This is a genomic window from Lelliottia sp. RD5 (assembly GCF_056032945.1).
Window position 1 is genome coordinate 450,317 of sequence record NZ_JBVYHQ010000001.1, and the last position, 230,686, is coordinate 681,002.

212 protein-coding genes and 3 pseudogenes (1 of these 215 only partly in view) are annotated in these 230,686 nt (G+C 52.6%); 90 read left to right on the forward strand and 125 right to left on the reverse strand.

The features are described 5' to 3' along the window. The 6 genes from arnC to arnF form a co-directional block, all read left to right on the forward strand. On the forward strand, window positions 1-631 hold the 3' portion of the coding sequence (arnC, locus tag AC0LWE_RS02350; protein WP_202666705.1) for an undecaprenyl-phosphate 4-deoxy-4-formamido-L-arabinose transferase. The gene continues 353 nt to the left of window position 1, outside the view; only the last 631 of its 984 coding nucleotides appear in the window; its start codon lies beyond the left edge, outside the window; the stop codon is at window positions 629-631. Then, a complete protein-coding gene (gene arnA, locus AC0LWE_RS02355; RefSeq protein ID WP_219346542.1) occupies window positions 628-2,610 on the forward strand; it encodes a bifunctional UDP-4-amino-4-deoxy-L-arabinose formyltransferase/UDP-glucuronic acid oxidase ArnA in 1,983 nt (660 codons plus the stop codon). Before arnC ends, arnA begins: the two co-directional genes overlap by 4 nt. Beyond that, window positions 2,607-3,503 carry a 4-deoxy-4-formamido-L-arabinose-phosphoundecaprenol deformylase gene (gene arnD, locus AC0LWE_RS02360; protein ID WP_202666707.1) on the forward strand — a complete coding sequence of 299 codons (897 nt, stop codon included), beginning with the start codon at window positions 2,607-2,609 and terminating at the stop codon, window positions 3,501-3,503. The genes arnA and arnD overlap by 4 nt, the downstream gene beginning before the upstream one ends. A gap of 129 nt (window positions 3,504-3,632) precedes the next feature. Next, window positions 3,633-5,294 carry a lipid IV(A) 4-amino-4-deoxy-L-arabinosyltransferase gene (gene arnT, locus AC0LWE_RS02365; RefSeq protein ID WP_234593692.1) on the forward strand — a complete coding sequence of 554 codons (1,662 nt, stop codon included), beginning with the start codon at window positions 3,633-3,635 and terminating at the stop codon, window positions 5,292-5,294. Next, a complete protein-coding gene (gene arnE, locus AC0LWE_RS02370; protein WP_059178971.1) occupies window positions 5,291-5,614 on the forward strand; it encodes a 4-amino-4-deoxy-L-arabinose-phosphoundecaprenol flippase subunit ArnE in 324 nt (107 codons plus the stop codon). Before arnT ends, arnE begins: the two co-directional genes overlap by 4 nt. Beyond that, window positions 5,614-5,994: a 4-amino-4-deoxy-L-arabinose-phosphoundecaprenol flippase subunit ArnF gene (arnF, locus tag AC0LWE_RS02375; RefSeq protein ID WP_059178970.1), complete on the forward strand. Its 381-nt coding sequence runs from the start codon at window positions 5,614-5,616 to the stop codon at window positions 5,992-5,994. Before arnE ends, arnF begins: the two co-directional genes overlap by 1 nt. A gap of 82 nt (window positions 5,995-6,076) precedes the next feature. Here arnF and AC0LWE_RS02380 read toward each other — a convergent pair whose 3' ends face one another. Continuing rightward, window positions 6,077-6,649, reverse strand: coding sequence for a flavin reductase family protein (locus AC0LWE_RS02380; protein ID WP_059178969.1), 573 nt, complete (start codon window positions 6,647-6,649; stop codon window positions 6,077-6,079). 135 nt (window positions 6,650-6,784) lie between these two features. Here AC0LWE_RS02380 and AC0LWE_RS02385 point away from each other — a divergent pair, with 135 nt between their 5' ends. The 4 genes from AC0LWE_RS02385 (at window position 6,785) to nhoA (ending at window position 11,055) form a co-directional block, all read left to right on the forward strand. After that, complete coding sequence (locus AC0LWE_RS02385) at window positions 6,785-7,477, forward strand: ABC transporter ATP-binding protein (protein WP_059178968.1); 693 nt, start codon at window positions 6,785-6,787, stop codon at window positions 7,475-7,477. Beyond that, window positions 7,474-8,442 (forward strand): ABC transporter substrate-binding protein, encoded by a 969-nt coding sequence (locus AC0LWE_RS02390; RefSeq protein WP_174341790.1) that lies wholly within the window; start codon window positions 7,474-7,476, stop codon window positions 8,440-8,442. Before AC0LWE_RS02385 ends, AC0LWE_RS02390 begins: the two co-directional genes overlap by 4 nt. A 39-nt stretch (window positions 8,443-8,481) precedes the next feature. Continuing rightward, entirely contained in the window at window positions 8,482-10,137 is a 1,656-nt protein-coding gene (locus AC0LWE_RS02395) for an ABC transporter permease (protein ID WP_219346544.1), read from the forward strand. Window positions 10,138-10,209: 72 nt separating this feature from the next. Further along, window positions 10,210-11,055: an N-hydroxyarylamine O-acetyltransferase gene (gene nhoA / locus AC0LWE_RS02400; RefSeq protein WP_219347693.1), complete on the forward strand. Its 846-nt coding sequence runs from the start codon at window positions 10,210-10,212 to the stop codon at window positions 11,053-11,055. A 118-nt stretch (window positions 11,056-11,173) separates the two neighbouring features. Here the strand turns inward: nhoA and narI are convergent, their stop codons facing one another. The 6 genes from narI to AC0LWE_RS02430 all read right to left on the reverse strand — a co-directional run bounded on the left by narI (window position 11,174) and on the right by AC0LWE_RS02430 (window position 20,169). Continuing rightward, on the reverse strand, window positions 11,174-11,854 hold the full coding sequence (gene narI / locus AC0LWE_RS02405) for a respiratory nitrate reductase subunit gamma (protein WP_202666712.1): 681 nt from the start codon (window positions 11,852-11,854) through the stop codon (window positions 11,174-11,176). After that, a complete protein-coding gene (gene narW / locus AC0LWE_RS02410) occupies window positions 11,851-12,546 on the reverse strand; it encodes a nitrate reductase molybdenum cofactor assembly chaperone (protein WP_202666713.1) in 696 nt (231 codons plus the stop codon). The genes narI and narW overlap by 4 nt, the downstream gene beginning before the upstream one ends. Then, the gene (narH, locus tag AC0LWE_RS02415; RefSeq protein ID WP_059178962.1) at window positions 12,546-14,090 is read right to left on the reverse strand and encodes a nitrate reductase subunit beta; all 1,545 of its coding nucleotides are present in this window, start codon (window positions 14,088-14,090) and stop codon (window positions 12,546-12,548) included. Before narH ends, narW begins: the two co-directional genes overlap by 1 nt. Further along, window positions 14,087-17,827 carry a nitrate reductase subunit alpha gene (locus AC0LWE_RS02420; RefSeq protein WP_219346545.1) on the reverse strand — a complete coding sequence of 1,247 codons (3,741 nt, stop codon included), beginning with the start codon at window positions 17,825-17,827 and terminating at the stop codon, window positions 14,087-14,089. Before AC0LWE_RS02420 ends, narH begins: the two co-directional genes overlap by 4 nt. Before the next feature lie 165 nt (window positions 17,828-17,992). Continuing rightward, window positions 17,993-19,381, reverse strand: coding sequence for a NarK family nitrate/nitrite MFS transporter (locus AC0LWE_RS02425; RefSeq protein ID WP_219346546.1), 1,389 nt, complete (start codon window positions 19,379-19,381; stop codon window positions 17,993-17,995). Between the two features lie 212 nt (window positions 19,382-19,593). After that, window positions 19,594-20,169 carry a TetR family transcriptional regulator gene (locus AC0LWE_RS02430; RefSeq protein ID WP_202666716.1) on the reverse strand — a complete coding sequence of 192 codons (576 nt, stop codon included), beginning with the start codon at window positions 20,167-20,169 and terminating at the stop codon, window positions 19,594-19,596. 114 nt (window positions 20,170-20,283) lie between these two features. On the opposite strand from AC0LWE_RS02430, the gene AC0LWE_RS02435 reads away from it, so the two are divergent. Further along, entirely contained in the window at window positions 20,284-21,768 is a 1,485-nt protein-coding gene (locus AC0LWE_RS02435) for an MFS transporter (RefSeq protein ID WP_219346547.1), read from the forward strand. 87 nt (window positions 21,769-21,855) lie between these two features. On the opposite strand, the gene AC0LWE_RS02440 is transcribed toward AC0LWE_RS02435, so the two are convergent. The 3 genes from AC0LWE_RS02440 to yddG form a co-directional block, all read right to left on the reverse strand. Then, window positions 21,856-22,296: a GFA family protein gene (locus AC0LWE_RS02440; protein WP_219346548.1), complete on the reverse strand. Its 441-nt coding sequence runs from the start codon at window positions 22,294-22,296 to the stop codon at window positions 21,856-21,858. A 79-nt stretch (window positions 22,297-22,375) separates the two neighbouring features. Beyond that, complete coding sequence (gene ompC, locus AC0LWE_RS02445) at window positions 22,376-23,455, reverse strand: porin OmpC (protein WP_131486613.1); 1,080 nt, start codon at window positions 23,453-23,455, stop codon at window positions 22,376-22,378. Window positions 23,456-24,064: 609 nt separating this feature from the next. Beyond that, window positions 24,065-24,952 carry an aromatic amino acid DMT transporter YddG gene (yddG, locus tag AC0LWE_RS02450; protein ID WP_219346549.1) on the reverse strand — a complete coding sequence of 296 codons (888 nt, stop codon included), beginning with the start codon at window positions 24,950-24,952 and terminating at the stop codon, window positions 24,065-24,067. Window positions 24,953-25,172: 220 nt separating this feature from the next. Here yddG and fdnG point away from each other — a divergent pair, with 220 nt between their 5' ends. Genes fdnG through fdnI form a run of 3 tightly spaced genes read left to right on the forward strand, consistent with a single transcriptional unit; the run spans window position 25,173 to window position 29,765 of the window. Beyond that, on the forward strand, window positions 25,173-28,220 hold the full coding sequence (fdnG, locus tag AC0LWE_RS02455; RefSeq protein ID WP_234593676.1) for a formate dehydrogenase-N subunit alpha: 3,048 nt from the start codon (window positions 25,173-25,175) through the stop codon (window positions 28,218-28,220). An 11-nt stretch (window positions 28,221-28,231) separates the two neighbouring features. Beyond that, entirely contained in the window at window positions 28,232-29,116 is an 885-nt protein-coding gene (gene fdxH / locus AC0LWE_RS02460) for a formate dehydrogenase subunit beta (RefSeq protein ID WP_219346551.1), read from the forward strand. Further along, window positions 29,109-29,765: a formate dehydrogenase-N subunit gamma gene (fdnI, locus tag AC0LWE_RS02465; protein WP_059178952.1), complete on the forward strand. Its 657-nt coding sequence runs from the start codon at window positions 29,109-29,111 to the stop codon at window positions 29,763-29,765. The genes fdxH and fdnI overlap by 8 nt, the downstream gene beginning before the upstream one ends. Before the next feature lie 93 nt (window positions 29,766-29,858). On the opposite strand, the gene ppk2 is transcribed toward fdnI, so the two are convergent. Next, window positions 29,859-30,680 carry a polyphosphate kinase 2 gene (gene ppk2, locus AC0LWE_RS02470; protein WP_059178951.1) on the reverse strand — a complete coding sequence of 274 codons (822 nt, stop codon included), beginning with the start codon at window positions 30,678-30,680 and terminating at the stop codon, window positions 29,859-29,861. 202 nt (window positions 30,681-30,882) lie between these two features. Here ppk2 and araJ point away from each other — a divergent pair, with 202 nt between their 5' ends. Both araJ and AC0LWE_RS02480 read left to right on the forward strand, forming a co-directional pair. Beyond that, window positions 30,883-32,058 (forward strand): MFS transporter AraJ, encoded by a 1,176-nt coding sequence (gene araJ / locus AC0LWE_RS02475; protein WP_219346552.1) that lies wholly within the window; start codon window positions 30,883-30,885, stop codon window positions 32,056-32,058. Between the two features lie 117 nt (window positions 32,059-32,175). Continuing rightward, on the forward strand, window positions 32,176-32,775 hold the full coding sequence (locus AC0LWE_RS02480; protein ID WP_131486607.1) for an inorganic diphosphatase: 600 nt from the start codon (window positions 32,176-32,178) through the stop codon (window positions 32,773-32,775). 34 nt (window positions 32,776-32,809) lie between these two features. On the opposite strand, the gene AC0LWE_RS02485 is transcribed toward AC0LWE_RS02480, so the two are convergent. The 6 genes from AC0LWE_RS02485 to AC0LWE_RS02510 form a co-directional block, all read right to left on the reverse strand. After that, window positions 32,810-34,519 (reverse strand): ABC-F family ATP-binding cassette domain-containing protein, encoded by a 1,710-nt coding sequence (locus AC0LWE_RS02485; RefSeq protein WP_219346553.1) that lies wholly within the window; start codon window positions 34,517-34,519, stop codon window positions 32,810-32,812. 341 nt (window positions 34,520-34,860) lie between these two features. Further along, window positions 34,861-36,558, reverse strand: coding sequence for an NAD-dependent malic enzyme (locus AC0LWE_RS02490; RefSeq protein WP_219346554.1), 1,698 nt, complete (start codon window positions 36,556-36,558; stop codon window positions 34,861-34,863). Window positions 36,559-36,734: 176 nt separating this feature from the next. Next, a complete protein-coding gene (sra, locus tag AC0LWE_RS02495; RefSeq protein ID WP_133630277.1) occupies window positions 36,735-36,872 on the reverse strand; it encodes a stationary-phase-induced ribosome-associated protein in 138 nt (45 codons plus the stop codon). 72 nt (window positions 36,873-36,944) lie between these two features. Then, window positions 36,945-37,163 carry a biofilm-dependent modulation protein gene (gene bdm / locus AC0LWE_RS02500; protein WP_012017436.1) on the reverse strand — a complete coding sequence of 73 codons (219 nt, stop codon included), beginning with the start codon at window positions 37,161-37,163 and terminating at the stop codon, window positions 36,945-36,947. A 144-nt stretch (window positions 37,164-37,307) separates the two neighbouring features. Then, the gene (locus tag AC0LWE_RS02505; RefSeq protein ID WP_202713128.1) at window positions 37,308-37,829 is read right to left on the reverse strand and encodes a VOC family protein; all 522 of its coding nucleotides are present in this window, start codon (window positions 37,827-37,829) and stop codon (window positions 37,308-37,310) included. 50 nt (window positions 37,830-37,879) lie between these two features. Next, complete coding sequence (locus AC0LWE_RS02510; RefSeq protein ID WP_202666724.1) at window positions 37,880-38,731, reverse strand: Vmh family MBL fold metallo-hydrolase; 852 nt, start codon at window positions 38,729-38,731, stop codon at window positions 37,880-37,882. 112 nt (window positions 38,732-38,843) lie between these two features. Here AC0LWE_RS02510 and AC0LWE_RS02515 point away from each other — a divergent pair, with 112 nt between their 5' ends. Then, entirely contained in the window at window positions 38,844-39,737 is an 894-nt protein-coding gene (locus AC0LWE_RS02515) for a LysR family transcriptional regulator (RefSeq protein ID WP_202666725.1), read from the forward strand. 75 nt (window positions 39,738-39,812) lie between these two features. Next, entirely contained in the window at window positions 39,813-40,241 is a 429-nt protein-coding gene (locus AC0LWE_RS02520; protein WP_059178942.1) for an OsmC family protein, read from the forward strand. Window positions 40,242-40,301: 60 nt separating this feature from the next. Here the strand turns inward: AC0LWE_RS02520 and AC0LWE_RS02525 are convergent, their stop codons facing one another. After that, window positions 40,302-41,207: a LysR family transcriptional regulator gene (locus AC0LWE_RS02525; protein ID WP_474264771.1), complete on the reverse strand. Its 906-nt coding sequence runs from the start codon at window positions 41,205-41,207 to the stop codon at window positions 40,302-40,304. Between the two features lie 144 nt (window positions 41,208-41,351). Between AC0LWE_RS02525 and AC0LWE_RS02530 the strand changes: the two genes are divergently transcribed. After that, window positions 41,352-42,101 carry an SDR family NAD(P)-dependent oxidoreductase gene (locus AC0LWE_RS02530; protein WP_059178940.1) on the forward strand — a complete coding sequence of 250 codons (750 nt, stop codon included), beginning with the start codon at window positions 41,352-41,354 and terminating at the stop codon, window positions 42,099-42,101. Here AC0LWE_RS02530 and AC0LWE_RS02535 read toward each other — a convergent pair. Continuing rightward, window positions 42,098-43,060 carry a mannuronate-specific alginate lyase gene (locus AC0LWE_RS02535; RefSeq protein ID WP_219346557.1) on the reverse strand — a complete coding sequence of 321 codons (963 nt, stop codon included), beginning with the start codon at window positions 43,058-43,060 and terminating at the stop codon, window positions 42,098-42,100. The two genes, AC0LWE_RS02530 and AC0LWE_RS02535, sit on opposite strands and share 4 nt — an antisense overlap. A 151-nt stretch (window positions 43,061-43,211) precedes the next feature. Here AC0LWE_RS02535 and AC0LWE_RS02540 point away from each other — a divergent pair, with 151 nt between their 5' ends. Next, the gene (locus tag AC0LWE_RS02540; protein WP_219346558.1) at window positions 43,212-44,729 is read left to right on the forward strand and encodes an alpha/beta hydrolase; all 1,518 of its coding nucleotides are present in this window, start codon (window positions 43,212-43,214) and stop codon (window positions 44,727-44,729) included. Here the strand turns inward: AC0LWE_RS02540 and AC0LWE_RS02545 are convergent. Next, on the reverse strand, window positions 44,662-45,870 hold the full coding sequence (locus AC0LWE_RS02545; protein ID WP_219346559.1) for an MFS transporter: 1,209 nt from the start codon (window positions 45,868-45,870) through the stop codon (window positions 44,662-44,664). The two genes, AC0LWE_RS02540 and AC0LWE_RS02545, sit on opposite strands and share 68 nt — an antisense overlap. Window positions 45,871-45,963: 93 nt before the next feature. On the opposite strand from AC0LWE_RS02545, the gene AC0LWE_RS02550 reads away from it, so the two are divergent. From AC0LWE_RS02550 to dsbG, 5 genes are all read left to right on the forward strand, one after another. Then, the gene (locus tag AC0LWE_RS02550; protein ID WP_174341810.1) at window positions 45,964-46,428 is read left to right on the forward strand and encodes a winged helix-turn-helix transcriptional regulator; all 465 of its coding nucleotides are present in this window, start codon (window positions 45,964-45,966) and stop codon (window positions 46,426-46,428) included. Between the two features lie 63 nt (window positions 46,429-46,491). Further along, window positions 46,492-46,767, forward strand: coding sequence for a helix-turn-helix domain-containing protein (locus AC0LWE_RS02555; protein WP_280637830.1), 276 nt, complete (start codon window positions 46,492-46,494; stop codon window positions 46,765-46,767). Then, on the forward strand, window positions 46,768-48,075 hold the full coding sequence (locus AC0LWE_RS02560) for a type II toxin-antitoxin system HipA family toxin (RefSeq protein WP_219346561.1): 1,308 nt from the start codon (window positions 46,768-46,770) through the stop codon (window positions 48,073-48,075). A gap of 140 nt (window positions 48,076-48,215) precedes the next feature. Beyond that, window positions 48,216-49,436, forward strand: a complete 1,221-nt coding sequence (locus AC0LWE_RS02565) for a diguanylate phosphodiesterase (RefSeq protein WP_219346562.1) — start codon at window positions 48,216-48,218, stop codon at window positions 49,434-49,436. Between the two features lie 42 nt (window positions 49,437-49,478). Next, window positions 49,479-50,240: a thiol:disulfide interchange protein DsbG gene (dsbG, locus tag AC0LWE_RS02570; RefSeq protein ID WP_219346563.1), complete on the forward strand. Its 762-nt coding sequence runs from the start codon at window positions 49,479-49,481 to the stop codon at window positions 50,238-50,240. A 12-nt stretch (window positions 50,241-50,252) separates the two neighbouring features. Here the strand turns inward: dsbG and AC0LWE_RS02575 are convergent, their stop codons facing one another. The 5 genes from AC0LWE_RS02575 to AC0LWE_RS02595 form a co-directional block, all read right to left on the reverse strand. Continuing rightward, a complete protein-coding gene (locus AC0LWE_RS02575) occupies window positions 50,253-51,560 on the reverse strand; it encodes a glycoside hydrolase family 10-like protein (protein ID WP_219346564.1) in 1,308 nt (435 codons plus the stop codon). Window positions 51,561-51,567: 7 nt separating this feature from the next. Beyond that, window positions 51,568-51,855, reverse strand: coding sequence for a VF530 family protein (locus AC0LWE_RS02580; protein ID WP_059178932.1), 288 nt, complete (start codon window positions 51,853-51,855; stop codon window positions 51,568-51,570). Window positions 51,856-52,218: 363 nt separating this feature from the next. Beyond that, complete coding sequence (locus AC0LWE_RS02585) at window positions 52,219-52,662, reverse strand: cyclophilin-like fold protein (protein ID WP_219346565.1); 444 nt, start codon at window positions 52,660-52,662, stop codon at window positions 52,219-52,221. A gap of 52 nt (window positions 52,663-52,714) precedes the next feature. Then, on the reverse strand, window positions 52,715-53,743 hold the full coding sequence (locus AC0LWE_RS02590; RefSeq protein ID WP_059178930.1) for an alpha/beta hydrolase: 1,029 nt from the start codon (window positions 53,741-53,743) through the stop codon (window positions 52,715-52,717). A 12-nt stretch (window positions 53,744-53,755) separates the two neighbouring features. After that, on the reverse strand, window positions 53,756-54,952 hold the full coding sequence (locus tag AC0LWE_RS02595; protein WP_474264776.1) for an MFS transporter: 1,197 nt from the start codon (window positions 54,950-54,952) through the stop codon (window positions 53,756-53,758). Between the two features lie 233 nt (window positions 54,953-55,185). On the opposite strand from AC0LWE_RS02595, the gene AC0LWE_RS02600 reads away from it, so the two are divergent. Then, window positions 55,186-56,109, forward strand: a complete 924-nt coding sequence (locus tag AC0LWE_RS02600) for a LysR family transcriptional regulator (protein WP_219346567.1) — start codon at window positions 55,186-55,188, stop codon at window positions 56,107-56,109. Window positions 56,110-56,200: 91 nt separating this feature from the next. On the opposite strand, the gene AC0LWE_RS02605 is transcribed toward AC0LWE_RS02600, so the two are convergent. The 6 genes from AC0LWE_RS02605 to AC0LWE_RS02630 all read right to left on the reverse strand — a co-directional run bounded on the left by AC0LWE_RS02605 (window position 56,201) and on the right by AC0LWE_RS02630 (window position 63,870). Then, window positions 56,201-57,157 (reverse strand): aminoimidazole riboside kinase, encoded by a 957-nt coding sequence (locus AC0LWE_RS02605; protein ID WP_219346568.1) that lies wholly within the window; start codon window positions 57,155-57,157, stop codon window positions 56,201-56,203. A 118-nt stretch (window positions 57,158-57,275) separates the two neighbouring features. Beyond that, window positions 57,276-58,289: an OmpG porin family protein gene (locus AC0LWE_RS02610; protein ID WP_059178926.1), complete on the reverse strand. Its 1,014-nt coding sequence runs from the start codon at window positions 58,287-58,289 to the stop codon at window positions 57,276-57,278. A gap of 12 nt (window positions 58,290-58,301) precedes the next feature. Further along, window positions 58,302-59,795: a glycoside hydrolase family 32 protein gene (locus tag AC0LWE_RS02615; protein WP_219346569.1), complete on the reverse strand. Its 1,494-nt coding sequence runs from the start codon at window positions 59,793-59,795 to the stop codon at window positions 58,302-58,304. Between the two features lie 15 nt (window positions 59,796-59,810). Then, window positions 59,811-61,007, reverse strand: a complete 1,197-nt coding sequence (locus AC0LWE_RS02620) for an OmpG porin family protein (RefSeq protein ID WP_234593696.1) — start codon at window positions 61,005-61,007, stop codon at window positions 59,811-59,813. A 168-nt stretch (window positions 61,008-61,175) separates the two neighbouring features. Further along, window positions 61,176-62,612 carry a glycoside hydrolase family 32 protein gene (locus AC0LWE_RS02625; RefSeq protein WP_219346571.1) on the reverse strand — a complete coding sequence of 479 codons (1,437 nt, stop codon included), beginning with the start codon at window positions 62,610-62,612 and terminating at the stop codon, window positions 61,176-61,178. Between the two features lie 19 nt (window positions 62,613-62,631). Continuing rightward, window positions 62,632-63,870 carry an MFS transporter gene (locus AC0LWE_RS02630; RefSeq protein ID WP_131486585.1) on the reverse strand — a complete coding sequence of 413 codons (1,239 nt, stop codon included), beginning with the start codon at window positions 63,868-63,870 and terminating at the stop codon, window positions 62,632-62,634. 265 nt (window positions 63,871-64,135) lie between these two features. On the opposite strand from AC0LWE_RS02630, the gene AC0LWE_RS02635 reads away from it, so the two are divergent. Beyond that, window positions 64,136-65,131 carry a LacI family DNA-binding transcriptional regulator gene (locus AC0LWE_RS02635; RefSeq protein ID WP_202666740.1) on the forward strand — a complete coding sequence of 332 codons (996 nt, stop codon included), beginning with the start codon at window positions 64,136-64,138 and terminating at the stop codon, window positions 65,129-65,131. A gap of 38 nt (window positions 65,132-65,169) precedes the next feature. Here the strand turns inward: AC0LWE_RS02635 and AC0LWE_RS02640 are convergent, their stop codons facing one another. Next, the gene (locus tag AC0LWE_RS02640) at window positions 65,170-65,895 is read right to left on the reverse strand and encodes an SDR family oxidoreductase (protein WP_219346572.1); all 726 of its coding nucleotides are present in this window, start codon (window positions 65,893-65,895) and stop codon (window positions 65,170-65,172) included. Between the two features lie 99 nt (window positions 65,896-65,994). Between AC0LWE_RS02640 and AC0LWE_RS02645 the strand changes: the two genes are divergently transcribed. Then, on the forward strand, window positions 65,995-66,879 hold the full coding sequence (locus tag AC0LWE_RS02645; protein WP_202666742.1) for a LysR family transcriptional regulator: 885 nt from the start codon (window positions 65,995-65,997) through the stop codon (window positions 66,877-66,879). A gap of 161 nt (window positions 66,880-67,040) precedes the next feature. On the opposite strand, the gene AC0LWE_RS02650 is transcribed toward AC0LWE_RS02645, so the two are convergent. Continuing rightward, entirely contained in the window at window positions 67,041-67,922 is an 882-nt protein-coding gene (locus AC0LWE_RS02650) for a LysR family transcriptional regulator (RefSeq protein WP_202666743.1), read from the reverse strand. A 105-nt stretch (window positions 67,923-68,027) separates the two neighbouring features. Between AC0LWE_RS02650 and budA the strand changes: the two genes are divergently transcribed. Genes budA through AC0LWE_RS02665 form a run of 3 tightly spaced genes read left to right on the forward strand, consistent with a single transcriptional unit; the run spans window position 68,028 to window position 71,291 of the window. After that, on the forward strand, window positions 68,028-68,807 hold the full coding sequence (budA, locus tag AC0LWE_RS02655) for an acetolactate decarboxylase (protein ID WP_202667336.1): 780 nt from the start codon (window positions 68,028-68,030) through the stop codon (window positions 68,805-68,807). Continuing rightward, window positions 68,779-70,500 carry an acetolactate synthase AlsS gene (gene alsS, locus AC0LWE_RS02660; RefSeq protein ID WP_202666744.1) on the forward strand — a complete coding sequence of 574 codons (1,722 nt, stop codon included), beginning with the start codon at window positions 68,779-68,781 and terminating at the stop codon, window positions 70,498-70,500. The genes budA and alsS overlap by 29 nt, the downstream gene beginning before the upstream one ends. 20 nt (window positions 70,501-70,520) lie before the next feature. Further along, window positions 70,521-71,291, forward strand: a complete 771-nt coding sequence (locus AC0LWE_RS02665; protein WP_219346573.1) for a (S)-acetoin forming diacetyl reductase — start codon at window positions 70,521-70,523, stop codon at window positions 71,289-71,291. 147 nt (window positions 71,292-71,438) lie between these two features. Here the strand turns inward: AC0LWE_RS02665 and AC0LWE_RS02670 are convergent, their stop codons facing one another. Continuing rightward, the gene (locus AC0LWE_RS02670) at window positions 71,439-71,768 is read right to left on the reverse strand and encodes a helix-turn-helix domain-containing protein (protein WP_202666746.1); all 330 of its coding nucleotides are present in this window, start codon (window positions 71,766-71,768) and stop codon (window positions 71,439-71,441) included. A gap of 333 nt (window positions 71,769-72,101) precedes the next feature. Here AC0LWE_RS02670 and oqxA point away from each other — a divergent pair, with 333 nt between their 5' ends. After that, entirely contained in the window at window positions 72,102-73,277 is a 1,176-nt protein-coding gene (gene oqxA / locus AC0LWE_RS02675; protein WP_174341825.1) for a multidrug efflux RND transporter periplasmic adaptor subunit OqxA, read from the forward strand. 23 nt (window positions 73,278-73,300) lie between these two features. Beyond that, window positions 73,301-76,453, forward strand: coding sequence for a multidrug efflux RND transporter permease subunit OqxB (oqxB, locus tag AC0LWE_RS02680; RefSeq protein WP_219346574.1), 3,153 nt, complete (start codon window positions 73,301-73,303; stop codon window positions 76,451-76,453). Window positions 76,454-76,520: 67 nt separating this feature from the next. Here oqxB and oqxR read toward each other — a convergent pair whose 3' ends face one another. Then, window positions 76,521-76,997 (reverse strand): efflux pump transcriptional repressor OqxR, encoded by a 477-nt coding sequence (gene oqxR / locus AC0LWE_RS02685; RefSeq protein WP_174341827.1) that lies wholly within the window; start codon window positions 76,995-76,997, stop codon window positions 76,521-76,523. A gap of 279 nt (window positions 76,998-77,276) precedes the next feature. On the opposite strand from oqxR, the gene AC0LWE_RS02690 reads away from it, so the two are divergent. Both AC0LWE_RS02690 and AC0LWE_RS02695 read left to right on the forward strand, forming a co-directional pair. After that, window positions 77,277-77,459, forward strand: a complete 183-nt coding sequence (locus tag AC0LWE_RS02690; RefSeq protein WP_219346575.1) for a polymorphic toxin type 44 domain-containing protein — start codon at window positions 77,277-77,279, stop codon at window positions 77,457-77,459. Further along, the gene (locus AC0LWE_RS02695; protein ID WP_219346576.1) at window positions 77,437-77,838 is read left to right on the forward strand and encodes a hypothetical protein; all 402 of its coding nucleotides are present in this window, start codon (window positions 77,437-77,439) and stop codon (window positions 77,836-77,838) included. The genes AC0LWE_RS02690 and AC0LWE_RS02695 overlap by 23 nt, the downstream gene beginning before the upstream one ends. Before the next feature lie 560 nt (window positions 77,839-78,398). Here the strand turns inward: AC0LWE_RS02695 and AC0LWE_RS02700 are convergent. The 6 genes from AC0LWE_RS02700 to AC0LWE_RS02725 form a co-directional block, all read right to left on the reverse strand. After that, the gene (locus tag AC0LWE_RS02700) at window positions 78,399-78,716 is read right to left on the reverse strand and encodes a YebG family protein (protein WP_202666753.1); all 318 of its coding nucleotides are present in this window, start codon (window positions 78,714-78,716) and stop codon (window positions 78,399-78,401) included. Window positions 78,717-78,892: 176 nt separating this feature from the next. Next, on the reverse strand, window positions 78,893-79,909 hold the full coding sequence (locus AC0LWE_RS02705; RefSeq protein ID WP_131486544.1) for a LacI family DNA-binding transcriptional regulator: 1,017 nt from the start codon (window positions 79,907-79,909) through the stop codon (window positions 78,893-78,895). A 28-nt stretch (window positions 79,910-79,937) separates the two neighbouring features. Beyond that, complete coding sequence (locus AC0LWE_RS02710; protein ID WP_202666755.1) at window positions 79,938-81,347, reverse strand: sucrose-6-phosphate hydrolase; 1,410 nt, start codon at window positions 81,345-81,347, stop codon at window positions 79,938-79,940. Continuing rightward, window positions 81,347-82,717: a sucrose-specific PTS transporter subunit IIBC gene (locus tag AC0LWE_RS02715; RefSeq protein ID WP_131486542.1), complete on the reverse strand. Its 1,371-nt coding sequence runs from the start codon at window positions 82,715-82,717 to the stop codon at window positions 81,347-81,349. Before AC0LWE_RS02715 ends, AC0LWE_RS02710 begins: the two co-directional genes overlap by 1 nt. Before the next feature lie 67 nt (window positions 82,718-82,784). Further along, window positions 82,785-84,302 (reverse strand): carbohydrate porin, encoded by a 1,518-nt coding sequence (locus tag AC0LWE_RS02720; RefSeq protein ID WP_202666756.1) that lies wholly within the window; start codon window positions 84,300-84,302, stop codon window positions 82,785-82,787. A 170-nt stretch (window positions 84,303-84,472) separates the two neighbouring features. Beyond that, window positions 84,473-85,372, reverse strand: a complete 900-nt coding sequence (locus tag AC0LWE_RS02725; protein WP_096759581.1) for an aminoimidazole riboside kinase — start codon at window positions 85,370-85,372, stop codon at window positions 84,473-84,475. Between the two features lie 221 nt (window positions 85,373-85,593). Here AC0LWE_RS02725 and tam point away from each other — a divergent pair, with 221 nt between their 5' ends. Further along, the gene (tam, locus tag AC0LWE_RS02730; RefSeq protein ID WP_202693437.1) at window positions 85,594-86,352 is read left to right on the forward strand and encodes a trans-aconitate 2-methyltransferase; all 759 of its coding nucleotides are present in this window, start codon (window positions 85,594-85,596) and stop codon (window positions 86,350-86,352) included. Window positions 86,353-86,408: 56 nt separating this feature from the next. On the opposite strand, the gene AC0LWE_RS02735 is transcribed toward tam, so the two are convergent. Both AC0LWE_RS02735 and AC0LWE_RS02740 read right to left on the reverse strand, forming a co-directional pair. Further along, a complete protein-coding gene (locus tag AC0LWE_RS02735) occupies window positions 86,409-86,849 on the reverse strand; it encodes a GNAT family N-acetyltransferase (RefSeq protein ID WP_219346577.1) in 441 nt (146 codons plus the stop codon). Window positions 86,850-86,862: 13 nt separating this feature from the next. Next, window positions 86,863-87,333, reverse strand: coding sequence for a GNAT family N-acetyltransferase (locus AC0LWE_RS02740; protein ID WP_219346578.1), 471 nt, complete (start codon window positions 87,331-87,333; stop codon window positions 86,863-86,865). 95 nt (window positions 87,334-87,428) lie between these two features. On the opposite strand from AC0LWE_RS02740, the gene AC0LWE_RS02745 reads away from it, so the two are divergent. Next, a complete protein-coding gene (locus AC0LWE_RS02745) occupies window positions 87,429-87,977 on the forward strand; it encodes a GNAT family N-acetyltransferase (protein WP_131486537.1) in 549 nt (182 codons plus the stop codon). A gap of 7 nt (window positions 87,978-87,984) precedes the next feature. Here the strand turns inward: AC0LWE_RS02745 and AC0LWE_RS02750 are convergent, their stop codons facing one another. From AC0LWE_RS02750 to sad, 10 genes are all read right to left on the reverse strand, one after another. Then, on the reverse strand, window positions 87,985-88,899 hold the full coding sequence (locus tag AC0LWE_RS02750; protein WP_059178887.1) for a bestrophin family protein: 915 nt from the start codon (window positions 88,897-88,899) through the stop codon (window positions 87,985-87,987). 201 nt (window positions 88,900-89,100) lie between these two features. Continuing rightward, window positions 89,101-90,552: a tagaturonate reductase gene (locus tag AC0LWE_RS02755; protein WP_059178886.1), complete on the reverse strand. Its 1,452-nt coding sequence runs from the start codon at window positions 90,550-90,552 to the stop codon at window positions 89,101-89,103. Between the two features lie 117 nt (window positions 90,553-90,669). Beyond that, window positions 90,670-91,197, reverse strand: coding sequence for a GNAT family N-acetyltransferase (locus AC0LWE_RS02760; RefSeq protein ID WP_219346579.1), 528 nt, complete (start codon window positions 91,195-91,197; stop codon window positions 90,670-90,672). An 83-nt stretch (window positions 91,198-91,280) separates the two neighbouring features. Further along, window positions 91,281-92,246: a sensor domain-containing diguanylate cyclase gene (locus tag AC0LWE_RS02765; RefSeq protein WP_059178884.1), complete on the reverse strand. Its 966-nt coding sequence runs from the start codon at window positions 92,244-92,246 to the stop codon at window positions 91,281-91,283. A gap of 52 nt (window positions 92,247-92,298) precedes the next feature. Then, window positions 92,299-93,291: a diguanylate cyclase gene (locus tag AC0LWE_RS02770; protein WP_059179132.1), complete on the reverse strand. Its 993-nt coding sequence runs from the start codon at window positions 93,289-93,291 to the stop codon at window positions 92,299-92,301. Window positions 93,292-93,471: 180 nt separating this feature from the next. Beyond that, window positions 93,472-94,920, reverse strand: a complete 1,449-nt coding sequence (locus AC0LWE_RS02775) for a GGDEF domain-containing protein (RefSeq protein ID WP_219346580.1) — start codon at window positions 94,918-94,920, stop codon at window positions 93,472-93,474. A gap of 109 nt (window positions 94,921-95,029) precedes the next feature. Next, window positions 95,030-95,392, reverse strand: coding sequence for a DUF4186 domain-containing protein (locus AC0LWE_RS02780; protein ID WP_131486532.1), 363 nt, complete (start codon window positions 95,390-95,392; stop codon window positions 95,030-95,032). Beyond that, complete coding sequence (gene glsB / locus AC0LWE_RS02785; RefSeq protein WP_202665413.1) at window positions 95,392-96,318, reverse strand: glutaminase B; 927 nt, start codon at window positions 96,316-96,318, stop codon at window positions 95,392-95,394. Before glsB ends, AC0LWE_RS02780 begins: the two co-directional genes overlap by 1 nt. Before the next feature lie 63 nt (window positions 96,319-96,381). Next, a complete protein-coding gene (locus AC0LWE_RS02790; RefSeq protein ID WP_219346581.1) occupies window positions 96,382-97,971 on the reverse strand; it encodes a methyl-accepting chemotaxis protein in 1,590 nt (529 codons plus the stop codon). Between the two features lie 123 nt (window positions 97,972-98,094). After that, on the reverse strand, window positions 98,095-99,483 hold the full coding sequence (sad, locus tag AC0LWE_RS02795) for a succinate-semialdehyde dehydrogenase (RefSeq protein WP_219346582.1): 1,389 nt from the start codon (window positions 99,481-99,483) through the stop codon (window positions 98,095-98,097). 99 nt (window positions 99,484-99,582) lie between these two features. Here sad and ptrR point away from each other — a divergent pair, with 99 nt between their 5' ends. After that, window positions 99,583-100,461, forward strand: coding sequence for a putrescine utilization regulator PtrR (gene ptrR / locus AC0LWE_RS02800; RefSeq protein WP_219346583.1), 879 nt, complete (start codon window positions 99,583-99,585; stop codon window positions 100,459-100,461). Here the strand turns inward: ptrR and AC0LWE_RS02805 are convergent. Beyond that, window positions 100,415-100,897 (reverse strand): GNAT family N-acetyltransferase, encoded by a 483-nt coding sequence (locus tag AC0LWE_RS02805; RefSeq protein ID WP_059178877.1) that lies wholly within the window; start codon window positions 100,895-100,897, stop codon window positions 100,415-100,417. The two genes, ptrR and AC0LWE_RS02805, sit on opposite strands and share 47 nt — an antisense overlap. A gap of 151 nt (window positions 100,898-101,048) precedes the next feature. Between AC0LWE_RS02805 and AC0LWE_RS02810 the strand changes: the two genes are divergently transcribed. Continuing rightward, window positions 101,049-101,993 carry an L-lactate dehydrogenase gene (locus tag AC0LWE_RS02810; protein ID WP_202665417.1) on the forward strand — a complete coding sequence of 315 codons (945 nt, stop codon included), beginning with the start codon at window positions 101,049-101,051 and terminating at the stop codon, window positions 101,991-101,993. Here AC0LWE_RS02810 and AC0LWE_RS02815 read toward each other — a convergent pair. After that, window positions 101,985-102,794: a PhzF family phenazine biosynthesis protein gene (locus AC0LWE_RS02815; protein ID WP_059178875.1), complete on the reverse strand. Its 810-nt coding sequence runs from the start codon at window positions 102,792-102,794 to the stop codon at window positions 101,985-101,987. The two genes, AC0LWE_RS02810 and AC0LWE_RS02815, sit on opposite strands and share 9 nt — an antisense overlap. A 175-nt stretch (window positions 102,795-102,969) precedes the next feature. Between AC0LWE_RS02815 and AC0LWE_RS02820 the strand changes: the two genes are divergently transcribed. Continuing rightward, window positions 102,970-104,166: a sugar transporter gene (locus AC0LWE_RS02820; protein WP_219346584.1), complete on the forward strand. Its 1,197-nt coding sequence runs from the start codon at window positions 102,970-102,972 to the stop codon at window positions 104,164-104,166. Between the two features lie 29 nt (window positions 104,167-104,195). Here AC0LWE_RS02820 and AC0LWE_RS02825 read toward each other — a convergent pair whose 3' ends face one another. Next, a complete protein-coding gene (locus AC0LWE_RS02825; RefSeq protein WP_059178873.1) occupies window positions 104,196-104,861 on the reverse strand; it encodes a MarC family NAAT transporter in 666 nt (221 codons plus the stop codon). Window positions 104,862-105,117: 256 nt separating this feature from the next. On the opposite strand from AC0LWE_RS02825, the gene marR reads away from it, so the two are divergent. The 3 genes from marR to marB all read left to right on the forward strand — a co-directional run bounded on the left by marR (window position 105,118) and on the right by marB (window position 106,345). After that, window positions 105,118-105,552, forward strand: a complete 435-nt coding sequence (gene marR / locus AC0LWE_RS02830; RefSeq protein WP_059178872.1) for a multiple antibiotic resistance transcriptional regulator MarR — start codon at window positions 105,118-105,120, stop codon at window positions 105,550-105,552. A gap of 18 nt (window positions 105,553-105,570) precedes the next feature. Continuing rightward, window positions 105,571-105,954: an MDR efflux pump AcrAB transcriptional activator MarA gene (gene marA / locus AC0LWE_RS02835; RefSeq protein ID WP_012017388.1), complete on the forward strand. Its 384-nt coding sequence runs from the start codon at window positions 105,571-105,573 to the stop codon at window positions 105,952-105,954. A 178-nt stretch (window positions 105,955-106,132) separates the two neighbouring features. Beyond that, window positions 106,133-106,345 (forward strand): multiple antibiotic resistance protein MarB, encoded by a 213-nt coding sequence (gene marB, locus AC0LWE_RS02840; RefSeq protein ID WP_012017387.1) that lies wholly within the window; start codon window positions 106,133-106,135, stop codon window positions 106,343-106,345. Between the two features lie 42 nt (window positions 106,346-106,387). Here the strand turns inward: marB and eamA are convergent, their stop codons facing one another. Then, window positions 106,388-107,287, reverse strand: a complete 900-nt coding sequence (gene eamA / locus AC0LWE_RS02845; protein ID WP_131486524.1) for an O-acetylserine/cysteine exporter — start codon at window positions 107,285-107,287, stop codon at window positions 106,388-106,390. A 192-nt stretch (window positions 107,288-107,479) separates the two neighbouring features. On the opposite strand from eamA, the gene ydeE reads away from it, so the two are divergent. Continuing rightward, window positions 107,480-108,673 carry an efflux MFS transporter YdeE gene (gene ydeE / locus AC0LWE_RS02850; RefSeq protein WP_234593410.1) on the forward strand — a complete coding sequence of 398 codons (1,194 nt, stop codon included), beginning with the start codon at window positions 107,480-107,482 and terminating at the stop codon, window positions 108,671-108,673. A gap of 34 nt (window positions 108,674-108,707) precedes the next feature. Here ydeE and zinT read toward each other — a convergent pair whose 3' ends face one another. The 8 genes from zinT to AC0LWE_RS02890 all read right to left on the reverse strand — a co-directional run bounded on the left by zinT (window position 108,708) and on the right by AC0LWE_RS02890 (window position 116,772). Further along, window positions 108,708-109,349: a metal-binding protein ZinT gene (gene zinT / locus AC0LWE_RS02855; RefSeq protein WP_219346585.1), complete on the reverse strand. Its 642-nt coding sequence runs from the start codon at window positions 109,347-109,349 to the stop codon at window positions 108,708-108,710. Window positions 109,350-109,417: 68 nt separating this feature from the next. Next, the gene (gene urtE, locus AC0LWE_RS02860; RefSeq protein ID WP_219346586.1) at window positions 109,418-110,116 is read right to left on the reverse strand and encodes an urea ABC transporter ATP-binding subunit UrtE; all 699 of its coding nucleotides are present in this window, start codon (window positions 110,114-110,116) and stop codon (window positions 109,418-109,420) included. Window positions 110,117-110,125: 9 nt separating this feature from the next. After that, window positions 110,126-110,923, reverse strand: coding sequence for an urea ABC transporter ATP-binding protein UrtD (urtD, locus tag AC0LWE_RS02865; RefSeq protein WP_059178867.1), 798 nt, complete (start codon window positions 110,921-110,923; stop codon window positions 110,126-110,128). Beyond that, window positions 110,923-111,996, reverse strand: coding sequence for an urea ABC transporter permease subunit UrtC (gene urtC, locus AC0LWE_RS02870; protein ID WP_131486519.1), 1,074 nt, complete (start codon window positions 111,994-111,996; stop codon window positions 110,923-110,925). The genes urtD and urtC overlap by 1 nt, the downstream gene beginning before the upstream one ends. Continuing rightward, on the reverse strand, window positions 111,996-113,570 hold the full coding sequence (gene urtB, locus AC0LWE_RS02875; RefSeq protein ID WP_219346588.1) for an urea ABC transporter permease subunit UrtB: 1,575 nt from the start codon (window positions 113,568-113,570) through the stop codon (window positions 111,996-111,998). Before urtB ends, urtC begins: the two co-directional genes overlap by 1 nt. Before the next feature lie 21 nt (window positions 113,571-113,591). After that, a complete protein-coding gene (gene urtA, locus AC0LWE_RS02880) occupies window positions 113,592-114,863 on the reverse strand; it encodes an urea ABC transporter substrate-binding protein (RefSeq protein WP_059178864.1) in 1,272 nt (423 codons plus the stop codon). A 247-nt stretch (window positions 114,864-115,110) separates the two neighbouring features. Further along, on the reverse strand, window positions 115,111-116,214 hold the full coding sequence (locus AC0LWE_RS02885) for a cobalamin-independent methionine synthase II family protein (protein ID WP_202693453.1): 1,104 nt from the start codon (window positions 116,212-116,214) through the stop codon (window positions 115,111-115,113). A 144-nt stretch (window positions 116,215-116,358) separates the two neighbouring features. Further along, the gene (locus AC0LWE_RS02890; protein WP_202693454.1) at window positions 116,359-116,772 is read right to left on the reverse strand and encodes a rhodanese-like domain-containing protein; all 414 of its coding nucleotides are present in this window, start codon (window positions 116,770-116,772) and stop codon (window positions 116,359-116,361) included. Between the two features lie 73 nt (window positions 116,773-116,845). On the opposite strand from AC0LWE_RS02890, the gene ftrA reads away from it, so the two are divergent. Further along, window positions 116,846-117,844: a transcriptional regulator FtrA gene (ftrA, locus tag AC0LWE_RS02895; RefSeq protein ID WP_474265155.1), complete on the forward strand. Its 999-nt coding sequence runs from the start codon at window positions 116,846-116,848 to the stop codon at window positions 117,842-117,844. Window positions 117,845-118,037: 193 nt separating this feature from the next. Here ftrA and AC0LWE_RS02900 read toward each other — a convergent pair whose 3' ends face one another. Next, the gene (locus AC0LWE_RS02900) at window positions 118,038-118,415 is read right to left on the reverse strand and encodes a hypothetical protein (RefSeq protein ID WP_219346589.1); all 378 of its coding nucleotides are present in this window, start codon (window positions 118,413-118,415) and stop codon (window positions 118,038-118,040) included. A 365-nt stretch (window positions 118,416-118,780) separates the two neighbouring features. Here AC0LWE_RS02900 and AC0LWE_RS02905 point away from each other — a divergent pair, with 365 nt between their 5' ends. Beyond that, a complete protein-coding gene (locus AC0LWE_RS02905) occupies window positions 118,781-119,011 on the forward strand; it encodes a DUF2554 family protein (RefSeq protein WP_059178860.1) in 231 nt (76 codons plus the stop codon). On the opposite strand, the gene AC0LWE_RS02910 is transcribed toward AC0LWE_RS02905, so the two are convergent. Further along, window positions 119,012-120,976: a peptidase U32 family protein gene (locus AC0LWE_RS02910; RefSeq protein WP_219346590.1), complete on the reverse strand. Its 1,965-nt coding sequence runs from the start codon at window positions 120,974-120,976 to the stop codon at window positions 119,012-119,014. It abuts the gene before it with no gap. A gap of 80 nt (window positions 120,977-121,056) precedes the next feature. Then, a complete protein-coding gene (locus AC0LWE_RS02915) occupies window positions 121,057-121,584 on the reverse strand; it encodes a helix-turn-helix domain-containing protein (protein ID WP_174341870.1) in 528 nt (175 codons plus the stop codon). A 71-nt stretch (window positions 121,585-121,655) separates the two neighbouring features. Here AC0LWE_RS02915 and AC0LWE_RS02920 point away from each other — a divergent pair, with 71 nt between their 5' ends. Continuing rightward, window positions 121,656-122,843, forward strand: coding sequence for a benzoate/H(+) symporter BenE family transporter (locus AC0LWE_RS02920; protein ID WP_411909848.1), 1,188 nt, complete (start codon window positions 121,656-121,658; stop codon window positions 122,841-122,843). On the opposite strand, the gene AC0LWE_RS02925 is transcribed toward AC0LWE_RS02920, so the two are convergent. Further along, window positions 122,823-123,695: a helix-turn-helix domain-containing protein gene (locus tag AC0LWE_RS02925; RefSeq protein ID WP_202667337.1), complete on the reverse strand. Its 873-nt coding sequence runs from the start codon at window positions 123,693-123,695 to the stop codon at window positions 122,823-122,825. The two genes, AC0LWE_RS02920 and AC0LWE_RS02925, sit on opposite strands and share 21 nt — an antisense overlap. Before the next feature lie 175 nt (window positions 123,696-123,870). On the opposite strand from AC0LWE_RS02925, the gene AC0LWE_RS02930 reads away from it, so the two are divergent. Then, a complete protein-coding gene (locus tag AC0LWE_RS02930) occupies window positions 123,871-124,767 on the forward strand; it encodes a DMT family transporter (protein WP_202666781.1) in 897 nt (298 codons plus the stop codon). Between the two features lie 42 nt (window positions 124,768-124,809). On the opposite strand, the gene AC0LWE_RS02935 is transcribed toward AC0LWE_RS02930, so the two are convergent. Together AC0LWE_RS02935 and AC0LWE_RS02940 are read right to left on the reverse strand one after the other, a co-directional pair. Further along, on the reverse strand, window positions 124,810-125,481 hold the full coding sequence (locus AC0LWE_RS02935) for a DUF3313 domain-containing protein (protein ID WP_219346592.1): 672 nt from the start codon (window positions 125,479-125,481) through the stop codon (window positions 124,810-124,812). 133 nt (window positions 125,482-125,614) lie between these two features. Beyond that, on the reverse strand, window positions 125,615-127,213 hold the full coding sequence (locus tag AC0LWE_RS02940; RefSeq protein ID WP_219346593.1) for an ABC transporter substrate-binding protein: 1,599 nt from the start codon (window positions 127,211-127,213) through the stop codon (window positions 125,615-125,617). Window positions 127,214-127,325: 112 nt separating this feature from the next. Here AC0LWE_RS02940 and pepT point away from each other — a divergent pair, with 112 nt between their 5' ends. After that, window positions 127,326-128,555: a peptidase T gene (gene pepT, locus AC0LWE_RS02945; RefSeq protein WP_202666784.1), complete on the forward strand. Its 1,230-nt coding sequence runs from the start codon at window positions 127,326-127,328 to the stop codon at window positions 128,553-128,555. On the opposite strand, the gene tehB is transcribed toward pepT, so the two are convergent. Continuing rightward, on the reverse strand, window positions 128,552-129,148 hold the full coding sequence (gene tehB / locus AC0LWE_RS02950) for a tellurite resistance methyltransferase TehB (protein ID WP_202666785.1): 597 nt from the start codon (window positions 129,146-129,148) through the stop codon (window positions 128,552-128,554). The two genes, pepT and tehB, sit on opposite strands and share 4 nt — an antisense overlap. After that, window positions 129,145-130,149, reverse strand: coding sequence for a dicarboxylate transporter/tellurite-resistance protein TehA (gene tehA / locus AC0LWE_RS02955; RefSeq protein WP_202666786.1), 1,005 nt, complete (start codon window positions 130,147-130,149; stop codon window positions 129,145-129,147). Before tehA ends, tehB begins: the two co-directional genes overlap by 4 nt. Window positions 130,150-130,270: 121 nt before the next feature. Here tehA and ydcK point away from each other — a divergent pair, with 121 nt between their 5' ends. Further along, on the forward strand, window positions 130,271-131,251 hold the full coding sequence (ydcK, locus tag AC0LWE_RS02960; RefSeq protein ID WP_474264790.1) for a YdcK family protein: 981 nt from the start codon (window positions 130,271-130,273) through the stop codon (window positions 131,249-131,251). Here the strand turns inward: ydcK and rimL are convergent. The 4 genes from rimL to AC0LWE_RS02980 all read right to left on the reverse strand — a co-directional run bounded on the left by rimL (window position 131,234) and on the right by AC0LWE_RS02980 (window position 135,710). Beyond that, window positions 131,234-131,794: a 50S ribosomal protein L7/L12-serine acetyltransferase gene (rimL, locus tag AC0LWE_RS02965; RefSeq protein ID WP_474264792.1), complete on the reverse strand. Its 561-nt coding sequence runs from the start codon at window positions 131,792-131,794 to the stop codon at window positions 131,234-131,236. The genes ydcK and rimL overlap by 18 nt on opposite strands. Before the next feature lie 47 nt (window positions 131,795-131,841). After that, window positions 131,842-133,497, reverse strand: coding sequence for a glucan biosynthesis protein D (locus AC0LWE_RS02970; RefSeq protein ID WP_202666788.1), 1,656 nt, complete (start codon window positions 133,495-133,497; stop codon window positions 131,842-131,844). A 258-nt stretch (window positions 133,498-133,755) separates the two neighbouring features. Then, entirely contained in the window at window positions 133,756-134,529 is a 774-nt protein-coding gene (locus AC0LWE_RS02975; protein WP_131486502.1) for an ABC transporter substrate-binding protein, read from the reverse strand. Between the two features lie 11 nt (window positions 134,530-134,540). Further along, on the reverse strand, window positions 134,541-135,710 hold the full coding sequence (locus AC0LWE_RS02980) for a pyridoxal phosphate-dependent aminotransferase (RefSeq protein ID WP_219347695.1): 1,170 nt from the start codon (window positions 135,708-135,710) through the stop codon (window positions 134,541-134,543). Window positions 135,711-136,210: 500 nt separating this feature from the next. Between AC0LWE_RS02980 and ompC (AC0LWE_RS02985) the strand changes: the two genes are divergently transcribed. Further along, window positions 136,211-137,347 carry a porin OmpC gene (gene ompC, locus AC0LWE_RS02985; RefSeq protein WP_474264794.1) on the forward strand — a complete coding sequence of 379 codons (1,137 nt, stop codon included), beginning with the start codon at window positions 136,211-136,213 and terminating at the stop codon, window positions 137,345-137,347. A gap of 109 nt (window positions 137,348-137,456) precedes the next feature. Further along, window positions 137,457-138,314 (forward strand): LysR family transcriptional regulator, encoded by an 858-nt coding sequence (locus AC0LWE_RS02990; RefSeq protein ID WP_219346595.1) that lies wholly within the window; start codon window positions 137,457-137,459, stop codon window positions 138,312-138,314. Here AC0LWE_RS02990 and AC0LWE_RS02995 read toward each other — a convergent pair. Together AC0LWE_RS02995 and hglS are read right to left on the reverse strand one after the other, a co-directional pair. Further along, entirely contained in the window at window positions 138,286-139,794 is a 1,509-nt protein-coding gene (locus AC0LWE_RS02995) for a carboxylesterase/lipase family protein (protein ID WP_219346596.1), read from the reverse strand. The two genes, AC0LWE_RS02990 and AC0LWE_RS02995, sit on opposite strands and share 29 nt — an antisense overlap. A 42-nt stretch (window positions 139,795-139,836) precedes the next feature. Next, complete coding sequence (hglS, locus tag AC0LWE_RS03000; RefSeq protein WP_219346597.1) at window positions 139,837-141,180, reverse strand: 2-oxoadipate dioxygenase/decarboxylase HglS; 1,344 nt, start codon at window positions 141,178-141,180, stop codon at window positions 139,837-139,839. Window positions 141,181-141,459: 279 nt separating this feature from the next. On the opposite strand from hglS, the gene AC0LWE_RS03005 reads away from it, so the two are divergent. Beyond that, window positions 141,460-142,383 carry a LysR substrate-binding domain-containing protein gene (locus AC0LWE_RS03005; protein WP_059178841.1) on the forward strand — a complete coding sequence of 308 codons (924 nt, stop codon included), beginning with the start codon at window positions 141,460-141,462 and terminating at the stop codon, window positions 142,381-142,383. A gap of 285 nt (window positions 142,384-142,668) precedes the next feature. Continuing rightward, window positions 142,669-145,053, forward strand: coding sequence for a glucose/quinate/shikimate family membrane-bound PQQ-dependent dehydrogenase (locus AC0LWE_RS03010; protein ID WP_219346598.1), 2,385 nt, complete (start codon window positions 142,669-142,671; stop codon window positions 145,051-145,053). A gap of 49 nt (window positions 145,054-145,102) precedes the next feature. On the opposite strand, the gene AC0LWE_RS03015 is transcribed toward AC0LWE_RS03010, so the two are convergent. The 4 genes from AC0LWE_RS03015 to AC0LWE_RS03030 form a co-directional block, all read right to left on the reverse strand. Then, window positions 145,103-145,552: an energy transducer TonB gene (locus AC0LWE_RS03015; RefSeq protein ID WP_219346599.1), complete on the reverse strand. Its 450-nt coding sequence runs from the start codon at window positions 145,550-145,552 to the stop codon at window positions 145,103-145,105. A gap of 83 nt (window positions 145,553-145,635) precedes the next feature. Next, window positions 145,636-147,327 (reverse strand): methyl-accepting chemotaxis protein, encoded by a 1,692-nt coding sequence (locus tag AC0LWE_RS03020; protein WP_202666794.1) that lies wholly within the window; start codon window positions 147,325-147,327, stop codon window positions 145,636-145,638. Window positions 147,328-147,488: 161 nt separating this feature from the next. Then, window positions 147,489-148,607, reverse strand: a complete 1,119-nt coding sequence (locus AC0LWE_RS03025) for an S-(hydroxymethyl)glutathione dehydrogenase/class III alcohol dehydrogenase (protein ID WP_012017351.1) — start codon at window positions 148,605-148,607, stop codon at window positions 147,489-147,491. Window positions 148,608-148,636: 29 nt separating this feature from the next. Further along, on the reverse strand, window positions 148,637-148,912 hold the full coding sequence (locus tag AC0LWE_RS03030) for a metal/formaldehyde-sensitive transcriptional repressor (protein ID WP_012017350.1): 276 nt from the start codon (window positions 148,910-148,912) through the stop codon (window positions 148,637-148,639). A gap of 385 nt (window positions 148,913-149,297) precedes the next feature. Between AC0LWE_RS03030 and AC0LWE_RS03035 the strand changes: the two genes are divergently transcribed. Next, entirely contained in the window at window positions 149,298-149,747 is a 450-nt protein-coding gene (locus tag AC0LWE_RS03035; RefSeq protein ID WP_219346600.1) for an STM2901 family protein, read from the forward strand. Next, window positions 149,747-150,079, forward strand: a complete 333-nt coding sequence (locus tag AC0LWE_RS03040; RefSeq protein ID WP_234593003.1) for a DUF1493 family protein — start codon at window positions 149,747-149,749, stop codon at window positions 150,077-150,079. The genes AC0LWE_RS03035 and AC0LWE_RS03040 overlap by 1 nt, the downstream gene beginning before the upstream one ends. 271 nt (window positions 150,080-150,350) lie before the next feature. Here the strand turns inward: AC0LWE_RS03040 and AC0LWE_RS03045 are convergent, their stop codons facing one another. The 3 genes from AC0LWE_RS03045 to cybB form a co-directional block, all read right to left on the reverse strand. Further along, on the reverse strand, window positions 150,351-151,676 hold the full coding sequence (locus AC0LWE_RS03045; RefSeq protein ID WP_059178835.1) for an MFS transporter: 1,326 nt from the start codon (window positions 151,674-151,676) through the stop codon (window positions 150,351-150,353). Then, window positions 151,673-152,674, reverse strand: a complete 1,002-nt coding sequence (locus tag AC0LWE_RS03050; protein WP_234593001.1) for an NAD-dependent epimerase/dehydratase family protein — start codon at window positions 152,672-152,674, stop codon at window positions 151,673-151,675. Before AC0LWE_RS03050 ends, AC0LWE_RS03045 begins: the two co-directional genes overlap by 4 nt. Window positions 152,675-152,847: 173 nt before the next feature. Next, window positions 152,848-153,378 (reverse strand): cytochrome b561, encoded by a 531-nt coding sequence (gene cybB / locus AC0LWE_RS03055; protein ID WP_219346603.1) that lies wholly within the window; start codon window positions 153,376-153,378, stop codon window positions 152,848-152,850. Window positions 153,379-153,570: 192 nt separating this feature from the next. Here cybB and gap point away from each other — a divergent pair, with 192 nt between their 5' ends. Then, window positions 153,571-154,572, forward strand: a complete 1,002-nt coding sequence (gene gap, locus AC0LWE_RS03060) for a type I glyceraldehyde-3-phosphate dehydrogenase (RefSeq protein WP_219346604.1) — start codon at window positions 153,571-153,573, stop codon at window positions 154,570-154,572. Between the two features lie 105 nt (window positions 154,573-154,677). After that, window positions 154,678-155,604: an alpha/beta hydrolase gene (locus AC0LWE_RS03065; protein WP_219346605.1), complete on the forward strand. Its 927-nt coding sequence runs from the start codon at window positions 154,678-154,680 to the stop codon at window positions 155,602-155,604. A gap of 405 nt (window positions 155,605-156,009) precedes the next feature. Here the strand turns inward: AC0LWE_RS03065 and aldA are convergent, their stop codons facing one another. Both aldA and AC0LWE_RS03075 read right to left on the reverse strand, forming a co-directional pair. Beyond that, window positions 156,010-157,449, reverse strand: a complete 1,440-nt coding sequence (gene aldA, locus AC0LWE_RS03070) for an aldehyde dehydrogenase (RefSeq protein WP_474264799.1) — start codon at window positions 157,447-157,449, stop codon at window positions 156,010-156,012. A gap of 203 nt (window positions 157,450-157,652) precedes the next feature. Further along, entirely contained in the window at window positions 157,653-158,447 is a 795-nt protein-coding gene (locus tag AC0LWE_RS03075; RefSeq protein WP_219346606.1) for a YdcF family protein, read from the reverse strand. A gap of 211 nt (window positions 158,448-158,658) precedes the next feature. Here AC0LWE_RS03075 and AC0LWE_RS03080 point away from each other — a divergent pair, with 211 nt between their 5' ends. The 4 genes from AC0LWE_RS03080 to AC0LWE_RS03095 are packed head-to-tail and all read left to right on the forward strand — an operon-like array spanning window position 158,659 to window position 163,490. Further along, window positions 158,659-160,311 (forward strand): MFS transporter, encoded by a 1,653-nt coding sequence (locus AC0LWE_RS03080; protein WP_394373347.1) that lies wholly within the window; start codon window positions 158,659-158,661, stop codon window positions 160,309-160,311. Between the two features lie 46 nt (window positions 160,312-160,357). Further along, on the forward strand, window positions 160,358-161,440 hold the full coding sequence (locus tag AC0LWE_RS03085; protein WP_219346607.1) for an HlyD family secretion protein: 1,083 nt from the start codon (window positions 160,358-160,360) through the stop codon (window positions 161,438-161,440). Next, window positions 161,437-162,819: an efflux transporter outer membrane subunit gene (locus AC0LWE_RS03090; RefSeq protein WP_219346608.1), complete on the forward strand. Its 1,383-nt coding sequence runs from the start codon at window positions 161,437-161,439 to the stop codon at window positions 162,817-162,819. The genes AC0LWE_RS03085 and AC0LWE_RS03090 overlap by 4 nt, the downstream gene beginning before the upstream one ends. Window positions 162,820-162,830: 11 nt before the next feature. Continuing rightward, window positions 162,831-163,490 (forward strand): O-methyltransferase, encoded by a 660-nt coding sequence (locus AC0LWE_RS03095; RefSeq protein ID WP_219346609.1) that lies wholly within the window; start codon window positions 162,831-162,833, stop codon window positions 163,488-163,490. Window positions 163,491-163,588: 98 nt separating this feature from the next. Here the strand turns inward: AC0LWE_RS03095 and hrpA are convergent, their stop codons facing one another. Further along, a complete protein-coding gene (gene hrpA, locus AC0LWE_RS03100; protein WP_219346610.1) occupies window positions 163,589-167,491 on the reverse strand; it encodes an ATP-dependent RNA helicase HrpA in 3,903 nt (1,300 codons plus the stop codon). A gap of 203 nt (window positions 167,492-167,694) precedes the next feature. Between hrpA and azoR the strand changes: the two genes are divergently transcribed. After that, a complete protein-coding gene (gene azoR, locus AC0LWE_RS03105; RefSeq protein ID WP_059178823.1) occupies window positions 167,695-168,300 on the forward strand; it encodes an FMN-dependent NADH-azoreductase in 606 nt (201 codons plus the stop codon). 284 nt (window positions 168,301-168,584) lie between these two features. Further along, on the forward strand, window positions 168,585-169,691 hold the full coding sequence (locus tag AC0LWE_RS03110) for a GGDEF domain-containing protein (protein WP_219346611.1): 1,107 nt from the start codon (window positions 168,585-168,587) through the stop codon (window positions 169,689-169,691). A gap of 286 nt (window positions 169,692-169,977) precedes the next feature. Here the strand turns inward: AC0LWE_RS03110 and AC0LWE_RS03115 are convergent, their stop codons facing one another. The 3 genes from AC0LWE_RS03115 to AC0LWE_RS03125 are packed head-to-tail and all read right to left on the reverse strand — an operon-like array spanning window position 169,978 to window position 173,133. Next, entirely contained in the window at window positions 169,978-170,298 is a 321-nt protein-coding gene (locus tag AC0LWE_RS03115; protein ID WP_131486484.1) for a YdbL family probable chaperone protein, read from the reverse strand. A gap of 7 nt (window positions 170,299-170,305) precedes the next feature. Continuing rightward, entirely contained in the window at window positions 170,306-170,497 is a 192-nt protein-coding gene (locus AC0LWE_RS03120; RefSeq protein WP_202666806.1) for a YnbE family lipoprotein, read from the reverse strand. Next, window positions 170,494-173,133: a YdbH family protein gene (locus AC0LWE_RS03125; protein WP_219346612.1), complete on the reverse strand. Its 2,640-nt coding sequence runs from the start codon at window positions 173,131-173,133 to the stop codon at window positions 170,494-170,496. Before AC0LWE_RS03125 ends, AC0LWE_RS03120 begins: the two co-directional genes overlap by 4 nt. Before the next feature lie 452 nt (window positions 173,134-173,585). Between AC0LWE_RS03125 and AC0LWE_RS03130 the strand changes: the two genes are divergently transcribed. Further along, the gene (locus AC0LWE_RS03130; protein ID WP_219346613.1) at window positions 173,586-174,041 is read left to right on the forward strand and encodes a hypothetical protein; all 456 of its coding nucleotides are present in this window, start codon (window positions 173,586-173,588) and stop codon (window positions 174,039-174,041) included. A gap of 377 nt (window positions 174,042-174,418) precedes the next feature. On the opposite strand, the gene AC0LWE_RS03135 is transcribed toward AC0LWE_RS03130, so the two are convergent. Continuing rightward, the gene (locus tag AC0LWE_RS03135) at window positions 174,419-176,392 is read right to left on the reverse strand and encodes a putative bifunctional diguanylate cyclase/phosphodiesterase (RefSeq protein WP_219346614.1); all 1,974 of its coding nucleotides are present in this window, start codon (window positions 176,390-176,392) and stop codon (window positions 174,419-174,421) included. Between the two features lie 16 nt (window positions 176,393-176,408). Beyond that, window positions 176,409-176,903, reverse strand: coding sequence for a putative pterin-binding protein (locus tag AC0LWE_RS03140; RefSeq protein ID WP_174341903.1), 495 nt, complete (start codon window positions 176,901-176,903; stop codon window positions 176,409-176,411). 713 nt (window positions 176,904-177,616) lie between these two features. Between AC0LWE_RS03140 and catA the strand changes: the two genes are divergently transcribed. Next, a complete protein-coding gene (gene catA, locus AC0LWE_RS03145; RefSeq protein ID WP_202666811.1) occupies window positions 177,617-178,294 on the forward strand; it encodes a type A chloramphenicol O-acetyltransferase in 678 nt (225 codons plus the stop codon). A 498-nt stretch (window positions 178,295-178,792) separates the two neighbouring features. Continuing rightward, complete coding sequence (locus AC0LWE_RS03150; protein ID WP_012017333.1) at window positions 178,793-179,782, forward strand: 2-hydroxyacid dehydrogenase; 990 nt, start codon at window positions 178,793-178,795, stop codon at window positions 179,780-179,782. 43 nt (window positions 179,783-179,825) lie between these two features. On the opposite strand, the pseudogene AC0LWE_RS03155 reads toward AC0LWE_RS03150, so the two are convergent. The 4 genes and pseudogenes from AC0LWE_RS03155 to dcp all read right to left on the reverse strand — a co-directional run. Beyond that, window positions 179,826-180,022 (reverse strand): annotated as a pseudogene (locus tag AC0LWE_RS03155) (hypothetical protein); the annotation flags it as partial. Between the two features lie 325 nt (window positions 180,023-180,347). After that, window positions 180,348-181,622, reverse strand: coding sequence for a DUF2254 domain-containing protein (locus tag AC0LWE_RS03160; protein WP_219346615.1), 1,275 nt, complete (start codon window positions 181,620-181,622; stop codon window positions 180,348-180,350). 65 nt (window positions 181,623-181,687) lie between these two features. Beyond that, window positions 181,688-183,685 (reverse strand): BCCT family transporter, encoded by a 1,998-nt coding sequence (locus AC0LWE_RS03165; RefSeq protein WP_131486475.1) that lies wholly within the window; start codon window positions 183,683-183,685, stop codon window positions 181,688-181,690. A gap of 523 nt (window positions 183,686-184,208) precedes the next feature. Beyond that, a complete protein-coding gene (gene dcp / locus AC0LWE_RS03170) occupies window positions 184,209-186,248 on the reverse strand; it encodes a peptidyl-dipeptidase Dcp (protein ID WP_219346616.1) in 2,040 nt (679 codons plus the stop codon). A gap of 153 nt (window positions 186,249-186,401) precedes the next feature. Between dcp and ydfG the strand changes: the two genes are divergently transcribed. Both ydfG and AC0LWE_RS03180 read left to right on the forward strand, forming a co-directional pair. After that, window positions 186,402-187,148 (forward strand): bifunctional NADP-dependent 3-hydroxy acid dehydrogenase/3-hydroxypropionate dehydrogenase YdfG, encoded by a 747-nt coding sequence (gene ydfG, locus AC0LWE_RS03175; protein WP_131486473.1) that lies wholly within the window; start codon window positions 186,402-186,404, stop codon window positions 187,146-187,148. A 91-nt stretch (window positions 187,149-187,239) separates the two neighbouring features. Next, a complete protein-coding gene (locus AC0LWE_RS03180) occupies window positions 187,240-187,926 on the forward strand; it encodes a GntR family transcriptional regulator (RefSeq protein WP_059178809.1) in 687 nt (228 codons plus the stop codon). Between the two features lie 43 nt (window positions 187,927-187,969). Here AC0LWE_RS03180 and AC0LWE_RS03185 read toward each other — a convergent pair whose 3' ends face one another. Continuing rightward, window positions 187,970-188,401: a universal stress protein gene (locus AC0LWE_RS03185; protein ID WP_059178808.1), complete on the reverse strand. Its 432-nt coding sequence runs from the start codon at window positions 188,399-188,401 to the stop codon at window positions 187,970-187,972. A gap of 294 nt (window positions 188,402-188,695) precedes the next feature. Between AC0LWE_RS03185 and ydfZ the strand changes: the two genes are divergently transcribed. Continuing rightward, window positions 188,696-188,899, forward strand: coding sequence for a putative selenium delivery protein YdfZ (gene ydfZ / locus AC0LWE_RS03190; protein ID WP_059178807.1), 204 nt, complete (start codon window positions 188,696-188,698; stop codon window positions 188,897-188,899). A 44-nt stretch (window positions 188,900-188,943) separates the two neighbouring features. Here ydfZ and AC0LWE_RS03195 read toward each other — a convergent pair whose 3' ends face one another. The 5 genes from AC0LWE_RS03195 to AC0LWE_RS03215 all read right to left on the reverse strand — a co-directional run bounded on the left by AC0LWE_RS03195 (window position 188,944) and on the right by AC0LWE_RS03215 (window position 194,757). After that, complete coding sequence (locus tag AC0LWE_RS03195; RefSeq protein WP_202693478.1) at window positions 188,944-190,407, reverse strand: mannitol dehydrogenase family protein; 1,464 nt, start codon at window positions 190,405-190,407, stop codon at window positions 188,944-188,946. A gap of 227 nt (window positions 190,408-190,634) precedes the next feature. Next, complete coding sequence (locus tag AC0LWE_RS03200; protein WP_202667341.1) at window positions 190,635-192,020, reverse strand: MFS transporter; 1,386 nt, start codon at window positions 192,018-192,020, stop codon at window positions 190,635-190,637. A gap of 51 nt (window positions 192,021-192,071) precedes the next feature. Next, window positions 192,072-193,091: a Zn-dependent oxidoreductase gene (locus AC0LWE_RS03205; RefSeq protein WP_474264805.1), complete on the reverse strand. Its 1,020-nt coding sequence runs from the start codon at window positions 193,089-193,091 to the stop codon at window positions 192,072-192,074. Between the two features lie 14 nt (window positions 193,092-193,105). Then, window positions 193,106-194,320 (reverse strand): D-mannonate dehydratase ManD, encoded by a 1,215-nt coding sequence (gene manD, locus AC0LWE_RS03210; RefSeq protein ID WP_059178803.1) that lies wholly within the window; start codon window positions 194,318-194,320, stop codon window positions 193,106-193,108. Window positions 194,321-194,430: 110 nt separating this feature from the next. Further along, the gene (locus AC0LWE_RS03215; RefSeq protein ID WP_202666816.1) at window positions 194,431-194,757 is read right to left on the reverse strand and encodes a YnfA family protein; all 327 of its coding nucleotides are present in this window, start codon (window positions 194,755-194,757) and stop codon (window positions 194,431-194,433) included. Between the two features lie 153 nt (window positions 194,758-194,910). Between AC0LWE_RS03215 and AC0LWE_RS03220 the strand changes: the two genes are divergently transcribed. Further along, complete coding sequence (locus AC0LWE_RS03220) at window positions 194,911-195,249, forward strand: DUF1283 family protein (RefSeq protein ID WP_202666817.1); 339 nt, start codon at window positions 194,911-194,913, stop codon at window positions 195,247-195,249. A gap of 24 nt (window positions 195,250-195,273) precedes the next feature. Next, window positions 195,274-195,834: a spermidine N1-acetyltransferase gene (gene speG, locus AC0LWE_RS03225; protein WP_059178800.1), complete on the forward strand. Its 561-nt coding sequence runs from the start codon at window positions 195,274-195,276 to the stop codon at window positions 195,832-195,834. 22 nt (window positions 195,835-195,856) lie between these two features. On the opposite strand, the gene AC0LWE_RS03230 is transcribed toward speG, so the two are convergent. Both AC0LWE_RS03230 and AC0LWE_RS03235 read right to left on the reverse strand, forming a co-directional pair. Then, window positions 195,857-196,567, reverse strand: a complete 711-nt coding sequence (locus AC0LWE_RS03230) for a YnfC family lipoprotein (protein WP_216981441.1) — start codon at window positions 196,565-196,567, stop codon at window positions 195,857-195,859. A 130-nt stretch (window positions 196,568-196,697) separates the two neighbouring features. Further along, a complete protein-coding gene (locus AC0LWE_RS03235; RefSeq protein WP_219346618.1) occupies window positions 196,698-197,729 on the reverse strand; it encodes a methyltransferase in 1,032 nt (343 codons plus the stop codon). Between the two features lie 310 nt (window positions 197,730-198,039). Between AC0LWE_RS03235 and AC0LWE_RS03240 the strand changes: the two genes are divergently transcribed. From AC0LWE_RS03240 to osmV, 6 genes are all read left to right on the forward strand, one after another. Next, window positions 198,040-198,345: a DUF1161 domain-containing protein gene (locus AC0LWE_RS03240; RefSeq protein ID WP_012017317.1), complete on the forward strand. Its 306-nt coding sequence runs from the start codon at window positions 198,040-198,042 to the stop codon at window positions 198,343-198,345. A 129-nt stretch (window positions 198,346-198,474) separates the two neighbouring features. Then, window positions 198,475-199,089, forward strand: coding sequence for a Tat proofreading chaperone DmsD (gene dmsD, locus AC0LWE_RS03245; RefSeq protein WP_202693482.1), 615 nt, complete (start codon window positions 198,475-198,477; stop codon window positions 199,087-199,089). Window positions 199,090-199,378: 289 nt separating this feature from the next. Next, window positions 199,379-200,092 carry an osmoprotectant ABC transporter permease OsmY gene (gene osmY / locus AC0LWE_RS03250; protein ID WP_059178795.1) on the forward strand — a complete coding sequence of 238 codons (714 nt, stop codon included), beginning with the start codon at window positions 199,379-199,381 and terminating at the stop codon, window positions 200,090-200,092. Between the two features lie 18 nt (window positions 200,093-200,110). Beyond that, the gene (gene osmX, locus AC0LWE_RS03255; RefSeq protein ID WP_059178794.1) at window positions 200,111-201,007 is read left to right on the forward strand and encodes an osmoprotectant ABC transporter substrate-binding protein OsmX; all 897 of its coding nucleotides are present in this window, start codon (window positions 200,111-200,113) and stop codon (window positions 201,005-201,007) included. An 8-nt stretch (window positions 201,008-201,015) separates the two neighbouring features. After that, window positions 201,016-201,663: an osmoprotectant ABC transporter permease OsmW gene (gene osmW, locus AC0LWE_RS03260; protein ID WP_219346619.1), complete on the forward strand. Its 648-nt coding sequence runs from the start codon at window positions 201,016-201,018 to the stop codon at window positions 201,661-201,663. After that, a complete protein-coding gene (gene osmV / locus AC0LWE_RS03265; protein WP_059178792.1) occupies window positions 201,663-202,811 on the forward strand; it encodes an osmoprotectant ABC transporter ATP-binding protein OsmV in 1,149 nt (382 codons plus the stop codon). Before osmW ends, osmV begins: the two co-directional genes overlap by 1 nt. A gap of 69 nt (window positions 202,812-202,880) precedes the next feature. Here osmV and bioD read toward each other — a convergent pair whose 3' ends face one another. The 3 genes from bioD to AC0LWE_RS03280 all read right to left on the reverse strand — a co-directional run bounded on the left by bioD (window position 202,881) and on the right by AC0LWE_RS03280 (window position 205,953). Further along, window positions 202,881-203,576, reverse strand: coding sequence for a dethiobiotin synthase (bioD, locus tag AC0LWE_RS03270; protein WP_131486463.1), 696 nt, complete (start codon window positions 203,574-203,576; stop codon window positions 202,881-202,883). A 126-nt stretch (window positions 203,577-203,702) separates the two neighbouring features. Beyond that, entirely contained in the window at window positions 203,703-204,926 is a 1,224-nt protein-coding gene (mlc, locus tag AC0LWE_RS03275) for a sugar metabolism global transcriptional regulator Mlc (RefSeq protein WP_059178790.1), read from the reverse strand. Window positions 204,927-205,059: 133 nt separating this feature from the next. Next, the gene (locus AC0LWE_RS03280; protein WP_219346620.1) at window positions 205,060-205,953 is read right to left on the reverse strand and encodes a LysR family transcriptional regulator; all 894 of its coding nucleotides are present in this window, start codon (window positions 205,951-205,953) and stop codon (window positions 205,060-205,062) included. A 120-nt stretch (window positions 205,954-206,073) separates the two neighbouring features. Between AC0LWE_RS03280 and AC0LWE_RS03285 the strand changes: the two genes are divergently transcribed. The 5 genes from AC0LWE_RS03285 to AC0LWE_RS03305 all read left to right on the forward strand — a co-directional run bounded on the left by AC0LWE_RS03285 (window position 206,074) and on the right by AC0LWE_RS03305 (window position 210,528). Further along, on the forward strand, window positions 206,074-207,327 hold the full coding sequence (locus AC0LWE_RS03285; protein WP_219346621.1) for an MFS transporter: 1,254 nt from the start codon (window positions 206,074-206,076) through the stop codon (window positions 207,325-207,327). Between the two features lie 73 nt (window positions 207,328-207,400). Further along, on the forward strand, window positions 207,401-208,885 hold the full coding sequence (locus AC0LWE_RS03290; protein ID WP_219346622.1) for a carboxypeptidase M32: 1,485 nt from the start codon (window positions 207,401-207,403) through the stop codon (window positions 208,883-208,885). A 149-nt stretch (window positions 208,886-209,034) separates the two neighbouring features. Next, a complete protein-coding gene (gene asr / locus AC0LWE_RS03295) occupies window positions 209,035-209,430 on the forward strand; it encodes an acid resistance repetitive basic protein Asr (RefSeq protein ID WP_059178786.1) in 396 nt (131 codons plus the stop codon). Between the two features lie 91 nt (window positions 209,431-209,521). Continuing rightward, window positions 209,522-209,605 (forward strand): small membrane protein YdgU, encoded by an 84-nt coding sequence (ydgU, locus tag AC0LWE_RS03300; RefSeq protein ID WP_106379807.1) that lies wholly within the window; start codon window positions 209,522-209,524, stop codon window positions 209,603-209,605. A gap of 101 nt (window positions 209,606-209,706) precedes the next feature. Next, a complete protein-coding gene (locus tag AC0LWE_RS03305) occupies window positions 209,707-210,528 on the forward strand; it encodes a trypsin-like serine peptidase (protein WP_059178785.1) in 822 nt (273 codons plus the stop codon). A 1-nt stretch (window position 210,529) separates the two neighbouring features. On the opposite strand, the gene AC0LWE_RS03310 is transcribed toward AC0LWE_RS03305, so the two are convergent. The 4 genes from AC0LWE_RS03310 to AC0LWE_RS03325 all read right to left on the reverse strand — a co-directional run bounded on the left by AC0LWE_RS03310 (window position 210,530) and on the right by AC0LWE_RS03325 (window position 213,741). After that, window positions 210,530-212,692 (reverse strand): bifunctional diguanylate cyclase/phosphodiesterase, encoded by a 2,163-nt coding sequence (locus AC0LWE_RS03310; protein ID WP_059178784.1) that lies wholly within the window; start codon window positions 212,690-212,692, stop codon window positions 210,530-210,532. Window positions 212,693-212,775: 83 nt separating this feature from the next. Then, on the reverse strand, window positions 212,776-213,105 hold the full coding sequence (gene mdtI / locus AC0LWE_RS03315) for a multidrug/spermidine efflux SMR transporter subunit MdtI (RefSeq protein WP_059178783.1): 330 nt from the start codon (window positions 213,103-213,105) through the stop codon (window positions 212,776-212,778). Beyond that, window positions 213,092-213,454 carry a multidrug/spermidine efflux SMR transporter subunit MdtJ gene (gene mdtJ, locus AC0LWE_RS03320; RefSeq protein ID WP_059178782.1) on the reverse strand — a complete coding sequence of 121 codons (363 nt, stop codon included), beginning with the start codon at window positions 213,452-213,454 and terminating at the stop codon, window positions 213,092-213,094. The genes mdtI and mdtJ overlap by 14 nt, the downstream gene beginning before the upstream one ends. A 116-nt stretch (window positions 213,455-213,570) precedes the next feature. Further along, window positions 213,571-213,741 (reverse strand): protein YdgV, encoded by a 171-nt coding sequence (locus AC0LWE_RS03325; protein WP_096759521.1) that lies wholly within the window; start codon window positions 213,739-213,741, stop codon window positions 213,571-213,573. A 133-nt stretch (window positions 213,742-213,874) separates the two neighbouring features. Between AC0LWE_RS03325 and AC0LWE_RS03330 the strand changes: the two genes are divergently transcribed. Then, complete coding sequence (locus AC0LWE_RS03330; protein ID WP_059178781.1) at window positions 213,875-214,909, forward strand: AI-2E family transporter; 1,035 nt, start codon at window positions 213,875-213,877, stop codon at window positions 214,907-214,909. Window positions 214,910-214,930: 21 nt separating this feature from the next. On the opposite strand, the gene AC0LWE_RS03335 is transcribed toward AC0LWE_RS03330, so the two are convergent. Further along, window positions 214,931-215,881, reverse strand: coding sequence for a zinc-dependent alcohol dehydrogenase family protein (locus AC0LWE_RS03335; RefSeq protein ID WP_202666824.1), 951 nt, complete (start codon window positions 215,879-215,881; stop codon window positions 214,931-214,933). 62 nt (window positions 215,882-215,943) lie between these two features. After that, a pseudogene (locus AC0LWE_RS03340) lies at window positions 215,944-216,264 on the reverse strand (DUF4113 domain-containing protein); the annotation flags it as partial. Window positions 216,265-216,383: 119 nt separating this feature from the next. Between AC0LWE_RS03340 and umuD (AC0LWE_RS03345) the strand changes: the two are divergent. Next, a complete protein-coding gene (umuD, locus tag AC0LWE_RS03345) occupies window positions 216,384-216,818 on the forward strand; it encodes a translesion error-prone DNA polymerase V autoproteolytic subunit (RefSeq protein WP_202666825.1) in 435 nt (144 codons plus the stop codon). Next, a complete protein-coding gene (gene umuC, locus AC0LWE_RS03350; RefSeq protein WP_219346623.1) occupies window positions 216,802-218,064 on the forward strand; it encodes a translesion error-prone DNA polymerase V subunit UmuC in 1,263 nt (420 codons plus the stop codon). Before umuD (AC0LWE_RS03345) ends, umuC begins: the two co-directional genes overlap by 17 nt. Window positions 218,065-218,189: 125 nt before the next feature. Here umuC and AC0LWE_RS03355 read toward each other — a convergent pair whose 3' ends face one another. The 6 genes from AC0LWE_RS03355 to AC0LWE_RS03380 all read right to left on the reverse strand — a co-directional run bounded on the left by AC0LWE_RS03355 (window position 218,190) and on the right by AC0LWE_RS03380 (window position 224,392). Beyond that, window positions 218,190-218,570: a hypothetical protein gene (locus AC0LWE_RS03355; RefSeq protein ID WP_219346624.1), complete on the reverse strand. Its 381-nt coding sequence runs from the start codon at window positions 218,568-218,570 to the stop codon at window positions 218,190-218,192. A gap of 50 nt (window positions 218,571-218,620) precedes the next feature. Further along, window positions 218,621-219,061, reverse strand: a complete 441-nt coding sequence (locus AC0LWE_RS03360; protein ID WP_059178776.1) for a hypothetical protein — start codon at window positions 219,059-219,061, stop codon at window positions 218,621-218,623. A 190-nt stretch (window positions 219,062-219,251) separates the two neighbouring features. Then, window positions 219,252-220,448: a fimbrial protein gene (locus tag AC0LWE_RS03365; RefSeq protein ID WP_219346625.1), complete on the reverse strand. Its 1,197-nt coding sequence runs from the start codon at window positions 220,446-220,448 to the stop codon at window positions 219,252-219,254. Between the two features lie 8 nt (window positions 220,449-220,456). After that, window positions 220,457-223,030 (reverse strand): fimbria/pilus outer membrane usher protein, encoded by a 2,574-nt coding sequence (locus tag AC0LWE_RS03370; RefSeq protein ID WP_219346626.1) that lies wholly within the window; start codon window positions 223,028-223,030, stop codon window positions 220,457-220,459. A 15-nt stretch (window positions 223,031-223,045) separates the two neighbouring features. Next, entirely contained in the window at window positions 223,046-223,768 is a 723-nt protein-coding gene (locus AC0LWE_RS03375) for a fimbria/pilus periplasmic chaperone (protein WP_059178773.1), read from the reverse strand. Between the two features lie 45 nt (window positions 223,769-223,813). Continuing rightward, the gene (locus AC0LWE_RS03380) at window positions 223,814-224,392 is read right to left on the reverse strand and encodes a fimbrial protein (protein WP_202693497.1); all 579 of its coding nucleotides are present in this window, start codon (window positions 224,390-224,392) and stop codon (window positions 223,814-223,816) included. 861 nt (window positions 224,393-225,253) lie between these two features. Between AC0LWE_RS03380 and AC0LWE_RS03385 the strand changes: the two genes are divergently transcribed. Beyond that, window positions 225,254-225,622: a helix-turn-helix domain-containing protein gene (locus tag AC0LWE_RS03385; protein WP_202666831.1), complete on the forward strand. Its 369-nt coding sequence runs from the start codon at window positions 225,254-225,256 to the stop codon at window positions 225,620-225,622. Window positions 225,623-225,860: 238 nt separating this feature from the next. Here AC0LWE_RS03385 and AC0LWE_RS03390 read toward each other — a convergent pair. Both AC0LWE_RS03390 and umuD (AC0LWE_RS03395) read right to left on the reverse strand, forming a co-directional pair. Further along, a pseudogene (locus AC0LWE_RS03390) lies at window positions 225,861-226,019 on the reverse strand (Y-family DNA polymerase); the annotation flags it as partial. Continuing rightward, window positions 226,003-226,437, reverse strand: a complete 435-nt coding sequence (gene umuD, locus AC0LWE_RS03395; RefSeq protein WP_202665444.1) for a translesion error-prone DNA polymerase V autoproteolytic subunit — start codon at window positions 226,435-226,437, stop codon at window positions 226,003-226,005. The pseudogene AC0LWE_RS03390 and the gene umuD (AC0LWE_RS03395), both read right to left, overlap by 17 nt. 357 nt (window positions 226,438-226,794) lie before the next feature. On the opposite strand from umuD (AC0LWE_RS03395), the gene AC0LWE_RS03400 reads away from it, so the two are divergent. Beyond that, window positions 226,795-227,313, forward strand: coding sequence for a DinB family protein (locus tag AC0LWE_RS03400; protein ID WP_234593206.1), 519 nt, complete (start codon window positions 226,795-226,797; stop codon window positions 227,311-227,313). Window positions 227,314-227,456: 143 nt separating this feature from the next. Here AC0LWE_RS03400 and AC0LWE_RS03405 read toward each other — a convergent pair whose 3' ends face one another. Together AC0LWE_RS03405 and AC0LWE_RS03410 are read right to left on the reverse strand one after the other, a co-directional pair. After that, window positions 227,457-227,909, reverse strand: coding sequence for a GNAT family N-acetyltransferase (locus AC0LWE_RS03405; protein ID WP_202693501.1), 453 nt, complete (start codon window positions 227,907-227,909; stop codon window positions 227,457-227,459). Window positions 227,910-227,968: 59 nt separating this feature from the next. Continuing rightward, entirely contained in the window at window positions 227,969-228,871 is a 903-nt protein-coding gene (locus AC0LWE_RS03410; protein WP_202693502.1) for a LysR family transcriptional regulator, read from the reverse strand. 137 nt (window positions 228,872-229,008) lie between these two features. On the opposite strand from AC0LWE_RS03410, the gene AC0LWE_RS03415 reads away from it, so the two are divergent. Next, complete coding sequence (locus AC0LWE_RS03415) at window positions 229,009-229,755, forward strand: SDR family oxidoreductase (protein WP_219346628.1); 747 nt, start codon at window positions 229,009-229,011, stop codon at window positions 229,753-229,755. Between the two features lie 80 nt (window positions 229,756-229,835). After that, window positions 229,836-230,510, forward strand: coding sequence for a glutathione S-transferase family protein (locus AC0LWE_RS03420; protein WP_219346629.1), 675 nt, complete (start codon window positions 229,836-229,838; stop codon window positions 230,508-230,510). Window positions 230,511-230,686: the final 176 nt, after the last annotated feature.

The window sequence follows — 230,686 nt, forward strand, 5'->3', positions numbered from 1 at the left end:
CGAAGGGTATGACGTTGTCGGCACCGTGCGCCAGAATCGCCAGGATACCTGGTTTCGCAAACGCGCGTCGCGTCTGATTAATCGCCTCATTCAGAGCACCACCGGTAAAGCGATGGGCGACTATGGGTGCATGTTACGCGCGTACCGTCGGCACATTGTCGACGCGATGCTGCATTGCCACGAGCGCAGCACGTTTATACCGATTCTGGCCAATACCTTTGCGCGAAAAGCGATCGAAATCCCTGTGCATCACGCTGAGCGTGAGTTTGGGGAGTCGAAATACAGCTTTATGCGCCTGATTAACCTTATGTACGACCTGGTGACCTGCCTGACCACTACACCGCTGCGCATGCTCAGCGTCTTCGGCAGCATTATCGCCGTGCTGGGCTTTGCGCTGTCGGTTCTGCTGGTGGTTTTACGTCTTGCCTTCGGTCCGCAATGGGCGGCGGAGGGCGTGTTCATGCTGTTTGCCGTGCTGTTTATGTTTATCGGCGCGCAGTTTGTCGCCATGGGACTGTTGGGTGAATACATCGGCCGCATTTATACCGATGTCCGGGCCCGCCCTCGTTATTTTATTCAGCGCGTTGTTAGCCGCGACGTCGTTTCAACTTCAAAGGAAAATCAACAATGAAAGCTGTCGTATTCGCTTATCACGACATTGGGTGTGCAGGCATTAACGCACTGGTAGCTGCGGGTTATGACATCACAGCCATTTATACCCATCCTGATGCTCCTTCTGAAAACCATTTCTTTGGCTCAGTGGCTCGCATCGCGGCGGAGCATGGTATTCCCGTTTATGCACCCAACGATGTGAACCATCCGCTGTGGATCGACCGTATTAAATCTGCACAACCTGACGTGATTTTTTCGTTCTATTATCGCCACTTGCTGTGCGATGAAATTCTGAATAGCGCCACGGTGGGGGCATTCAACCTGCACGGTTCGCTGCTGCCGCATTACCGTGGCCGCGCGCCGCTGAACTGGGTGCTGGTGAAAGGGGAAACGGAAACAGGCGTTACGCTCCACCGAATGGTGAGCCGTGCCGATGCCGGTGCCATTGTTGCACAGCATCGTGTGGCCATTGCGCCGGAAGAAACGGCGTTAACGCTGCATCATAAACTGACGCAAGCGTCGACTGACCTGCTGAACGATATTCTGCCGGTGATCAAAACCGGGCATTTCCCACAGGTTGAACAAGATCACAGCCAGGCCAGCATTTTTGGCCGCCGTACTGCGCAAGATGGCTGCATTGACTGGCATGCTTCGGCGCAGGACATTAACAACCTGGTGCGTGCGGTGACTGACCCGTGGCCGGGGGCGTTTGGATATGTGGGCGGCAGTAAGTTTATTGTCTGGAAAGCGCGTGTTCGGGACGAATTACAGCCCGCAAAAGCGGGAACCGTATTGTCTGTCAGCCCGCTGGTGATTGCTACCGGCGCGGGTGCGCTGGAAATCATGACCGGGCAAACCGAAAATGGCGTATACATGCAAGGCTCGCAGCTGGCACAAACGCTGGGACTGGTTGCGGGCGCGATCATCAGTAGCAAGCCGGTTTCCGCCATCAAGCGCCGCACACGCGTGTTAATTCTTGGCGTGAACGGGTTTATCGGTAACCACCTGACGGAACGTTTACTGCAAGACGACAACTTTGAAGTGTATGGCCTGGATATCGGTTCCGATGCGATAAGCCGTTTCATTGGCAATGCGCGCTTCCACTTTGTGGAAGGGGACATCAGTATTCACTCTGAATGGATTGAATACCACATCAAAAAATGTGACGTGGTTCTGCCCCTGGTGGCGATTGCCACGCCAATCGAATATACCCGAAATCCGCTGCGCGTCTTTGAACTCGATTTCGAAGAAAACCTGAAGATTATTCGTGACTGCGTGAAATACCAAAAACGCATTATCTTCCCGTCCACGTCTGAAGTGTATGGAATGTGTAGCGATAAGGTGTTCGATGAAGATCACTCGAATCTGATCGTTGGCCCAATCAACAAGCAGCGCTGGATTTACTCCGTTTCCAAGCAGTTGCTCGACCGTGTTATCTGGGCTTATGGCGAGAAGGAAGGGCTGCGCTTTACGCTGTTCCGTCCATTTAACTGGATGGGTCCCCGTCTTGATAACCTGAATGCGGCGCGTATCGGTTCTTCTCGTGCAATCACCCAGCTGATCCTGAACCTGGTCGAAGGATCGCCGATTAAGCTGATTGACGGCGGGCGTCAAAAACGGTGCTTTACTGATATTAGCGATGGTATCGAAGCGCTGTTCCGCATCATTGAGAACAAAAACAGCAACTGCGACGGGCAAATCATCAATATCGGTAACCCGGATAATGAAGCGAGCATCAAAGAGCTGGCTGAAATGCTGCTGGCGAGCTTTGAAAAACACCCGCTGCGCCAACATTTCCCTCCGTTCGCCGGTTTCCGTGAAGTGGAAAGCAGCACGTATTATGGTAAAGGCTACCAGGACGTCGAGCATCGTAAACCGAGCATCCGTAACGCTCAGCGCTTAATAAGCTGGACGCCAACGGTTGAGATGGCAAAAACGATTGATGAAACCCTGGACTTCTTCTTAAAAACGGTTGAATTGACGGAACCTCAGGTATGAGAAAAGTGGGTCTGCGCATTGATGTCGATACATGGCGCGGCACCCGAGAAGGGGTTCCGCATCTTCTTGAGATTTTAAGTTTGCATGCAATCCAGGCCACTTTTTTTATGAGCGTTGGGCCGGACAACATGGGACGCCATCTATGGCGGCTGGTGAAACCGCAGTTCTTGTGGAAGATGCTGCGTTCAAACGCTGCCTCGCTCTACGGCTGGGACATTTTGCTGGCGGGTACGGCTTGGCCGGGCCGCCAGATTGGGGCGGGTAATGCTGACATTATTTCAGCGGCGGCGGACCACCATGAAGTCGGCCTGCACGCGTGGGATCACTTTGCGTGGCAAACCTGGGCAGGGGTTTGGGACAACAACCATCTTGAGAAACACATTCGTCTCGGGCTTGAAACGTTGACCGACATTATTGAACAGCCGGTGACATGCTCAGCGGTTGCCGGATGGCGAGCCGATCAGCGCGTTGTGAAAGCGAAAGAGTCTTTCGGTTTTCGCTACAATAGTGACTGCCGGGGAACCACACCGTTTCGACCGGTGATGGCGGACGGGAGCTCCGGGACGGTGCAAATTCCGGTCACGCTCCCCACCTGGGATGAAGTGATCGGTGAGGGCGTTAGCCGTGAAAGTTACAATCGATTTATCCTTGATCGCATCAAACAAGACACCGGAACCCCGGTGTACACCATCCACGCCGAAGTGGAAGGGATTGTGATGCGCAAAGACTTTGACGAGTTGCTCACGATGGCCGCGCAGGAAGGTATTACCTTTTGTCCATTAAGCGAGCTGTTACCTGACGATTTATCGACATTGCCATTGGGCAAAGTGGTGCGCGGCGCGATTCCTGGCCGCGAGGGTTGGTTGGGTTGCCAACAACGTGTCGGCCAGTAAATCCAGGCTTACCTCAGGGTGCAGGTACGTTGGTTCCCGAAGTGTGTACCCGTCACACCGTTCGCGTTGTGACGGGGATTGTTGGCCTGGTCGTCTGCCTGAAATTCGAATTATTTAGGGTATTTAAGGATGAAATCAGCACAGTATTTGCTCGTCCTGTTATTGGGTTTTGCTCTGCTTTACCTGCTTCCACTTGAATTTCGTGCGCTTTGGCAGCCTGATGAAACCCGCTACGCGGAAATCAGCCGCGAGATGCTGTCAGCAGGAAACTGGATAGTTCCGCACTTTTTGGATGTGCGCTATTTTGAAAAACCGGTGGCGGGATACTGGATTAACAACCTTAGCCAGATGATTTTCGGCCATAACAATTTCTCGGTCAGATTCGGTTCTGTATTTTCAATAACCTTAAGCGCGCTGATGGTGGTGTGGTTGGCTTTCCGCCTCTGGCGTGACACGAAAATGGCCGTCCTGTCAGGGGTGATTTTTCTGACCTGTTTACTGGTTTATGGCGTGGGGACGTATGCCGTTCTTGACCCCATGATTACCCTGTGGCTGGTCGCGGCGATGTGCAGTTTCTGGTTGGGTGCCAACGCGCAAACGCGTGCGGGTAAAGCAGGGGGATACATTCTGCTCGGTCTGGCCTGTGGTATGGGCGTGATGACCAAGGGATTCCTCGCCTTAGCCGTCCCGGTGCTGGGTGTTTTGCCGTGGGTGATTGCGCAAAAACGCTGGAAAGAGGTGCTGCTGTTTGGGCCGTTGGCGGTCATCAGCGCCACGCTGATAACGCTGCCGTGGGCGCTGGCGATTGCGAAAGCGGAACCGACGTTCTGGCACTATTTCTTCTGGGTTGAGCACATTCAGCGTTTTGCAGAAAATGACGCGCAGCATAAGGCGCCTTTCTGGTATTACATTCCATTCCTGATTGCGGGTTGCCTGCCGTGGGTCGCGTTATTACCCGGGGCGCTTAAACGTAGCTGGACAGAACGGCATCTCGAAAGCGGAACGCTGTACCTGTTGGGTTGGGTCGTGATGCCGCTGCTGTTCTTTAGCATCGCGAAAGGCAAACTTCCTACCTATATTTTGCCGTGCTTCGCGCCGCTGGCTATTTTGCTGGCGCGCCATGCCACACAGTTAGTGGCGACACCCCGCACGCTAAAAGTGAATGGTTGGATCAATACCGTATTTGGCGCGGTGTGCACGCTGATCGTGCTGCTGGTTCTGGCGCCGTGGGGAGTGGTGAAACATCCGCTTTATGCCAACCATGAAGTGCTGAAAGTGATTCAGGCGAGTATTGCGTTCCTGGTGTGGGCATTGGTCGGTTACTTCACCACGCGTAACAATGCCCGGCTCTGGCAATGGGCCGCGCTGTGTCCGCTGGGTATCGCGCTGTTAGTGGGGGGCATGATTCCCGACAAGGTTATCTACTCAAAGCATCCGCAGGCTTTTATTGGGCAGGTGCGTCCGGAACTGGAGAGCAGCCGTTACATTCTTGCTGACAGCGTCGGTGTTGGCGCAGGTATCGCCTGGGAAATGAAGCGTAACGATATTACGCTTTATGCAAAACCGGGTGAGCTTGGCTACGGCCTGACAAACTTTGCTGATGCGAAAGATAACTTGGTTTCTCGCAACGATTTCGCCAGCTGGCTGGCGTTACATCGTAAAGAGGGTAACGTCTCGCTGGTGAAATTATTGTCTAAAGATAACGTCCCGGAAGACAGTGATCTGCCACCGCCCGATCGGCTTTATCATAAAGGGCGTTTCTTACTCTTCTTCTATGAAAAAACGCCATGAGTTATGTGCTCATTGTGTTTGCCAGTCTACTGAGTTGTGGCGGCCAGCTTTGTCAAAAGCAGGCCGCCCACACGCGAGCGCGCCAGCGTGTTTTGGGCTGGCTGGCGCTAAGCCTTCTCCTGCTGGGCTGCGCCATGTTGCTGTGGCTTTTCGTGCTCCAGACCGTGCCGGTCAGCGTTGCGTACCCGATGCTCAGCCTGAACTTTATCTTTATTACGCTCGCGGCGCGTTTTATCTGGCATGAACCCATCTCACTTCGCCACGGGGTGGGCGTTTTGCTGATCATGGTGGGGATTATCCTCCTGGGAGGGACCGCATGATGGGATACGTCTGGGCTGTAATGAGCGTGCTGTTGGTCAGCGGTGCTCAGCTCATTATGAAATGGGCGATGGTGACGCTGCCGCCGGTGGGCCAGACCGACGCATTAATATCGGCGTTTTTACATGTCACACCCGGTGCAGTAGCATTGGTCATCGGCTTGTTTGCCTATGTCTTTTCAATGGGCTGCTGGTATATGGCTTTGCGCCGTATCGCGTTGAGTAAAGCGTACCCGCTGCTGAGTATAAGTTACGTGCTGGTGTGGGCTGCCGCTATCTGGCTCCCCTGGCTGCATGAATCGTTCAGCGCAGGTAAGCTTGCGGGGGTTAGCGTGATTTTTGTCGGTTTATTGTTAGTGAGTTTGCCTGACAAAAAATCGTAGGCGTACCGTTCAGGCTCCGCAGGCAGACAATTGCGGTGAAAGGAATCACCGCCGCAGTCATAAATTCAGCGGTTGTAGCTGCCTATTCCGGGGCACGCACTGTTTTCCCACTGACAACAAACGTCCCCGCGCCCAAATGGTGGAGCGTGTTCAGTTTGTCCTCATCAAAATGCCAGCGACCCGCCACGAACGCGCGTTCGTCGGCCGCTGCCGCAACAACTTCGCCGAACAGGGTATCGTATTTTTCCGCCGCGGACGTCGCGGGGAGCAGACGGCACTCCATCCACGCCAGACATTTCTCTTCAATCACCGGCAGGCCCAATTCCGGGCCGTTTATCACCGGAATACCGTAGGCGTTGAATTTGTCTTCGTCTCGTCCGCTGACGCTGCCTACCGCATACGTCCAGTTGGCTGCGGCAACGCCTGGGATCACGATACCGAATTTCCCGCTGCGCTCGATGAGTTCACGCGACCACGCGCTTTTGTCGACGACGATAGCGATGCGCGGTGGTTCAAATTCGACGGGCATCGACCAGGCGGCGGCCATCACGTTGCGACGGTCAATCGTCTCGTCACGGCTGGTAATCAGCACCGTCGGGCCGTGATTGAGCAGACGACTGGCGTGTTTTAACTCGACGGGACGGAAGTGGTTCATAGAAATTCCTTAAAGAGGTTTTACGGCATTAAACGACTGAATCACGGATGAAATCAAGTCGCAACATAACCGTCATGCATTCGTCATCTTGCCTGCCTACAGTGTCGGACATTAAATCCCAAAGAGGATAACAATATGTTCACATCTATCACGCTCAATGGCGTTTCCTACGCTTTTGGTGCGAACACGGTATTAAATCAAATCGATCTGCACATTGACGCAGGCAGTGTGGTTGCACTGCTGGGACCGTCAGGCTGCGGTAAAAGTACGCTGCTGCGTCTGCTCGCCGGACTCACGCATCCCGCGCAAGGGGAAATCCATTTTGGCGATCGGCTGGTCGCGAAAGCAGGGTGGTCGCTACCGCCAGAAGCGCGCGATATCGGCATGGTTTTCCAGGATTACGCTCTGTGGCCGCACATGACGGTCGCGCAAAACGTCGCGTTCCCGCTAAAAATGCGCAACGTCAGACGCCAGGAGTGTGATTCCCGCGTCGCGCAGGCGCTGGCTCGTGTTGGACTCAGTGAGTTTGCCGATCGTAAACCGGCAGGTTTATCGGGCGGTCAACAACAGCGCGTGGCACTCGCCCGCGCGATTGTCGCGGAACCGCGCGTGCTGCTGTTCGACGAACCGCTTTCCAACCTCGATAGCGAACTGCGCGAATCTCTGTGTCTGGAGATGGCTACGCTGTTGCGTCAGCTTGGGACGACGGCTGTCTATGTCACCCACGATCGCCGGGAGGCTGAAATCCTGGCCGATCGCATCGTGCATTTATCTGCTGGTAGCGTCGCTGCCGATCGTTTGATTTCATCCTCTGGGGAGTTCGCATGAAAAAGTCATTTTCCGCTAAAAAGGGAGTATTGCTCGCAATGGCGCTATCCACCGTCATGATGTCCAGCGCACATGCGCTGACGGTTTACACTGCGGGGCCAGGATCGCTGGCCAAAAATCTGGCGACCGGTTTTGAAAAGAAAACAGGCGTGAAAGTGGATATTTTCCAGGCAACCACGGGCAAAGTGATGGCGCGTCTGGAAGCTGAACAGGCCAATCCGCAGGCCGATATTTTGATTTCTGCGTCGTGGGACACGGCTGAAGATCTGCATACTCGCGGATGGCTGTTGCCGTATCAGAGCGCGAATGCCGCTAGCGTACCGGCTGAACTGAAATCTGCCGATTACGTCGCGCAGGGGATCTCTGCGCTGGGGATCGTGTGGAACACCAAAAGCGGCACGCCGGAACCCAAGGAGTGGCAGGATCTCACCACTGAGGCATTCAAAGATAAAGTCACCACGCCCGATCCGGCGCTGTCGGGGGCTTCGCTGGATTTGCTGATCGGTTTGCAAAATGGCATGGGCGACAAAGCCTGGACACTGTTTGACGAACTGAAGAAGAACGGGATGGTCGTAAGCGGCCCGAACGCACAGGCCGTTACGCCGGTGATGCAGGGCGCGAAAGCCGCGGTGTTTGGCGCGGTCGACTATGTTTCCTACGGCAATATTCATCAGGGCGAGTCGCTGAAAGTGATCTTCCCGGCGAGCGGAACAGTGATCGCTCCGCGTCCCATGATGATTCTGAAGTCGACTCAGCATGCTGACGACGCGAAGGCGTTTGTTGATTATGTCCTGTCACCGGAAGGGCAGTCGATGGTGGCCGACGCCTGGCTGATGCCCGCGCGGGAAGACGTTCAGGCTAAACGCCCGTTGTTAAATGAGCTGAACATCCTGCCGGTCAAAAATGATGGCACCAGCGAGCGCAGCGCGATTCTCAAGCGCTTCAACACGCTTTTCTCCCTGTAATTCATCCGACGGGGGCAACCCCGTCTTCAGGATTTCCTCGTGAAACAGCGATTTATTTCGGGTGTGACGCTCGCCGTGTTGATCGTTCTGGTGGCGTTTCCGCTCGCTTTTATTGTGTTGCAGGCAATTTTCCCGCAGTTCAGCGCCGGATCGCTTTCGGGCGCGTTCAGTGGCGTGAGTATATTATTGGCGGAACCTCAGTTGCCTGTGATGCTGGGTGGGACGTTGCAGATTGCAACCGGCGTGGCGCTGGTCAGCGCCGTGATTGGTTTTCCACTCGGTGTCGCGCGCGGGCTTTTTAATGTGCCGCTGCCGCGTCTGTGGGATCTGCTTTTTTTGATTCCGTTTTTAACCCCGCCTTATATTGCCGCGCTGTCGTGGATGCTGGTGCTCCAGACCAATGGGTATTTGCAGCAGCTAACGGGCATTACTCTCAACGATCTGTTATTCAGTAAAACCGGCATTGTGCTGGTGATGGCGCTGAATATTTTTCCGGTTATCTATTTTGCGGTTTCGCGCAGTTTACTGGCCAGCGGACAGCGTCTGGCGTTAGTGGCACGTGTCCACGGCGCGAGCGCCGGAAGGGCGTTCTGGCACATTACGCTGCCGATGCTCTCTCCCGCGCTGGCTGCAGGGATGCTGCTGGCGTTTACGCTGGCCATCGAAGAGTTCGGTGTTCCGGCAGCGCTGGGAACACGTGCCGGGGTATTGATGTTAACGACGGATATCGAGAAAAAACTGGCAGACTGGCCGGTTGATCTTTCGGGGGCGTCAATGCTGTCCGTGGTGTTAGTGGTGATTGCGCTGTGCGCCTGGGCATTACAGAAAAAGCTGACCGGGCATCATGACGTCACCAGTATTACCGGTAAACCCACGGAAAATATGGGGGCAGATGCAGGGGTGTTCACGTTTCCGGTTGTGCTGATGATGACGCTGGTAGGCATCATCGCCGTTATTCTGCCGGGCGCGTCGATGGCGCTTTCGGGCATTTTAGGCACGCTGTCTGGGGGTGTGACAACTGATAACGTGACGTTGTCACATTATACGGCGCTATTTAGCCAGCAGGGCGATGCGCTGTCGGCGCTCGGAACCAGTCTTTCACTGGCGTTTGGGGCCGCCTGTATTACGGGAAGTTTTGGGCTTCTTGCCTCCTGGCTGGTCGTGGTGCAAAAGATTAAAGGGCGCGGCGTGATTGATGCCTTGTCGCTGATGCCTGCGGCATTGCCGGGCGTGGTGGTTGGCGTGGGGTTAATCCTGCTGTGGAACCAGCCGTTCTGGACAATTTCGCCCTATAACAGCTGGGTGATTTTACTGCTTTCCTATTGCTGTCTGCTGCTGCCGTGGCCGGTGCGTTACGTCGGGAGCGCGTTACGCCAGTTAGGCGGTAATCTCGAGCCGGCTGGGCGCGTTCACGGCGCGTCGGCGTTTCAGGCGCTGCGGTTTATCGTGCTGCCTCTGGTCTCTCCGGCCTTGCTGGCGGCGATGTTGATGGTGTTTGCGATCGCCTCGCGAGAGTTGGTGACTTCGCTGTTACTTGCCCCTGCCGGAACGCAAACCGTATCAGTGTTTATCTGGCGTCAATTTGAGCAAGGCTCGATTGGACAAGGCATGGCGATGGCGACGCTCACGCTGATGACAGGGCTTGTGCTGATGCTCACGGCGCTAGGCATCATGCAGCGCGGTGTTCGTCGCTAAAAAGCACTTTTGCGCCAGTGGCGGCGTAAAAATAGGTTATAAAAAGGGGAAATCATTTCAAGGAACCCGATGATGTCCCCATTTCTGAGTGCTTATTTCGCCCGTATCGACTGGCATCAGCCAGTGCAAGCGGATATCGACACCTTGCGTGCGCTGCATTTGCAGCACAACAGCGCTATTCCGTTTGAGAATATCGATGTGGTGTTGCCGCGAGAAATCCATCTGGACGATCAAAACGTCGCGGATAAGCTGATCGCCGCCAGACGCGGCGGCTACTGCTTTGAGCAAAATGGACTTTTCGAACGCGTCCTGCGGGAAATCGGTTTTCACGTCCGCAGCGTTTTGGGCCGCGTGGTGCTGTCTAATCCGCCGCAGATGCCGCCGCGTACGCATCGCCTGTTGCTCGTCGAGTTGAACGGTGAGCGCTGGATTGCCGATGTCGGTTTTGGTGGGCAAACGCTGAAGGCACCGATTCGGCTAATCGCAGGAGAGGAACAGGCCACGCCACACGGGCTGTATCGCCTGATCAACGAGGGCAATGATTGGGTGCTGCAGTTCCGTCACCACGATCACTGGCAGTCGATGTATCACTTCGATCTGGTGACGCAGTATTTCAACGATTACGTGATGGGGAATTTCTGGTCTGCCCACTGGCCGCAATCGCATTTCCGTCATCATCTGCTGATGTGCCGACACCTGCCGGATGGCGGCAAATTAACGCTCACTAATTTCCATTTTACCCACTGGCAGGGCACGCATGTCGTCGAGCAGCGCAATCTGGCCGATGCCAGCGAGTTGTATGAACTGATGCAGGAGCGGTTTGGGCTGGGCGTGGATGATGCGAAACACGGTTTTTCTCTGGCGGAGTTAACAGCGGTAATGGCCGGGTTTGATACCCATCCGCAGGCGGGGAAATAATATTTTCTACCTGCTCTGTTGTTCTCAGGCTATCCCTCTCCCATAGGGAGAGGGAATGAAGCAAAATTTTAAACCTGGGTGACGCCAAAGATAAATCCCGCGAAACAGAATCCTCGTGTCAACGCCGTGACCGCACCACCTGATATCGCCGGGTCAAGTATTCCACCGGCGCGCTCCAGACGTGGACCAGTCGGGTGAAGGGGAAAATCAGGAAGATAGTCATACCCAGCACAAGATGCACGCGGAAAATAGGGGCCACGCCATCAAGATGCGCGGATGCGCCGCCGTGGAAGGTGACCACGCTCTGGGCCCAGTCGACCAGTTTTAACATTTCGCTGCCGTCCGGGTGTTGCGCCGAAAATGGAATCGTCGCCAGCCCCAAAACGCACTGAATCAGCAGGATGCACAGAATCAAAATGTCGGCTGTCGTTGAGGTTGCGCGGATACGTGGATTGGTTAATCGACGTATCAATAATCCCGCACCGCCAATCAGCGTTAACACGCCGCACACGCCGCCCAGAATCATCGCCATCAGCTGCTTTTGCGACATCGGCAGGAACCACGAATAGACCCAGTGCGGGGTCAGCATTCCGAATAAATGGCCGAAGAAAATCCCCAGAATGCCGATGTGGAACAGATTCGACCACAGCACCATTCCGCGTTTATCGAGCATCTGGCTGGACGATGCGCGCCAGGTGTATTGCCCGTAGTCATAGCGTAGCCAGCTTCCGATCAGGAATACCGTTCCGCAAACATACGGGTAGATGTCGTAGAAAAAGACGTTCAGAAATTGCATCATTTTGGGCCTCCGGCGCTGACGTCTACGTATTGCGGCGCGACGTCCTGGCTAAAGCGGCGTTGATATTGCTGCATCGGCGAACTGTCACAGGCGGTGGCGTTGTCCTCAATAAATTTCACCTGTTCCTCTTCCCAGACCGCATCGAGCGCCTGTCGAGTGTCATCGCGTTGTTCCGTTGATACCTGATTAGTGACACTGTCACTTGTGAGAGGGCTTTGGGCAAAGGTCAGCAGGGCATCAAAAAGCTGATAATGCGCGACGTCACGCTGTTTCAGTCGTCCGCCGATAAGCGCCAGAATGGGCGCAACGTTTTGCAAACCTTCCCGCGCTTCAGCGTCTGGAACGATGCTTAAATATTCCAGATACAGCGGCAAATAGTCCGGCAGTTCGCGGCAATCCAGCTGTAATCCGGCTTTCTCATATTGACTCATGAGATCGACCATCGCCTGACCGCGATCGCGAGACTCTGCATGAACATGCTCAAACAACAGCAGCGACGTCGAGCGACCGCGCTCAAACACTTCGCACCAGTGCGCCTGTTTATCGAGAAGCGATGCCTCAAGATGCTGCTGCGCAAAGGGCAGCAGCATCGGTGCATCCTGCGCGATCAGCGACAGCGCTTCGGCCTTGCTTTCCCACAACGTCTCATCGGGATATTCAATCAGCAAAGCAATGATTTTGAGGATCTGCATTATTCACCCTCCCCATGTTTGCGCACCTCGTCGATGTTGATGGCGTCGATGCGGCTGCTGTTGAAGAGGTTGAATTTGGTGTCGGAGCCGTGACAGCCGTCGCCGAAGGTAAAGCCGCAGCCATTTTTCTCCGGGAAGGCGTCGCGCGCCATTTCGCGGTGACTGGTTGGGATCACGAAGCGGTCTTCGTAGTTAGCGATGGCCAGATAGCGGTACATCTCTTCGACCTGTTCCACGCTCAAACCGACTTCTTCGATGGCGCGGGTATCGGTCACGCCTTCGACGGTTTGCGAGCGTTTGTAATGACGCATCGCCATCATGCGTTTCAGGGCGCGCAGCACCGGGCCGGTGTCACCCGCACTGAGCATATTCGCCAGATACTGCACCGGAATGCGCAGGCTCTCGACCGCAGGCAAAATGCTGTCGGTTTGCGGCAAACCGCCGGCATCGGCATAGGACTGAATCGGCGACAGCGGCGGAACATACCAAACCATTGGCAGGGTACGGTATTCCGGGTGGAGCGGCAGAGCCAGCTTCCAGTCCATCGCCATTTTGTAAACCGGCGAGCGCTGCGCGGCGTCAATCACGTTTTGTGGAATACCCTGTTTAAACGCCTCCTCAATCACTGCCGGGTCGTGTGGGTTCAGGAACACATCGCACTGACGTTCGTACAGATCGGTTTCATGCTCGGTGCTGGCCGCCTCTTCGATGCGGTCCGCATCGTACAGCAGTACGCCGAGATAGCGGATGCGACCGACGCAGGTTTCGGAACAGACGGTTGGCTGGCCGGATTCGATACGCGGGTAGCAGAAGATGCATTTCTCTGATTTGCCGCTTTTCCAGTTGAAGTAGATTTTTTTGTACGGACAACCGCTGATACACATGCGCCAGCCACGGCATTTGTCCTGGTCGATCAGCACAATGCCGTCCTCTTCGCGCTTGTAGATCGCGCCGCTCGGGCAGGTGGCCACACAGCTTGGGTTCAGGCAGTGCTCACATAAGCGCGGGAGATACATCATGAAGGTGTTTTCGAACTGGCCGTACATCTCCTTTTGCATCTTGTCGAAGTTACGGTCGCGGGCGCGTTTCTCGAACTCGCCGCCGAGCAGCTCTTCCCAGTTAGGTCCGCCGACGATTTTGTCCATCCGTTTACCGCTAATCAGCGATCGCGGGCGGGCAGTAGGCAGATGATCGCCCTCCGGGGCGCGGTGCAGATCCTGATAGTCGAAGGTAAAGGGTTCGTAGTAATCGTCGATGCCGGGTAGCGATGGGTTAGCAAAGATTTTTGACAGCACGCCGACGCGTCCGCCGAGCTTTGGCGTCAGCTTGCCGGTGATCCCCCGAACCCAGCCGCCTTGCCACTCTTCCTGGTCTTCCCAGTTCTTCGGATAGCCAACGCCCGGCTTGGTTTCGACGTTGTTAAACCACGCGTATTCCATACCTTCGCGTCCGGTCCAGACGTTTTTACACGTCACCGAACAGGTGTGGCAGCCAATGCATTTATCGAGATTCAGTACCATGCCGACCTGTGAGCGTATTTTCATTTTTTCGCCTCCTGTACCTGATCCCGACCTTCGCCGTCCAGCCAGTTAATATTTTTCATTTTGCGGATCATGATGAATTCATCGCGGTTGGATCCGACGGTGCCGTAATAGTTGAAGCTGTAGGCCAACTGGGCGTAACCGCCAATCATGTGCGTCGGTTTCGGGCACACGCGGGTGACGGAGTTATGTATGCCGCCACGTCGTCCGGTCACTTCCGATCCCGGAATGTTCAGAATGCGTTCCTGAGCGTGGTACATCATGGTCATACCGGGCGGTACGCGCTGGCTGACGACGGCGCGAGCAGTGAGAGCGCCGTTGGCGTTGAAGGCTTCGATCCAGTCATTGTCCTCAATGCCTAACTCGCGGGCGTCGGTTTCGCTGATCCACACAATCGGCCCGCCGCGCGACAGCGTTTGCATCAGCAGGTTTTCGCTGTAGGTAGAGTGAATGCCCCATTTCTGGTGCGGCGTCAGGAAGTTCAGCGCCTTTTCCGGGAAACCGTTCGGCGGGATCTCGCGCATGTGCGTCACGCTGCGGGTATCAATCGGCGGACGATAGGCCACCAGGCTTTCTCCGAAGGCGCGCATCCACTGATGATCCTGATACAGCTGTTGACGTCCGGAGAGGGTGCGCCACGGAATGAGTTCGTGAACGTTCGTGTATCCGGCGTTATAGGAAACGTGTTCACTCTCGATGCCTGACCACGTTGGGCTGGAGATGATTTTGCGCGGCTGCGCCTGGATATCGCGGAAGCGAATTTTCTCGTCTTCTTTGTTTAGCGCCAGATGCGCATGTTCTCGCCCCGTGAATTCACTGAGCGCTTCCCAGGCTTTTACGGCCACATGGCCGTTGGTTTCCGGGGCGAGCGCGAGGATGACTTCAGAAGCATCTATCGCGGTATCGATCAGCGGACGGCCTTTTGCCGGCCCATTCAGCTTGACGTAGTTCAGCTTGCCGAGGAAATCGATCTCAGTTTGTGTGTTCCACGAGATGCCTTTCCCGCCATTGCCGAGTTTGTCCATTAACGGGCCAAGCGCGGTAAATCGTTCGTAAGTTTCCGGATAATGACGCTCAATAACGGCAATATTTGGCGCAGTTTTACCGGGAATCAGATCGCATTCGTCTTTGCGCCAGTCCTGGATATCAAACGGCTGGGATAGTTCTGCCGGCGAGTCGTGTTGCAGGGGTTGCAGGACCACGTCAGTTTCGGTCCCCAGGTGTCCGACGCACACGTCTGAGAACACTTTCGCCAACCCTTTATAAATTTCCCAGTCGCTGCGCGATTCCCACGCAGGATCGACGGCGGCCGACAGCGGATGAATAAACGGGTGCATATCCGAGGTATTCATGTCGTCTTTTTCATACCAGGTGGCGGTCGGTAAGACGATATCGGAGAACAAACAGGTGCTGGACATGCGGAAATCGAGCGTTACCAGCAGGTCTAACTTGCCTTCGATGGCGGCGGTTTGCCATTCCACTTCTTCGGGTTTGACATCGTCCGTCGAGCCTAAATCGTCGCCCTGAATACCGCTCTCGGTGCCAAGAAGATACTTGAGCATGTACTCGTGGCCTTTGCCGGATGAACCCAGCAAATTCGAGCGCCAGACGAACAGATTGCGCGGATGGTTTTTGCCGTTATCCGGCTGCTCGCAGGCAAAGCGGATATCACCCGTTTTGAGCGCCTGCACGGTGTAATCCTGTGGCGACATGCCCGCCGCGTCGGCCCGCGCCTTGATATGCAGCGGATTAACACCAAGCTGTGGGGCCGAGGGCAGCCAGCCCATACGTTCTGCCCGCACGTTGAAATCGATCAGATGCCCGGTAAATTTTGACGCGTCGGCAAGCGGAGAGAGGAGCTCCTGGGCGGTTAGCTTTTCGTAGCGCCACTGGCTGGCGTGATTGTAGAAATACGATGTGCTGTTCATCTGGCGCGGCGGGCGGTGCCAGTCCAGGGCAAACGCCAGCGGCAGCCAGCCGGTTTGCGGGCGCAGCTTTTCCTGGCCGACATAATGTGACCAGCCGCCTCCGCTTTTACCGACGCAGCCGCAGAAGACCAGCATGTTGATCATCCCGCGGTAGTTCATGTCCATGTGATACCAGTGGTTCACACCGGCACCCAGAATGATCATCGAGCGTCCGTGGGTCTTATTCGCGGTGTCGGCAAACTCGCGGGCAATTTGTTCGATATGCCGACGCGGAACGCCCGTAATTTGCTCGCCCCATGCGGGAGAATAGGCTTTGACATCGCTGTAATCGTTAACCGCATTTTCATCATCAAGACCGCGGTCGAGACCGTAATTCGCCAGCACCAGATCGTAAACGCTGGCGACCTGTTGCTGGCGACCGTCCGCAAGCGTAAGGGTTTTGGACGGGACTTTGCGGATCAGCACGGGATCTTGCTTCACACTGCGGAAATGCGGATTTTCGTTGCCGCCGAAATAGGGGAACGCCACGTTTGCCACGGTGTCGTGGGTGATCAGCAGAGACAGCGTCAGCTCGATTTCCTGTCCCGCCGCCACCGGTTCAAGATTCCATTTCCCTTTCTCGCCCCAGCGGAACCCAATCGAACCGTTCGGTGCAACCAGCCCACCGGCGATATCAAAGGCCACGGTTTTCCATTCAGGGTTATTTTGCTCGCCCAGCCCGTCGGCCAGATCCGATGCGCGCAGCATTCGTCCGGGTACCAGACTGCCGTCTTCGCGTTGGTCGAGCATCACCAGCATCGGCATATCGGTGTAACGGCGGCAGTAATTGAGGAAATATTCACTGGGATTATCGAGGTGGAACTCTTTGAGAATTACATGGCCCATCGCCATGGCCAGCGCGCTGTCGGTGCCTTGTTTTGGTGCCAGCCACTGGTCGCTGAGCTTCGCGACTTCCGAAAAATCGGGTGTTATAGCGATAGTTTTGGTGCCTTTGTAACGCACTTCGGTAAAGAAGTGGGCATCCGGCGTGCGCGTCTGCGGGACGTTAGAACCCCAGGCAATGATGTAGCTGGAGTTATACCAGTCGGCGGATTCCGGTACGTCGGTCTGCTCACCCCAGGTCATCGGTGACGCAGGCGGAAGATCGCAATACCAGTCGTAAAAGCTCAGGCAGGTTCCGCCCAGCAGGGAGAGATAACGCGTGCCTGCAGCGTAAGAAACCATCGACATCGCCGGAATCGGTGAGAAACCGGCCACGCGATCCGGACCGTAGTGTTTGATGGTCCAGACGTTTGCGGCCGCGATCAGCTGGTTCAGTTCTTTCCAGTTGGAGCGGATAAAGCCGCCGTGCCCGCGCGCCTGTTTGTAGCTTTTGGTTTTTTGCGGGTCGCTCATGATGGCATTCCACGCCAGTACCGGATCGCTGTGTTGGCCCAGCGCCTCACGCCACAATTCGATCAGCTTGCGGCGGACCAGGGGATATTTCAGGCGGTTGGCGCTGTAGAGATACCAGGAGTAGCTAGCGCCACGCGGGCATCCGCGCGGTTCGTGGTTTGGCAGGTCAGGACGGGTACGGGGGTAATCGGTTTGCTGTACTTCCCACGTCACCAGCCCGTTTTTAACGTAGATTTTCCAGCTACAGGAGCCGGTGCAGTTGACACCGTGGGTCGAACGCACGATTTTGTCGAACTGCCAGCGCTGGCGATAACTGTCTTCCCAGTCGCGGTTGGTGTGATACACCTGCCCGTGCCCGTCGGCGAAAGTCTCGCCTTTTTGTTTGAAGTAGCGAAAGCGATCCAACAGTTTACTCATGACGTTCCTCCTGACTGCTCACAAAAAATGCCGAAAGGTCAATGCCCTACATATTTCGAGTTGCAGCAATGTGGCATGAGAGTGAATTCCAAATCACTGACTCAGATAAGTGATTCGGGTGAACGGGCGCAGCCAACGCACATGCAGCTTGAAATATGACGGGTATTATTTGACGTGCTTTTGCCGACGGCCATAGACCAGCCAGGTCACCAGCACGCAGACGATATAGAACACAAGGAAGACTTTCATCGCACCTACCGGCGAGCCGGTCATGGCGAGGGACGTGCCGAACGCTTTGGGAATGAAGAAGCCCCCGACCGCGCCGATGGCCGAGATAAACCCGAGCGCCGCCGCAGTATCGGTAACCGCTTCCTGCTGGGCTTGCTCTTCCGTCCCGCCGCGCAGTTTCACCTTGTAGATGGTGATTTGGCGGAAGATAACGGCGATCATCTGGAAGGTGGAACCGCTGCCTAAACCCGCGGTCAGGAACAGGCCCATAAAGACCAGATAAAAGGCGGTAAAGTTTCCGGAACCCGTTCCTGGAAGCGTCAGGAACAGCAGGGCGCTGAATAGGGCCATAAAGACAAAATTCACCAGCGTCACGCGCACACCGCCAAGTTTGTCCGACACCACGCCGCCCGCCGAACGCGCCAGCGCGCCAATTAGCGGACCGAAGAACGCGAGATGAAGAATATTCACGGCCGGGAACTGCGTTTTTGACAGCATTGCAAACCCGGCTGAAAAGCCGATAAACGAGCCGAATGTGGCCAGATAAAGCAGACTGAGCAACCATAAATGCGGCTGTTTAAGTACCGGCAACTGGCTGGCAATGGACGCTTTTGAACTGGCGATATCATTCATACCAAAAAATGCCGCGAGCGTTGCGATAAACAGCAGCGGTGCCCATATCCACGCGGCGTTCGCCAGCGCGAGCGTGGAGCCGTCATCCTGGAGCACGCCGTGAACGCCCAGGAAGGAAAACATCGGTAAGAAAATCACGACCGGCGCGACCATTTGCATCACGCTGACACCCAGATTACCCAGCCCGCCGTTGATTCCCAGAGCACTACCTTGTTTTGATTTGGGGAAGAAAAAACTGATATTGCCCATGCTGGACGCAAAATTTGCACCGGCGAATCCACACAGCAGCGCAATGGTGATAAACACCCAATACGGCGTAGCGCTATTCTGAACGGCGATGCCCAGCCAGACGCAGGGAATAATCAAAATAACCGTGCTAAATAGTGTCCAGTAACGGCCACCAAATATCGGCACCATAAAAGAATAGGGTACGCGTAATATCGCTCCGGAGAGAGAAGGGAGGGCGGTTAACAAAAAAAGCTGATCGGTTGTGAAATTAAAACCCACTTTATTAAGATTTACCGCAACGGCGCTAAATAACATCCATACGCAGAAAGCCAGTAACAGACAGGCGACGGAAATCCACAGATTTCGTCGTGCAATATATTTGCCTTTGTTCTCCCAAAATTCCGCGTTTTCAGGTTTCCAGTTATTCAAAAGGTAATGATTATTCTTCTCACTTTTTTGTGACATATCGCCCTCGGACTGACCCATATCGTGGAGAAAAGGAAAGTGAAAACAGACAGTTATTTTAAAGTGTGACGTTATGAATTTTTTGGATGTTTTGGGATACGTCTGAAGGATAGATAAAAAAGCGAACCCCTGTGATTAGAAGGGAGAAAGGAGTTCGCTTTAAGTGTTACTAATTGTAAAATTTAACAACTTCCTATACTCCATAAGAAGTATTATGCCAACTCAAGCGTTATTAATTTATTCAGATGCTGATTAAATGCGGCATCGTCCATTTCGGGCATCCCCAGAACATAAATACCATCCAGTCCACAAACCAGGCCGATTAAACGCCAGGCAATATTTTCTGGGCGATCCTTCAAAATAAAGGCATTGTCAGCAGCACCTGCGCGAATAATAGCGACCGTTTCCTGGTGCCACATTTCCATTGTGAGCACATAAGCGCCTTTTATTTCCGGGTCGCGAGTGGCCAGGAACTGTGCTTCACGCCAGAGTCGAATATAAGGTTCGAATCCCCCTTCATCGCTACCGAGCATGCCGTGAAGTCGGTCGCGCCAGCTGGCACTTTCAGGCACCACTTCTGCATCGAGCAGGGCACGAATCAGGTGGATAAATGACTGTGATTTCAACTCGCCGATGCTGGTGAAGTGATGGTGAACCTGTCCGGCTGCGACGTTTGCCTCAGCGGCAATGCGCCTGACGGTCATCCCGCTAAATCCTTCATTCAGGGCCACCCGCATGGCGGCCTGAAGGATAGCATCTCTGCGTTCGTCCTTGCTTAGATAGGTCATTTCTCATCACTCTTAATGGTAACGAAACGAGTGTAACAAAAAGCTGGACACACGTTCAACTTTCCGTAGGATCGCATCCTGGACATGTGTCCAGAAAAGGTAAAAAGGATCTTTATGTTTCGTCAGTGGTTAGCGTTAGTCATTATCGTGCTGGTGTATATCCCGGTGGCGATTGACGCAACGGTGCTGCACGTCGCCGCACCGACATTGAGCATGACGCTCGGCGCCAGCGGCAACGAATTGCTGTGGATTATTGATATTTATTCGCTGGTGATGGCCGGGATGGTGCTGCCCATGGGCGCGCTGGGCGATCGTATCGGCTTTAAAAAATTGCTCATGCTCGGCAGCGTGTTATTTGGATTGTCGTCGCTGGCGGCGGCGTTTTCGCCTTCAGCGGGCTGGCTGATCGCTGCGCGTGCGTCGCTGGCGATCGGTGCCGCGATGATTATTCCGGCAACGCTCGCGGGGATCCGCACGCTCTTTACCGATCCTCGGCACCGTAATATTGCCCTCGGCGTGTGGGCGGCGGTGGGGTCGGGCGGTGCGGCGTTTGGTCCATTGGTTGGCGGTATTCTGCTGGAGCACTTCTACTGGGGATCGGTCTTTTTGATCAACGTCCCGATTGTGATTGTGGTTGTCGCCCTTGCGGCACGCCTCGTCCCGAAACAGCAGGGGCGCCCCGAGCAGCCGCTAAATATTAGCCATGCGCTGATGCTGATCGTCGCGATTTTGCTGCTGGTTTACAGCGCCAAAACGGCGTTGAAAGGGGCGCTTTCGCCGTGGCTTGTTGCGATGACGTTACTGACCGGCGCCGTGATGCTGTTTATTTTTGTGCGTATTCAGTTGCGCGCCAGCACGCCGATGATCGACATGCGCCTGTTCTGCAATCGCATCATTTTAAGCGGCGTCGTGATGGCGATGACGGCCATGATCGCGCTGGTGGGTTTTGAGCTGCTGATGGCGCAGGAGTTGCAGTTTGTTCACGGCTTCACGCCGTTTGAAGCGGGCAAGTTTATGCTGCCAGTGATGGTCGCCAGCGGGTTCAGTGGGCCTATTGCCGGCGTGCTGGTAGGGCGTCTGGGCCTGAGGATCGTGGCGGCGGGCGGCATGGGGTTGAGTGCGGTGAGTTTCTTTGGATTATCGATGCTCGATTTCAGTACGCAGCAGTGGCAAGCGTGGAGCCTGATGGTGCTGCTGGGCTTTAGCGCCGCCAGTGCGCTATTGGCGTCAACGTCCGCCATTATGGCCGCCGCGCCAAAAGAGAAAGCGGCCGCCGCCGGTGCGATTGAAACCATGTCCTATGAGCTGGGTGCGGGGCTAGGGATTGCGATTTTTGGTCTGCTGCTAACTCGCAGCTTCTCAGCGTCGATTGTTCTGCCGCAAGGGTTGAACGACACGCTGGTTGAAAAAGCGTCGTCATCCATTGGTGAAGCCGTGAAAGTGGCGCAGGAGCTGACGCCGACGCTGGCAGACTCGGTCATTGAATCCGCCAAAGCCGCTTTTATCACCTCGCACAGCGTGGCGTTGGGAAGTGCAGGCGGGATGCTGTTAATCCTTGCGATCGGTATTTGGTTTAGCCTGGCGAAAGTGAAACAGTAGCCATTGACCCGGCGGCGCGTAGCATGCCGGGTATCACGCACTATCTCTGTCGGCGCGTGCCTCATGCTTTTAAATCGAGCAGCGAGGTTACGCCGTCAGCGAACAGCTTTTGTCCAGCGCTTCAATTTCGGTTCCGCTAAAACGCGCGTATTGCCCGGTTAACCGCCAGAAAGCCGGCTGCGTTTCGGTATAGATTTCGGCGGCTAACACCAGTCGACGGCGCTCATCTTCACTCAGTTCCAGCAATGTCCACGGGACAAAATAGCGTTCAGTTGACGTCAGTTCGTACCACAGCGGGCAGCCGCAACCGGGACAGAACCACCGTTCGCCGCGTGCCGACGACGAGAAGTGCGAAGGGGCTATTGAATCGTGTTCCACAGCTGGCACGCCTGCGGTTTCCAGATACATGGCAATGCCGCCCGACCATTTTTGGCACGTTGTGCAGTGGCAGGCATACACATCCAGATTTTCAATGTTGACGCTGAAATGGCTCATCCCACATAAGCAGTGTCCTGTATAGATTTGCATGGCGTACTCCTTTATCACGCCAGATGACCGCGATAAAAAAAGCCAGCCACGAGGGCTGGCCTTTTTAACTCACAAATTCTTAGAACTGGTAGGTCAGGCCCAGTGCAACGATGTTATCGGTAGCGATTTTCGCATCGTTGGTGAATTTGTTGTCGTCCAGCAGGTTGATTTTGTAATCAACGTAGGTGGACATGTTTTTGTTGAAGTAGTAGCTCGCGCCCAGCTCGATGTACTCAACCAGATCCTGGTCACCGTAAGTCTCGATATCTTTGCCTTTGGACTTCAGGTAAGCGATGGACGGACGCAGACCGAAATCAAACTGGTACTGAGCAACAGCTTCAAAGTTTTGCGCTTTGTTGGCAATATGCTTGTCACCGAAGACCGTCATGTTGCGGGTTTCGGAATAGGTGGTTGCCAGATAGATGTTGTTCGCATCGTATTTCAGGCCAGCCGCCCACACTTCAGCGTTATCGCCGGAGGCATTCAGAACGCTCTGCGCTGCGTAACGGACCTGATCGTCGGTACGGTCAGCTTTTGCGTAAGTTGCACCCACGGCGAAGCCGTCGAATTCATAAGTAGAAGAAAGACCCCAGCCGTCGCCGTTCGCTTTGGTGACGTCATCACGGTCGTTTTTGCCCTGGTACTGCGCAGCCACGTTCAGGCCGTCAACCAGACCGAAGAAGTCCTGGTTACGGTAGGTTGCCACGCCGGTGGTACGGCCGGTCATGAACACGTCGGTCTGAGTCCAGGTATCTCCGCCGTATTCTGGCAGTACGTCGGTCCATGCGCCGATGTCGTAAGCCACGCCGTAGTTACGACCGTAGTCGAAAGAACCAAATTCGTTGAATTTCAGGCCCGCGAATGCCAGACGGGTTTTGTTGCCTTTGTCACCGTTGGATTCGTCGTTGTTGCCTTTGAACTCATATTCCCACTGACCAAAACCGGTCAGCTGATCGTTGATCTGGGTTTCACCTTTGAAGCCCAGACGCACGTAAGTTTTGTCGCCGTCGTTGTCGGTGTCATCAGAGAAGTAGTGCAGACCGGTCACTTTACCGTACAGATCCAGCTTGTTTCCGTCTTTGTTGAATACTTCTGCTGCGTTTACCGCACCTGCTGCCAACAGGGTAGTCACTGCCACTGCAACTAATTTAAGTTTCATTTTTAATCGTCCTTATAATTTTCTTTAAGCATGTCCTGAGCCATTGCTAAACAATTTCTCAACGAAGTGGTTTGTCAATGGAATGCTATTTTTAAAAATCTTCGTGTGTTCTTTCAATAATAAGTTTCAGGATATTGCTTTTAATTTCAATTAGTGTGACCGAGATCGGATTAAATGGCCTCAAATTACCGGTATCGGTTATTTGTTATTCTAATTACAGCTATTTTCAACTTATGACAATTAATTGAGTCATAGTTTCAGAGTGGTTTAGTTACCTTTGAATATTATCTGTTATTTTAGAGTTTTTATACTTTAAATATTCTCCGCGAGGATATAAAGCAAAGAGTTAGATGTTATTGCGCAGCTATTTTCGAAATGTTCAGCGAGGGATTATTGCACGACGCGTTATGTCAGCCGGGAATAATAGGCGGTAATTAATACTGCATGTTGTCAGTTTCTGTCAGCAATAATGTAAGGAGACGTTTCGGTCGAGTAAATATAACCAAAAGATTCACGGATGCACGAGCGGAGAAATGAATATTTTGACGCGCGATCACAAATACGTTACCGCGCAATAAGCGCGAAAGAATTCTCCTTCGCGCTTATCTTTTATTGTTGCTTATTTCGGGTTGCGTACCAGCACAGAAGCGATCCTGCGCAGACCATCAGTGCGCCTTGCCAGAAGGAGAACGAAAGCGGGGCGTTAAGCAATACGGCAGCGAGGGCGGCGGAGAGCACAGGCGTAAAATAGGAAACTGTGGCCAGTACCGACACGTTTCCGTGAAGAATGCCGATATTCCATGAGGCATAACCAAACCCCAGCGCCACGCCGCACATTAATAGTTTGGTAACCACGGGCACGCTAAAGACCATTTCAGGCTGAACGCTGAAGAGATATTTCAGCCACAGCGCCAGCGCAGTGAGTAACACAAACAGCGTGATCCCGTTGTTCCCTTTGGCATATTTACTGGTGACGGTGCAGTACGCCGCCCAGATAAATGCACCCGCAAACGCCAGACCGTAGCTCAAAGGATTCGACACGACATTGCTGATAATTTCATCGAGATGTAGCCCTTGCTCGCCGCCTAAAACCCATGCCACGCCGAGTAGCGAAATCAGTAATCCGGGGATCACCCACAAATTCGTTTTTTGCCCGTTGAACACTATCGCAAAGACAATCGTCAGGCTCGGCCACAGATAATTTACCATCCCGACTTCGATCGCCTGATGTCGGTTGCTGGCGTAACCCAACGACAACGCCAGACATATTTCATAGCTGACAAACAGCACGCTGCCAGCAATAAGATAGCGCGGCGGAAATCGTTTCAGATTGGGAAATCCAACGGTCAGCAGGCACAGTAATCCGCTGAGGGTGTAGATCATTGCCGCGCCGCCCACGGGCCCGAGCCCTTCACTGACACCGCGAATGAGTCCCACCATTGTGCTCCATAAGACAATCGCGGCGAGGCCAATCAGTGTTGCTCTTTTCCTGTCCATTACTTTCCCAAAAACCTGTCATTAAGGGGCAAATTTATAGCATTTTTTCAAAGGCTTTCGCGAACGATTCAGCAAGTAGCTCATCCTAAAGGATTATCTAAAGTCGCCAGCGGTGACTATTTAGGGGGCGAAGATACTTGAGATTGATTTGACGCAAAAAATGCAGGGATATTACTGATAGTTTTCGGCGCGAAGACTCATTCCTATCACGAGGACCGCAATGGACGTCAGCCGCAGAAAGTTTTTTAAAATCTGCGCGGGCGGTATGGCCGGAACAACAGCCGCTGCGTTGGGATTTGCTCCCAAAATAGCGCTGGCTCAGTCGCGCAACTATAAATTGCTGCGCGCAAAAGAGATCCGCAACACCTGCACATACTGCTCCGTGGGATGTGGGCTATTGATGTATAGCCTGGGCGATGGCGCGAAGAACGCCAAAGAAGCGATTTATCATATCGAAGGGGATCCGGATCATCCGGTCAGTCGTGGGGCGCTGTGCCCGAAAGGCGCGGGTTTGCTGGATTATGTTCACAGCGATAATCGACTGCGTTACCCGGAATACCGTGCGCCAGGTTCCGATAAATGGCAGCGTATTTCCTGGAACGAGGCGTTTTCCCGGATCGCGAAATTAATGAAAGCCGACCGTGACGCCAACTTTATCGAGAAGAATGCGCAGGGCGTAACCGTCAACCGCTGGCTGTCCACCGGGATGCTGTGCGCCTCTGCGGCAAGTAATGAAACGGGCATGCTGACGCAAAAATTCGTGCGTTCACTCGGCATGCTGGCGGTAGACAACCAGGCGCGCGTCTGACACGGACCAACGGTAGCAAGTCTTGCTCCAACATTTGGTCGCGGTGCGATGACCAACCACTGGGTTGATATTAAAAACGCAAACGTCGTGATGGTGATGGGCGGTAACGCTGCCGAAGCCCATCCAGTGGGATTCCGCTGGGCGATGGAAGCGAAAAACAATAACGATGCGACGCTGATCGTCGTCGATCCACGCTTCACGCGTACGGCCTCGGTAGCCGATATTTATGCGCCTATTCGTTCCGGTACGGACATTACGTTCCTGTCTGGCGTGCTGCTGTATCTGATCGAAAACAACAAAATCAACGCCGAATATGTCAAACACTACACCAACGCCAATCTGCTGGTGCGGGAAGACTTTGCCTTTGATGACGGCCTGTTCAGCGGCTATGACGCTGAAAAACGGCAGTACGACAAATCGTCCTGGAACTATCAGTTCGACGAAAAGGGTTTTGCTAAACGCGATGAAACCCTGACCGATCCGCGCTGCGTATGGAACTTGCTGAAACAGCACGTTTCCCGTTATACGCCAGATGTGGTGGAAAATATCTGCGGTACGCCGAAAGCCGATTTCCTGAAAATCTGTGAAGTGCTCGCCTCCACCAGCGCGGCTAACAGAACTACGACGTTCCTGTATGCGCTCGGCTGGACGCAGCATACGGTTGGCGCACAGAACATCCGCACCATGGCGATGATTCAGCTGCTGCTGGGGAATATGGGCATGGCCGGCGGCGGCGTAAATGCCCTGCGCGGACACTCCAATATTCAGGGGTTAACCGATCTCGGTTTGCTGTCCACCAGCCTGTCCGGGTATCTGAGCCTGCCCTCCGATAAGCACGCCGATCTGCAAACCTATCTCACCGCGAATACGCCGAAAGCGACGCTTGCCGATCAGGTGAATTACTGGGGTAACTATCCGAAGTTCTTCGTGAGCCTGATGAAATCGTTTTATGGCGATGCAGCGCAGAAAGAGAACGACTGGGGCTTTGACTGGCTACCAAAATGGGATCAGGCCTACGACGTCATCAAGTATTTCAACATGATGGATAAAGGCAACGTGACGGGCTATATCTGCCAGGGCTTTAACCCCGTCGCGTCGTTCCCGGACAAAAACAAAGTGGTGCGCAGCTTAAGCAAGCTGAAATACATGGTGGTTATCGATCCGCTGGTCACTGAAACGTCGAACTTCTGGCAGAACCACGGCGAGATGAACGATGTGGATACGGCGTCGATTCAGACCGAAGTGTTCCGTCTGCCGTCGACCTGTTTTGCAGAAGAAGACGGCTCGATTGCCAACTCCGGGCGCTGGTTACAGTGGCACTGGAAAGGCCAGGATGCGCCGGGTGAAGCGCGGAACGACGGCGAAATTCTGGCCGGGATTTACCACCGTCTGCGCAAAATGTATCGCACAGAAGGCGGTAAAGGCGTCGAACCGCTGCTGAAGATGAGCTGGAACTATAAGCAGCCGGATCATCCTGAATCGGAAGAGGTGGCGAAAGAGAACAACGGCGTGGCGCTGGCGGATCTCTATGACGCCAACGGTACTCTGCTGGCGAAAAAAGGGCAGTTGCTGAGCAGCTTTGCGCTGCTGCGCGATGACGGTTCTACCGCATCGTCGTGTTGGATCTATGCCGGAAGCTGGACGGAACAGGGCAACCAGATGGCCAACCGCGATAATGCCGATCCGTCGGGTCTCGGCAATACGCTCGGTTGGGCGTGGGCGTGGCCGCTCAACCGTCGCGTGCTGTACAACCGTGCCTCGGCGGATATCAACGGTAAGCCGTGGGATCCTAAACGGATGCTGATTGAATGGAACGGCACGAAGTGGGCAGGTAACGATATTCCTGACTACAACACTGCCGCGCCAGGCAGCGCAACCGGGCCGTTTATCATGCAGCCGGAAGGGCTTGGGCGGCTGTTTGCGCTCGATAAGCTCGCCGAAGGGCCATTCCCGGAACATTACGAGCCGATGGAAACGCCGCTCGGCACCAACCCGCTGCACCCGAACGTGGTTTCAAGCCCGGTCGTTCGCCTGTATGAAGACGACGCGCTGCGCCTCGGCAAGAAAGATAAGTTCCCGTACGTCGGGACCACGTATCGCCTGACCGAGCATTTTCACACCTGGACCAAACACGCGCGGCTTAACGCGATCGCGCAGCCGGAACAGTTTGTGGAAATCAGCAAAACGCTGGCGAAAACGAAGGGGATCGCCAACGGCGATCGCGTCACGGTGAGCAGCAAACGCGGTTTTATTCGCGCGGTCGCGGTCGTAACGCGCCGTCTGCAAACGTTGCAGGTTAACGGTCAGCAGGTCGAAACCGTCGGTATTCCGCTGCACTGGGGCTTTGAAGGGGTGGCGCAGAAGGGCTATATCGCCAATACCCTGACGCCAAACGTCGGCGATGCCAACTCGCAAACGCCGGAATATAAGGCGTTTCTGGTTAACATCGAGAAAGTGTAAGGAGCGATTAAATGACAATGGAAACACAAGACATTATTAAACGCTCCGCGACCAACCCGATGACGCCCGCGCCTCGTGCGCGGGATTTTAAGGCGGAAGTGGCCAAGCTTATCGATGTCTCCTCCTGTGTGGGCTGCAAAGCCTGCCAGGTGGCCTGTTCAGAGTGGAATGACATTCGCGATGAGGTTGGGCACTGCGTGGGGGTTTACGATAATCCCGCGGATTTGAGCGCCAAATCCTGGACGGTGATGCGCTTTAGCGAAACGGACCAAAACGGCAAGCTGGAGTGGCTGATCCGCAAAGACGGCTGTATGCACTGTGAAGATCCGGGGTGCCTGAAAGCGTGTCCGTCGGCGGGGGCCATTATTCAGTACGCCAATGGTATCGTCGATTTCCAGCAGGATAACTGCATTGGCTGCGGCTACTGTATCGCGGGTTGTCCGTTCAACGTTCCGCGGCTGAACAAAGACGATAACCGGGTATACAAATGCACGCTGTGCGTGGATCGCGTGAGCGTGGGTCAGGAGCCGGCCTGCGTGAAAACCTGTCCAACCGGTGCGATCCATTTTGGTACCAAAAAAGAGATGCTGGATGTGGCGCAGGAGCGGGTCGATAAGCTGAAAGCACGCGGCTATGCGAATGCGGGCATTTACAATCCGCAGGGTGTCGGTGGAACACACGTCATGTATGTGTTGCACCACAACGATCGGCCGGAGCTTTATCATAATCTGCCGAAAGAGCCCGCAATTGATACCTCCATTAATTTGTGGAAAGGCGCGTTGAAACCGCTGGCCGCGGCTGGTTTTGTTGCCACCTTTGCCGGGCTGATTTATCACTACATCGGTATCGGGCCAAACAAAGAGGTGGATGATGAGGAGGAAGATCGTCATGAGTAAGTCAAAGATGATCGTGCGCACGAAGTTTATTGACCGCGCCTGTCACTGGACGGTGGTGATCTGCTTCTTCCTGGTGGCCGTGTCGGGAATTTCGTTTTTCTTCCCGACGCTGCAATGGCTCACTGAAACCTTCGGCACGCCGCAGATGGGGCGCATTCTGCATCCGTTCTTTGGCGTGCTGATCTTCGTGGTGCTGATGTTTATGTTCGTGCGCTTTGTGCATCACAACATCCCGGACAAGCAGGATATTCCGTGGGTGAAGGGGATTGTCGAAGTCCTGAAAGGCAACGAGCATAAAGTCGCGAAAGTGGGTAAATACAACGCCGGTCAAAAGATGATGTTCTGGACCATCATGAGCATGATTTTTGTGCTGCTGGTGACGGGGGTAATCATCTGGCGTCCGTATTTTGCGCACTATTTCCCGATCCAAGTGATTCGCTACAGTCTACTGATCCATGCGACGTCCGCCATTATTTTGATTCACGCCATCCTGATTCATATGTATATGGCATTCTGGGTGAAAGGGTCGATTAAAGGCATGATCGAAGGCAAGGTCAGCCGCCGCTGGGCGCAAAAACATCATCCGCGCTGGTATCGTGACGTCGAAAGGCTGGAAGCTAAAAAAGAGAGTACGGAAGGGATAAAGTAAACCCTTTTCTGTATCGCTAAACCCGCATCGGATAACAGTTCGGTGCGGGTTTTTTATGTTGATGACTGATAATTAAACGAGATTAAATCACGCTTAAAATCGCTCAGAAATATACCGGAACGGATAATCGGTCGGTTTAATCTTGCCAATTTTTCGACGCTTTGGCAGTTTGACCGTCTCAGCGGGCAGCGATTTGTAAGGGATCTGCGAAAGCAGGTGCGAGATAATATTCAGCCGGACGCGTTTTTTATCTTCAGATCGCGCAACATACCACGGTGCCCAGGCGGTATCGGTCGCGGCAAACATGGCATCGCGCGCTTCGGTGTATTCATCCCAACGATTGAACGACTTAATGTCCATTGGTGACAGCTTCCAGGTCTTGCGCCCGTCGTCAATACGATCGCGCAGGCGGCGTTCCTGCTCTTTTGGCGTCACTTCGAGCCAATATTTGATCAGGATAATGCCCGCATCCACCATCGCGCGCTCAATAATCGGCGCACCATCCAGAAACTTTTCGACCTGTTCCGGCGTGCAAAATCCCATGACGCGTTCAACGCCTGCGCGGTTGTACCAGCTGCGGTCAAAAATCACGATTTCACCGGCAGAGGGCAGATGCGGCACGTAGCGCTGAAAATAGAGCTGACTTTTTTCTTTGTCGGTCGGCGCGGGGAGGGCAATCACCCGGAAAACACGGGGACTGACCCGCTCGGTAATAGCCTTAATAGTTCCTCCTTTTCCTGCGCCGTCGCGCCCTTCAAACACGATGCATACTTTAAGGCCCTTCGCGACAACCCATTGCTGGAGCTTCACCAGTTCCACATGCAGACGACGCAGTTCTTTTTCGTAATCTTTGGTTTTGAGGGGCGCACGTTTAACGGTTTCAGCAATGACCTTTGTCACTTTCTTATTCGCCATGATTACCGTCCTGTTACGGATTCAGTGAGGAGGATCGGGAGGTCTCTCTGTGAAGTGTAATCGTGGCCCGACAAGTCAGCGTAAAATATTCACAGCCTATCCGAAATAATGGATAGATCGGTCAGAAGGCCGATTGGAACTGGCTCACATCCCGCGTTTAATGAATAATGACTGTTGCAAAATTTTAACAAATGGCTGTGGTATGAAAAAAACCGTTTTCTCGTTAGCACTGGGCACTTTTGGTCTGGGAATGGCCGAATTTGGCATCATGGGCGTGCTAACTGAGCTGGCTCGCGACACCGGCATCACGATCCCTTCCGCCGGGAGCATGATTTCGTATTACGCGTTCGGTGTTGTCATTGGCGCGCCTGTCATTGCGCTGTTTTCTGGCAAGTTCTCACTAAAAACGATTCTGCTCTTTCTGATTACTCTGTGCGTCGTCGGAAATGTGATCTTTACGCTTTCCACCTCCTATCTCTGGCTGGCAATAGGCCGACTGGTGTCCGGATTTCCCCACGGTGCATTCTTCGGCGTTGGGGCGATCATCCTGTCTAAAATTGCACCGCCGGGCAAGGTGACCTTAGCCGTAGCCGGGATGATTGCCGGCATGACGGTCGCAAATCTGGTAGGGGTTCCGCTGGGCACCTGGCTTGGGCACGAATACAACTGGCGCTACACCTTTTCTCTGATCGCTGCTTTTGATGCGCTGGTGATCCTGTCGATTATTTTCTGGGTTCCCACGCTGTATGACAAAACGGATTCCAGACTGATCGAGCAATTCCACTTTTTGAAAAAACCGGAACCCTGGTTAATTTTTGCCGCGACGATGTTTGGCAATGCAGGCGTATTCGCGTGGTTTAGCTTTGTGAAGCCGTTTATGGTGAATGTTTCCGGTTTTTCGGAAGCCTTCATGACCGTCATCATGATGCTGATGGGCCTGGGGATGGTGTTAGGGAATATGCTGAGCGGCAAATTATCCGGACGCTACAGCCCGCTGCGCATTGCCGCTACCACCGATCTGGTGATCGTCCTGTCGCTGGTGGCGCTCTTTGCCTTTGGTGAGCACAAATCGGCCTCGCTGCTGATGGGCTTTATCTGCTGTGCTGGCCTTTTTGCACTCTCTGCGCCACTGCAAATTCTGTTACTGCAGAATGCGAAAGGGGGAGAATTGCTGGGTGCGGCAGGAGGGCAGGTAGCATTTAACCTCGGCAGCGCCATCGGTGCCTATTTCGGTGGGATGATGATTACGCTTGGCTACAGCTGGAGCTACGTCACACTACCCGCAGCCATTCTGTCGTTCGCGGCCATGTCTTCGTTACTGATGTACGGTTATAAAAAAGGAAAACGGAATCAGGCGAACGACAACGCGCTAGCGTGATCATTACCGAATAATATCTTACGTGAGCGCCTGATTTTCTGTCATGCAGGCGTCATGGTTCTGTCATCTGCTAAACGTAACGTGTTGTCTTCTCAATAACCGAAGAGTTAAAAGACAATGCATCTGGTTAAAAAAATCATCGCCGTCAGCGTTCTCCTGTCCGCCTCCGTACAGGCGCAAAATATTCTGGAATTCCCGCAGCCAGAAAATAATCCCGAAGAATTCTATGCCGTTACCGAGATCCCGGCGGGCGGCATTATCAAATACGAAACCGACGCCAAAACCGGTTTTATTATTGCCGACCGTTTCCAGTCGATGCCGGTGGCCTATCCGGCTAACTATGGCTCGCTGACCCAGTCTCTGGCGGGAGATGGCGATCCGCTGGACGTTATTTTCTATACGCGTGCGCCTTTGGCGCCGGGGACGCTCATTAAACTGCGCGCGATTGGCGTGCTGAAAATGATCGATGGCGGTGAGAAAGACGATAAAATCGTCGCCGTTCCGGCAAGCAAAATCGACCCAACGTACGACGACATTAAAGAGCTCAGCGACCTGCCGAAAATCGAAGTGCAGCGCCTGGAAGCTTTTTTCCGCGTCTATAAAGACTTGCCAGAAGGGCGCAAGAAAGTGGAGCTGAGCGGCTTTAATGATGCCGCTACCGCGAAGCAGGAAATTAAGCAGGCATGGGATGCCTGGAAAGAGAAAAAACCGCAATAAAAACTGGCCCGGCGTTTAACCGCCGGGCGCAGATTTACAGCTGGGCTTCCAGAATTTTAATCTCCTTTCGCCACTGTTCCTGAAGCTGAGGTTTTTGATGCTTCGGCTTACGCGCCAAATCCTCCGCCAGCAACGATTCCAGCGTCACCAGCCGTTCAAGCAGATCGTCGCATTCCGGCAGGCGATCCTCTTCAACAGACCGCGACGTGGCGATCGGTTTCAGGCCGCTGCTTTCGCGCAGCCGTTCAAAGACCGCGTCAGCATCGTGCCATTCGCTCAGTTTTCCATCCTCGACCAGCCAGAATCGATTACAGCTTTGACGGATTAACTGCCTGTCATGGCTCACCAGCAGCACGCCGCCCTCAAACTGTTGCAGCGTGTCGGCCAGCGCCTCTTTACCTTCCATATCCAGGTGGTTGGTCGGCTCGTCAAGCATCAGCAGGCTGTAGCGGGCAAGCGTGAGTCCGACAAACAGCAGACGTGAACGTTCGCCACCGCTGAGCGTTGAGACTTTTTGCGCGTGTCGCGCCCACGGAAAACCTGCGCTAATCAGCGCCATTTTGCGGACCTGCGGATCGGGCGCGAACGGTTCAAGTGCGTCCAGCAGCAGCGCGTCATCCGGCAGCTGATGCAGCGTCTGGTCGTAATACCCCAGCGTGACACGCGGGTGGATTTTCAGCTCATCCGTGTCTTGCCCGGCGGTAAATTGTCGCCAGATAAGCTTCATCAGCGAAGATTTACCGCAGCCATTGCGCCCCATAATCGCGATGCGATCGCCGCTTTTAAGCCGGGCGATGTCAACGTTAAACAGGGGCGTTAACCCAGGCGCAGGTGGAACGGCAAGATGTTGCATCTCCAGCAAGCGATCCGCGCGCAGCGCATCACCTCTGAGCGTGAGCGTCCACGGGCTGCCCACGGTGAGATCGGTCTGACTCTCCTTTAAGCGCTCGACCTGTTTTTCCATCTGTTTGGCTTTGCGGGCCAGATCTTCGTTGTCGTAGACCTTGCCCCAGGTCGCCAGCCGTTTTGCGCTCGCCGCAACACGATCAATCTCCTTTTGCTCCGCTTTATGCCGCAGGGCGTCGCTTTCGTCTCGTTCCGCCAGCGCCTGACGTGCCGCAGTGCAGGGCAGCGCGAAGGCGTGCAGCGTTTTATCGCGCAAAATCCAGCTTCCGTTGGTGACAGCATCAAGCAGTTGCCTGTCGTGGGAAACCAGCACGAAGCTACCGGACCAGTTCTGCAAAAACTGCTCCAGCCACAGCATGGTGGGGAGATCAAGGTGGTTGCTCGGTTCATCCAATAACAGCAGATCGGGATCGCTAATTAGCGCGCGAGCCAGCAGCAGACGCGTATGTTGTCCGCCGCTTAATGTCGCGGAGTGCAGCGCCATATCGGGTGCAGTGAAACCCATTGTCGCCAGCAGCGTTTCTGCCTTCCAGCGCAGGCTATCGCGCTCATTCGCCGGGAGTTGCGCCAGCACGGCATCGATCATCGTCAGGGAATAAATTGCCTCCGGCAGATGCTGTTCGACGCGCGACATCAGGCAGTGTCCGGCGAGTGCGACTGTGCCGACAGCCGGAGAATCAGTGCCGTCGAGAATTTTCAGCAGGGTACTTTTGCCGCAGCCGTTATCACCCAGCAAACCAATGCGGTCGCCTTTTTTCAGGGTAAAGGAGAGCGAGTCGAAGAGCGTCGTGAACGCGGTATCAACACGTAAAGATTGTGCAGTTAGTAATGTGCTCATTGTTGCTTACTCAAGTGTTACAGGCATGAAAATGCCTCGTCAAACGTCGCTGACGATAACTCAGTAAGCCCGAGAGAAGGGATTCAGTAGAGGGTGTCTTCGCTCAAGCAGAAGTTATCGCAACATGAAGTCGATAACGCTTGAGCTAGTGCGATCACCTAAAGTATGTGAAAAATTGAAAATTTCACAGTACAGCATAATTGGCCTCCTTATATATTCATCAAGTTAATGGATAAAAGGAGTGTAACGGGGTCGGCGGGATTTTGCTAGTCGGGCAAGAAGACGTTGCGAATCCGTGCCTGACCCTCTCCTGCGTAGAGAGGGCCAGTTGGTCATCGGATTTAAATCGAGGTACGACGATAGCTGCGGTATTCCGGCATCCAGAAGTTTTCGTCGATCGCTTGCTGCAGCGCATCGGCGGAGGTTTTCACCGCCACGCCCTGCTGCTGCGCCATTTTGCCGACGGCAAAGGCAATAGCTCGCGACACGATGTGAATATCTTTGAGTTCCGGCAGAACCAGTCCTTCGCCATTTTTCACCAGCGGTGAGTGCTGCGCCAGCGTTTCGCTTGCCGACATCAGCATCTCATCGGTAATGCGCGACGCGCCGGAGGCAATCACCCCCAGGCCAATACCCGGGAAGATGTAGGAGTTGTTGCACTGAGCGATGGGGTAGAGTTTGTCTTTCCAGATGACCGGGTCAAACGGGCTGCCGGTAGCGACCAGCGCGTTGCCTTCGGTCCAGGCGATAATGTCCTGCGGCGTGGCTTCGACACGCGACGTCGGGTTAGACAGCGGCATCACGATCGGACGTGCACAGTGCTTGTGCATTTCGCGAATGATTTCTTCGGTGAATAATCCGGTCTGGCCGGACACGCCAATCAGAATATCGGGCTTGACGTTACGCACGACGTCCAGCAGAGAGAGCACCTCGTTATCGGTGTCCCAGTTTTTCAGGTTTTCGCGCTTTTGCACCAGTTTAGTCTGGAAAGGCAACAGGTTCGGCATGGCATCCGTCAGCAGGCCAAAGCGGTCAACCATAAAGACGCGTGAACGCGCCAGTTCTTCACTCAACCCTTCGCGCTGGGTCTGGGCGATGATCTGCTCTGCAATACCACATCCCGCAGAACCCGCACCGAGGAAGACAATTTTTTGATCGCTCAGTTGGCTGCCCGCCGCGCGGCTGGCGGCGATCAGCGTCCCGGCGGTGACCGCCGCGGTACCCTGAATATCGTCGTTGAACGAGCAAATTTCATCGCGATAGCGGTTGAGCAGCGGCATCGCGTTTTTCTGCGCAAAATCTTCGAACTGCAACAGAACATCCGGCCAGCGATGTTTAACCGCCTGGATGAAATCATCGACGAACTGGTAATACTCGTCATCTGTTACGCGCGGGTGACGCCAGCCCATATACAGCGGGTCGTTCAGCAGTTGCTGGTTGTTCGTACCGACATCCAGTACAACCGGCAGCGTGTACGCCGGGCTGATGCCACCACAGGCGGTATACAGAGAGAGTTTACCGATTGGAATACCCATCCCGCCGATACCCTGATCGCCGAGACCCAAAATACGTTCGCCATCCGTCACCACGATCACTTTGATGTTGTGGTTTGGCACGTTTTGCAGGATGTCATCCATGTTGTGGCGATTCTCGTAAGAGATAAACACGCCGCGCGAGCGACGATAAATCTCGGAGAAACGCTCGCACGCCGCACCGACGGTGGGGGTGTAGATCACCGGCATCATCTCTTCGAGATGATTTTGCACCAGCCGATAGAAGAGGGTTTCATTAGTATCCTGAATGTTTCGCAGGTAAATGTGCTTATCGATTTCGGTTTTGAAACCCTGATACTGGATCCAGGCGCGCTCGGCCTGCTCTTCGATGGTTTCGACCACTTCCGGCAATAAGCCCAGCAGGTTGAAGCTGCTGCGCTCTTCGGCGCTAAACGCGCTCCCTTTGTTCAGCAGGGGAAACTCCAGCAGAACCGGTCCCGCATAGGGAATATAAAGGGAACGATGTTTTTTTGCTTTATTGTCCATGTCACTCACTCGATTTTTAGATATCCGTCCCTGGCACTGTAGGTTGTCATCTTTCTGGCTTGCTGGCAGGGCTGCGGTCGGATAGTAGTATAAAGGAGCTGAATGTTAATTACTCGTTGCGCACATACAAAAACACCATCGGTTTTGCCGATGGTGTTATCAGTCTGACGGGAATTTTATTTATCTGCGTGACGTTTTCTGCCGGACGCATGGGTGACTACCGTTTCGTTGCTGCCCTCGATCACCACTTTACGTTTGTTGGAGAGCTTGTAGTTCAGTCCCAGAATATGACGTGCATGACGGTTCGATTTCATGTGTACTCCTCAATTCTGTTGCGAGTTTTGAAGGATACGCTTGCTTGCGCAAACGAAATGTCACCCCTTGGGTTATGACAAGGTTGCGTGCTGACCACTCACGACGTAGTTAATGGTCTGCTGATAAATATCACTGAGGATGTCATTGTCCGCGGCTTCGACCCAGCGGGTCAGTTCCATTAAAATGTCATCTTCAGTGACCGCGCCGTGTTCGGCGCGCAGGCCTTGTTCAATGGCGTGAACGAGGTCCGGTTGTGCGGATTGCGTATTTGCTGAGTAATGAGTAAACATGCTGCCTGCCTCCATGTCGTTATCTGTTTAATGCTTCGGCTCGCACTTCGTAATTCACATTCAGAATGGCAAATATTTTTACCGCTGTGGTTCAGATTCATCCTGGAAATAAAAATATCATAATCAACACATTTTTAACGTGTATTACGGTTTCCAGCGACGTAACGGGATATATTTTTCGTAGGGCATCGGAGAGGGCCAGGAAATTAATTCTATCACGCTGCCCCAGGGAGTTTTTCCGTAGCAAAATGCATTGCCCTCACCGCGCTCATCGGGAAACGTCAGCGGTTTGGGTTCGGTAAACATTTCTCCGCCTGCTGCCGTAAATCGGGCGATAGCTTGCGCAAAATCATCAACATACACGGCAAAATGCTGAAGGCCAAAATCACTCGGACGCGCGGCTGGTTGCTGTTCCGGACCGTGCATTTCGAACAGTTCAATACCGGGGCCGTTGGGCAGCGCCAGCATACGAATAGCGCGGATTCGCGTGCCGGGAAATAAGCGCAGCGTTTTCTCTTGTGATGCGTTATCGATATTATCGTCCCCGGGCTCTACGGAGCGATAAAGAACCTGAGCACCCAACGCTTTTTCAAAAAATAGCGTGGCCTGCTCAATATCCGGAACCGTAATACCGATATGATCAATTCCTCTGACGGTAGATGGCATATTTTTCTCCTGCTATAAAAAAGTCACTATAGCAGGAGAATATTATCGTGCTACCACTTCATTTCGCCGGTATTCACCTTCGCGCTCAGTTCTAGTGAGCTGTCTTCTGCAAGCGTTGGCCACTGTTTTTTCATGGTGGCAATCACGGCTGCAGAATCCTTATGCGCCGTTAACGCTTGCTCAAATTGCTGCAGATAAGTGCGGGTAAAATGGATGGCTTCTGACCCCGCAGGCGGCGTTCCGAGGTAATGACCCGGGATCACACGCGTTGGTTTACGCGCGGCCATTTCGGTAAGCGTATCTTGCCACTGCTGGCGGCTCGCTTTGCTTTGAGTATCCGCTGTCCAAACGTGAATGCCCCAGGACACGCCGGTGCCGCCGAGAATTGCTTTAGCAGAAGGGATCCACACATAGGCGGCGTAGCTGTCCGGCTGTTCGATATCAATCTTCTCGCCGTCAACCATAAACGTCGTGGACGCGATCACCTTCGGAACAATGAGCTCAGACGGCGCGCCGTCTTTCATTTGCGGTCCCCAGAAGGCCAGCTTGGCATCTTTGGTTTCCTTGATGTGATCGACCACTTTTTGCGTGGCGACCACTTTTGCATTCGGGAATGCTTTCACCAGCGGCTGCAGACCGAAGTAGAAATCGGGATCGCCTGACGTGATCACGATTTTGCTGAGCGTTTTGCCGCTGCGACGAATTTTCTCGACCAGCGCTTCACCATCTTTCACGCTGAATTGGGCGTCAAACAGCACCGCTTCTTTTGGCCCGGATACCAGCGTAGAGGAGACAGCAAAAATACCTTTCTCCTGCGGATTGTACGTGTCCAGCGTCAACGGCGCGGCAAACACGGCAGGTGTAAACAGGGTGCAGAGCAGGGCAAGGCGGTTCAGTTTCATGATGTTGTCTCAATAGGGTCAGAAGTCTCTATTGTACGGATATCTTCATTTGCCAGAATTCCTGAAACAAGACATGCTTAGTTTCATAAATCGAGCAGATGGAGTCATTAAAATGGATCGCGTAATCGCCGCCCAGGTCTATAACCGAATTTGTGAGCTCGGGAGTCTGAGTGCCGCTGCGCGCGCACTGGGTATTTCGCGGCCTATGGTGAGCCGTTATCTGGAGCAGATGGAAAAGTGGGCGGGCACGCGGCTCGTTCACCGCTCGACGCGCAAGCTGACGCTTACACCTGCCGGTGAAAAGGTATTGCTGAAAGTGCGCAATATCATTCAACTGGCGCAGGACATCGAAGATCAATCGGCTAAGGATGTCCCTGCCGGTACGCTACGTGTGGCCTGCGCGCATTTTACGGCGATGCAAATCGTCGCACCGATGCTGCCGGATTTCCTCTCTCGCTATCCGCAACTGCGCGTGGAGATGGATGTTAATAACCATCCGGTAAGTCTGGTAGGCGAACGCATTGATGTGGCGATCCGCATTACTGATAATCCGGAGCCAGGCATGATTGCCCGTCGTCTCGGGGAGTGCCGGTCCGTGCTTTGCGCTTCTCCAGACTATCTTGCGCAGAAGGGGCATCCACAATCGATTGACGACCTTGCGGAGCATAACTGTCTTCATTACAGTTTTTTTGCCGGGCAATCCTGGAGCCTTGTTAGCGCTGAAGGGGACGTGATGACTGCCGCCGTCAGCGGAAATTTGAGCGCCAGTATCTCGTCATTGCTGATGGAAGCGGCGATCAACCATTGCGGTATCGCTATGCTGCCCGAACTGGAGGCGCAAGCGGCGCTGAACAGCGGGGCGCTTGTGCCTGTGTTACCCGCGTTCACGCCAAAACCGATTGCGATTTATGGTATCTATCTGTCGCGGGATTATCAGCCCGCCGCGTTACGCGCTTTTCTCGATGCGCTGTCTGATTGTCTGCTGCAAATATGCGCTCCGGCCTAAGACTCGTCTGGCTTCCTCTCGGAACGGAATCAATGTCCTATACTTAACCCTTTGTAAGCCAAAAGGAGAGCATCAATGACGATTCATAAGCACGGTTCAGCACACTGGTCTGGCGACATTAAGCGCGGCAAAGGTACGGTCTCAACGGAAAGCGGCGTTTTGAATCAGCAGCCCTACGGCTTTAATACCCGTTTTGAGGGTGAAAAAGGGACGAACCCGGAAGAGTTGATTGGCGCAGCACACGCGGCCTGTTTCTCGATGGCGCTTTCGCTGATGCTCGGTGAATCGGGGTATACCGCAGATTCCATCGACACCACAGCGGATGTTTCCCTCGACAAAACCGACAGCGGATTTGCCATCAGCAAAATCGCGCTGCAAAGCAAAGTGACGGTTCCAGGTATTGATCCGAAACAGTTTGACGGCATTATCCAGAAAGCCAAGGCGGGATGCCCGGTTTCTCAGGTACTGAAAGCGGAAATCACGCTGGATTACAAACTGAACTAAGCACCATGCAAGAAGCCGGGCGACAGCCCGGCTCATTTCTGCCGCGTTAATTCAGAGGCGCTAACCGCGCAGTGCCGAAGGGAATATCTCGGCAAGCCAGTCGATAAAGACCCGTAGCCGATGCGTCATGTGCCGATTCTGCGGATAAACAACATGAAAAGGGTAGCTCGCGGGCCGCCATGCCTGCAGGATCTCAACCAACGTACCGTCTTTCAGCGCCTCTTTTGCCACATAGCAAAAGGTCTGAATAATCCCCATCCCGGCCACGGCCGCCGCCAAATGCGCATTGCTTTCGTTCACACCAATAAGATGCTGCATTTTCAATTCCCGCATTTCACCCTCAATGATAAAGCGAAAGGGGAATGCTCTGCCCGTCAGCGGCGATAAATAACTCACCAGCTTGTGCCCGTTTCGTAATTCATCCGGATAGGCAGGCACACCCGCGGCCTTCAGATATCCCGGGGTCGCGCAGGTCACCATCGTCGCATCACCGATATGACGCGCAATCAGCGATGAGTCATCGAGTGGACCACCACGGATCACACAATCCACGTTACCGCTAATCAGATCCACCGGCCGATCGGACACGCCTAAATCGATTTTGATTTCCGGATAGCGCTGTAAAAAATCCGGTAATGCCGGGATCAGCACTTCGCGCGCGGTAGACCCGCCGATATCAATGCGCAGATAGCCTTTCGGCCTGCGCTGTGACGCGCTAAACGCGGTGTCGATCTCCTCGATATCAATGAGCACCCGCGAGGCTTTTTCGTAATAGTCCTGTCCCTCAGGAGTGGTAACGACGCGGCGGGTTGTGCGATGTAAAAGACGCACGCCCAGATGGGCTTCGAGAGATTTCACCAGCTTGCTTAACGTGGCATTTGGCAGGTTCAGCGAGTCCGCAGCCCGCGTAAAATTGCCGGTTTCCACCACCCGCGTAAACGCGCGCATAGCCATTAATTGATCCACGATGTCTTTCTCCGTGAGAGCTGATTATTCACCTGTGGAAAGAGTATTTTCTATTTTTGCCAATTTTTCATTAATTCTTCTCCGACTACAGTGTGTTCACCGGCTGACTGACAGCCCATTCGAAACAGCGTCGAGGAGATTAAAATGAATCAACCACTTTCAGATAAGATTGCACTGGTCACGGGCGGAAGCACGGGCATCGGTCTTGCCACCGCCCAGGAACTGGCGGCACAAGGGGCCAAGGTCTACCTCACCGGACGTCGCCAGCAGGAGCTGGACGAGGCTGTCGCGCGAGTTGGCGCGTCGGCAACGGGTATTCGGGCTGATGCCTCCCGTCTTGACGACCTGGATAAGGTCTACGCACAGATCGCAGCGGAGTCGGGGCGTCTGGATATTCTGTTTGCAAATGCCGGGGGCGGAGACATGCTGCCGCTGGGTGCCATCACCGAAGAGCATTTTGACAGGATATTCGGGACTAACGTTCGCGGCGTACTGTTCACTGTCCAGAAGGCGTTGCCGCTTCTGAGCGTCGGGTCGTCCATCATCCTGACCGCGTCTACCGTTTCGGTAAAAGGCACGGCCAACTTTAGCGTGTATAGCGCCAGTAAGGCCGCAGTAAGAAACTTTGCGCGCTCATGGGCGCTGGATTTGCAGGGGCGTGGCATTCGGGTGAATGTGGTGAGTCCGGGTCCGGTTAAAACACCTGGATTAGGCGGATTGGTTCCTGAGGCGCAGCGTCAGGGTCTTTATGATGCCCTGGCGGCGCAGGTTCCGCTGGGTCGGATTGGTGAGCCCGCGGAAGTCGGTAAAGCCGTTGCGTTTCTGGCCTCCGACGCCGCCAGCTTTATCAATGCCGTTGAACTGTTTGTCGACGGCGGTATGGCGCAGATTTAAGGCTGATACAACGCCGTCAAATCTCCCCCCAGACGGCGGTTTTTCAAGGGACGGCTGGCGTCCCGCAGCGTTAACGTCGCATCGTCACAGTGCGATAACGCACAATACGGCTCCAGCCATTCCAGATGGGTATTATCGTCTCGCAAAACATAGCTCGCCAGCCGCGCCAGCGCACCGTGATTTTCCTGTGTAACATCGACCTGATTCGCCTTTGCAAAGCTTGCGATCATCACCAGTGGTTGAAGGGCGTAATTGTGATACGCCACCGCACGCGCACCGCGTTTTTGTTCGTTGGGCAACTGTCCGTTCTCATCAACCTGATGAGCCGCAATGCGGTACTCTTTGAGCGACCAGTCAAACAGATCCTGACGATTCAGCGCCACTGATGCGGCCATCACCGACCACGCTGCCCAATAGCTGTGATTATTGGTTTTTTTCAGCGGCAGTCCGTCCCAGTCTTTCACCACCCGATCGGCCAGTTGCGACAGCCAGCGTTCGGTTGCTGTATTTTTTTGCGGGATATCCAGCTCCAGCCAGCTCGTGGCAAGCGTTGCCAGCGCCCATTTGCGCATTGAACGCCCGGTATGATTGGCGGTGGTAGACATCAGCGCATTCGCGTCAGCCCAGCGGCGGTACCCGTCCAGAATGCAGCTGAGGGTTTTCGGGTCGCCACTGCGTTTATAGCCCCAGACCATTTCCGAGATGCCCCGCTCGAAATCGGTAATGGATTTTGTCTGCTGGCGAAAGGCCTTTTCTGCTTCAGGATTTAACGTTGCACGGGCGCTGTCCGACCCTTCGTATTTACTGCGGAAATCCAGATTGTCGGTATACGGCGCGGGCAGAGGGGCGCATTTCCCTTTTGCCGTCTGCGGGAGTGGCCGGGCAAAACCGGGCGGCGGCACAAGCTGAGCCGCGCAAGCTGAACCGGAAATAAAGAGTAGAACGATAAGTAGGCGCATCCGGTGACTTTACGTCAGCAGTGTATCGCTCGTCTATCCGCTATTCTGTTAACATTTACGTTGTATCCCAAATACTTTGCGTCGCAGGACAGCCAGCGCACCTGCAACGCGAAGGATGAGGGGAGAGAAAAAATTAACGAAAGGGCATCCAATGACTCACCTGCCGCAGCGGATACGAACGCGTTTGTGGGCTGTACTGAAAAATGGCGCAAAGGCGTTGGGCATTGTGGTCATTGTGCTTTTAGCCTTCAGGATCTATAAGTCGCAAACCGGTCCCGCATTGCAGCCGTGGCATACATGGACGGCGAATGAGATGTCGGCACGTGAGGTTGAGCGGGCCACCTTTACTGATTATCTGGCGCGTGAAACGGCGATTTTCCATGATTTGCAGACCGACGTGACTGACACGTTACAGGGTAACGAAAAGACGCCGCTCAATCGTTACTATCGTAATAGCCCGGTATGGTCGGGCCGTTTTCCTGATGAGGGGAATCGCTCGTTTGTATTAATGCCGGGTGCAAAGCCGAAAGGCGTGGTGGTGTTGCTGCACGGTCTGACGGACTCGCCTTACAGCGTGAAAAGCCTTGCCAGTGACTATCAACAGCAGGGTTTTATCGCGATCGCGCCGCGTCTGCCAGGTCATGGCACCGCGCCGGGTGCACTCACCGACGTGGACTGGCAAGACTGGATGGCGGTCACTCGTCTGGCCGTGCGTGAAGCAACCCGTCTGGCAGGCAAGGATGTGCCTTTGCATCTGGTGGGATATTCCAACGGCGGGGCGCTGGCGATGAAATACGCCCTTGATGCGCTCGACGATCCGCAGCTGCGCCAACCACAGCAGCTGATTCTGCTGTCGCCGATGATCCGCGTGAATGCGTTTGCCCGTTTCGCCGGCCTGGCAGGATTGCCGGCATTGTTACCGCCGTTCGCCAAAGCAGCCTGGTTGAGCGTACTGCCGGAATATAATCCTTTTAAATACAATTCGTTTCCGGTTAACGCGGCGCGTCAATCCTGGCTGTTGACGCAGGCATTACAGAAACAGCTCAATAATGATGCGAGAAGTGGAAAGCTCGCGACACTTGCGCCGGTTCTGGCTTTCCAGTCTGTTATGGATTCAACCGTCAGTACCCGCGGCGTAGTGGATTCTCTGTTTAACCTGTTACCGGCAAACGGTAGCGCGCTGGTGCTTTTCGATATAAACCAGGCCGCAACGCTGCGGCCGCTGTTCCGGCCGGGTGCGTATGTGGCCGCGGAATCGTTGTTCCCCCCCGCGCCGCGCCGCTTCACGACCACGGTGGTGACTAACGCCTCGGCCCAGAGTTTAGCGATTGTCGCCAAAACTACGCGGGCGGGAGAACGGGATGAAAATGTCCAGCCGCTGGCGATGTCCTATCCACGCGATCTCTATTCGCTTTCGCATGTCGCGATTCCGTTCCCGCCTGACGACGATCTCTACGGTAGTCAGCCCATCGATCCGCAGCGTTACGGAATCAATCTGGGCAACGTGTCCCTGCGCGGAGAAACCTCGACGCTGGTCGTCGGAATGGACTCGCTGATGCGTGTTACCTCGAACCCGTTTTATAACTATATGGTGGAGCGAATTAATCAGCTCTCTGGCTGTGCCGAATCCTGTCAATCAGCAGCCAGTAAAGCAGCGCCAGCGCGCTAATCGTCGCGCCCAGAAGACACACGCCCGTCCAGCCGAACAGGCTCCAGACGCGGGTGGCGAGCGGGGCACCGAGGGCGCTGCCGACCGAGTAGAAAAACATATAGGCGGCCACCAGTCTGCTGGTGGCGTGCGGTCTTGTTGCAAAAATCATGCTCTGGCTGGTGACGTGAACCGCCTGTACCGCAAAATCCAGCAGAATGATGCCTGCCGTCAGCGCGAGCAGCGATGATCCGCCCCATGCCATCAAAAGCCAGGAGAGCAACAGCAACACCAGCGCGAACCCGGTGACGCGTTGTCCGTGGCCACGATCGGCCAGCGTTCCGGCTTGTCTTGCCGCCAGTGCTCCAGCAATGCCAGCCAGACCGAACAGGCCAATTTGTGCAGTGGTCAGACTAAACGGCGCATGGCTGAGCGGGAAAACCAGGGATGTCCATAGCACGCTAAAATTCATAAATATCAGCAATGCCAGAATGCCGCGTGACCGCAGCGCAGGGATTTCTCGCCACAGAGAAAACACCGACAGCATCAGCTGCCTGTACGAGGGTGAAAGCTCCCTTTTAGGCTCATTCGGCGCAGTACGGATGAACAGCAACGCCATCAGTAACATCGCACCGGCCAAGACCATAATCGCGACTCTCCAGCCCGCCCACTGCGCCAGAAAGCCCGAGACCAGTCGCGCGAGCAGAATGCCAATCACTACACCGCTGGTGACAATGCCCGTAACCTGGCCGCGCTTTTCCGGGGCCGACAGACTGGCGGCAAACGCCACGATGATCTGCACGACCACCGCCATCGCGCCCACCAGACAGAGCATGCCGCTTAACCAGTAAAGAGAAGGCGCCACGGAAGCGGCGAGTAACAACCCGCTACTTGCCAGTAGCATGAGCGTGACCAGCCGTTTGCGGTTAATCAGGTCGCCAAGGGGAACCAGCAGCATCAGCCCCAGCGCGTAACCCGATTGTGTCGCGGTGATGATCATGCCCATTCGGGATTCCTTCTCGCCGAGCGAGAGGGCGATTTGATCCAGCAGCGGCTGTGTCATGTAAACGTTCGCCACGGCAAAGGCGCAGAGTGTCGCAAAGAGTAAAATCAGGCGAGACGATAGCGGTGCTGTCGCATCAGGGTAAGCCGTACAGGTCATTTGCATTATCCTTAAAACTGGTTTTAAATAAAAACCAGTCGATCATTATCCATTCTGGTTTTTATTTGCAACTAGATTTTATGAGTATTTGCTATGACGCATGACAAAACGTTTGTCACCACAACCTGTCCGGTGGCGCGCACTGTCGATTTACTGGGCGATCGCTGGATGCTGATGATTATTCGTGATGCTTTCGATGGCATGAGCCGTTTTAGTGATTTCCAAAAAAGCACCGGCGTTGCGAAAAATGTTCTGGCGGCGCGCTTAAAAATCCTGCTTGAGGCGGGCATTTTCTCGCAGGCTCCGGCAAATGAAGGCGGGGCGTATAAGGCCTATCACCTGACTGAGAAGGGTAAATCGCTGCTTCCCCTGATTGTCTCCCTGCGCCAGTGGGGGGAAGAACATCTGTTCCAGGAGGGTGAATCGGTATCGCGCCTGGTGGACGCATCGCATCAACCTCTCGCCAAACTGCGCGTTACGGATCGTAATGGCAACGTACTGACGCCCGACCAGATTCACCGCGTCAGCGGGATATCCTCTGGCGAGGATAAATCGTAAATATCCCCTTGCGGGTATAATTTGCTTTTATCCCCGCAAGGGGATATTTTTAATTTATCCGCGATCGGGGATAAAAAGAGGGCGAGAATGAAAATTACCACATCAACCATGCTGGCCAATGCCATGAGAGATCAGCGCAAAGCGCTGGAACTGACTCAAGCAGAAGCCGCCGAACGCGTGGGGATGAAGCAAACTACGGTATCAGGCTTTGAACAAAACCCGGATACCAGCAAGCTGGAGACGCTGTTTCGTCTGCTTTCAGCACTGGATTTAGAACTGCACGTCATGCCCCGGGGCCAGACGTCAGAAAAGGACAGCGGCTGGACGCAGGAGTGGTAAATGAAAACCAGTAAGCTGACCGTTGCGATGAACGGTACGGTTGTCGGCACGCTGTATCGTAATGGAAAAGGGGCAATGTCCTGGCAATATGCGCAGACATGGCTCGACACGCCGGGCGCGCGCGTGATTTCACAGTCGCTACCGTTAACGCCGCGTCGTCAGGAAGGCGAGGTGGTGTATAACTTCTTTAGTAATTTGCTGCCTGACTCGCAGGCGATTATCTCGCGTATGCAAACGCGCTTTAAAATCCCCACGGATCATCCCTTCGATTTGCTGGCAAGCGTTGGCCGCGACTGTGTGGGGGCAATCCAGCTCTACCCGGAAAACAGTGAAATACCCCCTGTGACGCACATGCAGGCCACGCCGCTTTCCGATAACGAGATTGCGGCACTGCTGGAAGGGTATCGTAATGCGCCATTGGGGATGAATGACGACCAGGATTTCAGGATTTCCATTGCAGGTGCGCAGGAAAAAACGGCACTGCTCTGGCATCAGAACCGCTGGCAACGCCCCAACGGCAGCACGCCCACCAGCCATATTTTCAAACTGCCCATCGGTAAAATTGAGCAGAACAATATCGATCTGAGTGAAAGCTGCGAGAACGAATGGCTGTGTCTGCGCCTTGCGCGTGAATTCGGTTTTTCGGTCGCCGAGGCAACGTTAGCAACCTATGCCGACAAAAAAGTGCTGATTGTTGAGCGTTTTGATCGTAAATGGTCACGAGACGGAAAGTGGCTGATGCGACTCCCGCAAGAAGATATGTGTCAGGCTCTCGGGTATTCTCCGGCGCTGAAATATGAATCTCACGGCGGCCCCGGCATCGCCGAAATCATGACCTTGCTGTTGGGATCGCGCCGTTCAAATCAGGATCGCGAAACGTTTTTCCGCACTCAAATATTTTACTGGCTGACAGGCGCGATCGATGGCCACGCAAAAAATTACAGTGTGTTTATCGAACCCGATTCGGCATACGTTATGACGCCGCTTTACGATATTTTGTCAGCCTATCCGGTCTTCGGGCCAAAAGGCATTTCTGCGCAAAAAGCGAAAATGGCCATGGCGTTGCAGGGCAAAAACCGGCAATACCACTGGGCTCAGATTCAACCACGCCATTTCCCGGCCACGGCTGAACGCGTGGGTTTTTCAGCTCTACGCGCGAAAAAGATGATGATCGAAATGGGAAATGCGACAGATGAGGTTATCGAGCGGGTACGTCAGTCGTTACCGATTGATTTCCCGACACATATCAGCGAAGCGATTTTTAACGGGATGGCGAAGCAAGCTGAAAGGTTAATACGTTTAGAATAAGATACTGTATACATTTTCGTAACTTATATAACCACGGGAAATCTGAAAAAGTCACATTCCGGTAATATTATTAGTCCTGGACTATAAATTATGATAAACAATCGCTTAAAAGCGCAATTATCAAAACGGGACATATTACTGTGCTGACTACACTCATTTATCGGAGCCAGTTAAATTCATCCTGTGAACCATTCTCGCTGACGTCACTTGTCGAGGAGGCAAAGCTCCGCAATGCGGGACTGAATATCACCGGCATGTTGCTGTTTAACGGCGTGGACTTTCTGCAGATCCTCGAAGGAACTGAAGAGAGCGTCGTTAAACTTTTTCATAAAATTCGCGGAGATAAACGGCATCAGTGCGTCGTTGAGCTTCTGCGCGATTATGGGCCAAGAAGACGGTTTGATAACGTCGGCATGGTGTTATTCGATCTCCAGGGCGAAAGCCAACAGTCTGTACTGGCGTCGGTGTTGCGCTTTAGCAAACTCGACAGTTATCTGACTTCAGACGATCGGGTGTTTAAATTCATTCGGACCTTTATTACTCAAGGTAAAAAATCGGGAAGCAGAAAAGTTTATTGCCCCAATAACTGGAAGCTTGAACGCGAACACGCGCCCTTTGGTGACGGCATTGATGGTCTGATAAGCAGCCAAATTTGCCAGTTTGCCTTCCAGCCGATTGTCGATCCTTCTGAAGGTAAAATCACATCGCTCGAAGCCCTGATCCGTGGCAACGATGGCGGTAGTCCTGAGCATTTTTTTAACGCCCTGGACCCGGACAGAATTTACGAAATCGACCTGCAAACGAAAGCCTATGCCTTTGCGCTGGCAGAGAAAATCGGTATAGGCGATCATAAAATCGCCATTAATTTACTGCCGATGTCGCTGGTCAATGTACCCGGAGCGGTAGAATTTTTAGTTGAAAGCATCGCAAAATACCAGCTCTTGCCGGAACAGGTTGTGGTCGAAGTTACTGAAAATGAGATGATTTCTGGATTCAATCAGTTCAATAGTGCTATCAAACAGCTCCGTGCTGCGGGGATAGGCCTGGCGATTGATGACTTTGGTTCGGGTTATGCCGGATTATCGCTTCTGACTAAATTCCAACCGGACAAGATTAAAATCGATCGCGAGATTATCACAAATATCCATCGCAGCGGTCCAAAGCAGGCAATTGTGAAATCCATTATCAGCTGTTGTACCGATCTGGAAATTACGCTGGTGGCGGAAGGAATTGAACAAATTGACGAGTGGTGCTGGCTGGAATCTGCCGGAATAAAACGCTTCCAGGGATTTTTATTCGCCCGGCCGCAATTAAATGGTGTTGGCGATATTTACTGGCCGCAATTAACCGATGCACATTAATTCTGTTGCCATGCCTATCCCACACATTACCCGGAATTAAAAATGAAACGTTGTCTTTATCTCGCCGCACTGTTTTTACCTACATTGTCCTTCGCTGCCGGGGAGATCCCTGCGGTCGTGAAGCATTTTGGCGAACAGCAGGATATTAAAAATATTAAAGAAATAGATGCGCCCGGTGGTATCAAAAGCTGGATAGGTCAATATCAGGATATGGGCGTCACGCTGTTTCTCACACCAGACGGTAAACATGTAATCTCTGGTTATCTCTATGATGATAAAGGGAAAAATATTAGCGAAGAATATTTTCAGAAAGAGATTTATATTCCGCTGGGGCAACAGATGTGGGAGAGACTGAATAAGACGCAGCCGTTGAAAGAGGGCGCGGATATAGCCTCGAAAAAGGTGTTTGTCTTTGCCGATCCATTTTGTCCTTACTGTAAGAAATTTTGGTCGGAAGCACAGCCGTGGGTGAAAGCAGGTAAGGTACAATTAAATACGCTGCTGGTGGCTTTTTTGAATCCTAAGAGTGGTCCCCACGCGACGGCAATATTGAATGCTGCCGACCCCGTTGTCGCCTGGAAAGAATACGAATTATCGGGTGGCAAAACACTGCCGAAATATGAGGGCGGCACGTCGAGAGAGACGTTTAATCAGCTTCAGCAACATCAGACGTTGATGGATGATTTGGGCGCCAGTGCGACGCCAGCTATATATTATATGAATGATAAAAACGAGCTTCAGCAGGTGGTTGGCATGCCCGATCAGAAACAGCTTCTGGATATGTTCGGACCAAAACCGGAATAGCCGTTTTATTCTTCACGAGCCCCAGCGCGTTCTCAGGTAATTCACCGCGTCCTGCGCCTGGGGCTGATTCAGATAGTCTTCTCTGAACAGAATCGTTCCATCAATGTGCGGTACTGATTCATTCAAATCGAGCTGTTTTTTCAGCTCAGGCACGCCGCCATTGACGGTCCAGTCTGGCTCATTTTTTGACGATTCACCCACTTTATAAAGTGCGACACCAATATACAGGCGTGTGTTGGTCGGTTTTACAACGTCAGCCCACCATTTTGCCAACACATCGTAGCGGGCCGCTTTGCGAGAAAAGGGCCAGTAGACCTGAGGGGCGATATAATCCAGCAACCCTTTTTGTACCCAGAGACGGGTATCAGCAAAGGCTTCATCGTAGGCCGCCGCTCCGGACGTCTCCGATCCTAACGGATCATGTGAACGATTCCGCCAGACGCCAGCGGGGCTCACACCAAATTCAACGTTAGGGTTTAACTGCTTAATTGTGCGCGAAACCTGTTCGATAAGCTGTTGCGTGTTGTTCCGTCGCCAGTCCGCTTTTGTACTGAATCCGCTGCCATATTTCTGGTAGGTGAGGCTGTCGTTAAGCGTTGAGCCCGGGGTCTCAGCGTAGAAATAGTCATCAAACTGCACGCCATCTACGGGATAACGCGAGACTACTTCGGCCACAATACTGGTGATCCAGTCTCTGGCTTCTGGAATGCCAGGATCAAGAACGAAACGATCGCTTGCCGTACGAATCCAGTCGCGATGAAGGACATACACGCTGGCTGGATTGAGTGAAATAGAGCGGTTCAGTTCTGCAATCGTTCCGGGTTTGGTATTAACCGTCACGCGATAAGGATTAAACCAGGCGTGAACTTTCATACCGCGCTTGTGCGCTTCGTCCAACATAAATTGCAGCGGATCGTAGCCAGGATCTTGCCCCATTTTTCCGGTCAATGTGTCTGACCACGGCAATATTTGCGATGGCCACAACGCAGACCCGTCCGGTTTAACCTGGAAAAACACAGTGTTAATTCCCAGGCTCTGCAATTTATCGAGCTTATCGGTCAGCGCTTTTTTTTGCACAAGGTTGCGGGTGGTCGGATTGCTGATATTGACGGATGACACGGGCGGCCAGTCGAGACGAGAAACGGTTGCAAGCCAAACGCCGCGCATGGGTCCTGAATCTTTGGATGACTTCACCGTTAGCGGATGTTTTGCCACCGGCGGAAGAGGCGTCACTAAAGAGACGGGCGGTTTGGACGAACAGCTGGCAAGCAACAGCGCAACGGCGATGAGCGCGCCGGCACGTTTCACGTTTTTCGGCATTTTCGGCTTAGCTCTTTTTCATTCGACTATTGGCCCAGGGGTCATCGTTGTGATTGTCATCGTCAGTCGATGAAAAATCTTCCCGGGAATCGAGATACAGCGCTTCAACTTCAGCGCGCGCCCAGGGCGTACGGCGCAGAAACTTCAGACTGGATTTGACGCTAGGGTCACTTTTAAAACAATTAATGTTGACCAGTTTGCCGAGCTTATCCCAGCCGTAATGCGCAACGAGTGCGTTGATTTGCATTTCAAGCGTGATGCCATGCAACGGGTCTTTAGAAAGATGATCGGCCATATGAATCCAGTTGTTGCTGATTGTGGTGATTGAAGTGCAAAGGAAGGGTACAAGAAAGCAGGCTCATCAGCAAATTATCCCTCTATTTATGGTTTGGCTGCGTGAATTCTGGCTTATCTATGTACAGGAGAAATCGCAGAATTCACGTAGCGCAAGCATTATTGGGTTTAATTATTTAAATCATAAAGTTAGGCTGGTGCGTTGATGTTGAAGTCGGTGTCAGGTTCGATAGTTTCCGTATAGATAGGCTATTTCACTGTTCTGGGTGTAATGAATGTACACGGCACTGATAAGAGCCGTCATTATTCATTGCAGCCATCAGGCTCAATATCTGAATGAGCCTATAAACTAAAGATCGTTGATTTAATTGTTCTCAAACTCAACCCATAACTTCTTTTTATCCATTACAGCGGAGAGGCTCTCTGGATTAATAACTTTCCCAATCGGTGTATAGCGATATGAGGATTCAAAGGATGTATAGAACAAAACCAACGTTTGTTTACCGTAGAGCATGAGATCGCCCGACTGAATGGTACCCGGGCGCACCGGGCTGGACGGCAACGCATGCGGAAGGTCAGCGAACTTTTCATTACCATTCAGCTCATCCATTCCAAGTTGCAAAGGTAAAGCTTCAACAAATGCTTTAGCCGCAGGGTTGTCATTAAGTCTGACATAAAATTGCTGGCCGTTAATGTTCATTTTAACTGTCATTGTGTTTACCTTTAAAGGCCGGGGCGAGGTATCGGCATGGCCCGCAACGGTACTTGCCATAAGCAGGAAATAGATTAAGGCATACAGATATTTCATTGATGACCCTCGCGAAAATGAGTCGCACCCTACAGGATGCGACTTCAGACCATTATTTGAGGTTAGCTTTAAAGAATGATGTCAGCTTAGCAAACGGAATGAGATCGGTACGGTCATACAGATCGACATGGCCTGCGCCTGGCACGATGTACAACTCTTTCGGCTGTCCGGCACGTTTGTAAGCATCTTCGCTAAATTCTTTCGAATGCGCCTGATCGCCTGTGATGAACAACATCGGACGTGGTGAAATGGTGTCGATATCGTTGAACGGATAGAAGTTCATAAACTTTCCAATACTGCTCAACATCGGCTTTGTAGTCAGCTCCTCTTTCTCACCCTGTGGGGTATAACCTCCACGGGGAGTACGGTAGAAATCGAAGAATTCTCGCTGAATCGCTGGCGTTGCGTCATCAAGCTTGTTAACCGTACCTGGAATATAGGCAATTTCGCCACCTTTGAACTCAACAAGTCGTTGTTCTGTTGCAGATTTAATAAACGCTTTGCGTTGTTCAGGCGTAACTGAGTGATGAAGTCCGTTCCGGAAAGCCGACCCCATGTCATACATGCTGACTGTGGCAATGGCCTTCATTCTCGGGTCAATTTTGGCAGCACTGATAACAAAACTCCCGCTCCCACAAATACCCAGCACGCCAATGTTTTCTGGATCAACATAAGGCTGAGTACTCAAATAATCGACTGCGGCACTGAAATCATCTGAATAAATCTCCGGCGAAATCAGATGTCCGGGCTTTCCTTCACTTTCTCCCCAGAAGGACAGGTCAATCGCCAGCGTTACAAACCCTTGTTCCGCCAGTTTTTGTGCATACAGGTTTGAGCTTTGCTCTTTTACAGCTCCCATGGGGTGGCCAATGACAATTGCCGGTGTTTTAGCGTTCTGATCCATCCCTTCAGGCATAAACAGATTGCCGACTACAGTCATCTGATATTGGTTCTTAAAAGTCACCTTTTTCTGAGTGACCTTATCGCTTTTGTAAAAATTATCAGCGCCGTTAGACATATCGGCTCCTGTGGCAGCAAATGAACTGATTAACAGTCCTAACAACATGGTAAATATTCTCATCAGGGAATTACCTCATCGGGTGTGGTGGAAATCTTTACGTGACGTCAATAATGCTAAGACAGCCGCTATCACTAATAAGAGGCCGCTCAGGGTAAAAGTGCTTTGATAGCCGCTGTGGTCAAATGCAAATCCGCCGATTGTGGAGCCAAGTGCGATGGACAACTGCACCACGGCAACCATCAGACCACCGCCAGCCTCCGCATCTTCCGGCAAGGTTCTGGCGATCCATGTCCACCACCCGGTAGGCGCAGCAGTAGCGATTAATCCCCATAAGCCAAGCAAGGGTGCAACAATCCAAATGCTGTGACCAAAAGCGATCAGGGCGACGGCGATGACCGCCATCAGGAAAGGGATAGCAATAAGCGTGGAATAAAAGTCGTATTTCAAAAATATGCCAATTACCAGGGTACCCATAAAGCCCGCGACACCAATGGTTAATAAGGTGAACGACAACGTGGCGATATCCACCTGTGTTACTGTCTCAAGGAATGGGCGCAGGTACGTGAACAAAGAAAACTGCCCCATAAAGAACAATCCGCAGGCGGCAAGGCCAACGGCCACAACAGGGTTAGCAAAAAGGCGAAAAACAGTGCCGGTACGTTTTTCTTCTTTATCCGCTGGCATTGTTGGCAAGCTGAACCACTGCCAGACAAAAGCAATTACCGCGACCGGAACGATACAAAAAAATGCCCCCCGCCAGCCGATGACGGACCCCAGATAACTCCCCAGTGGGGCGGCTATAACCGTTGCCAGCGCGTTGCCCCCGTTAAAAATAGCCAGTGCGCGAGGAACCTGATGCTGAGGAACCAGTCGAATAGCCGTGGCGGCAGACAGCGACCAGAATCCACCAATCACAATACCGATCAGGGCACGACCTACCATGTAAATCAGATAATTGGGCGCTAGCGCGACGATAGCGCCGGAAATCGCCATCAATGCCATCATGCTCAACAGCAATATCTTGCGATTGATCCCCCCGGCCAGTGTCGATATGGAGAGACTCGTCATCACCGCAAACACGCCGGAAATGGCGATCCCCTGACCAACCCATCCTTCACTGACACCTAACTCTCTCGATATAGGCGTCAGCAGGCTGACAGGCATAAATTCCGAAGCGATTAGCGCAAAGACGCATAATGTCATTGCGAATACGCCGCTCCAGTACGCGCGGTCTTTGTGAAGAGATGAGTCTCTCAACGATGTGGACATAAATTGCTGACTCCGAATCCCCCGGCAGTTTTCAGGTAAGCCGGGGCCGGACGCTATTCACAGGAATAACGTCAGAAGATAAAAGGTGAATTACGATGAAAAAGGGTAATGGCATTAATTAACCATTACTTACTCATCTATTGTTGGAAATTTTACACGCAGGGGGCATCATTACTAGCTAATGAATACTTAATGACTTTATAAGTGATGCTAATTAATGAGGGCTGTACTTGATGAAACGCAACCTGAACGACCTTCTTTATTTTGTCACCGTCGCCCGTGAACGCAGTTTTACCCGCGCCGCTGCACAGTTGGGCGTCACTCAATCCGCTATTAGCCAGGCGATTTCCGCACTTGAAGAGCGTATGCAAATTCGCCTTCTGACGCGAACCACCCGCAGCGTATCGCCGACATCTGCGGGAGAGCGACTGCTGTTGGCGATAGGGAGTCGTATTGATGAAATTGCAGCCGAGCTGGATATTCTGACCGAACTGCGTGATAAACCGGCAGGAACAGTGCGCATCACCTGTGGACCAAATGTTTTGCACAGCACGCTGCTGCCAAAACTGACACCTCTGTTACATGAATATCCGGATATTAATATCGAGTTCGATGCCAACCACGGTTTTCGCGACATTGTGGCAGACCGCTTTGATGCAGGCGTTCGACTGGGTGACACCATTGATAAAGACATGATAGCGGTCCCCATTGGTCCTAAATTGCGTATGGCCGCAGTCGCATCTCCGGATTATTTTTCGAGGTATCCAGTCCCTGATACACCCCATGAGCTGACGCAACATAAATGTATAAATCAACGAATGATCCGCTCAGGCGGGCTGTATGTCTGGGATTTTGATCAGGATGGGGGAGATCTTAACGTGCGCGTCAGCGGACAGCTCATTTTTAATACCTCTGAACATATTGTCGATGCTGCGCTTGCGGGACTCGGGATTGCTTTTTTGCCAGAAGAAGAATTTAAAAATCATATTGAAGACGGTAGGCTGGTTCGGGTCCTTGAGCAATGGTGCAAACCCTTTCCTGGCTACTACTTATATTATCCCAGCAGAAAACAACCTTCTCCGGCATTCTCACTGGTCGTTGATGCGCTGCGGGTAAGTCGAAAACGCGAACCTACTGGCAAGTCAGAGGTCGTGTAGCGTTTCCAAAGATGAGTAAAACCGCCATAAGGCGGTTTTTAGCGGAAAGTTACCGTTTCTGGCAAGTTCAGGTTGCTCATGCTGACCGGAATCAGAGCTGCAAGGGTCTTGTTTCGTATTCCAGCAATGCATTCTGGTGAATAAATGCATCGAGCGTATGGCGATCCGGCAAGGCAGTCAGTGCACCTTTAAGCGTTGTTGCCAATGCTCCGCAGGCGCTGGCCTGAGTGAGGGCATTTCTTATATGTTCAACGCTCTGCGGGAGACCATCGCGGGCAATATAAGCGAGTAAGCCCGCCAGAAAAGCATCTCCAGCACCGGTGGTATCGACACTGTTAACCGTATAGCCATTGAAATGGATAACCTTATCTTCCCAGGTAACCATGGATCCCTGCGCACCATAGGTCACCACCTTCAGGCGACCTGGCAACGTCTTAAGAAAATCCAGCGCTTTGTTAAAATCATGCGTTTCTGACATCCAGTACCATTCTTCTTCTGATAGCTTGAGAATATCGGCCTGTTGCGCGAAATGGTGCACATAATCGCGCATCTTCTGTTTATCGCGCCACATCTGCTCACGCAAATTCACGTCAAAACTCAGTAATCCACCACGCTGTTTGATGGTCGCAATGGCTGTCGCTAAGGTATTACGACAGGATTCACCGACCAGGGCCAGAGAGCAAAAGTGGAGAATATCGTCCCGAAAGTCGGGAAGGGTATCTGCTGTTAAAAACTGATCGGCAGAAGGGTTGGTCAAAAACGTAAACCCACGTTCCCCGCAATTGCTGAGCGACACCAGGACCGTGCTGGTTCTGTGCTGCTTATCCTCTTGAAGACTCTGAACGATGACACCTTCCGTGCGCAATGTTTCCTTTAAAAATTGACCAAAGTCATCGTCGCCCACTCGACCAATAAAACCACTCTGACAATTCAAACGCGCCGTTCCCACCGCAACGTTAAAGGGCGCGCCCCCCGCGCAGGCCTGATATTGCATATCGGATAACGGTAAGAGATCGACCACTGCATCGCCAAGCGTCCAAATGTTCATAAAATTGCCTCACATAATAATCAGAAATTCATACTCTGAAGTCACCAGCGGCGGAGGCGGTTATCGCGGTCAAACGATATCCGCTTCCCTCCCGACGCTAATAATCAACAGCGTATTTTTAAAAGTTATAATCCAGCATCAACTTATAGTTGGTGGTGATCGCATCGCCATTCGTGACCCAGCTTCCGCTTTGATTATTCAGAGAACCTGTCACTTCTCCGGAAAGCGTAAAACGAGAGGTCAGGGGATAATTTGCTGACACTTTGAGGAAGCGGCTGCGCGTATTCTGAAAGACTTCGCCATCCTCTTTCTGGGCATTTTTCTTCGTATAATGACCATATCCGCCGCTGAGTGTGGTTGATAATTTCCCCCAGTTACGCCAGACCCCGATAGAGGTCATCCAGCTTTTATCATCAATATCTCCCCATTGCTCCCTGTCTAAAATGGCGGAGGCAAATTGCTGGCGAAGCCAGACGCCGGTGGTGTTGTTGATAATATATTGGACGCCAGGTTCGATTTTAAAGGAACGTACGTCACGGTCGTTTTGAGCCCCTCCGCTGCGGCGATGATCGATCTGCTGATACAGATAATTGAAAAAGGAAAAACTGTCCGTCAAACGCAAATCGGAGAAGAATTTCACGCGCGCCTGCCAGCGATCATCCACTGACGCACTTCCACCCATAACGTCCCAGCCGTAGCGCAGACGTTTATAGACGTACTCGTGACCAACAATAAGTTGCGTCCATTGATTCTGGTTGAGGTAAGTCTGGTTATCCCATGTACCGTTATAATTTGTGGTTCTGCCTTCAGAAAATGCCAGATACCACCCGGGTAAACTGTCGTGGCGCATAACACCCTGCACGAAAGTCAGAGAATCAGAGCCGTTGTGGAAATGGCTATTTCGCCAGTTATTATCCTCAATGGCATATTTCATTTTAAGCTGACCGTGAACGCGACCGCCTGCTGGATTAGAGGAGCGGGTTGACGTCCACATAACCTCCTCATCCAGATACGACCACGGATCAACGGCAACGACCTTTCCGGATAAATCCTTCATGAGACTCATGCTTGCATTTGAAAATGTCGGAAGCATCAGCGTAAAAATAAGCGCCAGGGCGTGTTGTTTGTTCATCATAATATCCCGTCAGATTATTTCTTTTATTTTCAACGTAGCGTGAAAACTATCGTGTTGAGGCAGGCTGATACTCCATGGCTTTTCCGGCATGGAATACATGCGGGTACTGAATGCCGCTTTGTTATTAATGTAAAAGACAGCAATAGAATCCTGTATCAGCACACGTAATTCGACTTGTTCACCTAAGGGGACATCAATCCATGACTCAGCATTGTGCTGATTAATGGTCTCCAGAGGGGAATTAAAGAAATAGACTTTCCCTTTGCTTTTATTAAATACAACGTTAAGCGTTGCCTTACTTACGTTATCGTCATTAAGACCAAAACTCATGACCATACCGGAAGAGGGTATATTCACCGTGGCGGTCAGCTCTCCCTTTGACGGCAGCGGAGGGTAGAGGGCTGACTGCAGAGGCGCAAATTGCGTTGCTGTTTGCAGGGTCTTAACTGGCGTTAAGGTGTGAACCGGGCCAGGGTTATCATGAATGACAGCCTGAAGCTCCTTCGGGATAAGGCTGCTGAGTTCCCCGTTAGCATCTGCGGCGAGTTCATGACCCACCAGATTTCCGGCCCAGTCTATGCTTGCGTTGTCGCTGTTGCCTGCTTTAGTCGGGATCCAGCCGAAGACAAATAAGCGGTCATCTTTAATGGTCAGTTTACCGGCATAAAAGCCAGAACCATCCACAACATAATTATCCAGCTTTCGCCACGGCCCTTCTGGGTTATCTGCAACGCGGTATTGCGTCAGGCGCAGCGGCCATTGATCGCTGAAGCTCAGATACCAGCGTCCATTGAAGAAAACAAGCGTCGGACATTCAAGATTTGCATTACTGGTGATGGTGTCATTATCAAAAAAGACGCCCCGATCTTGCCAGTTTTTTAAGTCCGTTGAGCTGTAGCGCGCGATGATTCCCCGGCCGTTGCTGCGGGTAGTAATTAACATCCAGTATTCTTTCTTCTCTTCAACCCAGACGACGTGAGGATCGCGGAAATCGTTGCCGCGATAGTTGTCTCCGGGCAGAAGCGTGTCCTGAGGATGTTTAACCCAGTGCAAACGATCTTTGCTGGTGGCATGCATGACCGACTCAACCGGAAAGACATTTTCATTATGGGCGGTGTACCAGGCATGCCAGGTATCACCCACTTTGATAATGGAGCCCGTACCCAAAAGCAGCTCAGGATCGTTCACATCATTAACGTAAGGAATGACTTCCGACTGGTTCTGATAGTGATACAAGTTTGCGCTGGAGAGCAGGTGAATCGCATGTACGCCTACATCACTGCCACCCCGCACGTCATTCAGGTAAAAAATATTAAAAAGGCCATCTGCGTAAACTGGCATGGGATCACCCACAAAAGAACCCTCCACCCGTGGGAAAAAGGCGTCAACCTGGGTAATACTTTTATTTTGCTGTGTTTCTTTCGACAGAGGTGATGACGCGAGTACATTACCTGTAGCCAGCACCAGCAGAGCGATAAGAGCCGCTGAAGTTATTTTTTTCATGCTATCCCTTGGGTATCAGAAGTTATACGTCACGCCAACGACGGTGAACGGGTTCCACGAATGGCCGGTAACGGTCCAGAGTCCTGATTCTTTCGTAAAGGACGCTTTAAATTCGCCATAAAGACGGACTTCGCCAAAAACGGGATAGCTCAAAGTGCCGCCAATAAACTTATAACGTCCGTCGTAAAAGACTTCATTGGCGTTACTGGCATTCTCAATTTTGTCCTGCCCGATACCGATATACATTGACGTTAATAATGGGAACCAGTTTCGCCAGAGTCCGGCGGTCACTTTCCATTCCTGCTCAACAATATCGCCCCAGCTTTCCCGCACCTGTCTGTTGTAATAATAATAAGGACGCAAATACAGACCTAGATCGGGATTAACGCGATACTGAATTGCCGGTTCCGTTTCAAAAATAACCTGTTCCAGATCGCCATTTCCGGGTTGATTACCCTGGGGTTGGTATTCGCCATAGGTATAACCGGCAATACTCCATTTACTCGACAACCGTAAGTCCTGCCAGATTTTAAAGCGACTCTTCCAGCGTTTGGTCGCCGTCTCAGAACCGACCATGACTTCTGTACCGATATTCCCGCGCCATGTTTCAAAAATATGGCCGACAAAGAGTTCATTGATTGTATTGGTGCCTTTATAGTCCTGGTTACTGAATTGCCCTTTATAGCTGTCCTCGCGGGCATTCCAGAAACCAAAGTACCAGTTAGGCAGTTCATCATGTCTTAAAAAAGCCTGAATCGTGGCCAGTTTGAATTTGCCACTATTATCATTTTTGTTTTTCCAGCGGACATCATCAATTTCAATCTGGCTGCCGATGTTTCCATGCAGACCACCGGCTTCCATGTTGCGACCGATACTGTCCCAGTGCACCGGCGGGGCTTCCTGCCTCAGGCGTAAAAGGCTTACGTCAGGATCATCAGCTGCAACGCTTTGCTCTTGCGCAGTCAAAGCCTGTCCGATCGCAGCAGAAGAGGACGGAGACGTTTGACTGCTTACCGGACTGTTGGCGACAGAAGACGAAGGCACGCGTTCGGCTGAGCGCGTGCTATCACGTTTAATGGATGAAGGTCGAGGTTGCTGAGCATCGTCCTCGTCATGAAAATAGCTTTGATAATTTCCTGTATAATTCTCCGATAATGCTGTTCCTTTTTCCGCGAAGGCAGGGCAAATAACACATGACAAAAGCAGTGCCACTGTTTTATTCCTGCCGGGTAATTTTATTCTATTTAGAGGTATATAATGATGATGCGTTAATCTCTCATCCATTTTTTCTATCTCGTGATTTTAGACAATATAATGCCAGCCAGAGACTGGCAGTAATAAAAACGCACACTTTAAAAATTAAGATGATAGTGGACTGGTTTATCTATCCAGGGACCAGTATCCGGCTTCCTTTAACGCCGCCGTTCCACTATTTGCAAATAACATAATATCGCGCTGTCCTGGCTGCGGATAAATCCGACTGCTTAAGCAAGCTTCACCGTCATTGACAAATACTTCGACGGATGAACGGTCGATGAAAATACGCAATGAAAGTGAATCGCCCTCTGCAAGGGCAATGCTGCGCGTTCCTGTTAACGCGCAATCAGGACCGGAGCGTTCTAACACCAGGCGTTGAGACTGATTATCGACATAAATACGCAACCCATTTCCCATCACAATGCCAAATTGTTCTGCCGGTGAAGCGATACGATCCCATTCCAGACATAACTCCACCGCGTCGGCATCCGCTGCGACAAGTAAACGCTGATTGGTCAGGCAGTGAGCCGGTACGGGGAAATAGCTGCCTCGCAGGGCCGTGACTTCTGCTGCGGGCTTCATCAGCAGGCGATTGTTGTCATCCAAACTCAATTCACGTGGCAGTGAGAGCATGCCTGCCCAACCATCCTGCTGCTCTGGCATCGGTGATTCCCACATATCTAACCAGCCCATAACGATGCGGCGACCATCCGGGCTCAGGAAGCTTTGTGGGGCATAAAAATCATGACCGCTATCCATCTCAATAAACTGGCCGTTATGAACAAACACCTCACCGGGCTGCCATTCTCCGAGCAAATATCCACTCTGGAAAAGATTACGTTTTTCATAACCTTCTGCAGCCATACCCTGTGGAGAGAACATCAGCACACGCTTTCCATCCAGGGTAAAGAAATCAGGGCACTCCCACATATAGCCCATTCCTGGTTCAGCTTCGGCAAGGATGCCCTCGTCATGCCAGTCGCGAAGGTCGCTCGAACGGTACAGGCGTACCTGACCAGTATTGTCAACGCGCGCGCCCACCACCATGTACCACGCATTGCCTTCGCGCCAGACTTTCGGATCGCGGAAATGATGCAAGCCGGGCGGCGTATCAATCACCATCCCCTGGCGCTCAAAGTGAATACCATCACGGCTAGTGGCCAGGCATTGCACCTGATAAAGATTGTCATCTGTGTCGGCAGGACCTTGGAATTTATGTCCGGTATAAATGAGTGCCAGCGTATCGCCGTCCACAACCGCAGAGCCGGAAAAACATCCCTCTTTATCTTCGGGACCTTCCGGGGCCAGGGCGACGGGGAGATGTTCCCAATGGACTAAATCCTGGCTACGCGCATGCCCCCAGTGCATCGGCCCCCATTTTGTGGAATAGGGATGATGTTGATAAAAGGCATGATACCAGCCGTCAAACCACACCAGTCCATTTGGATCGTTCATCCAGCCCGCACGTGCGGCAAGATGATAGCGTGGATACCAGCGAGGGTTTATTTCGGCCTGCATTTTTTCAAGTCTTTCTTCAGCCTGTTTTAATAAGTTTGTCATTAAATTTTCTCCCGTTTAATTACACAGCACCAGGCTGTAAAAAAGATTTTTCAGTGGTGGGTTTATTCGAACGTAAAAGGAAAATGGAAATAAACGTGGTGAAGAACACCATAATCCCCATAATCAGATAAGACTGAGCAAAGCCAAATTTTTCATAGCTGAAGCCTGCCAGTGGCGATAATACGGTGCCGATCACTGAACTCGTGCAGGCAAAGCCCACCAGATAAATTGTGGAAGACAAACGTTTATCGAAGTTGAGGCTGTTATATTTAAAAATTGCCACCAGCAGCACCGGTAATTCGAGGGCATGCAGCAGTTTAGTGATTGAAATGAGCAGGGGCCCCTCAACCAGGCCTGAGGCAATCATGCGCAGCGCCATCACCATACCCGCGAAAATAAGACCATTTTTGGCGCCCATCCGGTTTACCAGCCACGGCGCACAGAACATGCCTGCTGCCTCAAGGAAAACCTGGAAAGAATTGAGATAGCCAAACATCGCGTTTCCTTCACGTAAGGTAGGAAACTGTGAAGAGAAATAAACCGGGAATTGTTGGTCGTAAACGCCGTAAATACAGGTGCCAATCACAAAGAAGATCAGTGCCCAGAAATGCGGTAAGGTGAGCAGCCTCAAGGCATCTTCGAGGGAGACCTTTTTAGCCCCAATCTCCAGTTTCTCCATACCTGCCGGTGCCGCGACTTTTAAGCGAAGCAGCAGGCAGAAAAAGACCAGTCCAGAGCATGACGCCACCAGAAAATTAAGATCAGGATTGATATTAAATAACAGGCCAGCAAAGAACGTGGCGACAGCCCAACCTAATGAGCCCCACATGCGCGCCCGGCCAAATTCAAAGGTACTTTGCCGCGCTACGCGCTCGGTATAAGATTCCAGCACCCCTATACCGCCGTTAAAGGTTAGCCCTATAAACAGGCCACCAAAAATACTCCCCAGCAGAATATTCAGGCTGAGCAAATAACTAAAAAATAGATAAGCTGGGCCAGAAAGGATCAGCAGGGCGGTGATAAACCACAGCAGGTTTTTACGCAGACCGAGCCGATCCTGAATAAAACCGTAGAACACCTGAGCGAAAAGGGCAGAGACCGATAAAACGGAAAAAATAATGCCTGTTTCTGACGCTTTTAACCCTAATTCCTGATGTAACCAGATTGAAAGCAGTGAACTGGACGAAGACCAGGTGACAAAGAAAAAGAACAACAATGCGCTGAGCAGAAAGTAGCTACCTGAAGGCCTTATTTTCATCTGAGTAATCTCATGGAAGGATATATGCAATTATGGTAACGTTAACATTGTCCGCTCTCATGGGTTTTTAGAGTGATATACGATGTTAATCACAAAAGTTAACGTTAACATTGGTAGATTGAGATCTACATCATATTTTGATTTCAAACTCACTCAATCAGCCGCGCAATACATACAATGAGGGCTTGGTATTCCGGGATAATCTTGATTGCAGGGAACCACTACGCAACAAGGATCGTGTCATTTTTTTGCTGAACGGAAGGTTATGGCGTCTTTAAAAGATGTGGCCAGAATGGCCAATGTATCGTTAATGACAGTTTCGCGGGCGCTGAACAGCCCTGAACGTGTAAAGGCAGATACGCTTGCACGCGTACAGGAAGCGATTCTGCATCTTAACTATGTCCCTGATTTGTCTGCAAAACAGATTCGCAGTGTCGGCACTAAAAATAAAACGATTGGTGTACTGGCGCTGGATACGGTTACCACGCCGTTTTCCGTTGAAATTACGCTGTCTATAGAAGAAACCGCCCGGGCTCACGGCTGGAATAGCTTCGTGGTGAACATGTTTTCTGATGATAATCCGGACGACATTGTTGATTTGCTCCTTGCTCACCGGCCCGGCGGAATTATCTTTACCACCATGGGCCTGCGCGAAGTGCATGTTCCGCCAAAGTTGTTGACGCACCCTTGTGTGCTGGCAAATTGTGAGAATAAAGGCGAGCCCGTAGCCTGTTATATCCCTGACGACGAGCAGGGGCAGTATCAGGCGGTACAAGCCTTACTGGCAGCAGGTTACCGTCGGCCTATCTGCCTGCATCTACCGGTTAACCACCTGGCGACGTCCCGCCGACGCAAAGGGCTTGAGCGGGCATGCCGCGAGGCCGGCATCGATCCCGATACGCTTGAACATAGCCATATGCAGCTCGGCGATGAACATTACCGGGACATTCCTGACATTCTGTTGGCGCATATCCATCAGGGAATACCGCAGTTTGACTCGGTGATTTGCGGTAATGACCGTATTGCCTTTATGGTGTATCAGACACTGTTAGCCAACGGTATACGTATTCCTCAGGATATTGCAGTGCTTGGGTACGACAATCTCGTGGGGATTGGTAATCTGTTTTTACCGCCTCTTTCTACGGTTCAATTGCCGCATTATGAAATTGGTCGTCTGAGTACCTTACACATCATTAACGGTGATAACAGTAAGGAGAGGGTGCTGGTAGAGAGCCCATGGCTGTCTCGTTCGTCGGTATGAATCAATAAACGGCCTGTCGGGCAGACCGTTTTCTTGATTTACGCCGTGGTACGCGTCGGTCTAACCACAATCTCATTCACATCGACATCATCGGGCTGCTCAATAGCGTAACGAACCGCGCGGCCAATCGCGTCGGGTTGCAGGGCAATCGCCCGGTAGCTTTTCATCGCTTCTGCGGCAGTGGGGTCCGTTATCGTGCCTGCCAGTTCACTTTCCACCACGCCGGGATGAATACAGGTCACGCGCAGCTGGCTGTTCTCCTGACGCAGACCATCGGAAATCGCCCGCACCGCAAATTTGGTTGCGCAGTAGACCGCCGCGGTGGGTGATACCGCCAGCGCACCAATCGAGGCGATATTAATGACATGCCCCGATTTCCGCGCCAGCATCGACGGCAGGACCGCTGCGATGCCATACAGCACACCCTTGATATTCACATCCACCATCTGTTCCCACTCATCCACCTTCAGCGAGGCCATCGGCGACAGCGGCATAATGCCTGCGTTATTCACGATCGCATCAATGCGATTCCATTTTTCCAGTGCGAAGGCGGCAAACGCCTCCACGGATCGACGGTCGGTCACGTCCAGTTGTTTAACTGCCACCTCAGCACCGTTGAAGCGTAGCTCGTCCGCCAGTGCGGCAAGGCGATCTTCGCGTCGTGCCCCCAACAGTAAAACTGCATCAGTTTTTGCCAGCTCGCGCGCAATGCCTGCACCAATGCCGCTGGATGCGCCGGTAATTAAGATCACTTTGTTTGTCATGGGTCTTCTCCTGTTCGGTTTGCACTGGTGATCTTACGCTCGACGTACTATAAAGATAATCCGCTCATTTCTTACCAAACTGGTAACAGTAGCTAACCAATGACAATAGATAAAAACGCGCTTGAAGTGTTCGTGATGGTGGCGCAGACACGTAATTTTCGCCTTGCGGCGGAGCGGCTGGGCGTGACGCGTCCGGCGATCAGCCAGACGTTGCGGCGGCTGGAAGACCGTCTGAACACCACCCTGATGCATCGCACCACGCGCAGTATCAACCTCACCGAGGCGGGGAAACGGCTGTATGCCGAGATAGCCCCTGCGATGGAACAGCTTAACGGTGCAGTCACCGATATTGCCGATCAACTGGCGGAGCCGCGCGGTCAGCTGCGTCTGGCGATTTCATCCATTGCCGAACGCATTATTGACGGCAGAATGCTGGCGTCCTTTATCGCGGCGTACCCGCATGTTGAGCTGGACATTACCATCACCGACGAGGCGTTCGACATTGTGGAGCAGGGGTTTGATGCCGGTGTGCAGCTGGGAGAGGTCATCGCGAAAGATATGATCGCGGTGCCGGTGTCCACCCTGCAGCGGCAAATCGCCGTCGCATCACCGGCCTATCTTGCGCAATACGGCGTTCCGACGCATCCGCAGGATTTGCTTCAGCATCGCTGTATCGGCTGGCGAAAATCCCCCGGCGTGTCGCCGTATCGCTGGGAGTTTGCCGAGCAGGGCCGCGAATTTGACGTGGACGTTAAACCCCAACTGACCACCAACGATATGGGGGTCATGATCCGTACCGTGTGCGCCGGGGGCGGGATCAGCTTTGGTATGGAAGAGACCTACGCGCCGTATATCGCGCGGGGTGAGCTGGTGACGTTATTAGATGAATGGCTGCCGACGTTCCCGGGCTTTTATCTCTACTTTTCCAGCAGAAAGCATATGCCGCCGCGCCTGAGAGCTTTTATTGATCATGTGAGGATGTGAGGGGCGTCGCCGATCCGAAATGTGCCCTGGTGCATTAACGTGCCGCTATTTGATCCCCATTCTTTTTGTACCAGAAGCGCCAGCCCCTAGGGGTATCTTATGCATGAAGCCACCTGGGCTCGAAAGAGCCCGCAGCGCCTCAGGGCATTATCGCTCTGGTTTTACTCCTCACTGAAGATTTTCAAAAACCGTTTCACCGTCCGCGAACGTTCAAAACGCCGCCAGCAGAGTGCGATATCGGTACTGAGCGCCGGGGAGATCAACGAATGATAAGTGACACTCGGCGGAGATATAGCCGCCATTGACTGCGGCACCAGGGCGAACCCAGCCCCTGCGGCCACCATACTCAGAGAAGACGATAGCTGCGAGGATTGCTGCGTGTGCTGCATATCAATTCCCGCCCGTTCGCAACAGCCGTAAACGCGATCGTACAGCCCCGGCGCAACCTCCTGCGGGAACAGAATCACTGGTGTATCCCGAAGCTGCTCTAATCTCAGAGCATCACTTTGCGCAAGAGGATGGCTGCTATGCAACGCTACCACCATCGGCTCGCGATCAAGAATTTTCAGGTCAAACGTCTTGCTGCTCTCGCAGGGCAGTCGCACAAAGGCGATGTCCAGTTCACCCTCCGTCAGCATCGTCATCAGCGACGACATATTGGCCTCCACCTGATGTACTCTCACCGCCATATTCTGTACCTGAAACTGGCGAATAAGCGCAAAGATTTTGGGATGGAAAGCGTCTGAACTGGTGATCCCTATCGACAGGCTACCATTCAGCCCGCGCGCAATGCCCCGGGCTTTCTCCAGCGCGGCATCGCTCATCGCCAGGATCTGGCAGGCATCCTCATAGAAGGCTTCTCCTGCTTCGGTCAATTCCACGCCCCGCGTCAGGCGTCTGAACAGCGGCGTGCCCACTTCTTCCTCAAGCCGTTTTATTTGCTGACTCAGAGGAGGCTGTGAAATACCCAGCGCTTTAGCCGCTTTGGTGAAGTGCCGCTCGCGTGCAACCGCGACAAAATACCGCAGATAACGAAGTTCCATATCTAAAACGTCTCAAACCAGCATGGATTCTATATTGGAACTCTACGCTGAATCGGGTCAACATTTATTTAACCTTTATAAATAAAGTTGAAGAGGACGAGCATGATGGTGCATTCATCTGCATGCGACTGTGAGGCCAGTTTGTGCGAGACCCTGCGTGGATTTTCTGCCCAGCATCCTGACAGCGTGATTTATCAAACATCGCTAATGAGCGCGCTGCTAAGCGGCGTGTATGAAGGGGAGACCACCATCGCCGATCTGCTTGCGCATGGCGATTTTGGTCTGGGGACGTTTAACGAGCTGGACGGCGAAATGATTGCGTTCAGCAGCCAGGTGTATCAGCTGCGTGCGGACGGCAGCGCCCGTGCCGCGAAGCCGGAGCAAAAAACGCCATTCGCGGTGATGACCTGGTTCCAACCGCAACACCGCAAAACCTTTGACAGTGCGGTCAGCCGTCAGCAGGTACACGACGCGATCGACCAGCAAATCCCCTCCGATAACCTGTTCTGCGCGTTACGCATCGACGGTCATTTCCGTCACGCTCACACCCGGACCGTTCCCCGTCAAACTCCGCCTTACCGCGCGATGACCGACGTGCTGGACGACCAGCCCGTGTTTCGCTTTAACCAGCGCAAAGGGGTGCTGGTCGGGTTCCGCACGCCTCAGCATATGCAAGGCATTAACGTGGCGGGCTATCACGAACATTTCATTACCGACGACCGACACGGCGGCGGCCATCTGCTCGACTATCAGCTGGAAAACGGGGTGCTAACGTTTGGTGAAATTCACAAGCTGATGATTGACCTGCCTGCTGACAGCGCGTTTTTACAGGCCAACCTTCACCCCAGCAATCTTGATGCAGCGATCCGTTCCGTCGAAAACTAACAGGAGAACCACCGTGAACAGTGATAAACAGGCACGTCAGTGGGCGCATGGCGCGGATATGGTCGTCGGCCAGCTGGAAGCGCAGGGCGTGAAGCAGGTTTTCGGTATCCCGGGCGCGAAAATCGACAAGGTTTTTGACTCTCTTCTGGACTCTTCTATCGAGATTATTCCCGTGCGTCACGAAGCAAACGCGGCGTTTATGGCGGCGGCAGTAGGGCGGCTGACCGGCAAAGCGGGGGTTGCCCTCGTCACCTCCGGGCCGGGCTGTTCGAATTTGATCACCGGTATTGCTACCGCCAACAGCGAGGGTGACCCGGTGGTCGCGCTGGGGGGGGCCGTGAAGCGGGCAGATAAAGCGAAGCTTGTGCATCAGAGCATGGACACGGTCGCCATGTTCAGCCCGGTGACAAAATATGCTGTGGAGGTCAACTCACCGGACGCGATTGCGGAAGTGGTATCGAACGCTTTCCGTGCCGCTGAGCAGGGCAGACCGGGTGGCGCGTTTGTCAGCCTGCCACAGGATATTGTCGACCAGCCTGTCACCGGGGCGATTTTGCCCGCCAGCACCGCAGCACTGATGGGACCCGCACCGGAATCGGCTATCAACGACCTGGCGACGCTTATCGACAACGCTAAAAATCCGGTCATTCTTCTGGGTCTGATGGCCAGCCAGCCTGCCAACAGTGACGCGCTGCACAAGCTGCTGGAAAAAAGCCGCATACCGGTCACCAGCACCTATCAGGCCGCAGGGGCCGTCAACCAGGCGCATTTCACTCGCTTTGCCGGACGCGTTGGCCTGTTTAACAACCAGGCGGGTGACCGGCTGCTGCATCTGGCTGACCTGATTATCTGCATTGGTTACAGCCCGGTGGAATACGAACCGTCGATGTGGAACAGCGGCAACGCCACGCTGGTACACATTGACGTGCTGCCTGCCTATGAAGAACGTAACTATGTGCCTGACCTCGAACTGGTGGGGGATATTGCCGAAACGCTGAATCTGCTCGCCAGCCGGATCGCACACAAGCTGGAGCTCAGCATCCGCGCGTCAGAAATTCTGGTCGATCGTCAGCATCAGCGGGATCTGCTCGACCGCCGTGGGGCCTCGCTTAACCAGTTTGCCTTGCATCCGCTGCGTATCGTGCGCGCCATGCAGGACATCGTTAATAGCGACGTCACGCTCACCGTTGATATGGGCAGCTTCCACATCTGGATTGCCCGCTATCTCTACAGCTTCCGCGCACGTCAGGTGATGATTTCAAACGGTCAGCAGACCATGGGCGTTGCGCTGCCGTGGGCGATTGGCGCGTGGCTGGTCAATCCGGGCCGCAAGGTAGTCTCGGTCTCCGGCGATGGCGGTTTTCTGCAGTCCAGCATGGAGCTGGAAACCGCCGTGCGTCTCAAGGCTAACGTGCTGCACATCATCTGGGTGGATAACGCCTACAACATGGTGGCGATCCAGGAGGAGAAAAAATACCAGCGTCTTTCCGGCGTGGAATTCGGGCCGGTCGATTTCAAAGCCTATGCCGATGCCTTTGGCGCGAAAGGCTTTGCCGTCGAGAGCGCGGATGCGCTGGAGCCTACGCTGCGTGCGGCAATGGACGTCGAGGGTCCGGCCGTGGTCGCCATTCCCGTCGACTATAGCGATAACCCGCTGCTGATGGGTCAGCTCCATCTCAGCCAAATTTTGTGAATCACTATAAGGACAGAAAAATGCAAAAAGTTGCTCTCGTCACTGGCTCAGGCCAGGGGATTGGTAAAGCGATTGCGCTTCGCCTGGTAAAAGATGGCTTTGCTGTCGCCATTGCAGATTACAACGAAGAGACGGCGAAAGCCGTTGCCGATGAGATCACCCGTAAGGGGGGGAAAGCCGTCGCCGTGAAGGTGGATGTGTCCAACCGCGAGCAGGTGTTCGCGGCGGTTGAAAAAGCCCGCACCGCGCTGGGCGGTTTCAACGTGATTGTCAACAACGCCGGGATCGCGCCTTCAACGCTCATTGAGTCGATCACGCCGGAAATTGTCGATAAAGTTTACAACATCAACGTGAAAGGGGTGATCTGGGGTATTCAGGCTGCGATTGACGCGTTTCGTAAAGAGGGCCACGGCGGCAAAATCATCAACGCCTGTTCCCAGGCGGGCCATACCGGCAACCCGGAACTGGCGGTGTACAGCTCCAGCAAGTTCGCGGTACGTGGATTAACCCAGACCGCTGCACGCGATCTCGCCCCGCAGGGGATCACCGTTAACGCGTATTGCCCGGGTATCGTCAAAACGCCGATGTGGGCGGAAATCGACCGTCAGGTGTCCGAGGCGGCAGGTAAACCGCTCGGCTACGGCACCGAAACCTTTGCCAAACGCATTACGCTTGGCAGATTGTCCGAACCGGAAGATGTGGCCGCCTGCGTCTCTTACCTCGCAGGACCCGATTCCGACTATATGACCGGTCAGTCGCTGCTGATTGATGGGGGGATGGTCTTCAACTAAATACGCCTCAGCGCTGACACGCATTTTGTTCTGACGCCAAAAGTGGGACACAATCAACGAGACTTAAGAGAAAGAGCCCATACATCGATGGGCTCTTTTATATTTCCGGACATGCCAAATCGCCTTGCGCAGTCACATTACTCAGCGTTACGAGAGGGTACTGCGCCGCCATGCGCCGGGCGCCTGACCATACTGACGCTTAAAGCTGCGGTTGAAGGACTGCTGGGAGTCAAATCCCAACGCGATCGCCACGTTCAGAATCGGTTCATCGCTCTGGGTTAAGCGTTCAACTGATTTTTGCAGCTTTTGCGCACGAATATACTCGCCGAGTGGATAACCCGTATGTTCCTTGAACATCCGCTGGAGGTGCCATTTCGAGTAGCCGGCACGCCGGGAAACGGTGTTAATGTCCAGGCGGTTTTCAAGGTTGTTATCGATCCAGTCGAGCAGATCGTGAATAAATGCGTCAGTGTTCATGGTGTTCTCCCACGCCGCGTCTTAAAAAGCATCTTTGTCTGTTGCATTTAAAGATGACGCGCACTTGCATTAAATGCAAGTTTTATTGTTGCACTTAATTCCTTGCCGAAAACGCGCCTTTTGTCCCTGACTCAAATAGCACATAAAGTGTATCAATTATTCTTGCACTTAATTTAGCGCCTTCCTACAATCGCCGCGATAGTGTATTCGCAACTGTTACAGTTTTGTGGCGATGAACGACACAAATAGCCTCAAGCCAGTTCGGACAAAGGAAGTGGCGCGGCGTCTCCCGCTGCGTCTTGTTCGGCGGCTACCATAACCGGAATAAAAATAATGAGCCTGCAAAAAACCTGGGTTAACGTTCATCTGACTGCACTGGGAGCGATGTTCCTCTCCGTGCTGCTTGTCGGATGCGATGACGGTGTTGCACAAAACGCCGTCCCACAAGCGCCCGCGGTGAGCGCCGCTGACGTGGTAGTGAAATCCATCAGTCAGTGGGATAGCTTTAACGGCAGAATTGAAGCGGTGGAAAGCGTTCAGCTACGACCTCGCGTCTCCGGCTACATCGATAAAGTGAATTACACCGACGGTCAGGAAGTGAAAAAGGGCGAGGTACTGTTCACTATCGATGACAGAACCTACCGCGCCGCGCTCGAGCAGGCGCAGGCCTCGTTGGCGAGAGCCAAAACGCAGGCCAGCCTGGCGCGAAGTGAGGCTAACCGTACCGATAAACTCGTCAATACCAACGTCGTTTCGCGTGAAGAGTGGGAGCAACGCCGTTCGGCCGCTACCCAGGCGCAGGCCGACATTCGCGCCGCGCAGGCGGCAGTTGACGCCGCGCAACTTAACCTGGATTTCACTAAAGTGACCGCGCCTATAGAGGGTCGTGCCAGCCGGGCATTGATCACCAGCGGTAATCTGGTCACTGCGGGTGACAGTGCCAGCGTTCTCACCACGCTGGTCTCCCTGAAGACGGTTTACGTCTACTTTGACGTGGATGAAGCGACGTATTTGCACTATCAAAACCTCGCCCGCAGCGGGCAGGGCGCGTCCAGCAATCATCTCGCGCTCCCGGTAGAAATTGGCCTGGTTGACGAAGAAGGCTATCCCCATCAGGGCAAAGTGGATTTTCTTGATAATCAGTTAACGCCGAGTACCGGCACCATCCGTATGCGCGCGCTGCTGGATAACGCACAGCGTCAGTTCACGCCGGGGCTGTTTGCCCGCGTACGCCTGCCGGGCAGCGCTGAATTCAACGCCACGCTTATCGACGACAAAGCGGTGCTGACCGATCAGGATCGTAAATACGTTTATATCGTTGATAAAGAAGGTAAAGCGCAGCGCCGCGATATCACACAGGGACGTCTGGCCGCCGGTTTACGTATCGTGCAGCAGGGGCTGAACCCGGGCGATAAAGTCATCGTCGACGGGTTACAAAAAGTGTTTATGCCGGGTATGCCGGTTAACGCAAAAACCGTTCCTATGACCGCCAGCGCCACGCTTAACTGATCCCTTACCCGAGAATCCGACACATGGACTTTTCCCGCTTTTTTATCGACAGGCCGATTTTTGCCGCAGTGCTGTCGATTCTGATTTTCATCACAGGATTAATCGCTATCCCGCTTTTGCCGGTCAGCGAATATCCTGACGTCGTACCGCCAAGCGTGCAGGTGCGCGCGGAGTATCCGGGTGCCAACCCGAAAGTGATTGCTGAAACCGTGGCCACGCCGCTGGAAGAAGCCATCAACGGCGTTGAAAATATGATGTACATGAAATCCGTTGCAGGCTCTGACGGCGTACTGGTGACCACCGTGACGTTCCGCCCGGGGACCGATCCGGATCAGGCGCAGGTTCAGGTGCAAAACCGCGTCTCACAGGCCGAAGCGCGTCTACCGGAAGATGTACGGCGTCTGGGCATTACCACCCAGAAACAATCACCAACCCTGACGCTGGTAGTGCATCTGTTTTCGCCGGGCGGTAAGTACGATTCACTGTATATGCGTAACTACGCCACGCTAAAAGTGAAGGATGAGCTGGCGCGTCTGCCTGGCGTGGGTCAGATTCAGATTTTTGGCTCCGGCGAATACGCGATGCGCATCTGGCTTGATCCCGCTAAAGTCGCGGCGCGCGGGCTGACGGCCTCCGATGTGGTGACGGCGATGCAGGAGCAAAACGTACAGGTTTCCGCCGGGCAGCTTGGCGCTGAGCCGCTGCCGAAAGAGAGCGATTTCCTGATCTCCATTAATGCCCAGGGGCGTCTGCACACAGAAGAAGAGTTTGGCAATATTATTCTGAAAACGGCACAAGACGGCTCGCTGGTACGCCTGCGCGATGTGGCGCGGATTGAAATGGGTTCTGGCAGTTATGCGCTGCGTTCTCAGCTCAACAATAAAGACGCGGTCGGGATTGGTATCTTCCAGTCCCCGGGCGCGAACGCCATCGATTTGTCTAACGCCGTTCGGGCAAAAATGGACGAACTGGCCACGCGTTTTCCGGATGATATGAAGTGGGCGGCGCCGTACGACCCGACGGTTTTCGTACGCGACTCCATTCATGCGGTCGTGCAAACCCTGCTGGAAGCGGTAGCGCTGGTTGTACTGGTGGTGATTCTGTTCCTGCAGACCTGGCGCGCGTCAATTATTCCGCTGATCGCGGTGCCGGTATCGATCGTGGGAACGTTCAGCATTCTCTATCTGCTTGGCTTTTCGCTCAATACCCTGAGTTTGTTCGGGCTGGTACTGGCTATCGGTATAGTCGTGGATGATGCCATCGTGGTGGTGGAAAACGTTGAACGAAATATCGAAGAGGGGCTTTCTCCGCTTCAGGCAGCGCATCAGGCGATGCGTGAAGTGTCCGGACCGATTATCGCGATTGCGCTGGTGCTGTGTGCGGTGTTTGTCCCGATGGCATTTCTCTCTGGGGTAACCGGCCAGTTCTACAAACAGTTTGCGGTGACGATCGCGATTTCGACGGTGATCTCCGCCATCAACTCGCTGACTCTCTCGCCGGCGCTGGCGGCTCTGCTGTTAAAACCGCACGGCGCACCTAAAGACTTCCCGACCCGGATTATCGATCGTCTGTTCGGTTGGCTGTTCCGTCCGTTTAACCGCTTTTTCCAGCGTAGCTCGAACGGTTATCAGGGGCTGGTTGGCAAAACGCTCGGACGACGCGGCGCGGTGTTTGTCGTTTATGTGCTGCTGCTCTGTGCGGCGGGCGTCATGTTTAAAGCGGTACCGGGCGGGTTTATACCAACCCAGGATAAGCTGTATTTAATTGGCGGCGTGAAAATGCCGGAAGGCTCTTCGCTGGCCCGCACCGATGCAGTGATCCGCAAAATGAGCGAAATCGGGATGAGTACCGAAGGCGTGGATTATGCGGTCGCGTTTCCTGGGCTGAATGCGCTGCAGTTCACCAATACGCCGAATACCGGGACGGTCTTCTTTGGCCTGAAACCGTTCGACCAGCGTAAACACTCTGCGGCGGAAATTAACGCTGAGATCAATGCAAAAATCGCGCAAATCCAGCAGGGCTTTGGCTTCTCCATTTTGCCGCCGCCGATTTTAGGGCTGGGGCAGGGGTCGGGCTATTCGCTGTACATCCAGGATCGCGGTGGTTTGGGTTATGGCGCATTGCAGAATGCGGTGAACACGATGTCTGGTGCGATTATGCAGACGCCGGGGATGCATTTCCCTATCTCAACCTACCAGGCTAACGTTCCGCAGCTGGATGTGCAGGTCGATCGTGATAAGGCGAAAGCGCAGGGCGTGTCGCTGACCGACCTTTTCGGTACGCTGCAAACTTATCTGGGATCGTCTTATGTGAACGATTTTAACCAGTTTGGGCGTACCTGGCGCGTGATGGCACAGGCCGACGGGCCGTTCCGCGACAGCGTGGAAGATATTGCTAATTTGCGCACCCGCAATAATCAGGGCGAAATGGTGCCGATCGGCAGTATGGTGAATATCAGCACCACCTACGGGCCGGACCCGGTAATTCGCTACAACGGTTATCCGGCGGCGGATCTGATTGGCGATGCCGATCCGCGCATTCTCTCTTCCGCGCAGGCGATGGCGCAACTGGACGGGATGTCTAAGCAAATTCTGCCGAACGGGATGAATATTGAATGGACGGATCTGAGCTTCCAGCAGGCCACACAAGGCAATACGGCGCTGATCGTCTTCCCGGTCGCGGTGCTGCTGGCCTTCCTGGTGCTGGCCGCGCTATATGAAAGCTGGACGCTGCCGCTGGCGGTGATCCTGATTGTCCCGGTGACGATGCTGTCCGCACTGTTTGGCGTCTGGCTGACCGGTGGCGATAACAACGTTTTCGTGCAGGTGGGGCTGGTCGTACTCATGGGGCTGGCATGTAAAAACGCGATTCTGATTGTTGAGTTTGCTCGCGAGCTGGAGATCCAGGGCAAAGGGATCATGGAAGCGGCGCTGGAAGCTTGCCGCCTGCGTTTACGCCCGATTGTGATGACCTCCATCGCCTTTATTGCCGGGACAATTCCGCTGATCCTCGGCCACGGCGCGGGTGCAGAAGTGCGCGGCGTCACCGGGATCACGGTCTTCTCCGGGATGCTGGGCGTGACGCTGTTTGGTCTGTTCCTGACGCCGGTGTTTTACGTTGCGCTGCGTAAATTCGTTACGCGCGACAAACCGGTCAAAGACGTTTTACCTGCGTAAGTTTTGCAGGGCACAAAAAAACCGCCTTCTCGTTTAGGCGGTTTTTTTCGTGTCTGAAAGGTCATGACTACGCTTTTTTATGCAAATTATCCATTTCAGGCACCGGATCGCATCCGCTGGTATCCGCTTTTTTGACCTTTTCCAGCGCGCTTGCCACGGTATGCTGAGCCAAAACCGCTAGCGACGCCTGTTCTGCTTCATCGGCGATAGATTTGAAGTACCAGCACGCGTTGGCGCTGACGACGCAGCGAGCCGGTACGTCAGGACGCGACGCCCACAGCTTTTTATCTTCTATGACAGAAACATAGATATCGCGCAGGGTGATATTTTCGGCCGGGCGACCAAGATGAATAGACCCGTTGCGGCCAAGGGTTGAGACGATAATGCCGTCACGCGTGAGCGGAACCATTAACTTGCGGATAAAGCTCGGGTTTGCTTCCAGTCCGTAGGCCAGAATCGCACTCGTCGAACGTTCACCCGATTGCTCCGCCATCGCTACGCTGAGAACCATCTGCAAAGCTGTCGGGAAGCGGTAATCTAACATTTCATTGTCCTGGGTTGCGGTGAATCTTGTTCTTTTTGGCACCGCAGAGGTGAATAATCAGTAAGTAACAATATAACAAATACGGCAATTTTTTTGTAGCAGACAATGCTTGACCTGGCCCGTAAAACGAGAATGCCAGTCGTGCTTTATTTCCACCGTTCATGAGCGGACTTTCCTTGCGCCTTTGAAACCAGTAAAGACAAAGCGTCTTTTTAGGTGCCAAAATTACGCTGTCGGGGGGTGAAGGCCGCTTTCGATGTCATGGTGTTTTGAGCACCGATGACAAAATCAACACTCAAAATGACGCATGTCATTAAAGGCGCAGGGTTTGCACAGATTCGGGCGGGAACGTCTAACCCGCAGTGGGGCGCATGGCACGGGAAGCCGCCTTATGGCGATGACCCGCGTGACCAATTCTGGATTAAACAAGGAATAGATTATGCCAAACAGCATAGCTATTAAGTGGCTGCATCGCATGCTTACCACCGTGCTGTTGCTGATGGTGGTTGCCTTCATCGCATACCAACACTACACACAGCGCACGCCGGATGATGACCTTTACGCAAGTCAGAAGGTGACGGATGGTGTTTATCTTTACGTCACGAAGTACAAAGGCGGCGGCGCAACTGTGTCAGATGTCTACCGATATTATCTTGATGGCAAGTTAGACGGTGACATCTTGTCACACTTGAAAGAACGCGCGGCGTTTCTAGTCGCTGATGTGGGTAATGCCCAAGCTACAGGCTATGGCACGCATATCACTATCAACATTACCGGGCGAGTTTATTCGTTCACAAACGCCGACCTGTTTTATTGTGATGGTGTGGCCATCTCAGCATGACTGCAAATGGCGTGCACTAACGGCAGTCAATAGAGTTGTACAACAGACGTTCTCAACCCGGCAACCGCGCCGGGTTTTTTATGCCCATAGCAAACGAAACGCACGCGAAAAGGGGCAGGGGCGCTCGCCTTAATGTGATATTTGTAGCTGAAATATAATCCGGTTTGAGAAGTGGGCAAGAAGTCAGAGCCTTGCAACAACGCGTCGTGCCGCCTGAATTTGTACACTTAAGAGTGATTTAACATAATATACATTATGCGCACCAATGTGGTATTAGACAGAATCCGGCGTTTTATGGGCATCCTTGGCCTGGTTGTTGATGGCCTCTGAAAGCACCTTCTTAACTGCTGATACCATCACGCTGGCCATATCATTGTTGGATTTCCCGCCACGACTTCATTGGAAAAATTCCCCAGTGGTTTTGGAACGCTGTATGGATTTTGGCGCCACGCTGGCACGCGGATATAGAGAGTTATGACTTTTACTGGCTCAAAAAACTGATAAGCCGTGAGCGATTTCTCGCTTACGGCGAAAGGATCGGTGACATTGTGTTCTGGCAATCAGGCCGCTTTAACTGCTCTGATTTTTTTACTGCCATCCACGTCTGACTCAGTTTTATCTTCTGACGTTGCGGCATCGATCTCAGGAAGCTTGCTGGTACGCAGAATATGCTGCACAGCGTCTTTCTGCTCAGCAAAATAGAGCCCAAGATTCTCTGCCTGCGTTTCATCCATCTGCATTCCGCTTTGCAACAGCCAGTCTGTAAATGCTTCTGCCATGTCGAGCAGTTTGTCGTGAGCGTCAGCCTCTTTCTTACTGGCAAATGTCATTTTCTCTTCACCTTTTCTTACGACAACATATTTTGTTTCAACAGCCATTATGTACTCCAGTCACTGTGTTTACATACAGTATAAATGAATTCTTTCGTAACGCTATCGGAAAAATATTGAGATTGGTCGCTATTCGGATGAGTGAAAGAGCGTCAAATGGGTGGTGTAGCTGTTCCCTACTCTACTGATGTCCGCTATAAACTACGGTGCGATGAACAGCAGGATCATCCTGCCGTTTTATACCGCCGCTGGAGCGTTGCATCGAGTTTGCGTTGAAGCGGATCAGGCGTTTCCCCTTCAATCAACTTGCCTATTAAATCAAAGCAATGCCACGCCAGTTGGCGATTATCCTGACGTATTGTGTCAATCGAGATGGCCAGAGAATCGTAAAGATAGTGATCGTCAAAACTTGCCAGTCGCATATCGCTTTGCAACAGATTGTGCTGGCCCATATAGCGCAAAACCCCTTCGAGTAATCCACAGGCGGCCGTGAAAACAGCCTTCGGTGGACGACCCAACTGCGCGCACAGCGCGGCAAACATCTCATAGCCGGAACTTGGATGATAGTTTCCGTGAATGATCCATTCCGGGCGCAATGTGACACCAGCCTGAGCTAAGCCCTGTTTAAATCCTTCTAAACGATCTCGGGTGGGCGAAAGCCGCGGCTGCCCACCGAGAAAATAGATTTCATCGGGATGCTGCCGGGCGATGTCGGCGACGAGTTCACGGGTCGGAGTGATGGAGTCGGTAATCACCTGCGGTAATGAGCTGTCATTCATATGCCGGTCAAACAGCACGATTGGCAGCTGTTCACTGAGCTTTTGGTAGTCGGTATCATTCAACATGCTCGAGGCCACAATCAGGCCATCGACCTGGCGGGAAACCATATTGTTGACCACCACGGTTTCTTGCCCCGGGTTTTCATCCGTACAGGAGATAAGCAACTGGACGCCGGCTTCGCGGCACAGCGTCTCAAGCTCATGAGAAAAATCAGCAAAGCCGTAGTTGGTGATTTCCGGCACCACCAGTCCAATGGTATGGCTACGATTATCCCGCAGCGATCGCGCATGAATACTGGGCTGATAATGATGCTGTTTTGCAATGGCAAGCACGCGATCGCGGGTTTCTTCCGCGACACGTAATTCTTTGCTGCGACCATTCAAAACCAGACTGGCGGTCGCTTTCGATACGCCCGCCAGTTCCGCTACGTCTTTGATGGTGATGCGTTTTGTTTTTCTCACAACGACTTAGACCCGGCTGCCAAAACCCTTATTCTATCATGCTAGCGCGAAGCGACCAGTAGCGTAATGTGATGGCAGACGCACCTTCGAAGCGTACTTGCGCTGGATTTCCCGGGAAATAGCGGCTGCTCATGACGCCCTCGCCTTCATTAATGAAAATTTCGACGCTGGAGCTGTCGCATAAAACGCGCAGAGAGGTGACCTTTCCATCCCAGTAACGTGTCAATATTTCATCATGTTGAAGGCTTTTTCGTTCCAGCCTAATCCCCTTTTCGTCCAGGGTGAGCCACAGCGTGTTGGCGAAATTCACTTTTACCGGTGCGTCCGTTTTAAGCTCGAACTCAAGACGCCCGGCGTCCAGCACGGGGGCTGTGTCTGCGCTTCCCTGCCAGTTTTGTTCTTCCTCGCGAAGCTGTTGCAGTTCCCGAATCGGTGTTTGCCACAGCGTCCCATCGCGAAAATGCAGCTCGCGCGGACACGTCATCTGATGGACCCAGCCGTGTTCGAGGGTTGGCTGTAGCATTTCTTCACCATCCGGGACGCCCATCCAGCCAATCAGGATCCGACGGCCATCTGCCGCTAATGTCGTTTGCGGTGCATAAAATTCAAACCCGGCATCCAGTTCGTGCAGCGCGCCATGGCCAAACTTTGCATCGTCATAGTGAAAATCACCGCTCATCCAGGTGGAGGGATAGGTATTGCGATAGCGATGCGGCTCGCGCGCTAGCCCCTGCGGGCAGCAGATCAATACGTGGGTACCGTCCAACTCGAATAAGTCCGGGCACTCCCACATATAACCGGCATCAGCCAGGCCGTTCACCCCGTGGCCTGCGATTTCGCCGCAGGGCTGCCAGCTGTGCAAATCAGCAGACTGATACAGCAGAACTTTGCCGCGCTTTTGTACATCCTGCGCGCCCAGCACCATGTACCATTTGCCCTCGTGCTGCCATACTTTTGGATCGCGTACATGGCCGGTATAGCCTTCCGGCAGCGGCAATACTGGACCCAATTTATCGAAACCACCGGCTTCATTTTGCACTGCCAGGCATTGCCATGCGGTGCGACTGCCGTCATCAAATTTGACGTTGCCGGTGTAGCACAACGTCAAAACGCCCTGATTATCCACGGCGCTACCGGAGTAGCAGCCGTTACGGTCGTATTCTTCATCCGGCATCAGCGCCATCGGTTCATGCTGCCATTGCACTAAATCAGCAGAACTCCAGTGACCCCAGCATTTATAACGATGATCGCAGCCCAGCGGGTTCCACTGATAGAACAGATGGTAACGTCCGGCAAACCAGATAAAACCGTTGGGGTCGTTCATCAATCCCGTTACCGGCGCGAGATGCCAGTGAGGATAATGATCGTCAGTTAACGCCTGCGGTTGGCCTTTCATGACGGCCTGCAGTACCGCAGGCCAGCGAGAAGGAATCGTCATTATTCAGAGTCCGTTTTGTATTTCAGCAGTAAAGACAGCGCAAAGGCGACGCCAAAGGCAATGACCATACCGATGATGTAGTTCAGCAGCGAGTTCGCCTGCACGATAGCCATGCCTGGAATAGCCGTCAGGCCTACGGCCGTCATATAAACATGTACCGAAACCACCCACGCACCGCCCGCTGCACCACCAATTAATGCGGCAATAAACGGCTTCACAAAGCGAAGGTTAATCCCGAAGATGGCTGCCTCGGTGATCCCCAGCATGGCAGAAAATGCGGACGGTAAGGTAATCGCTTTAATCTTCGCGTCCTTGGTTTTAAACCACACCGCCAGACACGCCCCGCCTTGCGCCACGTTCGCCATCGCCCAAATCGGCAGCAGGAAATTAACGCCAATCGACGGATTGCCAAGCAATCCCGCTTCGATAGCGTGGAAACTGTGGTGGATGCCGGTGATGACAATCACCGAGTACAGACCACCAAATAACAGCCCTGCCAGCCAACCGGCATGTTCAATCAGCGTGCTCAGTACGAACGAGATACCGTCACCCAGTGCGCGCCCCGCCGGACCAATAATCAGCAATGCAATAAAGCCGGAAATAATGACGGTGAAAAACGGCGTGAGGATTAAATCCAGTGCGTCCGGGATCACGCGGCGCAGCTGTTTTTCGACATGGCTCATAAACCACACGGCTAATAGCACCGGGAATACCGTGCCCTGATAACCGATCATGGCAATCTCGAGGCCAAAAAAGTCCATGGTATGAAAACCCGACGCCACACCCCAGGCATTGGTCAACGCCGGATGCGTCAGAATACCGCCAAGCGTTGCGCCCAAATACGGGTTACCGCCAAATTCACGCGCGGCGGTAAAACCAATCAGGATCGGTAAAATGATAAACGCCGCCGAACTGCACATGTCCAGCATGATGTAGATCGCATTATCGGCATTCACCCAACCGTAGGTTTTTACCATCCCCAGCAAGCCCATCAACAGACCCGATGCGACGATAGCAGGAATGATCGGCACGAAAATATTCGACAGCAGACGTGCGATACGCTGGAACGGATTCAGCTTACGCGCCGCGATGTCGGCGGCTTCAGATTTTGTGGATTCGCCTATGCCCGTGGCCTGTATGAAAGCCGCGTAGACTTTATTGACCACGCCGGTGCCAAAAATAATCTGCATTTGCCCCGCGTTGCGAAAACACCCTTTGACCCCTTCAACCTTACCGATCGCCTGCTGGTCGGCCAGCGCATCATCAACCAGTACCAGGCGTAAACGCGTGGCACAGTGCGCCGCGCTGGCAATGTTCTCTTTTCCGCCGAGCAGCGGAATCAGCGCGCGGGCAATATTATCGAAATCCATAGACACCTCTAACTGAACGTATTTTTATGATGTAAGTGACGCTCCCGCCAGGCGGGAGCGTGAAGGGTTAAAACCAGGTTTCCATCTGTACCCCAAAGTTCCATTCCCCACCTGCGTTGAAACCGCTGCTGCCAAAGGCGTCATCGCTGGCGTAGTTATCCAGTTTGCTGCTCCAGTCCATCCATGTTGCGTACAACCGTAATTCAGGACGGCTGAAGAAATCGCCGATCTTGCCCGCTTTTAACGTCGGCGCGAAGGTCAGTTTGTAGAAGCTCCCGTTCACCGCATTGCGGTCCTTGTAGCCTTCCGGATTCAAATCCATGTATTGATAGCTGCCCTCAAAGGCGAGTGCGAAGTTCTGCGTCACTTCTTTGATAAGCCGCGTGTTGAGCGTGACCCATTCGTAGCTGTCGCCTTTGACGTAACGATCTTTACTGCTCTGCGCAAGCAGCGCTGGCGCGATATGCCAACCGCCGCCGAGAGGCGTGACACCGTAACTTGCAAAGCGCCAGGTATCCGCGTCAGACAGCAAAGCCCCGTCCGAACCGATACTTTTCACTTCGGCGCCCAGGCCGTGACCGTACAGCACTGCCGTTTTGGCAGACCCTTCACGCAGGCCGTAGAAGCTGTCGTTATGCAACCCAACCAACGCATGAACCCCTTTATTCGCGGCATCGGTTTTGATCGGGTCGCCGTTGGCATCCTGACGGTCGTCGTTGTCCTTGGCGCGCATCCCGCTCACCATCACCTGCAGCGGACCCACAAAGTGATTCATACTCAGAATGTAGTTTTGAACGTTGTTGTCGATCTCTTCTTCGCTGCCAAAGTTACGCCCGTAAATGGCGAAATTGCTGCGGAAATTGTCATCCCATTTGACGTCATAGACCCCGCCGCCGGTCCCGGCGAGGAACACCACGTCAGAATCGAGCCAGTGGATATCGAAGTTATCGCGGTCAAAACGCTTACCAGCCCAGAAGGTGCTGCTCTTCAGCGGCCCGCTGAAATCAGGCAAGCTACCCAGCTCAGCAAACGCCTGACGGATATTCAAATCGCTGGAGTCGGCTGACCAGTCGTTATAGGTTTTTTGACCATCCGCGAGCATCGCCTTAAAGCGCGTCGTCGCCCCGCTTTCCAGCGTCTGCTTGTGTTCGACATTCAGCTCGACGTAGGTGTCCGCCTCGTTACCCAAACGTCCTACTGCTCCGCCCGTTTCACCGGCGGGAGTCAGATATGGACCGCTTTTACTGCTGGATGCCGCGTCGTTCATCAGCAAGCCTGAGCGAGCATAACCGTGAAATTCAAATCCACTGGTTAGGTCTGATTTTTTCTCTAACGCCGCGGTGCGCTGCGCAACGTCCTGAGTGCTGGTTTGCGTTTGCTGTTGAACGGCCACGAGTTGTTGCGTTTTTTGTTCTGCAACGGCAGCGCGTTTTTCCGCCGCCGTTGCGCGTCCTTCGGCCTCCTGAAGCCGTTGTTCAAGCGCGGCAAGACGCTGTTCAATACTGTTCATGTCCGTCTGAGCATAGACAGAGGCGCTTCCGGCCAGCATGCCAATCATCACGGCAAGTCTGCGTTTTTTATACATTTTGTCGCATCCCTAAAAGAGGTTATTAAAAGTTGCTAAATTGCTAAACCGGTTTAGTCTGGAGATACTAAACCGCTCAATTTTGCTTCGGCAACTTTTTTTGCTAAACCGTTTTAGTAAATGTGACCAGGGCGACAATTCAGTGCGAGAGGCAGAGGCGGAATACGCTTTTAATCCAGATCGCGTCGGTACGGTAACGCGGTCATCGCGCCTTTGGCCGTCGTGGCAAGCGCACCGCAGCGCTGTGCCAGCGCAATGATGGTCGGGAAATCGGATATTCCGCTCGCCAGGCCATACAGCATCCCGGCGACAAAGGCATCGCCCGCACCGGTGGTATCCACGCTGTTGACCACTGGCGCGTTGTAAGTCGTGAGGTGGCCGTTGTGCCAGGCGACAACGCCCTCTTTACCCAAGGTGACCAGTACCATTGGTACCGCATAGTGATCCACTAATAACCTCAGGCCCTCATCGACCGCGAGCTGCCCGGTGAGAAACGTCAACTCCTCTCGTGACAGCTTAACCATGTCGGCTTTGCGTAACGCCTGATCAAGGCACTCTCGTAAAACGTGGGCGTCCTGCCAGAGATCGGCTCGGATATTGGGATCGAAACTGACGAGTCCTCCCGCCTCCTTAACGGCATCCATCGCCTGAAAAGTGGTGGTGCGACTGGGTTCGGCGCTGAGTGCAATGGAACAGGCGTGCAGCCACTCCCCCTGATGGAAAGCGGGTAAATCCTGGGGTGACAAAAACAGGTCGGCACTCGGGCGAACCATAAAGGTGAACGAGCGCTCGCCGTCGGGTTGCAATTCAACCACGACTGTTGAAGTACGGTGCTGCGCATCCAAAGACAGAGAATCCACGTTCACGTTTTCGGCGATCAGCGTTTGTCGCATAAAGCGCCCAAACGGGTCGTCGCCCACTCGGCCAATAAAGCCGCTCTCTCCACCTAAACGCGCAACGCCAACCGCCACGTTGGCGGGCGCTCCGCCTGGACATTGCAGCAATCGTCCTTCGCCAGCGGGCAACAAATCGACAACCGCATCGCCCAGGACCCATATTTTCTTCATAATGCTCACCTTTAGCTAAATTTGTTAAACCGGTTTAGCTATTTAAGCACAACATCTGAAAACGGGAAATAGTGGTGAGAAAATGATGAGAATCAGAAAAGCATTTGCTGCCACAATCATAAGAAGAATTGTTGCGCCAATGATAGGGTTGAGTTGAGCGTCGAAACAGACCAAAAATAGCGGATCATCTACACTTTTTGTACACGCAACCAGGAGATGTGCGCATGGCTGACTGGAATCCCTCTTTATATCTGCAATATGGCGCGGAACGAACGCGTCCGGCTGCGGAATTACTCGCACGCATTGCGCTAGACGATGTGTCAGATGTGCTCGACTTAGGCTGCGGCCCCGGCAACAGCACCGCCCTTTTACATCAACGCTGGCCGTTGGCCCGGATTATGGGTGTCGATAATTCGCCTGCGATGCTGGAACAGGCGCGCGTTGCGGTGCCTGAATGTCGCTTCATTGAGGCTGACGTCCGGCAGTTTAAGCCAGAACACGCTGTCGACCTTATTTACGCTAACGCTTCCCTGCAGTGGATTCCGGATCATTACGCGTTGCTCCCGCACCTCATTTCCCTGCTCAAACTCAATGGCGTTCTGGCGGTGCAAATGCCCGATAACACGGACGAACCGAGCCATGTTCTGATGCGTGAAGTCGCTTACGAACAGGGCTATCCAAATCGTGCCCGCGAGCCGCTACCGGGTATTCATGCTTATTATGATATTTTGACCGAAGCCGGTTGCGATGTGGACATCTGGCGAACCACGTACTACCACAAAATGAGCTCCCACCAGGCCATTATTGACTGGGTCAGTGCGACGGGTTTACGTCCGTGGATGCAGGAGTTAAGCGAAAATGAACAGCTGAAGTTTCTGGAGCGGTATCATGAACTGCTGGTTCAGCAGTATCCAATTCAGGAAAATGGACAGATATTACTGGCCTTTCCGCGACTGTTTTTCGTTGCCAGACGAGAGCCTTAGACAAAAAAGTTTTCATCACACTGTCGGCAATATGGGCGTCAGTGTGATGTTAATGCTCAAAGCGGCACACGGTAACGTACAAAATCATCCACCCCGGCATAACGGTCATAGAGCCGCCGCGCGGGGTTTTCCTGCCGCGTCATCCAGTAAAGCATCGACCATCCCTCGCGTTTTCCTTCGGACTGAAGCGCATCTAGCAGGGCTTTGCCCGCGCCCATGCCTCTGGCCTCGGCATCGACATACAGATCCTCCAGATAGCAAATGGGTGCCGTGGTCCATGTCCCTTCATGCAGCACGCAGAGGGCAAAACCGATCGCTTTCCCCTCTGTTTCGGCTACCCGGCATAAAAGAGCTGAATCAGGGTTAAGTGCCCTTTCCCAGGTGAATTTCGTGACCGATTCATCCAGGTGATGATTATAGAAACTGACATATCCATCCCAGAGCAATCGCCATTGCGCATAATCTTCCGGACGTAACTCTCTTACCTTTATGGTCATTGATAACCTCTTTTCAGACGTCGATTGCCATATCGACACTGCGTAATTCGGCTCCTGCAAGTTTTGAAACATACAGGTTCTCGCCGAGCGTGCTAAATCCTTGCTTCAGATAAAATGCGTGCGCATTGGGCGTGGATGAGAGCGTGATCCGCGTTATTCCCCGTTGGCGCGCCTCCGCTTTTATGGCCGCGATAATCGCCCCGGCCAGCCCTTTACCCGTCGCGTTCGGCGCAGTAAACACGGCCTCCATGCTGTTCATCGCCAGATCGAGATAGCCTGTGGCGACCGGTTCGCCGTTTTCATCAACGGCGACGAAAAAGGGATTGTCGATAACGACCTGACGATAGCTCTCCGGCATGAGATCGGGCGTCCAGCGATCGATAACCTCGGCGTCATAATTGCTCTGGCAGCCTGCGCGAATCGCCAGATTGCGAATTTGCCAGAGTTTTTCTGCTTCCTCAGGTACTGCACGTCTTAAGGTCATTTATTCCTCTGCTGTTCAGGCTTTTTAGAATGTGATACTCATGAAAATAGCAGAAGGCAAACAAAAACATAACGACTAAAAAGGGAGATCCTGATATGGCCACGCCAACGCTCACCACGGAACGTCTGTTACTGAAGCCGTTAGAAAAAACGGATGCGGAGCAAATTCAGAAGCGTTATCCGCGCTGGGAGATTGTTCGTTATATGGTCGCCAGCGTGCCCTGGCCCTACCCGGAAAATGGGGCAGAATATTACGTCAATAACGTTGCGCTGCCGGATATCGAAAAAGGTATCGCCTGGTTTTGGACGATTCGCCGGCATGACGATCCCGACCAATTGATAGGGCTAATCTGCCTGTACGACGAGGAAGATAACAATCGTGGATTCTGGCTTGCGCCGGAATGGCAGGGTCAGGGATTGATGCGAGAAGCCAGCATTGCCGCCACAGATTATTGGTTTAACACGCTGAACAGACCTCTTCTTCGCGCGCCAAAAGCCGCTATCAATGACCGTTCACAGCGGATTTCCGTTAGCAGCGGCATGCGTCTGGTGAAAACCGAAAAGAAAGCCTACGTCTGCGGCGAACTGGATTCCGAGCTTTGGGAAATTACACGCGAAGAGTGGAACGCCCTGAAGCGTTCCTGAGGGTTCATCACGTCAGCTGATAGCGTCTGTCGGGTAACAGTCGTGCGGGGATTTCTGGCTCATCGTTCATTTGCAGCAGATCGATTTCCATCGCATTACAGATTGCATCGAGCGGCAAATCATTGTTTTCAATACCAAACGGTTCTTCCAACTCTTCTGCCAGCGCATCGAGTGCAATGAAGGTATAAGAGACCAGAACGGAGATGAACGGCGTCATGTAATGCAGATCGCCAACCAGCGCAAACGGCAGCATGATGCAGAACAAATAGACGGTGCGATGCAAAATCAGCGTGTACGCAAACGGGACGGGCGTATTGGCGATACGCTCGCAACCCGCCAGCACGACCGACATATCATTCAGGCGATTATTCAAACTGTGGAAAAGAATATCCGACAGCTGCCCTTCTCTGCGGCGGATGGCCAGCCACTCGCCCATAATCAGCAGGATACGGTTAGCCGGAGATTGAGAATCCATCGCCGCCCGCAGGTGGTCTGCACTGAGATAGCGTGCCAGCCTTTCGGCCTGCGGCTGTCGGCGCAACGTCATGCGTAAACAATGGGCGAAAGCAATTTGCAGGCGCACAAACTCACCCAGATGCGGATCGTCCGGTAATGTGTTTTTCACCTCGCGAAACAACGAGCGTGACGCTATCATCAACTGCCCCCACAGCTGGCGAGCTTCGACGTAGCGCGAATAACAGGCGTTATTGCGAAAACCGAGGAAAATAGCGATCGCCACGCCAAGAATACTGAATGGCGCAACGGTCAGCTTGAAACCCAGCGACGAGTACCAGGGCAGCGCCAAAACGACGGCAATTGATAACAAAAAGTTGAGAAACAGCCGGGTAAAAATTTTAGACAGGACGGAACCGTGCCAGACAAAAATCAGGCGCAGCCAGTGCTGTTGAGGACGAACAATCATAGTCAGCTTCAGGCAAAATAAAGAGCGCGACTATTAAACGTGATCCCCGTCACCGTTGCAAGCTTGTTACCAGGATATTGCATTTCTACCCTATTAGACAAAAAGCGGCACGATGCTGAAGTGAGTTTTTTAAAAGCTTGGTAAATAGTATGTTGTAACTAATGTACTGTTTTAAAAAACCCGGCCGCAGCCGGGCAATAATTAGCAGAGCTGTTTCACCGCAGTGCGCATTCCCTGAAGCAAAATCGCATCAAGGTCGAGCGTAACTTGTTCTACCAATCCGCTGACTTTCGTCAGGTCTTGTTCCCAATGCTCGCTCACGCTCAGAACGGTTTTCACCAGTTCGCTGGTGCTGATCTGTTTGTCGTGATGCTGGGTCCACAGCTGCTGATAGCGATCAAGCCAGTGCTGGTCATCTTGTACCGGATAACGTTCCCCGTTGCGCTCCCCGCGATAGAACGCAATCAGCGCGGCAAGGGCAAACGTTAGACGAGCCGGTAATTTGCCGGTTGCCTTCTGCCCTGCCAGCAGTTGAGGCAAGATGCGGGTACGGTATTTTGTCATGCCGTTCAATGCAATCGACAACAGCTGATGCTTAATGTACGGGTTACGGAAACGCCCTGTCACCGCACTGGCGAAGGATTCAAGCTCATCTTTCGGCAAATCGAGTACCGGAATAATTTCCTGATAAATGGCTTTTTCAACAAACGCACAAACCTCTGCGTCGTTCATGGCTTCGCCGACGGTGTCCAGACCAGCCTGGAAAGCAACGGGAACCAGCGCGGTATGCGCCCCGTTCAGGATCGCGACTTTACGTTCTTTATACGGCTTGATGTCGTCGACAATCAGCACATTCAGCGAAAGTTTGTCCAGACGCAATTCGCTGGCGAGGGATTTAGGTCCCTGGATGACAAAAAGATAGAAGTGCTCAGCGGTATCCAGGAAGCTGTCGTGATAGCCCAGCTCTGTTTCAAGCGCGGCAACTTCGTCACGCGGATACCCCGTCACAATACGGTCAACCAGCGTTGAGCAGAAGGCGTTGGCATCATTCAACCATTGCGTAAATTCTGCGGGCAGCGCCCACTCTTGCGCATAACGAAGCACCAGTTCACGCAGGGCATCGCCGTTATAATCAATCAGTTCGCAAGGAATGATGACCCAACCTTTATCAGCAGCACCGTTGAAATGGCTGAAGCGCTCGAACAGCAAACGGGTGAGTTTGGCGGGATAACTGACGGCAGGCGCATCGTCAAATTTGTCTTCGGCGTGGTAGCTGATGCCCGCTTCCGTGGTGTTGGAGAAAACAAAGCGCATGTCAGGATTGTGCGCGAGCTTCAGGAATTCGTCGTACTGGCTGTAAACACTGATTTCGCGGTTAACGGAGCGGATAAGACGCGCATCGCTCACCGCTTCGCCCTGCTCATTCAGACCACGAATGATTGTGGTGTACAAACCGTCCTGGGTGCTCAGTGAAGGCGGAAAATCGCTCTGGATTGGGCGGACAATCACCACACCCGAATTCAGATCCGTATGTTCGTTTAACAGATCGATCTGCCAGTCGATGAACGCACGCAGAAAGTTACCTTCACCAAACTGAATGATGCGTTCAGGATAGAGCGCACCGGGGAAATCGCGACGGTTGAGTGTGTTCACAATAGGGTTCCTTTTTTAAGTAGTCATACAGCCCGATAAGATTGGTCCAATAACTTATCAAACTTTTCGACCATGAAACCCTGTTTTGATCAATTCATGCAGCAATTGTGAAATAAATTATAAAAACTTATAGAACAGCGTTGTCGCCGTCATTTCGCCGTCTGGCATCAGCGCGTAATCCGGGATTTCGCCCACTCTAATCCATCCACCACGCACATAGAAGCTTTCTGCCCCGCTACCGCTTGCGGTATCCAGCACCAGAACGGTTTTGCCTTGCTCTCTGGCGGCAGCTTCAAGCGCTTCCATTAATGCCATGGCCACACCACGGCGGCGCGCTTTTTCATGGACCAACAGTTTGGCGACATCGGCGCGATGCGGCTGATTTTCGGGTTGATCGGTCAGGAGTTGTACGGTGCCTAAAAGCTCGCCGTGCTGGTCGCGACACACCAACACGGTGCGCTCCTGGCGTTCGACGCTTTCAGCGACGCCGCGCCAGAATGCGCACGCATCTTGATGAGAAAAAGGCGCCATGAAACTGACCGATGCCCCGCCGTTTACGCAGTTGGCGAGAATATCGGCCAGGGCATCAATATTGGAGAGGATTTCATCCCGAGAGAGCGAATGAACGGACATTGACGGGGTCATAGGATTTCCTTGTAAAGTGACCCCAACACATTGCTATTAATAATGATTTATCGCAAGTTGACCCGCCATAGGTCTTTGTGATGTTAAGGACCGACAGCGTACTGCTGCTTCATGGCGGAAATTTTTTCATCCGCAGTTTGTAGCCAGCGCTGGAGATCGTTTTGCTGATGGTCAAACTCACACACGCCCCAGGAGAATGTCAGGCTCCAGGGATGCAGGCCGCGCTGATTGTACTTCGCCACCTGTTCGTTTAAATATTGCATTGCTATCCACGCCCCCTGTTCATCGGTGTCCGCAAACAGCACCGCGAATTCATCGCCGCCATAACGCACCAGCAGGTCAGCCTCACGGAATGCGCCACGCATCAGTTCCGTCATCGCTTTTAGTGCAACATCACCTTCGGCGTGCCCATACCGTTCGTTAATCTGCCTGAAGCGGTCCAAATCCATCCAGGCGAGCGTTAACGGTTCCGCGCGTCGTCTGGCACCGGAAAGCGCGAATGCCGCAAACTGGTTAAATCCACGGCGGTTAAACAATCCCGTCAATTCATCGGTCGTTGCCGCACAGGCTGCGGCAAATTCATCTTCTACCAGCGCGGCGAGATCGTTAAGCGCCGTCAGATCTGAAGGGCTCATTTCACGGGGAACATAATCCATCAGGCATAACGTTCCGACTATTGCCCCGTTCGGCAAAGAGAGCGGTACGCCTGCATAAAAACGCACTCCCGGCGTCCCCGTGACCAGCGGATTATCGCGGAAACGGGCGTCGTGATGCGTATCAGGGACCACCAGCGGAGCGTTATCCAGAATGGTGTGCCCGCAAAAAGAGAGGTTTCGCGGCAGCCCGGATGTCTTAGCACCTTCTGTCGACATGGCAACTTGCACGCGCTCATCCATCAAATTAACCGTCGCCACGGGCACATTAAACAGGCGTTTCGCCAGACGACTGATCCGGTCATAGGGCTGAAGATGATTCGATTCAAGAAGCCCGGATTCGCGCAGGGCGAGCAGACGTTCAGATTCATTGGCAGGAATTGCAGGCGCTTTCATAATGTCTCCTGACACTCAGCTTTTTAATAGCTTAGCCTAAACAAGCGACTTGTCAGTGCGCGTAAATTCGATTTTTACCGCCGCGTTTGGCCTGGTAAAGTGCGGTATCAGCGGCCTGTAGCCAGTCGGTGACATTTTCCATATCACGAGTTGCCCCCGCAATACCGATACTTAACGTACAATTTATCGCTTCTTCCGCCACGTCGTCCATGACCGCGGCGGCCTCCATAATTCGCGACGCCACCACATGCGCCTCTTCAATTGAGGTGTTCGGCAGCAGGATGACAAATTCATCCCCGCCCAGCCGCGCCGGGGTATCCGTCTGTCGGGTAGCCAGATGCAGAATCTCCGACACCGTCGCCAGCATCGTATCCCCAACTTTATGGCCAAAACGATCGTTCACCTCTTTAAAATTATCGATATCGATAAACATCAGCGCCGATTCGCGACTGTCATGCTGGAGCTTTTTAAGCTCTTTTTCGATACGTTTTTCCAGCAGGCGTCGGTTAGCAATGTCCAGCAACGGATCCATCATCGCGATCCGTTCAAGCTCACGAGATTTGACACGCAAGCGGATAGCAATGCTGTCGGTCAGCACGCTCAGGGCAATAATATAGATGGCAATTAACGGCAGTGTCGCAAACATGGTTTGCTGAGAAACGAAGATATCGATGTGCATGCCTTGCGTCAGCCAGGCCGCGAGAAACACCACCAGCATCGCAACAGCGGCTTTTCTCATCAGGACAAAACCGCCGGCGGAGAGCCGATCCGCTAACAGAATGGTGGCAATCACCACCGAGGGCAACGGATTCACCGCCATCATCGCTATCCAGAAGCCGCCCGCCGCGGCGTCCACAACCAGATTGTGATGCTCGGTCACCAGCGGCGTTGAAGATCGGCTGGCGTGTTGCCAGGCCACGGTTGGCCAGACAAAGGCATTCAAGGCGAGTAAAAGCATTAGCCATTCTGAACGTTGCTGTTCAATCAAAACGGTAAGAATAGGAATAAAACAGAGAAATGTGCCAAGGATACGCATCAAAAACATACGTTTGACAAACCGATTCCCTGGTAAGCGATGCTGTTTACTCAGTTTGTCCATTCCGTTCATGCTGCGTTTTTTCCGATGTGAAATCTCGGGTATCTTATTGAGCTTAAAAATACCTGGCAACAATTATATCCGCATATTGATAACATCTGTGCCGCATTCTGCCTGGGATGGTGACGGTTACACGCGTTCGGGATTTTTTCCCTCGCCTACCGCTGGCCGATCGTTCGGTTGACGCGCACTGGTACGATTTCGCCCTGCTTTTTTCGAACGATAGAGATAATCGTCGGCTTCAGCCAAAAGCATGTTAAACACATCGGTCAGCTGCCAGGATTCAGCTTTTGCACTGCCGAGGCCAATACTGACTGTCAAAAAGAGCGTTTGCTGACGCCAGCTAAACGGGTGTGACGCAATAGTTTCTCTAATTCGTTCAGCAAGCTCGACGCCCTGACGTACATCGCCCGAATTCACCACAACCACAAATTCTTCGCCTCCCATTCGCGCAACGATCCCGTCTTCGCCCACGACCTGCTGCACTTTCGCAGCAAATGCGGCCAGCACGCTATCGCCACATTCATGACCATAGTTGTCGTTGATGCTTTTGAAGTAATCAATATCCAGCAGCATGACCGTTAAAAAACGGGGATGCCGATGAGACTCTTCGTGCTTTAGCGCCTCATACAAGCCTGAACGCGAGTACACACGCGTGAGAAAATCATAATCTGCCCGCAGAGAAACCTGATAAATAAGCGAATTGATCGCCGCCACGCTCACGGAAACCATGATGGGACAAATGGCCATGGTGGCAATGCCAAGGCGTGCAGAGAACATCATCGGCGTAGACAGCGGCGTGGCGACGGCAATATCGATAATGGAGTTGGCCACCAGGATAATTTCGATTCCCCCGGTCAGGAACGTCAGCAGACAGGTCGCCGGGAGTGAATACCGGACGGCACACCAGATAAGCGCCGGCAACGGGAATGCCAGACTGCCCGCGCCGCCAATGACTACAGAGGCGATCACCGACACCACCAGCGCCAGCACAGGCAAGAAATGCCCCACCTGCACCGAACGATTCATCTCCGGCACTTTGATCGTCAACAGGCACGGTAAAATGAGCACACCCGTTGAAAACTGCTCGCTAAACCAGTCGGCATACAGCGGCCAGAAGGTTTGACTGTCAATGCCAACAGAGCCGATCGCCCCCACCAGCGCGCACAGTAGCGCAGCAATCAGACAATAGTTAAACAGCCGCAGCGCATTGATAGGCTCGGGCGTTTGGCGTCCCATTTGTTTGTCCCGCGTGACCAGCTGAGCCACCGTGACGATGAAGACCATATTGGAGAGATTAATCACCACGGAGGCAATGCCCCAGTTGGTCGTCACCGCGTCATACATCAGCATAGCGACATAGGACACCGCGTAGTAACGCAGGCGATTGAGATACGCATAGCGGGCGAACACCCCTGCAATGACGCCGTTCAGCGGCCAGAAGAGTGAGAGCGCTTCCACGAGACGCAGTTCTGCACCAATAAGATAAAACAGCGTGGTGAGCGCGAAAATGCTGAGTGAATTCCGCAGAACGTTGTCGGGCTGGAACGGCTTAAATGAGAGCAAGGAAGAGGGCATTAAATATCAATCCATATAATCGCTTAACGCAATTATTTAGCGGTCATCAGCATGAATAATCAAAGATTAGCATGTATGTGTAACATGCATAACCCGGCAAGATAAGCCCTCAATGTTTGGCGTTCATTTGCAGGACCAGCCAATGGTGAATAACGGTCACGACATAAGCCTGTTGATCGGCATCTAACGCTTGTCCCTGGGGAATCTGGTGCCACTTCGCCAGACAGCCGCGACAGCACGTTGCGGTCGCGTGCTGGGCAATAAACACCGGATGACCGCGCATGGGGGTCTGTTTCCCATCGTTAACCGGCTGTGCGGGAGCCAGCCGACGGGCGATAAAATCCGCCGCATGCTGGTCGATAATGTCCGCGCCTTTGTCCCAACAATATTGTCGCTCTTTGGTGCCCAGCCGAAAGCGCGAGCGGAACGTCGACCGCGCCAGACGGGCGAAAAGCGGATCGAGCGTATTCATCAGTAAACGGAGCGTCCCAGGCGCTGGGTCAGCTTTTCGAGTACCGCGACGCCCGCGAGGGAATTCCCGGTGTCATCCAGTTCCGGGCTCCAGACGGCAATCGCCATCTCATGCGGCACAATCGCGACGACCCCGCCGCCGACGCCCGATTTTGCAGGCAGCCCGACGCGCCACGCAAATTCACCGGCATTCTGATACATCCCGCTGGTCGCCATAAGCGCATTTACCTGCCGCGCCTGCATTGGCGTCACTACCGCCTGCGCATGATGCGAAGAATAGCCCCGATCGGCCAGGAACAGAAACGTGCGCGCCAGCTCCACACAGCTCATTTTCAGCGCGCAATAGTGGAAATAGTTTTGCAGCACCGTCGCGACATCGTTATGAAAATTACCGAAGGATTTCATCAGCCAGGCAATCGCAGCATTTCGCGCTGAATGTTCAAATTCAGAGCGTGCAACGTTTGCGTCGTAGCTCAGATCGGAAACGCCACTCAGCTGGCGCACAATTTCCAGCATGCGCTGGCGAGGCGCGCTAAGACGGCTTTGCAGCATATCGCACACCACCAGCGCCCCGGCGTTAATAAACGGATTACGGGGTTTCCCCTGTTCGATTTCCAGCTGCAATAACGAGTTAAACGGCTGACCAGACGGATCTTTACCGACACGTTGCCAAATCTCATCTTCCTCGTACTGGCGCATCGCCGCGACCAGGCTTAATACTTTGGAAATGGACTGAATGGAGAAGCGCTCGGTAGCATCACCGGCCTGATAAAGCTGCCCCTCCACGGTACAAATGGCAATCGCCAGTTTGTTTCCGCTCACCGAGGCGAGCGCAGGAATGTAATCGGCGACCTTTCCCTGCCCCAGTAACGGGCGAACTTGCGCCAGAATATCGTCCAGCATCTCATTATCAATGACCGCAGCCACAGTCTGCTCCTTGCCCACAGGCCAAAATCGGCCTGTGAGTATATCAGAGGCGGATATAGCGCGTCAGGCTGGAAGACGAAAGCGCGAAACGGCCTGCATCAGCAGATAAGATTCATCGTGCAATCGGCGCGAGGATTCTGACGCAGTCGTCACCAGCGCGTCGGTCTGGCGAGAAACCTGGTTGAGCGCCTGAAGCTGACGCGTCATCTGATGGATGCTCTCCCCCTGACTCAGCGTCGCCGCCGAAATATCCTCCAGCAAACTGCTTAAATTGGCGACCAGCCCGGTGACCTGCTGCAGATTGTTTTCGAGTCTAACCACCGCCTTTGATCCCTCTTCGATGCCGTGCAACGAGTGATTAATCAGCGCCTGGATGGTCTGTGTAGAGTGGCTGCTCTTTCTTGCCAGCAGTCCCACTTCCCGCGCCACCACGGCAAACCCGCGGCCTTCGTTGCCCGCATGCGCGGCTTCGATCGCCGCATTAAGTGCCAGAATGTTGGTCTGGAACGCGACGCTGTCGATCAGGGTGACGATCCCACGCATCTCCGACGAGCGTTCGACAATCGCCTGCATTGACGCATTCACCGTAGACATCATCACATCCCCACCCGCTGCCGTTTGTCGCGCTTCGTTCGCGCGGCTGCTTGCCAGTTTCGCGTAGCCGGAATTGCCCTCAACGTGCGTTTCCAGCGCGGCAATGTGCGCGGTGACGTCATTAAGCTCTTGCGCCTGGCGCGCAGACTGCTGATACAGCTTCTGATTCCCGTCGGCCAGCGAGCCAATATTCTCGACCATCGACAGCGTCGCGTCGCTGACTTCCGTCACCAGCTGCTGTAGGCCATTTTGCATGGTGGTGATACTGGCGTTAAGCTGCCCTATCTCACGGTTAAAGCATTTTACGCCCGGAGGCATTCCCGACAGATCGCCTGCGGCCAGCCTGTCGATATGCGCAATAAGCTTACGCAGCGGGATAATGACCCAGCGCGACATCCCAAACCACACCAGGATCGCAATCATAAGCAACACCACGGGGGCGAGCAGGAACAGTGACTGGAGGTTTGATAACCGGTCCATTAACGACTGTCGGCCCACACCTGCGCGGGCCTCGCTGGCAAGCTGATAGCGGGCGAAGTTATCGTTAAAATCGGTCTGGAAGGCCTGAGCCGGCACGGCAAAAAAACTGTCAATCGAGTTGGTTTTCACCAGCCCTTCCGCCTGCTCGTTGATGGCCCCAAAGAAGAGCTGATAGCTGTTAACCAGCGCCTCGTCTTTTGGCGGATTGAGCGCACGCCACGCATTCCAGGCCTGCTGTGAGGCGCTAAGGGCTTTCTGGGCTTCATCCATCAGGCTGTGCCAGCTTCCTTCGGATCCGGTTTCTTTATCCTGCATGAAATAGACGCCAGAGCGATTAAGCAGATCGCTTGCTGCTAATAGCGAAACGCGCGCCAGATCCAGTTTGCTCTGCTGCTGTTGCGTCAGCTGATTCTGTTGTTCATTACGCTGTGCGTCGCGCAGTGAGGCCGTCAGCAGTATCGACGAGGAGAGTTGCAGTGCGGAAAAGAGTCCGATAATACAAAAGATGCCTGCCAGCAGACCAAACTGACGCGGTATCCTGCGCTTCGCACGCCGGCGGAAAATTTGCGTTAGGTTCATAATATTCTTCTGTAACAATACGTTAGACGCGTGCGAGTCTACGAAACGTAAATGACAGAACCATGACACAAAAATGACAAAGGCCTTCATGATGAAGGCCTTTATGACAGCGACGAAAAGGCGTTACACGCGATCTTTCCACACTGTCTGGATATTACAGAACTCATGCAGGCCGAAGTGGGACAGTTCACGGCCAAAACCGCTTTTCTTCACACCGCCAAACGCGACGCGCGGATCGCTGGCGCTAAAGCCATTAATAAACACGCCGCCGCACTCAAGATCACGGGCAAATGACTCAGCGCGTTGCTCATCGGCGGTGAAGACCGTCGCCGACAGACCAAAGTCGCTGTCATTTGCCAGCGTCAGCGCATGTTCAGCATCCTTTGCAACGGTGATAGTCGCCACCGGGCCAAACAGCTCCTGGCGGAATGCGGTCATGTCCGGCGTGACATTTCCCAGCACCGTCGTGGCATAGTAGTTGCCTGCACCTGCGATTTTCTCGCCACCCAGTAGCAGGGTTGCCCCTTCATCAAGCGTAGCCAGAACTTGCTGGTGCAATTCATCACGCAGATCGGCACGCGCCATCGGTCCTAAATAGTGCTCTTCTACGTCCGGTGCGCCCATTTTCAGCGCCGCTGCCGCCGCAACAAAGCGTTCCGTAAACTGCGCGGCAATGCCCTCTTCGATGATAAACCGTTTGGCCGCTGCGCAAACCTGTCCGGTATTCTGGTAGCGCCCCGTTACCGCGGCTTTCACCGCCAGATCCAAATCGGCATCATCCAGTACGATAAACGGATCGGAACCGCCCAGTTCCAGCACGCATTTTTTCAACGCCGCCGCAGCCTGTGCTCCAATCGCCGCGCCTGCACGCACGCTGCCGGTGACGGTAACTGCGGCAATGCGTTTGTCGTTAATCGCCTGGCTGACGCCGTCATTGGTGGCATTGACCCATCCAAAAACGCCTTTTGGGAAACCGGCATCAGTAAAAATCTGACCGATAAGGTCGGCCGATCCAAGCACATTGGGCGCATGCTTGAGCAGATAGCTGTTACCCGCCAGCAGAATAGGCACCGCGCCGCGCAGCACTTGCCACAGCGGGAAATTCCACGGCATCACCGCCAGAATCGCGCCGAGCGGTCGATAGGCAATGACCGCTTTTTGATTTTCGACAAGCGTAGGTTCAGCATTCAGCATCGCCGGACCGTGCTGGGCGTACCAGTCGCAAAGCGCGGCGGTTTTGGTCACTTCGGCCCGCGCCTGCACAATCGGCTTGCCCATTTCGCGGGACATAATTTGCGCCATCTCTTCAGCGCGCACCCGTATTGCTTCGCCCAGGTCGCGCAGCTTTTGCGCGCGATGAGCAACGCTTTCCTGGCGCCACTGACGAAAGCCTGCGTCAGCGAGTGCGATAGCCCGATCAACGTCGTGTTGCGTCGCCCACGGGTATGCCGCCAGGGTTTTACCATTCGCCGGGTTAACAGACACAGCGTGAGTTGCAGATGAATACGTCATAAGGATCTCCACGGAATAAAAGTTGATTCATTGTGGTCGACTCTGCTATTTCTTAAAACTGAATAATATTAACCCACTTATTCACGAATCGAGAATGGCATGGATTTAACTCAGCTTGAAATGTTTAACGCCGTGGCCCAAGCCGGGAGCATCACCCAGGCCGCGCAAAAGGTGCATCGCGTGCCGTCAAATCTGACGACGCGTATTCGTCAGCTCGAGGCCGACCTGGGCGTTGAGCTGTTTATCCGCGAGAATCAACGCCTGCGGCTTTCTCCGGCTGGACACAATTTTCTGCGTTACAGCAAACAGATTCTGGCGCAGGTGGATGAAGCACGGATGGTCGTTTCCGGTGATGAGCCGCAGGGTTTGTTTTCGCTGGGCTCGCTGGAGAGCACCGCAGCTGTGCGCATTCCTGAATCGCTGGCGCAGTTCAATCAGCGCTATCCGCGTATCCAGTTTGCCCTGTCAACCGGCCCGTCCGGCACGATGATCGATGGTGTGCTGGAAGGTACATTAAGCGCCGCGTTTGTCGATGGCCCGCTGTCCCACCCGGAACTTGACGGAATGCCGGTGTATCAGGAAGAGATGATGCTGGTGGCCGCTGCCGGACACGCAGAGGTATCATGCGCCACGCAGGTGAGCGGCTGTGACGTGTATGCCTTTCGCGCCAACTGCTCATATCGGCGTCATCTGGAAAGCTGGTTTCATGCCGACCGGTCAATGCCTGGCCGTATTCATGAGATGGAGTCTTATCACGGGATGCTCGCCTGCGTCATTGCCGGAGCGGGTATTGCGCTGATGCCCCGCTCGATGCTGGAAAGCATGCCGGGGCATCATCAGGTTGAAGCCTGGCCGCTGGCGGAAAACTGGCGCTGGCTGACGACCTGGCTGGTGTGGCGACGCGGGGCGATGACGCGCCCGCTTGAGGCGTTTATAGCACTGCTAAACGAACGTCAGCCACCAGCGCCTTCTCCATAAATAGGCTGAGCGGGTCAGCAACGTAAGGGGCAAACGCCTCGCGCAAACCGTACCCGTGGTTTTCATACAGTCGCACTGCGGCGTGCTGCTTGATGCCGGTTTCCAGGCGTAGCGTATGGCATCCGCGAGATAACGCTTCGTCTTCCAGCGCGGCCAGCAGTTTTTCACCTAACTGTTGTCCGCGATGGGTGGGATCGATATAGACGCGCTTCATCTCTCCGGTGCCGTCGCCGTTCAGGACGATAGCGCCGCATCCCACCGCCTTAAGCTGGCGATCGCGGATCACCATCATGATCAGGCTGTCCGTCGAGAGTTGAGTCAGATCGAGCAGATGGTTACTTTCAGCGGGATAGAGTTCGCTCTGATACGCATCAAGCGCGGCGATGAGCGAGACAATGTCCGGATGGGCGGCAGATTCAGAGGTAATGGAATACATGGCAGGCTCCTTTGTTGTTTTTATTCCAGGATAGCGCCCCGCCTTTGTAAGCGCTTCATAGTATTAACTTATGATGACGTTCATCAGTTGCACGAACGCGGGAGACAGCAGTAATTTTGTTATAGCCGCCGTGAAACTGAATGGACAACACATGAATACCAAAGCCCGTAAAGTGATGATCATTGGAGCAGGTAATGTGGGCGCGTCTGCCGCCTATGCCCTGCTCAATCAGAATATCTGTGAAGAACTCATTCTGGTGGACCTCAACCGGGATCGCGCCGAAGGGCACGCACAGGATCTGGCGGATGCCGCCGCGTATATGCCGGGCATGATGAGCATTTCGACGCGCGACGCGCGCGACTGCGCGGATGTGGATATCGCGGTAATCACCGTGTCGGGCGGCGCGCTCAAGCCCGGGCAAACCCGTCTTGATGAGCTGACTAACACTGCGCGGATTGTAAAAGGCCTGGTCCCGCAGATGATGGAAAACGGCTTTAACGGCATCTTTCTGATCGCCACCAATCCCTGCGATATCATCACCTGGCAGGTGTGGACACTGTCAGGTCTGCCGCGCAGCCAGGTGATCGGCACCGGCGTTTGGCTGGATACAACGCGATTACGTCGTACACTCGCGCAGGCGCTGGATATTGGTGCGCAAAGCATCGACGCTTTTATTCTCGGCGAGCACGGCGACACCCAGTTCCCGGTTTGGTCGCACTCCTCGGTTTACGGCTCGCCGATCGGCGAAGTCTATCAGCGCCACACCGGTGAAACGCTTGACCGTCAGCAGCTCGCAGAGAAGGTTCGCCGTCAGGGTTTCGATATCTATAACCGCAAAGGCTGCACCGAATACGGCATTGCCGGAACGATTGCTGAGATTTGCCGCAATATTTTCACCGGCAGTCACCGCGCGCTGGCGATTTCCTGCGTGCTGGAGGGGGAATATGGAATGGAGGGGCTAGCGATTGGGGTGCCCGCCGTGCTGGCGCAAAGCGGCGTTCAGCAAATTATTGAGCTGCAACTGGCGGAAGATGAACAGGTCAAATTCCGCCACTCTGCCGAGGTAATTAAGGCCAATATCGCCCGATTACCCTAGAACGGACGCCTGACGCAGGAAGATTTTGCCTTTCATATACAGCGTGGCCTGACCGGCAATCAGCACGCGGTCACCCTGTAATTCACAGCGCAGATCCCCGCCACGAGCAGAGACCTGGCGGGCGCGCATCTGCGTTTTGCCCAGTTTCGCGCTCCAGTAGGGGATCAGCATGCTGTGCGTTGACCCGGTGACGGGATCTTCCGGCACCCCTTCTCCCGGACAGAAAAAGCGGCTGACAAAATCATACTCATCGCCGGGTGCTGTCACGCAGACCATTTTCTCCAGCGGGAGCATCGCCGCGATATCGGGCGTTAAAGACTCTACCTGCTGTTGGTTCTCCAGCACCACCATGTAATCGCGACCCGCGCGGACCTCTTTTGCGCTGGAAATACCGAGCGCGCTGAAGAGCAGTGCGGGCGGATTCTCCACCGTCTCGCTTTCCCACGCCGGGAAATTCAGCGTCAGCCAGTCGCCGTTGCGCTTAACGGTGAGATTGCCAACAAAACGCGTTGAAAAGACGATTTCGGTCTGCGGATAATCGAGATACTCAAAAATCACATGCGCCGCCGCCAGCGTGGCATGTCCGCACAGGTTAATTTCATACTGCGTGGTGAACCAGCGCAGCGCAAAGCCCTCGTCGGTGCGAACAAAAAAGGCAGTTTCTGACTGGTTGTGCTGCTGCGCCATCTTCAGCAGCGTCTCGTCAGGCAGCCACTCTTCAAGCGGACAGACCGCTGCCGCATTGCCGCCAAAGGATTTATCGCTGAATGCATCAACCAGATAAAATTCAATTTCCTGCATTGTCTTACCGCCTGTTCTTGTTGTGTTGTCCTCATCTTCTGTGAAAACAACGATCTGCGCTACCTTTTCGATAAGGTAAATTTTGAGATCTGCGTCACATAATGGTTGTCTTTTAGCCAGTTTACGCTTTAAGATCGCCCTCTCTTCTTATCTGCAACGAATGCGTTTTATTCCTATGACAACAAACACGGTTTCCCGCAAGGTCGCGTGGCTACGTGTGGTCACGCTGGCCATTGCCGCCTTTATTTTTAATACCACTGAATTTGTCCCGGTTGGCCTGCTGTCTGACATTGCCCACAGTTTCCAGATGGAAACGGCGCAGGTTGGCATCATGCTGACGATTTACGCGTGGGTCGTGGCGCTGATGTCATTGCCCTTTATGCTGCTGACCAGCCAGATGGAACGCCGAAAACTGCTGATCGGGCTGTTTGTGTTGTTTATCGCCAGCCACGTGCTTTCCTTCCTGGCGTGGAACTTTACCGTGCTGGTGATAAGCCGCATTGGCATTGCCTTTGCGCACGCGATTTTCTGGTCGATTACCGCCTCGCTCGCCATACGTCTGGCACCTGCCGGTAAACGTGCACAGGCGCTCAGTCTGCTGGCGACCGGTACGGCGCTGGCGATGGTGTTGGGTCTGCCGTTGGGTCGAATCGTCGGGCAATATTTTGGCTGGCGCACCACTTTCTTCGCGATCGGCCTGGGCGCGCTGATTACCCTGCTGTGTTTGATCAAGCTGCTGCCAAAACTGCCGAGTGAACATTCTGGCTCGTTGAAAAGTCTGCCGCTGCTGTTCCGTCGCCCGGCGCTGATGAGCATTTATCTGCTGACGGTGGTAGTCGTGACCGCCCATTACACGGCCTACAGCTACATCGAACCCTTTGTGCAGGTGGTGGCAGGCTTTAGCGCTAACGTCGCCACGGTATTGCTGTTGATTCTGGGCGGCGCGGGGATTATCGGCAGCGTGCTGTTCGGGAAACTCGGGAATAAACACGCCTCTCTGCTGGTCAGCAGCGCCATTGGCCTGCTGCTGGCGTGCCTGTTGCTGTTGATGCCCGCCGCGCAAAGCGAAAGCCATCTGGCCATCCTGAGCATTTTCTGGGGCGTGGCGATCATGATTATCGGCCTGGGTATGCAGGTTAAAGTGCTGGCGCTGGCGCCTGATGCAACGGACGTGGCGATGTCACTCTTTTCGGGGATATTCAATATTGGTATCGGCGCAGGCGCGCTCGTCGGAAATCAAATCAGCCTTCACCTGTCGATGTCGTCGATTGGATATCTGGGTGCCATTCCCGCCCTGGCGGCGTTTATCTGGTCGATTCTGATATTCCGCAAATGGCCAGTGGCGCTCGAAGAGCAGCCGCATCACGGATAAAAAAGAGGTGGCTGAGGCCACCTTTTTTATTAATGGTAGTTTTTAATAATTTCCAGCACGCCGTTAATAATAAACTGCACACCCATGCAGACCAGCAGGAAGCCCATCAAACGCGAAATCGCTTCGATGCCCCCTTTGCCAACCCAGCGCATGATCGCCCCGGAACTGCGTAAACTGCCCCACAGAATGACGCCAATCAGCGCAAAAATCAGCGGCGGTGCAACCATCACTACCCACTCGGAGAACGTCGAGCCATCACGCACCGTTGAGGCGGAGCTGATGATCATCGCTATCGTTCCCGGCCCTGCCGTGCTGGGCATCGCTAAAGGCACAAACGCGATATTGGCCGAAGGCTCATCTTCCAACTGTTCCGACTTGCTTTTGGCTTCAGGTGATTCATGCGGTTTATGAGGCGGGAAAAGCATCCGGAAACCGATAAACGCAACGATAAGCCCCCCCGCAATTCGCAGCCCAGGAATCGAAATGCCAAACGTATTCATCACCAGCTGTCCGGCGTAATAAGCCACCATCATGATGATAAAAACGTACACCGAGGCCATCAGCGCCTGATGATTACGTTCGGCACTGTTCATGTTACCCGCAAGACCTAAAAACAGCGCGACGGTCGTTAACGGGTTCGCCAGCGGCAACAACACCACCAGCCCAAGACCTATTGCCTGAATTAATTCCACCATTTCGCGTCGTTATCCTTATCCATAATTAACATCCCATTATACGGTGAAAATTCCCCGTTGAGCCACGAGCACAACGTAAGCAGTGTTTTCCACTGCGCAATGACAGCCGGTCGGTATGTTTATGATTTAAAACGCCCCGAAAAAAGTTCATGAAACGTTTTAGCAAAACGTGGCATCGGCGGATACATTCGGTTGACTTATACTTGCCTGAGCAATAATATCTGCCGTGATTAAACTACTTGCCAGGGCAACCATTGTGAAAAGCACCAGTGATCTCTTCAACGAAATTATTCCACTGGGCCGTCTTATTCATATGGTTAACCAGAAAAAAGATCGCCTGCTCAACGATTATCTGTCTCCGATGGATATCACCGCGACACAATTCAAAGTGTTGTGCTCCATTCGCTGCGAGGTGTGTATCACGCCTGTTGAGCTGAAAAAAGTGCTCTCGGTCGATCTGGGTGCGCTGACGCGCATGCTCGATCGTCTCGTCTGCAAAGGATGGATTGAAAGGCGACCGAACCCGAATGACAAGCGCGGCGTGCTGGTGCAACTCACCTGCGAAGGCGCGGCCGTGTGCGAAAAATGTCATGAGCTAGTAGGACAAACACTGCATCAGGAACTAACAAAAAACTTAACGGCGGATGAAGTGCTGACGCTTGAACATTTGCTCAAGAAAATCCTGCCGTAAACAGAAAGAGGTATGACGATGTCCAGACGCAATAATGACGCCATCACTATTCATAGCATTTTGGACTGGATTGAAGATAACCTGGAATCGCCGCTCTCACTGGAAAAGGTGTCCGAGCGTTCAGGTTACTCAAAATGGCACCTGCAACGGATGTTCAAAAAAGAGACCGGTCATTCATTAGGTCAATACATTCGCAGCCGCAAGCTGACGGAAATTGCTCAGAAACTGAAAGAGAGCAACGAACCGATCCTGTATCTGGCGGAACGCTATGGTTTTGAATCGCAACAGACCCTGACCCGCACGTTCAAGAACTATTTCGACGTGCCACCGCACAAGTATCGCATCACCAGTATGCCTGGTGAGTCCCGATACCTGCTACCGCTAACGAACTGTCATTGCTAATCGCCTGATTAAGAGCCTGTTTCATTAGGTATAGCCTGTTGCCGACAGTATGGATCTGGAAAACGCGCAATAACCGAAGCGTACGCAGAGTACGTGAGGTTGATGCGCACTACCCGAGTCCCGAATGGCAAACACAATAACCTAATGTGCCAGGCGCTAAGACGTAACCGAGGAAATCATGAAAACTATCGCCTCCGCCGCCCTCACCTTACTGGTGCTGGTCTCCGGCCAGACTTTTGCGGAGCAAACCACTCACGCTAACCAGCAGAACAGTCGTACCGCGATAGTTCTGCCAACCGCACACGAACAATCGCCTTTTGATTTTAATCATATGGGTGCGGGTAGCGACAAATCCGACGAATTAGGCGTGCCGTATTACAACCAACGCTAACGTTAATTCGTTTTGGCCCTGCTCCGGCAGGGCTTTTTTCTTTCATCCCTTGATTCGCGTCGCACGGCGCAACCGCAAACCAAACACGTTGATATACAACCCTCCCATGATCAACGCTGCACCCAGCAGCTGTAACACCGTGAGTTTCTCGTCCAGCAGAACAGCCGCGCTTGCCAGCCCGACGACCGGAACCAGCAGAGACAACGGCGCGACGCGCCAGGTTTCGTAGCGTCCCAGCAAGGTTCCCCAGATCCCGTACCCCACAATCGTGGCGACGAACGCCAGATAAACCAGCGACAAAATCGTCGTGAGATCGATCTCAACCAGACTTTTGAGCATGACCGCAGCGCCGTCAAAAATGAGTGAGGCGATCATAAATGGGACAACCGGAATCAGCGCGCTCCAGACCACCAGCGACATCACCGCCGGACGCGCGTCATGCTGCATGATGAGTTTGTTGAAGATATTCCCACATGCCCAGCTCAGTCCCGCCGCCAGCGTCAGCATAAAGCCCAGCAGCGCGACGTGTTGCCCATTCAGACTGGCCTCCGCCAAAATCAGCACGCCAAACACCGCGACGGTGATCCCCGCCAGCTGTTTGCCCTGCAGGCGCTCACCAAAGACAAACGCGCCAAGAATGATGGTGAAAAACGCCTGAGCCTGGAGAACCAGTGATGCCAGCCCCGCAGGCATGCCAAATTTAATGGCGCAAAACAGAAAGGCGAACTGCCCAAAGCTGATGGTCAGACCGTAACCGAGCAGCAGGCGAAACGGGATTTTAGGCCGCGCAACGAAGAATAATGCGGGAACTGCGACCAGCAAAAAGCGTAAACCGGCCAGCATCAGCGGAGGCATGTTATGCAAACCTAACTTAATGACCACAAAATTCAGGCCCCACACCACGACCACCAGCAACGCCAGCAGCCCGTCTTTACGCGTCATACATCGCCTCTGATTATTAAATTTTTGTAAACAGATTCAAGGTAACGAAAAAAGCCCGCCAGGAAAAGATCATTAATTCTGGCAGTCAGGCGAAGCACTTAGGGATAAATTAGGTGCTATACAAGCCCCTTATGTCGTGATACTCCTGATAAAACACAACAAAAAAATCGTAAGCATTTGTCGGGCAGAACTATGAAACCATCTCTCAGGCGCTCAACCGCAGCGCTGCTGGCGTCGTCATTATTATTAACAATCGGTCGTGGTGCGACGCTCCCGTTTATGACCATCTACCTCACCCGTGTCTACAACATGAGCGTTGAGAATATCGGTTATGCCCTGACGATCGCGCTGACTATTGGCGTGGTTTTCAGCATGGGGTTTGGCATCCTCGCGGATAAGTTTGATAAAAAACGCTATATGCTGATATCGATTCTGGCGTTTATCGCCGGGTTTGTAGCCATTCCGCTGGTGCATAACGTCACGCTGGTCGTCGTGTTCTTTGCCCTGATTAACTGTGCCTATTCCGTGTTCTCCACGGTGCTAAAAGCCTGGTTCTCCGATGTGCTCACGTCGTCCGAGAAAGCGCGCGTATTTTCGCTGAACTACAGTTTTCTGAATATTGGCTGGACGATTGGTCCGCCGATAGGCACCTTGCTGGTGATGTACAGCTTGCAATTACCGTTCTGGCTGGCGGCGTTCTGTGCCGCGCTGCCGCTGGTGTTTATTCAGTTCTATGTGCAAAAGAGCGTGGCTGCCGATGCCGAACACGCCCCCGTACCGTGGCAACCGTCGGTACTCCTGCGTGACAAAGCGTTGTTCTGGTATACGCTCTCCGGGCTTCTGGCCTCTTACGTCGGGGGATCTTTCGCCAGCTGTATTTCCCAGTACGTCCTGGCAGCCGATTACGACAGTGATTTTGCGCAAAACGTGGTTGCCGTTGTGCTCCCGGTGAATGCCGCCGTGGTGGTGTCACTGCAATACCTCATTGGACGCAGAATCACGGCCAGCAATATTCGCCCTTTGATGGCGCTCGGCACGCTGTTTTTTGTGCTGGGACTGGGCGGATTTATGTTCTCCGGCAGCAATTTGATCTACTGGGGAATAGCCGCAGCGGTCTTTACCGTGGGGGAAATTATCTATGCACCGGGCGAATACATGCTGATCGATAACATCGCCCCGCCGGGGATGAAAGCCAGCTATTTTTCCGCGCAAGCGCTGGGGTGGCTCGGTGCCGCAGCGAACCCAATGATCACCGGTATTATTCTGACCCATTTGCCGCACTGGTCATTATTTGCGGTGATGATGGCGGCGATTGTGATTGCGTGGCTGATGATTTTGCGTGGAATGCGCGTGAAAGCGTGGCAGGAAGAGCCGAAAACAGCGTAAAAAGAAAGGCGAGAATCTCTCGCCTTTTTTGTATTTAGTGGTGCAGCATTTCGTCCACAACCTGATTTTTATACATCTCATTGGGGTAATACGTCGGCCAGTTATCCATCTCTTTCAGCAACGCCTCGTGCGAGGTGTTGCCCATAAAGAGATGGAAGTGCGCAGACTGACGCGGGCCAATTGTATGGTCGCTGAACTGCACGAATTTTGGTGCTTTAGAGCCGGCGTCTTTACATTCAAACAGATAGCGCACGCCTTTTTTGCCTGACGCGTACGTCAGAATTTTATACCCGCTGTAATCGTAGCGGCAGCTCGCTACCGTTTTGCCGGTATGGAATTCCATCACATTATTTTCAATCCCAATGGTTTCCACATCCGTGGCGTATCCCTTGCGGTAATACGCTTTCACCTCGGCAAACGTTTTGCTGGGATCGTTTTCCGCTTTCTTTTTGAAAACCGGATCCAGTGAGCCATCAAGCAGGAAAGGATAAACCGACTGCCAGACGCCGTCCCAGTCGGATAATTGACGGTCTTTAACGTCTTTATCCTCAAAAACACCGTTCGCGGCTTTCTCTTCCGCTTCGGTCATTTGATGCCCGTGCGAATGGGCAAACAGTTGCCCGCTCACCAGCAGCGCCCCCAGCGTCATTGCAAATTTTCCAATCTGTGCAGCCAAAATATCATCCTCGTTCCGTTCAAGAAAACGAGAATGTTATAGTATAACATTTCAGAAAACAATCACCCTCAGATTGCCACCAGCCCGCGAACGCCCTCTTCCTCCATATCTTCACCGCGGCCACGTTGAATAATGCTCCCGCGCGACATGAGCAAATAGTTATCTGCCAGGTCGGCAGCAAAATCATAAAACTGTTCCACCAGCAAAATCGCCATATCACCCCGACTGGCGAGCTGACGGATAACCACGCCAATCTCTTTTATCACCGAGGGCTGGATCCCTTCCGTCGGCTCATCCAGGATTAACAGCTGCGGACGACTCGCCAGCGCGCGGCCAATCGCCAGCTGTTGCTGCTGCCCACCCGAAAGATCGCCGCCACGGCGGTGCTTCATCTCTTTTAAAACAGGAAACAGTTGCCAGATATCCTCCGGCACGCTTTTCGCCTCGCGAGCAGGAAAGCGCGACAATCCCAAGAGCAGATTTTCTTCGACCGTCAGACGCGGAAAAATCTCGCGCCCCTGCGGCACATACGCCACACCGGACTGCACGCGATGATGCGGTTTAGCGTGGGTAATTTTTTTGCCCTGCCAGATAATCTCCCCGCTGCGCGCAGGCACTAACCCCATCAGGCATTTTAACAGCGTCGTTTTTCCCACGCCGTTGCGCCCCAGCAGACATGTCACCTCACCGTTTGGGGCCTCAAAGCTCACACCTCGCAAAATATGGCTGCCGCTGTAATACTGATTCAGTTCGTTAACCTGTAGCATTCCCGCTCCTTACCGTCCCAGATAGACTTCGATAACCTGTTCATTGGCCTGCACTTCACGCAAAGATCCCTCCGCCAGCACGCGCCCCTGATGCAGAACGGTGACGTGATCGGCGATGGTTTCAACAAATCCCATATCGTGTTCCACCACCATCAGCGAATGTTTGCCCGCCAGGGTGCGAAAAAGCTCTGCCGAATACTCTGTTTCAGCGTCCGTCATGCCGGCTGCGGGTTCATCAAGCAATAACAAATGGGGGTCCTGCACCAGCAGCATGCCGATTTCCAGGAACTGTTTTTGCCCGTGAGACAGTAATCCCGCGCTGCGATCCCGCTCAGAGCTCAGGCGCAGCAGCGTAAGCATGTCGTTGATGCGATCGCTCTGCTCTGAGGTGAGCCTGGCGCGCAGGCTGGCCCACACGGATTTGTCGCCTTTCATTGCCAGCTCAAGATTTTCCCAGACCGTCAGCGCTTCAAATACCGTCGGTTTCTGGAACTTACGCCCAATGCCCTGTCGCGCAATCGCGGCGGGATCGAGTCCGGTTAAATCAATCGACTGATCGTAAATCGCCCGCCCACTCTGCGGGCGCGTTTTACCGGTGATCACGTCCATTAACGTAGTTTTACCGGCCCCGTTCGGGCCAATCACGCAGCGTAATTCCCCCACGCCGATGTTTAGCGACAGATCGGTCAACGCCTGGAAACCGTCAAAATTGACGTTTATCGACTCAAGCTGCAGCACCGGATCGGTTTGCTCACGAAAGCGGTCGCCCGGGAGTTGACGGGTAAAAAGTTCGTCGGTTGGCTGCATTATTTCTCTCCCTTACGCAATAATCCGTAGACGCCGCGCGGTAAGAACAGCGTGACGGCGATAAAAATCCCGCCCAAAAACAGCTGCCAGTATTCCGGCATGGCAACGGTGAAATAGCTTTTTGCGCCGTTAACCAGCGCCGCGCCAATCACCGGCCCAATTAAGGTCCCGCGCCCACCAAGTGCCACCCAAATTGCGGCCTCAATGGAGTTGGTAGGCGACATTTCACCCGGGTTGATGATGCCGACCTGCGGGACGTACAGCGCCCCCGCCAACCCGCACAGCACCGCCGAAAGCGTCCAGACCAGCAGCTTAAAACCACGGGGATCGTAGCCACAAAATGTCAGACGGTTTTCCGCGTCGCGCACGGCGGTAAGAATGCGGCCAAATTTACTTTTCGCCAGCCAGAATCCGATAGCCAGCGAGGCTGCCAGCAGCGCGACCGTCGCCAGAAAAAGCGCAATCCGCGTGGTCGTTGCCGTCACCGGGAATCCCAGCAGCGTGGTAAAACCGGTGAAACCGTTGTTCCCGCCAAATCCGGTTTCATTACGAAAGAACAGCAGCATCCCCGCGTAGGTCAGCGCCTGAGTCATGATCGAGAAATAGACCCCTTTGATTTTTGAGCGAAACGCAAACCAGCCAAAAATCAGCGCCAGCAGGCCGGGGATCATCACAATGAGCACCAGTGCCCAGGCAAAATGCTGGGTTCCCCACCAGAACCACGGCAGTTCACTCCAGGAGAGGAACGACATAAACGCCGGTAATCCCTCGCCTGACGCCTGACGCATCAGATACATGCCCATCGCGTAGCCGCCCAGCGCAAAGAAAATCCCGTGTCCCAGCGACAGCATTCCGGCGTAGCCCCAGACCAGATCGAGCGCCACGGCGACGATGGCATAGCAGAGGATTTTGCCGACCAGCGTCAGCATCCAGGTGGACAGGGCCAGCGGGTGGCTGCTGGGTAACAGCGCCAGAAACGGCAGCACTAGCAGAATGGCGAGAATCAGGCTGCCAACAAGTTGTGTTATTCGCGGCGCTTTACGCGCCAGCGTTAAGGTCAGTGGCTGGCTCATCAGTCTGTCACCCTCCCTTTAAGCGCAAACAATCCCTGCGGACGTTTCTGAATGAACAGAATAATCGCCACCAGAATCACGATTTTCCCCAGTACCGCACCCATTTGCGGTTCGAGAATTTTGTTGAAAATGCCCAGACCAAACGCCGCGGCCACGCTGCCTGCCAGTTGCCCGACGCCGCCGAGCACCACCACCAGGAAGGAGTCAATAATATAGCCTTGCCCCAGTTCCGGCCCGACGTTGCCGAGCTGCGAGAGCGCCACGCCACCCAGACCGGCAATGCCCGATCCAAGGCCGAACGCCAGCATATCGACACGCCCTGTCGGCACGCCGCAGCACGCCGCCATATTGCGGTTTTGCGTCACCGCCCGCACGTTCAGCCCCAGTCGGGTTTTGTTCAGAATCAACCAGGTAAAGAACAGCACCAGCAGGACAAAAACCAGCACCGCAATTCGGTTCCACGGCAGGATCAGGTTGGCAAAAACCTGCACGCCGCCGGACAGCCAGGCCGGGTTCGCCACTTCCAGGTTTTGCGCGCCAAAGGTCATCCGCACCAGTTGGATAATCATCAGGCTGATCCCCCAGGTGGCGAGCAACGTCTCCAGCGGACGGCCATACAGATGGCGGATCACGCTGCGCTCCAGCGCCATGCCAACGCCCGCAGTCACTAAAAATGCCACCGGCAGTGCGACAATCGGGTACAGCGCCAGCCACTGAGGCGCGAATTGCACCATCGCCTGCTGTACCATCCAGGTACAATATGCGCCGAGCATCAGCATCTCGCCGTGCGCCATATTGATGACGCCCAGCAATCCGTAGGTGATCGCCAGTCCGAGCGCCGCCAGCAGCAGCACCGATCCGAGTGACAACCCCATAAAGGCCTGCCCCAAAAGATCGCCAATCAGTAAACGGTGCTGAATCTGACGCAAACTGTCCGCCGCCGCCTCACGCACGCGGGCATCCGGTTCCGTTTGGGGTTGCGTAAAGGGCGTTAAACGTGCCTGCGTTTCGGGATCGGTCGAATGCCCCAGCAGCGCAACGGCCTGCAAACGCACCTCAGCCTGCGGACTGGCGAGAAGCAGATTTGCCAGCGCCGCTTCCAGCGCGGCACGAACCTTGTCATCTTGCTCCGCCTGCAGACGCTGCTGTAATAAATTCAGCATCGCCGGCGTGGCATCGCGCTGCAGTTGTATCGCTGCGCTCAACCTTTCCGTGACGTTGTCACTGACGAGCTGATGCGTGGCCAGTGCAGTGGAGGAGAGATTGCGCAGGCGGTTGGTAAGACGGACCGCTCTGGGTTCGCCCTCTGCCTGGGCGCTTTCCCCAAGGGCTGACAGTTGCCCCTTCACGCGCGTAAACGCGTGCTTTTGCGCATCAACAAAGAGATTTTCTTTTTGCAGCGCCTGCAACAGCGGCAAACGCGACGAATCCGGGCTGACGGCCCATTGCTCAAGTAGCGTGGTTTGCTGGCTGCGGCTCGCGGCGACAAAGGTGTCCGCATCCGACGCCTGCGCCATCCCTGGCAGCAGACCGGCAAGCCATACTATTGCGACGAACATACGCATTACGCTCATGGCTTTTCTCCGTGACCGGGTTTAGTTGCTGGCGGTTTTCATCGGTTGTTCTGACTTTTTATCGTTACCGGGAATGTACGGACTCCACGGCTGAGCACGAACCGTTGCATCGGTCTGCCAGACGACGTTGAACTGGCCGTTACCTTCGATTTCACCAATCATCACCGGCTTATGCAGATGGTGATTGGTTGCGTCCATGGTCAGCGTAAAGCCTGACGGCGCTTTGAAGGATTGTCCGGCCATGGCGGCACGCACTTTATCCACGTCCGTGGTTCCTGCTTTCTCAACGGCCTGCGCCCACATATGGATCCCCACGTAGGTCGCTTCCATCGGATCATTGGTCACCACGGTGTCGGCGTTCGGCAAGTTATGGGCTTTGGCATAGGCTTTATAGGCTGCAACAAACGCCTGGTTGGTTGGATTATCAACCGACTCAAAGTAGTTCCATGCCGCGAGGTTACCCACCAGCGGTTTGGTGTCGATGCCGCGAAGTTCTTCTTCACCCACCGAGAACGCCACCACCGGCACGTCGGTCGCTTTTACGCCCTGGTTTGCCAGCTCTTTGTAAAAGGGAACATTGGAATCACCGTTGATGGTTGATACCACCGCCGTTTTTCCGCCCGCCGAGAATTTCTTGATATTGGCGACAATGGTTTGATAATCGCTGTGACCAAACGGGGTGTAAACCTCTTCAATATCTTTGTCCTGCACGCCTTTCGAATGCAGGAACGCACGCAGAATTTTGTTGGTGGTACGCGGATAAACATAATCAGTACCCAGCAGGAAGAAGCGTTTTGCGCTCCCGCCGTCTTCACCCATCAGATATTCCACCGCCGGAATGGCCTGCTGATTTGGCGCAGCACCGGTGTAGAAGACGTTTGGCGACATCTCTTCCCCCTCATACTGCACCGGGTAGAACAGCAGTCCGTTTACCTCTTCAAACACCGGCAGCACCGATTTTCGAGAAACTGACGTCCAGCAGCCAAAGACTGCCGCCACTTTGTCCTGGCTTAATAACTGACGGGCTTTTTCCGCAAACAGTGGCCAGTTTGACGCGGGATCAACCACCACCGGCTCCAGCTTTTTACCCAGCACGCCGCCTTTGGCGTTAATCTCATCGATCGTCATCAGCGCGACGTCTTTGAGGGGCGTTTCAGAGATCGCCATCGTGCCCGAGAGCGAATGCATGATCCCAATTTTGATGGTGTCAGCGGCTTGCACACCAAAACTCATTCCCATAGCCGCCACGGAAGCCGACAGCGCAAAAGCTTTTAACAAGGTACGACGATGCATATTTTCACTCCTGAAAAGAAAGCTGTGCGAATGCGTCCGTTACGGCGTGGACGCAGAAAAAGCAAAACGTCTTTGACAGGATCAGGCACAGCAAAAAGAGTGCCAGAACAGAAAATAATCGGTTTTTTAGTGTATTAGCGTGAATCAATCAGCAGCAGAACGGATTGCGGGGCGGGATGAACAACAGCGGAACGACTCAGAATGGCACAGCGTTGCATTATAAAAGTGCAACGCTGTGCGGGATGGATTACCAGACTTCGTCAGCGATTTGCGTCACCAGGCGCACTTTGTCCCACTGCTGGGTTTCGCTCAGGCTGTTGCCCTCTTCCGTGGAGGCAAAGCCGCACTGCGGGCTCAGGCAAATCTGGTCTTTTGCCACATACTGCGCGGCCTCTTCCAGACGTGTTTTGACGCCCTGCGGATTTTCCAGCTCGCCATTTTTAGTGGTGATCAGCCCCAGAACGACCTGCTGTTTACCCGGACGGACAAAACGTAACGGTGCAAAATCACCGCTGCGATCGTTGTCGTACTCAAGGAAAAAGGCATCGACATTCACCGTCCCAAAGAGAATTTCAGCCACGGGCTCGTATCCGCCTTCGGAAATCCAGGTCGAGCGGAAATTACCGCGACACACATGCAAACCAATGGTCAGATCGTCGGGTTTGCCTTCCAGCGCTTTGTTCAACACGCGGGCATAGGTCAGCGCCAGCTGGTCTGCATCGTCCCCGCGCTCGCGGATCTGGCGACGCTGGTCGTCGGAACACAGGTACGCCCAGACGGTGTCATCCAGCTGTAAATAGCGGCAACCCGCGTCGTAGAACGCCTGAATCGCATCGCGCCAGGTGGTAGCCAGATCATCAAAATAAACGTTCAGATCCGGATAAACGGTCGCATCAATATCTTTCCGGCCTCCGCGGAAATGCAGCACGCTCGGGCTGGGAATGGTCATTTTCGGCTGGGCGTTACCGCTGATGCTTTTCAGATAGCGGAAATCCTCAAGCATTGGATGGTCGCCGAAGCCCAGTTTACCGGTCACGCGTACGCCGTGTGCTTTGGTCTGCACGCCGTTAAACTGGATGCCCTGATTCGAATCGTAGCGCTCAACGCCCTGCAACCCATCGAAGAAGTCGAAATGCCACCACGCACGGCGGAACTCACCGTCAGTCACCACATGCAGGCCACAGGCGCACTGCTGCTCAACAACGTGGCGAATCGCGTCATTTTCAATATTTCGCAGCGCGCTGGCATCGATTTCACCGCTGGCAAATTTGAGTCGCGCCTGTTTGATCGCATCAGGACGTAAAAAGCTGCCTACTACATCGGCGCGGTACGGGGCGTGTTGTCGTTGCATGGTTTTCTCCTTAGCTGCCCGCAATTGATTGCAGACAGTGATAATTCATCAATTGAAGTTTTAGACTTCTGGATGGCTATATGTCCAAAAGATGTCATATCACTGCCGTGACGGCAAACGAGAAAAATTCATGGCAGATGAATTTTATTCATCTTGAGCATGCTCAGCGGAGGCAAACGCAAACTGTTCATCCTCCCAACCCGTGATGCCTCCGATCATGATTTTGACCGGCAGACCGAGCCGGGAAAGCTTCAGTGCCGCTCTGTCCGCGCCGTTGCAGTGCGGCCCCGCACAGTAGACCACGAACAGGGTACCCTCTGGCCAGTGCGCCATCGTCTCGGCATTCATTGCAGAACGCGGCAAATGAATTGCCCCAGGTAAATGGCGACGCGCAAACTGCTCAGGCGTTCCCACAACGTGCAGTAACACAAAGTCCTGATCCTGCTGCGTCAGGGCGTGATGCACATCGGCACAGTCGGTTTCGACGCTCAGGCGGCGCAGAAAATGGGCGGCAGACTCCTGCGGGTCTGCGGCGGGAAATTCGGTTACGTAACTCATGGCGCTTTCTCCTGTTGGGCGTTTGTGTTAACAGTACTTTATCCAGAAATTCAGCCAGTGAATGCCAGCGGTCATGCCAGAAAACAGCAAGAAGATGACAAATTTACGACACCCCCCTTCACCGCGCGTGGTAGTCCTGGCCTATGACGGCCTTTGTACCTTCGAATTTGGGGTTGCGGTGGAGATCTTCGGCCTGCCGCGCCCTGAAATGGGCGATGACTGGTATCGTTTTTCCGTCGCGGCGGTCGATAAGGGCGAACTGCGGGCGACGGGTGGCATTCGGGTGCTCGCGGATGGCGATCTGACGTTGCTCAATGCCGCCGATCTGGTGGTGATCCCCGGCTGGCGCGGCGTTGACAAGACCGTTCCCGCAGAACTTTGCGATGCCCTGCGTCACGCCCACGCGCGAGGCTGCCAGCTCCTGTCGATTTGCTCGGGCGTTTTTGTGCTTGCGGCGACGGGATTGCTGAACGGGCGCCACGCCACCACGCACTGGCGTTATACCGAGACGCTCAAGGCGCGATTCCCTGACATTACCGTGGTCGAAGATGTGCTGTATCAGGATGAGGGAGATATTTTGACGTCAGCGGGCAGTGCGGCGGGGATCGACCTCTGTTTACATGTGGTACGTCGCGATTATGGGATGGAAGCCGCCAATCATGTGGCGCGCCGCCTGGTGATTCCTCCGCATCGCGATGGCACACAAACGCAGCTGATGAGTCGCCCGGTCGCCCAATTAAGGGAAAGTGAGCGGCTCGGGCAGCTTTTTGATTTCCTGCACCAGCATCTGACCGTCAGCCATAGCGTCAGTTCATTAGCCGCGCGCGTCGGTATGAGTCAGCGCACTTTTTTACGTCGTTTTGCCGACGCTACGGGGACGACGCCAGCGCGCTGGATGCACAACGAACGCCTGCTGCGGGCCAGAGATTTCCTCGAGACGAGTCGACTGAGTATCGACAGCATCGCGGCGCAGACAGGGTTCGGCCATGCCGCCTCCCTGCGACACCATTTTCGTCAACATTTCGCCCTCTCGCCCGCACAATACCGGAAGCAATTTTACGTCACGCGCTAATGGCATAACGGCAAATTTAAGGCAAAAAAAACCGCCATTTTCTGGCGGTAAATGCTTGCATGGATAGAGTTGTATTTTGATATCTACTTTCCCGGTATTCCCTACCAGGTAGAAGATCGTAATAAACGTAGCACTTATATCTTCAACAACGGTTAAACAACGTTGCGGTCTGACGTTGTTTCAGGAAATCTTTTCAGGAGGCAGCGTTAGGCCCTTTACTCTTAATTTGCAGATATTGCATCAGTCCCTGATCTGCGCTTTGTTGAGCATGATCGTTTATCGCCTCAATATAATAAGGACGTGCAACGCTATAAGGCGCGCGTTCCGCCGGGTAAATCATAAACTCAAATTTCGTGCCCTTCGCCGAAGAGAGACAGTTCATTGCCCACGCATTATCGTTTATTTTTTGACTTTGACATAATACCCGGCCATAACTGCTGGTCAGGTAAGAGCTCACTCTCTCCTCCGCGGCTTTCATGTAGTCTAGCTTGTTGCTATAGAGACTAAAGGCAGTGGTGGCGACAGCAATGGCGGCAATCCCAGGGATAACAGTGGCAAATAGTCTGTTCATTTAAATGGGTAATCCATAATCAATACATAATTAATACAAATAAAATACATCGCTTGGCTATTATTACCACTTAAACTGGAAAAGCAAATATTTATTTGGCATCTGTTTTTTTCAAGACTTTTATATATGACACATGCCTATAAATAGATGTTGCCATCATCTATTTAAAATAATCAATAGTGTTTATTTTGTTATTATTTGAAGCGTTCATTTATTGAATTTATAAATTACGCCACCTGTTTCCCTCCCGAATTTGAATCGTAAGGCTATGTTGACAAATTATTTGCGATAAATTTCACTTCCGAATAGTAACTCAAGGTAACTATTGGCATGATGACCGCAAAATGTGATGCGGTGATGAGACAATGGTTAAAAAAATGTTATCGATAATACTGCTAACCTGTGCGCTATTTTCAGGTCAGTTGATGGCAGGACATAACGGGCATGAATTTTTATGGGTAAAGAACGTTGATCATCAGCTCCGTCACGAAGCGGATAGCGATGAACTCAGATGTGTTGCAGAGGAGTCAGCGGACGGTTTGCGCGAACATCACCACTGGCAGAAGTCGCGCAAACCCGATACTCACTTTCTTTGATTAAACGCCCTTGCGCTTCGGCAGGGTTTTCATCAACTCTTCAGGACTGACAGAGGCCACAACGCTTCCCGGTTGTGGCATTTTAACGATGTGATTTTTCATTTTACCAATGACGTGCATTTCGCAGGGACGGCAGTCAAATTTCAGCGTTAACACTTCATCACCGTTCACCAGCTGCATCGGCGTAGCTTTCCAGCTTTTGATATTGCCCTTGGCCTGTTTCGGACACAGGTTGAAGGCGAAGCGCAGACAGTGTTTGGTGATCATCACCGGCACATCGCCCTTCTCTTCATGCGCCTCATACGCCGCATCAATGAGTTGCACGCCGTAACGATGATAAAACGCGCGCGCCTTGTGGTTATACACGTTCGCCAGGAATGACAAATGGGAATCCGGATAGACCGGCGCAGGGACAGACACCGCTTTGCGACTCCCGCGCGGGTAATTGGCCAGGCGCGCTTCATCAAGCTTTTCGGCGGTTTCGCGGCGGAACTGGTTAAGCTGGCTGTTCGGAACGAACAGTGCATCCGGCAGCGTAAGCGTAATGTCCCGCGCGTAATAGATCGTTTGCCCCAGCTTCGCCACGCCGTCTTTCAGACTGTTCATCGCCTTTTCTGCGTTATTCGCCACCTCAAACTGACCCTCGAGGGTATGCGTCACGCTCACGCCATCTTCGCTGGTCATGGTCAGGATCAGCTGTTCTTCACAACCGCCAAGCTCAATATCCACCGCAATACGGCGTTCACTGGAGGTTTTCAGCAACGCCTGCTGCCAGTTATGGTCAAGGTTACGGTTAAGCGCGGCATTCGGGCGGGCTTTGTACAGATCCGCCGGCATTTCGTTCGGCCAGACGCGATACTGATTGTCACCCGTTTTCTCAACGGTATTGGCGCGGAAGCCGACGATTTCGCGTTTGATCATCACGTTCAGCCCGTCACCATTGGCCAGAGTTTCCGTCACTTTCACGTCGAGGTGATCTTTCGATACTTTTAAAACTTCGCCCACCGGCAGGCCGATAAACTTAGGCGAATCAAACGCACCGATATCGTCTTTACGGGCATTCACAAAATAGTCGGTGCTGCCACGGTGGAACGTTTTATCCGTGGACGGAATAAAGAAATGCTCGGTGCGCCCGGCAGAAGAGCGCGCCAGGTCGCCGCGATCTTCAATGATGGCGTCAAGCATCTGACGATAATGCGCAGTGATATTCTTCACGTAGCTCATGTCTTTGTAGCGCCCTTCAATTTTGAAGGAGCGCACGCCAGCGTCGATGAGCGCCGCCAGGTTTGCCGTCTGATCGTTGTCTTTCATCGACAGCAGATGTTTTTCGAACGCCACGACGCGGCCCTGATCGTCTTTCAGGGTATACGGCAAACGACACGCCTGCGAGCAGTCACCACGGTTGGCGCTGCGCCCGGTCTGCGCGTGGGAAATATTGCACTGGCCGGAATAGGCCACACACAGCGCACCGTGGATGAAGAATTCAATGTTGGCGTCAGTCGCCTGGTGGATATCGCGGATTTGATTCAGATTCAGCTCGCGCGCCAGCACGATCTGGGTAAAACCTACATCAGAAAGAAACTTCGCTTTTTCAACGGTGCGAATATCGCACTGGGTACTGGCGTGCAGTTCAATCGGCGGAATATCCAGCTCAAGCACGCCCATATCCTGAACGATCAGCGCGTCGACGCCCGTCTGATACAGATCGGTAATCAGGCGTTGGGCGGGTTCCAGTTCATCATCATGAAGAATGGTGTTCAGAGTCACGAACACTTTTGCACCAAAACGGTGGGCAAACGGCACCAGCTCCGCAATATCCTGCAGGCTGTTGCTGGCGTTATGGCGAGCGCCAAAGCCAGGGCCGCCGATATAGACCGCATCCGCACCGTGAAGAATCGCTTCACGGGCGATGGAGGCGTCTCGAGCCGGGCTTAAAAGTTCAAGATGATGGGATTGCAGGCGCATACGTCGTCGTTATCCGTTATGGTCAAAATGGCGGCTATTGTAGTCAGAAGTATGCGACAGCGAAACAGTTTTGCGTAGGGTTAGCGGGGATAGTGGATCAAAGAGTGAAAATGCACCGTCTGGCTACTGCTGTTGCGGTACGCGTGAGGTTTATCGCCAGCAAAACGCACGCCGGAATCCGCTACAATTGTGCGCCAGTGGCCGTCGATACACATTTCCAGCTCACCGCTTATCACCACCACATGTTCAACAACGCCCGCTTCATGCGGCGTTGACTCACTGAGGGCGCCCGGCGCGAGCGTGATCGAAAAATGGTCAAACTTCAGCGTGTCGTCCCACGGGAATAACGGTTTCACCACCATCGCCTGCTGCTGCGGATCAAACACCGGCTGCGGCTGTTCCTCTGGAGTGATAAACGCTGAAAAAGGCACGTTCAGGCCCGTGGCGATTTTCCACAGCGTCGACACCGTCGGACTGGACTCATTACGCTCGATCTGTCCGAGCATCGCTTTGGATACGCCCGTCTCGTCGGCCAGTTTTGATAAACTCCAGCCCCGCGCCTGACGCTCTGTCTTTAAGGTTGTCGCAAGATGTTGAGTGATAGTCATAATGCCTCCCGTTGTGGCCAAGTGTACCACTTGTACGCTATAGCGCACAGTGCTACATTATTTCGGACGCTATAACGCACAACGGAGCCCTGATGCGTAATTCCTCCTCTCTGTTTCCTGCCGTGTTGGCCGGTTTCGTCGCCGTGCTGGTCGGCTATGCCAGTTCCGCAGCCATCGTCTGGCAAGCGGCAGCATCGGCAGGTGCAAGTTCACAGCAAATCGCAGGCTGGATGACCGCACTAGGTCTGGGAATGGGCGTGAGCACGCTTGCACTTTCACTCTGGTATCGCGCACCGGTTTTAACCGCGTGGTCCACACCCGGCGCGGCGCTGCTCGCCACCAGCCTGCAGGGCGTGACGCTCAGTGAAACCATAGGTGTGTTTATTTTCGCCAATGCCCTCATTCTGCTGTGCGGGCTAACGGGGCTATTCGCCCGGTTGATGAAGATTATTCCCCACACTCTCGCGGCGGCCATGCTCGCGGGTGTCCTGTTACGATTCGGGTTGCAGGCATTCAGTAATCTGCAAGACCACTTTCTGCTGTGCGGCAGCATGCTGCTGGCGTGGCTCATCGCGAAAGCCATCATGCCGCGCTATGCGATTGTCGCCACGCTGGTGGTGGGCGGGTTGGTGGCCTGGCTGGGAGGTGACATTGTCACAGAAAAACTCATGTTCTCGGTGGTGATGCCAGAGTTTATTGCCCCCACATTCACTTTCACCACTCTGATGAGTATCGGGCTGCCCTTCTTCCTGGTGACGATGGCCTCTCAAAATGCGCCCGGTTTCGCCACCATGAAAGCCTCTGGCTATCCGGTCGCGGTTTCACCATTAATGATTTTCACAGGCGGATTGGCCCTGCTGTTCTCGCCGTTCGGCGTGTATTCGATCTGCATCGCTGCGATTACGGCTGCAATTTGCCAAAGCCCCGACGCCCATCCGGAGGCCAAGAAGCGCTGGTTAGCCGCCGCTGCCGCCGGTGTGTTTTATCTGCTCGCCGGGATTTTTGGCGGCTCGATCACCGCACTGATGGCCGCTCTGCCCCTGAGCTGGATCCAGACGCTGGCCGGGCTGGCCCTGCTGGGCACGATGGGTGGCAGTTTGTCTCAGGCGCTCCAGCACGAAAGCGAGCGCGACGCGGCGCTGGTTACGTTTCTGGTGACCGCCAGCGGTGTAACGCTCTTGGGGATTGGTTCGGCTTTTTGGGGATTAATCGCGGGTGGCATCTGTTATGCCGTATTTTCACACTTTCGCCGCGCGTAGCTGCGAAGGTGTTCGCCCGGTCGTGGCTTTAAAACGGTTGCTGAAATGACTCGCCGAGCTGAAGCCGCAGGCCATCGCGATATCCGTCAACGGCTGCTGGGTGAACTGGACCAGCGCTTTTGCCTTTTCCATTCTCTGATGCATAACGTATTGATGCGGCGCCATCTTCATCGACTGGCGGAACATGCGCGCGAAATGGTATTCACTTAACGACGCCACCGCCGCCAGGTCTGCCAGCGTCAAAGGCTGCGACAAATGGTTATCGATATACTCAATCACCGCTCGCAGCACGAAGGGCGAGAGCCCGCCGGTGACTATCGGCAACTTCCACTGCACGCTGGAATAGTGCTGAATCAGATGGGTCAGGAGTAACGTGCTGGCGGTGCTCAAGGTCAGCTGATTGGCGGCCTGCTGCCAGTCACAGCCCAGCAAAAACTGACGATACAGCATGGCGATTTTCGGATCGCTGGCGAACGTCTTTTCATCGAGCACAATCGACGCCGGACTTTTGTCCCAGATCTGTTCGCCAATCCCGCGCAAATGTTCATCGGTACAATAAAGATGCACAAACGATAAATCATCGCGGATATCCCAGCTCGATTCGCTCTGCTCCGGCATGAGACAAAAACGGTCCGGCCCGCCGCCGTTTTTCCAGCCGCTGGCGGTTTTATGATAGCTCTCATAACCGTCCGCGACGTACAGACTCAGAGTGTGGTGGTTGCTTTTGACCGTGACAGTGTCGTGCTTGTTAAACCACGCCGCCAGCTGGATACCCGAGTTAAGCGCGACCGTTTCCCGCAGCACGGCATTTTGTTGGCGAAGCGTTTCGAAAGTGTCGTAGGCGCGGGACATAACCGTCATAAGCTGGCAATTAAACAGATCGTTAGTCTATGAAGTGTTGCCCTTTGATGCCAGCGCTGGCGCAATAAAAAAAGCGCAAGATTTTGCAAGTCAGTCGCAAGATGCTGACAGCGCGCCAGCCCAGTCCAGGCCACACTTCGCCTTTGCCGTTTGAGAAGAGATAAAAATGAACGCACTGTTATATGGCCTGGTCGTACTTATCTGGGGAACCACCTGGATTGCCATTTTCCTGCAGCAGGGGCCGGTAGCTGCACCGGTTTCGATTTTCTGGCGCTTTGCCGTAGCCAGCGCCACCATCATGATAGTTCTCCTGGCACTGGGTCGCCTGCGTAAAATGGTCTTGCGCGATCACCTGTTCTGTATGGTTCAGGGGTGCTGTGTGTTCTGCTTCAACTTTTGGTGTTTTTACACTGCGGCGGCCTATATCAACACCGGGCTGGAGTCCGTGATTTTCTCCATGGCCGTGCTGTATAACGCGGTCAACAGCTTTATTTTCTTTGGACAGCGCCCGCCTGCGCGCTTCGGGATCGCCGCCGTTCTGGGCATGTTGGGCATCATCACTCTGTTCTGGGACGATCTGCTCGCGAGCGGTTGGAGCCAGGAACTGTTGCTCGGTATCGGTCTGTCAGCATTGGGAACGTACGGGTTTTCATTGGGAAACATGATCAGTCTTCGCCATCAGCGCAACGGGTTGGAAACGATGACCACCAATGCATGGGCCATGACCTACGGTACGCTGGTGATGGGGGCCATCGCGCTGATTCGTGGCGACAACTTTACGCCCGAATGGACGGTAAGCTATATGGGGGCCCTGCTGTATCTGGCCATTTTTGGTTCGGTGATCGCATTTGGGGCTTACTTTACGCTGGTCGGGCGGATTGGTGCCGGTAAAGCAGCGTACAGCACATTATTATTCCCGCTGGTCGCCTTATCCATCTCGACAATTTACGAAGGATACGTCTGGCATATGAACGGCATTGCCGGAATAGTGCTGATACTTACCGGAAATATGGTGATGTTTACGAAACCAGAAACCTGGTTCAAACGGTTACGTTTGGCGTAACGCCTGGAGATAGCCGGCCTGTTTTACAGGCCGGCGCGGGATTTACTTCGTATTCTTAACGTCAAACATGGTGGCATCGGTCGCCATGTCATCCACAACTTTCTTCAGCGTTGCCAGGGTCATTGGTGAGTTTTCGTTATTCAACTCACTGCCTTCGCCTTTACGAACCACTTTGATAACCGGTTTGCCGGTCGCCGCGTCAATCAGCTCACCTTCAAAATAGAGATGCGTGTCCATGGTACGGTGGCCTGATGCCATTTGCGTCCCGGCAATCACCAGTGCAACAGGCACCACTTCATAGAATTGCAGGCCTTCTTTCTTCGAGCTCACCCCGGTCACTGCGCCACGGAAAATCAGGCTGCGAGGGCCAGGCGTTGCCACAATTGGCTTATGCTGCCCAAGGGCGGTTTTCATTTTGGTATTGATATAAGCCAGCAGGTCATCAAGTAATTTCTGACCAATTTGAGTCGTTGGCTTAGGGACCGGATAATAGGTAATCGGGTTATAAACAATGCTGTCGTATTTTGATGGATTATAAGAAGGATCAACCCACCGCAACGTCGGTTTACCCGTTGCGGATGTTGTCTCTTTTAAGCCGGAGTAATCTTTTAAAAAACCCGAATATTGGTTGGGCTGCGCCACTTTAGACGCACAGCCCGCTAACGCCAGCAAGCCAGAGAGCACTGCAACTTTAAAAAAAGCTTGAGTACGCATGATGGTGAATCCCTGTTATGTGCAGATATGCAGTTGAAGTTATAGCAAAATAAAAGCGGGTGTGTAGTGACAAAAGATGGGGAATACAGCACAAATTGAGAAAAGGCAGCCCGGCGAAACGCCGGGCAATAATTTATGGTGATTTAATATCCACTTGCCAGAACAGATGTTTGCCAAACGGGTCAATTTCATAACCCGTGACTTCTTTTCTCACCGGTTCAAAAATAGTGGAGTGCGCAATCATTACCGCAGGCATTTGGTCGTGTATCATCTGTTGCGCCTCTTTGTAAAGTGCCGCACGTTTATCCTGATCGGTTATTGATTTAGCTTCAGCGATGATTTTATCAAACGGTTGATAGCACCATTTCGCCGAATTTGAACCGCCATTCGCAGAAGTACAGGTAAACAGCGGGCCGAAGAAGTTATCCGGATCGCCCGTTGCCGTCGTCCAGCCCATCAGAGCCGCCTGGTGTTCACCGCCCTTCACGCGCTTGAGATATTCACCCCACTCATAGGTGACGATTTTAGTTTGCACGCCGATCTTCGCCCAATCGGCCTGGATCATTTCGGCCATGCGTTTTGCGTTCGGGTTATACGGACGTTGCACCGGCATTGCCCACAAATCCACGGTTACGCCGTTGGCAAATCCGGCCTCTTTCAGCAACGCTTTGGCTTTTTCAGGATCGTATTCGTAATCTTTCAGCTCGCTGTCGGCGCTCCATACGCCCGGCGGCAGCAGGTTTTTCGCCGCCGTTCCGGTGCCGTGGAAGACCGCATCAATAATCGCCGGTTTGTTAATCGCCATCGCCAGCGCCTGGCGCACCTTCACATTATCCAGCGGTGGTTTTTGCGTGTTGAAGGCGAGAAAGCCTGTGTTTAACCCGGCTTTACTCATCAGGTTAATGTCTTTGTTGGCCTTCATGCGCGGCAAGTCGGCAGGATTCGGGAACGGCATGACCTGACACTCATTCTTCTCCACTTTGGCGAAACGCACCGACGCGTCCGGGGTGATGCTAAACACCAGGCGATCCAGCTTTGATTTGCCCTGCCAATATTCCGGGAACGCGGTGAAGAGAATACGTGAATCTTTCTGATACTGCGTCAGCTTGAATGGCCCGGTGCCGATGGGGTCCATGTCCACTTTTTCTGGCGTACCGGCTTTCAGCATCGCATCGGCGTATTCGGAAGAAAGAATCGAGGCGAAATACCACGCCAGGTCGGCGACGAACGGCGCTTCAGGGTGAGCCAGCGTGAAGCGCACCGTGTGATCGTCGACCTTGTCGATGGCGGTGATCAGGCTGCCAAACTCCAGACTTTCAAAGTTGGAATAGCTGCCGTTCGAGACGTTATGATACGGATGATTCACGTCTTTCTGACGCATAAACGAAAAAATCACATCGTCGGCGTTAAAGTCGCGCGTCGGTTTGTAGAATTTATTACTCTGGAATTTTACGCCTTTACGCAGATGGAAGGTGTACACCTTTCCGTCGTCGCTCACGTCCCAGCGTTCTGCCAGGCTCGGCACCAGCTCGGTTGTGCCCGGTTTGAAATCCACCAGGCGGTTATAAACCGGCACGGCGCTGGCATCCACGCTGGTGCCAGAGGTATACAGCTGAGGATTAAAGTTCTCCGGCGATCCTTCGGAACAATACACCAGCGTTTTCGCCGCCACGGTGGAACTGACCGTCAGTGCGGCTAAGGCCAGGGCTAAAGTTGTCAGTTTGCTATTCATTGTGTTTTCCTGCCTTTTTAATTCGACGGCTAATTAATTCTTTTGCCAATTCATAAATACCATTAAAGTAACAATGCAAACACCTGATAATACAAATTAAGAAGGATTCACTGTGGCTTCACAACTCTCCAGTCAATTAACCCAACGGTTTTTTCGCTATTTATCCATCACCAGCCAAAGCGATCCAAAAGTTAAAACACTGCCCTCCACACCAGGTCAGCATGAGATGGCGCGTGAATTAGCTAATGAACTGAAATCACTGGGTTTAACCGATATTGTGATCGATGAATTCGCCACCGTCACTGCCGTGAAAAAAGGCAATGTCGCGGGTGCGCCGCGCATCGGTTTTATTACCCATATTGATACGGTAGACGTCGGATTATCACCGGATATTCATCCGCAAATATTAACATTTGCAGGAGAAGACCTCTGCCTGAATAAGGAAAAGCAGATCTGGTTACGCATTAATGAACATCCCGAAATTCAGGCATATGCCAATGAAGAGATTATTTTCAGCGACGGGACCAGTGTATTAGGCGCCGATAATAAAGCGGCCGTCACGGTGGTGATGACGGTGCTGGAAAACCTGACGGCTGAGCATCAGCACGGCGATATCGTGGTGGCGTTTGTGCCTGACGAAGAGATCGGTTTATGCGGGGCAAAGGCGCTTGATCTGAAACGCTTTGATGTCGATTTTGCCTGGACTATCGACTGCTGCGAACGGGGTGAAATTGTTTATGAAAACTTCAACGCGGCGGCGGCGGAAATTCGCTTTACCGGCGTGACGGCGCATCCCATGTCCGCAAAAGGAGTCCTGGTCAATCCACTGCTGATGGCGATGGATTACATCAGCCATTTTGACCGTCAGCAAACGCCGGAATGCACGGAAGGCCGTGAAGGTTATATCTGGTTTAACGGGATTCAGGCCGGGCAAAACGAAGCCGTATTGAAAGCCAATATCCGTGATTTCGATCGCGACAATTTTGCTGCACGTAAACAGCAGATTGCCGATGTTGTTGACAAGATTGCGGCTCAGCACCCGACTGCGAAAGTGGACTACCGTATCGAAGATACCTACAGCAACATCAGCAATGCGATTGGCGAAGATCGCCGTGCGATCGATCTGATGTTTGAGGCGATGGAATCACTGGGTATCACGCCAAAACCGACGCCGATGCGCGGTGGAACCGACGGCGCGGCGCTTTCAGCAAAAGGCCTGCTGACCCCGAACTTCTTCACCGGTGCGCATAACTTCCACTCGAAATTTGAGTTTTTACCGCTGTCGTCGTTCGAGGCCTCATACAAAACGGCCCTACAGATTTGTCTGCTGGCTGCGCGTTAAGCCGGTTTACGCGCCAGTAGCGTGGCGAAACGCAGTTTGATGCGATTGCCGTTGGCGTCGGTGCGATGTAATTCACCGACGTCTTCGTTATTTTTCAGTGTTTCCCAGCCTTCATAATAGCGGCTCAATTCGCCGCTTTTGAACGCGAACGGGAAACCGACGTTGCACGGATAATCGTCGGTATCCATCGCCGCGACAATCAGGTTATAACCGCCCGGTTTAGTGCAACGTTGCATATTGGCAATCAGTCCCGGAATGGTTTTCGCTTCCAGGAACATCATCACCACGGTCGACAGAATAAAATCATACTCGCCTTCAAAGCTCAGGCTGTTCAGATCTTTGATCGACGCATGCAGGTTGGTAATCCCCTCTTCCGCTTTGATGCGCTCGAGATTCTCTATGCTCATCGGGTTTTTGTCCCATGCGGTGACGTCATAGCCGTTCGCCGCCAGATAAAGGCTGTTACGGCCATTACCGCAGCCCAGATCCAACGTTTTGCCCGGTTTTACGATCCCTGCACTGTACACCACCTCGGAGTGAGTCCGGGTCATGCCATATTTTTCGGTAAAGTAATTGTCATCAACAAGAGTCATTCTTTTTCCTCAGCTTGCATAAGCGTTGCTTTATCTGAACGAACCAATAGTTTTCCCTGCATCAGCAAAATAAAGGTGCGCACGAGCAGCAGCGCAATGATGCAATTAGTGAAAATAAACAGCGGCACTGCAAGGGCAGCAAAAAAACCTGACGGACTGCTGTGCCCCAGATGCAACCCGGTGGTCGCCAGCGCGGAGACGCCGAACGAGAAGCTCCAGAAAGACGCGTTAAACGGCTGCGAGAGATACCACGGCATCAGGCGCAGCATAAACAGCAACTGCAGCAAACCGTAGCCAAAGAGCATTTTGGCAAAGGTGTCGGCTTCGCCACCGTTCACGCTCAGCCACGCGCTACAGGCCACCAGCGCTGGTGCCAGCTGGATGCCCAGCGAAGTCCGCAATGGCGACGGCAATTCTCCGCTACTGCGTAATCGCTGCAAAATAACCGGCTCAAGGCTAAGCCAGGAAAAAACGCCTGCGCCCAAAAAAACCAGCCCGGCATCATGATAGCCCAGCGCACCGCAGGCCATCGCGCTAATAAAATTGTTGGCAACCGTCGGCAGATACAGTCCCGGCGTGGTCGCCTCTTCAGGGTGTTTCCCCCGCCACAGCCCGGCGCTTTGCCAGGCGGAATAGCCAAGTTGAATCACCACGCCTGTCCCGAATAACGCCAGCGAGACGGGGCGACACCACGGGACAAATCCAATCGCCACCAGCATCGTAGTGGCCGGAAACAGACTGACAAAACTGCTCATCACCGGATGACGCATTTCCGCCAGCACGCTGTACGGAAAACGCACCGCGCGGGTGATAAACGCCACGGTGAGGAAAGACCAGATCAGCACCGCCAGCGCAACTAACATCTCGCCCGGCCAGCGTGATACCCCCCAGATTGTGCTGGCATAGCGCCACGCGAAGCCCATACCAATTGTTCCCAAAACCATCCCAAAATAACCGGACGGTAAGTTAAGAACCTGTTGGGATTTGTTACGTTTATCCATTAATTTTAAACTATAAATTATATTTGAAATGCTAGTTTAAGGGGTTTGCGATGCCGTTACCAGCACTTCGCAAGTCGTAAAGTTTGCTACGTTTAGTAAGACGCCCAGCAGAGATAACGCAATGAAAAAATACCGACTCAGTGACGAAACTCGCCTTTACCATTCGCACGACGGAGAAACGAAATCGACCGTCACGTTGCGCCAAATCATTGCCCTGCGCGATTTTCACGATGTGACGGCCGGAAGCCAGGGCGGATGGCTGGACGACGAAAGCGCCCTTTCTCACGACGGGAACTGCTGGATCTACGATGAAAACAGCGTCGTATACGCGGGAGCGCAAATTCAGGGCAACGCCCGAATCACGCAAGCCTGTGTAATTAGCCATTCCGCACGGATCGGCGATAACTGCTGGATAGACGCCGCTAACATAAGCCACGGCGCACGGCTTAGTGATGCCGTCACGGTGCAATGTTCTGAAGTGCGCGGCGAATGCCATCTGTACGGTAATGCTTGCGTTCTTCACAACAGTACGATCGTTGCCGCGATTGGACTCACGCCGGATCGAGAGCAGATCTTACAGATCTTCGATAACGCCACCGTCAGCCAGTCGCGGGTGGTACACCAGGCGCAGATTTACGGCGATGCGATGGTGAATTTTGCCTTTATTGAACATCGCGCTGAGGTGTTCGATAACGCGCTGATCGAAGGCAACGATCTCAATAATGTGTGGGTTTGTGATTGCGCCAAAGTCTATGGCAACGCGAAGCTGATCGCGGGTACAGAAGAGGATGCCATTCCAACCCTTCGTTACAGCTCGCAGGTGGCAGAAAACGCCGTCGTGGAAGGCAACTGCGTGATAAAACATCACGTGCTAATCGGCGGTCAGGCGTGGTTGCGCGGCGGCCCTATCCTGATTGACGACCGGGTCGTGATTCAGGGGCGCGCGCGCATCAGTGGCGATGTGCTGATCGAGCATCGAATCACTATCAATGATGACGCAGTGATTGAAGCTCTAAGCGGGGAAAATATTCACCTGCGCGGCGAAAAAGTTATTAACGGAAACCAGCGCATCACCCGCACGCCCCTATTGGGCGCACTGTGACTGGATAATTTTGGCGTAACTGTTCACATCCTCGAACTTACCGTTCAAATATTCGGCTTCCTTCATGCACCCTTCCAGCGCAAATCCGTTGCGAATTGCGACATGATTACTCTGCGCGTTCGCCACCCGGCATTTAATGACGAAGCGGCGGATTTCGCCCCGCTCAACGTAATAACGCATAAAGGCCTGTAAAGACTGCGAAAGAATACCCTGACCCTGGCTGGCTTTATCCAGCCAATAGCCGATGTAGCCCGTCTTATTGGTCGGTTCGATAGCATTAAACGAGAGTACGCCATTCAAAGATTCATCCTGAAAAATCAGGAACATTTTCGCGTAACCGCGCTGGTGCAGCATCTGATTACTCTGCACATTTCTGCGCGTATCGTCTTCGCTGCCCACGTGCTGCGCCCAGTCAAATGCCGTCTGTAGCCAGGTTTTATTCTTGATAACCAGCTTGTGCAGTTCGGCGGTGTAGCGTTCATCAACCGCCCGCAGCTCGATGCGGTCTGTCACGGTGATGATTTCAGATGGAATGTCGGTCATTGCTCTCACCTTATTCCTCTCCCAAACGGGAGAGGAAAAGAGAAACGTTAGCGCATGACGCGGTCATCAACATAGACACGTTTGTCAGGCGCGGGTGGGAAATACTGATACAGCCAGGTTTCGCTGATCGCATCGCCCTGGCAGCGCAGGAACATACGCATATCGACCGGGTCGGTTGAATCGTTTGTTGGATACCAGTCGAACAAAATGCGATAGCCATCGAACGGTTCAACATAGAGGATTTCGACCTGTCGCGCTTCACCGTTTGAGAGCGTAATGACCGGCTCAATACCTTTCGGCGCAGCGGCTTTCAAGTCACCGCCGACGAAATCAATGGCAAAGCGACGTGCCCAGGTTTTCGGGTAGTTTTCGCCCGGCGCCCAGCCTTCCGGGAAGCCGCCCATCCCCGTGCGCGTGGCATACACATTTGCCAGCGGAGAACGTACCGGGGGCTGCGCGCTCCAGTACAGGCGATATTTGAAGTCCAGCTCGTCGCCCGCTTTAACCGGTTTTTCGGGCTGCCAGAAGCACACGACGTTATCCAGCGTTTCACCCGTGGTCGGGATCTCCATCAGGCCTACACTGCCTTTGCCCCACTGGTTGCGCGGTTCAACCCACAGGCTTGGACGCTTGTTGTACCACCCCATGATGTCCTGATAGTGCGAAAAATCGCGGTCAAGCTGGAGAAGACCAAAGCCTTTCGGGTTTTTGTCCTGGTAGGCGTTGAATTGTAATTTCTGCGGATTATTCAGTGGACGGCAAATCCATTCGCCGTTCCCGCGCCACATCGCCAGACGATCGGAGTCGTGGATTTGTGGGTGAATGGTATCGCACATGCGACGTTCGTTATTTCCGCAGCTAAACATGCTGGTCATCGGGGAGATGCCAAGCTGTTTGATATCTTTACGTGCATACAGGTGGTTATCCACCTCCATGATCACCTGGCTCTTCTCGCAATGAATCACGAACTTATAAGCGCCAGTGATACTTGGGCTGTCGAGCAGCGTGTAGACGGTAAAGGTGGTGTCGCCCGGTTTAACGGTTTCAAACCAGAACGAGGTGAAATCAGGGAACTCTTCTGGCGTATCCGTAAAGGTATCAATCGCCAGGCCGCGCGCGGAAAGACCGTATTGATACGTGTCATCTACCGCGCGGAAATAGCTCGCGCCAAGGAAAGAGACAATATCGCGACGCGCCAGTTCAGGCGCTTTGAACGCGCGGAATCCGGCAAACCCTAAGTCGCTTTGCCCTTCGAGTTGTTTCGTATCCACACCCGCATCGTTGTAGTTAAACAGTTCAGGACGGAAATGAATTTCACGCGCCTGAGACGAGGCGGAATCCAGCGAGAACATCCGTACACGGCGGCGGAAACCCATCCCCATATGGAAGAATTGCACGTCCAGCTGACGGTCTTCAATATTGTTCCACAGCGACTGTTTCGCATCGTATTGAATGGCGTTATATGCCTGCGGCGTCATGGTCGCCAGCGTGTTTGGCAATGGACGCGGCGCACCACCCCACGGGGTTTGCGCCAGATCGTGCGCCATGGATTGCAGTACGGAGAAGTCAAAGCGACGACTCTGGCCGTCGGCAATATCGGAATCTGCGGCAAATGCCGCGCGGGAAAAGAGCGTTGAGAGTCCGGTTGTACCGCTCAGCGCGGCCATTGCCAGCGAGCCCTGTAAAAAACGTCTGCGATTCATGCCTGAGAAAACGTCCTTATGGTCGTGAGAATGAGTTTCGCACGCGGCGAAACGACGGCAAGAAAGAACGCACAGCCTAAACAAAAACGGTTAAAAATCCAATTGTTGAGCGGTGATTATCTGAACAAAGCGAGAAATATATTCTGTCGAGGGGAATGAACTGAAATGAGCGTAAAGTTAAGTATAAATTTGGGCGTGGGAGAAATAAAAAAGCCCCTGATGGACATCGTCATCAGGGGCTAATCAGGCGCACTATTATTATTTTACGCTGACATCGATACCTGGAAAATATTTCTGCGCCAGTTTATCGATCGTTCCGTCAGCGCGGACTTTTTCAATGGCCGCATCGAGCTGTTTCTTGGTGGCCTCATCACCTTTGCGCAGCCCAAAGCCGATCCCGCTGCCGAGGATCGTGTCGTCAGACACCGGTTTGCCGATAAATCCAAACCCTTTACCCTGCGGTTTGCTCAGGAAACCTGCCTGACCGGCCGCTGACATCACAAGCGAAGCATCAATACGGCCATTCAGCAGATCGCCCCAGGCCATATTCTGATCTTTATAAGACACCACGGTGACACCGTGCTTTTCCCAATGCTCTTTTGCATAGGTTTCCTGAATAGAACCCTGCAATACGCCGATGCTTTTGCCTTTCAAGCCCTCAGGCGTCGCTTCAACACCGGTGCCTGCTTTGCCCACCAACTGCGAAGGGATGCGGTAAATCGGCTGGGTGAAGTCGATGCTCTGCCGACGCTGATCGGTGATGTTCATCGCGGAGTTAATGGCGTCGAATTTTTTTGCCATTAATCCTGGAATCAATGCATCAAAAGAGGTTTCGACCCAGCTGCATTTCAGTTCAGCGGCTTTGCAAATCGCTTTGCCGAGATCGATGTCGAACCCTTCCAGTTCGCCCGAGGCATTGCGGCTTTCAAACGGAGGATATTCGGCTTCGAGGCCGTAGCGAAGTTCAGTTGCTGCCAGCGTCGAAAACGAACACAGCAATCCCATGCCGACAACTAACGCATTAAATTTCATCTCAAAACTCCTTAGCGTGGTTTAACCCGACACAGGGCCTGCGCACCTGCCCGTAATGTCGCCTCATCTTTCGCAAAAGAGAGGCGGATCAATTTGTTATCTGTGCCATCAGCGTAAAACGCCGACAGCGGAATCGTCGCCACGCCGCATTCAGTAATCAGGCGTTTGACCATCTCGCTGTCGCTCTCGTCGCTGAAATGGCTGTAATCGGCCAGCAGGAAGAACGAACCTGCGCTGGGCAGTAATTTAAACGGCGAGTCCGACAGTAAATTTTGCAACAGATCGCGCTTACGCTGATAAAACGCAGAGAGCGAAAGCCAGGTTTGCGGATCGGCCATATGTTCAGCAAAGGCGTATTGCATAGGGGTATCGGCCGAAAACATCAAAAATTGATGCACTTTGCAAATTTCATCCATCAGTTCTGCCGGAGCAACACAATACCCCACGCGCCAGCCGGTGACATGATAGGTTTTTCCGAATGATGAAATGATCACGCTGCGTTCCGCCAGCTGCGGGTGCGTTGCCATTCCATGATGTGGCTTTTCGTCAAACACGACGTGTTCGTACACTTCGTCAGACAAAATAATAATGTCGGTGTTTTGGGTAATGGCCGCCAACTGCTGTAAATCCTCAGCAGAGAAGACCTGCCCGCTGGGGTTGTGCGGCGTATTAATGATGATCATGCGGGTGCGGCTGGTGACCGCCGCACGAACTTCATCCCAGTCTACGGCAAACGCCGGAACTGTCAGCTTGATGGCGACCGGTGTAGCACCTTGCAACCGCACGATGGGCGCGTAGCTATCGAAAGACGGTTCAAAATAGATAACTTCATCGCCCGGATGCACCAGTCCGATGATCGCGGAGTACAGCCCTTCGCTGGCGCTGGCGGTGATCAGCACTTCAGTGCTGGCGTCATAGCGCGTGCCGTAAAGGGTCGCGATTTTATCGACGATACGCTCTTTGAGGGGTGGCAAGCCGGTCATCGCCGCATACTGATTATGACCCGCTTCCATCGCACGCGTTACGCCGGCGATCAGATTAGGGTCACAAGAAAAATTCGGCGCGCCTTGAGAAAGATTGATGGCATTGTGTTGGGCCGATAGCTGGCCAATCACGGTAAAAATCGTCGTGCCCACATCAGGCAGTTTAGAACGGGTATGCACAGGGGTACGTAATGTCATCATCAATCCTTTCTCGTGGATATTGCATAACTATTCAACAAGAAGGTGATGACGACGACAACCGAATTGTTGTCATAGTTGCCATGATCAAAACGCATAGCTCGCCTAATACGCAACTGCCGGGAGGTATCGTTAAGAGGGTTTTCGATGGGTGAACGTGCTTTTTGCATCCGAGCGGGATGATTAAAATGGGATCACATAATCGTGTTGCAAACCCAGAGTTCAGTCACAAAATAAAAAAACCTCCGCCATGATTTTAATTATTTAATTCATTATCTCAAACAGTTCTTCATTAATTAATATTTAGCGTGAATTTTTATTGCGTCATTTATTCATGGGGCTGATTTACATTTCATTCAGTTAATCGCGCATCAAACATTAACATTTTAAAAAACTATAGTATTTGCCGAAATAATTAAAAGGATATTAGGATTCATTCGATTCATGATATGGACGAAAGTTCACTCACGTCATAATAAAAATCGTTTAAGGATCGAAAAATGAAAAGAAAAGTTCTGGCAATTGTCATCCCCGCGCTCATGGCTGCAGGCGCTGCTCACGCCGCCGAGATTTATAATAAAGACGGCAACAAACTCGATCTGTACGGTAAAGTCGATGGGCTGCACTATTTCTCTGACAACACGTCCGCAGACGGTGACCAATCCTATGTCCGTCTGGGGTTCAAAGGTGAAACCCAAATTAGCGACCAACTGACGGGCTTTGACCAGTGGGAATACAACGTTCAGGCCAATAACACCGAAGGTTCTGAAAACCAATCATGGACGCGTCTTGGTTTTGCGGGACTGAAGTTCGGCGACTACGGCTCATTTGATTATGGCCGTAACTATGGCGTGCTGTATGACGTGGAAGGCTGGACCGATATGCTGCCTGAGTTCGGCGGCGATACGTATTCCCAGTCCGACATCTACATGACCAGCCGCGCTAACGGCGTTGCCACCTATCGCAACACCAACTTCTACGGACTGGTGGATGGCCTGAGCTTTGCCCTGCAGTATCAGGGTAACAACGAAGACGCAGGCAACGGTAACGAAGGCACTAATAATGGCCGCGACGTCCGTCATGAGAATGGCGACGGCTTTGGTATTTCCACCACGTATGATTTAGGGATGGGGATCAGCGCAGGCGCAGCCTATGCTTCTTCTGATCGCACCAACGCGCAACAAAACGACAGCAGCGCCTATATGGCTCAGGGTGAAAAAGCCGATGCCTGGACTGCGGGTCTGAAATACGACGCCAATAATATTTATCTGGCAACAATGTATTCCGAAACCCGTAACATGACATCGTACGGTACATTTGACGATAACCACGTGGGCGGCGTTGCAAATAAAACCCAGAACATTGAAATCACCGCGCAATATCAGTTCGATTTCGGCCTGCGCCCGGCCATCTCTTATTTGCAGGCAAAAGGCAAGGATCTGACCTATAACGGGTTTAACGCTGATAAAGACCTGGTTAAATATGCCGACGTAGGCGCAACCTACTATTTCAACAAAAACATGTCCACCTACGTTGATTATAAAATCAACCTGCTGGATAGCGACGATCAATTCTATAAAGATGCAGGTATTGCAACGGATGACGTCGTCGCGTTAGGTCTGGTTTACCAGTTCTAATTGCTGACAAAAAAAGCCTGCCATCCGGCGGGCTTTTTTCATTTATTGACACATCCGGCAAGCTATTGTGTGATGGACGACATGATAAAAACGCATGCCTGGAGTGTTTATGTCGCGCCGTACCTTTCCGCACAATGCTGTAGACGCATTTCTGATCACCGCGCGTCACCTGAATCTCACACACGCCGCCAAAGAACTGTGCCTGACCCAGGGCGCTGTCAGCCGTAAAATCGCGACGCTGGAATCCTGGTTCGGCTTTCCGCTGTTTGAGCGCCATGCTCGCGGACTGCGGCTTTCCCCTCAGGGCAACGCTCTGCTTCCTGACTTACAGTCAGCCTTTGAGCACTTACTCACCGTGGCGGAACAAGCGCGCGCGCAACAAACCGTCGTGCGCCTGAAAGTGCCGACATGTGCAATGCGCTGGCTGATCCCTCGGCTGATTCAGGTCGAACGAGAGCAGCCAGAACTACAAATCGCCCTCACCACCACGACCGATCATACGGTGAATTTTAAAACCGAATCCTACGATGCCGCGATCGTGTTTGGTACACATTTGAGCGCTGGCGATCTGCTTTTTGAAGAAGCCCTGACGCCAGTGATAAGTCCGCAGCGAATGGATTCGGCTCTGGATACGCTGACGTTTCTTCATCCGACCCGTGACAAAACAGACTGGTCACTCTGGCTGTCCAGACAAGAAAACGTCGCGCTGGTGATGCACAAAAACCAACACTTCGACACAATGGACCTGGCAATCACCGCCGCGATGCAAGGCCTTGGCGTGGCGATTGCTGACGAAACGCTGGTAGAAGAAGATATTCGCGCCGGACGGCTGGCGCGCCCGTTTAACACCAGCGTTAAAACCGGCGCAAGCTATCGGCTACTGTTACGCGATTCGCATGGAAAGACTGCTGGGCTGGCTGCTTTTCGCGCCTGCTTACTCAATCCAGACTCACATGGTGCTTCATAACGCGTTTAAACAGGCTCATCCGGGCGCGCATAAATCGGTATTCCAGCTTGAAAACTGCATGTTTATTCACACCGAGATGCAAGAGCACATCGCGTCCTTTTCGGGCAGCGGGCCATCGGACTGGGCCATGAAGGGCATCACAGGTTCTGCTGGCGTGACGCGCGAAGTTGACCCAATAATCGGCCACGTGGCCAGAAAACGCCAGATCGCGCTCGTTCACATACTGCCGCGACGGCTCAATCTGATTTAACGTGTCAAACACATACGGAATTTCATTGCCGTGCCACGCGCCGTTTGAATAGGTTGCGTGTTCCGCCTCGGCAACGTAATCAAACCAGTAGCGCCAGCACGGTTCGCCTACCCGCTGTTGCGCCTGCATCACGACAAAACCCATGGTCGTGAACGCCATGTCGCGACACACCTGTCGGCCCAGCTCGGCATCCCCTTTCACGCCAGGGTAAAGTAATTTGATTAACCCGAGGCCAAACCGGCGCTCACGCCGTAACTTTTGGATTTGCCCGGCCAGGTCTATCCCGAAAACGGCCATCACGCTCGCTTCATCACTGTTTGAGCCAATCATCACCGGAACAGGATGCTGGCGCGCAGCAAAAAAAAGATCCAGCATCGGTTCGGGTAACACGCAGTCGCCCACAATCGGTGTCGGTGCCACATTCAGCGGAGCCTCCAGCGACCAGAACGCGTGCGCGGGAATGGCACGCAGCTGTTCCGCCGTCGCGTTTTGCAGGCCAAAATGCCCCGCCAACGCTTCACCTTTTTGCAGCGCATCCTCACGCGGGGTATCAGGCAAGGTATAACCACTCTGCACAATCGCTTTGTGAAACAGCCCTTTCGCCAGGGGCGAAGTCAGCAATGACAGCACGCTGCGGGCCCCAGCGGATTCCCCAAACAGCGTAATATTGCTCGGATCGCCACCAAACGCTGCAATGTTGTCGCGCACCCACTCAAGGGCGGCCATTTGATCGAGCAACGCAAAGTTATGCACAATGCGATTTTCGTCGTCGCAAAGCGCGGGATGGGCAAAGAACCCCAAATGCCCCAGACGATAGTTCAGCGTCACAACCACCACGTCCCGACGCGCCAGTGCCTTTCCGTTATAGGGAGGCAACCCGCCAGCGCCAATCGTGAAACCGCCGCCGTGTAGCCAGACCATCACCGGCAGCGGCGCTTCGCGTTTCACCGGCGACCAGATATTCAGGTACAGGCAGTCCTCTGAGAATTCACCGGGGTCTCCGCCGCCAAGCTCCCGGCAGTACTCGCTGTTTTGCCAGCTTGACGCTGAAAATGCGTTGGCCTGACGAATGCCTTGCCAGGCCTTTGGAGGCTGCGGTGAGCGCCAGCGCAACTCACCAACGGGCGGCGCAGCATAGGGAATACCGCACCACACATGGACATTTTCATCGGTAAAACCGACTAAACGGCCCTGACATGTCTCAACCACCGGGAAAGATGAATTTTCCATACCAACCTTTATTTTCCATCACAGCCCAGCAGAGTAACGTTTTCAGAGCAAACCACAACGGCGTTTACTGCGCTCTTCCGCCTGCTGATACAGCGTAAATTCATCGTTGACTGCACATCCCAGCGCGGTTTCAAACGCCGCCTGGCTGGAATTACCATGACTTCGCGCCTGGGTTTCATTGCCAAGATTCGACTGGAAAATACCCGCAGCGCTTACCGGAAGAAAATCTTCATAAACGATTGGCTGCGCCACGACCCACCCACGCTCAATCAGCGGTTGCGGATCGTCACCGGGGCGGAATGCCTGGCGGTGTGCCTCGCCCGCCGGCGTCAGACGGTAGCGAAAATAGGCTAATTCCTGTCGGCGCAGGAACATTTCACTGTCCGGGAATGCCTGAAACACGTCGCGTAAATGGAGCTGATGCGTCAGATTGTCCTTACCGGTTCCTGCTTCACCCAGTAGACGGTCATAAAGCTCGCGGCCTTTCGGTGTTAACGCAACGCCCCGCTGTTCGATCTCACCAAAACGGGCGGTATGCGTTCCGCTATGTTCGCCGGCAAAGAGCACCGGCTCTTCCAACGCTTTGAAACTGGTCTGGCGCAATAGGACCGGCACGTCGCGTCGCGGCGGGCCTTCAATCACAATTTTCGGTTCAATACCGTATTTCGGCATCAACTCCTGCACCCGATCGATATCCAGCGTGCGCGGCGTCAGGTGGTTAATATGGCATCCGGGGAAACAAACCACATCGGCGATAAGACGATGCTCATTGTGCAGAGCCAGATACGTTTCCTGGTCGACAAGCGCGTGGCTGTGCCAGCGGAACGTTTCCAGCGCTTCCTGAACAAACTCACGCGCCTGAGATTCCGTAAAGTGGCCTTCAGACTCATGCAGATCGATCAGTTCCAGACAGCGCGGGGTAAAAATAGAGCGTCGGGCCAAAATATCCGCAGCACGTTCACGCAGCGCCACGTTTTCAATAAGCTCCAGCCGGAGCAGTGAGGTGAAGACACGGAAAGGATTTCTCGACAGCGCAGCATCATCGATGGGCCGAAACGCCGTCGAGTGTACCGGCACGCCCGCCTGTGAGAGATCGTAATAGCTGACGGGGTGCATCCCCATAATCGCAAACATCCGGCGTAACGTGGACAGTTCTTTTGCACTGCCTACACGGATTGCGCCATGACGCTCGACATTCAGACGCGCGAGTTCATCCGCATTCGCGAGTTGTTCATGTAAGTGCGGATTATTTTCCAGTACCGCCAGATTCACATCTGCAACCAGCTCCAGCAATGTGCCGTATTGTGGAACTTCCTGCTGGTACATCGCTGACATAGCCTGCGAAAAGTGTTCCCGAATATCATCAGCCGTGATGGTGTTCGCCATGATGTCATGCTCCCAGTGAATAATACCTGGAGTGTAGAGAAGGCTTTCCGCCTTCGGGGGGAAGAATTTCCAATCTGTGATCCTGATAGCCGAGTGGTTATTCCCTGCGCTTAGACAGCGCACCTCCACCTTTGTGTCAGCGCCTGCGACTTATTAGCCTCAGTAAGAAAATCTTGTTGTAACTCAATTACATCAAATGTTAATAATATTTTGCTATCAGGTTATCAAAATTAAACATCTTCCCTTGTCTCTTACCTCGCTCTATTCATAACATCGGCTATGGAAAAAAATGGTTTGTTTAGTCAGCGCATACGTTTGCGCCATTTGCACACTTTTGTGGCCGTCGCTCAACAGGGAACGCTGGGGCGTGCGGCTGAAACTCTTAATCTTAGCCAGCCTGCGCTCTCAAAAACACTGAACGAACTGGAACAGCTGACCGGCACACGTTTGTTCAATCGTGGCCGTCTTGGCGCACAGCTGACGCTGGTCGGTGAGCAGTTTTTAACGCATGCCGTAAAAGTACTCGACGCGCTGAACACTGCGGGTCAGGCGCTGAATCGCAAAGACAGCCAGGATACCGACGTGGTCCGCGTAGGGGCGTTGCCCACGGCTGCGCTCGGCATTCTGCCTGCCGCTATCGGCCAGTTTCACAAGCAGCAAAAAAATACCACGCTACAAGTGGCTACCATGAATAACACCATGCTGCTGTCAGGGCTGAAATCGGGAGAACTGGATCTGGGTATTGGCCGCATGTCTGACCCGGAACTGATGGTCGGTCTCAATTATGAACTTTTGTTCCTGGAATCACTGAAACTGGTCGTGCGCCCTGGACACCCTTTATTACGTGACACTGTCACACTAAGCCGGGTCATGGAATGGCCGGTAGTCGTTTCCCCGAAAGGCACCGCGCCGCGCCACAACGCCGAAGTCATGCTCCAGATGCAGGGCTGCACATTACCGTCAGGCTGTATCGAAACGCTTTCGGCTTCGCTTTCTCGCCAGTTGACGGTGGACTATGACTACGTGTGGTTCGTCCCCTCCGGCGCGGTGAAAGAGGATTTACGTCAGGGCTGTTTGTCGGCGCTCCCGGTGGCATCGCCAGGCGCCGGTGAACCTATCGGCATCCTGACGCGCGTGGATATCCCGCTTTCTTCCGGTGCGCAGTCGCTTCTCAGCGCCATCCGCAAATCCATGCCTATCTGATTCACTCCCTTATGTTTCTCCGACCCGTCACGCTGACGGGTTTTTTGTTTCTGTTATTCAAATAATGCGAAATCTTTCATTAACAATTGCGCAAAACAATTTAACAGTTTTATCATAGCCGCGAATTCACCAAATGGTTCATTCGAACTTTATTCACGTGCGTTCGAAAGCCGTACAAACGGTATATTTTCAATAAATCATTATTAAATCCGAACTCAATTACCCATATGGTACATGCGCAGCGTGGCGTTACGGGGAAAATACGAGGTCTTTAAGGAGACAGAAATGGCATTTGGCAGCGCGCCGCGCGGGATAGCAAAATTCCTGCAGTGGCTCCTGGTGGGGCTGATGACAATCATCGGCCTGGCAATTGGCGGCTTGGGCTTGAAGCTCGCTACCGTCGGGGGAACCTGGTACTTCCTCATCGTTGGCGTAGTGATGTTGATCTCCGCCTTTTTAATTTTCACCCGTCGAATCAGCGGGATCATTCTTTACGCTGTCGCCTTTATTGCATCGATCTTTTGGGCGGTGAATGATGCTGGCTGGGATTTCTGGCCGCTGTTCTCGCGCCTGTTTACCCTCGCCGTCCTCGCCTTTCTGTGTGCCCTGGTTTGGCCCTTCCTGCGTGCGGCGAACCGCAACGTACCCGTGAATAAAAAACCGGCTTTCACGGTAGCGGCTATTCTCGCGCTGGCGATGCTGGTGAGCGTTGGCTGGATGTTCAAACCGCAAACGCTCGTTGCCGCGAATGAGCCCGTTCCGGTAAAACCAGTTGCGCCTGGCGAGCAGCAAAAAAACTGGGAACATTGGGGGAACACCACACACGGTGACCGCTTTGCCGCGCTGGATCAGATCAACAAGCAAAACATCAGCACTTTGAAAGTGGCCTGGACCGCGCATACGGGTGACATTCCGCAGAGCAACGGCTCCGGCGCTGAAGATCAGAACACTCCCTTGCAGATAGGCGACACGCTGTTTGTCTGCACACCGTACAGCAAAGTGCTGGCGCTGGATGTGGATTCTGGTAAAGAAAAATGGCGTTACGATTCCAAAGCCACCGCGCCAAACTGGCAGCGCTGTCGTGGTTTGGGTTATTTTGAAGACACCCAATCTGTGACAACGTCACAAGTAAACGTTCAGCCAGCGGCCTGCCCGCGTCGCCTGTTCCTGCCGACGACGGATGCCCGCCTGATTGCGATCAATGCCGATACCGGCAAGCTCTGCGAAGACTTTGGCGATCGTGGCATCGTCGATCTCAGCGTTGGTATGGGCGAAATCAAACCCGGTTATTACCAGCAGACCTCAACGCCGCTGGTGGCCGGGAATGTCGTCGTCGTCGGAGGCCGTGTCGCCGATAACTTCTCCACCGGTGAACCGCCGGGCGTGGTGCGTGCGTATGACGTTCGTACCGGTAAACTGGCATGGGCATGGGATCCGGGAAATCCTGCTATCACCGGCCTGCCGCCAGAAGGTCAGACCTATACGCGCGGTACGCCAAACGTCTGGTCAGCCATGTCTTATGACGCAAAGCTGAACCTGATTTATCTCCCGACCGGCAACGCGACGCCTGATTTTTACGCGGGTGAACGTACCGCTCTGGACGATAAATACAGTTCATCCATTGTGGCCGTTGATGCAACGACCGGTCAGGTGCGCTGGCATTATCAAACTACTCACCACGACCTGTGGGACTTTGACCTGCCGTCACAACCGCTGCTGTACGACTTGCCGGACGGTAAAGGCGGCACGACGCCGGTTCTGGTGCAAACCAGCAAACAGGGCATGATTTTTATGCTCAACCGCGAAACCGGTGAGCCGGTAGCGAAAGTCGAAGAGCGTCCTGTCCCTGCGGGCACGATTCAGGGCGAACGCTATTCTCCGACGCAGCCGTATTCTGTCGGTATGCCGATGATTGGCAACCAGACGCTGACCGAATCCGACATGTGGGGGGCGACGCCGGTCGATCTGCTGCTGTGCCGTATTCAGTTTAAAGAGATGCGTCATCAGGGCGTCTTTACACCGCCAGGCCTTGATCGTTCCCTGCAGTTCCCGGGCTCACTCGGCGGCATGAACTGGGGCAGCGTTTCGGTGGACCCGAATAACGGCCTGATGTTTGTCAATGATATGCGTCTGGGGCTGGCAAACTATATGGTGCCGCGTGCGAACGTCGCCAAAAATGCCAGCGGCATTGAGATGGGAATTGTGCCGATGGACGGCACGCCGTTTGGCGCAATGCGCGAGCGTTTCTTGTCGCCGCTGGGCATTCCCTGCCAGAAACCGCCATTCGGGACGATGTCCGCCGTGGATCTGAAAAGCGGCAAGCTGGTGTGGCAGGTTCCGGTAGGAACCGTTGAAGATACCGGTCCGCTGGGCATTCGTATGCACATGCCTATCCCAATCGGGATGCCAACGCTGGGTGCATCGCTGTCCACGCAGTCAGGGCTGCTGTTCTTTGCAGGGACTCAGGATTTCTACCTGCGCGCGTTTGATACGGCGACCGGGAAAGAGATCTGGAAAGACCGTCTGCCAGTGGGCAGCCAGTCGGGACCGATGACCTACGTCTCACCGAAAACTGGCAAACAGTACATCATCATTAACGCGGGTGGCGCACGCCAGTCGCCGGATCGTGGTGATTACATCATTGCCTACGCGTTGCCTGATAAACCGTAACCGCGTAATACGTTCAACGGCCCGTCGCGTAATGTGACGGGCCGTTTTTTTACGGTGCGACAGGTGCTAACGTCACGGGTTTATGCAGGGTAAATGCCACCTCAAAATCCCGACTCACGCCCGGTGACCAGCAGCTGCGGGAGACCGCTTTCCACGTTTCGGCAAAGAAGGCTTTATCGCCTTTTGCACTGTAATTCGTTGCCCGTCCGTTCGGTTTCACATCAAATTTCACCGCGACTTTTCCTTCAAATTCCTGCGCTGCCGCCTGCGCTGGGTAGATCGGCTGCACCTGATACACCTCGCCGTTGCAGTCAGGCTGTTGGGAATCCGTGGCGTTGTCTTTGGTCGAGGCGGAGCCCCCTATCGGAAAGGACAATCCCGCGCCCACTCCTACGCCGTTGCTTCCGCCGCCGATGCCGAAACCACCCACGCCCACCGAGCAACCGGCCAACAGGCTGGAAAGCGCGATCAGGGCGGTCATACGTTTTGCTGGATTCATTTCGTTATCACCATAAAAAAAGGGTTCATGCCAGAACATGAACCCTTTTTACACAGGTTGGTGAGGCAGTCAATCCAGAGAGATTAGAAGGTTTCCCAGTTATCGCCGCCGTCAGCCACTGCATGACGCAACGGGGTAGACTGCGCAACGGCCGACGGTTTTGCACTGCGAGACGGCGCAACGCCGTTCAGACGGAATGCCCCTACCGCCTCGGTCAGACGCGCACCTTGCTCTTCCAGTGATGCCGCTGCTGCGGAGGCTTCTTCCACCAGCGAGGCGTTCTGCTGGGTCACTTTGTCCATCTCAGAAATCGCCTGGCTGACCTGCACAATGCCGCGACTCTGTTCGTCGGACGCCGCTGCGATTTCGAGCATAATATCGGTGACGCGTTTAACGGCTTCAACGATATCATTCATGGTATTACCCGCCGCGACCACTTCGCCAGACCCCTGATCGATAAGGGTGACCGACTCATTAATCAGCCCTTCAATTTCTTTCGCGGCGTTCGCACTGCGGCTCGCCAGCGTACGCACTTCACTCGCCACAACCGCGAATCCACGGCCCTGCTCGCCCGCACGCGCGGCCTCAACGGCCGCGTTCAGCGCCAGAATGTTGGTCTGGAAAGCGATGCTGTTAATGACTGCGGTGATTTCAGAAATTTTCTTCGAACTGGTGGAGATATTGCTCATGGTTTTCACCACGCCGGACACCATCTGGCCGCCGCGGCTGGCTTTCCCGGAGGCATCTTCTGCCAGTTTGCTCGCGTGATGGGCGTTATCGGCGTTCTGTTTCACCGTCGCCGTCAACTCTTCCATGCTGGCTGCTGTTTGTTCAATCGCGGCCGCCTGCTCTTCGGTACGAGACGAAAGGTCGGTGTTACCGGCAGAGATTTCGCTGGTTCCGCGATAAATCTCTTCCGCACCCTGACGAACGGTACCAACCGTATTCACCAGCGAGTGCTGCATGGTTTGCAGATCGTGGGTTAAACGTCCGATTTCACTGCGACCAGTCAAATCGTCCGCCATCGTTAAATCCCCTTTCGCAATCAGTTCAATGCGGCGGGCAGCGCGTTGCAGCGGATTAATAACGGTACGGCGGAGAACCACAAAAGTCATCGCCGTCAGGACCAGGGCCAGCGCAAACGCGCCAACCATAAACATCAGGCCCTGTTGTGTGCGCTTGTGCGCTGCAGAAGTGAGTAAGTTCGCGCGATCGGTACGGATCTTAATCGCTTTCAGCAACACCTCGTTATACGCATCGTCCAGTGGACGAGCGGATTCATTTTCGTGGTTAATAATGGCTTCAAACATGCCGTTTTTGGCGTATTTCAGCATAGGCTGAAGCCCGGTGATGTAAGCGTCAAAACGCGTTTTCAGATCGTTATCCAGGGCTTCGTCCGCAGGAGTACGAACCGAACGATTCATATACATCGCAAAGCTTGCCTGGGACTGCTTAATGCGCGTCTCAGCTTCGGCGATGTTTTGTTTCATCGCATCCATTTCAGCAATACGGCTTGCCGCGCCCGCATGAATCATGTTGATTCGCGCAGTGCGTAAATGGTTTGAACTGTTAGACAAACCCGTTCGGACCTGAATTTCTTGCGTGACATCTTGCTGATCGTTATCGGCTTGCAGCAGGAAATACCCCGCCAACACCGAGCTCAACGCAAATAACAAAATGATGCCACCGAGAATTGAGGAAAACAGCGGAACCAGCCGGATGTGATGCAGGAAGCTCAGCGTTTGCGGGCTTCGCATCTTTTTTGTGTTGTCCATGACCGTCGACTCTCTTATATGGATGAAGTGCGTATAATTACGCCTGTGAATAAATCATCGGCAAATCAGAGAATTTGATTATGGTTAAAAGCGCCAGGTGGGTCACACTTTAGAGAAGATTATTAAAGAAATGCCAGCGGCGGAAACCGCTGGCAAAATAATTAGTTGCTGCCGAAATGTATGACGGTACGGATGGATTTCCCTTCATGCATCAGATCGAAGGCTTCGTTGATTTGATCAAGCGGCAAACGGTGCGTGATGAACGGGTCGAGATCGATTTTACCGACCATGGCATCTTCAACCATACCCGGCAATTGGGTACGCCCTTTTACGCCACCAAATGCGGAGCCACGCCATACGCGGCCAGTGACCAGCTGGAATGGACGGGTTTTGATTTCCTGACCTGCACCGGCCACGCCAATGATGATGCTTTCGCCCCATCCCTTGTGGCAGCACTCGAGTGCTGAACGCATGACATTCACGTTACCAATACATTCGAAGCTGAAATCGACACCCCCATCGGTCAGTTCAACAATCACATCCTGAACCGGTTTGTCGTAATCTTTCGGGTTGATGAAATCGGTCGCGCCCATTTCACCGGCTAATTTGAATTTCTCCGGATTCGTGTCCACCGCCAGAATGCGTCCGGCTTTCGCCTGTACCGCGCCCTGGATCACCGCCAGACCAATTCCCCCGAGACCAAACACGGCCACCGTATCGCCTTCTTTTACTTTCGCGGTGTTGTGAACCGCGCCAATACCAGTCGTGACGCCGCAGCCCAGCAGGCAGACTTTATCCAGTGGCGCTTGTGGGTTAACTTTTGCCAGCGAGATTTCTGCACATACGGTGTATTCGCTGAACGTGCTGGTACCCATATAGTGATAAATCGGCTCGCCGTTATAAGAGAAGCGCGTGGTGCCATCTGGCATCAAACCTTTACCCTGTGTGGCGCGAACGGCCTGACACAGATTCGTTTTGCCGGATTTACAGAATTTACACTCGCCACACTCTGCGGTGTACAGCGGAATAACGTGATCGCCAGGCTGCAGGCTGGTGACGCCTTCGCCCACTTCAACAACCACACCACCGCCTTCATGCCCTAAAACCGCCGGGAAAACGCCTTCTGGATCGTCGCCAGACAGCGTGAATGCATCGGTATGGCACACGCCGGTGTGAGTGATTTTAACCAGAACTTCGCCTTTCTTAGGCGGCGCGACATCTATTTCGACAATCTTCAGCGGCTGGCCTGGGCCAAATGCGACGGCTGCACGTGATTTCATAATGTTTTCCTTTCGGGGATGACAGAGTTTTATTTTAGATAAGAGCGTAGCAAATGACCGACTTCTGCCATGCGAACCGCACGCTGATCGACCGTTGTCTCACCGGTCACCAGCTCATCTTTGAGGTGAATTTCAACCATCTCGCCCATCAAACCGTTCGCGGCACCGCGTACGGCCGCAATTTGTTGCAGGATAGCAAGGCAAGGTTCGCCGGACTCCAGCGCACGTTCCAGGGCATCAACCTGCCCCCGGATGCGACGCACGCGCGTCAGAACACGTTTTTTGTCTTCGGGTGAATGTGGCATACGCCCTCCAGATACTGTAGGGGGGTATGGTACCTTTTTTAATATATTCGTGTAAACATTATGTTTTCAGTGGTATTTACCACTTAGCGGATTAATGCAAAAGCCGCTGTCGGACATAACCAGATTTTTTGATGCCCCAAACACGCCCCAGGCGCATTTTTGCCCCCAGATTTGCCCCCAAAACACGCTTTTGCGCAGCGTTTTATACACCGCAATTTGTAGTGCTTGAAAATGCAACATTCGTATTATTTATTTGATCTATATGATTTATATATTTCCCGCATAACACTTAATGCCTAACCGCATTGAAAATCCAGGCGTTTATTACTGGTTCCGTAATTTATTTTCAAAGAACGTTCGATAGACCGCTTAATAAGGTGAGCGTATGGATACAACGGAAGAACAAAATGGAACCTACTTTTACAGGGGATATTCTAACCTTTCAAAAGTAGATTTGTTAAATATCATCTTTTTGGAAGAGTTTTGCAGAGAGTTGGGAATAGATTCAGTTTCCGGTGCCGCGATACTGTCCGGTCAACCGTGGTTAGGTACGAAGGCTAAACCTAAAGGGGCAACATTGGGCACCAGTGTTATCTCAAAGTATGCGCGAATCATAATGCGTGATGCACGAGTGCCCTTTGGGATTCAAATTCCGACACCAGTGGGTGTGAGGATGCAGAAAACAAACAAACTTGCTGCTGTCATTGCTCGCTATATTCCCTGGTTGGGTTGGGCTTCGCTGTCAATGACCCTGTACAGAGTTTCAACCCACACACAGCAGAAATACACTCTGATTGCAAAGCCTAATGACCGTATACAGTGGACATCTTTCTGATGGTGGCAATTAAAGATGAAGTCTTGATTCTATTTCGTGAAGAAATCCCTGGTTATCTCGATATCCACTGGAATGAAGTTCCTATAGAACTGGACTCTGATCTCTTTGATTACCCCCGAGATGATTTAGAGGATGCTATAAAGAAATACCAGGAAATATTCAACATTGATCTTTCTGGTCTGGATTGGTCTAAATACTTCCCGTGGGAGTATACCCCACTCTTTCAGAGATGGTTTAAGTTCAAGCGTGAAGATATTGAAGCTACACGATTACCATTAACGGTGAGAATGTTTGCGAAATCCGCTGTTGCTGGAAAATGGTTATATGAATGATTAAAACAGTGGGACTATGTTCCACTGTTTAAGTATTGGGTTTGAAACGGTGGGAATGGGCACATTGTTCACGAAAATCCGGGGCCTGCCGACATCGGTCAGACCCCGTAAACACACAGCAGAATGGTTTATATTCGCCCTCTCCCTGGCAGACTGCGCATTTATATTCGTTTACTTCGCGTTTGTCATGGATATATTCATCGTTGAAATACAACAGACTTAATCAAAATCAGACCGTTAAAGCTCCACTTAAGAACGAATGTTTATCCACTTAACGACGAAGTGGCTGTCCTGCTGTTTCTTTCGCGCGTAACACCGTCAGGAACGTGATCAGCGCCGCGCCCATTACATAGTAAGCCGGAGAGAACGGGTTGCCCGTTGCCGTCATCAGATACGCCGAAAACCATGGCGTGATCCCGCCAAAGAATGCCACAGCGACATTGTACGCAATGGCCATTCCGCCATAGCGAATGCTGGTCGGGAACAGTTCAGCCATCGCCGCGCTGCATGCGCCGTCAAAGGCGGCAATAAACGCCCCCAGAAGCAACATCGCCAGTACCGCAGACAGCATATCGCCCCGCGCCATCACCATCATGGCGGGATAAGTGAACAAGATAAAACCCGCGCAGCCCGCAAGCATCAACGGTTTACGACCAAATTTATCCGACAAATACCCCATAAATGGCACCATTACCGCAATCGCGAACAGGCCAACGGTGGTGATAGCGTAAGAGTCGAGTTTTGAATAATGGAGTTCGGTGGATAAATAGCTCGGCATAAAGGTCTGCAATGTCCAGTGCCCTACTGCCTTGATCACCACAAACCCCACACAAAACAGCAGCGCGCCCCACGCCGTGGTGACGGCCGTTCGAAGCGGCGACGCTTCCGTTTTGCCGCTCTTAACCATCTCCAGAAACTCAGGCGTGTCTTCGAGATGTTTTCGCAGATACAACCCAACCAGACCCAGCGGTCCGGCAATCAGGAAGGGAATGCGCCAGCCCCAGTCGCTCATCGTCGCTTCGCCAAGCGTAGCGGTCAGCAGAAACACCAGACCTGAGCCCGCGACAAAGGCCATAAATCCGAAGTTATCGATCCAGCAGGTGAAATACCCGCGCCGAGCGGTTGGCGCATATTCGGCCAGGAACGTCGTTGCGCCTGAGCTTTCGCCACCGGCGGCAAAGCCCTGAATCAGACGGGTGATAACCAGCAGCACCGTCGCGGCGATGCCGATTTGTGAAAACGTCGGCAGCAGCCCCATCACGAACGTCGCGCCTGACGTCAGCAGGATCACCGTCGCCAACACTTTTTGACGCCCAATTCGATCGCCCAGCGATCCGAAATAGAGCCCGCCCAGCGGACGCATAATGAAACCGGCACCAAAAACGGCAAAGGAAGACAGTAACGCAACTGCCGGACTTTCGGCCTGGAAGAACTGCACACCGATAATCGCCGCCAGCGTCCCGTAAAGGCCAAAATCAAACCATTCGACAAAATGGCCGATTCCGGTCGCCAGCAAGACTTTACGTAATTTTCGCACGACCGGGATCTCGCGGTCAGACGTCGCCGTTTCGAGTGATTGCTGCGCTGAATTGTTCATACACTCTCCTTTGCATTATGTCTGTTAGCGGTAAGTCGTGCGGCTTGCGCAATCATGTCAGGAAAGGTGAAACGCGGCTGGTAGCCCAGTTCGCGTTTAATTTTTTGGTTACTGGTTTTATATCGCACGGCCTTGCCTGGCATCGCGATATCAATCAGCGGCAAGCCGGTTGCCTGCGCCATCAACGGCAGCATATCTTCAAATGCGACGGGCTCATCAGTGCCAAGATTATAAATGCCGTTCGCCGCCTGCGGATGCGACATCGCAAGAATGACGCCGTCCGCCGTATCGCGTACATCAGCAATATGCATCTGATAAGGCAGGTTATCGTCTTCGCCGTACTGGACAATCATCGCCGGTCCCCCCTGTCGATCGCGCACGGTTTGCAGCTTGTCGGCCACGAGATCATTGCCAAACGAACGCATCTGGCGAATTTTACCGTCCAGGAAAAAGCGCGGTCCCGAAAAGAAGCTCTCAGGATCAAGCAGTTCATCAATAGATTGCGTGTGTGGAAAACGCAAAATCACCGTTTCCAATCCCTGCTGCTGATAGAACAACACCAGATCCTCCGCCAGCTTTTTGGTCAGGCCATAGAACGAAACCGGGTTACGTGGATGATCTTCGGTCACGGGCTGAAACTGCGCGCGCACTTCTGGATAGACTTCGCCACTGCTGGCGAAAACAAAGCGCTTCACGCCTGCGGCTCTGGCAGCATCCAACAGCCATTGCGTAGCGGTTACATTGGCGTGGAACATCGCGGCATTGTCTTTAGGCTGCCACGACATCATCGCACCAATGTGTAGCAGAACGTCTGCGCCCTTCACCGCATCGTTCAGGGTCTCTGCCTGCTCAAACCGGCATTGCACATGGTGATAATGCGCATGCTCTATTCTTGCGGGCGCAAGGTCAATTCCGGTTATCTGGTGCCCATCCACCAGCAACTGAACAGCAATTGTGTGACCAATTCGTCCGGCGGAACCTGTGAGTACAATTTTCATCGCCACCTCGTGAGTGTTTCTATTATAGATATAGTATTTATATCCATTGAATGAATAACACACAGGAAACGATAGAAAAATGTGATGCCGCGCGGTTTTACGCTGCCAAAAGAAATCGACGATCACAAAAAAACCCGCTGACAGGCAGCGGGTTCGAGGAGAAAAAGAGGCGATCAGGAGCGTTTTTTCGGCATCATGCGCAGGAGCGTGTTGTCTTTCCAGTAATAGTGATGCAGCAGGGCCGCAAAGGCATGCAAACCAATCAAGAAATAGCCCAGGTTCGCCAGCGTCTCGTGCCAGAATTTCATCGTATCCACCAGATCAAAATTGGCCTCCGCTGCGTGAGGCATCACCATTCCGAAAGCAAACCAGTCGTTGCCTCGGTTGTACATCATCACCAGGCCGATAATCGGTAGGGCAATAAACAGCAGATAGACCATCAGATGCCCCAAATGCGACATGCCGGTGATCATCGCTTTAGGTTTTGGCTGAATCGGCGGCGCAGGGAACTTCAGACGCACCAGCAGGCGGGCGCACATCAATACCAGAATAGAAATCCCGCAAGAGACATGAATCATGTTGATTAACGGGCGAGCGCTGCGCGGGAAAAAGCCGCGAAACTCCATGGCAGAGTAGGCAACGATCACCAAAAGAAACACCAGCCAGTGGATGCCAATTTGCAGGCCAGTATATTTATTGCGCATATGAATTCCTGAAACGGTACAAACAAAGCGTCAACATAGCGAGCTTTCCTTAAAAATTCATTAAGTTTTCTTTATGATTTTTCAAAAGCTTCCCCTGCGCATGAATCATATTCAATTGCCTCACGCGCTGACATGGACTATGCCTGGATGAGTTCAAACTGTCGCATCGTTCAGTTCATACAGGAGTCACCCATGAGTAAAATTGCCATTAACGGATTCGGTCGCATCGGACGCCTGGTTTTACGTCGTTTGCTTGAAACCCAGGACAGCAATACCGTCGTCGCAATTAACGACCTCACCTCACCCAAAGTGCTGGCCTATCTGTTAAAACACGATTCCAACTACGGCCCATTCCCCTGGAGCGTCGATTTCACCGAAGATTCACTGATTGTCGATGGCCAGTCGATCGCGGTTTACGCCGAGAAAGAGGCCAAACATATTCCGTGGACATCGGCAGGCGTTGACCTCGTTGTCGAATGTACCGGTTTTTACACCTCAGAGGAAAAATCAAAAGCCCATCTGGACGCCGGCGCGAAGAAAGTGCTGATTTCAGCGCCAGCCGGTGACATGAAAACGATCGTCTTCAACGTGAATGACGACACGATTGACGCCAGCGATACCATTATTTCTGTCGCATCCTGCACCACCAATTGCCTGGCGCCGCTGGCAAAAGCCCTGCAGGACAGTTTTGGTATTAAGGTGGGTACTATGACCACCATTCACGCCTATACCGGCACCCAGGCGCTGGTGGATGGTCCTCGGGGCAAAGATCTTCGCGCATCGCGAGCGGCGGCTGAAAATATCATTCCTCACACCACAGGTGCGGCAAAGGCCATTGGGCTGGTCATCCCGGCACTGGTCGGCAAGCTGAAGGGCCATGCTCAGCGCGTGCCCGTCAAAACCGGTTCCGTCACCGAGTTAGTGACAATTCTTGAGAAAAAAGTCAGTGTGGATGACATCCACAACGCCCTTAAAAAAGCGACGGAGAATAACGAATCCTTTGGCTATACCGACGAAGAAATTGTGTCGTCAGACGTGATTGGATCGCATTTTGGTTCGATATTCGACGCCACCCAGACCGAAGTGACAGAGGCGGGTGATGTGCAGCTGGTGAAAACCGTTGCCTGGTACGACAACGAATACGGGTTTGTCACACAGCTGGTGCGCACGCTCGATAAGTTTGCCGCGCTGTAATTCGCACAGCGGGCAGCCTGGCTGTCCGCTGGTTGTGAATCCCTTCCGGTTTTCAATGAGTTAACTGTGCTATAACCTTCGGTTTCCAGTTAAGGGAGTGTTTCGATGGAAACTCTGAGCCGTGCAGCGTTAGAAAAGATGATGGCCCACGCCGTCGCCCACTCAGCAACGTTTACCGTCTGGCCTCATGGTGAAGCGCCTGGTGCCATCGGCAGCGACGCGGTTTTCACGCCAGAACCCCGCTATACCGGCACCTCTGATTATGATCGTTCCGCCACCGGCATTCGCGCCCCCGAAATTACCGTCTACGCCCCCGATAAGCCCAACGGCGTCGGTATTCTGGTGACTCCCGGCGGGTCTTATCGTCGCGTCGTGCTTGATAAAGAAGGCAGCGCGCTGGCCCCCTTCTTCAATGCACGCGGCTACACCTTGTTTGTGATGACGTACCGCATGCCGGGCGACGGGCATCAGGAAGGCGCTGACGCCCCGCTCGCCGACGTCCAGCGTGCGATGCGTATTGTCCGTGCGAATGCGCAGGAGTGGAAACTCGATCCTGAGCGTATCGGCGTACTGGGATTTTCCGCAGGTGGTCACGTCGCCGCCAGCCTCGGCACGCGGTTTAACGAGCAGGTTTATCAGCCCATAGATACCGCCGATGAACTGAGCGCACGTCCCGCGTTTATGGCGCTGGTCTATCCGGTGATCACCATGCACGCCGATATCGATCATCCCGGTTCGCGTCATGAACTGATTGGCGATAACCCAACACCGGTGCAAATACACCGCTATTCGCTGGAGGACAGAGCGGAAAGAGAGACCCCGCCGACTTTCCTGCTCCATGCTATCGACGATCCAGCGGTTAAAGTTGAAAACAGCCTGGAGATGTTCACCGCCCTACGACGTCTGGATGTTCCCGTTGAAATGCACCTGTTTGAGCGCGGGAAACACGGGTTTGGTATCCGCGATGCGCAGGGCCTGCCGGTCACCATATGGCCAGAACTGATGATGAACTGGATCACCACCAAAGTGTGAAATGAGGGCTATATCAATTTACAGCCACTCAATCAAAAGCAGTGAAGCCCTATCCATAAAACCCGTTGCGACAGCGATGCCCTGTTCAGGCTTTAAATCGTCGACGCGTTTACGTCAGGCCGGGGCGACGGACAAGGAAACGCAGAGGGGGTGCGACCTGCAAGGATGCAGGATCGCACACGACCCGAAAGGCTGGCGGATAAAGCGGAGAGTATCGCGAAGCGTTGATTTTCTTGCCGGGAGTCCGGGTCGCCAGGGCGGCGACGACTGAGCCGCCCTGGCACGTTCACAGGTTAAATAGTTACAGAGAAACTACACTCGCAAAGTGGACGGAACAGCTAACCTGGCCGCATATTCACGCGAACGCATACCCAACACCGCCACATACCGTTCAATGCAATCCCATCACGACTGCAAATAGACCACCTGCGTCTGCAAATACTCATTCAAACCGTGTTTACCGTCCGCACCACCGATCCCTGATTTCCGCCAGCCCGCATGGAATCCCTGCATCGCTTCGAAGTTCTCACGGTTGATGTACGTCTCACCGAATTTCAGCCCTTTGATCGCTTTCATCGCCACGTTCAAATTCTGAGTATAAATCGATGATGTCAGACCATATTCGCTGTCGTTAGCCATGGTCAGCGCGTCGTCAAGCGTATCAAATGCCACCACCGGTAGCACCGGACCGAAGGTTTCTTCGTGCATAATGGTCATCTCCTGACGTACATCCAGCAGCAGCGTCGGCGGATAGTAATAACCTTTGCCTTCAACAGCCTGCCCCCCCAGCACTACTTTTGCCCCTTCCTGTACCGCGCGCGCCACCTTCTGCTCAACACGTTCAAGCGCAGCAGCGTTGATCAGCGGCCCCATTGCGATATCATTGCGTTCCGCCGGATTGCCAAACTGCACCGCTTTCATCGCCTCACCCAAACGATTTACAAACTGGTCATAAATGCCTTTTTGCACATACACGCGTTCCGCGCAGTTACACACCTGTCCGGTATTGATGACGCGCGAATCAACAATCGCTTTGACCGCCAAATCCAGATCGGCATCGTCCATCACGATAGCCGGTGCTTTGCCCCCCAGCTCAAGACACACTTTGGTGATATTTTTCGCAGCCGCGGCCATGATTTTTTCACCCGCCGTCACGCTGCCGGTCATGCTGACCATGGCGACTTTCGGGTTGCCCGCCAGCGCCTGGCCGACAGTTTCACCCCGCCCCAGCACCAGGTTAAACACGCCCTTTGGAAGGCCTATGTCATCCACAATTTTGGCAAAAGCGATGGCGTTATTGGGCGTGAATTCGCTCGGTTTGATAACGATGGTATTGCCGGTCAGCAGCGCGGGTGCGAGCTTACGGGCAATCAGGAAGAACGGGAAGTTCCACGGCAGAATGCCGGTCGTCACGCCCAGCGCGCGTTTAAACACCAGAATATTTTCGCCGGGGCGATCGCTTTGCAGGATTTCGCCCTCATAACGACGCGCCCATTCCGCCATATAATCGATGTAGTCCGCGGTGAAATTCACTTCCACGTCGGCCAGTTGCTGAATTTTGCCGCCCTCGGCGACGATCAGCGCGCTGATTTCGCTGGCCCGCTCGCGGATCCCCGCTGAGATTTTGCGTAACCAGTTTGCGCGTTCAATGGCCGGGAGCGCTTCCCAGGCAGGTTGGGCACGATCGGCCGCGTCGATCGCTTTGAGGGCGTCGTCGGCGTGACCATCGGGAATTCGGGAAATGACCTCTTCGGTGGCCGGATTGATCACATCAATCCAGGCTTCACCTTGCCAGGCAACAAACTGTCCATCGATATACATAGGATGTTGTACGGGTACCGTCATGACCTGCTCCTGTAATTGTAATTGTACTGTTTTTAACAAGTAAACTTATTGTTAAAAACTACAAGCAAGAAGCGATATTCCTACTCTATCGCGCTGTTTTTGTGAGATATCTCATAAAAGAAACGGGTCAGCAGAATAATTAAGTTACAACCAGGCAACATAAAGTGCCCGTTTGCGTGAAAGGGTACGCAAACGGGCACATGTCACAGCAGCGAGCGACTGATCAGCGCATCGGTCAGCGTCATATCGTGGCGTAGAATCTGCCATGCGGACTCCACCTCGACAGGAATATCCACATGAGCGATAAAATCGCGGCCCGTCGGTCCGTAACCGTCCACGTCATCGCGCAGGCGCGGCAACTCACCGAGCACCAGCGATAAATAGCGCTCAACCGGCCACAGTCCGTCACCTCCCTCGCAAAATACCAGGCCGTTTTCACTATTTTGCAGACGCGGGATAACCCCCGGATGGCTTATCCACTGTGGGACAACAGCGTCGTCGCGAAAAACCCGGGCAAACGTCGCCATGGTGCGCCGCTGCATCGTGGGATCTTGCACTACCAGCACCCGCTCAGGCAGGGGTTGATGCTGGTGTAAAATGTCCCGGCTAAAGCGGGCGTTTTCACCGCAGTTGGTTGACTGATCCTCGACCTGCAAACGCTCATCCGGAATGTTCCAGAACTGACGCGCGATATCCGCCAGAATCGCGGCTTCTGCGCGTCCGGTCGTCGGCACGGTGTTGTAGCGCGGGTGACGTGCCGTTGCGGCATAGAGAAAGGTTGTCGAGTGGCCAATGCCCCCGCTGATCAACAGCGGAATGCCCTGCTCTGAAGCCACCCGGCAGGCGGCATCAATCGTCGGAATCACCGCATTCCCCGCCAGAATGACTCCCTCGACGGGTTCTCCCGGCTGATAATCATCCTGCGCGAGCCATTCACCAACCGTATTAATCGCCGCCAGCGTCGGCTCGGGTAAGCACGGAAAAAGTGTCATCGTCATCTCTACCTCCTTGCATTACTTTCCATAAGGGTAGCGCGTGCATGATGTCAAAACAGGGGATCTCTCCGAAAGCCGCCTGCCTAATAGCGCCATAACGCTGCAAACATATTTGATTTAAAGACATTATTCATATTCACTTGAATTATGATTTGCGTCAGACGTAGAATCATTAGCCCACTAATTATTAGAACTTTGCAAAGGTAATCCGGTTATGCGCCTGCCCCAACGCGATCCTTATGCTCCTCGCGAGTGGCAGCCTCACGAAAAACCCGCCCTGCTGGGTTCGCCTTCAACGCCGCTACATAGTACACCTAAACGTTTCGCCTACGGCATCGTGGGTCTGCTGGTCTGCCTGACGGGCGCGCTGGGTAACGCCATGGTGGCCGCCAATCTGCAAAATTTGCAGGGCACGTTTGCCGTCTGGTCGACGGAAATCGCGTGGCTCCCTGCCGTCTACGTCATGACCAACGTGTCGATCAACCTGCTGCTGGTCAAATTCCGCCAGCAGTACGGGCTGCGGGCGTTTACCGAAGGCTTTCTGGTGCTGTATGTGCTGGTGACGTTTTTCCACCTGTTCGTCAACGATCTCAGTTCAGCCCTGATGGTCCGCGCCGCGCACGGCATGGTGGCGGCTGCGCTGAGCTCGCTCGGCATTTACTATCAGATTCAGGCGTGGCCAGCGAAGCATCGCCTGAAAGCATTAACCATTGGGATCACCGGTTCGTCACTGGCGATCCCGATTGCGCGCCTGTTTTCGACTGAACTGTTGCAGCTCGACGAATGGCGCGGGCTGTACTTCTTTGAACTGGGTCTGGCGCTGGTGTCGCTTGCCTGCGTGATCGCGCTAAAACTGCCGCCTGGCGATCGGCGTAAAGTCTTTGAGAAAAAGGATTTCATCACCTTCTTTTTACTGGCACCGGGCATGGCGCTGCTGTGCGCCGTGCTATCGCTCGGGCGGCTGGACTGGTGGTTTGAAGCGCCGTGGATCGGCTGGTCACTGGCGCTTTCACTGGTGCTGATTGTGTCAGCCATCGTCTTTGAACATAACCGCAGCAACCCGCTGCTCAATACTCGCTGGCTCTCCAGCGGCAGTATTTTGCGTCTGGGACTGATCATGCTGCTGATCCGCATCGTGCTGGCGGAGCAAAACACCGGGGTCATCGGCTGGCTGCAATATGTCGGTTTGCAGAACGAACAGATGACCTATCTGGCGTGGTCAATCTTTGCCGGCATTGCCTGCGGAATTGTCGCCAGTTGCCTGACCATCAAGCCAACAAAACTCGCCTGGCCGATTGTCACATCGTTGGTGCTGATGGTTGTCGCCTCGCTGCTCGATAGCCAATCCAACAATCTTACCCGTCCGGATCAGCTGATGCTGAGCCAGTTTTTACTCGGCTTTGGTAGCGCGTTTTTCCTCGCGCCCGCGATGCTGGCAGGCATCGGTGGCGTGATTGCCGATCCACGCAACCTGGTCAGTTTTTCGGTGCTTTTTGGTATGAGCCAGAACATTGGCGGGCTGTTGGGTTCTGCTATTCTCGGCACCTTTCAGACCTGGCGCGAAAAATACCATTCCAGCATGCTGGCCGATCAGCTCTCTACGCTGAATCCGCTGGTGAATGAGCGTCTGCAAATTTACACCCAACTGTACAAAAGCCTGATTGGTGACAGCGCGCTGCTCAACACGCAGGCCGTGACGCAGCTGCAAACCGTCACCACGCTTGAGGCCAACATTCTCGCTTACAATGATACTTATCTGCTGACGGCGGGTATCGCCACCGCCACGCTGGTGTGGATTTTGTGGCGTTTGCTGCGCCTGCGACTCACTGCGCGGTTGGCGCTAAAAAAATCGACCGGCACCCAATAAAGGAAAGAACCATTACCATGTTTATCGCGTTACCAGAGGAGACGTTATGAGTCAGCAGGATGCCGCTAACGTACAGGCCAATACCCGCAATAATTTGCGTGTGGTGTCTATTTTTACCGCTGCGGCGATTGGCATTGTCGGTGTTCTGGTGATTCTGTATGCCTGGCAACTGCCGCCGTTCACCCGCCATACGCAATTTACCGATAACGCCTACGTGCGCGGCCAGACCACATTTATAAGTCCGCAGGTCAACGGCTATATCACGGACGTCAACGTGCAGGACTTTGTGCAGGTCAAGAAAGGCGAGCTGCTGCTGAAAATCGACGACCGGATCTATCGCCAGCGCGTGCATCAGGCCGAGGCGCAGTTGGCGATGAAAATTGCCGCGCTCAACAATAACCTCCAGCAGCGTAAAAGCGCCGAAGCGGTGATTGCCCGCAACGATGCGGCGTTGAAAAATGCCCGCGCACAAAGCCTGAAAACTCAGGCCGATCTCAGGCGGGTGAACGATCTGACGGCGGATGGATCGCTGTCCATTCGCGAACGTGATGCCGCCCTTGCAAGTGCCGCGCAAGGCAGTGCGGATATCGATCAGGCAAAAGCCACGCTTGAGATGTCCCGTCAGGATTTGCAAACCGTGATTGTGAATCGCGGCGCGCTGGAGGCCGATGTCGAAAGCGCCAAAGCGGCGCTTGAACTGGCGCAAATCGATTTGCAGAACACCCGCATCATCGCCCCGCGCGACGGCCAGCTTGGGCAAATTGCCGTGCGTCTGGGCGCCTATGTCACCGCAGGAACGCATCTCACCACGCTGGTGCCGCCGCAGCACTGGGTGATCGCCAATATCAAAGAGACACAGCTTGCCGATCTGCGGGTGGGACAGCCTGTGAAATTCACCGTCGATGCGTTAAACGGCAAAGCCTATCAAGGCCGTGTTGAAAGTATTTCCCCTGCCACCGGCGTAGAGTTCAGCGCCATTACGCCAGACAACGCCACGGGGAATTTTGTCAAAATCGCTCAGCGCATTCCGGTGCGCATTGAGGTGCTCGGCAAGCCCGAGGCGTCCGCGCTGTTGCGCCCGGGTATGTCGGTGCAGGTCAGCATCGATACGCGGGAGGAGAAGCAATGACTTTTCGCCCCGTTGCTGGTTTGATCGTCGCGGCGCTGCTGGCTGGGTGTCAGTCCGCAGACATCGCCCCGGCGAAACCGACATTGCAGATCCCGGCGCAGTGGCGCGAAACCAGCGGCCCTGCCAGCCCGGCGGAACAAGTCTGGTGGCGTAATTTTCACGATAATCATCTGAATCGCTACGTCAGCCAGGCGTTGCAAAATAACAGCGATGTGCTGATCGCCCGCGAGCGCGTGAACGAATACCAGGCGCGGGTTTATGCCGCTGACGGGAGCCTTTTCCCAACGCTAGACGCGGGTATCAGCGGGACGCGTGCGCGTTCACAGTCGGCCGCCAGCGGATTACCGGTTTACGGCTCGCTGTATAAAGGCAGTCTGACCGCTAGCTATGACGTGGATATCTGGGGCGTCAATCGCAACACCTCGCAGGCAGCACTTGCGTCGCTTGAGGCGCAGAAAGCGGCCGCCGCGGCCGCCGATTTGACCGTCGCCGCGTCGGTGGCGTCCGGCTACATCACGTTGTTATCCCTGGATGAACAGCTGCGGGTCACGCAATCGACGCTGAAGTCCCGCGAAGAAGCCTGGAAACTGGCAAAACGTCAGTTCGAAACGGGCTACAGCTCGCGCCTGGAGCTGATGCAGTCAGACTCCGAACTGCGCGCCACACGCGCGCAGATCCCGCAGGTGCAGCACCAGATCGCACAGCAGGAAAATGCGCTCAGCATCCTGTCAGGAAATAACCCCGGCACCGTCGTTCGCAGCGATAGCTTTGAGACGCTCACGCCGCTGCAAATTCCGTCGCAACTGCCCTCTTCGCTACTGAATCGCCGTCCGGACATCGTGCAAGCCGAACGCCAGCTTATCGCGACGGATGCCACGCTTGCCGCCTCTCGTGCCAGCCTGTTGCCGTCGATCAATCTCACGGCGAGCGGATCGATACAGGATCGTACGCTGCCGGGTCTGCTGGATAATCCGCTGCAGCTCTGGAGTGTTGGCGGCAGCATTCTGGCACCGCTGCTAAACCGTCAGGCCCTGAATGCACAGGTGGATATTTCGCAGTCGCAGCGCAATCAGGCGCTCTACAGCTATGAAAAAACCGTGCGTAACGCGTTCAGGGAAGTCAATGACAGCCTGGACGCCATCACGCGTTATCAGGAGCAGTTGAGCGAACTCAAGGCGCAACAGGACGTGGCGCAAGAAACGCTCCGCATCGCGCAAAACCGTTACCGCAACGGTTACTCCTCTTATCTCGACGAGCTCGACGCCCAGCGCACGCTGTTCTCGGTGCAAACGAATGTAGTACAGGTGAAAAATAACCTGCTGCTGGCGCAGATTGATTTGTATAAGGCGCTGGGCGGCGGATGGTCTGAGAAAAACTAAGGGGTCAGTCTATGCAACAAACGTGGTCTGCAGTAGATAACTATATGATTTCTTCTCTTATTCCCCAGGATACCGTGCTGCAAAGCGTTCTGGAAAATAACAAACGAGCCGGGCTGCCGGAGCATGACGTCGCGGCAAATCAGGGGCAATTGCTGGCTTTATTCGTCCAGATGACGCAGGCAAAGCGCATCCTGGAGATCGGCACTCTGGGTGCTTACAGTACAATCTGGATGGCGCGCGCGTTACAGCCTGGCGGCAAAATTATCACCCTTGAGGCCGACCCTGTTCATGCAAAAACCGCCAGGCAGAATATCCGCCTTGCCGGATTGCAGGCGCAGATTGAGCTTATCGAGGGGCCAGGATTGCAATCGCTGAAAGGCTTCGGCGACATCCCCCCTTTTGACCTGATCTTCATCGATGCCGATAAGCCCAATAATCCGGGCTATCTGGAGTGGGCGCTACGCTACTCCCGCCCTGGCACCGTGATCATCGGGGATAACGTGGTGCGTGACGGTGAGGTGATCAATGAGCAAAGCGATGACGAGCGCGTACAGGGCGTACGGCGTTTTATCGATATGATCGGGGAAAACCCTCGCCTCACGGCCACCGCGCTGCAAACCGTGGGGGTAAAGGGTTGGGATGGATTTACCCTTGCAATGGTGAATAGCTGAACCGTGTTTGTCGCCCGGTAAGCATTGCGCCACCGGGCGTTAATCACATACGTCTTACGACCCGCCGGGTGGCGGCGAGGCCTAACCCGGCCTGCAAACTACGCCGTAATCTGCTCCATTGCCTGCAAAATACGTTTGTCGGATATCGGATACGGCGTACCGAGCTGCTGCGCAAAGAGGCTGACGCGCAGCTCTTCGATCATCCAGCGGATCTCCTGCACGTCTTCATCGTCGCGACGTCCGGGCGGCAGCTTATTAAACCACTGCTGCCACGCCTGCTGCACGCTTTCAACCTTCAGCATTTGTACGCGATCGCGATGCGGATCAACGACCAGCTTCTCAAGGCGTTTTTCAATCGCGTTCAGATAACGCAGCGTATCGCCAAGGCGTTTGAAGCCGTTGCCGGTCACAAAGCCGCGATACACCAGGCCGCTCATCTGCGCTTTAACATCCGATAACCCCAGCGCCATGGTCATATCGACGCGCCCTTTCAGACGTTTGTTTATATTGAATACCGCCGTCAGGATCTGCTCGACCTGTTTCGCAATGGTCACTACGGTATCATTCAGCTCCGCACGCACTTTTTCGTGCAGCGTCGCAAAGCCCTCTTCCGTCCAGACCGGACCGCCCGCCTCGTCGATCAGCTTATCCACGCCGCAGGAAATGCAGTCGTCAATCAGATCCAGCACTTTGCCGTAAGGGTTAAAGTACAGCCCGAGCTTGGCCTTGTTCGGCAGTTTCTCATGCAGATATTTGATCGGCGACGGAATATTCAACAGCAATAAACGGCGTAGACCGCGCCACATCGCCTGCTGCTGTTCCATCGGATTATCAAACAGCTTGATCGCCACGCTGTCGCGTTCGTCCACCAGCGCAGGCCACGCTTTCACTTTATAGTTGCCGCGTTTTTGCTCGTAATGATCCGGCAGATTGCCAAAGCTCCAGATGTGAAGCCCACTCTGTTCGATACCGTCGTCCGCCACTGCAGAGAGCGTCTCCTGCACTTTGCCTTTCAGGGCATCTTTCAGTTCGGTCAGCGAACGGCCTTCGTTCAGCTTTTTGTTTTTGTCATCCACAATGCGGAAGGTGATTTTCAGATGGTCGGGCACCTGATCCCAGTGCCAGGATTCGCGGTCAATCGTTACCCCCGTCATGCGGCGTAACTCGCGCTCAAGCGCATCCAGCAGCGGCATTTCCAGCGGCGTGACGCGGCCTAAAAACGCCTCGGCGTAGTTCGGCGCGGGAACAAAATTGCGGCGCACCGGTTTAGGCAGGGATTTGATTAGCGCAATCACCAGCTCACGCCGCAGGCCAGGAATTTGCCACTCGAATCCGCTCTCTTCAACCTGATTGAGCAGCGGCAGCGGAATATGGACCGTGACGCCATCGGCATCCGCGCCGGGCTCAAACTGATAGGTCAGACGCAGCTTGAGATTGCCCTGATGCCAGAAGTTCGGATAGTCAAGTTTACTGACATTCTCTGCCCCCTCTTTAATCAGCATGCTCTTTTCAAAGTTGAGCAAATCAGGCGTCTCTTTACTGGCGTTTTTCCACCAGCTGTCGAAGTGACGGCCCGACACCACATCATGGCTGATGCGCTGATCGTAGAATTCGAATAACGCTTCGTCATCCACCAGGATGTCGCGGCGACGTGATTTGTGCTCAAGCTCTTCGACTTCGGCGCGCAGCTTCAGGTTTTCGCGGAAAAACGCGTGACGCGTTTGCCAGTCGCCTTCGACCAGCGCGTGGCGAATAAACAGCTCACGGGACAGCGCCGGGTCGATCTGGCTGTAATTCACCTTGCGTGCAGCAACGACCGGCAGGCCGTAAACGGTGACCTTTTCGGTCGCCATCACCGCGCCCTGTGCGCGCTCCCAGTGTGGTTCACTGTATGAGCGTTTCAGCAGATGCTGTGCCACCGGTTCAACCCATTCTGGATCGATCCGCGCGGCAATGCGTCCCCACAGGCGGCTGGTTTCAACCAGCTCCGCGACGATGGTCCATTTCGGCGGTTTCTTGAATAAACCGGAACCGGGGAAGATCGCGAAACGGGCATTGCGCGCGCCGGTAAACTCCTGTTTATCGACATCTTTCATACCGATATGCGACAACAGCCCCGTCAGCAACGCGACGTGAATCTCACGGTATTCAGCCGGTTCGCTGTTGACCGGGATCCCCAGCTCTTTGACCACCTGACGCAGCTGGGTATAGATATCCTGCCACTCGCGCACGCGCAGATAGTTCAGATATTCGGTCCGGCACAGACGACGAAACGCATTGGACGTCAGCGCTTTTTGCTGTTCGCCGAGATAATTCCACAGATTCACAAACGCGAGGAAATCCGACTCTTTGTCCTGGAAACGACGGTGCATCTCATCGGAAGCCTGCTTTTTATCCATCGGACGCTCGCGCGGATCCTGAATAGAGAGCGCGGAGGTGATAATCATCGCCTCGCGCACGCAGCCGTGTTTTTGCGCCTCCAGCACCATACGTGCCAGACGCGGATCGACCGGCAACTGGCTTAACTGACGGCCCTGCGGGGTCAGCTTGTAAGCGGTGGCCTGTTCGTCTGTGGTGATAGCGCCTAACTCTTCCAGCAGACGCACGCCGTCCTGAATATTGCGTTTATCCGGCGCTTCAACAAACGGAAACGCGGCGATATCCCCCAGCCCCAGCGCGGTCATCTGCAAAATAACGGAGGCCAGGTTGGTGCGCAGAATTTCCGGATCGGTAAATTCTGGACGCGACAAGAAATCGTCTTCGGAATACAACCGAATACAGATACCTTCGGAGACACGTCCGCAGCGGCCTTTACGCTGGTTAGCCGAGGCTTGCGACACCGGCTCAATCGGCAGGCGCTGCACTTTGGTGCGATAGCTGTAGCGACTGATACGCGCTGTACCCGGATCGATCACATATTTGATGCCGGGAACGGTTAGCGAGGTTTCAGCCACGTTGGTCGCGAGCACAATACGACGACCATGATGCGACTGGAACACGCGGTTTTGCTCGCTGTTCGACAGACGCGCGTAGAGAGGCAAAATCTCGGTATGGCGCAGCTCGCGCTTGCTGAGCGCATCAGCGGTATCACGAATTTCACGCTCACCGCTCATGAAAATGAGAATATCACCCGGGCTTTCGCGCCCCAGTTCATCAACTGCATCGAAAATTGCCTGCAGCTGATCGCGCTCGGTGTCGTCTGCGTCTTCAACAATTGGGCGATAGCGCACTTCAACCGGATAAGTACGGCCGGAAACTTCGATAATCGGCGCGTTATTGAAGTGGCGCGAGAAGCGTTGCGGATCGATTGTCGCTGACGTGATGATGATTTTCAGATCCGGGCGGCGCGGTAACAGTTCACGCAAATAGCCCAGTAAAAAATCGATGTTCAGACTGCGCTCGTGCGCTTCATCGATGATAATCGTGTCGTATTGCATCAGCAGGCGATCCTGCTGGATTTCGGCCAGCAGAATACCGTCGGTCATCAGCTTGACCATGGTGTTATCGCTAACATGATCGCTGAAACGCACTTTATAACCGATGCAGCCGCCCGGCTCGGTTTGCAACTCTTCGGCAATACGATTCGCTACCGTACGCGCGGCAAGACGACGCGGCTGGGTGTGGCCGATCAAGCCCTTCACACCGCGCCCTAACTCCATGCAGATTTTCGGCAACTGCGTGGTTTTACCTGAACCGGTTTCCCCTGCCACGATCACCACCTGGTGGTCGCGAACGGCTTCGAGAATTTCCTGTTTTTTCTGACTGACGGGCAAGTTTTCCGGATAGGTGATATCCGGACGCGCCGCGTCGCGCAGCACGACTTTCCCTGCCGCCTGTTCAATCTCTTTCGCCATCTCCTGATAAATGGCCTGTTGTGCATCAGGATTTTTAACCTTCTTGACCCCATGCAGGCGGCGCGCAAAGCGCTGTTTATCGCGCAACATCAGCGTATCCAGCTGTTGCATAAGCATTGGGAAGGTGATTTTTTGTTGTTCTGTCATAGCGTTAAGGGGCAGTGCTCTGCCGGGTAAAATCTCTTTTTAATGATTGCTATAGAGTACCACATCAGGGCATCTACCGCCTTATTCAAAAAAACTGAACACTGGGTTCGATATATTGCGCTATCCCTGCGACAGGATTGTGAATAAAGTGTCTGCAAGCAACGGGGCAATCCCCCCAATCAAATACAATTAAGGAATCACCCATGAGCAAAGTATTAGTTCTCAAATCCAGTATTCTGGCAGGGTACTCTCAGTCTGGTCAGCTGTCTGATTATTTCGTTGAGCAGTGGCGTCAGCAGCACAGCGCTGACGAAATCACCGTCCGCGATCTGGCTGCTCAGCCAATTCCTGTTCTGGATGGCGAACTGGTGGGTGCGCTGCGTCCAAGCGATGCACCGTTGACGCCTCGTCAGCAAGACGCGCTGACGCTCTCTGACGAACTGATCGCTGAGCTGCAGGCTCACGACGTTATCGTGATCAACGCCCCAATGTACAACTTCAACATCCCAACGCAGCTGAAAAACTACTTCGACCTGGTGGCGCGTGCTGGCGTGACTTTCCGCTACACCGAGAACGGTCCGGAAGGTCTGGTGAAAGGTAAGCGCGCTATCGTGCTGACCAGCCGTGGCGGTATTCATAAAGACACCCCAACTGACCTGGTTTCACCGTACCTGAGCCTGTTCCTGGGCTTCATCGGCATCACCGACGTGAACTTTGTGTTTGCTGAAGGCATTGCCTACGGTCCAGAAGTGGCAACCAAAGCGCAGACTGACGCGAAAGCCGCAATCGACAGCCTGGTGGCTGCATAAGATTTCCCCCTCTCACCGCCTGGTGAGAGGGTTTTTCCATTCCCGCACTCACGTTCACCTTCTCGCGCCTGCTTGTTGCTCCCCTTCGATTCACGCGTACTCAAAACGGCTATCCTGTTTACACTGGCAAAATTACGCTAACACATTGACCCCAGTAATAATGCTGCCAGACTGATATCAGTATCCCATGATCATATGTGACCCAGTAAGTGACACTGTAACGCGTATGCATAAACATGTATCCGTTTACGACAACCCAGACTCTTTCCAGCAGCGATAAATCAATGGAAAAACGACATCACCCGCAACCTGAACTGACGTCCTGGCCGACTCGCGAGGCCATGGTGGCGCGCGGGCTGGCGATGAATATGCCGTGGCTGGCGTTTGTGAACATCAGCTTTGCGCTGGTGATTTGGCTGCGTAACAGTCTGTTCGACAATATCGACGCCTTTTACCAGGTGTCGCCGCACGCCAGCCTGCTGATTAACATCGCGATGTTGGGCATCATTAGCCTCTCGGCGATGCTGATTGTAATGGCCTTGCGCCATTATCAGGGGATCGGCGCGGCGCTGCTGGTTATCAGTGCGATTTGGTCCGTGTGTTGTGTCTGGTTCATTGTGTACTGGCAGCTTCCGCATGCCTGGCCGCTGTACGTTATTCTGATCCTCACCGCGATTGCTGCCCTGTATTATCATTTGAGTGGCCTGCTCTGCTACGTGCTGCCGCTGTGGCTCGCGCTTCCCGTGGCCAGCATCATGCTTAATCACGGGGTGAATATCCGCTTCGCAACGCTCTGGCTGGTGTTTACGCTGATTATTATCTTCGGGCGAATTCTTTTATTACGCTGGTTTGACGAAGCCTGGCAGCGCAATCAGCAAAATCAGATGCTGATTGCGCGCCTGGACGCCCTGGCGCACCAGGATGCTCTGACCGAAACGGCCAATCGTCGGGCGATGGAAAGCCTCCTGGAAAACGCGGTAAGCCTGCAGAAGCCCTTTTCGCTGATCATGCTCGACGTCGATTATTTCAAGCTCTACAACGATACCTACGGACACCAGGCGGGAGACGAATGCCTGGCTCGCGTTGCGCAGGCGCTGAAACAGTCGGTACGCACACCCGATGATGTGGTGTCGCGCTATGGCGGTGAGGAGTTTGTCGTGATCCTGTTCGAATGTTCGGCAAAAATGGCGGAACAGGTGGCAGCGCGTATTCAGGATACGTTGCGCGTTTTCGCGATTGCGCACAGCGCTTCAAAAGTGAGCAATTGCGTGACGGTGAGCATGGGTATCGCCGGGATGACGCCAGGTTTGAGCGCCAGTCAGTTAATCGCTCAGGCTGATGCCGCACTGTATCGCGCCAAAGAGGCTGGACGTGACCGCTGGGCCGTCTGAGCGCGTCGTCTGATGCCCTCACTCCCCCCTCACCACGGGAGAGGGAGAAAACACGAATCCTGCAACATCGGAGCGCTAATCGGCAATTTCTTGACCCGCTACGCGCAAAAAATCAACACAGCGGTTAAGAGGTTTTCGCGAAGGATTTGCCGACGTTCCCCCTTTATCAGCGGCGATTACCCTTTCGCATCGGCGTTTAAGGTTCAGCGCCGTTTACGCTGTTAACTCCTTGTCATCGGCGTTTTGGCCGTACTTTGTTGAGCCGGTTTCCAGGCGCGACCGGGGATCACTTTTTCAACCATTTCCCGTTAATGCCTTTTACGTATTCACCCGGCTGCGCCCGGGCAACCAGCTTTTGCCCCGCCATTTTGGCGACTTCATCCACCGGCAGATTGTTGCTGTCCGCCAACTTTTGGTAGCTTTCACTGCGCGCGGCGTTGATTTCGCTCACCAGCGCAAGGGTTTCCTGATCCTGACGGACCGGCGCAATATACCCACTCAGCGTTTCCCCAACGCGCCCCTGCGCACGCGCTTCATTCAGCGTTATCGCCTGCGCCTGAGCGCTCATTGCCAACACCAGAAGGCCGGTTGCGAGTCGTTTTTTCATGGCATCCTCAGAACAGATCGCTACGCGATTTCAGCAGCGTTTCGACGTCTTTATCCACTTTGATATGGATTTCGTGTTCGATTTTGACGTTCATATTGATGGTGATCGGCTCTTTGGGGGCTGCCACTTCGATACGCGGCGTACAGCCTGTCAGCATTGAGACAATGACCATACCCAGCGCGCCTGTCAGCGTTTTCATCGTTGTTCCTCACATTCCTTGCCTGTCGGACAGCGGGCTTCAGGTAACGCCGCATGTTGCTCAAGCCATGCCTGTAAATTATCGCCGTAGCGCAGGCTGCGCCACAGGGTGAAAATGTTTTCTTCATGGGTGTAGTTGAGATTCACCGCATTGCTTTTGCCATCGACACGGCTGATACCACTGATTGCGGCCTGCATGGTCAAGACACCTAAATTATCTACATTGATTTTCGTCCACGAGCGAGAAATTTCCATATAACGAAGCCAGTTAATCGCCACGCCCGCCGCCATATTGTCTTTGACGATGGCATCTGCCGTATCTTTATCAATGCGCAACGTCATGGGGCCAGGGTTGGTTAACCAGCCGTCTTTGATTATCCATTTTTCGTTTTCCAGCCAGAACGGCAGCGCCCCGCTGACCGGTCCGGACATGGTGAATTGTTTCGGATTGATTGCGCTTATCAATTCACTGGAAGAGATATTCTGCACCCGAAGCAGCGCCGGATCGTGCTGGGGCATCCGCAACTGTTGCATCGTGATTTTTCCCCCCAGTACGTCGGTGCTGACGTTGGTCAGCAGGAGCGGATTGTCTTCGCTCCACGGATAATCGCCCTGCAAATCGGCCGTAATATTACGGGCGGTGACCTGGTTGATGACTTCTGCGATGCGTAAGGTCACGGGACCGCGTGTTCCGAGAGACCATGTGCCTTCGCTAAACCGGAACGGCAGGACAAAATCCACACCGTTTACCTGGTTGTCCGGCATCCAGACGCTACCGCTTTTCATAACCCCGTGCCCGCCCGCTTCAAAGCCCTGACCTGCGGCCGCCGAAAACGCCACTTGCGCATAGAGTTCACCCTCGCGCAGGTTCATTTTCCAGTCGGGTGGAACCAACGGCTGGAACACCGTGAGCGATTGTTTAGGCCACCACGCCTGACCGCGCAGGCGTTCACCATCCCAACGACCGTTCACCTGGACCGGGCCAATTTCGCCCGCGTGCAAGTCGCCTTTGAACTGGAAAAACGTCGGATCACGCCCGTCGACGCTAAATTTAAGGGTCGACGGCGGAAGTACGCTTCCGCCAGAAAACGTTGTTTTCTGCGCATTCAGCGATAACGCGCCGCTAAAATGCGGATCGGCTTCATCACGCTGCCAGCGTACCGGGAGCTCCAGCACCAGCCGTGGGTTGCTCACCAGCATGGTGCCGTATTCGAGCTTATCGAATCCGGTCGACAACGCGGTCAACTCGATAACACTGTCGCGCCATTCACCTTTCCCGGCGACATCCCAGCGCGCATTCATCGGCGTGAAATGTCCGTCGCCCCAGTAGCGCCAACGCCACAGCCCTTTGTCCGCCAAAAAATCGTGCGCCTGTCCGTCGAGATGCAGCACAAAATCACCCATCTTGTTTTCATGCGCTTTGAGGATTGCCTGCAAACGCCCATCGACGCCTTTTTGCGAGAGCCTAACCCCGGCCAACGGCCAGCGGATTTCGTCGATATTCAGTGAATCAATAATTCGACCGCGCGAGCGCAGCAGAGCGCCCGGTTCAAACGTCAGCTGTGGGTCAACCAGGCTGCCCGTGAACCGGGCCGGAAGAATGGCGTACAGAATCAGATCGTTTTGTTTGGCCTCGCCCGTCAACTGGAGCGGCATGTCGCTATTATCCATGCTGAGTTTACCCGGCCCCAGGGTCAGCACCGCATTCCCTTTACCGGCATCACCCTGCGTCAGGATGTTCAGTCGACCGCTGATCGTTGCGGATTCGAGACCCTGCCGCCAGTTTTCAACCTTGACGCCAACGCGCCCGCTCAGCGGTAAACCGGAGAGATCCCAGTGCCAGCGCCCGTCACTGATCGTTAACTGCTCTGCGGTGAGCTGCCAGGGCAAATCAAGCAGCGGATCGGGATTACCCCGCGCCATCACCACCAACTGCCCACGGTTGTTTTCCCAGTCGAGATCGGCATCCACCAGCGACGGAACGTGCGGCACGTTAAACGTTGCCTGCGCGTGTCCCTGTATGGGAGCACCATCCAGTATCAATGGAAGGGTAAATTCACCGGCCAGCTTGATGGGCTGTTCCGCCTGAGGAAGGTGAAGTTCGAACTCACTGACGGTCAGGCTTTGACCGCGTAATTTGCCGCGCACTTTGACCTGTTCGCCCTGATAAGTGATTTCCTGCATTGATGGCGTCAATGATACGTTGAGCTTTCCCTGCCACTGTTGCCATGGCGACAACGTTAGACGATCGATGGTGAGCCAGGTATACGGCAGCATGGACTGCCATTCGGCGAGCGTTTTGGGCGCGGCCTGAGATTGCTCGGCTTGCGGCAATTTATTGAGACAGGCCGTATTGAGATCCAGCGCGCCAACCTCAAGTTTCCAGCGACTGGGGTGCGAAAGCGTGGCGTTCTCGACGCGGGCGATTTCGCAATCGTCGACCAGATAGCGGAGATCGGGAATCACAATGTAGTTACGGGTCAGGCGTGGGCTTTGCTCGAACGCAATTCGCGTCCCGACGGGGAGCCAGATCCCGGCAAGCGTAGGAACCCACTGGGCGAGCGTCATCAGCAGCGTCAGCGGCAAAAGTATAATCAGTAACAGGAGCGCTAGTGCAGCTTTGTATTTACCCTTCATGGGCAGTTAATATCCTGATTTTGCGAAAAAAATAAATCTGCATTGCCCCGTATTGTGTCATGTTTAGCCAATCCATTGTAGCCAACGCTTTTGTAAGGATAGACGCTGTAACTCCCTGGAGTAAAATTTTAATCATCCACATTCTTAATAAGTTACATAATATTCATACAATTACATAATCTCCTTACTCGCCGCTGGCGGAGAATAACAGCATCTTTTCTGCCCCATTTTATGCCCTTGCATACCTATCTGCCCCCGAGTTTGCCCCAAAAATTATCGCGTAGAGGGGATCTGTTGAGCTTAACAGCTCACCGTTTTACACCCCGACTCCGACGAAAACTCGTTGCGCTCCGGTTGTTGGAAATTACCCGCAAGCACTACTTTTGGGAGCTACATACCTTCGTTTACGTATGTAATGATTGTAGCCATGTTCAATTTATTGAGGTCGAGCTATGGAGCATTTATTCGCACGATTCCCCGTGGAAATGATGAACGCCGTCATGAGCAAATATCGCTTTAAAGCCTTTGAAAGCATCCCAAAAGATGAAGAAGGTTTTTCCTATCCAAAATTCAATGAAATTAAGTTCACCCTTCCCGCGGTGTGCGCTAATGAGGGAGGTTGTATTTTATTCGCGGATGGGCTGAAGATCCTTGAGTCGATGGGCGACGAAGCGTTTAACATTCACCCGACCCGCTGGCATAAAGTGAAAACATACATAGCCAATGGCGTTGTTGAGTATCCCGAAATGACCACACCTTTCACCATCATGGATGGAAGGCATCGGACGTTGGCTTTAATGCAAATCTACCCGAACACCAAAATCCCTGTCATTGTTCCGCATGCTATTTATCAGCGTGTTTTAGAAGAAGGACTTCACAGAAATGCGTTAGTGAAGCCAATGCTGTAAGAAGGTATTTTGCGTTAGCCCATTTGGGCTTTGGCTCCACTTTTGGGCATCAGCCGACGCAAGGGTTTTCTGTGTGGACGTTTTTACACACGTTCAAACCCGTGAAGAGTACCTGGTCGACGAAGGCCATCGCCATGCACAGCTTCAACCTGTGTCAGTGATTTAGCGTGACGTGCGAGAGTGGCGGGAGAATCAGCCGTGTTTCATCTACCGTGCAGGTGGCTAACTCATCTTCAGAGCAGCGATCGTCAGCGCGCCGTTACGCGCGCTGCGGGTAATGAGCCACATCAGGGGTCAGAGTGAATTGAGGCAGTCCGAGGATATGAATCGAGAACAAAAACTCGTCTATGATCAGCGACGAACTAACATTGCCGAATTCAGCCTCGCGGCGCAATTAACAGAGCAGGAGCATCGTTCGAGAGTAAACCATTTTTGATTTCCCCGGCGATATAAGGCTGAGGTTTGCTAAACAGATAGCCTTGTACTAAATCGCAGCCCAGTGCCTGAAGACTTTCCAGTTGTTCCTTCGTCTCAACCCCTTCTGCGACAGTCTTCATACTGAGGGATTTCGCCATGCTGGTGATAAGCTTGATGATATTAAGGGCGTCTTCCTGTGTAGATATCGAATTTACAAAGGATTTGTCTATTTTAATTTTATCGAAGGCAAGTCGGCTCAGCCGGGAGAGAGAAGAGTATCCCGTACCAAAATCGTCGATGGAGATTTTCACACCCTGCGCTCTAAGCTTATTAAGGGTATTCATCGGCGTAGTGCTCTCAATAAAGAGAGAGGATTCCGTCACTTCCAGTTCCAGACGGTCGGCCGGAAGCCCAGTCTCTTTCAGAATAGAAAGCACAACCCCGGCAAAGGCTTTGCTGCTGAGTTGCACTGGAGAGACATTGACGGAAATTTTAACCGGAACGGCCCAGGAAGCCGCCTCCCGACAGGCCATTTCAAGCACCGATTTCCCCATCTCGTTAATCATTCCTGTTTTTTCAGCAACAGGAATAAAGCTATCTGGCGACAAAAGGCCCTTTAGCGGATGCATCCAACGAATAAGGGCCTCATAGCTGTAAATTTCCCAACTGTACGAATCGACAATCGCCTGATAATAAACCACGAACTCTTTATTCACTATTGCCAGTGCCATGTCGTGCTCAAGGGTTCTGCTTTCCTGCAGCTTGTCTAACATTCGTTGGCGGAAGACTTTAATCTTGCCTGCGCCCTCACTTTTGGCTTCATAAAGGGCCAGATCGGCAAATTTATAGAGATAGTCGGAGCGGCGTTCTTTTTCTGAATTAACAATGCCGACACAGGTGGTTATGTTTACAATCGTGCTATGTATCGTGTAAGGCTGGTTAATGCAATCACATATTTTCTGGGCGAGTGAAATAGCGTGGCTTTCTGTCAGCCCCGTTGTGAGTAACGCAAACTCATCGCCACCTAAGCGATAAAGTGTATCTGGAGGAAGACTCATCGAACTCAGGCGATGGGCTATCTGAAGCAATAACATATCACCGGCATCATGCCCATAGGTATCATTGACCTCTTTGAATCTATCTAAATCAAACAACATCACGGTCACAGCGCTGTTATTGCTTTCTGCCATCTGGATGGTTTTATTTAAATTCTCCCAGAAAAACAGTCGGTTACTCATCTTTGTAAGAGGATCATGGTAAACGTCATATTCCAGCTTTTTATTCTGAATTTGCAGTTTTTCTTTAGATTCCTGAAGCTCTTCAGCAAGGCTCTTAACCTGAAGATGCGCCTTCAGAATATTTCTATTTTGATAAAAAATCAGCACGCCCAGGATCGCACTCAATATTATTAGCAGCACAGAAGTCGCGGAATAAATAGTGTACAACGTTTGAATTTTGCTGTTGGCGTTGTTAATCAGGTTAACATCTTTGTTTAACGCGCCGGATGAAAGACGGCTCAGTGGTGCATCAAGCGCATACATCTCTTTCAGATATGCCTGGAGTTCTGAGCGATTCATTTTCTCAAGATGAACATCCAGATAATTGAGTGTGTTTTCGAGTTTTATCGCCACGTCATGAAGCGATTTATTGCTATCTATATAATGCCCCAAATCCCCTTCTTTCATTAAATCGCTCTGGCTGAGCATAATGTCGAGGTGTAAGCGCACATCATCGAGCGTCATCGTCTCATCGATAGTGTAAAGACCAAGCCATGATTCGAAACGGTAATACTCCGAGACCAGCTGTACAGCAGACCACGAACTGGCGTAGTGCGTCAGTTTCTGTAACTCTTGCTGCCTTTCATGCACAAGAAAAGAGATATATCCGGTGGATATAAAAAGGAAAAATATTATGCCAGCCAGGATTCTGTTCATATTGTTCTTATGAATCCTACTCAATGCTCATTTTGCTGACCTGCCAGGCTGACCTTGAATAAAAGACCTGATTATTCAGTTCAGGTTTGCTGTCATAGGGATACACGATGAATAGCGGACCTTTGTCGCGGACACGCATGTATTCCCCATTGATTTTCAACGCAAGGATGACATTGTATTTTTTGAAATCACTGAGAGGGACAACGGTGGTGTAGTCATTGAGTGCAGTGACCTTAACGACAGTACCTTCCGCCCCGACGTAATCCATCAGCTTTTGCAGTGGAATACCCGTAAAGGTTGTGCGCCCATTATACCAGGGAGAGGCGGTCTGAAAACTTACCATGCCCAGTTTCTCAAGACTGGCGAGATCGAAAACGGCTTTACCCTCTTCGTTTGTATTTTCAATATGACCGGAGAGTGTTAAGAGCACTTTCCCGACAGGTTTGGGAAGCTCACCCGCCAAAACCTGCAGGGAGATCACAAAGCTCAACAACATCACAATTAACCGCATTCTAACCTGCCTATCTCTCGAATATAAAAGAATTATAATGTAGTTATTATGTTATTTATAGATGCTGCTTGGCTAATAACAATGCATTAAGAGGATTTATAATTTTTTTCTTAAAAATCAAACCATTATACCAAAACCATCTTCAACATTGATTACTTATGGTCTGTACTGGTATTTGCGGCGCACTTTTCTCATCATAATATGTACAAAAAGCACGTTATTTGTTTAGTCGGTGCAAATAAACCCACATAAATGCTAAGACTAATTGGTTTGTGCAGGCTCAGGGCGTGGTGGTTTTGAAAATGGATGTTTTTTGCATGAACCGAACTTTTGCCCGCTGGCTGAATTATTAATCCACATGGTGGGGATAAAATAGGCGGCCTGTAGCACAGCAGACATTCTGACCCCCCCACTCACTGGCTCACAGTAAAGCCTTCGACGACGACCCTTCCGGTACAATCTGGCTGGGCAACAGAACTATCTAGTGGCCCGTCTCACCCAGGGGTATCACCCTCTTTTGGCACAAAGCGGGCAGATCCTAAGCATTTGCCTTCTGCTATGCGTAGAGCGCGGACAGGCTATGACATTTTCTCAATAGGAAAACCCGTAGATTGAGCAATCTGCCACACCAAAAACGTTTGGTCACTGTATGCTTCATTCATGAAAAAATTTAAGCTAACATCTTTATATGATTGCGAATCAAAGGCTAAAAAATGAATACAATAACGCCAAAATATACGTCTGTTGACTTATCTCGTTGGGCAAGGAAGGAGCATTTTGAGGTATTTCAGTCATTTGCTGAATGTACTTTTAACCAAACTGTCCAGCTCGATATTACCGTGCTGCTAGAAAATATAAAGAAAGCCGGCTGGAAATTTTACCCAACTATTATTTTCCTCCTTGCTAAAGTTGTAAACCGTCATGCGGAGTTCCGTATGGCTAGAAAGAATAATGAGCTTGTCATATGGGATGAAGTTCATCCAAATTATACAATTTTCCATAATGAAACGGAGACCTTTTCATCATTATGGAGTCACTATGATGGCAATATTGATCACTTCCAGGACGCTTATTCAGAAGACGTAGCGCGCTATCGTAATAACCTTTCTTATTGGCCAAAGGAGGAGTCTCGAGAAAATATCTTTTTTGTATCGGCTATTCCTTGGGTAAGTTTTACCAGTTTTAACACCAATATTGCTAATATGAAGAACTTTTTTTCTCCTATGTTCACTCTTGGGAAATACTTCCCACAAGATGGAAAAATAGTGTTGCCTCTCGCTGTTCTGGTACATCATTCCGTGTGCGATGGTTTCCATGTGGCAAGACTGATCAATGAGTTACAAGAAATGTGTAATGGCTCGCTGCACCATTCAGAGGAAATCAACGGTTGATAAGCCGGGAGCCCTGGCGATCGCCTTTTATATGACGTTGGTAGCCAGGATCGCAGTCATGTCTGCTAAGCGCGGTGAGTTCAACCGTGGGATGCAATAGACAGGTTAAAGCGCTTCGCGGTGATTCGCATCCCACTTTCCCTATTTTCAATATCTTATAGAAATAAGATGTCCTGGCGATTTCAATGGCGATTTATTTTAATTCTTCACTGCGGTGATTCTGTACGAATCAGGAGCGAATTTAACCATCCCAGACACCCTTTTTAACATCAATATCATCTCCAATTACTAAGCCATAACCATACTGTAAGTTGGCCAACTGTTTTGCTCTCAGGAGTTTACTGCTTTCTCTCTGAATCGGAGGCTCAAACAGGTCCATAACCTCAGTGAGTAAAAGGGATATTTTCTATTGAACTTATTGAAATTAATACTATTTAAGAAATTGGAAGTACATTTTAATCATGCTAACGTGAATGTAAAATCACTGGAGAAAGTCTTATGAAACTCGCGGTATATAGCACGAAACAGTACGATAAAAAGTATCTGCAACATGTTAACGAGTCTTACGGGTTTGAACTTGAATTTTTCGACTTTCTGCTGAACGAAAAAACCGCCAAAACTGCGCATGGCTGCGAAGCCGTCTGTATTTTTGTGAACGATGACGGTAGCCGTCCGGTTCTGGAAGAGTTGAAAAAGCATGGCGTGAAATACATCGCTCTGCGCTGTGCGGGTTTCAATAACGTCGATTTGGACGCCGCCAAAGAGCTGGGTCTGAAGGTGGTACGCGTTCCGGCGTATTCGCCAGAAGCGGTAGCTGAACATGCCATCGGGATGATGATGTCGCTTAACCGTCGTATTCACCGCGCTTATCAGCGTACCCGCGATGCGAACTTCTCTCTCGAAGGCCTGACCGGCTTCACGATGTACGGCAAAACCGCCGGGGTGATTGGTACAGGGAAAATTGGGATCGCCGCCCTGCGCATTCTGAAAGGTTTCGGCATGCGCCTGCTGGCGTTTGATCCGTACCCAAGCGCCGCTGCGTTAGAGCTGGGCGTAGAGTACGTCGATCTGCAAACGCTGTTCTCCGAGTCGGACGTGATTTCTCTGCACTGTCCGCTGACGCCGGAAAACTATCATCTGCTGAACGAAAGCGCGTTCGAACAGATGAAAGACGGTGTGATGATCATCAACACCAGCCGTGGTGCTCTGATTGATTCTCAGGCGGCCATCGAAGCGCTGAAAACACAAAAAATCGGCGCGCTGGGGATGGACGTTTATGAGAACGAACGCGATTTGTTCTTTGAAGACAAGTCTAACGACGTGATTCAGGACGACGTTTTCCGCCGTCTGTCCGCCTGCCATAACGTGCTGTTTACCGGGCATCAGGCATTTTTAACCGCCGAAGCGCTGATCAGCATTTCGGAAACCACGCTAGGTAACCTGCAGCAGTTAGAAAAAGGCGAAACCAGCCCGAACGAGCTGGCATAATTTGACTAAAAACCGGGCTAACACCCGGTTTTTTTTGCTTTTGCTACGCGCTCAATCCACGATTTTTTAGCATCAGTTCACTCATAGGATCGTGTCCGCGCCATTGCCGATAGAGTTCAGCTAAATCAGTACTGTTTCCGCGTGATAAAATCGCCGGAATTTCTGTCTATTTTCATGCCTTTATCCCCTGTTCTGCTTAAACCACTGATAGCCGCCATCGGCCAGCATTTGCGTCCAAAGAGCGAACGCAATGAACCTCTACGCATCGATCCTATGTTCCGCGATTATGCGACGGGGTGGCGGGATAAACATCCAGCGATAAAAGCTCGCGCCAAGCCTGCGGTCAAACAGTAAAATACGCTAACCCTATTACAATTCATGGTTGGATAATCTGATTTCCCGACTATTTTGTGTTAGCCAACAAAAGTAAATAGCCCGCAGTTGCTTACTTCTTCGAGGACGTTTAAAATCATGACATTAATTGTGCTCATTAATATCCCCCTTTTAACGGATTAAAGTGTCGGATGTTTTTCATATTTAAACAGTGAGCAGGTTTTCCTGCAATTCAGTTAACTTTATTATAAATCTCAGGGAATAAATTAAAATATACCGCCAGCACGCGTTCCTTATCTGAAGCCGTATAGTTTTCCTTTTCTATATACTCTCTTACCTCACAAGCCAGAACTCGAGCAGCAGTGGCAAATTCCTCAGGCCAGCCATGACTCAACATTGAAAGTCCCTTAATCAGTCTAATTGGTATTTCTCGCATAGCGGCACCGTCACGCGCTATAGGCGAAAAAAAATCCTCTAGCATGTCACAAACAAAAAGTGGTGCAATATGGACGTAAGGGTATTTCACATCAGTTGTATCTACCTTATTCTGAGCGTATACAGATAACACTCTTACCCCGCGACCAATCACATCAATAGCTGTTCCTGGATCATTGACTGCTGGCGAAAGGGCGCGACAGGCGATTTCTGCCATGACACAGAGACAGAATCGCGGATCCTGGGTAAAAGAACGCACATCCGAAACGTGGATCGTCTCAATTAAACTTGCATGAAGAGAGGTCAATTCATTCTTCGTAATATACATCACAGGCTGACTAGGGTGAATGAAACTCCCAGGTCTGGCGACAAGATAAACATGCTCACCGCTATCAAAAAGTAGATTGTTCAATTTATTTACATCAATATATTCAACATACCCAATACTGTCCGGATACAGGGCCGTCGTTCCCTTTGGCTGTTCTGAATTATCAAGCCAGGGAAAACATCCAAGGTAAGGATTTTTAGCGCGCTCAATAATAGTTTCAATCGCTGCGCGTTCAACTTTCGCCGTCGTTTCCCCGACTCTACCAAGTGACGTTAAATGCTGTATCCAGCGAAGTAGAGTGAAAATAATCAGGGCAATGACAACTAAGGTCACTATAAATAAAATTACCCTGCCCCTTTCCCCATAGGCTCCCATATTTAAAGCAACGATCCCTACCAGGCTAAAAAGGAACGATCCAATAAAAGTCGCCAGCACGTTTTGGGTTGTGACGTCCTCTACAACCAGTCTGGTTGCTCGTGGAGTAACATTTGTCGTCGCTGATCCATACGCCGCTACCATAATACTCAGTGAAAAGGTGGTTACGGCAAGCATACTTGAAGCCAGAATATTAAGTATGTTGTCTACAGCTTCTGCCCCCACTTTCCCTGATAACGTCTCAGGGATCATCGACTTGAACAGGATGGACAACAGAGCCGTAAAGACCGCTGCGATGGCGAATAACGTCGCCCTGAACCAGAGTTTTTTAAATACCTGAGCCAGCATCCACTTCCAGCGCGAATTCATAATTAACTCCTTATCCTATTCATTAATTACAAAAAATGCCGCCACAAGGGCGGCACATCGCTGGACTAGCGAACCAGATGCAGGAAGTGAAGGTGTTTCTCATACTGATCAAGTATATCGTTGATTAGCTGCTCCTGATTCCAGCCCATCACATCATAATCTTGTCCACCCTCTTTGAGATACACTTCAGCTCGGTAGTAACGGTGTTGCTCAGCCTGGTGCTCATCAGCGTCCATAGCCGCCAGGGCGAACGTGGGAGAGTTATAGCCACGGAGCCTCACTTCATAGATGAAGTTGAGCTCGTTACCTAAATCCACCTCAAAACGAATTCGATCATCTGTTCCATCACCAATGTGGCTTAACGTACCCTGCTTATTCAGTTCTTCCTGAACCAGGGACATAGCCGGTTTAATGACATCATCCATGAAACGTTTTACGAGCGAGCGTTTTGGCAGGTATGCGATATTACGCAGCCGACGCTGCCATGGAATGGGATTGCGCGCCGCTGTGGGAGCAATCGTGGCCATGCTCAGACTTTCGCGCTTGGTTAAATCGCGACGAAGCGCCTTCAGAAGTCCGTATATAGAGATAAGCAGGATCGCGGAGAACGGTAGCGCGCTGGCGATAGTGACAGTTTGTAGCGCGCTCAGCCCTCCCGCCAGAAGTAAGGCTATGGCGACGATGCCCATCAATGATGCCCAGAATATACGCTGCCAGACAGGCGTGTTCGCCACACCACCAGAGGCTAAGGTGTCAACTACCATTGCTCCGGAGTCAGCGGAGGTCACAAAGAAGACAATAACCATCGCCATTGCAATAAACGACAGAATTGAAGAGAACGGAAAGTGCTCAAGGAAATTAAACAGGGCCAGCGCCACATCCTGTTGTACGGTATTTGCGAGGTCAGTTGCGCCCTGGTTCATAATGAGATAAATGGCACTATTACCAAAAACGGTCATCCACAGCAGCGTGAAGCCTGCTGGAACAAATAATACCCCCGTCACAAACTCACGAATTGTTCTTCCGCGCGAAACACGGGCGATAAACATGCCGACAAACGGTGACCATGATAACCACCATCCCCAGTACAATAATGTCCAGCCACCAAGCCAGTTGCTTGATTTAGGCTCATAAGCGTAGAGATTGAACGTTTTACTCACGAGTTCAGAAAGATATCCACCGGTATTTTCCACAAAGGATTTAAGAAGCAACACCGTGGGGCCCAACAACATAACCAGAGCCAGGAGAATAACCGCCAGTCCAAGATTGAGTTCAGAGAGAATACGTATGCCTTTATCAAGGCCTGACACCACTGAAATGGTCGCCAACCCGGTAATAACGACGATCAGTATGACCTGCACGGTTTCATTGATAGGCACATCAAACAGGTGGTTAAGTCCAGCGTTAACCTGCAATACACCGTAACCCAACGATGTTGCGACGCCAAAAACCGTACCGATGACGGCAAAAATATCCACGGCATGGCCTATCGGACCGTATATTTTCTCCCCAATGATGGGATAAAGCGCCGAACGAAGCGTCAATGGGAGACCGTGACGATAGCTGAAAAAAGCCAGAATCAGCGCAACAATGGCATAAATAGCCCAGGCGTGAAGTCCCCAGTGGAAGAACGTCAACCGCATCGCTTCCTTGGCTGCGGCAACGGTTTCGGGAGTGCCTACCGGGGGTGACAAGTAGTGCATCACAGGCTCTGCCACGCCAAAGAACATTAAGCCTATCCCCATGCCCGCAGAAAATAACATGGCAAACCAGGAATGGTAGCTAAAGTCAGGCTGGGCATGGTCGGGTCCTAGCTTAATGTCACCATAACGTGACAATCCCAAAAACGTCACACTCAGTAAAATTAGCGCAACGGCCAGGATGTAAAACCAGCTGGCATTGGCAAAGATATTTTGCTGTAAAAGTTTGAAATTTTTATCGGCAACGTCCGGGAAAATCGCAGCAAATGCGACAAGAAGGAATATTAACAAAGCAGAGGTGAAGAAGACTGCTTTGTTAATCTGGCTTTTTGGCTGCTTTGGGATAGTTTCAGTTTCACTCATATTTTTTACATTCCATTTATCGACCCTTATGGGAGGTGTAACCTCCTACAGGGTAGCAAAATGGGCCTAACCTTGCATTTCTGTTCGATTTACTATTGCTTAGCAAGATCAGAAAATCTAAATCTATAACATAATGTTAACTCGAAACGTACAGTGCTAAACGTACGCGTCAAGGCTGTAACGCTTGCTACCTCGGTTCAAACGCGGGTTTCGCTTTCAGTGCCGGAAGTGCCCTGATGTATTTTTGCGCCTGAGTATCAGAGCGAAATTTTCCCTCGTTACGCCGCACAAGTTCTGAGAACAACATCCTGCGTTCTCAAGTGCAGTTCCGTCCAGGTAGATATCTTTGCCAGTTAACTGCCCTGCCAGCTCCCCAGGTACGCCTTAAAGGAGAAAATCCCCACAGAAATTTAGAAGAAGTGAAGGATTCATTTGGGGGGGAATTTTGGAGGAGTTTTGGGGAAGAAAAAAATGGACAAAAACCGGGCATCTCGCCCGGTTCTTTATCCAGCATAAAAAACGCTTAACCGTTCAACCCGCGATTGATCAGCATCGGTTCAAGTTTTGGATCGTGTCCACGCCACTCATGATAAAGTTCAGCTAAATCACTGCTGTTCCCACGCGACAAAATCGCTTCCCGGAATTTCTGTCCGTTCTCACGCGTCAATCCACCGTGCTCTTCAAACCACTGATAGCCGTCGTCGGCCAGCATTTGCGTCCACAGATAGGCGTAATATCCTGCCGCATAGCCGCCGCCGAAAATATGGGCAAAATAACTGCTGCGATAACGCGGTGGCACGGCCGACAGATCCAGCCCCTCTTTTTTCAACGCGGCAGATTCGAAGGTGTCGAGACTTTCGATGTTTTCCTGCGCATCGATCGCATGCCAGCTCATATCCAGCAGCGCCGCGCTGAGCAGTTCAGTCATATCGTAGCCTTTGTTGAACTGCGTCGCGTTAAGCATTTTCTCGCGCAGATCATCCGGCATCGGCTCACCCGTCTGATAGTGCCGGGCAAATCGGGCGAAAACCTGCGGATGGCTGGCCCAATGTTCATTGATTTGTGACGGGAACTCCACGAAATCACGCGGCGTATTGGTCCCCGATAACGTAGCGAAACGCTGATTGGCAAACAGGCCGTGCAGCGTGTGGCCAAATTCATGGAACAGCGTGATCACATCGTCCCAGGAAAGCAGCGCCAGCTGGCCGTTAGCCGGTTTTTGATAGTTACAGACGTTATAAATCACAGGACGGGCGGCAAATTCGTGCGATTGCTCAACGAAATTGCCCATCCAGGCACCGCCGCCTTTGGAATCACGCGCGAAGAAATCGCCGTAAAACAGCGCCATACCTTCACCGTTATGATCGACTATTTCCCACACGCGAACGTCCGGATGATAAACGGGAATATCAAAGCGCTCGACAAAACGGATGCCAAAAAGCTGACTGGCAGCCCAAAACACCCCCTCTTCCAGCGCTCTGTTCAGCGCTAAATAAGGTTTGATTTGGGATTCATCCAGCGCGTATTTTTCCAGACGTACGCGTTCGGCGTAATAGGCCCAGTCCCAGGCCTGCACGCTGAATCCGCCCTGTTCGTCATCGATAACGTTTTGGATATCCGCCTGCTCCCGCTCGGCGCGAGCGCGTGCTGCCGGAACGATACCGCGCATAAATGCCAGCGCCGCCTCGGGGGTTTTCGCCATTTGATCTGCGGTGCTCCAGCTGGCGTAATTGTCAAAGCCCAGCAGTTGCGCCTGCCGCGCGCGTAACGCCACCAGCCGACGAACGATGTGCTGCGTATCGTTTTCATCGCCTTTTTGGGTGCGCAACCAACCAGCCTTAAACAGATTTTCGCGCGTTTGTCGATCGCGCAGTGCTGACAGCGCGGGCTGTTGAGTCGTATTCAGCAGGGGAATTAGCCAGCGATCGGCCAGCCCTTTTTCGGCGGCGGCCTGTGCGGCAGACGCGATTTCATCGGGCGATAATCCATCGAGCTGATGAACATCATCCACCACCAGCCCCCCGGCTTTATCAGCAGCCAATAGACGTTGATTAAACTGGCTGGTCAACGACGCCGACTCGGTATTGAGCGCTTTGAGCGCTGATTTTTGCGCTTCACTGAGCTTTGCGCCCGCCAGGACAAAATGCTGATAGGTCTGCTCGACAAGGCGACGCGATTCGCCGTCCAGCGATTCCCGCTCTTGCCAGACGGCCTCGACGCGAGAAAACAACGCGTCATTTAACCAAATATCATTGGATAACCCCGCCAGTTCAGTCGAAAACGCCTCGTCCAGTTCCTGAAGATAATCGTTGGTATGGGCTGACGTCATCGCGAAAAATACGCTGCTGATGCGGGAAAGCATGACGCCGCTTTTCTCCAGCGCCAGCACGGTATTAGCGAAATCAGGCGCAGCAGACTCTGCAATGATGGCGGCGATATCAGCACGCTTCTGCCGCGTCGCTTCATCAAACGCCGGGCGATAGTGGCTGTCCTCAATAATATCAAAGCGAGGCGCCTGGTACGGTAACAAGCTGACTTCAAAAAACGGATTGGCAACGGACATTTTTAACTCCTGCGCAGTATCATTTTCCCAGAGTAAGACAGGCCGCTGCGGGCTGCAATCCCTGGCACACGTCGGGTAACAAAAGTTGCCTTAACGCCGTGCCAACGGGCGTGCTATGGTAATACAACACAAAAAGCGTTGAGGAACAGTGAGATGATTATTTTAGTTACCGGGGCAACGGCAGGTTTTGGTGAAAGCATCACGCGTCGTTTCGTCGCCAACGGACACAAAGTGATTGCAACCGGCCGTCGTCAGGAGCGTTTACAGGAGCTGAAAGACGAGTTGGGCGACAGTGTTTTGACTGCTCAGCTCGACGTGCGTAATCGCGCTGCAATCGAAGAGATGATGGCGAATCTGCCTGCCGAATGGCGTGCTATCGACGTGCTGGTCAACAACGCCGGTCTGGCGCTAGGCATGGAGCCCGCGCACAAAGCCAGCGTTGAAGACTGGGAAAATATGATCGACACCAACAACAAAGGGCTGGTGTATATGACACGTGCCGTTCTGCCGGGAATGGTCGAGCGCAACCGTGGTCACATTATCAATATCGGCTCCACCGCGGGTAGCTGGCCTTACGCGGGCGGTAACGTCTATGGCGCGACGAAAGCGTTTGTTCGTCAGTTCAGCCTGAATCTGCGTACCGATTTGCATGGCACCGCTATTCGCGTCACGGACATTGAGCCGGGCCTGGTGGGCGGTACCGAGTTCTCTAACGTGCGTTTCAAAGGTGATGATGCGAAAGCAGGCAAAACCTATGAGAACACCGAAGCGCTGAGCGCCGAAGACGTCACCGAAACGGTCTGGTGGGTGGCAACACTGCCAAAACACGTCAATATCAATACGGTCGAAATGATGCCTGTCAGTCAGAGCTTTGCGGGTCTAAACGTGCATCGCGGTTGATAAATTCCTGCCCGGCCCTCGGGTCGGGTATGGGATGCCCGTCAAAAGAATGGTAGTATTCACGGGTTAACTCTCTGAGAAATCACACGCCATGGCCGCTGAATCACAACTGAATCCCACCCAACCTGTTAATCAGCAAATTTATCGCATTTTACGTCGCGACATCGTCCAGTGCCTGATCCCACCAGGTACGCCACTTTCTGAAAAAGAGGTGTCGGTGCGTTTTGACGTGTCTCGCCAGCCGGTGCGTGAAGCGTTTATTAAACTCGCTGAAAACGGTCTGATCCAAATCCGCCCGCAGCGTGGCAGCTATGTGAATAAAATTTCGCTCTCGCAGGTGCGTAACGGCTGTTTCGTTCGACAAGCGATTGAGTGCGCGGTGGCGCGTCGTGCAGCCTCGCTGGTGGACGATCATCAATGCTATTTGCTGGAACAAAATCTCCATCAGCAGCGTATTGCCATTGAGCGTAAACAGCTCAACGATTTCTTCCAGCTAGACGATGAGTTTCATCAGAAGTTAGCGCAGATCGCGGATTGCCAGCTGGCGTGGGACACCATCGAAAATATCAAAGCGACCATTGACCGCGTGCGTTACATGAGCCTGGATCATGTTTCACCGCCGGAAATGCTGTTGCGTCAGCATCACGATATTTTCACTGCACTGGAAAAACGCGATGGCGATAGCGTTGAAAAAGCGATGACCCTGCATTTGCAGGAAATCGGAGAGTCTGTACAGTTAATTCGCATGGAAAATAGCGACTGGTTTACCGAAGATTAATTTATACCGCATTCGCCAAATAGTGACGGATGCGGCATCTTGTTTAACGCACCACTAATACCGGAATTTTAGCATAGCGGATCACCGATTCCGCATTCGACCCCAGCAGATGCGTTGACAGCCCTGGCGTTTTAGACCCAATCACAATAACGTCGTACTCCTCCTTTGTACTCATCGCGATAATTTCGTCCCGCACGTTGCCAAAACGCACTTCGGTATAAATATTCTCAGGCGCGACAGCAAATAAACGTTTTAATGCATTCATCTTTTTCTCTGATTCAGACACCATAAATGTCTCGAATTTTTTGATGTCAGAGTTGAATCCTCGCAGTAACGAGCGGCTGCTGTTCGGCAGGATGTTCAGCAACGTGATGGTTGCATTATCGGTTCTTGCCAGGAATTCTGCATGGCGTACCGCCTTATCACTTAAATCCATTTCAAATACATCAACAGGCATCAGTATTTTCTTGTACATAAGCCTTCTCCTTCTCATATAAATAAATTCTATTCACTAAAGTTAGAGTGACATGCAGAAGTCAAACAAAGGTTAAACAGTCCCTTCCTGAAACTATCGTCAAACGAAAATAAACGTCGAGTTTGTCAGTGCACGTCGTTATTCGTCAGAAGGATGTAAGATAAAAATTAACGAAAATAAATATGATTTTGATCAAAAACAAAAAAATAAGATCTGAACAGGCGTATTTATATTCGCCGTCAGCGGTGCGGAAATGACAGCGTCGCGATGTGTTGAATTTGAGGAGTGATAATTATGATGACCTATGACCGTAACCGTAATGCTATTACGACAGGCAGTCGCGTGATGATTAATGGCACGGGCCGCACGGGGAAAATTACCGCGATCCATACGGATGGCCTTACCCCAGCGCAAGTACGCCGCGGCAAAACGGTGGAAGTAGAAGGGTGTGAAGGTAAGTTTGAACCGGTCGAATTGATTCGCCTGGGGATGCACTGATCTTTGCAACGATATGCCGCCGCGAACGGCGGCATAATAGAGCCTTACATTGCCGCAGCGTACTGTGCGACAGTCGCTTGAGCGCCCTTCTCCACTAACGTCAGATACGCTTTCATCACCGCGTCCACAAACGTTTTCTCCAGCGGTAACTCGTTACCAAAAATCGCCTCAATGCTGAGCAAAGCCTGTACGCGGTTTTCCCCTTCGGCACTCCCGTTAACCGCGGTCTGAATCACGGTCAGCAAAGGATCGCAGACTTCAATTGCATTTCCACGCTCATCAATACCGCCTACATAGCGCATCCAGCCCGCAATCCCCAACGCCAACAGCGGGAAGCTACGCTGATTCACAAGATGCCAGCGCACAGAGTCCAGCATACGCTGCGGGAGTTTTTGGCTGCCATCCATCGCGATTTGCCAAGTACGGTGGCGCAGCGCCGGGTTACTGTAGCGCGCAATCAGCAGATCTGCATAACGCTGTAAGTCCACACCTTTCACTTTCAGCGTCGGAGCCTGCTCGTTTAACATCAGCGCGTGTGCGGCGTGACGATAATTTTCGTCTTCCATGCAGTCATTAATGTGCTGGTATCCCGCCAGATAACCGAGATAGGCCAGGAAAGAGTGGCTGCCATTCAGCATACGCAGCTTCATCTCTTCGAACGGCACCACATCAGCCACCAGTTCAGCGCCGGCTTTTTCCCATTGCGGACGACCGGCAACGAAATTGTCTTCAACCACCCACTGGCGGAACGGCTCGCAGGCCACACCGGCAGGGTCACAAACGCCTGTGATGTGCTCAATTTTCTCGAGCGTTTCAGCCGTGACCGCGGGAACAATGCGGTCAACCATCGTGGACGGGAACGTCACGTTAGCGTCAATCCAGTCTGCCAGGTTGGCGTCCACCGCGCGCGCATACGCACAGGTCACATTGCGCATCACATGGCCGTTTTCCGGCATGTTATCGCAAGACATCACGCTGAAAGCCGGTAACCCCAGCGCTTTACGACGCGCCAGTGCCTCAACCACCACGCCCGGCGCTGATTTTGGCTGATGGGGGTTTTGCAGGTCTGCGGCGATTAACGGGTGATCGAGCATCAATTGCCCGGTCGCAGGCGCATGACAGTAGCCTTTCTCCGTAATGGTGAGAGAAACAATGGCCACCTGCGGCTCACACATCGCGTCTAGCACGGTTTCCAGGCCGTCAACCTGAGCGTGAAGCGCCTTTTTCACGACACCCACCACGCGTGCGGTCCAGGCATCAGCAGACATTTCCGCCACGGTATAAAGATTATCCTGAGCAGTAAGATCGGCAATCTGCTGCTCGCCGCCAATCAGGTTGACTTCGCAGTAACCCCAGTCACTGCCATGATCTGCTGCCAGAATATCGGTGTAAACAGCCTGGTGTGCGCGATGAAATGCGCCGAAACCAAGGTGTACAATCCGTGCCTTCAGACTGTCGCGATTGTACTGTGGGAGCGTGGCGTTGGCCTTTAATAACGGGTTTTCCATGATTGTGACTCGTTTAATAAATGAAGCTGAGATTCGCTGTCGCTCCGGAGGAACGACAGCGCCTGCTGACTACACCAACTAGAATGGCAGTTGAGGTAAAAAAGAACTGCCATTAACCATACTGATACTTCTATTTCAGTTATTGATTTATATTAACTTTTTGTCAGGTGGTGTGACATCAATTCCAGGTTGTGTGACAAGTCACCCAAGTTATAAACCAACAAAGCTTAACGACGAGATGACACCGCTCCATACCCTACCGACGTTTTGCGTGGTAATTCAGCAGCATCCTCGGCAAGACTCAAATCCCGGTCACGTACTTCGGGCATCAGAATGGCGGAAATCAACCCGACAATTGAATAGGCAATCATCATCGCCACGATAGGCCACCATGAACCCGTCATGTTACAGAAGATGCCCGCCAGCACTGGACCGAAACCTACAGCAACCAATCCGCCCGCTTCTTTTGAAATCGCCATCCGAGTGAAGCGATTACGTGAGCCAAACATTTCGGCCATGGTGATATTTTCGAGGGCGAACAACCCCAGTACCGCGAAGTTATGAATCACGATAATGGACATCATAATCACGCTCGGGCTGTAACTCTTATCCACAATAATCGACAACATCGGATACGCCAGAATAATGGCTGAGATGTTGAGGAGAATATAAGGCAACCGGCGGCCTACCTTATCTGACAGCCAGCCCAGCAGCGGAATGGAGATAAACCCAAGAATGGAGCTGATCATTAATGCATCGGTTGGGATGCTTTTATTAAACAGCAGCGTTTGAACCAGATAGCCCGCCAGGAAGGTCTGGATCAGACCGGAGTTGCCCGCCTGACCAAAACGCAAGCCGGTGGCAAGCCAGAATGATTTACTTTTGAACATCGCCCCGAGTGAGATATCTTCAGCTGTTACGGCCGGTCCCGTTTGCGCGTCGTTCACTTTCTCAAACACCGGACTCTCTTTCAGATTCATTCGCAGCCAGATAGCGAAGATCATCACCACCACGCTTGCGAGGAACGGAATACGCCATCCCCATGCGACCAGCTCTTCACGATCTAACGCGAAGAACATCACCGCCCAGATTGCCGTTGCGCTCAAGGTGCCGCAGTTGGTCCCCATTGCCACCAGCGACGAGATAATGCCTCGTTTCCCTTTCGGAGCATATTCAGCCAGCATAGTGCCTGCGCCAGAGATTTCTGCGCCTGCCCCAAGCCCCTGAATAATACGTAACGTCACCAGCAGGATCGGCGCAAAAATGCCAATTTGCGCGTAGGTCGGTAACACGCCGATAAGCGTGGTGCAGATCCCCATCATCGTGATCGTGATAAACAGCACCCTTTTACGGCCAATGCTGTCGCCCATTTTGCCGAAAATGAACGCGCCAACGATACGCGCAATATAGCCCGCGCCGTAGGTGCCCATCGCCAGAATTAACGCCATGGCGGCGGATTGTTCAGGGAAAAAGATTTCATGGAAGACCAGTGCGGCTCCCAGTGAATAGAGCTGGAAATCCATAAACTCCAGTGCAGTTCCGAGCCAGCCGGACACGGCTGCTTTCACCAGATCGGATGTCGTTCTTTGAGGTTGAGGTTGTGTTTGAGTCATCATGGCTATCTCTAAAAAGGTAAGATGCGTACCACTTATCCGCGTTTGTTGTTATTGACCGAACGTGAGAAAGACTTTGCAGCACTGCCGCTGGTCTTTCTCAAACAGTTCGATTGCGTCTGTTACGTGGTGATAGTCAAAGGTATGGGTAACCAGTTTTTCTGGATCGATCAGTCCTTTTTCCAGCCAGTCGATAACGACCGGGAATTTGTTGGCGTTCAGGCGTGTAGAAAAGATCGACAGCTCTTTGCCGGTAATGCCCTGCTGCACAATTTGGCTCGGTTCGCTGGAGAAGCCCATCAGGACAATTCGCGCAGCCGGTGAAGCCAGGGTAATCGCCTCCTGCAGAATCGAAGGATGGCACGCGGCATCGATAATTAAGGTCGGTTTAATGCCTTTCTCGTCGAGCACCGCCTGAAGCGACTGTTCAGCATTATTAATGACCCAGTCAGCCCCGCTGCGCTGCGCCATCGTCAGTCGTTCTTCAATACGATCAACGACAATCACCTGCTTCACGCGATAGACCCCTTTCAACGCCTGTACGGTGACCAGCCCCATCGGGCCTGCACCGTAAATTAGAGCCACATCTTGCTCTGTAGGCTGTGCATGCCCGGTGACATTGGCCGCGATAGTAAAAGGCTCTACCATCACCGCGTGTTTATCTTCAATCGCATCGGGAATGTGCCATGCATTTTTCGCAGGCACAACAGCGTACTCGCTGAATCCCCCATCGCGATGCACACCCAACACTACCAGCGAAGTACAGACGTTTGGCTTGCCGACTGAACACGGATAGCAATGCCCGCAGCTAATGACTGGATCAACGGATACACGCTGACCGAGGCGCGACGCATCGACACCCTCGCCCACCGCGTCGATCACGCCGAAAAATTCATGGCCGATCACGCGTGGATATTTTGCAAATGGATTATGGCCGCGATAAATATGGCTATCGGAGCCGCAGATACCGGCGAGTTTGATTTTGACGCGCACGTCGCCTGCTGCAGGAGCCGGTAACGGACGTTCTTCAATCACCAGCTCATTCGGTTTTTGAATGACGATGCTTTTCATTTTTTGCTCCTGTCTTACCAGTTCCACAAGGTGCCATCTTCGAGACGCGCGACCGGTAAATATGCAGGGTCGTACGGATATTTCGCGGCCAGTTTTTCGTCAAACTCAATGCCCAGGCCCGGCTTTTCTCCCGGATGCATATAGCCGTTATCGAAGCTCCAGCTGTGCGGGAAAACTTCCAGCATTTGCTCGGAATACCCCATATATTCCTGTACACCAAAGTTTGGCACCCACAGGTCGAAATGCAGCGCGGCAGCGTGGCAAATCGGTGACAGATCTGACGGGCCGTGTGAGCCAGTCCGCACCTGATAGAGCGAAGCAAAATCGGCGATGCGGCGCATCCCGGTGATTCCCCCTGCGTGGGTCATTGTGGTGCGGATATAGTCGATGAGCTGCTCTTCGATCAGCTGTTTGCAATCCCAGATGCTGTTGAATACCTCACCTACGGCAATCGGCGTGACCGTGTGCTGACGAATTAAACGGAAGCACTCCTGGTTCTCGGCAGGCGTTGGATCTTCCATCCAGAACAGGCGGAACTCTTCGATGCTCTTGCCAAAACGCGCGGCTTCGATAGGCGTCAGGCGATGATGCATGTCGTGCAAAAGATGTTCGTCGTAGCCAAACTTGCTGCGCACGGCGTCGAACAATTTTGGCGTGAAATCGAGGTATTTTTCGGTGGACCACAGCTGCTCTTCCGGCCAGTCGCCTTTGGTCGCAGGCTCGTACGCCAGCCCTTTTCCTTTGGACATCCCGTAGGTGGTTTTCATTCCCGGCACGCCGCACTGGACGCGGATCGCCTTGAAGCCCATCTCTTTGTGGCGCGCATAATCTTCCAGCACATCATCAATGGTATGCCCGGTGGTATGGCAATACACCATCACCCCTTCGCGCGATGCGCCACCCAGCAGCTGGTAAAGCGGCATCCCCGCCGCTTTGGCTTTGATATCCCACAGCGCCATATCCACCGCAGAGATCGCAGACATCGTGACCGGCCCGCGACGCCAGTACGCGCCTTTGTAGAAGAACTGCCAGATATCTTCGATGCGATGTGCATCGCGCCCAATCAGCTGCGGGCAGAGGTGATCTTTCAGGTAAGACGCCACAGAAAGTTCGCGTCCGTTTAAGGTGGCATCACCCAAACCGACGAGCCCATCATCAGTGGTGATTTTGAGGGTGACAAAATTGCGCCCTGGGCAAGTGACAAATACTTCAGCCCCGACAATCTTCATAATCCGTTTCCTTGCATCGTTCGTTGTGATGAAGGAAATTTACTCAACTGAGCTACTACCATACAAGTATTATGATCGAAAAATCATCGCTTGATCACAAAATGCAGGCCTTATGTCCGCCCCCATCCCGCGACGATAATCAACATGCCACACATCGCAATCAGCGCGCCCGCCCAGTCATAAGCGCTTAATTTCACCCCATCAACGACGCGCAACCAAATGAGTGCCGTGCAGACATAAACTCCGCCGTATGCCGCGTAAACGCGCCCACTTGCTGCCGGATGCAGCGTTAACAACCACACGAATAAGGCCAGCGCGATGCCTGCGGGCAGCAACAGGAATACCGACGCGCCGCGTTTTAGCCAGAGCCAGGGTAAGAAGCAGCCGATGATTTCGCACAGTGCGGTTGCAAAGAAAAGCAGCGTAGTTTTAATCATTTTTTGCGGTCGAGTGAGTCAGGGTTTAGACATCATACGCGATAATAAGATTTACTTTTCCATACCCGATGCGCGGGTATGCCGCGATTTTGGTTTGGTGTAGAATTGACTACGGGTAAACCACTTCTCTGCGCCCAACAAAAGGAACACGCAATGACTACATTAAGCAAACGCCTCTGTCTGGCGGCCATGCTCTCCCTGACTGCACTCGCCTTCACCGCGCCGGTTTCTGCTGAAACCAGCAAGCTCATTATTGAATCAGGTGATAGCGCCCAAAGTCGTCAGAATGCCGCCATGGACAAGGAACAATGGAATGACACGCGTAATCTTCGCCAGAAGGTGAACAAACGCGCTGAAAAAGAGTGGGATAAAGAAGATGTCGCGTTTGATTCACGCGATAAATGCCAGCAAAGCGTGAACGTCAATGCCTACTGGGAACCGAATACTTTGCGCTGCCTGGATCGCCGAACCGGCCGTACCGTTGCGCCATAAAAACGACTGCCAGAAAGGATGAACATGGCCAGCCCGTTAGCAGTAAAACTCAGACCGCTCGAGCGTGAAGATTTACGTTTTGTGCATCAACTCGACAATAACGCCAGCGTCATGCGTTACTGGTTCGAAGAGCCTTACGAGGCGTTTGTCGAGCTGTCTGACCTCTACGACAAACACATTCACGATCAGAGCGAACGCCGTTTCGTCGTGGAGTGTAATGGCGATAAAGCCGGTTTAGTTGAGCTGGTTGAGATCAACCACATTCACCGCCGGGCAGAGTTTCAAATCATCATTTCGCCGGATTTCCAGGGAAAAGGCCTCGCCACCCGTGCGGCGAAACTGGCGATGGATTACGGGTTTACGGTATTAAACCTGTATAAGCTCTATTTGATTGTTGATAAAGAAAATGAAAAGGCGATACACATCTATCGCAAGCTTGGCTTTATGGTGGAAGGTGAGCTGATCCACGAGTTCTTTATCAACGGTGAGTACCGCAACACCATCCGTATGTGCATTTTCCAGCATCAGTATTTAGTGGACCATAAAGCACACGGCAGCACGATTTTGAAACCGACCGCGCAGTAGATGCGCGGTTTTTCATATTAGATCAATAATAATCAATGCTGTTTTTAATCGTAAATTTGTGCTCAACCGCTGGCTTAACGCTCTCATCCTTAATACTCAGCTCGCAGCTTACCGGGTTGTTATGGCGGTCGTATTCACAGCGTTGTTGCACCGTGCCAAGCTGCTTATCATTAAGCAAACTCACCGCGGAATAATCCAGTTTCTTGCGCTTATCTTTTGATGGCGTTGCCGCCACGGAAAGCTGTTGCCCGCCAGACTTTGTGGTTTTTCCCAGCGGATACCCATCAGCATCGTAGCGATAGTTCACTTCCATCTCTTTTCCATGCGCGCTAACCACGAAACCTTTGTCGTCCGTATCCCAGGTGACGCCAGCGGATGGCAATTCAGCCAGCTGACATTTGCCCTGCAGCTTGATCTTTTGCTGCTGCGTCTCTGCATCGAGATAAAAATTGGCATCCAGTACCAGCGCAACGCCCGTGTTCGCGTCCAGATCGTGCAGCTCGAGTTTGTCGAAACACCCTTCAGCAGACATCGTGCCAGTAACACGTTTGGTCACTTCACCTTTTTCGTCAAACAGCGTCTGGGTGAAATCTTTTACGGGTCCACGTAGCGGATCAAAATCAAATTCATTCGAAAAACTGGCCATCTCTGGCGTGAAAGACAGCGGCGCGGAGGCGTTATCACATCCTGCCAGCATGCTTGTCAGCGCCATCATCACTGCTAATTTCTTCACATTTTCACCAATACGTGGACATTAACTCCATTAATATTAGCAATATACAGCGGTTTACTTCCGGGTAAAACCTCAATTCAGAATAATTATATCCTGCCAGTTCAGAAAGAGCGTCAAGCCACTTAGAAATTTAGGCTAAAACAGCTTCCACAATCGATAAATAAGACGGGGTATGTATCACACGATTGATTTTTAACCCTGAGCCAGCCAGCATATCGGCATATTCTCGCTCAGTCCGTGCACGCCCTCCCTCAAAGCTGGTCAACAGTAAAAGGTCGATCTCATATCTCCCTGGTTCATTATTAATATCTTTAATAACAGGTTCCAGAATTAATAGTCGGGATTCTGCTTTCATCGATTTCCGGCATGTTTGCAATATTTGACTGGCCTGAGCATCTGACCAGTCCATCAGAATATATTTAAGTAAATAAATATCGGCTTGCGGACATTGTTCAAAGAAACTGCCTGCGACGGTGTCCCAACGCGTATCGTCATCTAATAAATGCAGCCGATTTCCCGCAAGCACTTTTTCTTGATCGAATAATATGCCATGTAGTGATGGATTCCTGCGTAAAACGGTTAACAATAAATTCCCAAAACCACCAGCAATATCAATTACCGAGGCCCCTTCTGGAAAATCATAACAGTCGACAAGCACTTCGTTTTCTACGCTCGACATCGAAGACATGCCTGCATGAAAAACATTCTCCTCGGTTGCCGGGTTATCTTGCCCCCAATACTCATAAAACGACATGCCAAACATACTGTTAAACACGTGTTTCCCGGCAACAATATCACTGATTTCCGCCGCCGGTTGCCAAAAGGTTTTATCCGTCAGCATCAGCACCGCTGCGCGCAAGGAGTGTTGATGCTCGGCGCATAAGAACCGGGCAGTCGGGGTGAGTGAAAACAAGCCGTCCGACGATTCATGAAACACATTTCGGGAAGCAAGCATTCGCATAACACGCAGTAAAAACGCGCCATCGACGTTTAACTCACTCCCAAGCTGATCGGCTGTTTTGTCCCCTTCAAGGAGTCGGTCAGCCACACCCAGTTCAGCTACCGCCCGCAATGAGGCTTGCCAGACAAATCCCATGCTCTGCTCTAACAAATACATCGCATCTTTACGTTCCACTTCCGACAAACTTATTTGAGTTAACATTATATCTCCTTATTCGATATGTTTTTATAAAATACCTAAGATGAAACATCCATTAGCAAGCCTAAGCACCAACAATTAAATGCGCAAATATCAAAAACCATAATTAAAGAGTGCAATGGAAAGAAGTCTCTACGCTTTTTTATTTAATGTAAGAAATAATGGCCAATAATTTATTTGAATTTCTTTTGATAAAAACACTTCCGTTACTGAAGAATAATTTCTAAGATTTTTCAGAAAGTTGCCTTACATGACCAAGAGTGAAGCCCTGCCTGCTAAAATGAATGTCATACACAGACAAAAGGAGTGCTTTATGAAACGGTTAACCTGGATTACCACCCTATTGTTGATCGGTGCTTCACCCGCGGCACTGGCCGCCCCGGATTCTTGCGAGCGTGTAAAGAGCGATATTCAGCAGCGCATCATCAATAACGGCGTACCTGAATCGGGTTTCACGTTGAATATTGTCCCTAACGATCAGGCCGATCAGCCGGATGCGCAAGTTGTGGGTCATTGCGCCAATGATACGTTCAAGATCCTCTATACGCGCACCAGCAGCGGTAACTCTCCTGCCAGTAGCGCAGGCGCACAAGAAAATGCGCCAACCGAGCCGCAATAAATATCCGCATAATGCGCCCGCCATTGATGGGGATTAATGTTTAATCCCCCTGATTACGCCACACTCTCTCATCATTCTCCCTCCCTATTTTGAAGCGTGAAAACAGTCACGCGAGCAAGGAATGTTGTGATGAAAGAGGTTTCCCACCGCGAGTCGTTTGCCATCATCGCCCGAGCCCTCGGTGCAGTATTTTATTTTCCCCCTGACAGTGAGCAGGCAGTGCCACTGGTTACCGCGTTAACGACGACCGACTGGTATCGTGACTGGCCGCTGGCGGAAGAGTCTTTACTGCCCGTCGCGGATAAACTGCGCGCAACCACGGATGAAACCCTGCCCGAGGCCTGGCAGCGTTTGTTCATCGGTCCATGGGCGTTGCCTGCTCCGCCGTGGGGCTCCGTCTGGCTGGATCGTGAGTCCGTTCTGTTTGGGGAGTCCACTCTCGCGCTGCGTCAGTGGATGCGCGATAACGGCATTACCTTCGACATGCCGCAAAACGAGCCGGAAGATCATTTCGGGACAATGCTGATGCTGGCTGCGTGGCTAAGTGAAAAGGGTCACGAAGACGCGTGCGATCAGCTGCTGGCATGGCACTTGCTGCCATGGAGTCAGCGTTTCCTGACGGTGTTACGTGAAAATGCTCGCCATCCTTTTTACGTCGGTATCGCTGAACTTGCGCAGATGACGCTGGTTGACTGGCAATCGCGGCTACCGATCCCGGTCATTGAAAAAACGCTTTATCGTTAACCCTTCCCCCGTCCGCACGGCTGAATACTCTGCCGTGCGCCGCCTCGCTTGTTACGGTGTCACTTTTGGCGCATTACGTTTAGGAGAATTCTGGCGACACGCCTTCAGCCCTTCTCCCGTAAGGCGTAACCCCCTGTTTATGTTGCAAACGCCGCTTCAGTAATTTTGCCGCTTCGCTGGAACCCTTCCCATTCGCTTGCTATAGGTCATGTACCCCTGCCGATACATGGCATAACAACAGGCAATCAATGGGTTGCAATAACGCATGCGCACAGGGAGACACATCGCAATGCAATCATCTTTACTGAAACGCACGCTGCTTTTCGCCGGCGCGATAGTTGTGGTCCTCGCTCTGCTGACGTGGGGAATTGGACTGGATACGATAAAAGCACGTCAGGTGGACCTGCTTTATTTGGGTCAGCAGCACATGATTTTGGTCTTCTCTTCGATGTTTTTTGCCCTCCTGGTCGGGATCCCGAGCGGAATATTACTCAGTCGCCCGGCGGCGCGAGGCGTTGCCGAATACGTGATGCAACTCTTTAACGTCGGTAACACGCTTCCGCCGCTGGCCGTTCTGGCGCTGGCGATGGTGGTGCTGGGCATTGGCGATAAGCCCGCGATCGTCGCCCTATTCCTCGCCTCACTGCTGCCGATTGTGCGTAACACCTATGCCGGTCTGTGCTCAGTGCCAGCGTCTTTGCTCGAAGCTGCGAACGGTATCGGGATGACGAAATGGCAGCGTTTATACCAGGTGGAAATCCCGAACGCGTTACCGGTAATGCTGTCCGGTATCCGTATTGCGACCGCGATTAACGTGGGTACCGCGCCGCTGGCGTTCCTGATTGGCGCCAGCAGCTATGGCGAACTGATTTTCCCGGGCATCTATCTGAACGATTTCCCGACGCTGATTTTGGGCGCGGCAGCGACAGCCCTTTTTGCACTGATTCTGGACACGTTGCTCGCGGCGCTGGGCCGCGTCATGAGCCCGCACATTGCGCGATAACAATAACAAGGAGCCTTTATGAGACTGTCTTCAAGCCTCGCCGCGCTGGCTGCAGCCGCATTCATCGCGACACAGGCGCAGGCCGCACCGTTAGTTTTGGCCACCAAGAGCTTTACCGAACAACATATTCTTTCGGCCATGACCGTGCAGTATCTGCAAAAAAAAGGTTTTGAGGTGCAGCCTAAAACCAATATCGCGACGGTGATTTCGCGTAACGCCATGATCAACAAACAGGTTGATATGACGTGGGAATATACCGGCACCTCGCTGATTATCTTTAACCACATTAATAAACGCATGTCGCCGCAGGAATCTTACGACACCGTTAAACGTCTGGACGGCAAGCTCGGTCTGGTGTGGCTGAAACCCGCGAATATGAACAACACCTATGCGTTTGCGATGCAGCGTAAACGCGCTGAAGCAGAACACATCAATACCATGTCGGAAATGGTAGCGAAAATCGAACAGGTGCGTAAAACCGATCCGGATAACAACTGGATGCTCGGGTTAGACCTCGAATTCGCCGGACGTAGCGACGGCATGAAACCCTTGCAGGAAGCGTATCAGATGGAACTGGATCGCCCGCAGATTCGCCAGATGGATCCAGGGTTAGTCTATAACGCCGTGCGAGATGGATTTGTGGATGCCGGGCTGGTTTATGCCACCGATGGCCGCGTGAAAGGATTCGACCTCAAAGTACTGGAAGACGATAAAGGCTTTTTCCCGAGCTATGCCGTGACACCCGTGGTGCGTAAAGACACGCTGGAGGCGAACCCGGGTCTGGAAGAGGCGTTGAACACCCTATCCAGCCAGCTGAATAACGACGTTATCACCGAGCTAAATAAGAAGGTAGATATCGACCATCAGTCACCGCAGCAGGTCGCCCGTGATTTCCTGCGTAGCAAAGGGCTATAGGAGGCGCTATGGATACGATTCACTACATGCTTGATAACTGGAGTTTTCTGCTCACGCTGACGTTTCAGCATCTGTGGCTGGTGGGGTTAGCGGTTGGTCTGGCGATTATTATCGGCGTACCGCTGGGGATCATGATTGTGCGCCATAAATGGCTGGCGACGCCCGTACTGGGGATTGCGACGATTGTGCTCACCATTCCGTCGATTGCGCTGTTTGGTTTGATGATTCCGCTCTTTTCGCTGATCGGTCAGGGGATTGGTGCCCTGCCCGCCATCACCGCCGTGTTCCTCTATTCACTGTTACCCATTGTGCGTAACACCCACACCGCGCTGGATAGCCTGCCGCCGGGCCTGCGTGAAGCCGGGCGCGGGATTGGCATGACGTTCTGGCAGCGTCTGCGTTGGGTAGAAATTCCGATGGCCTTACCGGTGATTTTTGGCGGGATCCGTACCGCCGTGGTGATGAATATTGGTGTGATGGCCATTGCTGCCGTGATCGGCGCGGGTGGTCTGGGTCTGCTGTTGCTCAACGGTATTGGCGGCAGTGACATTCGCATGTTGATCGCGGGTGCATTGATGATTTGTCTTTTAGCTATTGTGCTCGACTGGCTGCTTCATCGCCTGCAGGTCGTGCTGACTCCGAAGGGGATTCGATAATGATAAAACTGGAAAATCTCACTAAACAATTTTCGCAGAAAAATGGCCAGACGTTTAAGGCCGTCGACAACGTCAATCTCAACGTGCCTGAAGGTGAAATGTGCGTTCTGCTTGGCCCGTCCGGCTGCGGGAAAACCACGACGTTGAAGATGATTAATCGCCTGATTGCGCCGAGCAGCGGCAACATCCTGATTAACGGCGAAAACACCAACGAAATGGACACGGTTACGCTACGCCGTAACATCGGCTACGTGATCCAGCAGATTGGTTTGTTCCCTAACATGACCATCGAAGAGAACATTACCGTCGTCCCGCGCATGCTCGGCTGGGATAAAGCGCGCAGTAAAGCGCGTGCCGAAGAGCTGATGGATATGGTGGCGATGGACCCGCATAAATTCCTTCACCGCTACCCACGCGAAATGTCCGGCGGTCAGCAGCAGCGTATTGGCGTGATCCGTGCCCTGGCGGCGGATCCTCCGGTTCTGCTGATGGATGAACCGTTCGGCGCGGTTGACCCGATCAACCGTGAAGTGATCCAGAACCAGTTCCTGGAGATGCAGCGCAAGCTGAAAAAGACGGTCATGCTCGTCAGCCACGATATTGACGAAGCGCTCAAGCTGGGTGACCGTATCGCCGTGTTCCGTCAGGGACGGATTGTGCAATGCGCCAGCCCGGACGAACTGCTGGCGAAACCGGCCAATGAATTTGTCGGCTCGTTTGTTGGTCAGGACCGTACGCTGAAGCGCCTGCTTCTGGTGTCGGCGGGTGACGTCACGGATCAGCAGCCGACCATTACGGTGCGCGAATCGACCTCATTACCGGAGGCTTTTGCGACTATGGATGACAATGATATCCGTGCGATTACCGTTGTGGATGGCATGGGTAAGCCGCTGGGCTTTGTTAAACGCCGCGAAGCGCGTCAGGCCACCGGTTTTTGTGCCGACGTGCTGCATCCCTTCAGAATGACGGGCAAAGCGGAAGACAACCTGCGCGTGGTGCTGTCGCGTCTGTATGAGAGCAACACCAGTTGGATGCCTATCGTTGACGAAGACGGCCGCTATAACGGCGAGATTTCGCAGGATTATATTGCAGAGTATTTAAGTTCTGGTCGCACGCGTCGGGCGCTGAATATTCATAGCGACAGTTAAATCCCACGTTCTATAGGCAATAAAAAACCGGGCGCTTAGCTGCCCGGTTTTTTGTTTTCTGAGGAGGCGTTACGCCACAACCCGGTCTACCGTTAGGGCATCATCAAACATCGTAAGATCGATGTAATGAGCCAGATCGCGCTGTTCGGCGCGTGGCAGATATGGCAGCTCGCCCACCAGCGGTCCCGGCAGTTTCTTGCTGAGCACCTCGATGATTTCTGCATAATGCGCAAGGCCTGGATTGATGCGATTAGCCACCCAGCCGACCAACGGCAGACCGTCGTTCGCGATGGCCTGAGCCGTCAGCAACGCGTGGTTAATGCACCCTTCCTGAATACCCACCACCATCAGCACCGGCAGTTGTTCCTGTACAACCCATTCGGATAAGGGACGCAGATCGTTCATCAGGCTACGCCAGCCGCCCGTCCCTTCTACCACCACATGATCGGCCATCGCACTCAGCTCAGCCAGACCGTTCGACAGTAAGGAATAATTAATAAGACCACTGTGCGCGACGCTACTTTCGTTTTCACTCAGCGCAATGGGATTGATCGCATGATAAGGCAGTTCAAAACTTGAGACGCTTTGCAGCACCAGCGCATCTTTATTGCGTAGGCCTTCTGGCGTCTCTTTACTGCCTTTCGCGACCGGTTTGTACCCCGCCACACTTTTACCGTCCGCCGCCAGGGCTTGCAGCAAAGCGCGGGAGACCACTGTTTTACCAACAGAGGTATCGGTACCCGTTACAAAGAAACGCTTAAGCATGACTTACTCCACCGTTATGCTTTGAAAATATAAACCAGGTAAATAATTCAGTGGAGTGAGTCTAAGGTATGCGCGCAGAGTCCAGATTGAGATAGCGCAAATTTTATGGCATCAGTGAAAAAACAGTTAACCCTGCAACAACCGGATTAATAGCGAGCCGTTATACATCGCATCTTTCACCAGCGCCGCGCCTGCCATGGTGCCTTGGTTAGAAAACTGGGTGCTTTCTACCACGATATTTTTGCTGTACGCCGGAAGGGATTGCTGACGAATACAGTCGGAAATCGCCGGGAACAGAATATCGGCGGCCTGGCTCAGGGGTGAGCCAATCAGGATTTTTTGCGGATTAAAAAGATTGACCATAATAGCCAAAATGCGCCCGACGTTGTTGCCCACGCCGGTAATAATATCTTTTGCCAGCAGATCGCCCTGCCGCGCCGCGCCGCACAGTGAATCCATGGTTAAGGGTTGACCATGCAAAGACGAGCTCATGGACTGGCTCAGACGCAATTGCGCCAGCTCCATCACGCTTTCGACGCTGGCGATAGTTTCCAGACAGCCATGATTACCGCAATAGCAGCGCTTGCCGTAGGGGTCGACCTGCGTATGGCCAATCTCCACCAGGCTGCTGCTGCCCGCATGCAGTAAACGCCCGTCGGTAATGACCCCCGCGCCCACGTTGTGATCGATAACCACCTGAATCACATCTCGCGCACCGCGGGACGCGCCAAACAGCGCCTCCGCCATCGTCCAGGCGCTGATATCGTGCTGAATATAGACCGGCACGCCGGTATGCGCTTTGAGCACTTCGCCCAGCGGCATGTCTTTCACATCGTCATAAAACGGCATTCGATGGACAATCCCATTTTCCGTATCAATGATTCCGGGCATGGTGATCGCAATCGCCGTTAAGCGCTCGAGCCTTTGCTGATGACGGATAAAGAATTGATCGATATGAATGACAATACGCTCGAGCAGCGTTTGCTCAGACTGGAGCGGCAGCTCAAGGCGGTCTTCCACCACCATTTTGCTGCTCAGGTCGCGCAGCGCGAGAAACACTTCGCCACGACTGATCCTGATCGACAGGTAATGCCAGGCTTCTGTCTCCACCACCAGGCCTACCGCCGGACGGCCACGGCTGCCGGGTTCCTGAATTTCAGTTTCCTGAACCAGGTGGGCTTCCAGCATTTCTCGTACAATTTTGGTAATACTGGCAGGTGCCAGTTGCGCCAGGCGAGAAAGATCGATACGCGAAACCGGACCAAGCTGATCAATCAGACGGTACACTGCGCCCGCATTGGTCTGCTTAATCTGATCAATATGTCCTGGCTGACTATCAGCAGCAACCACCTCTTACATCCTTATTTTCGCGCTTCGAAATAAACTTTGGGCTATGGTGAAGCACTTGACACGTGGTCGTCAAATATTTACTTAGCCTTGTGATTTACTGCACATTTTTTACGGGCATTATAGCAAAGATTGCTTACCGGGCCCCGTCAATCAGCTGTTTTTTGAAACGCTGTGCCGCATTGCTGAGCTCATGATGTTTTGGCCAAACCAGCCACATTTCCGATACGGCATCCTCTTCAGCTATCGCCACCCAGCGCATTTCATTTAGCTGCACGCGTTTAAACGAGGCGGGCAAAATGGACACCCCTAGCCCGGCTGCAACCAGGCCGATGATGGTCATGGCTTCACCCACTTCTTGCGTAATCACTGGCGATAACCCGTAACGACGCATCAACCCTAGAATATCATCGTACAAACCGGTCCCAACATGAGGATCGAAAAAGACAAACGGCTCCTGCGCCAGCTCGGTCAGCGTCACCGACGGCTGCGCCGCCAGCGGATGATCCCGCGGGATCATCGCCATTAACGGTTCCCGTAAAATTACCTCCCACGCCAGCGTGTCGGGCAACTGCGTATTGCGCATGAGCCCCAAATCCAGCGATCCCTCATTCAGCGGAACAATCTGTTCACGGGTGTTAATCTCGCGGGTCTGGATATGCACATCCGGATAATGGCGACGAAAGGTAGAAAGCGTATGCGAAACCGCGCTGATAAACGGCGCTGACGAGGTAAATCCGATACGCAGTTCGCCCGTTTCGCCCAGATGTAGCCGCTCCGCACGGGCAGACGCGTCATTCACCAGACTCAGCACCTGACGGCTATCCGCAAGAAACTGTTTGCCCGCTGCCGTCAGGCTGACGCTTCGGTTGGTGCGGGCCAGTAACCGCGCACCCACCTGCTGCTCAAGGATCTGAATCTGCTGACTCAGCGGGGGCTGGGAGATATTTAGCCGCGCCGCCGCACGGCCAAAATGCAGCTCCTCGGCCACGGCAATGAAATAGCGTAAATGGCGCAGCTCAATATTCATATGTTTAACGTATCATTTGAGATTATTAATATATTAGACAGAATATTGACAATTTCCTACCCTGATCCTGTGGTCATTCCCATCCCCGTCATCACGGGGACGTTTTCGCAAGGATCTTACGTGAGTCGTACAACAACCGTTGATATCGCCCCGGCAAGCGACATTGATGATTTACCTGCAACACCTCAGCCAACCCAATTTATTAAACGTGGTACAACCCCTTTCATGCGCGTCACGCTGGCGCTCTTCTCAGCAGGACTGGCGACATTTGCCCTGCTGTATTGCGTTCAACCTATTCTTCCCGTGTTGTCTCATGAATTTGGCGTGTCGCCTGCCAGTAGCAGTATTTCGCTCTCAATTTCAACTGGTATGCTGGCGGTCGGTTTACTGTTTACCGGCCCGCTTTCAGATGCTATCGGACGCAAACCGGTGATGGTCACGGCGTTACTGCTGGCCTCTGTGTGCACCCTGCTGTCGACAATGATGACCAGCTGGCACGGGATTCTGGTGATGCGCGCGCTGATTGGGCTGTCGTTAAGCGGCGTCGCGGCAGTTGGCATGACCTATTTGAGCGAAGAAATTCATCCCAGTTTTGTCGCCTTTTCGATGGGCTTGTATATTAGCGGGAATTCAATCGGTGGTATGAGCGGTCGCCTGCTCAGCGGTGTTTTCACCGATCTCTTTAACTGGCGCATCGCCCTGGCGGTGATTGGCTGCTTCGCCCTTGCCGCCGCACTGATGTTCTGGCGAATTTTGCCGGAATCGCGTCATTTTCGTCCCACGTCGCTGCGGCCCAAAACGCTATTGATCAATTTCCGCCTGCACTGGCGCGATAAGGGTTTGCCGCGCCTGTTCCTGACCGGCTTCCTGTTAATGGGATCTTTCGTCACGCTGTTTAACTATATTGGCTATCGCCTGATGCTCTCGCCGTGGCATTTGAGCCAGGCGTTTGTTGGCTTGCTGTCGGTGGCGTATCTCACTGGCACCTGGAGTTCGCCCAAAGCTGGCGCAATGACCGCGCGTTTCGGGCGCGGTCCGGTCATGCTGACGTCCATCGGCGTGATGCTGGCGGGATTGCTGATGACGTTGTTCTCATCTTTATGGCTAATTTTCGCCGGAATGCTGCTGTTCTCCGCCGGTTTTTTTGCAGCCCATTCGGTCGCCAGCAGCTGGATTGGCCCACGCGCCCGTCGCGCTAAAGGCCAGGCCTCCTCGCTGTATCTCTTTAGTTATTATCTGGGTTCCAGCATCGCCGGGACGCTCGGCGGCGTTTTCTGGCACCGCTACGGCTGGAATGGCGTCGGTGGATTTATCGCGTTGATGCTGTGCGCAGCGCTGCTGGTGGGGATGAGCCTGCATAAACGTCTGCATTAACGTTGAATAACCTCGTGTTTCAGTCGGACGAATGCTACTTTTTGTCATTGCCCGATTCAGACACGAGGACTTCATGAACAACAATAACTATCAACAACTCACCCGCACGTTCCAGCGTCTCTCCCGTTTCTCGCATCTTTCCTCCATCGCCAGTTGGGATATGTTCGCCATGATGCCACCAGGCGGCAGCCAGGCCCGAGGTGAAGCCCTGGCCGAAATGAGCGTATTGCAGCATCAGATCCTCACCGATAAGAAAGTCGGTGAATGGCTGGCGTCCGCCGAAAGCGAAGATTTAAACGACGTCGAACAGGCCAACCTGCGTGAGATGACACGACTCTTCCAGCAAGCGTCTTTACTGCCGGAATCGCTGGTTGAAGCCAAATCACTGGCGGGGAGCAAATGTGAACACGCCTGGCGTACGCAGCGCCCGGCCAACGACTGGCAAGGTTTTTCCGCCAATCTCAAAGAGGTCGTCAAACTCAGCCGTGAGGAGGCGCGCCTGCGTGCCGAAGCGAAAGGCTGCACCCCTTATGATGCACTGCTCGATATCTTTGAACCGGATATGACCAGCGCCCGTCTGGACAACGTGTTTGGTGATTTGAAATCCTGGCTCCCGGATTTGCTCGCCCGCGTGGTGGAAAAGCAGGCGCAACAATCCTTTGTTCCGCCGCAAGGGCCTTTCCCGACTGCCGTGCAGCGCGAGCTCGGCCTGGAAGCCATGCAAATGCTGGGCTTCGATTTTAATGCGGGTCGTCTGGATGTGAGTGCGCATCCGTTCTGCGGCGGCGTCCCTGAAGATGTCCGCATCACTACCCGTTACGACGAAAACGAACTGTTGAGCGCGCTGTTTGGCGTGGTACATGAAACCGGCCATGCGCGTTATGAGCAAAATCTGCCGCGCAACTGGCTCGGACAGCCTGTCGCTCTGGCGCGTTCGACGGCCATTCACGAATCACAAAGTCTGTTCTTTGAGATGCAGCTCGGGCGCAGCAACGCCTTCCTGAAACACCTGCTCCCGGCTGTTCATGCGCGTTTTGGCAGCCAGGCCGCCTTCAGCGAAGAGAACTTTATCGCCTGGAACCAGCGCGTGAAGCCGGGTTACATCCGCGTCGATGCGGACGAGGTGAGCTATCCGGCACACGTCGTGCTGCGCTACGAAATCGAACGCTCACTGATTAACGGTGAAATCGAAGTGGAAGATATCCCGGCGCTGTGGGATGAAAAAATGCAGTCCTGGCTCGGCCTGTCGACCAAGGACAACTACCGTAACGGCTGTATGCAGGACATCCACTGGACCGACGGCGGCTTTGGTTACTTCCCGTCGTACACGCTGGGCGCGATGTATGCTGCGCAGCTGTTCAGCGCGGCCAAAAACGCGTTACCCGGACTGGAGTCATCGATTGCGAGTGGCGACTTCTCCGCGCTGTTTGACTGGCTACGCCAGAATATCTGGCAGCACGGCAGCCGCTTTGCCACGTCGCAGCTCATTGAGCAGGCAACCGGTGAAGATCTGAACAGTCGTTATTTCCGTGAACATCTCACCTCCCGCTATCTGTAATAGCCCGCGCCGGGGCCTGTCCCCGGCGCTGTACATTCCGTTACACGCCGAAACCAATGACTCACGGAAGGCTCAACCCCAAATGGATATAGTTATTTCAACGGCCCCGCAGTGGGGTTAAATGAAAAACCAAATTCGAGGGTATGAGAATGAAAAAAGTATTAGCTCTGGTTGTTGCCGCTGCTATGGGTCTGTCTTCTGCTGCGTTTGCTGCTGAAACTACAGCGTCCGCTGCACCTGCTACCGCAACAGCGACCACCATGAAAGCGGCGCCAGCGAAAACTGTGCACCACAAAAAACACAAAAAAGCGGTTGAGCAGAAAGCTCAGGCTGCTAAGAAACACCACAAAAAAGCAGTGAAAAAACAAGAAGCCGCTCCTGCAACGACCACTGCTCCCGTTGAGCAGAAAGCCCAGGCTGCGAAAAAACACCACAAAGCTGCTGCGAAACCTGCCGTAGCGCAGAAAGCGCAAGCCGCTAAAAAACATCATAAAAAAGCAGTGAAACACGAAGCGGCTAAACCTGCTGCTCAGCCAGCTGCGTAAGCGTTCGAGCTTAATCGCGCCCCTCGGGGCGCGTTGCAGACCGGTGCTGAACCGGAGTCGGATCAGCGCCGTTTTTATTTCCGGAGGCCGTATGCTGCGACGCTATCGGTTTGAGTTCATTCTTATCACGCTTATTTTATGCGCGCTCATCGCCTGTCGGTTTTATCTTTCCTGAATGTAGCACGCTGATTTTACTCCCACTTTCTCGCCGTCCCGTCTATAGTATTTTAATAGGGTTCACGTTTAATAATCATAATTACCCCACCAGAGTGTGATATGCGGAAAATAGTTGTGTGCTTACTGGGAACGTTCTGCCTCTTTTCTGGTTTTAGCCATGCGGATGACGGCGACGATGACGCTGTGAACGCGAAAGAGATCAAAACGCTTTTTTTTGGTCATGATGACCGTACGCGTGTCGCCGATCCGACTGAATCACCCTGGGATGCCATTGGGCAACTGGAAACCGCGAGCGGTAACTTATGCACCGCGACCTTGATCTCCCCTCATCTGGCGCTGACCGCCGGACACTGTCTGCTCATTCCGCCGAAAGGCAAACCGGATAACGTCGTTGCGCTGCGTTTTGTCTCCAAAAAAGGCGTCTGGCGTTATGACATTCATGGCGTGGAAGGTCGCGTCGAACCGTCGCTGGGTAAACGCTTAAAGCCCGACGGCGATGGCTGGATTGTTCCCCCGTCAGCCGCGGAGTGGGATTTTGGTTTAGTGGTGCTGCGCTATCCGCCGTCAGGTATCACGCCGCTGCCGTTATTTGACGGCGATAAAGCCGCATTGACCGAGGCGCTCAAAGCCGCCGATCGCAAAGTCACCCAGTCCGGTTATCCGGTCGATCATCTGGATTCACTCTATACGCACACCGATTGCATCGTCACCGGTTGGGCGCAAACCAGCGTGTTATCGCATCAATGCGACACGCTGCCGGGCGACAGCGGTTCACCGTTGATGCTGAAAACGGATAAAGGCTGGCAATTGATTGGCGTGCAAAGTTCTGCTCCGGCAGCCAAAGATCGCTGGCGCGCGGATAACCGTGCGTTATCGGTGACCGGTTTTCGCGACAAACTGGAAGCGTTGTCGCAGGAATAACTCAACAGTATCTGACTTTACGCAATTCAATAATCGCCTCGATGGGCATCGGCTGACTGAACCAGAATCCCTGCAGTTGGTCACAGCCCGCGAGGCGCAGTAGCTTCATTTGCTTTTCGTTTTCCACCCCTTCAGCAACCACCGCCATGCCCAATGCGCTCGCTATACGCACCGTTCCGCTGACCAGCGCGATCGCCTGCTCGTCGTTATCCACCAGCCCGGCCAGGGATTTGTCGATTTTGATGGTATCGAAATTAAAGCGGCGCAAATAGCCAATGCTGGAATAACCCGTTCCAAAATCATCCAGCGCGACGGCAGTTCCCAACGCTTTTAAATTGGCGATGGCGGCGCGCGCACGTTCAGGATTTTCCAGAACGTAGGTTTCGGTCACTTCCAGTTGCAGCCGATTTGCCGGGAAACGGGTCATCTCAATGACTTTCGCGACCTTTTCTTCAAACTCGGGATCGCGAAATTGCGCGGGAGAAATATTGACTGACAGTTTCAGATCGCTGAAGGGCTCCAGATCCTGACAGGCGCGGCGCAGCACGAACTGACCGAGGCTATAAATTAGCCCACTGGTTTCCGCAATGCTGATAAATTCATCCGGTTTCAGCTCTCCCGCCGGACGACGCGGCCAACGCACTAACGCTTCAACGCTGGTCATTTTCTGGCTGCGCGCATCAATAATCGGTTGATACCAGACATCGAATTCATCGCGTTCCATGCCGTCGCGAATTTCGTTTTCAATCGCCAGCTGCCGCTCGCGAGCGCTGTTCAGCTCGGCATCATACTGTGTGATGCGCCCTTTTCCGGTGATTTTGGAGTGGTACATCGCAATGTCTGCCCGGCGGAATAATTCCGAGCTGGTGCATTCGATCAGCGTTCCGCTGGCGAGCCCAATGCTGGCGCTGATATGAATGGTGCGTTCACCAATGCGTACGGGCGCATCCAGGAACGCCAGAACGTCGTTTGCAAAGGTCAAGGCCTGCGCCTGTGAGTCGTCCCCGCCAATGGTCATCGCGAATTCGTCGCCGCCCATTCGGGCCAGCATACCGCCCTGCGGCACCCTTTCGCTGAGCGCCTTTGCCAGCAGAATAATGAGTTCATCGCCCACGTCATGGCCGTAAATATCATTCACATCCTTAAAGCCGTCCAGATCGATAAAGACCACGGTTTTCACGTCAATATCACCGCGCAAACTCACCCGTTCCAGCTCTTCGATCAAGGCGCGTCGATTCGGCAGATGACTCAGCCAGTCGGTACGCGCTACGCGTCTGGCCTGATTTTCGCCACGAGCGAGTTTGTATAACCCCACGCTGCTCACCAGAATAAACAGCAAAATCAGCGCCGAGGCCAGGATAACGATTTGTGTGATTTGGTTTGAGGCTGCCCTTGCCGCCTGCGCTCCCGGCTGCTGAGGCTGCCAGTTGAGGTAACCCAGGATTTCACCTGCCGAACTTTTTAGCGGAGTACTGTATTCGCTGATGTGATCCCGGGTGAAATGCAGGTTTTCTATCTGGAAGGTATTTCCCAGATCGCTCAGGATCTGAGGGCTGATATGGCGCGTGATCACCAGATAACGGCGGACGTTATTTTTCACCTGCAAGCGCCCCACCATGGGACGAATCAGCCCAATCCCGACAAAGGCGACACCTTGACGCGTACGGGTGATCCCGGCAAAAATTTTCGTTTCTGCCTGCAATGCCTGCGCATTTTCACGGATCAACGCTTTCAGGCCGTATCCAAAAAAGTCGAGGTTGGTTTCTTTAAACGGCTGGCTTTGAAGTGAGCCCCACATGACATGGAAATGCTCGTCGAGCACGAATGTGCCGTCGTACAGATTATTGATTTTAAAGCCTGCACCCCAGGTGTTATACAGCCAGTCGGTATTTAACACCGGCGGATAAACTTCCCGCACGGCGTCATCCCAGACGGCATTATCAATCACCAACGACCAGACGCGATTCGTCGACGTCTGGATTGCCCCCTGAACAGACAGCGCAGAGCGATGTTCATCTATCTCATTGGTTTTACTGCTGATCAGGTGCAGCGAAAGGTAAAGCAGCGCGACCACGGAAACGACCAAACCGATCCCCGCCATAAAAATCATGACAAACAGCGTTTTTGCGGAAGGAATATTGCGCCAGCTTAAGGGGTTATACATTCGCTGCTCTCTTGGAATGACATAATTCTAAGCGTAATACAGCGCGCGAATTTCGCTGCCCGTAAATGCAGGCAGCGATCACATCAGGCCAGTTTTATCATCACCATTCCTGCCAGCAGCAGAATCAGGCCAATCCAGCCTTTACGATTAAGGCGTTGGCCGAACAAGATCCAGCCAGCTGCCAACGTGGCGGCGATACCGAAACCGCCCCACAGCGCGTAGGCGACCGACAGATCGATCCCTTTTACCGCCTGAGAAAGTGCGCTAAATGCGCCTAAGACCGCGCCGATGGACAGTAAACCGAACCCCTTTCGGCGAAAACCATCAGAGAATTTCAGGAACACGTTTGCCATAATTTCCAGTACGATGGCCAACGCCAGCCAGGCCGCATGAATCCATTCAAACTGTTGCATGGGCCTGCTCCTTTTGCTGTTTCGTCGGTTTGCGTGTCCCTGATTTAATCAGCACAATTCCGATAACAAGCGTAGCCAGACCGGCAATTTTCATCGCTGACAGGGCTTCATCAAATAACATTACGCTAAACAGCGTAATCAACAGAATACCGATCCCCTCCCACAACGCATACGCCACGCCGAGCGCGATTTTTTTTACCGCGAACGACAGGAAAATATACGAAAGGGAAATCATCACCAGCATTAAAATAAAGCCAGTATTATCATCACTAATACTTGCCCATTTCATCGACAAGGTCCCCGTAATTTCAGCCACGATGGCCAGGGCTAATAGTATCCAGTAAAACATGGTCTTCTCCTGCTTGAGAATATAATCCATTGCAGCTTGTCGAAAACGACAAACCCAAAAAAATGAAATACGTCAGATAGCTAAACGCGTCGCGTCAGCTCAGGCAGAAGGCAGGACTATAGTGCGTTGCGCCAGTGTTGCTCACCGGACAGCAGGAAGAGAGAGGTTGAGAAAATAGCGGTGTTATTTGAAAAGTACGTCCTGAACAGATTGTCCATAATATTACAATTATCCGCGGTATTGCTTCTCGTCATTGCGGATGAAAATTGTCCTCGGTAGTTAAACACGCCTGATTTGTACCATAAGCTAGGAATTAACTCAAAACTTTTTCATTTCTTTACTCTGCTTGTTTAACTTACATTCGCATATTAAAGGCGCATCGCTATTATTATAAAAAAAAGGATTAGAGCAGGAACTCACATGGCTAAGCCCATCATTACCCTGAACGGATTAAAAATCGTCATTATGCTTGGAATGCTGGTGATCATTCTCACCGGAATCCGTTTCGCCGCCGATATCATCGTGCCTTTCATTTTGGCGCTGTTTATCGCGGTGATCCTTAACCCATTGGTGCAACGAATGGTCCGCTGGCGCATCCCGCGGGTACTGGCGATCTTGCTGCTCATCACCATTATCATTATGGCGATGGCGCTGCTGGTAACCTATCTCGGAACATCGCTGAACGAGCTGGCCCGAACGCTTCCGCAGTACCGTTCAAAACTGGTGATTCCGTTGCAGCAGATGGAACCCTGGCTGCAGCGTGCGGGTATTGAGGTGTCCGTTGAGGAGCTGCTGAAGTATATCGACCCGAATGCGGCGATGACGCTGGTGACGGCGCTTCTGGCGCAGCTTTCCAGCGCCATGACCTCCATTTTCCTGCTGCTGCTGACCGTTGTGTTTATGCTGGTCGAGGTGCCGCAACTGCCGGTCAAACTGCAGCAGATGATGGTGCGACCGGTTGAGGGCATGGGCGCAATCCAACGCGCACTGGATAGCGTGTCGCGCTATCTGGTACTTAAAACCGCGATCAGCATTGTGACGGGGCTGGTGGCATGGGCCATGCTTGCCGTGCTGGATGTGCGTTTTGCATTTGTGTGGGGCTTGCTGGCCTTCGCACTCAACTATATTCCGAATATCGGCTCTGTGCTGGCCGCCATCCCCCCGATTACTCAGGTACTGGTCTTTAGCGGATTTTACGATGCGTTGGTCGTCCTGGCGGGCTATCTGATTATTAATCTGGTCTTCGGTAACATTCTGGAGCCGAGAATGATGGGACGTGGGCTTGGGCTTTCCACGCTGGTGGTCTTTTTATCACTGATTTTCTGGGGATGGTTGCTCGGTCCGGTGGGCATGTTGCTCTCCGTTCCGCTGACGATTATTGTCAAAATTGGTCTGGAACAGACCGCAGGCGGACAGACGATCGCCGTGTTGCTGAGCGATATGAGTCACCGATAAGTTTTCGCGCCAGTCCTCTTCTCACCAGAGGACTGGAACGCGTGAGTCGTGCATCGCGAACATCGGCTTACCGAGCCGTCCAGCCTGGCGATAATACGCCAGCGCCGCTCGCCACTCTGCCAGCGGAAACAGCGTCACGTCGCCATAGTGACTCGCCAGCAGCTTCGGCCAAATTTCACAAAATTCTGCCTGCCATTGATCACTGCTTAATGCATCCAGATAGTTTCGAATATGGAACCACCGCACCTGCGGCTGCTGCCTGAACGGCGTACCCGAAAGCAACCCATAGCAGACAAAAATCCCTGTCTTCGGCATTGCGTCCAGAATCCCGTCCGCCAGCCTTCCCCCCGTGGCGTCGTACACCCTCTCTGCCTGCGCAGCAATGGCGCTAATGGTCGCCGTATCCTGCTGCGAAACCGGAATGATGCCCATCGCCCGCAACCTTTCGGCATGCGCAGGCGATCGGTGGATCCCATACACCGCGTCAGCACCCGCCTTGATCGCCCACTGGCCGAGCAGCGCGGCGCAGTCGGACCCGGCCGCCGTCAGCACGATCCGCTTTCCCTTCGGGGGGTAAAGATTGAGCATCATTTGGGCAGCCAGCGGGTTGATGTACGCGCGAGCCGCGAGCGTTGATTCGATGTCGTCCGGTACGGGAACCGCCAGTGCCATGGGGCAATCCACACTGTTTTGCCAGGTGCCCTGCCCGCGTAACGGCAGCACGCGTTTCCCGAGCCAATGTGGTGGCCCTTCCATTACCACGCCGACCCCTTCGTAACCTGCCACCGCCGGCAGCGGCGTCCGATGACGATAGGCGCCCGTCATCGGAATCAGATCCGAGGCATTCACCGGAGAAAAGAGCATTTTCACCCGGATCTGCCCGGCAGGCAGCGGTGCCGGTGGTCTCGACTCGACGTGCAGGACAGACTCAGGTTCGCCAAAGGCGCGATACCCTAAAGCAGAATGATTCATTAACGGATGCCTGACATGTTTCATCAGCAAAGCTTACTGTCTTGTTTCCTGAGCGGAAATGATTATTTCGCCACGGGCAAATCGGCGTATCGCGTCGTATAGGCCGGAGAGAGCATTTCCCGTTTCATCGCCCAGCTTTTTTGAATGCCCTGCCCGGCAAACCATATCGTCCCACGCTCGGAGACATTCAGCTTATCAATGGTCTGCATCAATGCCTGGCTGTCGGGTCGCGGCGTGTGTTCATCAAACAAATTGAGTTGCGCGACGCCCTGACTGAAAAAATTACTCAGCATGATGCCCGCTTTCATGTAGCGGAAACCGTCTTTCCAGATCCTGTCCAGCGCCTGGCTGGCGACGCGAATAATATCGCGCGTATCGTTTGCAGTCTTGAATTAAAACTCACCGACTTTCAACCATTTCCAGAAAACGCGCTTAGGGTCTCTTGATCGTTCTGATTGATCACTGATACTGTATATAAACACAGTTAAATGAGTCCTCTATTATGCAGTTCATTTCCTCTCATCAACCCGATTCCACGCTATTGCTTCCGTTGTTTATGGAACGTGTCCCTTGTGGGTTCCCAAGCCCAGCCCAGGACTATGTCGAGGATAACCTTGATCTGAACAAACTGGTTGTTAAACACCCTAGTGCAACTTATTTTGTTCGAGTCAGTGGTGATTCGATGACAGGCGCTGGCATCAGTCACGGAGACTTGCTGGTTGTAGACCGATCATTATCTGCTGTTCATGGTGATATCGTTATCGCCGCGGTAGGAGGCGAATTCACCGTGAAAGAGCTCCAGACTTATCCACGTCTTCAGCTCATGCCTCGTAATGCAGGCTATGCTCCTGTCGTTTTTGGGGCAGAAGAGGAACTGGAAATTTTCGGCGTCGTCACGTTTACCCTGAAAGACCACAGACATGTTCGCGCTCGTTGATGTCAACAGCTTTTACACCTCCTGCGAGACCGTTTTTCGCCCCGACCTCCAGGGCAAACCCGTCGTCGTCGTTTCAAATAACGATGGCTGTATCATTTCACGTTCAGCAGAGGCAAAAGCATTGGGTATCAGCATGGCGGTTCCTTATTTCCAGTTGAAAGAGGAGCTGAAGCGCCAAAAGGTACAGGTTTTTAGCTCTAATTATGCGCTGTATGCCGATATGAGCCGTCGGGTGATGACCATTCTTGAAGAGATGGCACCCCGAGCGGAAATTTACTCGATTGATGAGGCCTTTCTTGATCTGACTGGCATCAGCAACTGCGTTGGCCTGGAGCAGTTCGGGCAAGAAATTCGCCAGCGCCTGCTTAAGGAAACCGGCCTGACGGTTGGCGTGGGGATTGCCCCCACAAAGACGTTGGCCAAGCTAGCTAACCATGCGGCAAAGACCTGGAAGCAAACGGGTGGCGTGGTGGATTTGTCGAACGTTGATCGCCAGCGCAAGCTGCTGGCGCTGGTTCCCGTTAGCGAGGTCTGGGGCGTCGGGCGTCGGATCAGCAAAAAACTGAATCTGATGGGGATTGAAACTGCCCTGCACCTGGCGGAGTGTTCCAGTTGGGTTCTACGAAAACATTTCAACGTTGTACTGGAAAGAACCTCGCGGGAACTGCGCGGAGAGAAATGTCTGGGGCTGGAGCAGTTCTCTCCAACCAAACAGCAAATCATCTGCAGCCGTTCCTTCGGTAAGCGCATCACTGAATACAATGATATGCACCAGGCCATCTGCACCTACGCCGAACGGGCTGCCGAAAAGCTGAGGCAGGAGAAACAATTTTGTCGCTTTATCAGTGTGTTTATCCGCACCAGTCCTCATGCACAGGATGAAGTTTCCTATGGAAATCAGGCATACGGTAGGCTGATGACGCCGTCTAACGACACGAGGGACATTATCCGCGTGGCGACAGAAGCACTGAACCAGATTTGGGACAATGGACATCGCTATATGAAGGCGGGTGTGATGTTGAGTGATTTTTTCAGTCAGGGAGTGGCGCAATTAAACCTGTTTGATGAACACCAGCCGCAAGCGAACAGCAGCGCCCTCATGCAGGTCGTGGATCGGCTTAATCGTACGGGTCGCGGTTCAGTCTGGTTTGCCGGTCAGGGTGCGCAAAAAAGCTGGGTAATGAAGCGAGAAATGCTTTCTCCCTGCTACACAACGCGTTATTCAGATCTCCCTGTCGCTAAATAACTCATTCATAGTTAGCGATAACCTCAACCGATGCGCATGCAGGCCCAGGGTTGACGTCACCGTCTGTCCGAACATATCGGGCTGCCATCTGGATGGTATTGTCATTGCCGGTAAAGGCATTGCCATCAATGGGTGTGAGCGTTCAATTCACTGACATAAACGGATTGTGAAGTGCCACAATGTACCGGTTTATCAGGTTCAGTCTCTGCTTGTGACAGATAATCACCCCAGGCAAGTTGGATCCCATAGCCCGTCGCACCGGTTCCGCCGAGAGCGATAATGCCTCTTCTTGTATCAACAATGGCGGTGTAGGGTAAAATAGCCAGTTTCACTCGCCCATTTTGCGGGTTGTTTGGTGACGTCTCTGGGCCAGGGCCAAATGGCGACTGTCCGGCGTTATTCATCGCCGTGACGCCCCCGTAGCCATGGGCATCCGGACAAATTAATCTGAAACTGGCATCTTTCCATGATGAACTTTGGTCATTGACACCCAGATGCTCACCCATGTTAACAACGACATCACTGCCCTGTATTTCACAAGTTCCTGGTTTAAAAATTAACGTGGCATGTAATTTTCGGGAACTCGCAATGTAATATTGTCCATTTGCATAGATCCTGTCGGTGCTGCCATCGGCGCTAATAAAAGTATATGGGGATTGTTCAATACCTGCCCAACAACAGGACCGTTTACCGACAATACCCCGGACTGCATAGGAATATCACCCGGGATTTTCCGGAATTTAATTTTTCCCATTATATATTCACCCGTATGGGCACTAACCCAGCCACTCATGGCTAAGCTGGGAAACACGGGGAGCGAGGTGGCTATATCAGTACTAAAGACAGACATCCCAATACCTGGAATATCTGTCGGATAGATGCGATCGCCAGCGATGGTATTTACTGGCAGCAGCCCCTGATCCAGGATGGTTTCATAGAGATAAATGCTCCTGTCGCAGGTAGCGAGGTCTTGCCCCAGCGTGACGTTATCCTGCATATAGATAACCGTATAATCAGGTATAGCCGAACCCAGGGTGATATTCACTCCGGAAGGGGTTAATTCAAGCGTGCAGTTAATACTTGCCCATGGATCATTTGATTAGGTACAGGATATGTCTTTAGAAAATGCATCTGGCACCCGCAAGCATAATGCCAGGAAAATGAGGCTACATTTTCGTATAAAGAGATCATTCATAGTTCGCTATCACCTGTACCACGGCGTTAGCAGGGCCTGGAGCCGTTTCTCCGGTGGTGCGAATATAACGAGCCGCCATTTTGATCGTATTATCTGTCCCGCTAAAGGCGTTCCCGCCGATGGGCGTATCGCCTGCGCCGAAGCTCGAGTTAAGCGAGTTGGCATCGACATAGCTGTTTAACACGACAGGGTTTACAGGTTCGACGTCGTTTTGGCTACTGAAGTCGCCCCATGCTAACTGAATGCCGTAGCCTTGCGCACCCGTGCCATCGAGGGCAATGATGCCTTTATTGGCGTCAATGACTTCGGTGTAAGGAGCAATACTAATTACGACGCGCCCATTTTTTTTATTATTAGCAGTGGTACTCGCGTTAGGAGAAAGAGAATAAGGGTTGTCATAGGGATCGCTTGATGATGCGCTCCCATTATATCCCATGCCGTCAGGACACACTAATTTAAAACTTGCATCTTTCCAGTCAGAATGACTACCCGCGCCACCATAGTCACCCATATTTACTTTGACATTATCACCTTCAACATTACAGGTTCCTGGTTGAAACATCATTGTCAACTTTAATATTCTGGAACTGCTGATATAAGCCTTTCCGTCATTCGTTATTCTATCCGGTGCAGAACTCGTGAAGTTAGCACCGTTATTCATATATACAATGGCAGCATCGGGGCCGGTAACAGTAATAGGCCCTTTGTTCATGGGTATCTCTCCGGGAATTTTCCAAAACTTTATTCTCGCCCAAAAGCCATAGCCTACATCCCCCCGAGTATAGTAAACAACCGATGGGTATACCTTCACAGCACCATTACTAACAGCGGTAGCTTCGATTGATATACCGACACCAGGAACATCAGTACTATAAATAACATCGCTTCCTTGTTGGCCCACTGCTTGAGCTGAACTAAGAAGGGTATAGTACAAGTTATGGTCGCCATCGCAAGTGCTTGCAGACATACCAATGTTTGCCTCGGCAGTATAAAGGATGGTCCAGTCAGGAATGTTTCCACCCAGTGTCATTGTTATGTTAGATGCCTGCAGTTCAAAATCACTATGAATTGCAGACCATTGGTCAAAATGATTTTCCGCTGACGTAGCCGGTTCGCAGTTAGTTGCATTCGCACATTCAGAAAAAAGAGAGAAACAAAAAAGGAAAATAATTAACTTTAAAAAAGACATGATCATACCTATTGGCAAACACTGATAAAGTGCTGGATAGTGTTTTTATCCTTTCCAGCGGATGCAGTCGGGTTTAACTGATAAGCCACCTGACATTGGCTCTGTTCGGCCTCACCCCATTTGATGGTCAACGTCCCTTTATCTTTGCTCACTTTGGTATAAATAACCCCACCCTGCGACACCGCACCAATATGGGTATTCTCATCGTCAAAAATATCCGCCCCGAACGGTAAGGGCTCACCTTTCCAGGTTGACGTAATGAGCAGCGGTGTACCGGTATGGGTTTTAAATTCCACTTTTACGACGGAGCCAGCACGTGGAACCACTTCCTGAGCCGTTTTTTCAAACTCTACGCCTAAGTCTGAACCTTCCGGGTTAACGGCCACCCGGTTTTGCTGATAAGGCACGAGGGAGGGAGACAACGCATAGCCTGATGAATCTACAGTGGCGCCCGCATAGCCCGACACTTTGGCCCCTTCGGCGCCTTTGGCTTCAATCAGGGCATAGTTATCGCTGTTGTACGGCGAGAACGTCACCCCGCCTGAGTGTGCAACAACCCCACCAGACATCCCAACGGCAGTGCTGCTATAGCCGTTTCCGGTGCTGTAACTCCCATTGACCGTCGCCTTACTCCCTTCCCAGGAACCACTGACACTGCCGGAGCTACCAGAATAGTTATCGTGTGAACCGCTCACGTTATAGTTGTACTGATTATCACCGCCAAATGAGCCGGACAGGTTCGCCTGCTCGCCACGGCCGCCATCGCTGTCCTGGTTATAACGCATGCTGACATACGGCGTCGCACCACCATGACCTGGCCACAACGGCATTGACAGGGTCAGATACCAGGTTGTTTGGTCCTGGCCATTGCCCGCTTTGTTCCGACTGGCATTGATACTGTAATTAAGCCATTTGTAGCTGTTGGAGTACCCCACCTGATACTGGGTGTTATAGCCCGTACCGTTATTCCAATAGTCCTGCATGGAAGCACTGACATAAAGATTGCCAAGATTAAGGGGTAATCCCTGATTAAGGCTTATTGAAAACTGATTTTTTGAACGCCATACGGTATTCGGATCGTCATCATGACTGATCGCATCGCGAGTCTGAGTGGCGGTTTGTAAATCCATATAGCCGGAGCTGGAGTAGCGATAGGCTGCAATCGTTATGTTACTATTCGTTTCGTTGATCAGTTTGCTGTAACTTAAACGATAGCTTTGTCCGCTTAATTCCCCGATCTCTCCTCCCAGATGACTTCTTGATTGCGTCACGTCTGCGCTCACGGCCCCAGCCGGCGTTCCAACAGCTAAACCAATCAGCCCGGCCTGATAATTCTGGCTGTATTGCGCACCCGTATAAGCGGTCAGGATATTGGTTAACCCACGCATGAAGGTTGTCTCGTAAAACATCGGTTTTTCGGACGAGCTGTAATCCCGCAGCTTTCCCGCTGTGGCAGTGAACTGCTGTGCTCCCGGACGCAGTGATTGCGCCAGGGAAGAATATGGGATGGTGTATTGCTGAGAGCTGCCATCCGCTTCTTCGATTGTGACCTCCAGGTCACCACCGTAACCGGTAGGCCCAAGATCATCGATCAGGAAAGCACCTGGCGAAACAGTAGTCTGATAGAGAATATTCCCCGACTGGCGTACAGTGACCTTAGCGTTTGTTTTGGCGATTCCTCTAATTTCAGGAGCATAACCTCGCTGAGAGGCGGGTAACATACGGTCGTCGCTCGCCAGTTGTGCACCGGTATAGGACACGGAATTAAACATTTGACCTGAGGTGTAATATTGCCCCAGATAAAGATGACCTCGAACAAACTCAGTATCTCTTTGCACATAGGTATTTGTGCTTTGGTAGTCGCCACCCGTAGATTGATCCCAGTTAAAAGAGCCACTGTGACGAAAATACCATTTCCCAATATTTAATCCCGCATTGAGGGATGAATAGAAAGTACGAGACGTTTCAGCATCACTGTAACGCGACTCATATCCGTTCATGTAATAACCGAGCATGAGCGCAGGGATGCCGCTGTCCCAAAGCGCCGGGTCTATATTACCTCGTGCGATATGCTGCAAATAAATCTGAGGAACCTCAATACTGAGCTGCTGTTTATCTGCATCAAAATTAACTGTAGCGTCCGGAAGCAGACTAGCGAGATCGGTGCATACAGCCAACTCAGTCAACCCTTTTCGCGCGGAAAAAGGTATTTTTTCAATATTTAAATTAATCAACTTAATCATATCAGGAGTCAAACAGGGGGCGACTTTGTGTTCCTCATCTTCTTTAAATGTTACCTCTTCGTGTGACACCAGATTGTCGTTAACAAGGATGTCAATACGATATTTCCCCGGCGTTGCATTCGAACCATAGGTAAAACGGCTGACATCGATTTGATTCTTCCCTTCCTGCCGTAACAGGCCAGTATCAAATTCTGCAGCACTACCTGTAGATGAGGAATTGGTTTCTTTCTCTGTAGATTTATTTGGCTCATTTGCACTGACTCCGAACGGAGCAGAAACAATAAAAGTTATAAAGCAAGAAAAACAGAAAAAAGAAAAGAAACCGCTATTTTTAAACATTGTCGCCCCATAACATTAATTTTTCGCTTTATGACTAATGAGTGCTCCATAGTCATTAATGGTATTAAACGATAAACCGTCTATATTCCCAGAGTTCTTTAATGTGAACTGTTTCGACCCACCGGGTGCTATCATTGAGCCCTTTGATTCAGAAGACACGCCGTTGAATTTATACTTAACATCAAAAATCGTAACGTTGTATTTAGAACTGTTTTGCACCGAGACGTTTTGACCATTCAGTCGCCAGTGCAATTCGTCAGGAGCATCATTACTGTTACCCGGTAGTCCCTCAGGACGATAAAACAATTTAATTCTTGTACGAAAAACAACATTCAACTTTTGCTGTGCGTCAGCACTGCTTTTATCTTTCGCAGGAACTTCAAGAACGTTAAGCCAGTACACAGATTCCTTGTCCGCTGGTAAGGCTGGGGTACCCGTATAACTGATACGAATCGTTTGTCCCTGATTTGGGTCAACACGGTTAATCGGCGGCGTCAAAACGAACGGGACCGAGATTTTCTCAGGTGTTGTATTTTCATTGCCAGTATCAATCCAGCTCTGGATTAATACTGGCCTTTGATTCTTATTCGTCAGACTAATAGTGACTTCTTTCTTATCTCCCTGATAAATGACTCTGGTTCCATCCATGACAATACTTGCATAGATTGATTGGCTTGTTACCATGCCAATACTGAGCACGAGGAATATGCCCCCACTCTTTTTACTGAAAAAACTCATATGTAGGATACCTAATATTTGATCAGGGAAATAATTGACGATTTATTATTGATACATCAACTCATAGTCCACAGTACTGGTGACGGCTCCGCCAGTGGCACCACCCAAGGATGAAAAATACTCTACAAAATAGAGCATTTTTGTGTCACCCGCTTCATCAGTGCTGATATCTGTAAATGCGGTCGTACTAGACTGGTTTGGGTCATTAACCTTAATAACCTCACGGCCTGAATCAAGCAGTCTAAATTGCACATTACTTGCAGCGCCTGTAGACGCTGTGTTATTCAGATATCCCTGATTATCACCGTTAGTACTCTTAAAGTTGGCGGCTATTTTTGTTTTAGCAGGTGTCCCCAGGGTACAATTTTTTGCAACAATATAGAATGGTTCTTGCCCGGCTGATGAATTAGCAGCGGTCAGCGTTGTTTTTGACACTTCATCAAGCGTGATTGCCCCGGTACCCGCTGTACCAACTTCAGCACCTTTATATTCAAGTGATACGTCGCATGTCGCGTCTGTAATTTTACCGTTAAAGGTAATAGTGTTTGTTGCCGCCGCATAGGGCATGGTGGCCAAGTTTAAGGTCAAAAACAGTCCAGCGGAAAACACTGTGATTACTTTCATTCAAATCTCCATTAACTTTCTGATGGTTGCAGATATTTACTATTTACTTTCTCAGATAGCGATATTGTTACCTGCGTAAATAATTAAACGGTTTCATTACCAATTTTGGTGGAGTCATTATCAATCGAGTCGATAGTTTCGTCTCTTTTTATTCAGTCCAAATATGTACGGAGTGATGATCATAGCTGTTTCATTTTTGATCTATACTCTTCTTGTATCCACATCGGAAAGTTTAAAAATGTATACTTTTCAGAGAGTTAACATTACAGCCCATGGGGCTAACAAAAATGCTATCGTTCTGCGCTCGGATAGGGATTTTGAAAAGTGATATCAGGAACAGTTTGATTTCAGTATCTTTCCAAAAAAAGGTGCAGAGGAGGTGATGGATGAAGAGCGGCCCGAATACTATCCCTGCATCCCTCTGATACTGAAGGGTGGAAATGGAGTGGTTTTTCTGGGAGAAGATCTTGTTCAACTCTGGCTTAGTAAGCTATACACAATAAAAATTGTCCCGCTTTGAAACCATCGAAGCGGTACATTCAATCTGATTAATACTATCTGGGAAAAATCATGAGCAACAATGTAGACATTCAGAGAGCTCATATACATGAGGCCGAACGCCTTGATTCGACCTATCTTACTGAGCTGATGGAGACACTGGCTCCCTTTCTAAACTACAATACTTACCCGGTAGGGAAACGCATCAGTTTCAGTGCGAACAATCAGGCAGACTGTTATTTCATTCTCTAGGGCAGCATAGAGATAAACCGACAACCTTATGATATCCTTATTGAAATTTTTTTAGCTCCATCGTTAAGAGGGATTGTTCCTGTCCACAAAACCTCTCAGTCCGGGTTTACGATGCGGATACTTGAAACTGCTGAGATAGCCATTATAGACAAAGAGCAGCTGTATTCGCTTCTCACCGAGCATAATCTGTGGAGACCCTATGCCATGCACCTTCAATTAGTCGCTAGTCTGGGATCTGAAGTATTAATGAAGCTCGTTACCCCTTCTGTCTTCGAACGTGTTCGTTATCAACTCTATGAACTGATGAGTAAACCTCAATCGATAAGAAAATCGGTTACAGCGGAAAATTATATTCGTAGTAAAACCCGTCTCTCGCGCTCAGGCATTATGAACGCTCTCTCCGAGTTAAGGAAAGGTGGTTACATCACCATCGAGGATGGACACCTAATTGATATTAAACATATTCCAGCTCGCTTTTAGACTACACTTGATCACTTTGTATACTTGATGATCAGGCGATAATAATGACATGAAGCTTAAGTAAATGTACCAACTCTATCGCGAACAGGGTCTATTCACTGTGCTTCAATCGCCTCCGGGGCTACATGGCAAAGCCAGTAATGAGAAATGAGGTGGATAGCCCGCTTAACTCCCAATTGATGCTCTAAAAACTGATATGCAATTCGTATAAGCAATCCCTGCCAACGATGAGTATCCCCTTTGCTAGTTTGACTTTTAATTCCACATAATCTTCTGAACGAGAGATAATGCAGCCATCGTTATTCGAAACCACGTCCACCGGTTTGCCCTGAAGATGCGGTCGAAATACCGTTTCACAGCTGGTGTAGAAGCTGTTGACATCAACTAGCGCGAACATATTTGTGCGATTTTAGCGTGTGAGTCACCACGCCGAAGATTTGCAGCTCTTCGTCGGCGTCAAAAATGATGGGAGAAAAGCGCGGGTTACGCGGAACAAGCTGCAAAATCGGACGAACGCGCAGCTCTTTCACCGTAAATTCCCCGGCGACGGCGGCCACAACGATATCGCCGTGTTCAGGCGTTAAAGAGCGATCCACCACCAGCAAATCACCGTCAGTAATTCCTGCCCCAATCATGGACTCCCCGCTAACCCGGATAAAATACGTGGCGCTGGGATGCTTAATCACCAGTTTATTAAGATCGATACGATCTTCTACGTAGTCCTGAGCGGGACTGGGAAAGCCACACGACACGCGCTCCAGGAAGAGAGGTAACTCAATGAGGGTGTTGAGATCGCACGAAAAAAGATGACTCATAATTGCTCACCTGCAGATAACTGTATATAAATACAGTGTTATGAGTTTTAGGTAGGGATCAAGGCACTTTTGTGACGGTCGCCCAAACGCGTTGAAGTTTGTGGGAATTTAGTTTGCAGAGTGGGACGAGTGACCAGGGTAATGCCCCCCTTGATTAAGGATAGCGTTGCATCGACCCATTGAACTCACAGCTCAAAGTGGACCTGCACACCCACTCTCCGGTCGTCCTCATGCCAGGAACGGACATTACTGAGTCCGCACAGCGTTGACTAAAAGGGAACGGGTCAACGTATCTTTATTGTGCTGCTAAATGCGCAACTATAATTAAAACGGTTGTTCATTTAAATGGATGAAGTTATGAGTTCACTCAACATGCATTTCAACATTCTAGCCGGCTACAACGCCTGGGCGAATGAACGGTTATATTCCAGCGTTGGAAAGATTGGAGAAGATGCTTACCGTAAAAACTGCGGCGCTTTTTTTGGGTCTATCGAGGCGACGTTGAATCACCTGCTAGTGACGGACAGGATATGGAGACATCGTTTAAACGCATTACCTGAAACAGGGCATCGACTGGACCAGATACTGTTCGACAATGATTTTCCCGGTCTGGAAATGGCGCGAAGAGAAGAAGATAAAAAGATCGTAGATTTTATCATGGGATTATCAGAAACCGATTTAGCTGGCATAGTCTCCTACCGGCGGGCTTCAACACCAGAACTTAAGCAGCAGGTCATCTGGTCTGCTCTGGCTCACTGGTTTAATCATCAAACCCATCACAGAGGGCAGGTCCATGCAATGCTGACCCGGGTATCTGGGGAGGCACCCGAACTGGACTTGCTGATATATCAAAGGCAGCTAAACGATAAATATTAGTTTGGCGATTGCCCTGCTCCCTGCCGATCGGTATACCGTGATGGTAGTATTGTTTTGCCAACTTCCGCTCTTCGCTCACACTGGACCTGGCCGTCTTGCTTCTGTCTGCTCCGTGCTGTGAGTTCAACCGATGGATACAACAATTAGCACAATGCTTTTGATAAACAGACGGCCTCTGTCCGACCTATGTATGGGCCATAATTCTCAATACGGACATACCCATTTTGTTCGTAAAAATTGACGGCCCTAATATTGATATGTCGTGTTTCCAACCTAAGTTCGTTATATCCCATCTCTATTGCCGATGTTTCCAGATAAGCAAGTAATGTTTTGCCAATGCCTGGCACGCTACGGTCTGAAAACATTCTTTTTAGCTCAGCTATATTTTGCGTTAATGGCCTTACAGCACCACATCCTATCACTTCGCCATACGTATTTTTTGCCAATACCCACAATGCGTTGTCATCATTCATTGCATCAACGTTGAAATTGCTTTTGCCGTTATCACCCGTAATAGCGGCAAGCTCCGCTGACAGCATTTCGATTAAGCGATGGGAATCTGAAGAAAATGGATCTGATTTCTCTATGGTGATCATGGCTATATCCTATTCACTGTATTAATTATTGGGAAGCATGTCGGTTCGTTATTTCAGGCTCATTTCATTGCGTTGTAAACTTTGAAGCCGGGATTTTTTTCAAAAATATCGGCAACAAAATCCATGAATACAATCGCCCGTTTTGGTAAAAGGCGATTAGCAACATAAACGGCTTGAATGGGAACAGGTGATGCCGTGTAGTCAGTCAGTAATAATTGTAAGTTGCCATTTTCCAGCCCCTCTTCGAACAGCCATTCTGGGCCTTGTGCGATCCCAATCCCTGCATTGACAAATTTCTGTACTGCTTCGGGTGAATTGACCCTGAGCCGACCAGAAACAGGAACATTGATATCCTGAAATCTCCAGGTCGCGCCCGTTGTTAGCAAGGTATAGATCAAACAATCATGTTTTTTTAAATCCTCTGGTGTATTAGGGATTCCGTGTTTAGCTAAGTACTTGTTACTGGCAACACAAACTCGCTCATACATGCCAAGTCTGCGGGCACGCATAGCACTGTCCTCCAGGTGTCCAATGCGGATTGCCAGCTCAGCCCCTTCATCAATGAGATTGATATAGCGGTCATTAATCTGAAGATCGAGTGTTAGCTCAGGGTAGCGTTCTAAAAAATCGGGGATGTGCGGGACTAAGAATGTGTGTGCCAATGCTGTGGGGCAAGCAACGCGTAATAGCCCTGTGGGTGTTACATTTTCCCTGAAAGAAGACTCGGACTCTTCGACGGCTTCCAGAATACGTCTTGCTTCCAGATAATAACGTTCTCCTTCAGGCGTCAGTGAAAGCTTGCGGGTTGTTCTGTGAAGTAACCGAGTCTGCAAATGCTCTTCGAGGGCTGCAACATGACGGCTCACGTTCGGTTGCCCTAAGCCCAAACCCCTGCCGGCAGCCGAAAAGCTGCCAGTTTCAGCGGTACGGACAAAGCATGTCATCAAAAGTAATCTATCCATCCTAAGACCCATTTATGCTTTTAATGCATGAAAGATATTTAAAAATACCATCTTATCACTATCTGAGCATGAGCATAGAGTGGCTATCAAATCGGTCATTCACCGGTCAGGAGTAAAAACTAACAGGAGATTTTTATATGGCTAGATTACAAGGTAAACGCGCACTGATCACGGGAGGTACAAGTGGTATTGGTCTTGAAACGGCGAAGCTGTTTGTTGCGGAAGGTGCACGCGTAATTGTTACGGGTGTTAACCCTGATTCTGTCGCAAAAGCTAAAGTAGAACTGGGTAATGATGTGTTAGTCGTGCGTGCTGATTCCGCTGATGTGAGCGCACAAAAAGCTCTGGCTCAGACAGTTCAGGAACACTTTGGACAACTGGATATCGCTTTCCTGAATGCGGGTATATCACTGTATATGCCAATTGAGGCATGGACAGAAGAGCAGTTCGATCGCATTTATGATATCAACGTTAAAGGTCCTTACTTCCTCATGCAGGCGCTTCTGCCAGTGTTCGCAAGCTCTGCATCAGTGGTCTTTAATACCTCTATAAATGCTCACACGGGACCCGTGAACTCTTCAGTTTATGGCTCAACCAAAGCAGCGTTACTGAACATGTCGAAAACACTTTCTAACGAGTTACTTTCTCGTGGGATCCGTATCAACGCAGTAAGTCCTGGCCCTGTTGATACACCGCTTTACGATAAGGCGGGGATCCCCGTGGAATATCACGATCAAGTGATGAAAGATATCGTTGCAACCATTCCAGCAGGTCGTTTTGGTAAGCCTCAGGAAGTCGCACAAGCGGTACTTTACTTTGCATCTGATGCATCTGCCTGGACCGTGGGTTCAGAAATCATCATCGACGGCGGCGTTTCAATCTAAGCTACCAAAATAAGATTTACCCTTCATCAAGCCCGCCACCTTTTTATAACGGCGGGCTATCATTTTATCTGGAGTTTGAGATGTCTACCCATGGTCTGACGCTGATTAGCCACCCACTATGTCCCTTTGTGCAGCGCTCAGCGATAGTTCTGCTTGAGAAAAATGTGCCATTTGAACGCGTAAATGTAGACTTATCGGCGAAACCGGACTGGTTTCTTGCTCTGTCACCCACTGGCAAGGTGCCGCTGCTTAAAGTGCATCAGGCGAATGGCGAAGATGCGCTTATTTTCGAGAGCATGGTGATCTGCGAGTACCTGAATGAAACGCAAGACGGTGATTCGATGTATGCTGACGATGCATTAGTAAGAGCCAGACAGCGCGCATGGATCGCGTTTTCTACCTCAATGCTAGGAAATGCATGGCAATTTTTAAACGCGACCGATCGGGCCATTGCAGACAGCAAACGCGCGTTGTTCCGTGTGCAGCTTGAACGTATCGAAGCTGAATTGAGTGTGGGACCTTATTTCTCTGGTGCCGAATTCAGTATGGTTGATGCGGTCTACGCCCCTATTTTCCGTTACTTCTCCATTATCGATGCATCAGTCTCTGAGGCGATTTTTGATGGACTTCCGCGTACTTCCTTATGGAAAGCTGCACTGGAAAAAAGGGAAAGCGTGAAAGCCGCTGTATCATCAGATTATGCAGAACTTTTCCAACATCATCTTCGTCAGCATTCTGCAATTCTCGCTGCTTGACGATATTCACTGGGAAATGGTGCCCTATTCCCCGCCGATTAAAACACGGCAATGTTCGCAATTCCTCTACCAACTGAGAGAACCATTTTGAACTTCCGCTCCTCGCTCACAGCAGCGCCTGGAAACTGGCGTACAGGCGGCATCGTGCAGCAGACCTAGCAACGCGGCGTATTTAT

Bases quoted from the DNA above. Each gene is read 5' to 3' on its own strand.
- AC0LWE_RS02590 (WP_059178930.1), bottom strand. From the start codon at position 53,743: ATGAGAATATTTACCATGTTGTTAGGACTGTTAATCAGTTCATTTGCT.
- AC0LWE_RS02700 (WP_202666753.1), bottom strand. From the start codon at position 78,716: ATGGCTGTTGAAACAAAATATGTTGTCGTAAGAAAAGGTGAAGAGAAA.
- asr (WP_059178786.1), top strand. From the start codon at position 209,035: ATGAAAAAAGTATTAGCTCTGGTTGTTGCCGCTGCTATGGGTCTGTCT.
- gap (WP_219346604.1), top strand. From the start codon at position 153,571: ATGAGTAAAATTGCCATTAACGGATTCGGTCGCATCGGACGCCTGGTT.
- AC0LWE_RS03135 (WP_219346614.1), bottom strand. From the start codon at position 176,392: ATGAACAGAATCCTGGCTGGCATAATATTTTTCCTTTTTATATCCACC.
- AC0LWE_RS03150 (WP_012017333.1), top strand. From the start codon at position 178,793: ATGAAACTCGCGGTATATAGCACGAAACAGTACGATAAAAAGTATCTG.
- AC0LWE_RS02970 (WP_202666788.1), bottom strand. From the start codon at position 133,497: ATGAATCGCAGACGTTTTTTACAGGGCTCGCTGGCAATGGCCGCGCTG.
- ptrR (WP_219346583.1), top strand. From the start codon at position 99,583: ATGGATTTAACTCAGCTTGAAATGTTTAACGCCGTGGCCCAAGCCGGG.
- AC0LWE_RS03200 (WP_202667341.1), bottom strand. From the start codon at position 192,020: ATGACTCAAACACAACCTCAACCTCAAAGAACGACATCCGATCTGGTG.
- hglS (WP_219346597.1), bottom strand. From the start codon at position 141,180: ATGGCGAACACCATCACGGCTGATGATATTCGGGAACACTTTTCGCAG.
- ompC (WP_131486613.1), bottom strand. From the start codon at position 23,455: ATGAAACTTAAATTAGTTGCAGTGGCAGTGACTACCCTGTTGGCAGCA.
- alsS (WP_202666744.1), top strand. From the start codon at position 68,779: ATGCAGCGATCCGTTCCGTCGAAAACTAACAGGAGAACCACCGTGAAC.
- urtE (WP_219346586.1), bottom strand. From the start codon at position 110,116: ATGCTACAGGTTAACGAACTGAATCAGTATTACAGCGGCAGCCATATT.
- narW (WP_202666713.1), bottom strand. From the start codon at position 12,546: ATGCAGATCCTCAAAATCATTGCTTTGCTGATTGAATATCCCGATGAG.
- sad (WP_219346582.1), bottom strand. From the start codon at position 99,483: ATGACGTATTCATCTGCAACTCACGCTGTGTCTGTTAACCCGGCGAAT.
- AC0LWE_RS02585 (WP_219346565.1), bottom strand. From the start codon at position 52,662: ATGAAATATCTGTATGCCTTAATCTATTTCCTGCTTATGGCAAGTACC.
- marB (WP_012017387.1), top strand. From the start codon at position 106,133: ATGAAAACTATCGCCTCCGCCGCCCTCACCTTACTGGTGCTGGTCTCC.
- tehB (WP_202666785.1), bottom strand. From the start codon at position 129,148: ATGACTCTTGTTGATGACAATTACTTTACCGAAAAATATGGCATGACC.
- AC0LWE_RS03010 (WP_219346598.1), top strand. From the start codon at position 142,669: ATGGCATTTGGCAGCGCGCCGCGCGGGATAGCAAAATTCCTGCAGTGG.
- sra (WP_133630277.1), bottom strand. From the start codon at position 36,872: ATGAAATCGAACCGTCATGCACGTCATATTCTGGGACTGAACTACAAG.
- AC0LWE_RS02435 (WP_219346547.1), top strand. From the start codon at position 20,284: ATGTTTCGTCAGTGGTTAGCGTTAGTCATTATCGTGCTGGTGTATATC.
- AC0LWE_RS02780 (WP_131486532.1), bottom strand. From the start codon at position 95,392: ATGAATACGCTCGATCCGCTTTTCGCCCGTCTGGCGCGGTCGACGTTC.
- arnD (WP_202666707.1), top strand. From the start codon at position 2,607: ATGAGAAAAGTGGGTCTGCGCATTGATGTCGATACATGGCGCGGCACC.
- AC0LWE_RS02645 (WP_202666742.1), top strand. From the start codon at position 65,995: ATGACAATAGATAAAAACGCGCTTGAAGTGTTCGTGATGGTGGCGCAG.
- AC0LWE_RS03420 (WP_219346629.1), top strand. From the start codon at position 229,836: ATGTCTACCCATGGTCTGACGCTGATTAGCCACCCACTATGTCCCTTT.
- AC0LWE_RS03240 (WP_012017317.1), top strand. From the start codon at position 198,040: ATGAAACGGTTAACCTGGATTACCACCCTATTGTTGATCGGTGCTTCA.
- AC0LWE_RS02930 (WP_202666781.1), top strand. From the start codon at position 123,871: ATGAACGCACTGTTATATGGCCTGGTCGTACTTATCTGGGGAACCACC.
- nhoA (WP_219347693.1), top strand. From the start codon at position 10,210: ATGTCCCCATTTCTGAGTGCTTATTTCGCCCGTATCGACTGGCATCAG.
- AC0LWE_RS03305 (WP_059178785.1), top strand. From the start codon at position 209,707: ATGCGGAAAATAGTTGTGTGCTTACTGGGAACGTTCTGCCTCTTTTCT.
- AC0LWE_RS03030 (WP_012017350.1), bottom strand. From the start codon at position 148,912: ATGCCACATTCACCCGAAGACAAAAAACGTGTTCTGACGCGCGTGCGT.
- AC0LWE_RS02595 (WP_474264776.1), bottom strand. From the start codon at position 54,952: ATGTCCACATCGTTGAGAGACTCATCTCTTCACAAAGACCGCGCGTAC.
- AC0LWE_RS03035 (WP_219346600.1), top strand. From the start codon at position 149,298: ATGGATACAACGGAAGAACAAAATGGAACCTACTTTTACAGGGGATAT.
- AC0LWE_RS02720 (WP_202666756.1), bottom strand. From the start codon at position 84,302: ATGTATAAAAAACGCAGACTTGCCGTGATGATTGGCATGCTGGCCGGA.
- urtC (WP_131486519.1), bottom strand. From the start codon at position 111,996: ATGAGCCAGCCACTGACCTTAACGCTGGCGCGTAAAGCGCCGCGAATA.
- oqxB (WP_219346574.1), top strand. From the start codon at position 73,301: ATGGACTTTTCCCGCTTTTTTATCGACAGGCCGATTTTTGCCGCAGTG.
- AC0LWE_RS03375 (WP_059178773.1), bottom strand. From the start codon at position 223,768: ATGAGTTTTTTCAGTAAAAAGAGTGGGGGCATATTCCTCGTGCTCAGT.
- AC0LWE_RS03065 (WP_219346605.1), top strand. From the start codon at position 154,678: ATGGAAACTCTGAGCCGTGCAGCGTTAGAAAAGATGATGGCCCACGCC.
- AC0LWE_RS02770 (WP_059179132.1), bottom strand. From the start codon at position 93,291: ATGTTTTTGATGCGTATCCTTGGCACATTTCTCTGTTTTATTCCTATT.
- AC0LWE_RS02575 (WP_219346564.1), bottom strand. From the start codon at position 51,560: ATGCCGAAAAACGTGAAACGTGCCGGCGCGCTCATCGCCGTTGCGCTG.
- AC0LWE_RS03380 (WP_202693497.1), bottom strand. From the start codon at position 224,392: ATGAAAGTAATCACAGTGTTTTCCGCTGGACTGTTTTTGACCTTAAAC.
- AC0LWE_RS03335 (WP_202666824.1), bottom strand. From the start codon at position 215,881: ATGAATCATTCTGCTTTAGGGTATCGCGCCTTTGGCGAACCTGAGTCT.
- fdxH (WP_219346551.1), top strand. From the start codon at position 28,232: ATGACAATGGAAACACAAGACATTATTAAACGCTCCGCGACCAACCCG.
- AC0LWE_RS03085 (WP_219346607.1), top strand. From the start codon at position 160,358: ATGAGTCAGCAGGATGCCGCTAACGTACAGGCCAATACCCGCAATAAT.
- AC0LWE_RS02710 (WP_202666755.1), bottom strand. From the start codon at position 81,347: ATGACGATTCCTTCTCGCTGGCCTGCGGTACTGCAGGCCGTCATGAAA.
- oqxA (WP_174341825.1), top strand. From the start codon at position 72,102: ATGAGCCTGCAAAAAACCTGGGTTAACGTTCATCTGACTGCACTGGGA.
- AC0LWE_RS02915 (WP_174341870.1), bottom strand. From the start codon at position 121,584: ATGACTATCACTCAACATCTTGCGACAACCTTAAAGACAGAGCGTCAG.
- AC0LWE_RS02510 (WP_202666724.1), bottom strand. From the start codon at position 38,731: ATGAAACTGAACCGCCTTGCCCTGCTCTGCACCCTGTTTACACCTGCC.
- umuD (WP_202665444.1), bottom strand. From the start codon at position 226,437: ATGAGTCATCTTTTTTCGTGCGATCTCAACACCCTCATTGAGTTACCT.
- AC0LWE_RS02745 (WP_131486537.1), top strand. From the start codon at position 87,429: ATGGCCACGCCAACGCTCACCACGGAACGTCTGTTACTGAAGCCGTTA.
- AC0LWE_RS03040 (WP_234593003.1), top strand. From the start codon at position 149,747: ATGGTGGCAATTAAAGATGAAGTCTTGATTCTATTTCGTGAAGAAATC.
- AC0LWE_RS03095 (WP_219346609.1), top strand. From the start codon at position 162,831: ATGCAACAAACGTGGTCTGCAGTAGATAACTATATGATTTCTTCTCTT.
- AC0LWE_RS03115 (WP_131486484.1), bottom strand. From the start codon at position 170,298: ATGAAAAAACGACTCGCAACCGGCCTTCTGGTGTTGGCAATGAGCGCT.
- ydgU (WP_106379807.1), top strand. From the start codon at position 209,522: ATGCTGCGACGCTATCGGTTTGAGTTCATTCTTATCACGCTTATTTTA.
- AC0LWE_RS03110 (WP_219346611.1), top strand. From the start codon at position 168,585: ATGGAAAAACGACATCACCCGCAACCTGAACTGACGTCCTGGCCGACT.
- AC0LWE_RS02615 (WP_219346569.1), bottom strand. From the start codon at position 59,795: ATGAAAAAAATAACTTCAGCGGCTCTTATCGCTCTGCTGGTGCTGGCT.
- osmX (WP_059178794.1), top strand. From the start codon at position 200,111: ATGAGACTGTCTTCAAGCCTCGCCGCGCTGGCTGCAGCCGCATTCATC.
- arnT (WP_234593692.1), top strand. From the start codon at position 3,633: ATGAAATCAGCACAGTATTTGCTCGTCCTGTTATTGGGTTTTGCTCTG.
- osmV (WP_059178792.1), top strand. From the start codon at position 201,663: ATGATAAAACTGGAAAATCTCACTAAACAATTTTCGCAGAAAAATGGC.
- urtD (WP_059178867.1), bottom strand. From the start codon at position 110,923: ATGCAGCCAACCGACGAACTTTTTACCCGTCAACTCCCGGGCGACCGC.
- marA (WP_012017388.1), top strand. From the start codon at position 105,571: ATGTCCAGACGCAATAATGACGCCATCACTATTCATAGCATTTTGGAC.
- ydfG (WP_131486473.1), top strand. From the start codon at position 186,402: ATGATTATTTTAGTTACCGGGGCAACGGCAGGTTTTGGTGAAAGCATC.
- ydfZ (WP_059178807.1), top strand. From the start codon at position 188,696: ATGATGACCTATGACCGTAACCGTAATGCTATTACGACAGGCAGTCGC.
- osmW (WP_219346619.1), top strand. From the start codon at position 201,016: ATGGATACGATTCACTACATGCTTGATAACTGGAGTTTTCTGCTCACG.
- AC0LWE_RS02530 (WP_059178940.1), top strand. From the start codon at position 41,352: ATGAATCAACCACTTTCAGATAAGATTGCACTGGTCACGGGCGGAAGC.
- AC0LWE_RS03360 (WP_059178776.1), bottom strand. From the start codon at position 219,061: ATGCAGGATAACGTCACGCTGGGGCAAGACCTCGCTACCTGCGACAGG.
- AC0LWE_RS02925 (WP_202667337.1), bottom strand. From the start codon at position 123,695: ATGTCCCGCGCCTACGACACTTTCGAAACGCTTCGCCAACAAAATGCC.
- catA (WP_202666811.1), top strand. From the start codon at position 177,617: ATGAATACAATAACGCCAAAATATACGTCTGTTGACTTATCTCGTTGG.
- yddG (WP_219346549.1), bottom strand. From the start codon at position 24,952: ATGGACAGGAAAAGAGCAACACTGATTGGCCTCGCCGCGATTGTCTTA.
- AC0LWE_RS03195 (WP_202693478.1), bottom strand. From the start codon at position 190,407: ATGGAAAACCCGTTATTAAAGGCCAACGCCACGCTCCCACAGTACAAT.
- AC0LWE_RS03015 (WP_219346599.1), bottom strand. From the start codon at position 145,552: ATGAATCCAGCAAAACGTATGACCGCCCTGATCGCGCTTTCCAGCCTG.
- AC0LWE_RS02520 (WP_059178942.1), top strand. From the start codon at position 39,813: ATGACGATTCATAAGCACGGTTCAGCACACTGGTCTGGCGACATTAAG.
- AC0LWE_RS02420 (WP_219346545.1), bottom strand. From the start codon at position 17,827: ATGAGTAAACTGTTGGATCGCTTTCGCTACTTCAAACAAAAAGGCGAG.
- AC0LWE_RS02385 (WP_059178968.1), top strand. From the start codon at position 6,785: ATGTTCACATCTATCACGCTCAATGGCGTTTCCTACGCTTTTGGTGCG.
- AC0LWE_RS02650 (WP_202666743.1), bottom strand. From the start codon at position 67,922: ATGGAACTTCGTTATCTGCGGTATTTTGTCGCGGTTGCACGCGAGCGG.
- AC0LWE_RS02440 (WP_219346548.1), bottom strand. From the start codon at position 22,296: ATGCAAATCTATACAGGACACTGCTTATGTGGGATGAGCCATTTCAGC.
- AC0LWE_RS02815 (WP_059178875.1), bottom strand. From the start codon at position 102,794: ATGCAGGAAATTGAATTTTATCTGGTTGATGCATTCAGCGATAAATCC.
- AC0LWE_RS02775 (WP_219346580.1), bottom strand. From the start codon at position 94,920: ATGCCCTCTTCCTTGCTCTCATTTAAGCCGTTCCAGCCCGACAACGTT.
- urtB (WP_219346588.1), bottom strand. From the start codon at position 113,570: ATGAGCGTAATGCGTATGTTCGTCGCAATAGTATGGCTTGCCGGTCTG.
- bdm (WP_012017436.1), bottom strand. From the start codon at position 37,163: ATGTTTACTCATTACTCAGCAAATACGCAATCCGCACAACCGGACCTC.
- AC0LWE_RS02390 (WP_174341790.1), top strand. From the start codon at position 7,474: ATGAAAAAGTCATTTTCCGCTAAAAAGGGAGTATTGCTCGCAATGGCG.
- AC0LWE_RS03130 (WP_219346613.1), top strand. From the start codon at position 173,586: ATGGAGCATTTATTCGCACGATTCCCCGTGGAAATGATGAACGCCGTC.
- dmsD (WP_202693482.1), top strand. From the start codon at position 198,475: ATGAAAGAGGTTTCCCACCGCGAGTCGTTTGCCATCATCGCCCGAGCC.
- AC0LWE_RS03410 (WP_202693502.1), bottom strand. From the start codon at position 228,871: ATGGATAGATTACTTTTGATGACATGCTTTGTCCGTACCGCTGAAACT.
- ydcK (WP_474264790.1), top strand. From the start codon at position 130,271: ATGAAAAAATACCGACTCAGTGACGAAACTCGCCTTTACCATTCGCAC.
- AC0LWE_RS03020 (WP_202666794.1), bottom strand. From the start codon at position 147,327: ATGGACAACACAAAAAAGATGCGAAGCCCGCAAACGCTGAGCTTCCTG.
- AC0LWE_RS03205 (WP_474264805.1), bottom strand. From the start codon at position 193,091: ATGAAAAGCATCGTCATTCAAAAACCGAATGAGCTGGTGATTGAAGAA.
- AC0LWE_RS02940 (WP_219346593.1), bottom strand. From the start codon at position 127,213: ATGAATAGCAAACTGACAACTTTAGCCCTGGCCTTAGCCGCACTGACG.
- AC0LWE_RS02545 (WP_219346559.1), bottom strand. From the start codon at position 45,870: ATGACCTGTACGGCTTACCCTGATGCGACAGCACCGCTATCGTCTCGC.
- araJ (WP_219346552.1), top strand. From the start codon at position 30,883: ATGAAAAAAACCGTTTTCTCGTTAGCACTGGGCACTTTTGGTCTGGGA.
- AC0LWE_RS03385 (WP_202666831.1), top strand. From the start codon at position 225,254: ATGCGGATACTTGAAACTGCTGAGATAGCCATTATAGACAAAGAGCAG.
- azoR (WP_059178823.1), top strand. From the start codon at position 167,695: ATGAGCAAAGTATTAGTTCTCAAATCCAGTATTCTGGCAGGGTACTCT.
- arnA (WP_219346542.1), top strand. From the start codon at position 628: ATGAAAGCTGTCGTATTCGCTTATCACGACATTGGGTGTGCAGGCATT.
- arnE (WP_059178971.1), top strand. From the start codon at position 5,291: ATGAGTTATGTGCTCATTGTGTTTGCCAGTCTACTGAGTTGTGGCGGC.
- AC0LWE_RS03120 (WP_202666806.1), bottom strand. From the start codon at position 170,497: ATGAAAACGCTGACAGGCGCGCTGGGTATGGTCATTGTCTCAATGCTG.
- AC0LWE_RS03025 (WP_012017351.1), bottom strand. From the start codon at position 148,607: ATGAAATCACGTGCAGCCGTCGCATTTGGCCCAGGCCAGCCGCTGAAG.
- AC0LWE_RS03050 (WP_234593001.1), bottom strand. From the start codon at position 152,674: ATGAAAATTGTACTCACAGGTTCCGCCGGACGAATTGGTCACACAATT.
- AC0LWE_RS03355 (WP_219346624.1), bottom strand. From the start codon at position 218,570: ATGGGTGAGCATCTGGGTGTCAATGACCAAAGTTCATCATGGAAAGAT.
- ftrA (WP_474265155.1), top strand. From the start codon at position 116,846: ATGCCAGAAAACAGCAAGAAGATGACAAATTTACGACACCCCCCTTCA.
- narH (WP_059178962.1), bottom strand. From the start codon at position 14,090: ATGAAAATACGCTCACAGGTCGGCATGGTACTGAATCTCGATAAATGC.
- ydeE (WP_234593410.1), top strand. From the start codon at position 107,480: ATGAAACCATCTCTCAGGCGCTCAACCGCAGCGCTGCTGGCGTCGTCA.
- AC0LWE_RS02810 (WP_202665417.1), top strand. From the start codon at position 101,049: ATGAATACCAAAGCCCGTAAAGTGATGATCATTGGAGCAGGTAATGTG.
- AC0LWE_RS03215 (WP_202666816.1), bottom strand. From the start codon at position 194,757: ATGATTAAAACTACGCTGCTTTTCTTTGCAACCGCACTGTGCGAAATC.
- AC0LWE_RS02485 (WP_219346553.1), bottom strand. From the start codon at position 34,519: ATGAGCACATTACTAACTGCACAATCTTTACGTGTTGATACCGCGTTC.
- AC0LWE_RS02990 (WP_219346595.1), top strand. From the start codon at position 137,457: ATGTCGCGCCGTACCTTTCCGCACAATGCTGTAGACGCATTTCTGATC.
- AC0LWE_RS03235 (WP_219346618.1), bottom strand. From the start codon at position 197,729: ATGTTAACTCAAATAAGTTTGTCGGAAGTGGAACGTAAAGATGCGATG.
- hrpA (WP_219346610.1), bottom strand. From the start codon at position 167,491: ATGACAGAACAACAAAAAATCACCTTCCCAATGCTTATGCAACAGCTG.
- AC0LWE_RS02905 (WP_059178860.1), top strand. From the start codon at position 118,781: ATGGTTAAAAAAATGTTATCGATAATACTGCTAACCTGTGCGCTATTT.
- narI (WP_202666712.1), bottom strand. From the start codon at position 11,854: ATGATGCAATTTCTGAACGTCTTTTTCTACGACATCTACCCGTATGTT.
- AC0LWE_RS03405 (WP_202693501.1), bottom strand. From the start codon at position 227,909: ATGATCACCATAGAGAAATCAGATCCATTTTCTTCAGATTCCCATCGC.
- arnF (WP_059178970.1), top strand. From the start codon at position 5,614: ATGGGATACGTCTGGGCTGTAATGAGCGTGCTGTTGGTCAGCGGTGCT.
- AC0LWE_RS02600 (WP_219346567.1), top strand. From the start codon at position 55,186: ATGAAACGCAACCTGAACGACCTTCTTTATTTTGTCACCGTCGCCCGT.
- AC0LWE_RS03045 (WP_059178835.1), bottom strand. From the start codon at position 151,676: ATGAACAATTCAGCGCAGCAATCACTCGAAACGGCGACGTCTGACCGC.
- AC0LWE_RS02535 (WP_219346557.1), bottom strand. From the start codon at position 43,060: ATGCGCCTACTTATCGTTCTACTCTTTATTTCCGGTTCAGCTTGCGCG.
- AC0LWE_RS02980 (WP_219347695.1), bottom strand. From the start codon at position 135,710: ATGACATTACGTACCCCTGTGCATACCCGTTCTAAACTGCCTGATGTG.
- AC0LWE_RS02805 (WP_059178877.1), bottom strand. From the start codon at position 100,897: ATGTATTCCATTACCTCTGAATCTGCCGCCCATCCGGACATTGTCTCG.
- AC0LWE_RS02550 (WP_174341810.1), top strand. From the start codon at position 45,964: ATGACGCATGACAAAACGTTTGTCACCACAACCTGTCCGGTGGCGCGC.
- AC0LWE_RS02610 (WP_059178926.1), bottom strand. From the start codon at position 58,289: ATGAACAAACAACACGCCCTGGCGCTTATTTTTACGCTGATGCTTCCG.
- AC0LWE_RS02995 (WP_219346596.1), bottom strand. From the start codon at position 139,794: ATGGAAAATTCATCTTTCCCGGTGGTTGAGACATGTCAGGGCCGTTTA.
- AC0LWE_RS03005 (WP_059178841.1), top strand. From the start codon at position 141,460: ATGGAAAAAAATGGTTTGTTTAGTCAGCGCATACGTTTGCGCCATTTG.
- AC0LWE_RS02670 (WP_202666746.1), bottom strand. From the start codon at position 71,768: ATGAACACTGACGCATTTATTCACGATCTGCTCGACTGGATCGATAAC.
- AC0LWE_RS02900 (WP_219346589.1), bottom strand. From the start codon at position 118,415: ATGAACAGACTATTTGCCACTGTTATCCCTGGGATTGCCGCCATTGCT.
- AC0LWE_RS03330 (WP_059178781.1), top strand. From the start codon at position 213,875: ATGGCTAAGCCCATCATTACCCTGAACGGATTAAAAATCGTCATTATG.
- speG (WP_059178800.1), top strand. From the start codon at position 195,274: ATGGCCAGCCCGTTAGCAGTAAAACTCAGACCGCTCGAGCGTGAAGAT.
- AC0LWE_RS03125 (WP_219346612.1), bottom strand. From the start codon at position 173,133: ATGAAGGGTAAATACAAAGCTGCACTAGCGCTCCTGTTACTGATTATA.
- AC0LWE_RS03180 (WP_059178809.1), top strand. From the start codon at position 187,240: ATGGCCGCTGAATCACAACTGAATCCCACCCAACCTGTTAATCAGCAA.
- AC0LWE_RS03075 (WP_219346606.1), bottom strand. From the start codon at position 158,447: ATGACGATGACACTTTTTCCGTGCTTACCCGAGCCGACGCTGGCGGCG.
- dcp (WP_219346616.1), bottom strand. From the start codon at position 186,248: ATGTCCGTTGCCAATCCGTTTTTTGAAGTCAGCTTGTTACCGTACCAG.
- oqxR (WP_174341827.1), bottom strand. From the start codon at position 76,997: ATGTTAGATTACCGCTTCCCGACAGCTTTGCAGATGGTTCTCAGCGTA.
- tam (WP_202693437.1), top strand. From the start codon at position 85,594: ATGGCTGACTGGAATCCCTCTTTATATCTGCAATATGGCGCGGAACGA.
- AC0LWE_RS03310 (WP_059178784.1), bottom strand. From the start codon at position 212,692: ATGTATAACCCCTTAAGCTGGCGCAATATTCCTTCCGCAAAAACGCTG.
- AC0LWE_RS02735 (WP_219346577.1), bottom strand. From the start codon at position 86,849: ATGACCATAAAGGTAAGAGAGTTACGTCCGGAAGATTATGCGCAATGG.
- AC0LWE_RS02605 (WP_219346568.1), bottom strand. From the start codon at position 57,157: ATGAACATTTGGACGCTTGGCGATGCAGTGGTCGATCTCTTACCGTTA.
- AC0LWE_RS02490 (WP_219346554.1), bottom strand. From the start codon at position 36,558: ATGGACAATAAAGCAAAAAAACATCGTTCCCTTTATATTCCCTATGCG.
- AC0LWE_RS02820 (WP_219346584.1), top strand. From the start codon at position 102,970: ATGACAACAAACACGGTTTCCCGCAAGGTCGCGTGGCTACGTGTGGTC.
- budA (WP_202667336.1), top strand. From the start codon at position 68,028: ATGGTGCATTCATCTGCATGCGACTGTGAGGCCAGTTTGTGCGAGACC.
- AC0LWE_RS03365 (WP_219346625.1), bottom strand. From the start codon at position 220,448: ATGTCTTTTTTAAAGTTAATTATTTTCCTTTTTTGTTTCTCTCTTTTT.
- umuC (WP_219346623.1), top strand. From the start codon at position 216,802: ATGTTCGCGCTCGTTGATGTCAACAGCTTTTACACCTCCTGCGAGACC.
- aldA (WP_474264799.1), bottom strand. From the start codon at position 157,449: ATGACGGTACCCGTACAACATCCTATGTATATCGATGGACAGTTTGTT.
- AC0LWE_RS02580 (WP_059178932.1), bottom strand. From the start codon at position 51,855: ATGGCCGATCATCTTTCTAAAGACCCGTTGCATGGCATCACGCTTGAA.
- AC0LWE_RS03090 (WP_219346608.1), top strand. From the start codon at position 161,437: ATGACTTTTCGCCCCGTTGCTGGTTTGATCGTCGCGGCGCTGCTGGCT.
- AC0LWE_RS02380 (WP_059178969.1), bottom strand. From the start codon at position 6,649: ATGAACCACTTCCGTCCCGTCGAGTTAAAACACGCCAGTCGTCTGCTC.
- AC0LWE_RS02430 (WP_202666716.1), bottom strand. From the start codon at position 20,169: ATGACCTATCTAAGCAAGGACGAACGCAGAGATGCTATCCTTCAGGCC.
- AC0LWE_RS02515 (WP_202666725.1), top strand. From the start codon at position 38,844: ATGGATCGCGTAATCGCCGCCCAGGTCTATAACCGAATTTGTGAGCTC.
- urtA (WP_059178864.1), bottom strand. From the start codon at position 114,863: ATGCATCGTCGTACCTTGTTAAAAGCTTTTGCGCTGTCGGCTTCCGTG.
- AC0LWE_RS02540 (WP_219346558.1), top strand. From the start codon at position 43,212: ATGACTCACCTGCCGCAGCGGATACGAACGCGTTTGTGGGCTGTACTG.
- AC0LWE_RS03415 (WP_219346628.1), top strand. From the start codon at position 229,009: ATGGCTAGATTACAAGGTAAACGCGCACTGATCACGGGAGGTACAAGT.
- dsbG (WP_219346563.1), top strand. From the start codon at position 49,479: ATGAAACGTTGTCTTTATCTCGCCGCACTGTTTTTACCTACATTGTCC.
- AC0LWE_RS02935 (WP_219346592.1), bottom strand. From the start codon at position 125,481: ATGCGTACTCAAGCTTTTTTTAAAGTTGCAGTGCTCTCTGGCTTGCTG.
- AC0LWE_RS02635 (WP_202666740.1), top strand. From the start codon at position 64,136: ATGGCGTCTTTAAAAGATGTGGCCAGAATGGCCAATGTATCGTTAATG.
- AC0LWE_RS02630 (WP_131486585.1), bottom strand. From the start codon at position 63,870: ATGAAAATAAGGCCTTCAGGTAGCTACTTTCTGCTCAGCGCATTGTTG.
- AC0LWE_RS02505 (WP_202713128.1), bottom strand. From the start codon at position 37,829: ATGCCATCTACCGTCAGAGGAATTGATCATATCGGTATTACGGTTCCG.
- AC0LWE_RS02560 (WP_219346561.1), top strand. From the start codon at position 46,768: ATGAAAACCAGTAAGCTGACCGTTGCGATGAACGGTACGGTTGTCGGC.
- AC0LWE_RS02695 (WP_219346576.1), top strand. From the start codon at position 77,437: ATGCCAAACAGCATAGCTATTAAGTGGCTGCATCGCATGCTTACCACC.
- AC0LWE_RS02425 (WP_219346546.1), bottom strand. From the start codon at position 19,381: ATGTCACAAAAAAGTGAGAAGAATAATCATTACCTTTTGAATAACTGG.
- eamA (WP_131486524.1), bottom strand. From the start codon at position 107,287: ATGACGCGTAAAGACGGGCTGCTGGCGTTGCTGGTGGTCGTGGTGTGG.
- AC0LWE_RS02790 (WP_219346581.1), bottom strand. From the start codon at position 97,971: ATGAACCTAACGCAAATTTTCCGCCGGCGTGCGAAGCGCAGGATACCG.
- mdtI (WP_059178783.1), bottom strand. From the start codon at position 213,105: ATGCAACAGTTTGAATGGATTCATGCGGCCTGGCTGGCGTTGGCCATC.
- AC0LWE_RS02825 (WP_059178873.1), bottom strand. From the start codon at position 104,861: ATGGTGGAATTAATTCAGGCAATAGGTCTTGGGCTGGTGGTGTTGTTG.
- AC0LWE_RS03160 (WP_219346615.1), bottom strand. From the start codon at position 181,622: ATGAATTCGCGCTGGAAGTGGATGCTGGCTCAGGTATTTAAAAAACTC.
- AC0LWE_RS02690 (WP_219346575.1), top strand. From the start codon at position 77,277: ATGACAAAATCAACACTCAAAATGACGCATGTCATTAAAGGCGCAGGG.
- AC0LWE_RS03400 (WP_234593206.1), top strand. From the start codon at position 226,795: ATGAGTTCACTCAACATGCATTTCAACATTCTAGCCGGCTACAACGCC.
- AC0LWE_RS03140 (WP_174341903.1), bottom strand. From the start codon at position 176,903: ATGCGGTTAATTGTGATGTTGTTGAGCTTTGTGATCTCCCTGCAGGTT.
- AC0LWE_RS02480 (WP_131486607.1), top strand. From the start codon at position 32,176: ATGCATCTGGTTAAAAAAATCATCGCCGTCAGCGTTCTCCTGTCCGCC.
- AC0LWE_RS03280 (WP_219346620.1), bottom strand. From the start codon at position 205,953: ATGAATATTGAGCTGCGCCATTTACGCTATTTCATTGCCGTGGCCGAG.
- AC0LWE_RS03220 (WP_202666817.1), top strand. From the start codon at position 194,911: ATGACTACATTAAGCAAACGCCTCTGTCTGGCGGCCATGCTCTCCCTG.
- manD (WP_059178803.1), bottom strand. From the start codon at position 194,320: ATGAAGATTGTCGGGGCTGAAGTATTTGTCACTTGCCCAGGGCGCAAT.
- bioD (WP_131486463.1), bottom strand. From the start codon at position 203,576: ATGCTTAAGCGTTTCTTTGTAACGGGTACCGATACCTCTGTTGGTAAA.
- AC0LWE_RS02640 (WP_219346572.1), bottom strand. From the start codon at position 65,895: ATGACAAACAAAGTGATCTTAATTACCGGCGCATCCAGCGGCATTGGT.
- AC0LWE_RS03185 (WP_059178808.1), bottom strand. From the start codon at position 188,401: ATGTACAAGAAAATACTGATGCCTGTTGATGTATTTGAAATGGATTTA.
- AC0LWE_RS02975 (WP_131486502.1), bottom strand. From the start codon at position 134,529: ATGAAATTTAATGCGTTAGTTGTCGGCATGGGATTGCTGTGTTCGTTT.
- AC0LWE_RS02910 (WP_219346590.1), bottom strand. From the start codon at position 120,976: ATGCGCCTGCAATCCCATCATCTTGAACTTTTAAGCCCGGCTCGAGAC.
- AC0LWE_RS03080 (WP_394373347.1), top strand. From the start codon at position 158,659: ATGCGCCTGCCCCAACGCGATCCTTATGCTCCTCGCGAGTGGCAGCCT.
- ppk2 (WP_059178951.1), bottom strand. From the start codon at position 30,680: ATGGCGAATAAGAAAGTGACAAAGGTCATTGCTGAAACCGTTAAACGT.
- ompC (WP_474264794.1), top strand. From the start codon at position 136,211: ATGAAAAGAAAAGTTCTGGCAATTGTCATCCCCGCGCTCATGGCTGCA.
- AC0LWE_RS02740 (WP_219346578.1), bottom strand. From the start codon at position 87,333: ATGACCTTAAGACGTGCAGTACCTGAGGAAGCAGAAAAACTCTGGCAA.
- AC0LWE_RS02765 (WP_059178884.1), bottom strand. From the start codon at position 92,246: ATGAAAGCGCCTGCAATTCCTGCCAATGAATCTGAACGTCTGCTCGCC.
- AC0LWE_RS02715 (WP_131486542.1), bottom strand. From the start codon at position 82,717: ATGGATTTCGATAATATTGCCCGCGCGCTGATTCCGCTGCTCGGCGGA.
- AC0LWE_RS03165 (WP_131486475.1), bottom strand. From the start codon at position 183,685: ATGAGTGAAACTGAAACTATCCCAAAGCAGCCAAAAAGCCAGATTAAC.
- AC0LWE_RS03370 (WP_219346626.1), bottom strand. From the start codon at position 223,030: ATGTTTAAAAATAGCGGTTTCTTTTCTTTTTTCTGTTTTTCTTGCTTT.
- AC0LWE_RS02885 (WP_202693453.1), bottom strand. From the start codon at position 116,214: ATGCAACGACAACACGCCCCGTACCGCGCCGATGTAGTAGGCAGCTTT.
- AC0LWE_RS02665 (WP_219346573.1), top strand. From the start codon at position 70,521: ATGCAAAAAGTTGCTCTCGTCACTGGCTCAGGCCAGGGGATTGGTAAA.
- rimL (WP_474264792.1), bottom strand. From the start codon at position 131,794: ATGACCGACATTCCATCTGAAATCATCACCGTGACAGACCGCATCGAG.
- fdnI (WP_059178952.1), top strand. From the start codon at position 29,109: ATGAGTAAGTCAAAGATGATCGTGCGCACGAAGTTTATTGACCGCGCC.
- AC0LWE_RS02890 (WP_202693454.1), bottom strand. From the start codon at position 116,772: ATGAGTTACGTAACCGAATTTCCCGCCGCAGACCCGCAGGAGTCTGCC.
- umuD (WP_202666825.1), top strand. From the start codon at position 216,384: ATGCAGTTCATTTCCTCTCATCAACCCGATTCCACGCTATTGCTTCCG.
- tehA (WP_202666786.1), bottom strand. From the start codon at position 130,149: ATGGATAAACGTAACAAATCCCAACAGGTTCTTAACTTACCGTCCGGT.
- AC0LWE_RS02625 (WP_219346571.1), bottom strand. From the start codon at position 62,612: ATGACAAACTTATTAAAACAGGCTGAAGAAAGACTTGAAAAAATGCAG.
- AC0LWE_RS02760 (WP_219346579.1), bottom strand. From the start codon at position 91,197: ATGACCCCGTCAATGTCCGTTCATTCGCTCTCTCGGGATGAAATCCTC.
- mdtJ (WP_059178782.1), bottom strand. From the start codon at position 213,454: ATGTTTTACTGGATACTATTAGCCCTGGCCATCGTGGCTGAAATTACG.
- osmY (WP_059178795.1), top strand. From the start codon at position 199,379: ATGCAATCATCTTTACTGAAACGCACGCTGCTTTTCGCCGGCGCGATA.
- AC0LWE_RS03290 (WP_219346622.1), top strand. From the start codon at position 207,401: ATGAACAACAATAACTATCAACAACTCACCCGCACGTTCCAGCGTCTC.
- AC0LWE_RS02750 (WP_059178887.1), bottom strand. From the start codon at position 88,899: ATGATTGTTCGTCCTCAACAGCACTGGCTGCGCCTGATTTTTGTCTGG.
- cybB (WP_219346603.1), bottom strand. From the start codon at position 153,378: ATGCGCAATAAATATACTGGCCTGCAAATTGGCATCCACTGGCTGGTG.